The organism is Amorphoplanes digitatis (assembly GCF_014205335.1).
Taxonomy (GTDB): Bacteria; Actinomycetota; Actinomycetes; order Mycobacteriales; family Micromonosporaceae; genus Actinoplanes; species Actinoplanes digitatus.
In genome coordinates this window covers 4,848,764-5,076,794 of the sequence record NZ_JACHNH010000001.1, presented here as the reverse complement: position 1 = coordinate 5,076,794, position 228,031 = coordinate 4,848,764, and the positions used below count along the sequence as shown (strand labels likewise).

193 protein-coding genes (1 of these 193 only partly in view) are annotated in these 228,031 nt (G+C 72.7%); 101 read left to right on the top strand and 92 right to left on the bottom strand.

Features of this window, described 5'->3' with window-relative positions:
* Position 1: 1 nt before the first annotated feature.
* The 4 genes from BJ971_RS22185 to BJ971_RS22170 form a co-directional block, all read right to left on the bottom strand.
* A complete protein-coding gene (locus BJ971_RS22185) occupies positions 2-1,213 on the bottom strand; it encodes an NAD(P)/FAD-dependent oxidoreductase (RefSeq protein WP_184995154.1) in 1,212 nt (403 codons plus the stop codon).
* Positions 1,214-1,225: 12 nt separating this feature from the next.
* Positions 1,226-2,188 carry a cellulose-binding domain-containing protein gene (locus tag BJ971_RS22180; protein ID WP_184995153.1) on the bottom strand — a complete coding sequence of 321 codons (963 nt, stop codon included), beginning with the start codon at positions 2,186-2,188 and terminating at the stop codon, positions 1,226-1,228.
* Positions 2,189-2,228: 40 nt separating this feature from the next.
* Positions 2,229-3,464 (bottom strand): cellulose-binding domain-containing protein, encoded by a 1,236-nt coding sequence (locus BJ971_RS22175; protein WP_184995152.1) that lies wholly within the window; start codon positions 3,462-3,464, stop codon positions 2,229-2,231.
* Between the two features lie 159 nt (positions 3,465-3,623).
* Positions 3,624-5,237: a CocE/NonD family hydrolase gene (locus BJ971_RS22170; RefSeq protein WP_184995151.1), complete on the bottom strand. Its 1,614-nt coding sequence runs from the start codon at positions 5,235-5,237 to the stop codon at positions 3,624-3,626.
* A 162-nt stretch (positions 5,238-5,399) separates the two neighbouring features.
* On the opposite strand from BJ971_RS22170, the gene BJ971_RS22165 reads away from it, so the two are divergent.
* Both BJ971_RS22165 and BJ971_RS22160 read left to right on the top strand, forming a co-directional pair.
* Positions 5,400-5,957 (top strand): TetR/AcrR family transcriptional regulator, encoded by a 558-nt coding sequence (locus BJ971_RS22165; RefSeq protein ID WP_239087426.1) that lies wholly within the window; start codon positions 5,400-5,402, stop codon positions 5,955-5,957.
* A gap of 146 nt (positions 5,958-6,103) precedes the next feature.
* Complete coding sequence (locus tag BJ971_RS22160; protein ID WP_239087413.1) at positions 6,104-7,057, top strand: sensor histidine kinase; 954 nt, start codon at positions 6,104-6,106, stop codon at positions 7,055-7,057.
* 13 nt (positions 7,058-7,070) lie between these two features.
* On the opposite strand, the gene BJ971_RS22155 is transcribed toward BJ971_RS22160, so the two are convergent.
* The 3 genes from BJ971_RS22155 to BJ971_RS22145 are packed head-to-tail and all read right to left on the bottom strand — an operon-like array spanning position 7,071 to position 10,149.
* On the bottom strand, positions 7,071-8,288 hold the full coding sequence (locus tag BJ971_RS22155) for a PP2C family protein-serine/threonine phosphatase (RefSeq protein ID WP_239087412.1): 1,218 nt from the start codon (positions 8,286-8,288) through the stop codon (positions 7,071-7,073).
* A 41-nt stretch (positions 8,289-8,329) separates the two neighbouring features.
* Positions 8,330-9,298, bottom strand: coding sequence for an NAD(P)/FAD-dependent oxidoreductase (locus tag BJ971_RS22150; RefSeq protein WP_184995149.1), 969 nt, complete (start codon positions 9,296-9,298; stop codon positions 8,330-8,332).
* 56 nt (positions 9,299-9,354) lie between these two features.
* Positions 9,355-10,149 carry a metallophosphoesterase family protein gene (locus BJ971_RS22145; RefSeq protein ID WP_184995148.1) on the bottom strand — a complete coding sequence of 265 codons (795 nt, stop codon included), beginning with the start codon at positions 10,147-10,149 and terminating at the stop codon, positions 9,355-9,357.
* Between the two features lie 112 nt (positions 10,150-10,261).
* Between BJ971_RS22145 and BJ971_RS22140 the strand changes: the two genes are divergently transcribed.
* Complete coding sequence (locus tag BJ971_RS22140; protein WP_184995147.1) at positions 10,262-10,915, top strand: adenylate kinase; 654 nt, start codon at positions 10,262-10,264, stop codon at positions 10,913-10,915.
* A 10-nt stretch (positions 10,916-10,925) separates the two neighbouring features.
* On the opposite strand, the gene BJ971_RS22135 is transcribed toward BJ971_RS22140, so the two are convergent.
* The 5 genes from BJ971_RS22135 to BJ971_RS22115 are packed head-to-tail and all read right to left on the bottom strand — an operon-like array spanning position 10,926 to position 14,998.
* The gene (locus BJ971_RS22135; protein ID WP_239087411.1) at positions 10,926-11,627 is read right to left on the bottom strand and encodes a GntR family transcriptional regulator; all 702 of its coding nucleotides are present in this window, start codon (positions 11,625-11,627) and stop codon (positions 10,926-10,928) included.
* 6 nt (positions 11,628-11,633) lie between these two features.
* Positions 11,634-12,434 carry an ABC transporter ATP-binding protein gene (locus BJ971_RS22130; protein WP_184995146.1) on the bottom strand — a complete coding sequence of 267 codons (801 nt, stop codon included), beginning with the start codon at positions 12,432-12,434 and terminating at the stop codon, positions 11,634-11,636.
* Positions 12,435-12,438: 4 nt separating this feature from the next.
* Positions 12,439-13,224 carry an ABC transporter permease gene (locus tag BJ971_RS22125; protein ID WP_184995145.1) on the bottom strand — a complete coding sequence of 262 codons (786 nt, stop codon included), beginning with the start codon at positions 13,222-13,224 and terminating at the stop codon, positions 12,439-12,441.
* Positions 13,221-14,027, bottom strand: a complete 807-nt coding sequence (locus BJ971_RS22120; protein WP_184995144.1) for an ABC transporter permease — start codon at positions 14,025-14,027, stop codon at positions 13,221-13,223. Before BJ971_RS22120 ends, BJ971_RS22125 begins: the two co-directional genes overlap by 4 nt.
* The gene (locus BJ971_RS22115) at positions 14,027-14,998 is read right to left on the bottom strand and encodes an ABC transporter substrate-binding protein (protein WP_184995143.1); all 972 of its coding nucleotides are present in this window, start codon (positions 14,996-14,998) and stop codon (positions 14,027-14,029) included. Before BJ971_RS22115 ends, BJ971_RS22120 begins: the two co-directional genes overlap by 1 nt.
* A gap of 105 nt (positions 14,999-15,103) precedes the next feature.
* Here BJ971_RS22115 and BJ971_RS22110 point away from each other — a divergent pair, with 105 nt between their 5' ends.
* From BJ971_RS22110 to BJ971_RS22080, 7 genes are all read left to right on the top strand, one after another.
* Positions 15,104-15,802 carry a 4-carboxy-4-hydroxy-2-oxoadipate aldolase/oxaloacetate decarboxylase gene (locus tag BJ971_RS22110; RefSeq protein WP_184995142.1) on the top strand — a complete coding sequence of 233 codons (699 nt, stop codon included), beginning with the start codon at positions 15,104-15,106 and terminating at the stop codon, positions 15,800-15,802.
* A complete protein-coding gene (locus BJ971_RS22105; protein WP_184995141.1) occupies positions 15,799-16,872 on the top strand; it encodes a PrpF domain-containing protein in 1,074 nt (357 codons plus the stop codon). Before BJ971_RS22110 ends, BJ971_RS22105 begins: the two co-directional genes overlap by 4 nt.
* Complete coding sequence (locus BJ971_RS22100; RefSeq protein ID WP_184995140.1) at positions 16,869-17,843, top strand: VOC family protein; 975 nt, start codon at positions 16,869-16,871, stop codon at positions 17,841-17,843. The genes BJ971_RS22105 and BJ971_RS22100 overlap by 4 nt, the downstream gene beginning before the upstream one ends.
* Positions 17,840-18,622: an NAD(P)-dependent oxidoreductase gene (locus BJ971_RS22095; protein ID WP_184995139.1), complete on the top strand. Its 783-nt coding sequence runs from the start codon at positions 17,840-17,842 to the stop codon at positions 18,620-18,622. Before BJ971_RS22100 ends, BJ971_RS22095 begins: the two co-directional genes overlap by 4 nt.
* The gene (locus BJ971_RS22090; RefSeq protein WP_184995138.1) at positions 18,619-19,665 is read left to right on the top strand and encodes an amidohydrolase family protein; all 1,047 of its coding nucleotides are present in this window, start codon (positions 18,619-18,621) and stop codon (positions 19,663-19,665) included. Before BJ971_RS22095 ends, BJ971_RS22090 begins: the two co-directional genes overlap by 4 nt.
* Before the next feature lie 359 nt (positions 19,666-20,024).
* Positions 20,025-21,575 (top strand): tannase/feruloyl esterase family alpha/beta hydrolase, encoded by a 1,551-nt coding sequence (locus BJ971_RS22085; protein WP_221479539.1) that lies wholly within the window; start codon positions 20,025-20,027, stop codon positions 21,573-21,575.
* 205 nt (positions 21,576-21,780) lie between these two features.
* On the top strand, positions 21,781-22,956 hold the full coding sequence (locus BJ971_RS22080) for a cytochrome P450 (protein ID WP_184995136.1): 1,176 nt from the start codon (positions 21,781-21,783) through the stop codon (positions 22,954-22,956).
* 420 nt (positions 22,957-23,376) lie between these two features.
* Here BJ971_RS22080 and BJ971_RS22075 read toward each other — a convergent pair whose 3' ends face one another.
* Together BJ971_RS22075 and BJ971_RS22070 are read right to left on the bottom strand one after the other, a co-directional pair.
* Complete coding sequence (locus BJ971_RS22075) at positions 23,377-23,694, bottom strand: hypothetical protein (RefSeq protein WP_184995135.1); 318 nt, start codon at positions 23,692-23,694, stop codon at positions 23,377-23,379.
* A gap of 1,939 nt (positions 23,695-25,633) precedes the next feature.
* Positions 25,634-26,212, bottom strand: a complete 579-nt coding sequence (locus tag BJ971_RS22070; protein ID WP_203709427.1) for a TetR/AcrR family transcriptional regulator — start codon at positions 26,210-26,212, stop codon at positions 25,634-25,636.
* 87 nt (positions 26,213-26,299) lie between these two features.
* Between BJ971_RS22070 and BJ971_RS22065 the strand changes: the two genes are divergently transcribed.
* From BJ971_RS22065 to BJ971_RS22055, 3 genes are all read left to right on the top strand, one after another.
* Positions 26,300-26,938, top strand: coding sequence for a methyltransferase family protein (locus tag BJ971_RS22065; protein ID WP_184995133.1), 639 nt, complete (start codon positions 26,300-26,302; stop codon positions 26,936-26,938).
* A 276-nt stretch (positions 26,939-27,214) separates the two neighbouring features.
* Positions 27,215-29,623 carry a PEP/pyruvate-binding domain-containing protein gene (locus tag BJ971_RS22060; RefSeq protein WP_184995132.1) on the top strand — a complete coding sequence of 803 codons (2,409 nt, stop codon included), beginning with the start codon at positions 27,215-27,217 and terminating at the stop codon, positions 29,621-29,623.
* Between the two features lie 856 nt (positions 29,624-30,479).
* A complete protein-coding gene (locus BJ971_RS22055; RefSeq protein ID WP_184995131.1) occupies positions 30,480-31,343 on the top strand; it encodes a universal stress protein in 864 nt (287 codons plus the stop codon).
* 314 nt (positions 31,344-31,657) lie between these two features.
* Here the strand turns inward: BJ971_RS22055 and BJ971_RS22050 are convergent, their stop codons facing one another.
* The 3 genes from BJ971_RS22050 to BJ971_RS22040 all read right to left on the bottom strand — a co-directional run bounded on the left by BJ971_RS22050 (position 31,658) and on the right by BJ971_RS22040 (position 33,965).
* The gene (locus BJ971_RS22050; RefSeq protein WP_184995130.1) at positions 31,658-32,005 is read right to left on the bottom strand and encodes a histone-like nucleoid-structuring protein Lsr2; all 348 of its coding nucleotides are present in this window, start codon (positions 32,003-32,005) and stop codon (positions 31,658-31,660) included.
* Positions 32,006-32,256: 251 nt separating this feature from the next.
* Positions 32,257-33,273 carry an S-adenosylmethionine:tRNA ribosyltransferase-isomerase gene (locus BJ971_RS22045; RefSeq protein ID WP_184995129.1) on the bottom strand — a complete coding sequence of 339 codons (1,017 nt, stop codon included), beginning with the start codon at positions 33,271-33,273 and terminating at the stop codon, positions 32,257-32,259.
* A complete protein-coding gene (locus BJ971_RS22040; RefSeq protein WP_184995128.1) occupies positions 33,270-33,965 on the bottom strand; it encodes an SDR family NAD(P)-dependent oxidoreductase in 696 nt (231 codons plus the stop codon). The genes BJ971_RS22045 and BJ971_RS22040 overlap by 4 nt, the downstream gene beginning before the upstream one ends.
* 130 nt (positions 33,966-34,095) lie before the next feature.
* Here BJ971_RS22040 and BJ971_RS22035 point away from each other — a divergent pair, with 130 nt between their 5' ends.
* The 3 genes from BJ971_RS22035 (at position 34,096) to BJ971_RS22025 (ending at position 37,164) form a co-directional block, all read left to right on the top strand.
* Positions 34,096-35,220, top strand: coding sequence for a GAF domain-containing sensor histidine kinase (locus BJ971_RS22035; RefSeq protein WP_239087579.1), 1,125 nt, complete (start codon positions 34,096-34,098; stop codon positions 35,218-35,220).
* Positions 35,213-35,857: a response regulator gene (locus BJ971_RS22030; RefSeq protein WP_184995127.1), complete on the top strand. Its 645-nt coding sequence runs from the start codon at positions 35,213-35,215 to the stop codon at positions 35,855-35,857. The genes BJ971_RS22035 and BJ971_RS22030 overlap by 8 nt, the downstream gene beginning before the upstream one ends.
* 155 nt (positions 35,858-36,012) lie before the next feature.
* Positions 36,013-37,164 carry a hypothetical protein gene (locus BJ971_RS22025; protein ID WP_184995126.1) on the top strand — a complete coding sequence of 384 codons (1,152 nt, stop codon included), beginning with the start codon at positions 36,013-36,015 and terminating at the stop codon, positions 37,162-37,164.
* Between the two features lie 60 nt (positions 37,165-37,224).
* Here the strand turns inward: BJ971_RS22025 and BJ971_RS22020 are convergent, their stop codons facing one another.
* Together BJ971_RS22020 and BJ971_RS22015 are read right to left on the bottom strand one after the other, a co-directional pair.
* Positions 37,225-37,911 (bottom strand): DivIVA domain-containing protein, encoded by a 687-nt coding sequence (locus tag BJ971_RS22020; protein WP_184995125.1) that lies wholly within the window; start codon positions 37,909-37,911, stop codon positions 37,225-37,227.
* Positions 37,912-38,013: 102 nt separating this feature from the next.
* A complete protein-coding gene (locus tag BJ971_RS22015; RefSeq protein WP_184995124.1) occupies positions 38,014-38,766 on the bottom strand; it encodes an SGNH/GDSL hydrolase family protein in 753 nt (250 codons plus the stop codon).
* A gap of 131 nt (positions 38,767-38,897) precedes the next feature.
* Between BJ971_RS22015 and BJ971_RS22010 the strand changes: the two genes are divergently transcribed.
* Positions 38,898-40,499, top strand: coding sequence for an MFS transporter (locus tag BJ971_RS22010; RefSeq protein ID WP_184995123.1), 1,602 nt, complete (start codon positions 38,898-38,900; stop codon positions 40,497-40,499).
* Between the two features lie 56 nt (positions 40,500-40,555).
* Here BJ971_RS22010 and BJ971_RS22005 read toward each other — a convergent pair whose 3' ends face one another.
* A complete protein-coding gene (locus BJ971_RS22005) occupies positions 40,556-41,554 on the bottom strand; it encodes a YihY/virulence factor BrkB family protein (RefSeq protein ID WP_184995122.1) in 999 nt (332 codons plus the stop codon).
* A 125-nt stretch (positions 41,555-41,679) separates the two neighbouring features.
* Between BJ971_RS22005 and BJ971_RS22000 the strand changes: the two genes are divergently transcribed.
* A complete protein-coding gene (locus BJ971_RS22000; RefSeq protein WP_184995121.1) occupies positions 41,680-42,609 on the top strand; it encodes a YhjD/YihY/BrkB family envelope integrity protein in 930 nt (309 codons plus the stop codon).
* Positions 42,610-42,693: 84 nt separating this feature from the next.
* Here the strand turns inward: BJ971_RS22000 and BJ971_RS21995 are convergent, their stop codons facing one another.
* Together BJ971_RS21995 and BJ971_RS21990 are read right to left on the bottom strand one after the other, a co-directional pair.
* Positions 42,694-43,002, bottom strand: a complete 309-nt coding sequence (locus BJ971_RS21995; RefSeq protein ID WP_184995120.1) for an SHOCT domain-containing protein — start codon at positions 43,000-43,002, stop codon at positions 42,694-42,696.
* Positions 43,003-43,026: 24 nt separating this feature from the next.
* Entirely contained in the window at positions 43,027-43,701 is a 675-nt protein-coding gene (locus BJ971_RS21990; RefSeq protein ID WP_239087580.1) for a DUF6325 family protein, read from the bottom strand.
* Here BJ971_RS21990 and BJ971_RS21985 point away from each other — a divergent pair.
* Positions 43,700-43,990: a hypothetical protein gene (locus BJ971_RS21985; protein WP_184995119.1), complete on the top strand. Its 291-nt coding sequence runs from the start codon at positions 43,700-43,702 to the stop codon at positions 43,988-43,990. The genes BJ971_RS21990 and BJ971_RS21985 overlap by 2 nt on opposite strands.
* Positions 43,991-44,177: 187 nt before the next feature.
* Here the strand turns inward: BJ971_RS21985 and BJ971_RS21980 are convergent, their stop codons facing one another.
* Complete coding sequence (locus tag BJ971_RS21980; protein ID WP_184995118.1) at positions 44,178-44,432, bottom strand: DUF8691 family protein; 255 nt, start codon at positions 44,430-44,432, stop codon at positions 44,178-44,180.
* 214 nt (positions 44,433-44,646) lie between these two features.
* Between BJ971_RS21980 and BJ971_RS21975 the strand changes: the two genes are divergently transcribed.
* Complete coding sequence (locus BJ971_RS21975; RefSeq protein ID WP_184995117.1) at positions 44,647-47,349, top strand: winged helix-turn-helix domain-containing protein; 2,703 nt, start codon at positions 44,647-44,649, stop codon at positions 47,347-47,349.
* A gap of 197 nt (positions 47,350-47,546) precedes the next feature.
* The gene (locus tag BJ971_RS42220) at positions 47,547-50,249 is read left to right on the top strand and encodes a helix-turn-helix transcriptional regulator (protein ID WP_184995116.1); all 2,703 of its coding nucleotides are present in this window, start codon (positions 47,547-47,549) and stop codon (positions 50,247-50,249) included.
* A 61-nt stretch (positions 50,250-50,310) separates the two neighbouring features.
* On the opposite strand, the gene BJ971_RS21965 is transcribed toward BJ971_RS42220, so the two are convergent.
* A complete protein-coding gene (locus BJ971_RS21965; protein WP_184995115.1) occupies positions 50,311-51,684 on the bottom strand; it encodes a hypothetical protein in 1,374 nt (457 codons plus the stop codon).
* Between the two features lie 273 nt (positions 51,685-51,957).
* On the opposite strand from BJ971_RS21965, the gene BJ971_RS21960 reads away from it, so the two are divergent.
* The 3 genes from BJ971_RS21960 to BJ971_RS21950 all read left to right on the top strand — a co-directional run bounded on the left by BJ971_RS21960 (position 51,958) and on the right by BJ971_RS21950 (position 53,920).
* Positions 51,958-52,368 carry a DUF7144 family membrane protein gene (locus tag BJ971_RS21960; RefSeq protein ID WP_184995114.1) on the top strand — a complete coding sequence of 137 codons (411 nt, stop codon included), beginning with the start codon at positions 51,958-51,960 and terminating at the stop codon, positions 52,366-52,368.
* A gap of 145 nt (positions 52,369-52,513) precedes the next feature.
* Entirely contained in the window at positions 52,514-53,212 is a 699-nt protein-coding gene (locus BJ971_RS21955; RefSeq protein WP_184995113.1) for a potassium channel family protein, read from the top strand.
* 93 nt (positions 53,213-53,305) lie between these two features.
* Positions 53,306-53,920, top strand: coding sequence for an HdeD family acid-resistance protein (locus BJ971_RS21950; protein ID WP_184995112.1), 615 nt, complete (start codon positions 53,306-53,308; stop codon positions 53,918-53,920).
* Positions 53,921-53,958: 38 nt separating this feature from the next.
* On the opposite strand, the gene BJ971_RS21945 is transcribed toward BJ971_RS21950, so the two are convergent.
* Positions 53,959-54,486, bottom strand: coding sequence for a hypothetical protein (locus BJ971_RS21945; protein WP_184995111.1), 528 nt, complete (start codon positions 54,484-54,486; stop codon positions 53,959-53,961).
* A gap of 267 nt (positions 54,487-54,753) precedes the next feature.
* On the opposite strand from BJ971_RS21945, the gene BJ971_RS21940 reads away from it, so the two are divergent.
* Positions 54,754-55,269 carry a DUF1269 domain-containing protein gene (locus BJ971_RS21940; RefSeq protein ID WP_184995110.1) on the top strand — a complete coding sequence of 172 codons (516 nt, stop codon included), beginning with the start codon at positions 54,754-54,756 and terminating at the stop codon, positions 55,267-55,269.
* 44 nt (positions 55,270-55,313) lie between these two features.
* Here the strand turns inward: BJ971_RS21940 and BJ971_RS21935 are convergent, their stop codons facing one another.
* On the bottom strand, positions 55,314-57,461 hold the full coding sequence (locus BJ971_RS21935) for a phage holin family protein (protein ID WP_239087581.1): 2,148 nt from the start codon (positions 57,459-57,461) through the stop codon (positions 55,314-55,316).
* A 111-nt stretch (positions 57,462-57,572) separates the two neighbouring features.
* On the opposite strand from BJ971_RS21935, the gene BJ971_RS21930 reads away from it, so the two are divergent.
* The 3 genes from BJ971_RS21930 (at position 57,573) to BJ971_RS21920 (ending at position 60,926) form a co-directional block, all read left to right on the top strand.
* Positions 57,573-58,997, top strand: a complete 1,425-nt coding sequence (locus BJ971_RS21930; protein WP_184995108.1) for a DUF2252 domain-containing protein — start codon at positions 57,573-57,575, stop codon at positions 58,995-58,997.
* Positions 58,998-59,106: 109 nt separating this feature from the next.
* Positions 59,107-59,595 carry a DUF6069 family protein gene (locus BJ971_RS21925; protein ID WP_184995107.1) on the top strand — a complete coding sequence of 163 codons (489 nt, stop codon included), beginning with the start codon at positions 59,107-59,109 and terminating at the stop codon, positions 59,593-59,595.
* Positions 59,592-60,926 (top strand): diacylglycerol/lipid kinase family protein, encoded by a 1,335-nt coding sequence (locus BJ971_RS21920; protein ID WP_184995106.1) that lies wholly within the window; start codon positions 59,592-59,594, stop codon positions 60,924-60,926. The genes BJ971_RS21925 and BJ971_RS21920 overlap by 4 nt, the downstream gene beginning before the upstream one ends.
* A gap of 69 nt (positions 60,927-60,995) precedes the next feature.
* Here the strand turns inward: BJ971_RS21920 and BJ971_RS21915 are convergent, their stop codons facing one another.
* Together BJ971_RS21915 and BJ971_RS21910 are read right to left on the bottom strand one after the other, a co-directional pair.
* Complete coding sequence (locus BJ971_RS21915; protein WP_184995105.1) at positions 60,996-61,256, bottom strand: DUF8691 family protein; 261 nt, start codon at positions 61,254-61,256, stop codon at positions 60,996-60,998.
* A 78-nt stretch (positions 61,257-61,334) separates the two neighbouring features.
* Positions 61,335-63,230, bottom strand: coding sequence for a glycoside hydrolase family 15 protein (locus tag BJ971_RS21910; protein WP_184995104.1), 1,896 nt, complete (start codon positions 63,228-63,230; stop codon positions 61,335-61,337).
* 259 nt (positions 63,231-63,489) lie between these two features.
* On the opposite strand from BJ971_RS21910, the gene ppk2 reads away from it, so the two are divergent.
* Positions 63,490-64,467, top strand: coding sequence for a polyphosphate kinase 2 (gene ppk2 / locus BJ971_RS21905; RefSeq protein WP_184995103.1), 978 nt, complete (start codon positions 63,490-63,492; stop codon positions 64,465-64,467).
* A 44-nt stretch (positions 64,468-64,511) separates the two neighbouring features.
* Complete coding sequence (locus tag BJ971_RS21900) at positions 64,512-65,948, top strand: aldehyde dehydrogenase family protein (RefSeq protein WP_184995102.1); 1,437 nt, start codon at positions 64,512-64,514, stop codon at positions 65,946-65,948.
* On the opposite strand, the gene BJ971_RS21895 is transcribed toward BJ971_RS21900, so the two are convergent.
* Positions 65,949-66,467 (bottom strand): Lrp/AsnC family transcriptional regulator, encoded by a 519-nt coding sequence (locus BJ971_RS21895; protein ID WP_377885491.1) that lies wholly within the window; start codon positions 66,465-66,467, stop codon positions 65,949-65,951. It lies immediately after the preceding gene.
* A gap of 77 nt (positions 66,468-66,544) precedes the next feature.
* Here BJ971_RS21895 and pdhA point away from each other — a divergent pair, with 77 nt between their 5' ends.
* Genes pdhA through BJ971_RS21880 form a run of 3 tightly spaced genes read left to right on the top strand, consistent with a single transcriptional unit; the run spans position 66,545 to position 70,031 of the window.
* Positions 66,545-67,636, top strand: coding sequence for a pyruvate dehydrogenase (acetyl-transferring) E1 component subunit alpha (gene pdhA / locus BJ971_RS21890; RefSeq protein WP_184995100.1), 1,092 nt, complete (start codon positions 66,545-66,547; stop codon positions 67,634-67,636).
* The gene (locus BJ971_RS21885; protein WP_184995099.1) at positions 67,633-68,622 is read left to right on the top strand and encodes an alpha-ketoacid dehydrogenase subunit beta; all 990 of its coding nucleotides are present in this window, start codon (positions 67,633-67,635) and stop codon (positions 68,620-68,622) included. The genes pdhA and BJ971_RS21885 overlap by 4 nt, the downstream gene beginning before the upstream one ends.
* Positions 68,619-70,031 (top strand): dihydrolipoamide acetyltransferase family protein, encoded by a 1,413-nt coding sequence (locus tag BJ971_RS21880; protein ID WP_184995098.1) that lies wholly within the window; start codon positions 68,619-68,621, stop codon positions 70,029-70,031. The genes BJ971_RS21885 and BJ971_RS21880 overlap by 4 nt, the downstream gene beginning before the upstream one ends.
* A 303-nt stretch (positions 70,032-70,334) precedes the next feature.
* Here the strand turns inward: BJ971_RS21880 and BJ971_RS21875 are convergent, their stop codons facing one another.
* Genes BJ971_RS21875 through BJ971_RS21860 form a run of 4 tightly spaced genes read right to left on the bottom strand, consistent with a single transcriptional unit; the run spans position 70,335 to position 72,996 of the window.
* Complete coding sequence (locus tag BJ971_RS21875; protein ID WP_184995097.1) at positions 70,335-70,691, bottom strand: nuclear transport factor 2 family protein; 357 nt, start codon at positions 70,689-70,691, stop codon at positions 70,335-70,337.
* Entirely contained in the window at positions 70,688-71,125 is a 438-nt protein-coding gene (locus BJ971_RS21870) for an SRPBCC family protein (RefSeq protein WP_184995096.1), read from the bottom strand. Before BJ971_RS21870 ends, BJ971_RS21875 begins: the two co-directional genes overlap by 4 nt.
* Positions 71,122-71,451 carry an ArsR/SmtB family transcription factor gene (locus BJ971_RS21865; protein WP_184995095.1) on the bottom strand — a complete coding sequence of 110 codons (330 nt, stop codon included), beginning with the start codon at positions 71,449-71,451 and terminating at the stop codon, positions 71,122-71,124. The genes BJ971_RS21870 and BJ971_RS21865 overlap by 4 nt, the downstream gene beginning before the upstream one ends.
* Positions 71,452-71,508: 57 nt before the next feature.
* Complete coding sequence (locus BJ971_RS21860) at positions 71,509-72,996, bottom strand: MFS transporter (RefSeq protein WP_184999025.1); 1,488 nt, start codon at positions 72,994-72,996, stop codon at positions 71,509-71,511.
* Positions 72,997-73,304: 308 nt separating this feature from the next.
* On the opposite strand from BJ971_RS21860, the gene BJ971_RS21855 reads away from it, so the two are divergent.
* Positions 73,305-73,991: a TetR/AcrR family transcriptional regulator gene (locus tag BJ971_RS21855; RefSeq protein ID WP_184995094.1), complete on the top strand. Its 687-nt coding sequence runs from the start codon at positions 73,305-73,307 to the stop codon at positions 73,989-73,991.
* A gap of 10 nt (positions 73,992-74,001) precedes the next feature.
* Here the strand turns inward: BJ971_RS21855 and BJ971_RS21850 are convergent, their stop codons facing one another.
* Positions 74,002-75,462 (bottom strand): gamma-glutamyltransferase, encoded by a 1,461-nt coding sequence (locus BJ971_RS21850; protein ID WP_184995093.1) that lies wholly within the window; start codon positions 75,460-75,462, stop codon positions 74,002-74,004.
* A 92-nt stretch (positions 75,463-75,554) separates the two neighbouring features.
* Here BJ971_RS21850 and BJ971_RS21845 point away from each other — a divergent pair, with 92 nt between their 5' ends.
* Positions 75,555-76,256, top strand: coding sequence for a ThuA domain-containing protein (locus tag BJ971_RS21845; protein ID WP_184995092.1), 702 nt, complete (start codon positions 75,555-75,557; stop codon positions 76,254-76,256).
* The gene (locus tag BJ971_RS21840) at positions 76,241-77,335 is read left to right on the top strand and encodes a Gfo/Idh/MocA family protein (protein WP_184995091.1); all 1,095 of its coding nucleotides are present in this window, start codon (positions 76,241-76,243) and stop codon (positions 77,333-77,335) included. The genes BJ971_RS21845 and BJ971_RS21840 overlap by 16 nt, the downstream gene beginning before the upstream one ends.
* Here the strand turns inward: BJ971_RS21840 and BJ971_RS21835 are convergent.
* Positions 77,319-78,839, bottom strand: a complete 1,521-nt coding sequence (locus BJ971_RS21835; protein WP_184995090.1) for a glycoside hydrolase family 130 protein — start codon at positions 78,837-78,839, stop codon at positions 77,319-77,321. The two genes, BJ971_RS21840 and BJ971_RS21835, sit on opposite strands and share 17 nt — an antisense overlap.
* Before the next feature lie 102 nt (positions 78,840-78,941).
* Entirely contained in the window at positions 78,942-79,337 is a 396-nt protein-coding gene (locus BJ971_RS21830) for a hypothetical protein (protein ID WP_184995089.1), read from the bottom strand.
* A gap of 573 nt (positions 79,338-79,910) precedes the next feature.
* Between BJ971_RS21830 and BJ971_RS21825 the strand changes: the two genes are divergently transcribed.
* From BJ971_RS21825 to BJ971_RS21805, 5 genes are all read left to right on the top strand, one after another.
* Entirely contained in the window at positions 79,911-80,840 is a 930-nt protein-coding gene (locus BJ971_RS21825; protein ID WP_184995088.1) for a diacylglycerol/lipid kinase family protein, read from the top strand.
* 199 nt (positions 80,841-81,039) lie between these two features.
* On the top strand, positions 81,040-82,620 hold the full coding sequence (locus tag BJ971_RS21820) for a glycoside hydrolase family 27 protein (protein WP_184995087.1): 1,581 nt from the start codon (positions 81,040-81,042) through the stop codon (positions 82,618-82,620).
* A 75-nt stretch (positions 82,621-82,695) separates the two neighbouring features.
* Positions 82,696-83,346: a DedA family protein gene (locus tag BJ971_RS21815; RefSeq protein ID WP_184995086.1), complete on the top strand. Its 651-nt coding sequence runs from the start codon at positions 82,696-82,698 to the stop codon at positions 83,344-83,346.
* Positions 83,347-83,391: 45 nt separating this feature from the next.
* A complete protein-coding gene (locus BJ971_RS21810; protein WP_184995085.1) occupies positions 83,392-84,045 on the top strand; it encodes a nucleoside/nucleotide kinase family protein in 654 nt (217 codons plus the stop codon).
* 338 nt (positions 84,046-84,383) lie between these two features.
* Positions 84,384-85,325, top strand: a complete 942-nt coding sequence (locus BJ971_RS21805) for a hypothetical protein (protein WP_184995084.1) — start codon at positions 84,384-84,386, stop codon at positions 85,323-85,325.
* A gap of 25 nt (positions 85,326-85,350) precedes the next feature.
* Here BJ971_RS21805 and BJ971_RS21800 read toward each other — a convergent pair whose 3' ends face one another.
* Positions 85,351-87,186, bottom strand: a complete 1,836-nt coding sequence (locus BJ971_RS21800; RefSeq protein WP_184995083.1) for an ATP-binding protein — start codon at positions 87,184-87,186, stop codon at positions 85,351-85,353.
* 129 nt (positions 87,187-87,315) lie between these two features.
* Here BJ971_RS21800 and BJ971_RS21795 point away from each other — a divergent pair, with 129 nt between their 5' ends.
* Positions 87,316-87,897, top strand: coding sequence for a hypothetical protein (locus BJ971_RS21795; protein ID WP_184995082.1), 582 nt, complete (start codon positions 87,316-87,318; stop codon positions 87,895-87,897).
* On the opposite strand, the gene BJ971_RS21790 is transcribed toward BJ971_RS21795, so the two are convergent.
* The 4 genes from BJ971_RS21790 to BJ971_RS21780 form a co-directional block, all read right to left on the bottom strand.
* The gene (locus BJ971_RS21790; protein ID WP_184995081.1) at positions 87,869-88,498 is read right to left on the bottom strand and encodes an NADPH-dependent FMN reductase; all 630 of its coding nucleotides are present in this window, start codon (positions 88,496-88,498) and stop codon (positions 87,869-87,871) included. The two genes, BJ971_RS21795 and BJ971_RS21790, sit on opposite strands and share 29 nt — an antisense overlap.
* Positions 88,499-88,520: 22 nt before the next feature.
* Positions 88,521-88,934: a glycoside hydrolase family protein gene (locus tag BJ971_RS41465; protein WP_239087583.1), complete on the bottom strand. Its 414-nt coding sequence runs from the start codon at positions 88,932-88,934 to the stop codon at positions 88,521-88,523.
* Entirely contained in the window at positions 88,934-89,605 is a 672-nt protein-coding gene (locus tag BJ971_RS41460; protein WP_260415138.1) for a family 43 glycosylhydrolase, read from the bottom strand. The genes BJ971_RS41465 and BJ971_RS41460 overlap by 1 nt, the downstream gene beginning before the upstream one ends.
* A gap of 88 nt (positions 89,606-89,693) precedes the next feature.
* Entirely contained in the window at positions 89,694-90,098 is a 405-nt protein-coding gene (locus BJ971_RS21780) for a hypothetical protein (protein ID WP_184995080.1), read from the bottom strand.
* A gap of 119 nt (positions 90,099-90,217) precedes the next feature.
* Between BJ971_RS21780 and BJ971_RS21775 the strand changes: the two genes are divergently transcribed.
* Both BJ971_RS21775 and BJ971_RS21770 read left to right on the top strand, forming a co-directional pair.
* Complete coding sequence (locus BJ971_RS21775; protein WP_184995079.1) at positions 90,218-90,811, top strand: hypothetical protein; 594 nt, start codon at positions 90,218-90,220, stop codon at positions 90,809-90,811.
* Positions 90,812-90,831: 20 nt separating this feature from the next.
* Positions 90,832-92,109, top strand: coding sequence for an acyltransferase family protein (locus BJ971_RS21770; RefSeq protein ID WP_184995078.1), 1,278 nt, complete (start codon positions 90,832-90,834; stop codon positions 92,107-92,109).
* Positions 92,110-92,146: 37 nt separating this feature from the next.
* On the opposite strand, the gene BJ971_RS21765 is transcribed toward BJ971_RS21770, so the two are convergent.
* Together BJ971_RS21765 and BJ971_RS42215 are read right to left on the bottom strand one after the other, a co-directional pair.
* Entirely contained in the window at positions 92,147-94,030 is a 1,884-nt protein-coding gene (locus tag BJ971_RS21765) for a DUF6345 domain-containing protein (RefSeq protein ID WP_184995077.1), read from the bottom strand.
* Between the two features lie 94 nt (positions 94,031-94,124).
* Positions 94,125-96,743, bottom strand: a complete 2,619-nt coding sequence (locus BJ971_RS42215; RefSeq protein WP_203709430.1) for a CHAT domain-containing protein — start codon at positions 96,741-96,743, stop codon at positions 94,125-94,127.
* Between the two features lie 126 nt (positions 96,744-96,869).
* Here BJ971_RS42215 and BJ971_RS21755 point away from each other — a divergent pair, with 126 nt between their 5' ends.
* The 5 genes from BJ971_RS21755 to BJ971_RS21735 all read left to right on the top strand — a co-directional run bounded on the left by BJ971_RS21755 (position 96,870) and on the right by BJ971_RS21735 (position 100,574).
* Positions 96,870-98,198: a S8 family peptidase gene (locus BJ971_RS21755; protein WP_239087585.1), complete on the top strand. Its 1,329-nt coding sequence runs from the start codon at positions 96,870-96,872 to the stop codon at positions 98,196-98,198.
* On the top strand, positions 98,195-98,842 hold the full coding sequence (locus BJ971_RS21750) for an RNA polymerase sigma factor (RefSeq protein ID WP_184995076.1): 648 nt from the start codon (positions 98,195-98,197) through the stop codon (positions 98,840-98,842). The genes BJ971_RS21755 and BJ971_RS21750 overlap by 4 nt, the downstream gene beginning before the upstream one ends.
* Positions 98,820-99,299: a hypothetical protein gene (locus tag BJ971_RS21745; protein WP_184995075.1), complete on the top strand. Its 480-nt coding sequence runs from the start codon at positions 98,820-98,822 to the stop codon at positions 99,297-99,299. Before BJ971_RS21750 ends, BJ971_RS21745 begins: the two co-directional genes overlap by 23 nt.
* A 131-nt stretch (positions 99,300-99,430) precedes the next feature.
* Entirely contained in the window at positions 99,431-100,021 is a 591-nt protein-coding gene (locus BJ971_RS21740) for an RNA polymerase sigma factor (protein WP_184995074.1), read from the top strand.
* Positions 100,022-100,073: 52 nt separating this feature from the next.
* A complete protein-coding gene (locus tag BJ971_RS21735; protein ID WP_184995073.1) occupies positions 100,074-100,574 on the top strand; it encodes a hypothetical protein in 501 nt (166 codons plus the stop codon).
* 14 nt (positions 100,575-100,588) lie between these two features.
* On the opposite strand, the gene BJ971_RS21730 is transcribed toward BJ971_RS21735, so the two are convergent.
* Positions 100,589-101,935 carry a S8 family peptidase gene (locus BJ971_RS21730; RefSeq protein ID WP_184995072.1) on the bottom strand — a complete coding sequence of 449 codons (1,347 nt, stop codon included), beginning with the start codon at positions 101,933-101,935 and terminating at the stop codon, positions 100,589-100,591.
* Positions 101,936-102,139: 204 nt separating this feature from the next.
* On the opposite strand from BJ971_RS21730, the gene BJ971_RS21725 reads away from it, so the two are divergent.
* Genes BJ971_RS21725 through BJ971_RS21715 form a run of 3 tightly spaced genes read left to right on the top strand, consistent with a single transcriptional unit; the run spans position 102,140 to position 105,743 of the window.
* Positions 102,140-104,605 (top strand): CHAT domain-containing protein, encoded by a 2,466-nt coding sequence (locus tag BJ971_RS21725; RefSeq protein WP_239087586.1) that lies wholly within the window; start codon positions 102,140-102,142, stop codon positions 104,603-104,605.
* 9 nt (positions 104,606-104,614) lie between these two features.
* On the top strand, positions 104,615-105,115 hold the full coding sequence (locus tag BJ971_RS21720; RefSeq protein ID WP_184995070.1) for a GNAT family N-acetyltransferase: 501 nt from the start codon (positions 104,615-104,617) through the stop codon (positions 105,113-105,115).
* Between the two features lie 46 nt (positions 105,116-105,161).
* Positions 105,162-105,743, top strand: coding sequence for a maleylpyruvate isomerase N-terminal domain-containing protein (locus BJ971_RS21715; protein ID WP_184995069.1), 582 nt, complete (start codon positions 105,162-105,164; stop codon positions 105,741-105,743).
* A 25-nt stretch (positions 105,744-105,768) separates the two neighbouring features.
* On the opposite strand, the gene BJ971_RS21710 is transcribed toward BJ971_RS21715, so the two are convergent.
* Positions 105,769-106,554 (bottom strand): class I SAM-dependent methyltransferase, encoded by a 786-nt coding sequence (locus tag BJ971_RS21710; protein WP_184995068.1) that lies wholly within the window; start codon positions 106,552-106,554, stop codon positions 105,769-105,771.
* A gap of 84 nt (positions 106,555-106,638) precedes the next feature.
* Between BJ971_RS21710 and BJ971_RS21705 the strand changes: the two genes are divergently transcribed.
* Entirely contained in the window at positions 106,639-108,198 is a 1,560-nt protein-coding gene (locus tag BJ971_RS21705) for a M1 family metallopeptidase (RefSeq protein WP_221478821.1), read from the top strand.
* 437 nt (positions 108,199-108,635) lie between these two features.
* On the opposite strand, the gene BJ971_RS21700 is transcribed toward BJ971_RS21705, so the two are convergent.
* Complete coding sequence (locus BJ971_RS21700) at positions 108,636-109,097, bottom strand: SRPBCC family protein (protein WP_184995067.1); 462 nt, start codon at positions 109,095-109,097, stop codon at positions 108,636-108,638.
* 424 nt (positions 109,098-109,521) lie between these two features.
* Between BJ971_RS21700 and BJ971_RS21695 the strand changes: the two genes are divergently transcribed.
* Positions 109,522-110,145, top strand: coding sequence for a DUF1963 domain-containing protein (locus tag BJ971_RS21695; RefSeq protein ID WP_239087587.1), 624 nt, complete (start codon positions 109,522-109,524; stop codon positions 110,143-110,145).
* 138 nt (positions 110,146-110,283) lie between these two features.
* A complete protein-coding gene (locus BJ971_RS21690) occupies positions 110,284-110,613 on the top strand; it encodes a hypothetical protein (RefSeq protein WP_184995066.1) in 330 nt (109 codons plus the stop codon).
* Here BJ971_RS21690 and BJ971_RS41450 read toward each other — a convergent pair.
* The 3 genes from BJ971_RS41450 to BJ971_RS21675 form a co-directional block, all read right to left on the bottom strand.
* Complete coding sequence (locus tag BJ971_RS41450; protein WP_184995065.1) at positions 110,610-112,475, bottom strand: lectin; 1,866 nt, start codon at positions 112,473-112,475, stop codon at positions 110,610-110,612. The genes BJ971_RS21690 and BJ971_RS41450 overlap by 4 nt on opposite strands.
* A complete protein-coding gene (locus tag BJ971_RS21680; RefSeq protein ID WP_184995064.1) occupies positions 112,475-113,656 on the bottom strand; it encodes an ROK family protein in 1,182 nt (393 codons plus the stop codon). The genes BJ971_RS41450 and BJ971_RS21680 overlap by 1 nt, the downstream gene beginning before the upstream one ends.
* Before the next feature lie 116 nt (positions 113,657-113,772).
* Positions 113,773-115,890 (bottom strand): PhoX family protein, encoded by a 2,118-nt coding sequence (locus tag BJ971_RS21675; RefSeq protein ID WP_184995063.1) that lies wholly within the window; start codon positions 115,888-115,890, stop codon positions 113,773-113,775.
* 155 nt (positions 115,891-116,045) lie between these two features.
* Here BJ971_RS21675 and BJ971_RS21670 point away from each other — a divergent pair, with 155 nt between their 5' ends.
* Together BJ971_RS21670 and BJ971_RS21665 are read left to right on the top strand one after the other, a co-directional pair.
* Positions 116,046-117,770, top strand: coding sequence for an aminotransferase class V-fold PLP-dependent enzyme (locus BJ971_RS21670; RefSeq protein WP_184995062.1), 1,725 nt, complete (start codon positions 116,046-116,048; stop codon positions 117,768-117,770).
* Positions 117,767-118,102: a VOC family protein gene (locus tag BJ971_RS21665; RefSeq protein ID WP_203709431.1), complete on the top strand. Its 336-nt coding sequence runs from the start codon at positions 117,767-117,769 to the stop codon at positions 118,100-118,102. The genes BJ971_RS21670 and BJ971_RS21665 overlap by 4 nt, the downstream gene beginning before the upstream one ends.
* A 14-nt stretch (positions 118,103-118,116) precedes the next feature.
* On the opposite strand, the gene BJ971_RS21660 is transcribed toward BJ971_RS21665, so the two are convergent.
* Both BJ971_RS21660 and BJ971_RS21655 read right to left on the bottom strand, forming a co-directional pair.
* Positions 118,117-118,593, bottom strand: coding sequence for a nitroreductase/quinone reductase family protein (locus tag BJ971_RS21660; RefSeq protein ID WP_184995061.1), 477 nt, complete (start codon positions 118,591-118,593; stop codon positions 118,117-118,119).
* Between the two features lie 72 nt (positions 118,594-118,665).
* Positions 118,666-119,949 carry an extracellular solute-binding protein gene (locus BJ971_RS21655; protein WP_184995060.1) on the bottom strand — a complete coding sequence of 428 codons (1,284 nt, stop codon included), beginning with the start codon at positions 119,947-119,949 and terminating at the stop codon, positions 118,666-118,668.
* A gap of 158 nt (positions 119,950-120,107) precedes the next feature.
* Here BJ971_RS21655 and BJ971_RS21650 point away from each other — a divergent pair, with 158 nt between their 5' ends.
* Entirely contained in the window at positions 120,108-121,856 is a 1,749-nt protein-coding gene (locus BJ971_RS21650) for a methyl-accepting chemotaxis protein (protein WP_184995059.1), read from the top strand.
* A gap of 84 nt (positions 121,857-121,940) precedes the next feature.
* Positions 121,941-122,768 carry a SigB/SigF/SigG family RNA polymerase sigma factor gene (locus tag BJ971_RS21645; protein ID WP_184995058.1) on the top strand — a complete coding sequence of 276 codons (828 nt, stop codon included), beginning with the start codon at positions 121,941-121,943 and terminating at the stop codon, positions 122,766-122,768.
* On the opposite strand, the gene BJ971_RS21640 is transcribed toward BJ971_RS21645, so the two are convergent.
* The 5 genes from BJ971_RS21640 to BJ971_RS21620 form a co-directional block, all read right to left on the bottom strand.
* The gene (locus BJ971_RS21640) at positions 122,750-124,627 is read right to left on the bottom strand and encodes a pectate lyase-like domain-containing protein (protein WP_184995057.1); all 1,878 of its coding nucleotides are present in this window, start codon (positions 124,625-124,627) and stop codon (positions 122,750-122,752) included. The genes BJ971_RS21645 and BJ971_RS21640 overlap by 19 nt on opposite strands.
* A gap of 144 nt (positions 124,628-124,771) precedes the next feature.
* On the bottom strand, positions 124,772-128,212 hold the full coding sequence (locus BJ971_RS21635) for an ATP-binding protein (protein WP_184995056.1): 3,441 nt from the start codon (positions 128,210-128,212) through the stop codon (positions 124,772-124,774).
* Between the two features lie 84 nt (positions 128,213-128,296).
* A complete protein-coding gene (locus tag BJ971_RS21630; RefSeq protein WP_184995055.1) occupies positions 128,297-129,661 on the bottom strand; it encodes a serine-threonine protein kinase in 1,365 nt (454 codons plus the stop codon).
* 26 nt (positions 129,662-129,687) lie between these two features.
* Positions 129,688-131,523: a S8 family peptidase gene (locus tag BJ971_RS21625; protein ID WP_184995054.1), complete on the bottom strand. Its 1,836-nt coding sequence runs from the start codon at positions 131,521-131,523 to the stop codon at positions 129,688-129,690.
* Between the two features lie 97 nt (positions 131,524-131,620).
* A complete protein-coding gene (locus tag BJ971_RS21620) occupies positions 131,621-133,276 on the bottom strand; it encodes a thiamine pyrophosphate-dependent enzyme (RefSeq protein WP_184995053.1) in 1,656 nt (551 codons plus the stop codon).
* 229 nt (positions 133,277-133,505) lie between these two features.
* On the opposite strand from BJ971_RS21620, the gene BJ971_RS21615 reads away from it, so the two are divergent.
* Genes BJ971_RS21615 through BJ971_RS21600 form a run of 4 tightly spaced genes read left to right on the top strand, consistent with a single transcriptional unit; the run spans position 133,506 to position 137,749 of the window.
* Entirely contained in the window at positions 133,506-134,423 is a 918-nt protein-coding gene (locus tag BJ971_RS21615) for an ABC transporter permease (protein WP_203709433.1), read from the top strand.
* A 13-nt stretch (positions 134,424-134,436) separates the two neighbouring features.
* Positions 134,437-135,510 (top strand): sugar ABC transporter substrate-binding protein, encoded by a 1,074-nt coding sequence (locus tag BJ971_RS21610; RefSeq protein ID WP_184995051.1) that lies wholly within the window; start codon positions 134,437-134,439, stop codon positions 135,508-135,510.
* Positions 135,510-136,997, top strand: coding sequence for a sugar ABC transporter ATP-binding protein (locus tag BJ971_RS21605; RefSeq protein ID WP_184995050.1), 1,488 nt, complete (start codon positions 135,510-135,512; stop codon positions 136,995-136,997). Before BJ971_RS21610 ends, BJ971_RS21605 begins: the two co-directional genes overlap by 1 nt.
* The gene (locus BJ971_RS21600) at positions 136,994-137,749 is read left to right on the top strand and encodes an SDR family NAD(P)-dependent oxidoreductase (RefSeq protein ID WP_184995049.1); all 756 of its coding nucleotides are present in this window, start codon (positions 136,994-136,996) and stop codon (positions 137,747-137,749) included. Before BJ971_RS21605 ends, BJ971_RS21600 begins: the two co-directional genes overlap by 4 nt.
* A gap of 61 nt (positions 137,750-137,810) precedes the next feature.
* On the opposite strand, the gene BJ971_RS21595 is transcribed toward BJ971_RS21600, so the two are convergent.
* Positions 137,811-138,854, bottom strand: a complete 1,044-nt coding sequence (locus BJ971_RS21595; protein WP_184994467.1) for a glycoside hydrolase family 26 protein — start codon at positions 138,852-138,854, stop codon at positions 137,811-137,813.
* Between the two features lie 268 nt (positions 138,855-139,122).
* On the opposite strand from BJ971_RS21595, the gene BJ971_RS21590 reads away from it, so the two are divergent.
* Positions 139,123-140,133 (top strand): LacI family DNA-binding transcriptional regulator, encoded by a 1,011-nt coding sequence (locus BJ971_RS21590; RefSeq protein ID WP_184995048.1) that lies wholly within the window; start codon positions 139,123-139,125, stop codon positions 140,131-140,133.
* Here the strand turns inward: BJ971_RS21590 and BJ971_RS21585 are convergent.
* Positions 140,125-141,465: a serine/threonine-protein kinase gene (locus tag BJ971_RS21585; RefSeq protein WP_184995047.1), complete on the bottom strand. Its 1,341-nt coding sequence runs from the start codon at positions 141,463-141,465 to the stop codon at positions 140,125-140,127. The genes BJ971_RS21590 and BJ971_RS21585 overlap by 9 nt on opposite strands.
* 56 nt (positions 141,466-141,521) lie before the next feature.
* The gene (locus BJ971_RS21580; RefSeq protein WP_184995046.1) at positions 141,522-142,751 is read right to left on the bottom strand and encodes a YncE family protein; all 1,230 of its coding nucleotides are present in this window, start codon (positions 142,749-142,751) and stop codon (positions 141,522-141,524) included.
* A gap of 143 nt (positions 142,752-142,894) precedes the next feature.
* Between BJ971_RS21580 and BJ971_RS21575 the strand changes: the two genes are divergently transcribed.
* From BJ971_RS21575 to BJ971_RS21565, 3 genes are all read left to right on the top strand, one after another.
* Positions 142,895-144,085 carry an RsbRD N-terminal domain-containing protein gene (locus tag BJ971_RS21575; RefSeq protein WP_184995045.1) on the top strand — a complete coding sequence of 397 codons (1,191 nt, stop codon included), beginning with the start codon at positions 142,895-142,897 and terminating at the stop codon, positions 144,083-144,085.
* Positions 144,086-144,163: 78 nt separating this feature from the next.
* Positions 144,164-144,820 carry a DUF6230 family protein gene (locus BJ971_RS21570; protein WP_184995044.1) on the top strand — a complete coding sequence of 219 codons (657 nt, stop codon included), beginning with the start codon at positions 144,164-144,166 and terminating at the stop codon, positions 144,818-144,820.
* Between the two features lie 34 nt (positions 144,821-144,854).
* Complete coding sequence (locus BJ971_RS21565; RefSeq protein WP_184995043.1) at positions 144,855-145,718, top strand: hypothetical protein; 864 nt, start codon at positions 144,855-144,857, stop codon at positions 145,716-145,718.
* Between the two features lie 49 nt (positions 145,719-145,767).
* On the opposite strand, the gene BJ971_RS21560 is transcribed toward BJ971_RS21565, so the two are convergent.
* Entirely contained in the window at positions 145,768-146,463 is a 696-nt protein-coding gene (locus BJ971_RS21560; RefSeq protein ID WP_184995042.1) for a TetR/AcrR family transcriptional regulator, read from the bottom strand.
* Positions 146,464-146,613: 150 nt separating this feature from the next.
* Here BJ971_RS21560 and BJ971_RS21555 point away from each other — a divergent pair, with 150 nt between their 5' ends.
* The 3 genes from BJ971_RS21555 (at position 146,614) to BJ971_RS21545 (ending at position 149,569) form a co-directional block, all read left to right on the top strand.
* The gene (locus BJ971_RS21555; RefSeq protein ID WP_184995041.1) at positions 146,614-147,126 is read left to right on the top strand and encodes an RICIN domain-containing protein; all 513 of its coding nucleotides are present in this window, start codon (positions 146,614-146,616) and stop codon (positions 147,124-147,126) included.
* A gap of 192 nt (positions 147,127-147,318) precedes the next feature.
* Positions 147,319-148,392 (top strand): FG-GAP repeat domain-containing protein, encoded by a 1,074-nt coding sequence (locus BJ971_RS21550; protein ID WP_239087909.1) that lies wholly within the window; start codon positions 147,319-147,321, stop codon positions 148,390-148,392.
* 121 nt (positions 148,393-148,513) lie between these two features.
* Positions 148,514-149,569, top strand: a complete 1,056-nt coding sequence (locus BJ971_RS21545) for a pectinesterase family protein (RefSeq protein ID WP_184995039.1) — start codon at positions 148,514-148,516, stop codon at positions 149,567-149,569.
* 296 nt (positions 149,570-149,865) lie between these two features.
* On the opposite strand, the gene BJ971_RS21540 is transcribed toward BJ971_RS21545, so the two are convergent.
* Positions 149,866-150,309, bottom strand: a complete 444-nt coding sequence (locus BJ971_RS21540; protein WP_184995038.1) for an Hsp20/alpha crystallin family protein — start codon at positions 150,307-150,309, stop codon at positions 149,866-149,868.
* Positions 150,310-150,426: 117 nt separating this feature from the next.
* On the opposite strand from BJ971_RS21540, the gene BJ971_RS21535 reads away from it, so the two are divergent.
* On the top strand, positions 150,427-151,083 hold the full coding sequence (locus BJ971_RS21535; RefSeq protein WP_221478819.1) for a hypothetical protein: 657 nt from the start codon (positions 150,427-150,429) through the stop codon (positions 151,081-151,083).
* A gap of 57 nt (positions 151,084-151,140) precedes the next feature.
* Here BJ971_RS21535 and BJ971_RS21530 read toward each other — a convergent pair whose 3' ends face one another.
* The 6 genes from BJ971_RS21530 to BJ971_RS21505 form a co-directional block, all read right to left on the bottom strand.
* On the bottom strand, positions 151,141-151,461 hold the full coding sequence (locus BJ971_RS21530) for a helix-turn-helix domain-containing protein (RefSeq protein WP_184995037.1): 321 nt from the start codon (positions 151,459-151,461) through the stop codon (positions 151,141-151,143).
* A 770-nt stretch (positions 151,462-152,231) separates the two neighbouring features.
* The gene (locus tag BJ971_RS21525) at positions 152,232-152,981 is read right to left on the bottom strand and encodes a hypothetical protein (RefSeq protein ID WP_184995036.1); all 750 of its coding nucleotides are present in this window, start codon (positions 152,979-152,981) and stop codon (positions 152,232-152,234) included.
* A gap of 81 nt (positions 152,982-153,062) precedes the next feature.
* A complete protein-coding gene (locus BJ971_RS21520) occupies positions 153,063-154,472 on the bottom strand; it encodes an RICIN domain-containing protein (RefSeq protein ID WP_184995035.1) in 1,410 nt (469 codons plus the stop codon).
* Positions 154,473-154,487: 15 nt separating this feature from the next.
* Positions 154,488-155,891 (bottom strand): pectinesterase family protein, encoded by a 1,404-nt coding sequence (locus BJ971_RS21515; protein ID WP_184995034.1) that lies wholly within the window; start codon positions 155,889-155,891, stop codon positions 154,488-154,490.
* Between the two features lie 37 nt (positions 155,892-155,928).
* A complete protein-coding gene (locus BJ971_RS21510) occupies positions 155,929-158,760 on the bottom strand; it encodes a glycoside hydrolase family 3 protein (protein ID WP_184995033.1) in 2,832 nt (943 codons plus the stop codon).
* A 157-nt stretch (positions 158,761-158,917) separates the two neighbouring features.
* Complete coding sequence (locus BJ971_RS21505; protein WP_239087346.1) at positions 158,918-160,093, bottom strand: ROK family transcriptional regulator; 1,176 nt, start codon at positions 160,091-160,093, stop codon at positions 158,918-158,920.
* A gap of 234 nt (positions 160,094-160,327) precedes the next feature.
* Here BJ971_RS21505 and BJ971_RS21500 point away from each other — a divergent pair, with 234 nt between their 5' ends.
* From BJ971_RS21500 to BJ971_RS21490, 3 genes are read left to right on the top strand one after another with little or no spacing between them, the layout of a single operon-like run.
* Entirely contained in the window at positions 160,328-161,983 is a 1,656-nt protein-coding gene (locus tag BJ971_RS21500) for an extracellular solute-binding protein (RefSeq protein ID WP_184995032.1), read from the top strand.
* Positions 161,980-162,990 carry an ABC transporter permease gene (locus BJ971_RS21495; RefSeq protein ID WP_184995031.1) on the top strand — a complete coding sequence of 337 codons (1,011 nt, stop codon included), beginning with the start codon at positions 161,980-161,982 and terminating at the stop codon, positions 162,988-162,990. Before BJ971_RS21500 ends, BJ971_RS21495 begins: the two co-directional genes overlap by 4 nt.
* Positions 162,987-163,895 (top strand): carbohydrate ABC transporter permease, encoded by a 909-nt coding sequence (locus BJ971_RS21490; RefSeq protein ID WP_184995030.1) that lies wholly within the window; start codon positions 162,987-162,989, stop codon positions 163,893-163,895. The genes BJ971_RS21495 and BJ971_RS21490 overlap by 4 nt, the downstream gene beginning before the upstream one ends.
* Here the strand turns inward: BJ971_RS21490 and BJ971_RS21485 are convergent.
* Positions 163,885-166,041: a glycosyl hydrolase family 95 catalytic domain-containing protein gene (locus BJ971_RS21485; RefSeq protein ID WP_184995029.1), complete on the bottom strand. Its 2,157-nt coding sequence runs from the start codon at positions 166,039-166,041 to the stop codon at positions 163,885-163,887. The genes BJ971_RS21490 and BJ971_RS21485 overlap by 11 nt on opposite strands.
* 45 nt (positions 166,042-166,086) lie before the next feature.
* Between BJ971_RS21485 and BJ971_RS21480 the strand changes: the two genes are divergently transcribed.
* On the top strand, positions 166,087-168,057 hold the full coding sequence (locus tag BJ971_RS21480) for a beta-galactosidase (RefSeq protein WP_184995028.1): 1,971 nt from the start codon (positions 166,087-166,089) through the stop codon (positions 168,055-168,057).
* A gap of 19 nt (positions 168,058-168,076) precedes the next feature.
* On the opposite strand, the gene BJ971_RS21475 is transcribed toward BJ971_RS21480, so the two are convergent.
* Positions 168,077-168,757: a GH12 family glycosyl hydrolase domain-containing protein gene (locus BJ971_RS21475; protein ID WP_184995027.1), complete on the bottom strand. Its 681-nt coding sequence runs from the start codon at positions 168,755-168,757 to the stop codon at positions 168,077-168,079.
* Between the two features lie 158 nt (positions 168,758-168,915).
* Here BJ971_RS21475 and BJ971_RS21470 point away from each other — a divergent pair, with 158 nt between their 5' ends.
* Entirely contained in the window at positions 168,916-170,016 is a 1,101-nt protein-coding gene (locus BJ971_RS21470; RefSeq protein ID WP_184995026.1) for a glycoside hydrolase family 53 protein, read from the top strand.
* On the opposite strand, the gene BJ971_RS21465 is transcribed toward BJ971_RS21470, so the two are convergent.
* Positions 170,009-170,521 (bottom strand): hypothetical protein, encoded by a 513-nt coding sequence (locus BJ971_RS21465; protein ID WP_184995025.1) that lies wholly within the window; start codon positions 170,519-170,521, stop codon positions 170,009-170,011. The two genes, BJ971_RS21470 and BJ971_RS21465, sit on opposite strands and share 8 nt — an antisense overlap.
* Positions 170,522-170,773: 252 nt before the next feature.
* Here BJ971_RS21465 and BJ971_RS21460 point away from each other — a divergent pair, with 252 nt between their 5' ends.
* Both BJ971_RS21460 and BJ971_RS21455 read left to right on the top strand, forming a co-directional pair.
* A complete protein-coding gene (locus BJ971_RS21460) occupies positions 170,774-174,988 on the top strand; it encodes an NACHT and WD repeat domain-containing protein (protein WP_184995024.1) in 4,215 nt (1,404 codons plus the stop codon).
* Between the two features lie 19 nt (positions 174,989-175,007).
* A complete protein-coding gene (locus BJ971_RS21455) occupies positions 175,008-175,454 on the top strand; it encodes a GNAT family N-acetyltransferase (RefSeq protein WP_184999017.1) in 447 nt (148 codons plus the stop codon).
* Between the two features lies 1 nt (position 175,455).
* Here BJ971_RS21455 and BJ971_RS21450 read toward each other — a convergent pair whose 3' ends face one another.
* Positions 175,456-176,574, bottom strand: coding sequence for an FAD-dependent oxidoreductase (locus tag BJ971_RS21450; protein WP_239087347.1), 1,119 nt, complete (start codon positions 176,572-176,574; stop codon positions 175,456-175,458).
* 24 nt (positions 176,575-176,598) lie between these two features.
* On the opposite strand from BJ971_RS21450, the gene BJ971_RS21445 reads away from it, so the two are divergent.
* Positions 176,599-177,324: a TetR/AcrR family transcriptional regulator gene (locus tag BJ971_RS21445; protein ID WP_184995023.1), complete on the top strand. Its 726-nt coding sequence runs from the start codon at positions 176,599-176,601 to the stop codon at positions 177,322-177,324.
* Here the strand turns inward: BJ971_RS21445 and BJ971_RS21440 are convergent.
* The 4 genes from BJ971_RS21440 to BJ971_RS21425 all read right to left on the bottom strand — a co-directional run bounded on the left by BJ971_RS21440 (position 177,302) and on the right by BJ971_RS21425 (position 182,575).
* Complete coding sequence (locus BJ971_RS21440) at positions 177,302-177,769, bottom strand: hypothetical protein (protein ID WP_184995022.1); 468 nt, start codon at positions 177,767-177,769, stop codon at positions 177,302-177,304. The genes BJ971_RS21445 and BJ971_RS21440 overlap by 23 nt on opposite strands.
* Before the next feature lie 425 nt (positions 177,770-178,194).
* The gene (locus BJ971_RS21435; protein ID WP_184995021.1) at positions 178,195-180,087 is read right to left on the bottom strand and encodes an endo-1,4-beta-xylanase; all 1,893 of its coding nucleotides are present in this window, start codon (positions 180,085-180,087) and stop codon (positions 178,195-178,197) included.
* 70 nt (positions 180,088-180,157) lie between these two features.
* A complete protein-coding gene (locus BJ971_RS21430; protein WP_184995020.1) occupies positions 180,158-181,180 on the bottom strand; it encodes a 5'-3' exonuclease in 1,023 nt (340 codons plus the stop codon).
* Between the two features lie 9 nt (positions 181,181-181,189).
* Positions 181,190-182,575, bottom strand: coding sequence for a transaminase (locus BJ971_RS21425; protein WP_184995019.1), 1,386 nt, complete (start codon positions 182,573-182,575; stop codon positions 181,190-181,192).
* Between the two features lie 165 nt (positions 182,576-182,740).
* On the opposite strand from BJ971_RS21425, the gene BJ971_RS21420 reads away from it, so the two are divergent.
* Positions 182,741-183,022 (top strand): hypothetical protein, encoded by a 282-nt coding sequence (locus tag BJ971_RS21420; protein ID WP_184995018.1) that lies wholly within the window; start codon positions 182,741-182,743, stop codon positions 183,020-183,022.
* Positions 183,023-183,092: 70 nt separating this feature from the next.
* Here the strand turns inward: BJ971_RS21420 and BJ971_RS42210 are convergent, their stop codons facing one another.
* The 3 genes from BJ971_RS42210 to BJ971_RS21405 are packed head-to-tail and all read right to left on the bottom strand — an operon-like array spanning position 183,093 to position 187,566.
* Positions 183,093-184,532, bottom strand: a complete 1,440-nt coding sequence (locus BJ971_RS42210; protein WP_184995017.1) for an urease accessory protein UreH domain-containing protein — start codon at positions 184,530-184,532, stop codon at positions 183,093-183,095.
* Entirely contained in the window at positions 184,529-185,836 is a 1,308-nt protein-coding gene (locus BJ971_RS21410) for a tetratricopeptide repeat protein (protein ID WP_184995016.1), read from the bottom strand. Before BJ971_RS21410 ends, BJ971_RS42210 begins: the two co-directional genes overlap by 4 nt.
* Positions 185,837-185,895: 59 nt before the next feature.
* Entirely contained in the window at positions 185,896-187,566 is a 1,671-nt protein-coding gene (locus tag BJ971_RS21405; RefSeq protein ID WP_184995015.1) for a DUF4331 domain-containing protein, read from the bottom strand.
* 128 nt (positions 187,567-187,694) lie between these two features.
* On the opposite strand from BJ971_RS21405, the gene BJ971_RS21400 reads away from it, so the two are divergent.
* A complete protein-coding gene (locus tag BJ971_RS21400) occupies positions 187,695-188,549 on the top strand; it encodes a P1 family peptidase (RefSeq protein ID WP_184995014.1) in 855 nt (284 codons plus the stop codon).
* A 215-nt stretch (positions 188,550-188,764) separates the two neighbouring features.
* Positions 188,765-189,778 (top strand): polysaccharide deacetylase family protein, encoded by a 1,014-nt coding sequence (locus tag BJ971_RS21395; RefSeq protein WP_184995013.1) that lies wholly within the window; start codon positions 188,765-188,767, stop codon positions 189,776-189,778.
* A gap of 66 nt (positions 189,779-189,844) precedes the next feature.
* Here BJ971_RS21395 and BJ971_RS21390 read toward each other — a convergent pair whose 3' ends face one another.
* Together BJ971_RS21390 and BJ971_RS21385 are read right to left on the bottom strand one after the other, a co-directional pair.
* Positions 189,845-191,488: an amidohydrolase gene (locus BJ971_RS21390; protein ID WP_184995012.1), complete on the bottom strand. Its 1,644-nt coding sequence runs from the start codon at positions 191,486-191,488 to the stop codon at positions 189,845-189,847.
* A 38-nt stretch (positions 191,489-191,526) separates the two neighbouring features.
* Entirely contained in the window at positions 191,527-192,600 is a 1,074-nt protein-coding gene (locus BJ971_RS21385) for a hypothetical protein (RefSeq protein WP_184995011.1), read from the bottom strand.
* Between the two features lie 42 nt (positions 192,601-192,642).
* Between BJ971_RS21385 and BJ971_RS21380 the strand changes: the two genes are divergently transcribed.
* Entirely contained in the window at positions 192,643-192,927 is a 285-nt protein-coding gene (locus BJ971_RS21380; RefSeq protein ID WP_184995010.1) for a hypothetical protein, read from the top strand.
* A 13-nt stretch (positions 192,928-192,940) separates the two neighbouring features.
* On the opposite strand, the gene BJ971_RS21375 is transcribed toward BJ971_RS21380, so the two are convergent.
* Positions 192,941-193,597 carry a TetR/AcrR family transcriptional regulator gene (locus tag BJ971_RS21375; protein WP_184995009.1) on the bottom strand — a complete coding sequence of 219 codons (657 nt, stop codon included), beginning with the start codon at positions 193,595-193,597 and terminating at the stop codon, positions 192,941-192,943.
* Between the two features lie 120 nt (positions 193,598-193,717).
* Here BJ971_RS21375 and BJ971_RS21370 point away from each other — a divergent pair, with 120 nt between their 5' ends.
* Positions 193,718-194,608 (top strand): shikimate dehydrogenase, encoded by an 891-nt coding sequence (locus tag BJ971_RS21370; RefSeq protein ID WP_184995008.1) that lies wholly within the window; start codon positions 193,718-193,720, stop codon positions 194,606-194,608.
* Positions 194,609-194,621: 13 nt separating this feature from the next.
* Here BJ971_RS21370 and BJ971_RS21365 read toward each other — a convergent pair whose 3' ends face one another.
* The 3 genes from BJ971_RS21365 to BJ971_RS42205 are packed head-to-tail and all read right to left on the bottom strand — an operon-like array spanning position 194,622 to position 197,422.
* A complete protein-coding gene (locus BJ971_RS21365) occupies positions 194,622-195,407 on the bottom strand; it encodes a citryl-CoA lyase (RefSeq protein ID WP_184995007.1) in 786 nt (261 codons plus the stop codon).
* The gene (locus tag BJ971_RS21360) at positions 195,404-196,600 is read right to left on the bottom strand and encodes a CaiB/BaiF CoA transferase family protein (RefSeq protein WP_184995006.1); all 1,197 of its coding nucleotides are present in this window, start codon (positions 196,598-196,600) and stop codon (positions 195,404-195,406) included. Before BJ971_RS21360 ends, BJ971_RS21365 begins: the two co-directional genes overlap by 4 nt.
* Positions 196,601-196,630: 30 nt before the next feature.
* The gene (locus BJ971_RS42205) at positions 196,631-197,422 is read right to left on the bottom strand and encodes an IclR family transcriptional regulator (RefSeq protein WP_203709213.1); all 792 of its coding nucleotides are present in this window, start codon (positions 197,420-197,422) and stop codon (positions 196,631-196,633) included.
* 216 nt (positions 197,423-197,638) lie between these two features.
* Between BJ971_RS42205 and BJ971_RS21350 the strand changes: the two genes are divergently transcribed.
* From BJ971_RS21350 to BJ971_RS21325, 6 genes are all read left to right on the top strand, one after another.
* Positions 197,639-199,117, top strand: a complete 1,479-nt coding sequence (locus BJ971_RS21350) for an aldehyde dehydrogenase family protein (RefSeq protein ID WP_184995005.1) — start codon at positions 197,639-197,641, stop codon at positions 199,115-199,117.
* Positions 199,114-200,865 (top strand): thiamine pyrophosphate-binding protein, encoded by a 1,752-nt coding sequence (locus tag BJ971_RS21345; RefSeq protein ID WP_184995004.1) that lies wholly within the window; start codon positions 199,114-199,116, stop codon positions 200,863-200,865. The genes BJ971_RS21350 and BJ971_RS21345 overlap by 4 nt, the downstream gene beginning before the upstream one ends.
* A 13-nt stretch (positions 200,866-200,878) precedes the next feature.
* Positions 200,879-202,021: an ABC transporter substrate-binding protein gene (locus tag BJ971_RS21340; RefSeq protein WP_184995003.1), complete on the top strand. Its 1,143-nt coding sequence runs from the start codon at positions 200,879-200,881 to the stop codon at positions 202,019-202,021.
* Positions 202,022-202,089: 68 nt separating this feature from the next.
* The gene (locus tag BJ971_RS21335) at positions 202,090-202,959 is read left to right on the top strand and encodes a branched-chain amino acid ABC transporter permease (RefSeq protein WP_184995002.1); all 870 of its coding nucleotides are present in this window, start codon (positions 202,090-202,092) and stop codon (positions 202,957-202,959) included.
* Complete coding sequence (locus BJ971_RS21330) at positions 202,956-204,755, top strand: branched-chain amino acid ABC transporter ATP-binding protein/permease (protein WP_184995001.1); 1,800 nt, start codon at positions 202,956-202,958, stop codon at positions 204,753-204,755. Before BJ971_RS21335 ends, BJ971_RS21330 begins: the two co-directional genes overlap by 4 nt.
* Complete coding sequence (locus tag BJ971_RS21325) at positions 204,752-205,486, top strand: ABC transporter ATP-binding protein (RefSeq protein WP_203709214.1); 735 nt, start codon at positions 204,752-204,754, stop codon at positions 205,484-205,486. Before BJ971_RS21330 ends, BJ971_RS21325 begins: the two co-directional genes overlap by 4 nt.
* A gap of 5 nt (positions 205,487-205,491) precedes the next feature.
* On the opposite strand, the gene BJ971_RS21320 is transcribed toward BJ971_RS21325, so the two are convergent.
* The gene (locus BJ971_RS21320) at positions 205,492-206,427 is read right to left on the bottom strand and encodes a ThuA domain-containing protein (protein ID WP_184995000.1); all 936 of its coding nucleotides are present in this window, start codon (positions 206,425-206,427) and stop codon (positions 205,492-205,494) included.
* Between the two features lie 106 nt (positions 206,428-206,533).
* Positions 206,534-208,075, bottom strand: coding sequence for a serine/threonine-protein kinase (locus tag BJ971_RS21315; protein WP_184994999.1), 1,542 nt, complete (start codon positions 208,073-208,075; stop codon positions 206,534-206,536).
* 374 nt (positions 208,076-208,449) lie between these two features.
* Here BJ971_RS21315 and BJ971_RS21310 point away from each other — a divergent pair, with 374 nt between their 5' ends.
* Positions 208,450-209,424 carry a lamin tail domain-containing protein gene (locus BJ971_RS21310; protein ID WP_239087348.1) on the top strand — a complete coding sequence of 325 codons (975 nt, stop codon included), beginning with the start codon at positions 208,450-208,452 and terminating at the stop codon, positions 209,422-209,424.
* 2,139 nt (positions 209,425-211,563) lie between these two features.
* Here BJ971_RS21310 and BJ971_RS21305 read toward each other — a convergent pair.
* Positions 211,564-212,187 (bottom strand): maleylpyruvate isomerase N-terminal domain-containing protein, encoded by a 624-nt coding sequence (locus tag BJ971_RS21305; RefSeq protein ID WP_184994998.1) that lies wholly within the window; start codon positions 212,185-212,187, stop codon positions 211,564-211,566.
* A gap of 644 nt (positions 212,188-212,831) precedes the next feature.
* Positions 212,832-213,158, bottom strand: a complete 327-nt coding sequence (locus BJ971_RS21300) for an STAS domain-containing protein (RefSeq protein ID WP_184994997.1) — start codon at positions 213,156-213,158, stop codon at positions 212,832-212,834.
* 94 nt (positions 213,159-213,252) lie between these two features.
* Here BJ971_RS21300 and BJ971_RS21295 point away from each other — a divergent pair, with 94 nt between their 5' ends.
* The 3 genes from BJ971_RS21295 (at position 213,253) to BJ971_RS21285 (ending at position 215,241) form a co-directional block, all read left to right on the top strand.
* Positions 213,253-213,837, top strand: coding sequence for a dihydrofolate reductase family protein (locus tag BJ971_RS21295; RefSeq protein WP_184994996.1), 585 nt, complete (start codon positions 213,253-213,255; stop codon positions 213,835-213,837).
* A 114-nt stretch (positions 213,838-213,951) separates the two neighbouring features.
* Positions 213,952-214,815 carry a Sco1979 family transcriptional regulator gene (locus BJ971_RS21290; protein ID WP_184994995.1) on the top strand — a complete coding sequence of 288 codons (864 nt, stop codon included), beginning with the start codon at positions 213,952-213,954 and terminating at the stop codon, positions 214,813-214,815.
* Positions 214,816-214,995: 180 nt separating this feature from the next.
* The gene (locus BJ971_RS21285; protein WP_184994994.1) at positions 214,996-215,241 is read left to right on the top strand and encodes a hypothetical protein; all 246 of its coding nucleotides are present in this window, start codon (positions 214,996-214,998) and stop codon (positions 215,239-215,241) included.
* A 54-nt stretch (positions 215,242-215,295) separates the two neighbouring features.
* On the opposite strand, the gene BJ971_RS21280 is transcribed toward BJ971_RS21285, so the two are convergent.
* Both BJ971_RS21280 and BJ971_RS21275 read right to left on the bottom strand, forming a co-directional pair.
* Positions 215,296-216,222, bottom strand: coding sequence for an ABC transporter substrate-binding protein (locus BJ971_RS21280; protein WP_184994993.1), 927 nt, complete (start codon positions 216,220-216,222; stop codon positions 215,296-215,298).
* Complete coding sequence (locus tag BJ971_RS21275; RefSeq protein ID WP_184994992.1) at positions 216,219-218,240, bottom strand: putative bifunctional diguanylate cyclase/phosphodiesterase; 2,022 nt, start codon at positions 218,238-218,240, stop codon at positions 216,219-216,221. Before BJ971_RS21275 ends, BJ971_RS21280 begins: the two co-directional genes overlap by 4 nt.
* Positions 218,241-218,488: 248 nt before the next feature.
* Between BJ971_RS21275 and BJ971_RS21270 the strand changes: the two genes are divergently transcribed.
* Positions 218,489-218,746 (top strand): chaplin family protein, encoded by a 258-nt coding sequence (locus BJ971_RS21270; RefSeq protein ID WP_184994991.1) that lies wholly within the window; start codon positions 218,489-218,491, stop codon positions 218,744-218,746.
* Between the two features lie 83 nt (positions 218,747-218,829).
* Here BJ971_RS21270 and BJ971_RS21265 read toward each other — a convergent pair whose 3' ends face one another.
* Positions 218,830-219,834, bottom strand: coding sequence for a hypothetical protein (locus tag BJ971_RS21265; RefSeq protein ID WP_184994990.1), 1,005 nt, complete (start codon positions 219,832-219,834; stop codon positions 218,830-218,832).
* Positions 219,835-220,039: 205 nt separating this feature from the next.
* Between BJ971_RS21265 and BJ971_RS21260 the strand changes: the two genes are divergently transcribed.
* A complete protein-coding gene (locus tag BJ971_RS21260) occupies positions 220,040-220,942 on the top strand; it encodes an AbfB domain-containing protein (RefSeq protein WP_184994989.1) in 903 nt (300 codons plus the stop codon).
* A gap of 19 nt (positions 220,943-220,961) precedes the next feature.
* Here BJ971_RS21260 and BJ971_RS21255 read toward each other — a convergent pair whose 3' ends face one another.
* Positions 220,962-221,975, bottom strand: a complete 1,014-nt coding sequence (locus BJ971_RS21255; protein ID WP_184994988.1) for a LacI family DNA-binding transcriptional regulator — start codon at positions 221,973-221,975, stop codon at positions 220,962-220,964.
* Between the two features lie 139 nt (positions 221,976-222,114).
* Between BJ971_RS21255 and BJ971_RS21250 the strand changes: the two genes are divergently transcribed.
* The 5 genes in view from BJ971_RS21250 to BJ971_RS21230 are tightly spaced (at most 32 nt apart) and all read left to right on the top strand, a layout consistent with a single transcriptional unit that may run on beyond the window.
* Positions 222,115-224,106, top strand: a complete 1,992-nt coding sequence (locus BJ971_RS21250) for a beta-galactosidase (protein ID WP_184994987.1) — start codon at positions 222,115-222,117, stop codon at positions 224,104-224,106.
* On the top strand, positions 224,103-224,993 hold the full coding sequence (locus tag BJ971_RS21245; RefSeq protein WP_184994986.1) for a carbohydrate ABC transporter permease: 891 nt from the start codon (positions 224,103-224,105) through the stop codon (positions 224,991-224,993). The genes BJ971_RS21250 and BJ971_RS21245 overlap by 4 nt, the downstream gene beginning before the upstream one ends.
* 32 nt (positions 224,994-225,025) lie before the next feature.
* Positions 225,026-225,832: a carbohydrate ABC transporter permease gene (locus tag BJ971_RS21240; RefSeq protein WP_184999012.1), complete on the top strand. Its 807-nt coding sequence runs from the start codon at positions 225,026-225,028 to the stop codon at positions 225,830-225,832.
* Positions 225,833-225,864: 32 nt separating this feature from the next.
* Complete coding sequence (locus BJ971_RS21235; protein ID WP_184994985.1) at positions 225,865-227,196, top strand: extracellular solute-binding protein; 1,332 nt, start codon at positions 225,865-225,867, stop codon at positions 227,194-227,196.
* A 5-nt stretch (positions 227,197-227,201) separates the two neighbouring features.
* A protein-coding gene (locus tag BJ971_RS21230) for an alpha-galactosidase (RefSeq protein WP_203709215.1) crosses the window boundary here: on the top strand, positions 227,202-228,031 show its start. It continues 1,291 nt past the right edge of the window; 830 of the gene's 2,121 nt are visible here — the first part of the coding sequence; it begins with the start codon at positions 227,202-227,204; its stop codon lies beyond the right edge, outside the window.

Here is a 228,031-nt window from a genome sequence, read left to right as displayed (position 1 = left end):
GCTACCGGGTCTGCTCCGCCCGGCCGATTATGCGTGCAACGTTTTCCGGCGCGAAGAACTCGGCGGGTGAGGTGGCGCCGGAGTTGACCCGGGCGAAGGCGTCCATCGTGTCCTGGTCGCCTCGCATGGCCGCGACCAGCTGGATCATCTGGGGGTCCGGGGGTTCCAGCGCGGCGATCTGCGCGGTCATCTCGTACATCGGCATTGCCCGGGCGTCGCGGGCCGACCGGTAGGCCTCCATCGCCTCGTCGTACGGGCGCTTGCCGCCGAGCGCCTCGTCGAGCGCGCCGGCGCACAGCTCGGCGTCCTGGAAGGCGTCGGTGATGCCCTGCGCGGTGATGAAGTCACGGTTGTAGCCGGCGTCGCCGACCAGCGCCCAGCCGGGGCCGAACGGGGTGCGGAAATAGTTCGGCACCGACGTGCCGGCGAACCGCGACTCGCGCGTGGCGCCGCGCAGCCGCTCGGCGAAGCCGGGCTCCAGCTCGAAGGTCCTGTTCAGGGCGCCCTCGATGTCGTTGCGGTGCTCGGCCAGCTCCGCGTAGGGCCAGCCGCCGATGACCATCGTGAGGCCGTCGTTGGTCGGGCAGGCCGCCCAGCCGCGCCCCGGCCGGCTGTAGATCTCGAACGTGCCGTCCAGCGGAAGGTCGCTCCAGTACGAGTAGTAACCGCAGGTCAGCGGCGGCCGCTCGTGGTACTGGTGCGGCCGGACGGCCTTGGCGACCACCGAGTTGCGCCCGTCGGCGCCGACGACGACCCGCGCCCGCTCCACCACCGGCGACCCGCCAGGGTCCCGGCCGTGCACCTCGCCCATCTCACCGCCGGCCCGGACCTCGTCGACGGTGAACGCCTCGCGGACCTCCGCGCCGGCCTCGGCGGCCGCGTCGACCAGGATCTTGTCGAGCACCGTGCGCCTGGGCGCGTACGCGAAAGGGGAGTCCGGGGTGCCGGGCGCACCGCCGAGGGTGAGCGGCCCGAAGTCGAAGGTGTAGCGCCCGATCGGCGGGCAGCCCGTCGCAGTGACCCGGTCGAGCAGGCCCCACCGGTGCAGCGCGGCGGCGCCCGGCGGGTGGATCAGGTGGGTCGACACCGTGTCGCTGGGGAACGTCGCCCGGTCCAGCAGCAGCACCCGGTGCCCCCGGCGCGCCAGCAGCATCGCCAGCGGCGACCCGGCACAGCGCGCACCGACCACGATGACGTCGTAAGCGATACCCATCCGTACGTCCTATCACGACTGTGCGACGTAGCTCAGCTCCGCAACTGTCGAGTACCGGTCGACGGCGTTGATGGTCCGTACCCCGAACCGGTGCGGGCCGGCCGGGGGAGCCGGCACGATGATCCAGGTGTCGCCGGCCTGGCCGACCGGCGAACCGTCCAGCGAGACCTCGTAGCCGGCGACCGGGGGTATGGAGATCTGCGACGACGGGGGCGGTGCGGTCCACGAGAGCCGCAGCAGGCCGGCGGCCGGCGTGTCCGCCCGCAGCCCGCTCGGCGCGGCGGGGATCTCGTCGCCACGCCAGATCTGCCCGAGCGAGCGGTACGAGTACGGCGAGTGGTTGCCCGCCGCGTCGACCGCGCGGACGGAGAAGACGTAGATCCGGGGCGGCAGGGCCGGGCCGGTCGAGTAGACGTACCGGGTGCCGGCGACCGTGGCGAGCAGCCGGCCGCTCTCGTGCACCTCGTAGGCGACCGCGCCGCTGTCGTCGGTCGACGGCGCCCAGGTGAGCGTGAGGCCGGCGCTGAGGTCGAAGCCGAGCGGCCCGGTGCGGGTCGGCGGGGTGTGGTCCGCGGGCACCGGCGGCGCGCCGGCGCAGTCGAGGCCGTTGAGCGTGCAGCCGGTCGGCGTGCCCTGCCCCTCCGCGACCCAGCCGAACGTCGCCGAGGATCCCGGCGCGATCGTGCCGTTCCAGCTCTCGTTGCGGACCGTGTAGTGATCGCCGGCGCGGGTGAACACGCCGCTGTAGGAACTGGTCACGCGGGTGCCGGCGGCGAGGTCGAACTCGACCCGCCAGCCGTCGAGCGTGGCCGCGGTGTCGTTGCGGACCGTGATGTTGCCGACGTAGCCGGAGGGCCACTGCGAGACGCGGGTGAAGACGGCGACCGGCGCGGTCGCGGCGGCGGCCGGGGCCGCGGGTACGAGGACGGCGGCGCCGAGGGCGAGCGCCACGGCGATTCGGGCCGAGGACATCATATCGACAACCGTATATCGAAACGCCGGGCGCCCGGTGCCCCTAGTAGCCCCAGCGGTTCTTCAGGTGGCGCCACCAGTCGCGCAGCATCCACTTGTCGAACTCCGTGATCTGCGTGGCGCTGCCCGCCTTCATCAGGAAGCCGCCGACGTCCGGGCTCCAGTCGTAGAAGTCGTCCAGGCCGAACGTGTGGCCGACCTCGTGCAGGAAGATGTGTATGTTGTCCTGGCCCACCGCGCCGAGGAAGTACTCGCTGCCGACCCGCTGTCCCCAGTCGCCGCCCGCGCCGCCGCCGAAGCCCGCGGTCAGCCACAGTGACTGGTCGTAGTGGCGTGCCGCGCCGCCCGGGCAGTTCGGGTAGGTGCCGGACTGGTTGAAGAAGCGGCCGCACGGCGCGGCGCACTGCGGCGCGTTCTCGTTGATGTTGTTGACGTAGATGTCGACCGAGTTGTCCGTCCACTCGAGCTGGGCGCGGTCACGGACCGCCCAGCCGACGATGTTGACCGGCACGTCCTGGTAAGGCCAGCCGTTGTGCCCGGCCATCACGTCCATCCACTTCTTCACCTGGCTTTTGAGGGCCGCGTGGATCGCGTCGCGCTGCGCGGTGGTCACCCGCGCCGACGAGTCCCACCGTACGCAGTAGTTCAGGTAACCGCGGTTGGCCATGATCTGGTCCCAGCCGTAGTTCCGGAAGCCGTACAGGTTGGTGTAGGTGCTCTCCTGGTGCTGCCACACCTGGTTGAGGCCGGTGACGAGGTTGGCCGGCGGGTTCCAGCCGCTGGTGGGCGGCGCGGTGGTGGGCGCGGTGGTCGGCGGCGTCGTCGGCGGCGCGGTGGTGGGCGCGGTGGTGGGCGCGGTCGTCGGTGCGGGCGCGCCCGTGCACGTGGTGCCGTTGAGGGCGAAGGACGCCGGCGGGGTGTGCGTGCCGGTGACGCTCGCCTGGAAGCCGAAGCTCGTCGCCGCCCCGGTCCCCAGCGACCCGTTGTACGCCGCGTTGACGGCGGTGACCTGGGTGCCCGACTGGGTGACCGTCGCGTTCCAGCCCTGTGCGACCCGTTCGTCGCGGCCGAACGCGAAGGTGAGCCGCCACGCCGTGATCGGGTCGCCGAGGTTGGTGACCGCGACGTTCGTGGTGAAGCCGCCGCCCCACTGGCTGGCGACGGTGTAGTCGACCCGGCACCCGGCCGCCGCGGCGTCCGCCACCGCGACCGTCGCGCCGACCGCCGTGCCGGTCGTCAGCAGGACCGCCAGCAGGCGCCCGCCCGCACTCCGCCTCATCGAAGGCTCCCTCCATCATGCACACTAGTGAACGTTCACAACGCCACACGGTGCGCAGACTTAGTTTGAATTGGCGTCATTATAGGCATGGATAGATGGGTATAGATAAAAGCCGGCGCCGGCCCCACGAGGGGACCGGCGCCGGAGGGGCGGAACGGGCTACCTGAGCGGCACGTCGAGGTAGGACCCGGCCGCGATGGTGACGGAGCCGCCGGAGGCGTTCTCGTCGTAGTAGAGCGGGTCGACGGTGTCGACGACCAGCGTGAGTGAGTGCCCGGCCGGCACGTCGTACGCGGTCGCCGACAGGTCGAGGTCGATGGTGCGGTTCCCGGTGCTCGTGCCGAGCCAGGTGGCGGGCGCGTGGGTGATCAGCTTGGCGGTGCCGATCAGGTTGAGGTCGTAGAGGTACGCGACGACGGTGCCCTTGGCCGCCGTGCCGGTCAGCTCCAGGTGCAGCTTCGGCATGCCCCGGATCCGCTGCGCCGAGGAGGGCCGCTCCGACGCCCACACCCCGGCGCGGGACCGGTTCACGGTGGGCAGCCAGATGGACGGCTGCTCACCGGTCAGGGCGGCGATGCCGTTGGTGAGCAGGACGATGCCGCCGTCGGCGTTGGTGTTGAGGTCCGTCGGGATGGTCTTGCTCCAGCCCGCCTCCCGCGCGCCGCCGAGCAGGCCGGTGTCGTCCCAGTCGCGGATGTGGCCGAGCTCGTACCGGGTGTTCGTCGAGGCGAGGTCCGGCCAGTCCGCGTACCGCTCGGCGCCGGCGTTGTAGGGCTTCACCATGACCGCCGGCTCCGTGGCGACGCCGTTGTCGATACCGGCCAGGTGCTGGTCGAACCAGCGGTAGACGCTGTTCCACACGTCGTTGTCGAGGCCGAGGATGCCGGTGAGCTCGGCGATCGCGTGGTCGCCCGGGCGCAGTTCGAGGCGCTTCGGTCCGGTGTAACGCTCATAGAAGTCCACCAGTTGGTTCGGCGGGAAGATGGAGTCGCCCCAGCCGTTCGCGATCATCACCGCGGGCCGGTTGGCGTTGAGGGCGTCGAGGTAGGTCTCCGCGGAGCGGACCTGCGACCAGGCGAGGATCTGGTCGGCGTTGCGGTTGGCGGCGAAGTCGTTGAGCTTGCCGCTCAGCTCCGGGCCCGGGTTGCCGAGCAGGTCGGCGGCGATCTTGAGCAGTGCGGCCGACTGCCGGTGCCGGGTCGAGTCCGCGTACAGCGAGTAGGGCAGGTCGGTCCAGCCGCTCAGCACCGCGACCGTGCGGATCCGCGGGTCGAACGCCGCGCCGAGCAGGCTGAGCCCGCCGCCGTACGAGATGCCCGCCGTGCCGATGCGTGCCGGGTCCGTCGCCGTGTTGGCGATCGCCCAGTCGAGCACCTTGGACAGGTCGCTCATGTCCTTCGGCCCGGCCGTGTCGATCTCCCCGCCGGAGCTCCACCAGCCCCGCGGCGTGTACGAGACGACGACGTATCCCCGGCCGGCGAGGATCTTCGCCTGGGCGAGGTACTCGAGGTCGTTGAGGCCCCAGCTGGCCGGGAAGACGATGGCCGGGTACCGCCCGGCGGCGGACGGGGCGACGTAGTTGGCCTTGAGGGTCACCCCGGCGCCGGGTATGTCGACGAACCGGACGGGGGTCGTCGCGACGGCTGCCGCCGCGGCCCGTGCCACCGGGCGCGGGGCGGCGATCGCGGCCCCGGGCATCGCGAGGCCGGACAGGGCGACGGCGGTGAACGCCGCCAGCAGGGCGGCGAGCGGAGTCGGGCGGCGTGACACCATGCGCACTCCTCGGGGTGACGGTGCGCTGTTTCGGCCGGGTTACGGTTTCGCAGCGCCTTTGGTGGCGGCAGCGTAGGAACCGGTACCGAGAAATTGAAGACGGTGACATTCTCGTTACCGGCCGGTAACGTATGGGGTCCGCCCGGAGGGAGCGTGGCCTTGATGTACGGAGTCCAGACGTCGCGTCGCCGGGACGCGCAGCGCAACCGGGCCGCCATCATCACGGCGGCGAGCGAGGTGCTCAGTGGTCCCGAGCCCCCCGCGCTCATGCCCGAGGTCGCCCGGCGGGCCGGCGTCGGCCAGGCGACCCTGTACCGGCACTTCCCGGACCGGCACGCGCTGACGGTCGCCGTCATCGGCCATCACCTGCAGGGACTGGAGGTGGCCGCCGCGGCGAGCGTCGAGCGGCCGGCGCTGTTCCGGCCGCTGCTGCGCGAGCTGCTGCGCTCACTGATCACGATGCGCCCGCTGGTGCTGCTGGCGCAGCGCCTCGAACCCGGTGCCCGCAACCGGTACGTCCGGCGGGCCATCGCGGCCCTCTCGCCGCCGCTGCGCAGCGCGCAGGAGAGCGGGTACGTCCGCCACGACCTGGTGCCCGACGACCTGATCCTGCTGGTCACCATGGTGCGGGGCGCGGCCGAATCCACCGGCGACGTGGTGAGCGGCCTGGTCGCGGGCGAGCGGTCGATCGACCTGGTGCTGGACGGCGTCTTCCTCTGACCAGCCGGTGCTCCGGGCCGCCGCGGTCGTCGCGTCGCGCGCCCCGGGCGTGCGGCGAGTACCGTTGGCACGACGCCCGCGCACAACCCGGCGGGCGCGGGGCTCGAGGAGGCGACAGTGGTCGAGCCGTCGCCGGTGACCGGGGCGTGACCGCGTCCGGCACCACCTCGCCCGCGATCCGCCATGGGCCCTTCGACCATCGCGGCCTGCTCTATCGCGACCCCGGCGAGTACCTGTCCGGCACGACCGGGTTCGTCCGCTCGGCCCTCGACGCCGGCGACCCCGTGCTGGTCGCCGTGCCCGGGCCGAACCTGGACCTGCTGCGCGGCGCGCTCGCCGAGGCTGCCGTCCGGGTGACCTTCGCCGACATGGCGGTGGTCGGCCGCAACCCCGGCCGGATCATCCCCGGCGTCCTGACCGCGTTCGCGGGCGCCCATCCCGGACGCCGGGCCTGGATCGTGGGCGAACCGATCTGGCCCGGCCGTACCGAGCTCGAGTACCCGGCCTGCGCCGCGCACGAGGCGCTGCTCAACGCCGTGTTCGCCGGCCGGGACGTCGCCATCCTCTGCCCGTACGACGTCGCCGGGCTTCCCGCGACGGCCGTGCGCGACGCCTGGCGCACCCACCCGGTCATCGTCGACGGCGGCGCCCGCCGCCCGAGCGGGGCGTACGCCGATCCGCTCGTGACCGCCGCCGGCTTCAACCTGCCGCTGCCGCCGGTGCCGCCCGGCGCCGCGTCCATGGCGTACGACGGCGAGCTGCAACTCGCGGCGGTGCGCCGGTTCGTGCTCGGGCACGCCACCGGCGTGCTCGCCGCCGACCGCGCGGACGACCTGGTGCTGGCCGCCAACGAGCTGGCGGCCAACACGGTCGAGCACGCCGCCGGCGGCGGCCGGATCACCGTGTGGACCGAGCCGGGCCGGCTCGTCTGCCAGATCGACGACGACGGACACCTGCTCGATCCGCTCGCCGGACGCGTCGTGCCGCCACCGCGCACGGAGGGCGGCCGGGGCCTCATCCTGGCCAACCAGCTCTGCGACCTGGTGCGGGTGCACACGACTGAGGCGGGTACCAGCATCCGCCTGCACATGGCGCGCTGAGCGCGCCTGCCGGTCAGTCCGCCGGAAGCCGGCGTACCGCCAGCACGGCGACGTCGTCGGTGGGCTGTTCCATGCCGACGCTCGCCATGATGGTGGTGCAGACCGTCTCGGCGTCGTCCGCCCGGACCGCGGCGGTCAGGCGCTCGATGCCCGTGTCGATGACCTCTCCGCGGTGCTCGACCAGCCCGTCGGTGTAGCAGACCAGGACGGCGCCGGGCGGAAAGTCGATGACCGTGGTGGAACGGCTCGCCGACGGCCGGCCGATGCCCAGCGGGGGACCGACGGCTATCTTCGGCACGAACGCCGGGCGGCCGGGCGCGGCGAGCACCGGCGGCAGGTGCCCGGCCAGCGACAGGTGGATGGTGGAGCGGTCCGGGGAGATCATGCCGTAGAGCGCCGTGGTGAGGTTTCCGGTCTCGAAGTGATGGACCTTGCGGTCCAGCAGCGTCAGCGCGGAGGCCGGGTCGTCGCAGACCAGGGCGTATGCGCGCAGCGCGCTGCGGACGCGGCCCATCACGACGGCGGAGCCGAGGCCGTGGCCGGACACGTCGCCGATGACCACGCCCAGCCAGCCCGACGGCAGGGTGAAGACGTCGTACCAGTCGCCGCCGATGCCGAAGTCGTGCCCGGGCACGTAGCGGGCCGCCATGTCGACGCCCGGCACGCCCGGCAGCTGCGCCGGCAGCAGGCTGCGCTGGAGGGCCAGCGCGGCCGCCTGGTCGAGCTTGGTCGAGCGCATCTGCCCGGCGATGCCGGCGCGGTCGGCGACCAGCCGCAGCAGATGGATGTCGTCGGCGGTGAACACCCGGTGCGTGAGGCTGCCGATGTGCAGGACGCCGACCACCTCGTCGCCGGCGAACATGGGCACGCCCAGCAGCGACCGGATGCCCTTGTCCAGCAGCACCGGGTTGACGACGTCGTCCGGGGTGACGTCGTCGATGGCCAGCGGGCGCCGGGTCTGTGCGATCCGGCCGGCGAAGCCGCGGCCGACCGAGACCCGGAAGCCCTGCCGGACCTCCTCCTCGAGGCCCTTGGCCGCGGTCGCGACGAGCTGACGGGCGTGCACGTCCATCAGCAGGATCGCCGCGGTATCGACGTCGAGCAGCTCCCGTACGCGGTCGAGGAGCTCGTCCAGCAGGTCGGCGACGGCGAGCCGGGACAGGGCCATGTCCGTGATGGCCTCGAGCTGGCGCAGCCGCTCGTCGGCCTTGATCCCCTCCGGCTCCGGCACGCCAGCAGCCTAGTACCTGCCCCGTCGGCCGGCGGGAGAGGTCAGGAACCCTCCGAGGAGTGCCCGGGGAAGAGGTGCGCCGCCGGGTCGATGGCGACCGCGGCGTTGTTGACCGCGGTGGCCGCCTCGCCGAAGCCGGTCGCGATCAGCCGCACCTTGCCGGGGTAGTCGACGATGTCGCCGGCGGCGAACACCCGGGGGAGACCGGTGGCCATCGTGCTGTCCACCACGATGTGGCGCCGGTCGAGCCGCAGGCCCCAGCCGGCGAGCGGGCCGAGGTCGGCGGTGAAGCCGAGCGCGGCGACCACGGTGTCCGCCGGGGCCCGATGCGTCGACCCCTGGTTGTCGGCGATGTCGGCGGCGGTCACCCGGCCGTCGCCGTGCAGGGCGGTGACCTGGGCGTTGACCAGGATGCGCACGGGCAGCGCCCGGACCCGGTCGATGGTCGCCTCGTGCGCCCGGAACCGGTCGCGGCGGTGGACGAGGGTGACCGTCCTGGCCACTGGGTGCAGGGCGAGCGCCCAGTCGAAGGCCGAGTCGCCGCCGCCGACGATGATCACGTGGTGGCCGGCGAGCTCGGCGAGCCGCGGCACGAAGTAGACGACGCCGGCGCCCGTGAAGCCGTCCGCGGCCGGCAGCGGCCTCGGGGTGAATCCGCCCAGCCCGCCGGTGATGATGACGGCGCCGGCGGCGACCTCGGTGCCGTCCGCCAGCCCCAGCATCGGCGCGCCGTCGCGATGGGACAGCGTCTCCGCGCGTACGCCGAGCAGGTAACGCGGCGCGAACGGCGCGGCCTGTGCGACGAGGTTGGCGACCAGGTCGCGTCCCCTGATCGTCGGGAAGCCACCGACGTCGAGGATCTCCTTCTCCGGGTACAGCGCGCTGATCTGCCCGCCCGGCTCGGGAAGCGTGTCGATGACGGCGACGCTCAGGCCCCGGAAGCCGGCGTAATAGGCGGCGAACAGCCCGGACGGCCCGGCACCGATGATGGCGACGTCCACCTCGACCATGCCGCCATCGCCGCCTTCCGTCGGTAGGCAGATGTTACCGCCGCCGGGCGGCGGCGTCAGGCGTGCCAGCCGTCCGCGGTCCGCCGCCATTCGGTCTCCGACCGGGTCTCGAAGCGGCCGCCGCGCCAGTGCCGCACCCGCAGCCGCAGCCGCTCGCCGGACAGTTCGAGAACCGTGTACGACTGGCTCTCGCCGGCACGGACCCGCCGGGAGCAGGCCGTTCCGCTCATCACGCCGATCATGTGCCGCCCGAGGCCCGGCCGGGTCAGGGACAGGTCGGCCTGCGCCGCCACGTGGTCGTGTCCGCAGATCACGACGTCGACCCCGGCCCGGGCCGCCGCCCGCAGTGCCCGGCCCGCGCCGTGCAGCAGCGTCAGGCCCGGGCGCTGCGCCGACCGGAACACCGGATGGTGCACCATCAGCACCCGCAGCCGGGCCGCCGCGGTGAACACGCTCCCGATCCGGGCCACCTGCCCGGCGTCGACCCGGCCGTTCTTCCACAGGTACGGCCGCGCGGTGCTCAGCCCGAGCACCTGGAGGCCGTCGGCGTGCAGCATCGGCTGCGGCTGCGCGTCGACGAACCGCCGGTACCCGTCGAGCGGGCGCAGCGCCCGGGTCAGCACCCGGTCCAGCGGCAGGTCGTGGTTTCCCGGCACGCTGGTCCACGGCCGGCCGATCGACTCCAGCAGCGTCCGCGCCGCGCGGAACTGCCCCGTGCGCGCCCGCATGGTCAGGTCGCCGCTCACCAGCACCCGGTCGATGTCCTGCCCGGCCAGGTCCGCGCGCAGGCCGGCCACGACGTCGGGGTCCTCGGCGCCGAAGTGCAGATCGGTGACATGGACCAGCCGCATGGATCGAGCCTAATACCATCCGGTACTGGCTATCCGATCTTTCCGGCCGGGTGCCGCCGATGCCGTAGCCTGTCCTCTGTCGCAGGGGGCGGCGACCCGGAGGGACGGCGTGATGCGGGTATTGATGGTCGCGCCGCCGGGCGCGGGCAAGGGTACTCAGGGCGCGGTGATCGCCGCGCACTTCGATGTCGCGCACATCGCCACCGGCGACCTGCTCCGCGACCACGTGGCCCGGCGCACCGAGCTCGGCCTCGCGGTGCGGCAGCACCTCGACAAGGGCGACCTGGTGCCCGACGAGATCGTCCTGGACATGGTCCGCGACGCGATGGTCACCGCCAAGCAGAGCGGCGGCGGGTACGTCCTGGACGGCATGCCCCGCAACCTCGCGCAGGCCCGTTCGCTGTACCGGACGGCGCAGACCCTCGGCATGACGGCGAGCGTCGCGCTGCACCTCAAGGCCGACGACGACGAGCTCATGCGCCGGCTGCTCGCCCGCGCCGCCCTGGAGCACCGCACCGACGACACCGAGCCGGTGATCCGCCGGCGGCTCGCGCTGTACAAGGAGGCGACCCATCCGATCGTCGCCTGGTACGCCGAACGCGGCATCCTGGTCTCCGTCGACGCCATGCAGCCCGTCGAGCTCGTCGCCCGGCAGATCCTCACCGCGCTGGAGGCGATGCGCCCGCTGATCGAGCACGTGCCGGAGCACGCCCGCCGCCCGATCGACCTCACCGGCCTCGGCGCCGCGTTCGGCGTGGACGCCTGATCCGTCCGCGTCAGTCGGCGCCCAGCGACGCGTGGAAGCGCGCCGCCGTCGGTGCCGCCGCGAACGTGGTGAGCGCGTCGATCACGCTCGTCAGGTGCGCGCGCATGACCCGCTCGGCCGCCTCGGGGTCCCGCGCGCAGACCGCCTCGACGATGGCGAGGTGCTCCGGAAGCGACACACCCGGGCGCCCGGGCACCAGCGAGAGCCGGAACTGGTGGCGCACCATCTGCCCGTTGAGCTGGTCGATGATCTTCGTGGCGGAGGCGTGCCGCGCGATGGCGCGGACCCGGGCGTGCAGCTGGCCGTTGAGCTCGGAGTAGCGCAGCATGTCCGCGCCCTCCACCGCCGCGGTCATCTGATCGCCCAGCGCCCGCAGCTCGGCGATCTCGTCGTCGGTGACCCGCTCCGCCGCGCGGGCCGCCACCAGCCCCTCGACGGCCCGCCGGATCTCGGTGATCTCGATCGCCTCGTCGAGGGTGATCTCGCGTACCCGGGCGCCGCGGTTGGGCTGGAGCTCGACCAGGCCCTCGTTCGCCAACCGGGTGAGGGCGTTGCGCAGCACGAACCTGCTGGTGGCGTACCGCTCGACCAGCTCGGTCTCGATGAGCCGCTGGCGCGGCGCGTACTCGCCGCGCAGGATGGCCGCCCGGAGCTCGTTCAGCACGTCCATCGCGTCGGTACTCCTCGGTGTCGCCGTGGTTCGGTCGGTCATCGCAGGTTACGCGGCGTCCGGCCGGTGACCCTGCTTCGCCAGTTGTATCAGCCCGTACACGTGGCTGCGCAGTTCGGCGAACCGCGGCGCTGAGCGGGTCGCGAGCTGATCGCGGTCGTCGGGCAGGTCGATGCGGACGTCCTCCAGGACCACCGTCGGCCGGTTGGACAGGACCAGGACCCGCTCGCCGAGGTAGACCGCCTCGTCGATGTCGTGGGTGACGAACAGGACGGTGACGCCGAGCCGGCGCCAGAGCCGGCGCACCAGGTCCTCGAGGTCGGCCCGGGTCTGCGCATCGACGGCGGCGAACGGCTCGTCCATCAGCAGGACGCTCGGCTCGTAGGCCACCGCGCGGGCGATGGCGACCCGCTGCTGCATCCCGCCGGAGAGCTGCCAGGGATGGGCGTCGGCGCTGTCGCGCAGGCCGACCGACTCCAGCGCGGCGTCGACCTTGGCGGCGCGGTCAGCGCGGGACAGCCCCTTCTGCTTCAGGGGCAGCTCGACGTTGCGGCGGACGGTGAGCCAGGGGAACAGGCTGCGCCCGTACTCCTGGAAGACCACCGCCATGCCGGCCGGCGGGCCGGTCACCGGGGTGCCGTCGAGGTGGATCCGGCCGCCGGTGGTCTCGAGCAGCCCCGCCACGCAGCGCAGCAGGGTGGTCTTGCCGGCGCCCGACGGGCCGACGATGCAGACCAGCTCGCCCTTGTCGAGCCGGAACGTCAGGTCGCGCACGGCTTCGACCTCGGCGCCGTGGCCCGTGTAGGTCTTGGCGAGCCCGGCCACCTCAAGCGCGGCGGTTGCGGTCACGTTGTCACACTCCTCGTTCTGCCTGGCGCAGCCCGCGGTACCAGGCCAGGTGTCGGTGTTCGACCAGGCGGAACAGCCCGGACAGGGTCACGCCCAGCAGTCCGAGCAGGACGATGCCGGTCCACATCTGCGGGATGGCGAAGCCGCGCTGGAACTGCACGATCGCCGCGCCGAGACCGCGGTTCGCCCCGAAGAGCTCGCTGATGACCATGAGGATCACGCCGATGGACAGCGCCTGGCGGGCGCCGGTGGCGATCAGCGGGCTGGATCCGCGCAGCACCACGTGCCACAGGGTCGCCGCGCGGCCGAACCGGTAGGAACGGGCCGTGTCGCGCAGCACCTCGTCGAGGGAGCGCACCCCCTCGACGGTGTTGAGCAGGATCGGCCACACGCAGCCGAGTGCGATCGCGATCACCTTGGCGGTCCAGCCGGTGTAGCCGGCGAACAGGGCGATGACCGGGATGAGGACCGGCGGGGGAACGGCACGCAGGAACTCCAGCGCCGGCTCGGTCAGGGCACGCAGCGTGCGGGACGAGCCGATCGCCGTTCCCGCGGCGACCCCGGCGACCAGGGCCGTCAGGTAGCCGGCGGCGAGCCGGGCGAGGCTGGGCAGCACGTCGTGCAGGATCGGATCGGCGGTCCAGGTCCGAGGGAACGCCTCCACGATGGACGACAGCGGCGGCCAGAAGAAGCTTGTGCTGTTCGCCGACAGGAACCACCACAGCACGATCAGCACGGCCGGCAGGCCGAGGGCGACGAGCGCCCGGCGCGGCAGCTCGGAGATGTTCACAGGTCCCTCCGTACCGAGGTGTGCCAGCGCAGGGCGCGCCGCTCGACGGCCCGGGCGGACGCGTTGACGGCGACGCCGACGAGCCCGACGACGATCACCAGCGCGTAGGTCTGCGCCACGGCGCCCGAGCTCTGCGCGACGCCGATCGCCCGGCCGAGCCCCGGGACTCCGATGATCAGCTCGGCGGTGATCTCCAGGATCAGGGCCACGGCGGCGGCCAGCCGGAAGCCCGTCACGACGTACGGCATCGCGGTGGGCCATACGACCGTGCGCACCACCGCCCAGCGGGAGAAGCGGTACGACCGGGCGGTGTCGCGGATGACCGGGTCGACGTCCGCGACGCCGTAGAGGACCTGGACCAGCACCTGCCAGAACGCCGCGTAGACGACCAGGACCAGCGCCGACTGCGGCCTGCTGCCGTAGATCAGGACCACCAGCGGGATGAGGGCGACCGACGGTATGGGGCGCAGGAACTCGATGGTGGAGGCGGTGACGGCGCGCAGCGCCGGCACGCTGCCGATCACCACGCCCGCCGCGATTCCGGCGATCATGGCGACCGCCAGCCCGAGCGCCCATCCGCGCAGCGTCTGTCCGAGCGCGGTCCAGAACTCCGCGACGGTGAGCTGCTCGGCCAGCGCCCGGGCCATCGTGCTGAACGGCGGCAGGAACCGGTCGTCCACGATGCCCAGCCGCGGCAGGGCCTCCACGACGGCGACGACCAGCGCGAGGCCGAGCACCCCGAGCGCCGGCTGCCGCCACCGCGGCGCCGGACCGGTGAGTGCCGTTGCCGTGGCCGTGGTCATCAGGGCAGCAGGGTTTCGAGGTCCGGCTGCTCGGTGATCAAACCGTCCTGCTTGGCCAGGTCGGCCAGCAGCTGCACCGAGTCCCGGTCGATGGCGGCCGGCCACCTCGGCAGGATCAGCTCCTGCTGCACCTTCCGATCGATCTTCGTGTACGTGTTCAGCGCGGCACGCGCCTCGTCGGGGTGGGATGTCGCGTACTCCATCGACCTGGCCATCGCCGCGGTGAAGCCGGCGACCGCCTCGGGGTCCTTCTTGGCGTAGTCCTGCGAGGTGAAGTACATCGCCACGGTGAGGTCGGGGTCGGTGCCCGCGTAGTTGGAGACCACCTGGCGGTCGCCCTGTCCGGTCGCGATGGTCAGGAAGGGCTCGACCAGCTGGCCGGCGTCCACGTCGCCCTTGGCGATGGCCGGGACGATGTCGGGGAACGCCAGCTCGACGTACTTGATGGTGGACGGGTCGGCGCCGGCGTCCCGGACGACCTTGTTGATCGTCGTGGTGTTGATGTTCTTGAGGGTGTTGACGGCCACCCGCTTGCCGGCGAGGTCCGCCGCGGTCTTGATCGGGCTGCCGTCCTTGACGACGACCGCGCCGAAGTCCTTGCCCGGCGCGCCGGTGGAGGCGACGCCGGAGGAGACCACCTTCAGCGGCAGGCCCTTGGACTCGGCCAGCAGCAGCGACGTGGTGTTGCTGAAGCCGAACTGGTACTGGCCGCTGACGACGCCGGGCACGATGGCCGCGCCGCCCTGCGCCGTCTCGAGGGTGACGTCCAGGCCCTCCGCGGTGAAGAAGCCCTGCTTGAGGCCGAGGTAGATGGGTGCGACGTCGACGATCGGGATGACACCGATCTTCACCTTGGTGTTGCCCGACGCCGATGTCGATCCGTTGTCGTCCGTGCCGCAGGCGCCGGCGAGCAGGACCGCGGTGACGGCTAGGGCGAGGGCTTGTATGCGGCGGGATTGGGTTCGTGACACGCGGTCCTCCAGTGCTCGAGAGGGCGAGGCCGCGAACGTTACAGATATTGTCAACAATTGTGAAGGCAATCATGGTAACGTTCGGCGCGCCGCTGAGGAGGATCGATGACTCACTACGTCGTACGGGCCGTGGACCGGGCCGACCCGGAGACCATCGCCGCCCTGCGCGGCGCGGGGGTCGCCACCGGCCACGAGGCGGCGGGCCGGATCGGCCTGCTGGGTCCCGCGATCCGGGCGCGCCAGTCCGGTGTGGTGATCGCCGGCCCGGCGATCACCGTCTCCTGCCCGCCGGGGGACAACCTCATGATCCACGCGGCCGTCGAGGTGTGCCGCCCGGGCGACGTCCTGGTCGTGACCACGACCTCGCCGTCGACCGACGGGATGTTCGGCGACCTGCTCGCGACCTCGCTCATGGCGCACGGCGTCGTCGGTCTCGTGATCGACGCCGGGGTGCGTGACCTCGCCGCCCTGCGCGAGATGGGATTCCCGGTCTGGTCACGGGCCGTGCACGCCCAGGGCACGATGAAGGCCGGTCCCGGCTCGGTGAACATCCCCGTGGTCGCGGCCGGGCAGATCGTCCGGCCCGGCGACATCGTCGTCGGCGACGACGACGGGGTCCTCGCCCTGCCGGCGGCCCGGGGCCCGGAGGTCGCCGCCGCCGCGGCGCGGCGCCTGGCGAGCGAGGACGCCAAGCGCGAGCGGCTGGCCGCCGGCACCCTCGGCCTCGACATGTACGACCTGCGCCCCCTGCTCGCCGCGCTCGGCGTGGAGTACGTGGACCGCCTGCCGGAGGCGATGGCATGAGCCACGACGTCGACGGGGTCCGCTGCATGCAGATGCGCGGCGGCAGCTCCAAGGGCGCCTACTTCCTCGCCGACGACCTGCCCGCCGATCCGGGCGAGCGCGACGACCTGCTGCTGCGCATCATGGGCTCACCGGACGAGCGGCAGGTCGACGGCATCGGCGGCGGGCACCCGCTGACCAGCAAGGTGGCGGTGGTCCGGCCGTCGCGCGACGCCGGCGCCGACGTCGACTACCTCTTCCTCCAGGTGGTGCCCGGCCGGCCGATCGTCACCGACGCGCAGACCTGCGGGAACCTGCTCGCCGGGGTCGGGCCTTTCGCGATCGAGCGGGGGCTGGTCGCGGCAAGCGGCGAGACCACCGGCGTCCGCATCCGGATCATGAATCCAACGGTCGGCTTCGCCGATGCGCGCGTGCGGACGCCCGGCGGCCGCGTGCGGTACGACGGCGACACCCTCATGGCCGGCACCCCGTTCCCCGCCGCGGGCATCCGCCTGGAGTTCCCCGGCGGCGACGCGCCGCTCTTTCCCACCGGGCGGCTCGTCGATCAGTTCGCCGGCGTCGAGGTAACCTGCGTGAACGCCGGCATGCCGGTGGTGCTGGTGCGCGCCGCCGACCTGGGTGTCGAGGGCGACGAATCGCCGGACGCGCTCGAGGGCGACAGCGGCCTGCGGTCCACGATCGAGGCCATCCGGCTCGCCGCGGGCCCCGCGATGGGCCACGGCGATGTCCGGGACACCACCGTTCCGAAGATCACCATCGTGTCCCCGCCGCGGCGGGGCGGCACGGTGACCACCCGGACCTTCATCCCGCACCGGGTGCACGCCGCGATCGGCGTGCTCGGCGGCGTCTCCGTCGCGGCCGGGGTGCTCGCGCCCGGCACCGTCGCCGGCGGGTCGCCGGCGGAGGGCGGCCTGGTCCGCATCGAGCACCCGACCGGCGTCTTCGACGTGCACCTGGACCTGGACGGCGGCGGCGCCGAGACCCGGCTCCGCCGCAGCACCGTCGTGCGCACAGCCCGCAAGTTGTCCGACGGCCTCGTCTGGCCGCGCAGTGGAAAGGCAATCGGATGAGCCTCACGCATGATCCGGACCGGCGCCGGGACATCGCACACGTCGGGCCGATCGAGCTGTACACACCCGTGCTGGAGGAGTCCCGGGACTTCTTCGTCGAGGTGATGGCGCTGCGCGAGGTGCACCGCGACGACGACTCGGTCTACCTGCACACCTGGGACGACTACCAGTCCTGGACGATCCGCCTGGTGCGGCGCGGCGCCGCCGGCATCGGGCGCACCTACCTGCGGGCCGCGGGCCCGGAGGCCCGCGACCGGCTCGCCGCGCAGATCGAGGCGACCGGTCTCGGCCGCGGCGTCGCCACCGACGTGCACCACCTCGGCGAGGTCTACCTCTTCGCCGATCCCGACGGCCACGAGTTCGGCCTCTACTGGGACGTCGAGTGGTACCGGCCGGACGCCACCGACACGCCGGCGCTGAAGAACCAGGCGGCGGCCTATCCCGGCCGGGGCGCGAATCTGCGGCGGCTCGACCACGTCAACTACCTGACCGCCGACGTCCCGGCCACCTCGGCGTTCCTGCGCGACGTGCTGGGCGCGCGGTGCACCGAGCAGATCGTCAAGGACGACGGCGGCCCGCAGGCCGTCTGGTACTCGCTCGGCAACAAGACCTACGACCTGGTCTACACCGAGGACTGGACCGGCACCCGCGGGCGCCTGCACCACATCGCCTTCGCCACCGACACCCGCGAGGAGATCCTCCGCACCGCGGACGTCTGCCTGGACGCCGGCGTCCACATCGAGACCGGCCCGCACAAACACGCCATTCAACAGACCTTCTTCCTGTACGTGTGGGAGCCCGGCGGCAACCGCATCGAGATCTGCAACGCCGGTGCCCGGCTGATCCTGGCGCCCGACTGGAAGACGATCAGCTGGACCCGCGAGGAGCGGGCGAAGGGCCAGGCGTGGGGCCTGAAGACCATCGACACGTTCCACACGCACGGCACCCCCGTCGTGCCGCCGGCGCCATGACGGTGCGCATCGCCCTGCTGGGGCTCGGTGAGGCCGGCCGGGAGATCGGCCGGGACCTCGCCGCCGCCGGCGCGGACGTGCGCGGCTTCGACCCCCGGGCCGACCCGCCGGCCGGGGTGGAGCGCCGGTCGGACGACGCCGACGCGGTCCGCGACGCGGACCTGGTGCTGAGCGTCAACAGCTCGCACGACGCCCTGCCCGCGCTGGAGAGCTCGCTGCCCGCGCTCGCCCGCGGCGCGATCTGGGCCGACCTCAACACCGCGGCGCCGGCGCTGAAGGCCGAGCTGGCGCGGCGGCTCGCCGGCCGCGACGTCGCGGTCGCGGACGTCGCGCTCATGGCGCCGGTGCCCGGCCGGGGCCTGCGCACGCCCATGCTCGTCTCCGGCGACGCCGCCGTCCGGTACGCCGGGATCCTCGCCGGCTACGGCGCCGACGTGACCGTCCAGCCGGGCCCGGCCGGCGCGGCGATCTCCCGGAAGCTGCTGCGCAGCGTGTTCTACAAGGGCGTCGCCGCCGCGGTGGTCGAGGCACTCGCCGCGGCCGAGGCGGCCGGATGCGCGCAGTGGCTGCGCGACGACATCGGCGCCGAGCTGGCCGGCTTCGACGAGCACACCATCGACCGGCTCGTCGACGGCACCCGCCGGCACGCCCGGCGCCGCGCCGACGAGATGACCGCGGCGAGCGAGCAGCTTGTCGCGCTCGGCGTGCCGCCGCGGATCGCCTCCGCCGCCCGTGACCTGCTCATCGAGCTGCGAGACCGGGAGAACCCACAGCCATGATCATCGACTGCCACGGTCACTACACGACCGCGCCGGCCGCGCACGCGTCCTGGCGGGAGGCGCAGCAGGCGGCGTTCCTGGCGGGTGAGCGGCCGCCGCCGTACCCGAGGATCTCCGACGACGAGCTCCGCGCCTCGGTCGAGGACAGCCAGCTGCGGCTCATGAACGAACGCGGCATCGACCTCACCCTCTTCTCGCCGCGCGCCTCCGCGATGGGTCACCACTTCGGCGACGAGGCGGTCAGCGGCGCCTGGGCGCGGGCCTGCAACGACCTCGTCGCCCGGGTGGCGGGGCTCTACCCGGGCCGGTTCGTCGGCGTCTGCCAGCTGCCGCAGTCGCCCGGCGTGCCCGTCTCCCGCTCGGTGGCCGAGCTGCGCCGCTGCGTACAGGAGCTGGGCTTCGTCGGCTGCAACCTCAACCCCGATCCCAGCGGCGGCCACTGGACGTCGCCGCCGCTGACCGACCCCGCCTGGTACCCGCTGTACGAGGCGATGGTGGAGCTGGACGTGCCCGCCATGGTGCACGTGTCCGCCGTGACCAACCCCAATTTCCACGCCACCGGTTCGCACTACCTCAACGCCGACACCACGGCGTTCATGCAGCTGCTCGAGTCCGACCTCTTCGAGACCTTCCCCGGCCTGCGGCTGATCATCCCGCACGGCGGGGGAGCGGTGCCGTACCACTGGGGACGCTTCCGCGGACTCGCCGACATGCTCGGCCGGCGGCCGCCCGCCGAGTCGGTGATGGGCAACGTCCTCTTCGACACCTGCGTCTACCACCAGCCCGGCATCGACCTGCTCTTCGACGTCATCGAGGCCGGCAACCTGCTCTTCGGCTCCGAGATGGTCGGCGCCGTACGCGGGATCGATCCGCGCACCGGCCACCACTACGACGACACCCGTCGCTACATCGACGCGCTGGGGCTCCCCGCCGCCGAGCGCGAGAAGGTCTACGAACGCAACGCCCGGCGGGTCTATCCGCGGCTGGACGCCGCGCTGCGATCGATTGACGAGGTGGACACATGCGACACTTCCCGGCCCTGACCGCGATCGGCGCCGTTCTGGCACTGACACTCGCCGCCGCCCCGCCCACGGCGGCCGCCGCCGCCCTTCCCGCGGCCGCCGCTCTTCCCGCGGCTGGCGCTCTTCCCGCGGCTGGCGCTCTTCCCGCGGCTGGCGCTCTTCCCGCGGCTGGCGCTCTTCCCGCGGCTGGCGCTCTTCCCGCGGCTGGCGCTCTTCCCGCGGCTGGCGCTCTTCCCGCGGCTGGCGCTCTTCCCGCGGCTGGCGCTCTTCCCGCGGCTGGCGCTCTTCCCGCGGCTGGCGCTCTTCCCGCGGCCGGCGCGCTTCCCGCTGCGGCCGTCGCTAAAGACGGCCTCGCCGATCTGCCCGCCGTCGCGCCCGTGATGGGCTGCGCCGACGTGCTCGGGCTCGACCTCGGCGGCGTCACCGACGCGCCGGTCACCCTGCGCTCGGCCACCGTCGTGACCGCGGGCGCGCCGGCGCCCTACTGCGAGGTCCGGGGCACCGTCGCGCCCGCGAACACGATCGTCGTGCGGCTGCCCGTCGACGGCTGGACCCAGCGCTACGTGCAGACCGGCTGCGGCGGCCTCTGCGGCAACGCGAACATCAACTACGGGCAGGCGGCGACCTGCCCGCCGATCGCGGACGGCACCGTCGCGAGCGCCACCACCGACATGGGCCACCAGGGCCGGCCCGACGGCTCGTGGGCCGCCGGCGACCCGCAGGCGCAGCTCGACTTCGCCTACCGGGGCGTGCACGTGACGGCCGAGACCGCCAAGGCGATCATCACGGCGTTCTACGGCCGGTCGCCGGCCTACTCCTACTTCACCGGATGCTCCGACGGCGGCCGCGAGGGCCTCATGGCGGCGCAGCGCTTCCCCGGCGACTTCGACGGCATCGCCGCCGGCGCGCCCGCGAACAACATGGCCGTGCAGAACACCTTCCACCACGCGTGGAACGTGCTGGCCAACCGCGACGCCGACGGCGAATACATCCTGCTGGCCGGCAAGCTCCCGCTGATCCACGCGGCGGTGCTCGCCGCATGCGACAAACTGGACGGCCTCCGCGACGGCCAGATCGACGACCCGCGGCTCTGCCGCTTCGACCCGGCCCGCCTGCGCTGCCACGCCGGCCAGGACCCGGCGACCTGCCTGTCGGCGGCCGAGGCCGCGGTCGTCCGTCGGCTGCACGACGGCGCCGTCGACGCGCGGGGCCGCCGGCTGGAGCCGGCCGTGTCCCACGAGTGGGGATCCGAGCTCGAGTGGACCCTGTTCGTGCCGGCGGCACAGGGCCAGACGGTCGCCAGCGAGAACTTCGCGCTCTCCTACCTGCGCTACCTGGCCGACCCGAACGAGGCGCGACCCGGCTACCAGCTGTCGGACCTGTCGTTCACCGTGGAGTCGTTCTGGCGGACGGTGCTGCCCTCCTCGACCTACCTGGCCGCCATGGACCCCGACCTGAGCGCCTTCCGGCGCGGCGGCGGCAAGCTGCTGCTCTGGCACGGCTGGAACGACCAGCACATCTCGCCCCGGTCGACGCTGGCCTACTACGACGCCCTGCGCGCCACGATGGGCGCGTCGACGGTCGACCGCTTCGCCAAGCTCTACCTGCTCCCGGGTATGGCGCACTGCGGCGGCGGCGAGGGCCCGAACACCTTCGACATCCTCACCCCGGTGATGGCCTGGGTGGAGAGCGGCCGCCCGCCCGCCCGGATCGTCGCCGCGAAGACCACCGGCCGCACCCGGCCGGTGTACCCCTACCCGACGGTCGCCCGGTACGACGGCACCGGCAGCACGGACGACGCGGCGAACTTCGTCGCCCACACGCCGCGCGTGCCGGTCCGCAACGACCTCGACTGGGTCGGCAGGCCGCTGTACTCGCACGGATACCAGACCTGGCCCCGGGTCGTGGACGGCCGGCTCGTCCTCAGGTAGATATAGTCCGGCGTCGGTGAAGAGGAATCGCTGCACCGCGGACCGGCGCTCACCGAGCGGGGCATGGGCGCGCCGCCCAGCTCGGCAACCTCCACCGCGAGACCACCGACGAGGAGTCGGCCGCGGCCGACTCCTCGTGGCGCGCCGGCGTCCGCTACTTCGACACCGCGCCGCACTACGGCGTCCGGGCGCTAACGTGCGACGGGTGGAGCTCGACTTCTCCGACCCCGACTTCCTGCGGGACCCGTACCCCGCGCTGGCCCGGCTACGGGAGCGGTCCCCGGTGAGCCGGCACGCCCCGACGGGCATGTGGCTGGCGGCAGGCTATGCCGCGGCGAACGCCGTGCTCCGCGACCGCCGGCTGGGACGCTTCTGGCACGACCGGGAACCGGCCGAGATCTACGAGCCGTTCAACCTGCTGCACCGCCACCAGATGATGGAGAACGAGCCACCCGACCACACCCGGCTACGCTCCCTGGTCGCCAAGGCCTTCGCCCGCGGCCACGTCGAACGCCTGCGCCCGGCCGTAGCCGCCGAGGCCGCCGCGTTGCTGAAAGCCGCCGCCCCGGAGTTCGACCTCCTAGCCGACTTCGCCGAGCCGCTGGCGGTCACGGTCATCGCGGAACTGCTCGGCGTCCCCGCCCCCGACCGCCACCGACTGCGCCCCTGGTCGGCCGCGCTGGTGCGAATGTACGAGGTGTCACCACCGCAGGAGGCCGAGGTCGCCGCCCTGACCGCCTGCCGCGAATTCGCCGCCTACATGTCCGACCTGGCCGCCCGCCGCCGCGCCGACCCCCGAGACGACCTCGTCTCCCACCTGGTCGCCGTCCGAGACGGCACCGACCGCCTCTCCGCCGAGGAGCTGGTAGCCTCCGCGATCCTGCTCCTCAACGCCGGCCACGAGGCCTCGGTCAACACCCTCGGCGGCGGCATGGTCGCCCTACTCCGCCACCCCGCCCAACTGGCCCGCCTCCGCGCCGACCGCACCCTGCTACCCACCGCGACCGAGGAGATGATCCGCTACGACGCACCCCTACACCTCTTCACCCGCACCGCAGCCGCCGACGTACCCCTCCCCGGCGCCACCATCCCGGCCGGCGCGGAGGTGGCAGCCCTGATCGGCGCGGCCAACCGCGACCCAGCCACCTTCCCCAACCCGGACACCTTCGACATCGCCCGCGACCCCAACCCCCACCTGGGCTTCGGCGCCGGCCTCCACTTCTGCCTCGGCGCCCCCCTTGCCCGCATCGAACTACAGGCCGCCGTCACCGCCCTCCTGAACCACACACCCACCCTGGCCTTGACCGCCGACCCGGTCCGCCGCCCAACCTTCGTCCTACGCGCCTACAACACCGTCCCACTGACAACCCGCTCATCCTGACCTCACCGCCCCTGCCCCGCCCTCCTGCCCCGCCCTCCTGCCCCGCCCTCCTGCCCCGCCCTCCTGCCCCGCCCTCCTGCCCCGCCCTCCTGCCCCGCCCTCCTGCCTCGGCCGGTTCCTGCCTGTTGGCTGGTTGCGCTGGCGGCACTGCACCCGGGCTGCTGCGTAACCGCTACCGTCCGCGCCCCACGGACCGCACAGAATTCGGCTTGTGTTGGTGATCAGCAGTTGGAGCGTCGATGACCGGCCTCAAAGCCGGCTACACGTGGTCCTGGAACTGGTCATGGTCTGGGCTGTGCATCTGCACCGGTCCTTCCGACTCATCCGAGGCGCCTGAACTCCGACCAGCGCCGCGCCGCAAGTCCGGGATGTGATGCCCGACTCGCGCCGCCGGCCCGGGCACGGAGACCTCAGAGGTCATCACTCGGCTGCCGCATCGACCTCTGCTGTCTTCGGACTCTCTTGTCGGTGGTCCCTGCTGTGTGCGGTGAATACGACAGTGACGAAACCGATGGGTTCACCATTATCATCCGCAATCCAGGTTGTGCTTTCATGATTTTGGCAGGTTTGAGCGACATCGCTAGCCTGAGAAGAAAGCCAGTCAGGATAGACGCGTTTGTAGATATCCTCGCCAAGCACCTTCTCGAAAGATTCGAATACGAGAGCCCAAGCCCGCAGGGAGAATTCGGCGACCTTCCCGACATCCGCGCCGACCAGCGCCCTAATCATGATCGACATGCGGCGAGCCTGTAACGGCCGTCAATCGGCTTTCGGCCTGCGCGCGGCGGCGCGTTCATTGCTCAGTAAGCCCTTCCAACGTGACCCGGCCCGCGCCTCCCGCAGGCGGTCGCCGGCTCGGATGCCACCGGCCGAGGCCGGCTGGAATCGCTCAGCGGGACGATCCTTGAGTGTGGGCGATGTCCAAGGCCGCGTAGCACGTAGTTCCCAACTCCAGCGCGTCGATAATTTGGGCGAGTGCGTTGCTCTCATCTCCAGCCTTCACCTGGGTTGATGACTTGGGGGCGAGCGCGTCGCTCTCACCCCCCACCTTCGCCCGCGTCGCGGAGTTCGACTTGTGGTGATGAGCTGGGTGTTTGTGTTCGTTGGCGGGCGGCACCTGTTGGTTGTCGGTCTCCTGATCTCGAACAGGCGTCCGGCCTGCCGGAAATGATCACGATGCGGACCCGGTCGGTGCGGCCGCATCCGGCTGCTGGTGCGGTTCCGACAAGCCCCTTCGGTGGTGCGAGGTTGTCGGCTGGCGCGCTTCGCAGGGGCACACCGCTCGCGGGTAGGGCTGCGGGTGCCGGTCGGGCGTGGCTCAGGTAGGTGCAGGAGCCGTGGCCGGGGTCTGTCGGCGGGTCCCGCCCGGCTTGTGGTTTCGTCTGGCGACGGCGTCTGGGCGGGCTCCTCCTGGCCGCCCGTCTCGCATTGCCGATGTGCCGTGGCGGGCTTCATCGGGTCAGCGGTCTTGTCTGGCTGGTGTGCTGTGGCGGGTTTCGGCTGGTCAGTGGACTTCTCTGGCGGGTGTGTCTCGGCCGGGTTCGGCTGGTCAGGGGTCTTGTTTGGTTGTTGTGCTGTGGCGGGTTTCGGCTGGTCAGTGGACTTCTCTGGCGGGTGTGTCTCGGCCGGGTTCGGCTGGTCAGGGGTCTTGTTTGGTTGTTGTGCTGTGGCGGGTTTCGGCTGGTCAGCGGACTTCTCTGGCGGGTGTGTCTCGGCCGGGTTCGGCTGGTCAGGGGTCTTGTTTGGTTGTTGTGCTGTGGCGGGTTTCGGCTGGTCAGCGGACTTCTCTGGCTGGTGTGTCTTGGCAGGTTTCATCTGGCCAGCGGCCGTGCCTGGCGGGTGTGTCTCGGCTTGTTCCGTGTGCTCGGTGGCTTCGTCCGGCCGGTGGGTCTCGGCCGGTTCGGTCTGGTCGGTGACGGTGTCTGGGTGGTGTGCCGTGGCGGGTTCGGCCTGGTCTGTGGGTGTGGTGCGCTGCTGGCGGCGTCGCAGCGGCGGCGGATCGTGGTGGGTCGAGGTGGTGTGGTTCGGCGTCGGGTGTGGTGTCTGTTCGGTGTGGAGGGGCCGGGCCGACGGCGGGGTTGTGGTGCGTGGCGTGGCAGGGTTTGGCGTGGGGTGTTCGCCGGGTGGGTTGTGTAGTTGGCGTAGGCGGCGGGCGTGGCGTTGTGTCAGGCCCCAGGTGCGGTGTCGTTCGTGGTCGCGGCGGAACTGGTCGCGTTCGGGGGAGTAGTTGCGGGATGCGGTGCGGTCGCGCATGGCGGCCAATTCGCCGCGACTGAAGAATTGAAGCTGCCGCTGCATGTATTCATTATCCCGAACCGACTGACAGTTTTCCCTCTCAGGCCAATGTCGATCATGCCAACTTCGCAATTAGAATTGAGTCTACATTGATGGATCGGGTGGCGGTTTCCGCCTGTGTCAATGGACTCCGATACCTCGGAATTGGGCCAAAGTTGCTCAAATTTGGGTTCGGCACTCGAGCTGGCTCAATCGTGCCTGTGATTTGTGAATGGGTATGTGTGGCGGCTCACGCGGTGGGCCTTGAAGCCTGGAGGGAGGGGTGCGGTCGTGCTCCTGTTCCTCGCAGGAGTCGCCGGTGCTCCATGCGATGCGGGGTGGGCTGCTCGCCGCTCCCTCGCTCAACGCGTTGCTCCGCGTGATCGTGAACGTCGGCCGGGGGTCAGGCGCGTTTCGCGGGTTGGTCGCTGAGGAGTGCGGCGAGGATGTCGTCGGCGTAGGCGGTGCGGGCCGGGCCGTGCTTCGGCAGCAGGTCGGGGGCGGTGCGCAGCAGTTGGAGCTGGCCCAGGTAGGTGCTGTAGGCGAGGAGTGCCCGGCGCCGGGCCCGGGCCGGGGAGAAGCCCAGTTCCCGGAAGAGCGCGGTGATGTAGCCCAGCCGCTGCTCGGTCACGTCGGCCAGGGCCGACGCCACGAGCGGGTGGTCGGCGTCCGCGAGCAGCGCCAGGTCGGCATCGGTACGCGCCGGCGGGGCGAACACCTGGGTGAAGAGCTGCCTCAGCCGCTCCGAGGCGGGCGCGTCGCCGGACTCCAGGCGTTCGATGATCGACGTGGTGCTGGCCTGCCGCCACAGCTGTAGCGCGGCCTGGACCAGCTCCTCCCGGCCGCCGAAGTGCCAGTAGAAGCTGCCCTTCGTGGTGCCGAGCCGGGTTGCCAGCGGCTCAACCGCCACCGCGGCCAGCCCTCCGCTGCTCAACGCGTCCAGGGCGGCGGACGCCCATTGTTCCCGGCTCAGTCTCGACACATTCCGTACGCTACCGTATGGTCCAACCATACGGCACCGTATGGATGGAGTGGCGATGGGACAGCGACTGGATTCTGAGGTGGCGGCATGAAACGGGGGGTCGCCGCCGGAGGCAGCGCGCTGTTCTTCGCGCTCGCGCCAGGCACCGTCGCGGGCCTGCTGCCCTGGGCTCTGACCGGGTGGCAGGCCGACGCCACGCTGCCGTGGGTCGTGCGTGGACTCGGCGTGCTGATGATCCTCGCCGGTCTCCTGGTGATCGTGCCGGCGTTCGTGCGGTTCGTCGTGGACGGCGCGGGCACCCCGGCCCCGGTGGCGCAGACCGACCGCCTGGTGGTCCGCGGCCCGTACCGTTTCGTTCGAAATCCCATGTACATCGCGGTGGTGCTGGCCATCGTCGGCCAGGCCTTGCTGCTCGGCAGCGCCGTGCTCTTCCTGTACGCCCTGGTGGCGGGCGCCACGATGTTCGGCTTCGTGAAGCTGTACGAGGAGCCGCACCTGTCGCGCGTCTACGGAGCCGAGTACGAGGCCTACCGCCGCGCGGTGCCCGGCTGGTGGCCACGGCTTCGGCGGTCGGGGGCGCAGCGGCGGACTCCACCGGGAGTTAGCACGAGGCGCCTGCTCCGCGGATCGCGACCGTGGGGCTGGTTAACAGTGGTGGAGTTGATCGCTCGACTGGCCGGTGGGCCCCGGCCGGGTTGGTGGCTCGACGGCCGGTGGGTCGAGTGAGGGTTGGTAGCTAGGCCGGCCGGTGGGTCGAGTGAGGGTTGGTAGCTAGGCCGGCCGGTGGGTCGCGGCTGGGTTGGTGGCCTGACCTGGCGGTGGGGTGCGGGTAGGGGCGGTGGTCTGGCCCGCTGGTCGGCTGCGAAGGGACGGTGGTTTGGCCTGTGCGGGAGCGTCGCCGGCGAGGTGGAGATCTGGTCGGTGGGGCTCGGGTGGGAGATCTGGTGTCGGGTCGGCTACGGTGGGATGCGTTGCAGTCGTATTGTAAAGACTGGGGTTGCGATGCATGTGATCGAGCTGTCCGAGATAACCGCCGGTATGCCGGCCCTGGTCGGTGGTAAGGCGGCCGGTCTGGCCGAGTTGATTCGGCAGGGTGAGCGGGTGCCGCCGGGCTTCTGCGTCACCACCGAGGCGTATCGGCTCGGCGTATTGCCCGAGGCCGAGATTCTTGACGCGTATGCGCGGCTCGGTGGCGGGGCGGTGGCGGTGCGGTCCAGTGCGACCGCTGAGGATCTGCCTGACGCGAGCTTTGCCGGGCAGCACGACACCGTCCTCGGCGTCACCGGCGCCGATGAGCTGCTCGCCGCCGTCGGGAAGTGCTGGGAGTCGCTGCACAGCGCCCGGGCGGTCGCTTACCGCGACGCACACGGCATCGATCATGACGCGGTCCTGATGGCGGTCGTTGTGCAGCGGATGGTCGATGCCGGGACGGCGGGGGTGCTGTTCACCGCGAACCCGCTCACCGGCAGCCGCGCCGAGATGATGGTCGACGCCGCGCCTGGTGTCGGCACGGCCGTGGTCGAGGGTGCCGCCGGGGTGGATCACTATGTTCTCGGCGCGGGGGAGCCGGCCGGCGGTGGGTGTGTGCCGCCGGGGCGGCTGGGCGAGTTGAGGGCGCTGGGGGAGCGGGTGCAGGATCGCGCGGGCGGTCCGCAGGACGTGGAGTGGGCGGTCGACCGGGACGGGACGCTCTGGCTGTTGCAGTCGCGACCGATCACCACCCTGTTCCCGCTGCCGCCCGTCAGCACCAGGCCGCAGCCCAGGGTCTACTTCGAGTTCGGGCACGTGCAGGGCATGCTCCAGCCGGTCACCCCGATGGGCATGTCGACTCTCAAGGTCCAGGTGGCGGGGATGCTCGCGGCTCTCGGCGTACGGGCGGAGATCGTCGATATCGGCGGGCGCCTCTACGGTGATCTTACCGACCTGGCGCGCCACCCTGCCGGGCGGAAGCGGCTGGTCAGGCTCATGGCGGTCGATTTCGGGCCGCGGGCGCAGGCGGCCATGGAGCATGTCCTGGCCGATCCGCGGTTCGCGCCCGGCGGGGGTGGCGGGCCGCGCGGTCAGGGCGCGGCGGCACCCTCCCCGCGTACCGTCGTGCGTGCGGTGAGCGGGATTGTCCGCAGCCTGGCCCGGCCGGACGCGGCGCGGGAGCGGGTGTTCCGGGCGATCGAGCGGTTGCGGCTCGGGTCGGCCGCGCCCGGCGACCTGCGTGGCGCCGCCGACCGGCTGGCGTTCGTCGGGGCGCGGGGCGCGGCGGACGGCGCCGACGACATCACCTGGCCGATCGTGGCCGGCATGATCGCCGCCGCGCTGCCGGAGCGGCTGCTGCGGGGCATCGCCGGGGCGGATGAGATCCACATTGTCATGGGCGGGATGCCGCACAACGTCACCATCGAAATGGATCTCGCGCTGTGGCTGCTCGCCGGGCGCGCCGGTGAGCACCGCGAGCTGCTGCTCGGCACGCCGCCGGGGGAGCTCGCCGACCGGTACCGGGCCGGGACGCTTCCGGAGATCGGCCTGGCCGCGTTCCTTGAGAGGTACGGCCATCGCGGCGTCGCCGAGGTCGACCTCGGGGTGCCGCGGTGGGAGGAGGATCCGGCGCCGGTCTTCGCCATGATCGCGAACTGTCTCCGGGTCACGGATCCCGAGCAGGCACCCGACCGGCGCTTCGAGCGGGCGGCCGTGGCCGCCGAGGCGGCCCTCGACGAGCTGGTCGCGCGGGCACGGCGGCGGCGGCCGGTGCGGGGGCGGATCGCCGGGTTCCTGCTGCGGCGGGCGCGGGCGCTGGCGGGCCTGCGGGAGGCGGGCAAGTTCGCGGGCCTCTACGCGCTGCGGGAGATGCGGCGGCAGCTCCTGCTCGTCGGCGCCGAACTGGCCGCCGCCGGGCGGCTGGAAGGGCCGGACGACATCATGTTCGTGACGCTCGACGAGGCGCACGACGCCGTGCACGCCGGCACCGACCTGCGGGAGATCGTCGCCGACCGGCGGGCGGTGCACCTGCGGGAGCTGCGTCGCCGGGCGGTGCCGGTGGCGCTGCTGTCGGACGGCACGGACGTCGAGGCCGTGCTGCCGGCACCGTCCGATTCGGGCGACGCGCTGCGCGGCGTCGGTGCGTCGGCGGGCCGGGTGACCGGGCCCGCCCGGGTGGTGCACGACCCGGCCACCGCCCGCGTCGAACCGGGCGACATCCTGGTCGCGGCGACCACGGACCCCGGCTGGACCCCGCTGTTCCTCACCGCCGGCGCGCTGGTGACGGAGACCGGGGCGGTCATGGCGCACGGGCCGACGGTCGCCCGGGAGTACGGCATCCCGGCGGTGATCTGCGTGCCCGGCGCCACCTGGAAGATCACCACCGGGCAACTCGTCACGGTGGACGGTGCGGCCGGAACCGTCACGCCGGTGGCGGGCTGAACGGACTCGGCCTCTATCCCGTTGTTCGCCATCGTCGGCGCGCTGGTGGCGGAGATTCGGCGCGTGGGCCGGCGGTCGCCCGCGAATGCGGATCCGGGCGGTGACCGGGTGGCTTGTCACGGTGGACGGTGCGGCGGACCTTCACGCCGATGGCGGGGCTGAGCGGACCGGCCTGGTCCGTCGTTCGTCATCGTCGGCGTGCTGGTGGCAGAGATTCGGCGCGCGGGCCGGTGGTCGCCCGGAGTCGTTTCGGCGGCGGCCTGAGTGGACTCGGGCTTGACCCGTTGTTCGTCACAGTCGGCGTGCTGGTGGCGGAGATTCGGCGCGTGGGCCGGCGGCTGCCCGGGAATGCCGGGAACCGGGCGGGCTTGTCACGGTGAATGGCGTGGTGCGGATCGGGGCGGTCTTGGCGCACAGGTCGATGGTTTCCCGTTGACCACTAGGTGGCTTGTCGTGGCGGGCTGAGCGGATTCGGGCGTGGGTCGCGGAGGTCGGGGCGGTATTGGCCCGTGGGCCGATGGTCGCTCTTGGACGATGCGGCCGGAACTGTCGCGCCGGTGATCCCGGTGTCCTCAATGGCCGGTTCGGGTTGCGGCGGCGTGGGCCTGATCAGTCCGACCGGGAGGCCCCCCGCCTGGGAATACTCGCTGGCGCGGACCGGGAATCGTGCGATAGCATTAGCACCCTTTTGTAATAACATCACACGTTTTGATGGCGCGGACCGACGAGGGAGGCGCCGTCATTTCAGCTCTCGAGAAGGAGACTGGAGAAGGGCTCTGTCCGCTATCGGCGCGACTGCGCCGAAAGCGGAGGCACGGTCCCGCACCGGCCGGCTTGCCCCACTCGAGGAGGCCTCGTGAACGCTCGACCGCACACCGTGTGCGCGATCGTCGGCTATGACGGATCTCCGGCGGCGAGCGCCGTCATCGACGTCGGCACGGCGCTGTTCCCGCGGGCCCGCGCCTGGATGACCCACATGTGGAGCCCGCCGTTCGCCAGCGAGACCCTGCGCCGGCGGCTGTGGGCCGGCACCGGGCACGTCGACGACTTCGTCGACGCCATCGAGCGTGAGGGCGAGCGGGAGGCCGCCCGGATCGCCGGCGTCGGGGTCACGCTCGCCAAGGCCGCCGGGTGGGACGCCGAGCCGCTCGTCCGGCGCATCTACGGCGGCGAGGGGCTGGAGTTCGCCCAGCTCGCCGAGAAGTTCGATCCGGACCTGGTGCTGCTCGGCTCCCGCGGGCTGGGCGGCACCGCCGCCGCGCTGGGCAGCGTCTCCGACGTGGCCGCGCACTACACGCCGCGGCCCGTGCTCGTCGCGCCGCACCCGATGCTGCTCGCCGAGCAGGAGGCGCTCGCCGCCGGGCCGGTGCTGGTCGGCTGGGACGGATCCGCGGGCGCCGAGGCCGCGTACGAGACGGCAGTGCGGCTCTTCCCGGGCCGGGAGGTGCTGCGCGTGCGGGTGGAGCAGGCCGGCGAGCACGATGACGGCGCCGGGGTCGTCACGGTGCGGGCCGCCCACCGGCACGGGCGCTCGGCGCACTCCGTCGCCGAGGCGCTGGCGGGCGCGGCCCGGGCGCGGGGTGCCGCGCTGCTGGTCGTCGGTTCGCAGGGCCATTCGATGGTCCGGGAGATGCTGCTCGGCAGCGTCACGATGGGCGCGCTGCACCTGGCGCACCGGCCGGTCATGGTCGTGCCGCGGCGCGACCGCGCGTCCGCATAGCCGCCGGGGCGGCCGGTCCGGGAAATGCGTATCGGCCGATCCGATTCGGACCGGGTGCGGGTGATTACTCCCGGCGATCGTGAACCGGTTCAGGGTGCCGTCCGGGCGCGGACCGGCGATCAGGTCGAATTCGGCTGATCCGGCCGCCCGGCCAATTCCGTCGATGGGACGGCCGGCGGGGAGTCCCGGCCGGGTCCCGCGCCACCTTGATCCGCAGTGCGGCCGGCGCCGGTAAAGACGCAGGTGGCCCAGGGAATGCCGTTGCGATTGCGGCCCCCGCGAAATTCGCAACGGCACCTGTGGCCGTTAACCGGTCAGCGCTTGCTGTGGAACGCTTCGACGATCGAGCTCGGGATGCGACCACGCTCGGACACGTCGTAGCCGTTCTTGGCGGCCCATTCCCGGATCGCCTGGTTCTGCTCGCGGTTCGTCCGGGCGGGTGCGGCAGCCGTGCCGCGGGACGGGATGCGACCGCCGGCGCCGCTGCGGCCGACCCGGGAAGCGACCGCGAGGTACGGGTCCAGCGCCTTACGCAGCTTCCCGGTGTTCTTCTCGGAAAGGTCGATGGTGTAACTCACGCCATCGAGACCGAATTCGATGGTGCGGTCCGCTTCGCTGCCGTCGATGTCATCGGTCAGCAGGGTGACGATCGTCTTTGCCATGGTGTGGTCGCTCCCGAAACGCTGCGCAGTGAGGCATCAGGTGAATGCCTGCATTCGTACTACCATAGCGGCTCAGTTGAACGACCCGTCAGGCGCGGTGGAATGCGACGGGGAAATCAGTCACGAAGGCATTGCATTAGGTGGCGGCCGCGCCGGCGGGGCGCTGGAGATGAGCGAATCGCCCACATGCCTCCGGAATTCCAGCCGTGTGGTTAAGCGTGTCGATCCGCCGGAGCAATTCGGCGTGGCCGTCACGGCAGCAGCAGGTTCACGTCGCCGAACTCGTGCCACAGGTACCCCGCGTCGAGCGCCGCCGCGTAGCAGCGCTCCAGCAGCGGCGTGCCGGCGACCGCCGCGAGCAGGTCCAGGTGCGAGGCACGTGGCTCGTGGAAGCCGGTCAGCAGGCCGTCGACCACCCGCAGCCCGCGCTCCGGGGTGATCACGAGATCGGTCCAGCCGTGCGCCGGGCCGGCCCCGGCGCTCTCCAGCGCGCGCACCGCGGTCGTGCCGACCGCGATGACGCGGCCACCGTCGGCCTGGGCCCGCGCGACGGCCCGCGCGGTGCCCGGCGGCACCGAGAAGCGTTCCGGGTACGGCCGCTCGTGCGCCTCCGGCGAGGCGACCCCGGTGTGCAGCAGCACGGGTACGACGCCGACGCCCGCCAGCACGAGCCGGGTCACCATGGCGTGGGTGAACGGCCGGCCGGCGCTCGGCATCTCGGCGCTGCCGGGGTGGACGCCGAACACGGTCTGGTAGTACTCGAGCGGCCAAGGGCGCCGCACGTAGCCGTACCGGATCGGCCTGCCGTGCGCGCGCAGCAGGTCGGGCACGGACGCGGCGCCGGCGGTGTCGACGTCGGCGCGCCACAGCCGCCCGGCCGAGTACCGCTCGCGCAGGGTCACCGCGCCGCCGCCCGGCAGCGGATACCGCCCGCCCTCGGCACCGTCCGGATAGGGCGCGGTGGCCTTGCCGCTGCGCCGGCGCAGCTCGACCAGCCACGATCCGTCGTCGCTCTCGGTGGAGAAGTGGACGGTCAGCGGGCCGCGGGAGACCGGTACCGCGGCCGGCAGGGTGGCCGAGGTGTTGACGACAAGCACGTCGCCGGCGCGCAGCAGCCCCGGCAGGTCGGTGAACCGGTGATGCCGCACGGTGCCGCCGGCCCGCTCGCCGACCAGCAGGCGTACCCCGTCGCGGGTCCGGCCCCGCGCCTCCGGCGGCTCGTGCGCCTCCAGCGCGGCGGGCAGCGCGAAGTCGAGCAGCGCCGTCACCGGCCGGCCCCGGCGAGCAGGTCGGCGAGGCGGATGCGCCCCGACGGCGGCGCGTCGCCGAGCAGCCGCCGGAAGGCCGGCACCACGGTCGCGGGCAGCGGCCGGTCGCTGATGTCCTGCCCGGGGAAGGCCTCCTGGTGCATCCGGGTACGCAGGTCGCCGGGGTCGACCGACCACACCCGCACGGCCGGCTCCTCCGCGGCGATGACCCGGCCGGCCTGCTCGATCGCCGCCTTCGCCGAGCCGTACCCGCCCCAGCCCGGGTAGGCCTCGACGGCCGCGTCGGAGGTGATGGTGACGATCGCGCCGCGGCGGGACCGTAGCCCCGGCAGCGCGAGCTGGATCAGCGCGAGCGGCGCGACCACGTTCACCTCGTACACCTCGCGCAGCGCGCCGAGCGGGTAGTCCGCCAGCGGCGGTTGCGGGCTTGGCCCCAGGATGCCGGCGTTGTTGACAAGCAGGTCGGTGCCGCCGAGCCGGTCGGCCGCGGCGATCAGGGCGTGCCGGTGCGCGGCGTCGGTGACGTCGCCGGGCACGGCGACGACCCGGTCCACGTCGAACTTCGCCATCGCGGCGGCAAGGTCGCCGGCGCCCCGGGCGTCGACGACGAGCCGCCAGCCGGCGTCGGCCAGCCCGGCGGTGAGCGCGAGCCCGAGCCCTCGGGACGCGCCGGTGATGATCGCGACAGGCATCGCTGATCTCCTTTCCACGCCGTCGACGCTAGGTATCCGCGGACCGGTCGCCATCGGCCCGCCGTACCCGCCGTTGGACCTAGGTCCAGCGCCCGATCCGGGTTCGGCGGCCGGTGGGTACGGTTCAGGGGTGACCGGCTGCGGCCGCGCCGAGCTGCGCGAGGTGAGTGAGGCGGTGCTTGCCGTCACCGCCCGCCTGTCCGTGCACGATGTACTGAAGACGATCGTCGCGTCCGCCCGGCGGCTGCTCGGCGCCCGGTACGCGGCCCTTGGCCTGCCCGGCCCCGACGACACGTTCGGCGAGTTCATCACCGACGGCATCAGCGACGAGCGGGCGCGGGCGATCGGCCCGATGCCCCGCCAGCACGGCCTGCTCGCCGCGATGCTGCGCGACCGGAACCCGGTCCGGCTCGCCGACGTGCGCTCCCATCCGAGCTTCGGCTGGTGGCCCGCCGCGCATCCGGAGCTCACCGACTTCATCGGCGTGCCGATCCTGCACGGCGACGAGATCCTCGGCACCCTGTTCCTGGCCAACCGGCGCGAGGCGGGCGGCTTCAGCGCGGCCGACGAGGAGCTGCTGCGGCTGCTCGCGGCGCACGCCGCGATCGCGCTGGTGAACGCCCGCCTGTACGAGCGCAGCCGCGAACTGTCCATCGTGGCCGAGCGCAACCGCATCGCCCGCGAGCTGCACGACGCGGTGACCCAGAAGCTGTTCAGTCTCCGGCTGACGGCCGACGCCGCGGCGATGCTGGTGTCCCGGGATGCCGCGCGGGCGGCGGCCGAGCTGGACACGGTGCGCCGCCTCGCCGCCGAGGCGACCGAGGAGCTGCGGGCGATCGTGGTCGGGCTGCGCCCGGTCGACCTGTCCGGCGACGGCCTGGACACGGCGCTGCGCAAGCAGACGGACCTGCTCGACCGGGTGCACCGGCCCGCGGTGCGGTTCGCCGGAGCCCCGGTGCCGCGCCTTCCGGCCGTACGCGAGGAGGCGGCGTACCGGATCGCCCAGGAGGCGATGCACAACGCGCTGCGCCACGCCGAGCCGGGCCGGGTCACTGTCGCCGTGCGTACGGATGACGGTTCGGTCGTGCTGGAGGTGACCGACGACGGGCGGGGATTCGACCCGCTGACGCCGACGCGCCAGTTCGGCCTGGCGTCGATGCGCGAGCGCGCCCGCGCCGCCGGTGGCCGGCTCGAGGTGCTGTCCCGGCCGGGCGCGGGCACGACCGTGCGGCTGGTGGTGCCGGCCGATGGCTGAGCCGATCCGGGTGCTCGTGGTGGACGACCATCCGGTCGTCCGGCAGGGGCTGCGCACGTTCCTCGACCTGCAGGACGACCTGACCGTTGTCGGCGAGGCGGCCGACGGCGCGGGCGCGGTGGCCGCCGCGACGGAGCTGCGGCCCGACGTGGTGCTGCTGGACCTGCGGATGCCCGGCGCCGACGGCGTGGTGGCGCTGCGCGGCCTGCGCTCGTCGGGCAACGCCGCGCGGGTACTGATCATCACGAGCTTCACCGAGCCGGCCGCGGTGCTGCCGGCGCTGCGGGCGGGCGCGGCCGGCTGCGTGTACAAGGACATCGATCCGCCGGCGCTCGCGGCCGCGATCCGGGCTGTGCACACCGGCCACGTGCTGCTGCACCCCGACGTCGCGCGGCTGCTCGCCGAGGGCGAGACGGGGGGCGAGACCCGGCGCGGCGGCGCGCGCCTGACCGGGCGGGAGCGCGAGGTGCTGGCCGCCATCGCGCGGGGCCGCGCGAACCGGGAGATCGCCCGGGAGCTCGGGCTGTCGGAGAAGACCGTCAAGACCCACGTCAGCGCGATCCTCGCCAAGCTCGGCGTCCAGGACCGCACCCAGGCCGCGCTGCACGCCGTCCGCGCCGGAATCGTCAGCAACTGACCCGACTGGGGCCGGAAACCGTTGACATGCGGAAAGTGAACGTTAACATCGTGAACACATAGACGGGCATCGTTACGTTGCGCCCGGCACTCCGGCGGCAGCGGACGCGAGGGACGCCACCTTCACGCCCGTCCACCGACCCATACGGAGTACCGATGAAGCACAGAGGAACGCCGCGCCGCGCCGCGTTGCTGGCCGCCGTCACGACCGCGGTGGCCGCCGCCGTCGTGGTCGGCGGCACCGAGGCCTCCGCGGCCGCCTGCGGTGCGCTGTCTTACCAGGCCGAGGCGACGCTGTCCGGCAGCACCTGGACCGCTCGCCGCGGCGGCACGACGGTGTACACCGGCACCGACATGCGCGCCGCCGTCCAGGCCGCCATCAGCAGCCTGCCCGCCCGCACCGCGAAGCAGAACGTGGTGGTCCGCGGCTCGGGCTCGATCAGCGCCAACTCGCGGATCTCGCTGCCCAGCTACACGCTGCTGGACGTCTGCGGCACGATCAACGTCACCGGCTCGGGCTCGGGCGACCAGGCGCCGGTCTACTCCCGCGGCACCCGCGACGTCGAGGTCGCGCACCTCAACGTGACCGGGGCGCCGCTGTACGGCATCTTCCTGCGCAGCGTGTCCAACGTCGTCCTCGGCCAGATCGACATGCGGCTCTCCGCCGGCCTCGGCGTCCGCATCGACAACTACGGCGACACGAGCGTGATGTCGAAGAACATCCGGCTCGACAGCGCCTACGTCTCCGGCGCGAGCTCGCACGCCGTGGAGACCTACGGCGTCGACGGCATCACCATCGGCACCGTCACGGCCCGTAGCGTCGGCGAGTCCGGCCTGCTGCTCAACCAGACGATCAACGCGACCGTCGGCACCGTCGACGCGGAGAACGCCGGCACCGGCACCGGCTACGCGGCGTTCCGCATGGCCAACCGCAACGGCCGCGTCGGCAGCGGCTATCCGACGAACATCCGGGTCGGCACGGTCAAGGCGCGCGGCGGCGGCCGCGGGGTGTTCTGCGTCTCGGAGAGCGGCGGGGCGACCATCGCCAACGTGGACATCGCCAACACCGGCAACAACTCGGTGCTGGTGGAGAACTGCTACAACGTCGTCATCGCCGGCAGCTCCGGGACGATCAGCGGCGGCGGCGAGGTGCGCATCGCCTCGCGGACCGAGTTCGCCCCGTCGTCGGACATCCACTTCCAGAACCTGCGGGTGAGCAACACCAACATCCGGTGGAGCCCGTGCACCGGCACGAACAACACCATCAGCAACGTGACCAGGACGAACTCGACACTCACCTGGTGCTGACCCGAGTGGGCCGGTGCCCGTCGGTGGCGCCGGCCCGTGCCGGAACCCGCCGGCGACGCCTCAGGACGACGGGGCCACGCTGTCGAGGTCCTGCAACTGCTGGGCGAGGTGGTTGTTCAGGGCGCCCTGGTAGCTCTCCGCGAGCTGGCCGAGGCGTTCGATCTCGTCCAGCAGGGCGGCGCGCTTGGCACCCAGGCTGTTCATCGCCTCGCTGTGGTTGCGCCGCGCGTCGGCCTCGATGGTGCCGGCCTTGAGCTGCGCGTCGCTGGTGATCTGGAGCGACTTGTCCTGTGCGTCGGCGAGCAGCGACTCCGACTCCTTGCGGGCGTCGCGCATGTGGTCGTCGGCGGTGCGCTGCGCCATCATCAGGACCCGGGCGTTGCGGTCCTCCCCGTCGGGTGACATGGCCGGCCCCGACGGTACGGAGTTGCGGGCCTGCTCGAGGCGGGCCTGCACGCTGCGGGCGTTCTGCTCGGCCCGGGCGCGGGCCTCCTGCAACCGCTCGAGCTGCGCGCTGAGCTCGGAGAACTCGGCGTTGAGCGCCGACGCCGATGCCGACGGGCCGGGGCCGCTCGGGCCGCCGCGCTGCACCTGGTTGTGCAGGGCGTTGTTCTCCTCCAGGAGACGGGTCAGCTCCTGCTCGAGCTCGTCCAGGAACGCGTCGACCTCCTCCTCGTCATACCCGCGCTTGCCTATCGGGGGCTTCTTGAAGGCCATGTTGTGGATGTCGGCCGGCGTTAACGGCATCGTGCTCCTCGAATCAGCGGGCGTGCGGGCATGCGGCCGGAATCCTACGCAACATCGCCGGGCGGTGGGCGCTGGTCCAGCCTCAGCGAGTCGTTACCGTCGTCACGCGGTCCCGATCGGGGTCCAGTCGAGGTACTTGCCGGTGCGGTCGTCGCCGGACGAGCGACCGCGCAGGCGCCGGTTCACCCACGGCAGGACGTGCTCGCGGTAGTAGCGGGCCTCGGCGAGCACCTGGCGCCCCTCGCGCGGCCCCGGCGCGACGACGTGCGCGGCGCGGGCGTGGCCCAGCGCGGTGAGCACCAGGCCCGCCACCCGCTGGTGCCCGGCGGCGTTGAGGTGCAGCCGGTCCGCCGACCAGTAGGCGGCGCCGCGGATCTCGGCGTCGCGGAAGACGTCGACCATCTCGATGTGGTAACGCTCGGTCAGCTCGACGGTCGCGGCGGTGAGCAGCTCACCCTTGCGGCGCATGGACCGCCCGAACGGCAGCCGGGCCGAGGGGTCCGCGCCGCTGAGCACCACCAGCCGTACGCCGGCCTCGGCGCACCGCCGGATCGCCCGTTCGAGGAGCTCGACGAGGCGGGACATGTCGGTGCCGGGCCGCATCATGTCGTTGCCGCCACCGTTGAGCGTGATGAGCGTCGGCGCGGGCGTCAGCGCGAGCGCCGCCTCCAGCTGGCCGGCCACGATCGGCTCGAGCAGGCGGCCGCGGATCGCCAGGTTGGCGTAGCTCACCTCCCCGGTCAGCTCGGCGGCCAGCCCCGCGGCCACCAGGTCGGCCCAGCCGCGCACCGATCCGTCGGGCAGCTCGTCGCCCATGCCCTCGGTGAAGCTGTCGCCGATCGCCACGTACCGCATCGTGACACCCTCCCTCACACCTGTCCCGGAGCCCTCAAGTTACCCGGGGGTACCCCGTTCGGGCTGCCCGGGTGCTGCTCATTCACTGGGGATGAGGCACGAATCACGCCGGACGGCGACGATCCCTTTCCATGACCGAGGGAACGAGCACCGCCGGTCCCGGGCCAGCGACCGCACATGGGCGACGGCTGGCGATCCTGCTGGCCATGGCGATGTTCGTGCTGGTCGTCGACACCTCATTGATGAACGTGTCGATCGCCTCGGTGGTGCGGGACCTGGATACGACCGTGAGCGGGGTGCAGGCGGCGATCGCGCTCGAGGCGCTGGTGTCGGCCGCGTTCATCCTGATCGGCGGCAAGGTCGGCGACCTCATCGGCCGCAAGCGGGCGTACGTGCTGGGCCTGCTCGGCTACGCCACCGGTGCCCTCGCGATGGCGCTCGCGCAGAGCCTGTCGACGATCATCATCTTCTGGGCGGTGCTCGGCGGCATCGGGGCCTCGCTCCTGCTGCCCGGCATGCAGTCGCTGATTCACGGCAACTTCGCCGGCGCGGAGCAGAAGCGGGTGTACGCCCTGGTCGGCGCCGCGGCCGCGATCGCCGCCGCGGTCGGTCCGCTGCTCGGCGGCTTCATCACCACCTATCTCTCCTGGCGCATCGCGTTCCTCGGCGAGGTCGTCATCATCGCGGTGGTGCTCTCCGGCATCGGCATCGTCCGCGACGTGCCGTACACCGGGCCCCGCGACATCGACGTCGCCGGCGCGTGCCTGTCCGTCGTGGGGATGGGCGGCATCGTGCTGGGCATCCTGGTGTGGCAGGAGGGCGGCGAGTCCGTGGTCGCGCTGCTGGCGATCGGCGCCGCCGCGATGGCCGGGCTGGTCTACTGGCTGCTGCGGCGCAAGCGCCGCGGTCAGCCGGCGCTGCTGGATCCGGACCTGTTCCGGTCCAAGATCTTCCGGCTGGGCATCACGCAGCAGATGCTCCAGCAGATCGCCCTGGGCGGGACGATGATCGCGCTGCCGATCTACCTCCAGATGGTGCTCGAGTACAACGCGATGCAGGCCGGCCTCTCCCTCGCGCCGCTCTCGCTCAGCATGTTCGCGGTGGCGTTGCTCGCCGGCAAGAAGGCGGGCGACCGCCGCCCGAGCGGCATCGTCCGGTGGGGATTCCTGCTGCTCACGGCGGGCCTCCTGCTGCTCGTCCCGATCGTGCCCCGTGCTGAGTTCGGCTGGGGCCTGGTGCCGCCCCTGCTGATCGCCGGCAGCGGCCTCGGCCTGCTGGTGTCCCAGCTCAACAACTACACGCTCGCCCCGATCTCGCAGGAGCGGGTGAGCGAGGCCGCCAGCGCGAACTCGGCGGCCGGGTCGTTCGGGCTGTCGTTCGGGCTGGCGTTCGCCGGCGCCGTCATGCTGGCGACCCTGTCGATCACCTTCACCGCGATGGCGCAGGCCAGCACCGTGCTCCCGCCCGCCGAACAGCAGCGCGTCGCGCAGGTGCTGGAGGAGGACGCCCAGGTCATGACCAACACCCAGCTCGGTGAGCTGCTCGCCGGCCAGCCGCAGCAGGTGCAGGACGAGATCATCCGCATCAACACGGAGGCGCGCCCGTTCGCCCTTCAGGTGGCCCTACTCATCCCGATCCTCGCCGGGCTCCTCGGGCTGTTCAACTCGTTCCGCATGATGCGCCTGCCCGATCCCGTGGCGTCGGGCCCCGCCGAGGAAACGCTCATCGGCTGACGATCCGCCCACCGGAAGGGTCAGGAGAAGGGGTGGCGATGCCGGCGGTGCACGTGCTACTCCTCGGCCGTGGGCTTCGCCGCGGCGAAGGTGGTGGTGACCACCTGGCCGGCGACGCGCTCCTGCTGGCGGCCCAGCAGCGCGAGCGCCCGGCGGTCCGCCGCGTTGGGGACGCTGCCGGTGAGGCTGCGCGGCGACAGCCGGCCCTCGAGGACGGCCGAGACCTCGATGCTCAGCACCAGCGTCTGGCTGATGAGGTACAGCAGGGTGAAGACACCCACCACGGTCGCGAAGCTGCCGTACACGGGCCCGGCCCGGGCCACCAGGGCGGGCAGGACCGACGTCGCGGTCCTGAGCAGGGCGGTGACGACGAGGGCGCCGAGCACGCCGCCCGCCCAGATGTCGGCGACGCGCAGCGGCCGGCAGACCAGCACCTTGTGCGTCAGGGTGAGGACGGCGAAGAGCGCGGCGACGGTGGCGACGGCAGAGGCGCTGCGCTGGACGGTGGGCAGTCGCAGGAGGGAGTCGGTGATCAGGGCCGACGCGGCGGCCAGCAGGGCGCAGACGAACGTCAGGATCATCACGGAGACCGCCCGCACGTACTGACGGGTCAGGCCGAACCGGTCCCGCCACGGGACACCCCAGATCCGGTTCAGGGCGAAGTAGACGGCGAGCACCCCGCCGGTGCCGGCGAACAGCAGGCCGATCAGACCGACGGCGAGCGGAACCCCGCTCGGCGGGAGGCGGGCCAGGGCCTGCTCGACCTCGGGCTGGAGCTCGGGCCGGACGAGGTGATCGAGCACCCGCTGCTGCAGGTCGGGGCGCGACTGGAGCGTCGCGGTGACCGCGGCGGTGGCGAGCAGCATGAGGGGGAACAGGCTGAGGAATCCGTAGTAGGTGATCAGGGCCGCCATGCGGGGGCCGCCGTCGTCGAAGTACTTGCGCACTACCGCGACGGGCAGGCCGAGGAACCGGTGCCGGCGCTGCAGGGCGTCCAGCCGCCGGACGCAACCGGATCCGAACTCGCTGAGGCGGGATCCGGTTCCACCGCTCATGAGATCTGCGCCCCTGCCTTCCTTGCGCAACGATGTCGTAGTCGGATACGGCCACGCTGCCCATCGACCGGGGCCGCCGCCTCATCCCGGCGGGATATAAGCCATCCGGGGTATAGGAGACGTCGATGAACGGCGAGCGACCGCAACCGCCCGGGCCGGGTCTCAAGGAGCGTCTGCTCCGGTCCGCCCTGGACCGCGGGGCGGGCCTGCTGTCGCGGGCCGAGTCCTCGCTGCCGCTGCGCTGCCTGAGACGCTTCGCGGCCATCAACGGCCGCGACAGGTCACTCGTGCTGGGCGGCCAGGCGTTCACCGCCCTCATCCCGCTGCTGATCGTGGTGGCCGCGGCGGCCTCCGGCCGGGGCCCGACGGCGCTGGCCGACCGGCTGGCCGCGCGGTTCCACGTCACCGGCTCCTCGGCACAGGCCATCCGCACGCTCTTCGAGCGTCCGCCCGGCGCCACCGGGGCGTTCACCGTCCTCGGCATTGTCGTGCTGCTGTTCTCCCTGCTGAACCTGACCCGGTCGCTTCAGCGCACGTACGAGTCCGCGTGGCGGCTGCCGGCGATCGGCGTGCGGGGGACGCTCAACGGGGTGACCGCCGTCGGGCTGCTGATCAGCTCGCTGCTGGTGCTGTCGCTGCTTGTCGGCCTGCTGCGTCAGGTGCCGGCCGGCACCGCGTTCGCGGTCGTCCTGCGGGTGGTCATGTCCACGGCGATCTGGCTGCTGTTGCAGTACCTGCTGCTGTCCCGGCGGGTCCAGCTCCGGCGGCTGCTGCCGGGCTCGGTGGTGGCCGGGGTCGGCGGCGCGCTGCTGAACCTGTACTCGGCGGTGTGGATGCCCCGGGTGATCGAGAGCAACGCCGACCGCTACGGGATCATCGGAATCACGTTCGCGCTGCTGACCTGGCTGATTCTGGTCTGCGTCTGCGTGGTCGTCGCCGCCGTCATCGGCGCCGAGATGGGCGGCGCACCCGAGCACCCCGGCCGGCGCTGGCCGGCGGCGCTGTTCGTCCGGGCCGCCGAGGTACCCGGCCAGCCGGACGACGACGCGCTGTGATAGGCGCACGGCGGCCGGCTGGCGCGGCGATCGCACCAGCCGGCAGGTTTCACGGCGCACCGGAACCCTCGGCCCCGGCCGCCGTCAGCCCAGGATGCGCCGCTTCTGGACCTCGAACTCCGCCTCGGTCAGCAGCCCCTGCGCCTTCAGCTCTCCGAGCTGCTTGAGCTGGGCGAGCTTGTCGTCCATCGAGTCGGCCGGCGGCGCGGCGTAGGCCTGCTGGGGCGGCGGCGCGGCGTAGGCCTGCTGGGGTGGCGGCGCGGCGTAGGCCTGCTGTTGCTGCTCCTTGGCCGCCCAGCGCCCGGCCTGCCGGCGCGAGACGCGGTTGGAGACGCTGGTGGCCGTCCCGGCGATGACGGCGGTGCGGGCGACACCGCGAAGTAGACCTGGCATGGCGTTGTTCCTCTCGTACGGGGGTCAGGCGGAGACTTCGGAGGCTTCCAGCGCGGCGAGTGCTTCCTGGATGGGTATCCGTCCGCTCGCGACAAGCCTTCCCCCGCCGTGGCGGATCGCCGACGCGAACGGCCCGGCCCACCTGTTCTCGTACACGAGGATCCCGGCCGAACTGCCCGGTTCGAGCACGGAACCGGCGTGGTGCATGTCCTCGGAGCCGAGCAGGCCCGAGCTCGCCCCCTCGAAGACGGCGAGGTCGAGCTCGCCGTCGTGGTCCAGGTCCGCGATCGCCAGGCCGGCCACCGAGCCGTCGAGTTCCTTGCGGATGAACAGCAGGTCGAGGATCCGGATGATGCCGCGATCGTGCAGATCGACAAGTAGCGGCAGACCCTTGCCGGTCATGCGGTTCCCGGGAAACTCCACCACGATGTAGTCGATCGGGCCCATCTCATCGAGATCGTCTGTCATTTCAGCCCTTCCGGTCAGCTTGGACAACCAGACCTCACGCTGCCCGACAGCGGCTCCCGGTCCTTCACCCCCAGCGGGTGAAAAGGCGGTCGGCCGGATGCGGCCGGCATTGCGCTCATCCGGGCCGGATGACGACGGGAACCTTCGGCGCGGGCGACGGTGGGACTGACTGTCGCGCAGCATCCCGGCTGCGGACGAAAGGCCGCGAACCGAGCCCAGGAGGCAGAACATGGCTGCTTTTACCAACACCGCCGGCACCAGGATGTCGGGAGCGTACGTCGACCGGCGACTGGTGGGAGGCAGCGCGGCCCTCATGACGGTCGGGTTCGTGACCTACGCGATCGGCGCCGCCGTCGGCGCGTACGCGATGTTCGGTGCGGCTCGGCGGTACATCGCGCAGCTCGAGGAGCCGCCGCAGGTCACGGTCCGCCGCCGCTGGGGTCAGGTCCGGACGGCCACCGGCGCCGGCGTCGGCGCCTGGCGCGACTACGACCGTGCGCTGTCCGACTCGGTCCGGTGAGGCCGGGCCGCCCGTGACCCGCAGCGGAAGCGGGGGCTGAGAAGGTCGTCCCGATCGGGGCGCCGAGGAACGAGGCGGTGCACTACCGCCCGTCACCCTCGGCGCCCCGTTCGTCGGCATGCCGCCATGATGGTGCCGCGGGCGCGGAGGCGCGTCATCCGAGCGGGATGAGCGCGCCCGCGGCGGATCACCCGGATGACGGTCCCGGTGGGGTCGCGGGATCCCGCGTGCGCCGTTCGCGCTCGTCGGCGACGCGGTCGAGGCGGATGAGCTGCACGCCGACCCGTTCCACCCGCAGCAGCAGCGCACGGAATTCCTCAGTGGAGAACCAGCCCTCGATGATCGTCTGTCGCGGCACCACCTCCGACCGCATGCCGGCCAGGGCGCCGAGCAGCACCGGTCCGAGCCGATCCGATACGCGGATCTCGTATCTCTCTGTCATCCGATCACCTCCGGGGCGTTCCTCCCTGAACCATCGGCCCCGCGAGCCGATTACGGATCGTCCGCAGGGGATGGCGGCGCGTTAAATCCGGCGGTTGGTGATCAATGCGACAGCACCGCGGCTCGCGCACCGGATCCAGGTCAGTCGATCTTGGGTTACGCTCAGGTCGACGAAGCGCCGCCATGCCTGTTGACCAGGAAGCGCGGGATATCGCATGGGTGATCGGGGTAGGAACACGCGGATCGCGGGTGCGCCGTCCCGCATCGCCGGCCCGGCAGGGCTGCTCACGGCCAAGCTCGCCGTGCCGCCGCTGCCGCGTGCGTTCGTACCGCGGCCGCGCCTCACCGACCGGCTCACCGAGGGCGCCGAGGGCGAGGCGACGCTGGTGAGCGGGGGACCGGGCGCGGGCAAGACCCTGCTCGTCGCCGGCTGGGCCGAGGCCGGCCGGGCTCCCGGACCCGTGGCCTGGCTCGCCCTCGACGCCTGCGACAACGATCCCGCCTCCTTCTGGTCCTACGTGCTCGGCGCGATCCGCGGCACCGGTGCGGTGCCCGAGCGCAGTCCGCTGGCGCGGATGATTCCCGGCCCGCGCCTCGACGAGGCCTTCGTGCGCCGGCTCGCCGCCGGGATCGCCGCGCTCACGTGCCCCGTGGTGCTGGTCCTCGACGATCTGCACGAGATCGGCAATCCGCGGATCCTGCGGTCGCTTGCCTTTCTCCTGCGCCACCCCCTCGGCCGGCTGCGGCTGGTGATCACCACCCGGGCGGACCGGGTGCCGGCGCTGCACCGCCCGCGGATCCGGGCAGGGCTGACCGAGCTGCGCGCCGCGGAGCTGGACTTCACCCCGGAGGAGGCGAACAGGCTCCTGGCCGCGCACGATCTGCGGCTACCGCCCACCGAGCTCGAGGCGCTGCACGAACGCACCGAGGGCTGGGCCACCGGCCTGCGCCTCGCCGCCGGATTCCTCGGCGTACGGGACCCGGCGCGGCGGGCCGGTGAGTTCGCCGGGACCGAGCCGGCGGTCGCCGACTACCTGATGTCCGAGGTCCTGGTCGGCGAGCCGCCCGAGGTGCAGCAGTTCCTGAGGCAGACCTCCGTCGCGGAGCGGGTCTCCGGCGAGCTGGCCGAGGCGCTCACCGGGCAGCCGCGCGGGCAGCAGGTCCTCGAACGCCTGGCGCGCGCGAACGCGCTGGTGACCAGGGTGGCGGGCCGGCCGGAGTGGTTCCGGTACCACCCCCTGCTGCGGGACCTGCTGCGGTACCGGCTGCGGCTCGAGACACCCGAACTCGCCACGGACCTGAATCGCACGGCGGCGTACTGGTTCGCCGGCGTCGACGACGGGCCGGCCGCGGTCGGGCACGCGGTCGCGGCGGGGGACTGGCCGCTCGTCGGCCGCCTTGTGGTGACCGTCGTCGGCGCCCGGATCGACTCGGCGCACCGCCGGCCCCTCGCCGACCAGCTGGCGCTGGTGCCGGCGAGCCGGCTCTCGGCCACCGCGGGCCTCGCACTCTGCGGCGCGCTGCTCGCACACGACCGCGGGGAGTACGACGTCGTGCCGGCACAGGTCGCCCGGGCCCGGGCGACCCTCGCCGACGAGGACGCGGACCTGCGGCTGCCGGCCGAGATCCTGGCCCGCGCGCTCGACGCGGCGCTGGCCCGCGCGCGCGGCGACATGACGGCGCTCGCCGACACGACCGCCGAGGCCCTGAACGTGCTCGCGGACGTGTCGACGGCGCAGCTGCCCGGCGCGCGTCACTACCGGGCGACCGCCTTCACCAACACCGGCGTCGGGCTGTTCTGGACGGGGCGCCTCGGCGCGGCACACACCCGGCTGCGATCGGGGATGGCGGTGGCGCAGCACGCCGGCGCGGAGCTCACCCAGCTCGACGCGATGGCACACCTGGCCCTGGTGGAGGCGGAGCGCGGCCTGCTGCGGGACGGGTCCGGGCACGCGCGCGGCGGCCTCGCGCTGGCGGAGGGCGCCTGGCGCTCGGCGCCGCAGGCGGTACCCGCCCACCTGGCGCTGGCCCTGATCAACCTCGAACGGCACCACCTGGGCGAGGCCGTCGCGGCCCTCGAGAACGCCGCCGTGGCGCAGCGCCCGGAGCCCGAACCGGTGCCGTACCTCGCCCTGCGGGCGGTGGAGATCCGGGTCCTGCTCGCGCACGGCGAGCTGGACGCGGCGCGGCTGGCGGCCCGGCGCCTCGAGGAGGAGGCCGACGCCGGCCGGACGCCCACCACCCTGGCCCGGTGGCTCGCGCTCGCGGAGGCCGACCTCGACCTCGCGGCGGGCGAGCCCGAGAAGCTGATCCGGCGGGTCCGCCGGCCCGGCGCGGCCGCGCGGATGTTCCCGCGGCTGTGGACCCGCGTCGCGCGGGCACACCTCACGCTCGGGGCGTTCGACGCCGCGGAGGCGGCGCTCGCCCCGATACACGTCTCGGCGCCCGACATCGGCTCGGCCGTCGAGGCCTGGCTGCTCACCGCGCTGGTGGCGGACGAGCTGCGGCAGAACAGCCGCTCGGTCGACGCGTTCTCCCGCGCCGTCGCCCTGGCGGAGGCGCAGGAGATGCGCGGGCCGTTCGTCGGCGTCGGCCTGCCCCGGCTCGCGGCCTTTCTCGAGCGCTATCAGTGGCTTACTCCGCACAGTTCGCACTTTGTCGGTGAGCTTCTCGGCGACGCGATGGCCGAGCCGGCCCGGGCCGAATCGGCCTGGGGGCAGGACAGCGAAGAGCTCACGGAGCGCGAATTGGACGTGTTACGTTATCTACCAACAATGCTGAGAAATCAGGACATAGCAGGACAGATGTATGTCTCGGTGAATACAGTGAAAGCGCACCTCAGGTCGCTCTACCGTAAGCTTGGAGTTACGCAGCGTCGTGAAGCGGTTGATCGGGCAAGGGAATTGGGTCTCATATAGGTCTTTGTCGTGACTTCGTGCCGACAAGGGCCTGATTACTCCTGGCGTTCCGTCAATCACCCCATGTGGACGATGCAAGGTCACCTCGACTGCCGAACGCTGAGGGCTGAAACTGATCGACTTTGTAAACCGACGCGACAACGGAGCCTGCTGACAGCCACCGCGAACACAAGCGAGGCAAAGCCGTGACGAGCGACGTGACGATTCGTGCCGATACCGCCCTGGTTCCTACGGCTGCCGCAGCCCCGACCGCCGAGAGCGACCCACTGCTCGCCTCCAAGTTCGCCGTACCCAAGACCCCGCCGTTCACGGTGGAGCGGGAACGACTGCACAGCCGCCTGTCCAGGGCGGTCGCCAACCCCATGACGGTGGTGACCGGCCCGCCGGGCAGCGGAAAGACGCAGCTGGTCGCCTCCTGGGTGTCCGCCGGGGGAGCGCCGGGACCGGTCATCTGGATCGCCCTCGAGGAGGGCGACGACGAGCCGGGTGTCTTCTGGTCCTACCTGGTCGAGGGTTTCCACCGCAGCGGCATCAAGCTGTCGCCGGCGATCGAGGAGGCGGCGCACCGCGGGACGATCGGCAGATCGCTGCTCGCCCGCCTGGCGGCCGACCTCGCCGCACAGCACAGCGCCGTCGTGCTGGTTCTCGACAGCGTCTCCGTGCTCGCCGGCCGGCGCCTCGGCGACGACCTCGACGCGCTGCTCCGGCACGCCGATCAGCACCTGCGGGTGGTCCTGGTCGGCCGCTGGGATCCACCGCTGCCCCTGTACCGCTACCGCCTCGCCGGGACGCTGAGCGAGATCCGCGGCGACGACCTCGCGTTCACCGCCGTCGAGACCGCTGCGCTGCTGGCCGGCCACGGCGTGCACCTGCCGGACTGGGCGCTGCGCTCGCTCGTCGAACGCACCGAGGGGTGGGCCGCTGGCATCCGGTTGTTCGCCATGGCCATGGAGCGGTGCGGCGACGCCGAGGACCTCGTCATCACCATCGCCGGCGACGACGCGAACATCGCCGAGTACTTCCTCGGCGAGGTGCTGTCCGCCCAGCCGCCCGAGATCCGGGACTTCGTCCTGCGTACCAGCATCGTCGACGACTTCACGCCGGACCTGGCCGACGTGCTGACCGGACGGAACGACGCACGGCAGATCCTGGCGGTGATGGAGCGGGCCAACGCGTTCGTGCAGCCGGTCGCCGAGCGATCGACGGTGCACCGCTACCACCGCCTCTTCGCGGAACTGCTGCGGGCGCAGCTGACCTACGAGGAGCCCGAGCGGGTGCCGCACCTGCACCGCCGCGCCGCGGCCTGGTTCGTCGCGCACGGGCGCTCCGCCGACGCGATCCGGCACACGGTCGCCGCCGGCGACTGGGAGCACGCCTGCGCCCTTGTGGTGCGGGACCTGGGCATCGGCCGGCTGGTCGCCTGCGGCGACGCCGACCGCCTCGGCAAGCTGTTCCGTGACATGCCGGCCGGGCTGGACGGGCCGGAGCCGGCCCTGGTGGCGGCCGCACAGCGGCTCGCCGCCGCCGACCCGGACGAGGCGGAACAACACCTGGCGCAGGTCGCGGACCTGGTCGGCGACGACGGGCCGGAACAGAACCTGCCGCTGCGGCTCGCCGCCGCGATCCTCGAGGCCGGCGCGGCCGCCATGCGGCACGACGTGCCGCGGGCCCTGCGTGCCGCGGACGCGGCCGAGGCGCTCATGGCGCAGGCGCCGCCGGAACGCGTCGACGCCCACCCGGAGCTGCGCACGATCCTGCGGTACTGGCGGGGCCTGTCCCAGATCTGGGCGGGCGACCTCGGCGACGCCGTCGTGACGCTCACCGACGCCGTCAAGACCGCGCCGCCGTCGGGCTGCGAGGGCGTGCGGCTCGCCTGCCTGCAACAGCTCGCGCTGGCCGACGTCTACCTCGGACGCCTGCGGGACGCCTCCGACACGGCCGGCCAGGCGGCCCAGCTTGCCGGCCGGTGCCACACGCCGTCGCCGCAGTCGCGCGCCACCTCGGTGGTGCTCGCCTGGGTGGCCGGCGAGCGCTGGGCGGTGCCGGTCGCGTGGCGCCACCTGCGGGACGCCGAGGCGGTTCCCGACGCGGGCCAGGACGCCATGGCAACGGTCGCGGTCGCCCTCGTGCGGTCGCGCCTGCTCAGCGGCCGGGGCGAGCTGCGGGCCGCGGCCCGCGTCCTCGGCGAGCTGCCCACCGGCGACGGCGGGGCCCTGCCGGCGTGGCTCGAGCGGGAGGTCGCCCTGAGCCGGGCGCATCTCGCCGTGGTCATGGACCGGCCGGACGAGGCGCTGGCCGCCGCCGGTGCCGTGGACGATCCGTCGTCACCGCGTGCCGCCGTGGTGAGCGCCGCCGCGCTCGTGGCGCGTGGCGAGACCCGGGCGGGCGCCGAGCTGCTCACGCCCATCGTCGAGGCGGCCGCGGCGCCGGGGCCGACCCTGATCGAGGCCTGGCTGGTCAAGGCGATCGCGGCGAGCGAGCAGGGCGAGACGAACGTCGTCCGCGACTGCCTGCGGCAGGCGCTGGCGCTCGCCGCACCCGACGGCCATCGGCGCGTCTTCCACGAGGCCGGTCCGCGGCTGCGCCAGCTGTTGCGCAGCGACCCCGAGCTGGCGGCGGCCTACCAGTCGATCGGCTCGACCGCGCCGCCGCAGCCCCGCGCGCGGCCCAGCGCCGCGCCGGCCGAGCAGAGCACGCCGATCGTGGTCGACCCGCTCAGCGAGCGGGAGCTGGAGGTGCTCCGGCACCTCGCGGCGCTGCTGGGCACGGAGGAGATCGCCGAGGCGATGTACCTCTCCGTGAACACGGTGAAGACGCACGTCCGCAGCATCCTCCGCAAGCTGGCCGCTTCGCGGCGCAACGAGGCCGTTCGCCGGGCCCGCGAGCTCGGGCTGGTCTGACGGTCGCACGCGCCGGCCGCGCGGTACCGGTTATCCGGGCCCGCGCGGCCGGTCTCATCGCTCAGGTACCCGGCAGGACGGCCTCGCGCGGCATCGCCGGCGTCGCGCCCGGTTCGGTGTCCGGCGCGGGCGGCAGGTCGGTGCCCCGGCGCAGCAGCTCGATGACGGCGAGCAGGCCCAGCAGCGCCAGCGTGAGCCAGACGACGACGGAACCGGTCGGCCGGGTCCAGAGCGCGTACACGATGACGATCAGCGCGAGGGCGGCGGCGCGCAGCACGGCGACGTGGTCGGCGACCCAGCGGTCGACGACGGTGGGCCGCCAGCCGAGCCGGCGCGCGCCCACCCGGGCACCGAGGATCAGCCGGTTCGCGCCGGAGCGCAGTCCGCGGGCGAGCTCGCCGGGTCCGACCACCCAGGCGCCGAGCGCGATCACGACGCCGACCAGCACGACGGTCTGCAACCGGACCTTGAACTGCGCCGTCAGGGTGTCCCAGACGACGGCGGCCGCGTCGGTCGGCAGGGTGTTCTGCGGCAGGTGGGTGAGGTAGTACTCGCGGCCCGCGGCGAGCCCGCCGAGGAGCAGGAGCAGCGACAGGGCGATGCCGAGGCCGGCGATGGACAGCATGCGACGGCGGCCGGGTGCCAGCCAGACCGCGAGGGCGAGCAGCAGGAACGCGAACAGCACCAGCGGTATCGCGAGCCGGTCGAGCAGCGAGGCGGCGCGCTGGATCTTGGGAATCTCGTCGGAGTGCAGCAGCGGGAAGGACAGGTTCACCGCGGGTATCCGGTCGGCGAACGGGACCCCGGCCTCGATCAGCCGCGGCTTGATGGTCTGGATGAACAGGCCGAGGTTGACCGACACGTTGCCGTTCTCCACCTCGATCGCCCCGCCCTTGTTCCCCCGCAGCGCGGCGACCAGGCCGGCGTGCGCCGCCCGGTTGGCCTGCTCCCAGGCCTGCGCGAACAGGTCCGAGCTGACCGCGTTGTGCACCTGCGTACGGGCGAACGAGCGCACGCCGTTGACCATCGGCTGCTGGAGCATGGTGAGCTCGGCCGGCGCGCCCTGCTTCACCACGGCGTCGATCGCCCGGCGGGTGAATCCGTCGATGTCGAGCGCGGCGAACACCTCGGCGGTGATCCGGTCGGCCACCGCGTTGCGCACGGCGGGGTCGTGCGCCAGCGGCGCGACGGTCTCGACGTACCGGTCGGTGTCGAAGACGACCGTCCGCGCGAACACCGCCACCGCGCCGACCGGCAGCAGCAGGCAGCCGATCAGCAGGCAGACGGTCGCCGCGGTCCATCGCCCGACGCGGCGGCGGGGCCGGTGCGGGACGTCCGGCGGAACCCGGCTCTCCACCAGCGCCCGCAGCCGCTCGTTCTCGGCGCGCAGCTGCGCGAGTTCCTGCTCGGTATCCGGTACTTCGGGCTCGGTCATGTGGGTGGGCTCCACTTCTGCGCAGGAGCTGTGCGGAGCCCAAACCGTACGTCTGGCCGGTGGTGCCGCAGGTCCCCCTACGCGGATGGGACGCGGGTCGGACGCTGGCGGGGAAGGCGTGGCGCCTCATCCGCGGAAGACGATGCCGGCGGCCGCCGCGGCGCAGAAAATCGTGGTACGAACCCGGCCGGGCATGGCCGGGTACGCGGCGCGATCCCTGTGTCACCTGACCGGCGCGGCGCCGCGGTCACAAGATCAGGAAGTAGGAGCGACATGGCGACGTACGACAAATCCGCCTCGACCCGGACCGCCTGGCTCGGCTGGGTCTACTTCGCCGGCATCATGATGATCACGCTCGGCTTCTTCCAGGCCATATCCGGCCTCGTCGCGCTCTTCGACGACGGGTATTACCTCGTGGGCCGGTCCGGGCTGGTGGTGTCCGTCGACTACTCCGCATGGGGATTCGTGCACCTGCTCATCGGCCTGACCGCGTTCGCCGCCGGGTTCGCGGTGATGACGGGCAAGACCTGGGGGCGCACGGTCGGCATCGTCCTCGCCGTCGTGAGCGCGATCGTGAACATGGCGTTCATCGCGGCGTATCCCCTGTGGTCGATCCTGATCATCGCGATGGACGTGATCATCATCTACGCGCTCGCGGTGCACGGCCGCGAAGCCGCCGAGTAACGCCAAGCGTGCGCCGCGGCGGCACCCCGTGCCAGGAGCGCCGCCGCGGAACTCCTGGCCGCGGCCCGCCGTGGGCCGCGACGGCCGCCAGGTTCCCCGCGAGCCGGGGCGCGGCCGGGATTCGCGACGCGGAAGGACGGCGACGATGTCCGTAGCGCACGGCCGGCGGCCCGGCCCGGGGGAGCGGCCGGACCGCTACGGGATGATGTTCGTGCTGCTGCTGGCGAGCTTCGTCGTCGCCGGGATGCTGGACGGCCGCCTGGCGCGCCTGATCACCCTGGTGTTCTACGTCGTCGTGCTGGTCCTCGCCCTGCGGTTCGCGCGGCTGTCCGCCGGGACGGCGCGGTGGCTGCGCCGGATGCTGCTGGCCGGATCGGTGGTCGTCGCCGCCCTGGTGGTCGCGGTGCAGGGCCCGGTGATCGAGGGCATCGCCGCCCTGTGGACGGCGGGATTCCTGTTGCTGACCGTCTTCGTGGTGGTCGGCCGGGTCCTGCGCCACCGGGTGGTCACGATGCAGACCATCTTCGGCGCGCTCTCCGCCTACCTGCTGGTGGGCTTCTTCTTCGTCGCACTGTTCACCGCGGCCGCCATGCTGGGACCCGGGCCGTTCTTCGCCGGGGGCGAGGCGGTCGACGTCGACTCGATCCAGTACTTCGCCTTCATCACCCTGACCACCACCGGGTACGGCGACCTGACCCCGGCCACCGCGCCGGGGCGCAGCCTTGCGGTGCTGGACGCGCTGTGCGGCCAGATCTTCCTCGTGACGCTGGTGGCCCGGCTCGTCTCGGTGTTCGGCACCGAGCGGCGCCGGCCGGGCGACGACGTCGCGCCGGCGGACGGGTGAGCGGCGCCGCCGGGGAGTTCATCCGCTCGTGGTGAGTCGCCCGGAGCTGTTCGGTGCCACTGTGATCTCACCGTCGACTCCCAGGAGGGGCGCATGTCTGCCTCGGTCCCTTACCAGTCCGAACCGTTCACGTCGGAGGGCGTATCGGCCGTACCGGCCGACGCCACGAAGTCCTTCGCCAAAGCCGTCTGGTGGCTGGCACTGGGCGCGTCCGTCTTCAGCGTCGTACTCGGCGTCATCATGCTGGTCTGGCCGGAGGCGACGCTGAAGGTCGTGGCCGCGCTCTTCGGCATCTGGCTGTTGCTGCACGGCATCGTCCGGATCGTGCAGGCGATCACCGCCACCGCGCGCGACGGCGCCGAGCGCGCCATCCTCGGCGTCATCGGGGTGTTCTTCGTGGTCGCCGGCGTCATCGCGCTGCGCAACCTGCTCGTGACGCTGACCCTGCTGGTCACGCTGGTCGGGCTCATGTGGCTGATCGGCGGCATCCTGGAACTGATCTCCGCCCTCGGCAACCGCGACCGCACGTACCGGGGGTGGGGGATCGCCCTCGGCGTGCTCAGCATCATCGCCGCTCTGGTCGTGCTCCTCTGGCCCGACATCTCGGTGGTGGCGTTCGTCTACCTCACCGGCGCATGGCTGATCTTCATGGGCCTGATCCAGGTCGGCATGGTGTTCTGGGCCCGCCGCGCGATCACCGCCGCCTGACGGCCCGGCCCGGCCGGCCCGCCCGGGCCGGCCGGGGTTCAGTGCTGCAGCGCGGCCTTGAGCGAGATGATCACCAAGCCGAGCGCGAGGTTGACGACCGCGGTCAGCAGGATCAGCGAACGGCTCGCACCCGCCTGGCGGGCGGCGACCATGCCCCAGCCGACCTGACCGGCGATCGCCACCAGCAGCGCCGCCCAGCCGGCCGCCCTGTCGCCGCCGCCGAGAACGCCCACCACGACGGCCGCGGCCGCCGGCGGGAACGTCGCCTGCAGCAGCGGCCACTCGAGCCGCGCGACCCGGACGATCTCCGCCCCGCTGATGGTGGTCCGATGAATGCGGTCGCCGACCAGCCGGGCGTACGCGTGCGCCAGCCAGAAGACCACCCCGGTGGCGACGAGCAGCAGCGCCAGCCGTACCGGCGGGGGACCGTGGCTGTCCGCGCCGAGGCCGCCGCCGACCACCACCGACGCCGCCAGCATGGATCCGTAGATCGCGCCGGCGAAGTCCGCCTCGTTCGCCTCCGGCCTCACCCTTACGCGCGCGGCGGCGTCGTCACCCTGGGTCATGTCCGGTCCAGGTCAAGCATCAGGCACCTCCGGGATACGGGAGTTCCATCGTGTCGCGCCGCGGCCGGTGGATCGTCACCCCGCGTGGGTGAGCGGGATTCCGCAGCGGCGTCGCGCTCGCGTGCCCGTCGAGGACGCTCATCCGGACGGGATGAGCCGCCGCCGCGGGGGCGTGCGATTCCCTCTGGTGGGGGTCCTGCGACTCGCGAGGCAGGAACCGCTCGGGCGGCGTTCGCCGGCCGGGCAACGAACTACGGAAGGATCCGCATGTCCACTCTGGTCGCCATCGGGTACCCGGACGAGACGACCGCCGCGGAGGCGGCGGCAGAGGCGCGCCGACTTGCCCGGGATCTCATCATCGAGCCCGAGGCCATCGCGGCGATCAGCCGCGACACGGAGGGCAGATTCCACGTCAGCACGAGCCACCACCCCGTGACCGGCGGCGCGTCGTGGGGCATGTTCTGGGGCCTGCTGTTCGGAATGCTGTTCTTCATCCCGTTCTTCGGCATGGCCGTCGGCGCCGGCCTCGGCGCCCTGATGGGAAAGGTCGCCAAGAGCGGCATCCACAAGGACTTCCAGGACCGGGTACGCGACCAGCTCCAGCCGGGCACGTCGGCCCTGTTCCTGGTGGTCAGCCACGCCACTCCTGACAAGGCGGTCGAGGCGCTGAGCCGCTACGGCGGCACCGTGCTCAAGTCGTCGCTGTCCAAGGAGACCGAGGAGGAACTGCAGGAGGCGCTGCACGGCTCTCCGGACGCCGCCAGCACCCCGCCGACCGCCTGACGGTAGCCGGCACGACGGTGCTTCGGGCCGCGGCGAGGGGCCGGTCAGCTCCCGCCGTGGCCCTGCGGCGTGTCCAGCGCCGGGCCGTCGGCGCGCAGCTCCCGGCGCTGCCCGGCCTGCTCCAGCCAGTCCACCAGCTGCCGGTGCACCGCGTCCGCGCCGATGAGCGGCGGGGACCCGACCACCCAGTCCCGCGGGTGCACGAGCACCGCCTCGGTCTGCCATCCGCCGAGCCCGCCGTGGCACCCGACCAGCTCCTCGTACGCCGCGACCTCGTCGGTGTCCGGATCGATGGGGCTGTTGATGACGAGGTCGCCGACGTGCGCGAGGGCGTCGTGCCGCAGCACGTCGGCCGCCGCGTGCGGGCCGAAGCCGGCGAGCGGGTCGGCGCCCTCGACGCGGTCCTCGTGCAGGTAGCGGATTCCGTCGCGGCCGAGCACCACCGTGCCCTGGCCGCCGGTGCGCACGGAGATGAAGCCGATGCCCGGGTGCTGGGTCAGGGCGCCGACCAGGCCCGGATAGAGCCGCTCGATGTCCTCCAGGACCAGCCGGCCGGGCAGCCGGGTGAAGTAGATCATCGAGAGGTTGCCCGACGCGATCAGCACGAGGTCCGACTCGTGCGCGGCCTCGTCGGCCTCCGGCGCCGGGCTGAGCTCGACCTGGCCGTCGTGGGTCCTGGTCTGCAACGCGCGCCGGGTGAGCCGGCCCGTCGGGCCGCCCTGCTGCGCGACCTGGGTCAGGAACGTGTTCACCGGGCCGACGGTCTCGTCGAGCCCGGTCGAGGCCGCCACGGTTCCGGTGCCCATCAGGCTGCGGACGAGGTCCTCAAGCGGCATGCCGTGGCGCTGCAGGAAGGTCGCGCCCTGGCTCTGCCCGTGGTCGGAGAGCACCACGAAACGGTAGGGGCGGGGCGCCCGCTCGGCGACGTGCTCGAGGACGCCGATGAGGTGGTCGATGCCGGCCAGCGACGCCAGCGATTCCGGGCGGGTCGGCCCGGCGTGGTGCGCGATCTCGTCGTAGTCGGTGAAGTCGCAGTAGATCGACGGCGTCCCGGCCATCATCTGGTCCGCGATCAGGCCCGTGTTCAGGTCCCTCAGCAGGACGTTGGTGACCGCGCGCAGCAGGATGTACGAACCGTGGCGGCGGATCCGCGGCTCCACCCGCCGTACCAGTTGCAGCCGGGACTGATGGATCTCCTTGACCATCTCGGCGACGGTGAGCACCACCGAGCGGGTCAGCCCGTACGGGTTGATGAAGAACGTGGCGAACGTGCGCGACGGGCCGCGGCGCCCGTTGCGGCCCGTCAGGCCGCTCATGGTCAGCAGGCTGGTCGGCGCGTCGCCGGAGAAGATGTTGGAGATGCTCACGCCGCCGTCGGCGAGCAGGCCGCGGCCGTCGCTGAGGCGGGCCTGAATCACCGCGGCGTCCCGGGGCCGGTTGGCCACCAGGAGCCGGCCGGTCTCCTTCTCGTACCAGCGGAACGCCGGCACCTGGTCGCTGCCGCCGTGCAGCAGCCCCGCCTGGCTGGCCGGCGTGGTCGCCGGCAGCTGCGCGTGCCAGTCCGTCAGGCTGTGGCTGCCGGACCGGATCCACCGGCTTAGCGTCGGCAGGTCACCCGAGCGGACGGACCAGCGCAGCAGCGGCGCGGCGAGGCCGTCGATCTGTATGAAGACCACGCCCGGCACGGACGCGGCGATACCGGGTTGCGGATCGCCGGCCTGCTGCACGAGGTGGGTGAGGAAGGCGGCGCTGTCGCCGGCGGTCGCCATCCAGGTGACGACGGTCATCAGGAACGCGAAGATCCAGGAGGCCCAGAACGCGTGCCAGAACCCGTCGACGTGTATACCGGGGGTCAGGCTCAGCGCCAGGTAGAACAGCAGCGCCTGGGCGACGACGCCGGCCAGCAGGACGCCGGCCCAGCCCAGCAACAGGGCGAACGACGTCAGGAGCGGCCGCAGCAGCGCCGCGAGGATGCCCAGCAGCACCGTCGCCAGCAGGACGTCCGCGGCGAGGCCGGCCGACATGCCGGGCACGATCCAGATCGTCACGGCCATCGACAGACAGCCGAGGACCAGGGTGAACAGCAGCCTGCGGGTCCCGCCGAAGCTGAACCGGAGCCGCCGCAGCAGCGCGATGCCCCACCGCGCCCGGGATCGCGCGCCGGATCCGGAGTCGTCCCCTGGCTCGTTCACGACGCAATTCGACGCGATCGACGACCCGCGCGGAACCATCCCACCGGGATGAACGGCGGCTCATGCGCCAGGGATGATGGCAACCGGCCGCGACCGGCGCAGCGTGGTCGGATGCCGACCAACGCGGAAACGACACCATCCGACGGCGTGGAACACCTGAGCCTCGCGGAGCGGACCCGGTTGGGCAAGGCCGCCCGCAAGGTCACTCCGCTGGACTCGCAGGCCGAGCTCGGCTCCTGTGACGGCCGTGATCCGGTGGCCGTGCTCGCGGGCGAGGACGTGACGCGGGTTCCGGAGCTCGTCCCGATCCGGTACGGCCGCATGCTCGCCACCCCACTGACGTTCTTCCGCGGCGCCGCGGTCCTGATGGCCGGCGACCTCGCCGGCACCCCGGCGTCCGGCTTCCGGGCGCAGACCTGCGGCGACGCGCACCTGTCGAACTTCGGCATGTTCGCCTCCGCCGAGCGCACCCTGGTGTTCGACATCAACGACTTCGACGAGACCCTCCCGGGCCCCTGGGAGTGGGACGTCAAGCGCCTCGTGGCGAGCTTCGCGGTGGCCGGCCGGCAGAACGGGTTCACCCGCAAACAGCGTGACAAGATCGCGATCGCGGCCGCCGGTGCCTACCGCACGGCGATGCGCGAGTTCGCCGCCCGCACCAACCTGGAGGTCTGGTACGCCCAGCTCGACGTGCAGACCGTGCTGGAGAAGTGGCGCTCGATCCTGCCGCCGACCCAGGTGCGGCGCACCGAGGAGGCGCTGCGCAAGGCCAGGACCCGCGACAGCCTGCACGCCCTGGGGAAGCTCTCGACCGTGGTCGACGGCCGTCGCCGCATCATCGCGTCGCCGCCGACCGTGGTCCCGATCGAGGACCTGCTGCCCAGCGCCACGGCGGACGAGCTCTTCGGGTGGATGCGCGAGGTGGTCCGCGGGTACCGCGAGTCGCTGGCGCCCGAGCGCCGGCACCTGCTCTCGCAGTTCCGGCTGGTGGACATGGCCCGCAAGGTCGTCGGCGTGGGCAGCGTCGGCACCCGCGCCTGGGTGTTGCTGATGCTCGGCCGCGACGACGCGGATCCGCTGTTCCTACAGGCGAAGGAGGCCGGGGCCTCGGTGCTGGAGGAGTACGCGGGCGCGAGCGAGTACCCCCACCACGGCCAGCGGGTGGTCGCCGGTCAGCGCCTGATGCAGGCCAGCGGCGACATCTTCCTCGGCACCCACCGGGTCCGCGGCGTCGACGGCCAGGACCGCGACTTCTACCTGCGCCAGCTGCGCGACTGGAAGGGATCGGCGGTGGTCGAGGAGATGACGCCGCGCGGAATGGGTACCTACGCGGGCATCTGCGGCTGGACGCTGGCGCGGGCGCACGCGCGGTCGGGCGACCGGATCGCGATCGCGGAGTACCTCGGCTCGAGCGATCGCTTCGAGAACGCCCTCGCCGCCTTCGGCGAGGCGTACGCCGACGTCAACGAGAGGGACTTCGACCTGCTGCAGGCCGCCGTGCGCGACGGCCGGGTGCAGGTGCAGACCGGCGTCTGAGGCGCGCGGGCCCGGAGCGCCGGATCACCCCCGTGGGGTGAGGGCAGTCGGCCGTGTCCCGGCGATGCTGCTTGCCAACCGGATCCACGCGCCCCGAGGGGATCATGCCATGACGTTGCCGACCCGAACCCCCCGTCCGCTCGATGCCGGAGTTCTCTGGGCCGGCGGCGTTGCCGCCGCCTTCGTGGCGGCGCTCATCGTGATCGTCGGCATTCTCTTCTGCCGGGGAGTCCTGGACATTCCCATCCTCGCGCCCAAGGGCGAGGGGGTCTGGGGCGACGCGGACACGGTCACCTACGCCGGCGGCGCGGCCGTCGCGGCCCTGCTGGCCACCGGCGTGATGCACCTGCTGCTGCTGTCGACTCCCAAGTCGGGCATGTTCTTCGCCTGGATCGTCAGCCTCGCGACGCTCGCCGCCATGCTGGCGCCGTTCGCCGTCAAGGCATCCCAGGCGAGCCAGTTCGCCACGGCCGCGCTCAACCTCGTGCTCGGCATAGCCATCGGCAGCCTGGTCTCCGGGTCCGCCCGCAGCGCCGTGCGCAAGGCCACGTTCGTGGCGCGGCCGCCCTTCGCCGGCCCCCCGTACCCGACCCGATGAGCGAGCAGCGGGTGCGGGCCGCCGCGGAGCCGGGCGCGACCGGCGCCCAGGTCTGGCTGGCCCGCGCCGCCTTCGCGCTGGCGCTCGCCGCGGCCGTCGTCCTGGTGGCGTTCGCCGGACGGAAGAGCCTGGTGATGGTGGCGCTCGCCGCCGCCGGCGTGGTCCTCTTCGTCGCCGCCGCGTTCTGGGTCCTGGCCGGGCGCGGCGTGCTCCGGGTGGTGGCCGCCGCGGTGGCGGTCCTCGCGCCCGTCACCGTCCTCGGGCTGCTCATCCGGGCGGGGCTGCTGTGGGTGGCCCTGCTGTCGCTCGCGCTGTTCGCGCTCGCGATCGTCGCCGCGCGCACCGCGCTGATGGCCGGCGGCGAGCGGATGGCCACGTACGCCGCCGAGCCGGCGAAGCGGCCGTTCCTGATCATGAATCCCCGGTCCGGCGGCGGGAAGGTGACGAGGTTCGGGCTCAAGGAGAAGGCGGAGGCCATGGGTGCCGAGGTGGCGCTCCTGGACGGGCCGGGGACCGTCGACGTCGCCGTGCTCGCCCGCGACGCGGTCGCGCGGGGCGCCGACCTGCTCGGCGTCGCGGGCGGCGACGGCACCCAGGCGCTGGTCGCCGGGATCGCGGCGGAACACGATCTGCCGTTCCTGGTGGTGAGCGCGGGCACCCGCAACCACTTCGCGCTGGACCTCGGCCTGGACCGGGAGGACCCCGCCACCTGCCTGAAGGGCCTGACCGACGGCGTGGAGATGCGCGTCGACCTGGGCCGGATCGGTGACCGCACGTTCGTCAACAACGCGTCCTTCGGTGCGTACGCGGAGATCGTGCAGAGCCCGGAGTACCGCGACGACAAGACCCGCACCACGCTGCGGCTGCTCCCCGACGAACTGGCCGGTCATCGTGGTGCCCGGCTCACGGCGCGCATCGCCGACGTCACGATCGAGGGCCCACAGGCGGTGCTCGTCAGCAACGACCCGTACGGCTCGACGGATCTGGCCGGGCTGGGCCGCCGGGCGCGGCTGGACCTCGGCGTGCTGGGCCTGGTGGCGATCTCGGTGGCGAGCGCCCGGCAGGCGGTCGGCCTGCTGCGGCGCAGTTCTCAACGGGGGCTGGTGCGGCTCACCGGTGCCGAGGTGGTCGTGGAGGCCGACGTCGCCGAGATCCCCGTCGGCATCGACGGCGAGGCGATCCTGATGCCCACGCCGGTGCGGTGCACCACGGAGCCGGGGGCGCTGCGGGTGCGGGTTCCCCGCGACCGGCCCGGCGTACCGCCGGCCAAGCCGGCGGTCGACTGGGTCCGGCTGCGCCGGCTGGCCTTCGCCCGGCACCCGGCGGGCTGATCCTTACGAGGTTTCCTGGTGTCGCCGGCCGTCATCCCGCGCGGGTGACGGCCGGCGACGTCAGACGTCTCAGGTCGTGTCGGCGATGTCCTCGTCGGTGATCCGGCGAACCTCCAGCAGTTGCAGCCCGAGATCGTGAATGCGGACCAGGAGCCCGAACAGGGCGGACTGGTCCGGGAGCGTGCCGTAGAGGACGGTCTGTGCCGGCTCGACGGTCATGTTGACGCCTTCGAGGTCGCGAACCAGGTCCGCCGGGATGGACCCGGAGACCCTGAGCTGATACAGCGCTCGCGCCGTCGGAACGGCGGGTCGCTCGGCTGGCGGGTTCATCTCATCACTCTCTGCTCTGGCAGGTGGCGGGGGATCGTCCTGGGCGGATGGTGTGAGGGATTTCGGGGTGGAAACGCGCTAAACGTTCAGGTACTCGTGCTGGAACTCGACGACGATGATGCGCGCCGCGGCCTCGATCAACGCCAGGTGGGAGAACGCCTGGGGGAAGTTGCCCAGGTGCCGGCCGGTGGCCACGTCGAACTCCTCCGCGTACAGCCCGAGGGGCGAGGCGACCCGCAGCAGGCGCTCCATCAGATCGCGTGCCCGCTGCTCCTCGCCGACGATCGCCAGCGCGGAGACCAGCCAGAAGGAGCAGATCAGGAACGAGCCCTCCCGGCCCGACAGGCCGTCGTCGGTCTCCTCTGTGCGGTACCGCAGCACGAAGCCGTTCTCGGTCAGCCTGTCGGCGATCGCATCGACCGTGGCGTGCAGGCGCGGATCGTCGCCCGGGAGGAACCCGAATATCGCCGCGAGGAGATTGGACGCGTCCAGCGAGTCCGTGCCGTAGTGCTGGCGGAGTACGCCGGTGTCGGTGACGCCGTTGGTGAGGATGTCCTTCCTGATCTCATCGGCCGTCGCGTGCCACGCGGCAGCCAGGCTGGAGTCCGACCGCATCTCGGCGAGCGTTGCGGCCCGGTCGAGGGCCACCCAGCACATGAGCTTGGAGGACACGTAGTGCTGCGGCGCGCCACGCGCCTCCCAGATGCCCTGGTCCGGCTCCCGCCAGATCGCCTCCGCGCAGCGCGCCTGTGTCTCGACGAGGGCCCACAGCCGGCGAGGAAGGCTCTGGCTGCGGCGGGTGTGCAGCAGGATCGAGTCCAGCACCGCGCCGAAGACGTCGTTCTGCCGCTGGTCGAACGCGCCGTTGCCGATCCGCACCGGGCGGGCGCCGGCATAGCCGGACAGCTCGTCACGGGTGGACTCGGCCAGGTCCCGGCGGCCGTCGATGCCGTACATGATCTGTAGGGAGCCGTCCTCGTTGGGTTCGAGATCGGCGACGAACTGCATGAACTCGTCGGCTTCCCAGTCGAGGTTCAGGTAGTGCAGGGCCTGGAGGGTGAACGTCGAGTCGCGCATCCAGGTGTACCGGTAGTCCCAGTTGCGCTCGCCGCCGGGCGTCTCGGGCAGCGAGGTGGTGAGCGCCGCGACCGTCGCGCCGGTCGGCATATAGGTAAGACCCTTGATGACCAGCGCCGACCGCTGGACCGCGTCGCGCCAGCGGTGGTCGGGTATGCGGGCCCGGTCCAGCCAGGCGCGCCAGCAGCGGGTGGTGGCGGCGATCCTGCGCCGGGCGTCGTCGACGTCGGGCACGATGTCGCGCTCCGCCGACCACGACAGCGCGCAGTAGATCTCCTCGCCCGCCGTCAGCGTGTGCCGGGCCCGGACCCGGTCGCCCTCCAGCCCGAGCGCGAGGTCGGTCTGCACCCCGATGCTCTGACCGGCACCGGCCGCCTCGGCGGTGTGCCGGCGGGGGCCCTCGCCCATGGTCCAGTCGGCCGGCGTCCGCCCGTAGTCGAACACCGGCTCGCAGATCAGCTCGACCTCGACTCGGCCCTCCAGGCAGCGGACGGTGCGCACGAGCAGGTGGTCGGCGTCCTCGTCGGCCGGCGGGCGGGTGTGGGGCGTGACCGCGTCCTCGTCGTCGTGCGGCCCCATCGTCAGCGCGTCGCGCACCTCGATCCAGCCGGTGGGGGTCTTCCACGTGGTGACCAGGACGTTCGTGCCGGGATCGTAGGCGCGGGCGGTCGGGTGATGGATGCCGAAGGGCCCGATCCTGAAGTAGCCGGCCTGCCGGTCGAGCAGGGTGCCGAACACGCTGGGCGAGTCGAAGCTCGGGACGCAGAGCCACCCGACCGAACCGTCCGGCGCGATCAGGGCGCCGGTGTGGCAGTCGGAGAGGAACGCGTAGTCGGCGATGGGCGGGAACGGTGAGGGCGCGGCCGCGCTCTGCTCACGGGGTTCGGAGGCGGTCACGGCGACTCCAACTGTCAGTCCTGGCCTAGGATCGGAGATGACAGCCTCGCGGATCGCCGGGCTGCCCTACCTCATCCCGTATGGGTGGTCACCCGCGCCGATTCGCCGGGGAACGCGCCGGTCGGCGGGTGCTTGCCCGAAAGGCTGCCCATCGGGATCACCCGGGCGGGGTGAGGGGGCGTACGGTGCGTCGGGGGATGCTCACGGGGGTCCGTGCGCGCGGGTCACCGCCGCCGGGCGATCCTGGGGAGGAGTGACCATGACGGGAGCTGGACTTCCACGGCTCGCCACGGACAGCCCGAACGGGCGCCTGTGGGCGCAACCGGCCGCGCTGTCCGGGTCCGACGCTCTCGTCCTGCTCGACGACCGCCTGACGCCGGTCTCGGAGGTGGTCGACGCCTATCACGCCGCCGTCGAGGAGTTGCAGGCACTCAAGCGCGACCGCAGGCGGGTCTCCCGCAAGCTGCGCGCCGAGACCGAGCTCCGCCCGTGGCAGGTCGAGCTCCTGAAGCTTCAGCGGCACCTCGAGAAACACCGGATGCGCATGATCGTGCTGTTCGAGGGCCGGGACGCGGCGGGCAAGGGCGGCACCATCCGCCGGGTCACCCGCTACATGAACGAGAAGCACTACCGCGTGGTCGCGCTGGGCCGGCCGAGCGAGGACCAGCGGTCCCAGTGGTACTTCCAGCGCTACGCGGCGCAGTTCCCGGCCGGCGGCGAGATCGTCCTGTTCGACCGGAGCTGGTACAACCGCGCCATGGTGGAGCCGGTCTGCGGCTTCTGCACGCCGGAGGAGTACCAGCACTTCATGTGGGGCGTGACCGGCTTCGAGAAGGACCTGGTACGGCAGGGCACGATCCTGGTGAAGCTCTACTTCAGCGTCACCAAGGAGGAGCAGCTGCGGCGGTTCGCGCGCCGCCACACCGACCCGCTGCGGCAGTGGAAGTTCAGCGAGATCGACTCACAGGCGCAGGACCGCTGGGACGAGTACACCAACCGCAAGTACGCGATGATCAAGCGTACCGGCACCGCGAGCGCGCCCTGGGTGATCATCAGGTCCGGCGACAAGCAGCGCGCCCGGCTGAACGCGATGAAGGTCATGCTCAACGCGGTCGACTACGAGAACCGCAGCACCGAGCTGGACTTCGAGCCCGACGGCCGGGTCGTCCTCTCCGGTGAGCAGGAGATCGCCCTGATGGAGGCCGAGCGCGACCGCAGCGGCAGCTTCACCAGCTGAGCCACTGGCTAAGGTGATCGTCTCACCGTCGGCCAGGGAGACTCATGCAGCTTCAGATGTTCGTGGACGGCGCCTGGATTCCGGCGCGCTCCGCCGCAACCACCGTCGCGATCAGCCCCGCGACCGGCGAGGAACTGGGCAAGGTCCCGGACGGCGACCGCGCGGACGCGGTCGCGGCGATCGCGGCGGCGCGGCGGGCCGCCGACGGCTGGGCGCGACTGTCCGCTTTCGACCGGGCGGCGATGCTGCACCGGGTCGCCGACGTGATCGAGACCCGCCGGGACGCCCTGGCCCGGACGCTCACCCTCGACCAGGGCAAGCCGCTGCGGGCGGAGGCCTACGACGAGGTGGACGAGCTGGTCACGTACTGGCGGATGGCCGCGGAGGACGGCAAGCGGCTGGGTGGCATGCTGCCGAACTCGTCGAGCGCCGGGAAGCGGGCGCTGCTGATCCGCCGCCCGCGTGGGGTCGTCGGCGTCATCACGCCGTGGAACTGGCCGTACACGATGCCCGCCGAGCTGATCGCGCCGGCGCTGGCCGGCGGCAACACGGTGGTCTGGACCCCGGCCCCGTCGACGGCGGTGTCCGCGATCGCCCTGGCCGAGTGCCTGGCGGAGGCCGACCTGCCGCCCGGCGTGGTCAACCTGGTGACCGGGCCCGGTCCGGTGGTGGGCGACGAGATCGCCCGTAACCCGGGCACGGACGCGGTCGCCTTCATCGGCTCGACGACCACCGGCCGGCTGGTGGCGGCCGCGGCGGCCGGCAAGGCGACGCTGCTGGAGATGGGCGGCAACGGCCCGATCGTGGTGCTGGCCGACGCCGACCTCGACCGGGCGGTCGAGGGCGCCCTGCTGGCCTGCTTCCTGTGCGCCGGGCAGAGCTGCACCGCCGGCGAGCGGCTGCTGGTGCACGCGGCGGTCCGCGAGGACTTCGCCGGCCGGCTCGCCCGGGCCGTGCGGGACCGGGTCCGGCTGGGCGACCCCCTCGACGCGGCCACCACCATGGGCCCGCTGAACAACGCCGCGGTCGCGGCCAAGATGGACGATCACGTCGCCGACGCGGTACGCCGCGGCGCGACCGTCCTGACCGGAGGCGCCCGCGCCACCGGCTTCGCCACCGACCTCTACTGGCCGGCCACCGTCCTGGACGGCGTGCCGGCGGACGCCGCGGCCGCCACCGAGGAGACGTTCGGGCCGATCGCGCCGATCGTGGAGATCGGCTCGATGGACGAGGCGATCCGGCTGACCAACGCCTCGCCCTACGGCCTGCTCGCCGCCGTCTACACCGCCGACCTGGCCGCCGGGCTCGCCTTCGCGGACGCGGTCCGCACCGGCTGGGTCAACATCAACGAGTCCACCAACTACTGGGAGAGCCACCTGCCGTTCGGCGGCCGGTCGGGCTCCGGCAGCGGGATCGGCCGGGTCGGCGGCGCACACCCGATGGAGGCCTTCACCGAGCTGCAGACTGTCATCATCGGCTGATCACTGTTCCCAGATGGCGGCGGCGGAGATCGGGTCGGCCTCCTCGAAGACCAGCAGCGTCCGGGTGTTCACCACGCCCGGCATGCCCTGGATCACGTTGAGCACCAGGCGGCCCAGGTCGGCGTTGTCCCGGGCGCGGACCAGCAGGATCGCGTCGAACTCGCCGCCGACCCAGGCGATGTGCACGACGCCGGGTAGCGCGCGCAGCTGTTCGCCGACCACCCGCCACTCCGCCTGGTGCAGGTTCACCGTGACGTAGGCCGAGGTGCCCAGGCCCGCCGCGACGGGATCGATGTCGGCGCGGAAGCCCCGGATCACGTTCGCGGCGCGCAGGCGCTCGACCCGGGCGTAGGCGTTGGCCCGGGAGATGTGCAGGCGCTCGGCCAGGGTGCGCATCGACATCCGCCCGTCGCGGGTGAGCTCCGCGAGGATCTGCCGGTCGATCTCGTCGAGAGGGCTGGCCACTTGTCTCGTCCTCCTGGCTCGCGAGCCGCTGTCGCTGGACATCTGGTCGGCGATCATGCCATCCCGGAATACATCTTCTCGGTTTTCTCCCACTTGTGGCGGCCGATTGGTCGGACAATCACCATGGCTCCATGACAGGTGACCTGCACCACCTCCTGCCGTCGGAGCCCGTCATGCTCATCGACGCGCACGGGCGACCGGCCGACGCCGCCGGGTACTCCCTACCGGCCGACGCGGACCTGCTCCGGGCCTTCGACGCCCTGGTCACCGCCCGGCGGTTCAACGACCAGGCGTACGCGCTGGTCCGGCAGGGCCGGCTGGCCGTCTATCCGTCGTCGCACGGGCAGGAGGCCTGTCAGGTCGCCGCCGCGCAGGTGCTCGCCGACGGTGACTGGCTCTTCCCGACCTACCGCGACACCGTGGCCGCGATGGGCCGCGGTGTCGACCCGGTCGAGGCGCTGACCCTGCTCAAGGGCGACTGGCACTGCGGCTACGACCCGAACGAGCACCGGGTCGCCCCGCACGCCACGCCCCTGGCGACCCAGCTGCCGCACGCCGTCGGCGTCGCGCACGCCGCGCGGCTGCGCGGCGAGCCGACCGTCGCCATGGCGATGTGCGGCGACGGCGGCACCAGCGAGGGTGACTTCCACGAGGCGCTCAACTTCGCCGCCGTCTTCCGCGCCCCGGTCGTGTTCTTCGTGCAGAACAATGAGTACGCCATCAGCGTCCCGCTCGCCCGCCAGTCCGCCGCGCCGTCCCTGGCGCACAAGGGCATCGGCTACGGCATGCCGGGGCGGCGCGTCGACGGCAACGACATGGCCGCGCTGCTCGCCGTCCTCGGCGACGCCGTTGCCCGGGCCCGGGCCGGCGAGGGCCCGCAGCTGGTCGAGGCGCACACCTACCGGATGCAGGCGCACACCAACGCCGACGACGCCACCCGCTACCGCCAGGACTCCGACGTCGCCGCCTGGGTCGAGCGCGACCCCATCACCCGCCTCGAGGCGCACCTGCGCGAGCGCGGCCTGCTCAGCGACGCGCGGCGCGAGGAGTTCGCGGCGCGGGCCGAGCGGGTCGCCGAGCACGTCCGCGACGGCCTCAACCGCGACGTCGAACCGGACCACCGGCAGCTGTTCGCCCACGTGTACGCGACACCCACCCCGCAGCTGGCGGAGCAGGCGGCGCTGGTCGCCGACGAGCTGGACCGCGAAGGAGCGCAGCGATGACCGCGCACGAGAAGCTGACGATGGCGCAGGCGCTCAACCGCGCGCTGCGCGACGCGATGGCCGAGGACCCGACGGTCGTGGTCTTCGGCGAGGACGTCGGCCCGCTCGGCGGCGTCTTCCGGATCACCGACGGCCTCACCGCCGAATTCGGCGAGGACCGCTGCTTCGACACGCCGCTCGCCGAGTCCGGCATCGTCGGCGTCGCCGTCGGCATGGCGATGAACGGCATGCGCCCGGTCGTGGAGATGCAGTTCGACGCGTTCGCCTACCCGGCGTTCGAGCAGATCGTCAGCCACGTCGCGAAGATGCGCAACCGCACCCGCGGGCGGGTCACGCTGCCCATGGTGATCCGGGTGCCGTACGCCGGCGGCATCGGCGGCGTCGAACACCACTGCGACTCCTCCGAGTCGTACTACGCGCACACGCCCGGCCTGCACGTTGTCGCGCCGGCGACGCCCGCCGACGCGTACGGGCTGCTGCGCGACGCCATCGCCTCGCCCGACCCCGTGGTCTTCCTCGAGCCCAAGAAGCTCTACTGGAGCAAGGAGGAGGTCGAGCTCGCGGAGAAGGTGCCCGGGATCGGCACGGCCGTCGTGCGCCGCGAGGGCACCGACGCCACGCTCATCGCGTACGGGCCGTCCGTCCCGGTCGCGCTCGAGGCCGCCGCGCTGGCCGCGCAGGAGGGCCGCAGCCTGCAGGTCGTCGACCTGCGCTCGATCGTGCCGTTCGACGACGAGACCGTCTGCGCCGCCGTCCGCTCCACCGGGCGCGCCGTGGTCGTCGCGGAGGCGTCCGGCTTCGCCAGCGTGTCGTCGGAGATCGTCGCGCGCGTCACCGAGCGGTGCTTCCACTCCCTCGCCGCGCCGATCCGGCGGGTCACCGGCTTCGACATCCCGTACCCGCCGCCGAAGCTGGAGCACTTCCAGCTGCCCGGCGTCGACCGCGTGCTGGACGCCGTCGACGACCTGCAGTGGGAGGACTCATGAGCGAGCAGATCTTCCTGCTGCCGGACCTCGGCGAGGGTCTCACCGAGGCGGAGGTGGTGCGCTGGCTCGTCGCCGAGGGCGACACCGTCGCCGTCGACCAGGCCGTTGTCGAGGTCGAGACCGCGAAGTCGCTCGTCGAGGTGCCGACGCCGTACGCCGGCCGGGTCGCGACCCGGCACGCCGGCGAGGGCGTCACGCTGGAGGTCGGCCGGCCCCTGCTCACGGTGACCGCACTCGTGCCCGCGGCCGAGACCTACCGCGAGGAGGAGCAGGCCGGCTCCGGCAACGTGCTGATCGGGTACGGCACCTCGGGCGCCGCGGCGACGACGCGGCGCCGCCGCCCCCGGGCGGGCTCCGCGCCGGCACGCCCGGCCCCCGCGCCTTCCAGCGCCCAGCCGGCACGCCCGGCCCCCGCGCCTTCCAGCGCCCAGCCGGCACGCCCGGCCCCCGCGCCTTCCAGCGCCCAGCCGGCACACCCGGCCCCCGCGCCTTCCAGCGCCCAGCCGGCACACCCGGCCCCCGCGCCTTCCGACGCCCAGCCGGCGTGCCCGGCGCCCGCGTCGAACCGCGCCCCGCTGGTGATCTCGCCGCTGGTGCGCCGGCTCGCCCGCGAGGGCGGGCTCGACCTGCGGACCATCGAGGCGACCGGGCCCGGCGGCCTGATCGTCCGGGCCGACGTCGAGCGGGCGCTGCGGAGTCCCGTCGCCGCGACCGCCGCCACCCCGGCGGCACCGGGTGAGCGGCGGGTGCCGCTCAGCGGCTTCCGCAGGGCGGTCTCGGCGGCGCTGACCCGCAGCCGCGCCGAGATCCCCGAGGCGACCGTCTGGGTCGACGTCGACGCCACCCGGCTCTGGCAGCTTCGCGAGAGCACCCCCGGCCCCGGCCTGCTGGCGTACATCGCCCGTTTCGTGGTCGCGGGACTGCGGCAGTACCCGATGCTCAACGCCCGGGTGGACACCGAGCGCCAGGAGATCGTCGAGTTCGAGCAGATCAACCTCGGCATCGCGGTGCAGGGCGACCGCGGCCTGGTCGTGCCCGCGGTCATCGGCGCCGAGGCGATGACGACCGCCGGCCTCGACCAGGAGATCCGGCGGGTCACCGCCGCCGCCCGCGAGGGCCGCGCCACGGCGCGGGAGCTGGCGGCGGGGACGTTCACGCTCAACAACTACGGCGGCTTCCGGGTCGACGGCAGCGCCGCGATCATCAACCACCCGCAGGTGGCGATCCTGGGCTTCGGCCGGATCATGGACCGCCCCTGGGTCGTCGACGGCGAGCTGTGCGTCCGGAAGATCACCCAGATGAGCTTCGTCTTCGACCACCGCGTCTGCGACGGCGGCGCGGCGGCCGGCTTCATGCGCAGCGTCGCGGACGCGATCGAGGACCCGGCGTCGGCCATCGCCCGCCTCTGACGACGTGCCGTACCGTGGGCGGTGAACAGAATCTCGTGAGCTGTTGGGGGTGACGTCGTCGATGAGCGTGGGGGTGGTTGACCACGTCTCCTGGTCGAGCACGAGGCGCCGGATTCGCTGACGCTGCGGCTCAACCGCCTCGATGACCAGCAATACGTCGAGGAAACCGTCGTGAAGGCCGGCGCGAGCCTGACTTCCGAGCGTCCGTTCCGGTTTGAGCTCGACACCCGGTCTCTCGTCCGTCGCTGACAGCCCTGACCGCCGAGTGCCTCGCCGAGGGCTGCTCGGCGTCCACGCTCGGGCTCAGCGCAGCGGGACCACATAGGAATCGACGCGGGCGATGAGCCCGTCGCGGAACGTGAACAGGTCGTTGAAGGCGAAGCGGAACGGGCCGTGGTCGACGCTGACGCCACGGCCCTCGCCGGTGGTGACGACGACGGGTCCGTCCTCGTGGACGCGCTGGACGTCGAGTCGGGGGCTGCCGGTGAAGGCCGGGTTCTCGATCTCACCGTCGAACTCGGCCTTGCCGCGGGTGGTCCGGTGGCCGTGGATGACCCATTCGACGTCGCCGGTGAGGGTGGCGAGGATCCGCGGGTGGTCACCGGTCCGGAATCCGTCGAAGTACTGTGCGACGAGGCGCCGCTGTTCCGTGTCCGTCATGGATTCTCCAGGTATGTGGCGAGGGCGTCGAGGATCGAGGCGAGCCCGTCGGCCGCCTGTCGCGTGCGCAACTCGGGCGGAAGCCGCCGCTGATGCACCGTGAGGTCCGTTCCGTCGCCGGTGGGCCTGATGGTGACGGTCGTGCGGAGCCCGGTGACGGGCTCGTCGAACACGAGCTCGTGCGGTGCCGTGATGCGCACGTAGAGAAAGCGGAGCCGTCGGGTCGCGCCGCTCGGCGCGCGGGTGTCGAGGGCGAACTCCCCGCCGACGCGCAGGTCGACGGTGACCGACTCGGGAGCGACGGTGGCGTGTGAACCGCCCCAGAACGCGGCTATGCCCGCCGCCGAGGTGAACGCGGTCCACACCCGTTCGGCGTCCGCCGGGAGGTGTCGTGCGGCGATGAGCTCGTCGCCGCGCAGGTCCGCCGTGGTCAACGCGCCGCCCCGTCGCCGGTGAGGTGCCGTTCGAGCGCGTCGAGCCGGTCGTCCCAGGTGCGGCGCTGGTCGTCGATCCACGTGCTCAGCAGCGCCAGCCGGTCGGCCTTCAGCCGGCAGGGCCGCCGGGTGCCTTCCCGTCGCTGCTCGACAAGGCCGCATCGGCGCAGGACGCCGACGTGGTGGGAGATCGCCTGCTGGGTCAGGTCGAAGGGTTCCGCGAGCTCTCCCACGGTGGCATCGCCGTGTGCGAGGCGGGACAGCAGCGCGCGGCGAACCGGGTCCCCGAGGGCGGCGAAGGCGAGGTCGAGGTCTGCGGCGGGCACCTCAGCACCCTATCGCAAGTCAACGTTTGCACAAGCGGATGTTTGTGAAGAGGCGGATCAGTGTGCGATGACCGGTGCGGCGTCCGGGTCGACGGTGAGTGGGCCGGTGCGGAAGAGCAGGGCGGAGACGACGGCGCAGGCGGCGTAGAGGCCGGCCGCCCACCAGAAGACGGTGTGGAAGCCGCTCATCGAGGCGAGTGCCGCCGTCTGCCGGCCGGGGGTGTGGCTGCTCAGGTAGTCGGCGGCCGCGGTGGCGGCGAACGAGCTGAGCAGCGCGGTGCCGATGGAGCCGCCGATCTGGGACGCGGTATTGATCATCGCCGAGGCCACGCCGGAGTCCTGGTGGCGGATGCCGGAGGTGGCCGTGTTCTGGGTGGGCGAGAAGATCAGGCCCATGCCCAGGCCCATGAGGATCAGGCCGGGCAGCACGCCGGTGACGTAGCTGGAGTTCAGGTCGAGGCGGGTCAGGTAGAGCATGGCGGCGGACGCGGCGAGCGCGCCGACCGGCACCAGCGGGCGCGGGCCGATGCGCGGGGTGAACCGCGAGCCGATGGTGGTGGCGGTGAGCATGACGCCGCCGAGCATGGGCAGGAAGGCGAGGCCGGTCTGCACCGGGCTGAAGCCGAGGGCGTTCGTCAGGTAGTAGGTGAGGAACAGCATCACGCCGAACATGGCCGCGCCGGCGATGGCGATGGCCGCGTACGAGCCGCCGCGGTTGCGGTCGAGCACGACCCGCAGGGGCAGCAGCGGGTTGGCGACGCGGCGTTCGATCGCGACGAACGCGATGAGCACGACGACGCCCCCGCAGACGAAGCCGTACGTCTTCGGGTCGCTCCAGCCGGCGGTCTCGGCGTTGCCGAGGCCGTAGACCAGGGCGACCAGGCCGCCGACCGCGGTGACGACGCCGGGCAGGTCGAGGCGGCCGCGTGCGCGGGCGGCGGCCGGCTCGTCGTGCAGCTTGAACATCGCGCCGAGCACCGCCGCCGCGGCGATGATCAGGTTGACGTAGAGGCACCAGCGCCAGGAGGCGTACTCGGTGAGCACGCCGCCGAGCAGCAGGCCGACGGCGCCGCCGGCGCCGGAGATGGCGCCGAAGATGCCGAACGCCTTGCCGCGTTCGGCCGGGTTCGTGAACGTCGTCGACAGCAGGGACAGGGCCGCCGGCGCGAGCGCGGCGCCGAACGCGCCCTGGAGGACGCGGGCGGCGATCAGCATCTCGATGCCCTGCGCGGCGCCGCCGAGCGCCGAGGCGACGGCGAAGCCGACGAGGCCGATGAGGAACATCTTCTTGCGGCCGAGCGAGTCCGACAGGCGTCCGCCCAGCAGCAGCAGGCTGCCGAAGGCCAGCGCGTAGCCGGTGACGACCCACTGCCGGCCGGAGTCGGAGAAGGCGAGCTCGTGCTGGGCGGTGGGCAGCGCGATGTTCACGATCGTGGCGTCGAGGACCACCATCAGCTGCGCCATGGCGAGCACCACGAGTGCCCACCAGCGACCCGCGTGCCGGTCCGGCGCGACGGGCGCGGCCGCAGGCTCGGCGGCGGGCATGGGTGGGTCGGTCCTGGTGGCCGCGCTTGGCTCGGGCCGTTCGGCCTTGATGATTACGCTGGGGATGCCGGGCTTGTGTCGTTCGGTCTTTACGCCCGGCTTGGGTCGCTTGGCCTTGGTACGGGGCTTGGCCTGTTTGGCCTTGGTGCCGTTCTTGGGGCGTTTGGCCTTGGCGCCGGACCTGGAACGGCCGGTGGTCGTCGTCATCGGGGTCCTTCGCGGCGGCAGGGGAAGTTGAGGTGCTCGCTCCGTATCGGGCCGAGGTCAACAAAGCTGAGAACTCTTCTCCATTTGTTACCCTGAGTCACATGGCCACCACCGAGGGGCGCGCTGCGGGGGGTTCGCCCCGGCCGCTGCGCCGCGACGCGGAGCTCAACCGCCGGCGCATCATCGAGGCGGCCCGGGAGGTGTTCGCGACGCGGGGCCTCACCGCGACGCTCGACGACGTGGCGCACCACGCCGGCGTCGGCATCGGCACGGTGTACAGGCGCTTCCCGACCAAGGAGGCCCTGGTCGAGGTGGCGCTCGAGGACCGGCTCGAGGAGCTGGCCGGCCTCGCCGAGGCGGCCCTGCTGGCGCCGACCGCGTGGGAGGGCCTGACCAGGCTCATCTGCCGCATCACCGACATGCACGCCGCCGACCGCGGGCTGCGGGACGCCGCGCTCGGCAGCCGGCGCCGGGCCCGCGTCGGCGAGCGCATGGCGCCGCCGGTGCAGCGGCTCGTCGAGCGCGCGCAGGCCGAGGGCACGCTGCGCGGCGACTTCGACGTGCACGACATTCCGCTGCTCATGATGATGGTCAGCGAGATCGCGCACCACAGCGAGCAGTTCCGGCCGGACACCTATGTCCGCTACCGGCAACTGCTGCTCGACGGCCTTCGAGCCGCGCCCTCGACCGGGGACCTCGGCGCGCCGCTGACCCTGGAGGACGTGGACGCCATCGTCGGCCGGTGGCTGCCGGCCCCCGAGCCGCGGCAGGCCGGCCCGGGCCGCTGAGGCCCGGCGCTCAGAACACCGCGGCGATCCCGTCGGCCCGCGGGTCGCTGCCCGCGTCGGGCACGCCGTCGCGCAGCCGGGCCAGCTGGACGTGCCCGGCCCGGTCGTGCGGCGCCGCGGTGGTGGTGACCGCCAGCCCGAGCGAGGCGGCCTCGGCGGCGAGGCCGTCGGCGCCCGGTACGCCGGGCTCCAGCACCAGGCGGGGCCGGTCGCCGCCGTCGATGATCCAGCGCGGCCGGCGCACGAGCTCGGCGGGGTCGGCCGCGGTCAGCGCGTCCGCGGCGACCTGGGCCAGGATCCACGGCTGGGACAGGCCGCCCTGGCAGCCCAGCGCCACCACGGTGTCCCCGGCGACGGCCACCGTGGGGCACAGGGTGTGCGGTGGCCGGGACCCGGGCGCGAGGCGGCCCGGGTGCGCCGGGTCGAGGCTGAACATCGAGCCGCGGCTGTGCAGCACGATGCCGGTGTCCGGCTCGAGCAGGCCGGCGCCGAAGCTGTCGAACACGCTCTGTATCAGGGACACCGCGGTGCCGTCCGCGCCGACGGCGGTGACCGCCACCGTGTCGCCGGTCGGGCGCCGGCCGGGCGCGACCGGGTGCGCCGGCCGGGCGTCGCGCAGCAGCAGCCCGGGCAGGTCAACCGGGCCGGTGCGCGGGTCGCCGAGCAGCGCGTCGCGGGCCGACCGGGCGCGCCACGCGGCGGCGAGCCTCCGATCGGATCCGAGTACGGCCAGGAACGTCGCACCCTGGCTGGGCGGGGGAGCCGCGGCCCACTCGGCGCCGTGCGCGTACGCGGTCAACGGGTCGGTGGTCTCGGCGCGGTGCGCGGCGAGGTCCGCGGCCGTCAGCGGGCTGCCGAGCCGCCGCAGCCCGGCCGCGAGGCGAAGCCCCAGCGGCCCGGTGTAGAGGTCGTTCCAGTCGCCGGCCAGCTCCCGCAGCGACCCGGCCAGCGCCGGCTGCGTCAGCAGGGTGCCCTCCCGCGCGTCGCCGAACACGGCCGACAGGCCCGGATCGGCGTCGATCACGGCGCGGCCGCCCCGGATCGCCCGGGCCAGCCCGGCGCTGACCGGCGCGCCGTCGCGGGCGAGCGCGATGGCCGGGCGCAGCCGCTCGGCCCAGCCGAGGCGGGCACCGAGCGCGGCCACCGCGGCCCAGCCCGCCACCACGCCGGGCACGGTCACGGTCGACGGGCCTCTCTCCGGCATCGCGGTGGCGCCGCCCGCGCGCAGGGCGTCCACGTCGATCGCGGCGGCCGCGGCGCCGAGCGACAGCACCGCGCGGGCGCCGCCGCCGGCGGGCCGGACCACGGCGGTGAGGTCGCCGCCGATCGAGCACTGGTGCGGGTAGACGACGGTCAGGGCGGCGGCCGCGGCCAGCGCCGCGTCGAGCGCGTTGCCGCCCGCGGCGACGGCCGCCCGGCCGGCCTCGACGGCCGCCGGATGGGGCGCGGCCAGCGCGACGTCACCGCTCATCGGTAAACCGTACCCGGGCAGGAGCTGAACGGTCATCTATGCGCCACCGCGCCGGGCTGGGAAGATGACCATCATCGGTCGAAGGGGGACGGATGACACTCGAACGCCGGGCGCTGGTCGTGCGTGGAGGCTGGGACGGCCACGAGCCGGTCGGCGCCACCGACCTGTTCATTCCCTACCTGCGCGGGCGGGGCTTCGCCGTGCAGGTGGCGGACTCACCCGCGCCGTACGCGGACCCCGAGCTGATGAGCGGCATCGACCTGGTGGTGCAGTGCGTGACCATGTCGACGATCGCGCCGCCGGAGATCGCCGGCCTGGTGGCCGCGGTCGAGTCCGGCACCGGCCTGGCCGGCTGGCACGGCGGGATCGTCGACTCCTACCGCGCCAGCGCGGACTACCTGCAACTCGTCGGCGGGCAGTTCGTCGCGCACGCCGCACGCTGCGCGCCCGGGGAGAGGACGGACGAGCAGTCCGACAACTACGTCGCACACAGGATCACTATGACGCCGGCGGCCGCGGAGCATCCGATCACCGAGGGGATCGCCGACTTCGATCTCGAGACCGAGCAGTACTGGGTCCTGACCGACGACTACGTCGACGTCCTGGCCACCACGACCACCGCCGTGCGGCCGTGGGCGGCCTGGACTCGGCCGGTCACCGCGCCGGCCGTCTGGACCCGCAGGTGGGGCCGGGGCCGCGTCTTCGTCGCGACCCCCGGCCACAAGGTCGAGGTGCTGCGCGACCCGAACGTGCGGACGATCGTCGAGAGGGGCCTGCTGTGGGCGGCACGTTGAGGGTCGGCATCGTGGGCGCCGGCAAGATCAGCGGTCAGTACGGCGCGACGCTCTCCCGGCTGCCGGGCCTGGCGGTGACCGCGGTCGCCGACCTGGACCCGGAGCGCGCACGCGCGCTGGCCGATCAGCATCCCGGCGCCCGGGTGGCCACCCTGCCGGAGCTGCTCGCGGCCGACGACGTCGACGTCGTCCTGAACCTGACGACGCCGGCCGGGCACGCGGCCGTCGCGCTCGCGGCGATCGCCGCCGGCAAGCACGTGTACGGGGAGAAGCCCCTCGCGGCGGAGAGCGCCGACGGCCTGGCGATCGCCGAGGCCGCGGCCGCCGCCGGGGTGCGCGCCGCGTGCGCGCCCGACACCGTGCTGGGCACCGGGGTGCAGACGGCGCGGGCGGCCCTGGAGTCCGGCGCGATCGGCACGGCGCTCGCCGCGACGGCCTTCATGACCGTGCCGGGCCACGAGCGGTGGCACCCGGACCCGGAGTTCTACTACCAGCGGGGCGGCGGGCCGCTGCTGGACATGGGCCCCTACTACCTGACCACGCTGGTGCACCTGCTCGGGCCCGTGCGCCGCGTCGCGGGCATGTCGTCGCGGCCGCGCAACGAGCGGACCATCGCCGACGGCCCGCGCGCCGGCACGTCGTTCCCGGTCGACGTCGACAGCCACGTGACCGGCCTGCTGGAGCACGAGGGCGGCGCGCTCACCACGATGATCATGAGTTTCGACATCTGGGCCACCCGCCTGCCGTACATCGAGGTGTACGGGTCGTCGGGTTCGCTGTCCGTGCCGGATCCCAACCGGTTCGCCGGAGACGTACGGCTGCACCCCGCCGCGGCGGAGCACTGGACCACGCTGGAGCCCAGCGCGGGCTATGCCGGCGCGGGCCGCGGCGTGGGGCTGCTCGACCTGAGCCAGGCCCTGTCCGAGGACCGTCCGCACCGCACCGGCGTCGACGTCGCGCTGCACGTCCTGGACGTCATGGAGTCGATGCAGGCGAGCGCGTACAGCGGCAGCTCGGTCACGGTGACCACGACCTGCCGGCGGCCGGAACGCGTCGACGGCGTCATCGAGCTGACCTGAGGTCCCGGTTCATCGGCGTCATGGCGGCCAGGAGGGCATCGACGTCGGTGGTGGCGAAGCCGACCCGCGCGTCGCCGGCGCCGTACGGCAGCCAGAGCCGGCCGGCGTGGATCAGCCCGCCGCAGGAGTAGATGACGTTGGGCACGTAGCCCTCGCGTTCGTTGCCGCCGGGCGCCAGCAGCGGGTAGGGGAGCTCGGCGACGACCCGCTCGGGGTGGCGCAGGTCGAGCAGGATCGCGCCGATCGCGTACCGGCGCATCGCGCCGACGCCGTGGGTGAGCACCAGCCAGCCCGCATCGGTCTCGATGGGCGAGCCGCAGTTGCCGGTCTGGGTCAGCTCCCAGCCGCGGCGGGGGCCGTGCAGCGGCACGGGTTCCCGCCAGCGGGCGTCGGGCCCGAGGACGGTCAGGCCGATGGTCTCGCCGTCGGTGCGGCACAGGGCGAGCCGGCGGCCGGCGACCGGCCGGGGGAACAGCGCGACGCCCTTGTTGCGCGCGCCGGGGCCGCGCATGGGCTCGATCTCGAAGCGCCGCAGATCCGTGGTGCACAGCGCCCGGGTGGCGATGGCCCGGCCGTCGTACGCGGTGTAGGTGGCCTGGTAGACCGGCACGCCGTCGTCGCCGACGTACCGCACGAAGCGGGCGTCCTCCATGCCGTGGCTCTCGATCGCGTTGGCCGGCCAGAGCACCCGCTGATGCAGCAGGGTGTCGGCGGGGAACTCCGTCGCGTAGCTGCCCGCGTTCATGCGGCGCAGCTGTTCGAGGGTCTCCAGGGCGTTCTCGCGGCTGAGCAGGTCGCTCGGCAGGTCGCTGATGACCTCCTCGAAGGTGGCGTCGTCGAAGTGCTCTGGCAGCGCGCCGAGCAGCGTCGCCGACACCTCGTTGTCGCAGCCCTCGTCGGCCATGCCCGCCGCGAGCAGGTCGCGCCGGTGGCGTGCCTCGGCCCGGTCACCGGCGACCAGTGGCCCGGTCCGCTCGGTGACCGCCAGCTCGGCACCCGGTCCGAGGACGGCCGTGACGAAGCCGATGCTGGACAGATGTCCCTCGCCGATCTGGCGGACGCTGACGGCGGCGCGCAACTGCCCGGCGCCGAGGCCGGACTGGTCGGGGTGCGCGACGAGCGACGGGTTGCACAGGGCGGCGGCCTCGACGGCGTACTCGTGGGTGAAGAACGCGCCGACCAGCAGCCGGTGGTGCGGCGACAGCTCGTCGACGCGGTCCGCGCGGTGCCGGACGAGGTCGAAGTGGTGCCGGAAGGTGTCCTCCAGGTCGCGATGGCGCCCCGCGAACTCCGCGACGGTCTCGTCGAGCAGTTGTTCGACCTCGTCGCCGGGCAGCTCGGCGATGCGGTCGATGAGCGCGTGCGCCCGGGTGCGTACCACGGCGGAGTCCTCGCCGGGCACGAACAGCTTGACGATCACGCGCCCCGGATCGGGGGTCAGCATCAGGTCCTGCCGCTCCGCGAGCGGGACAGCCGGACGCTGGGAAACGGGACTGGACACCATGCCGGGCCTTCCGATGGTCGATCGCGGTACATGGCACCGGCCCGGTGTTGCTGCGGCAGGCGTGTCCACCGTACCCAGCGGCCCCGCCGTCCGCCGGGGCTTTCAGGCCTCCGCGCGCGGAGACATCCGCGCCGCGGCGCGGCACCGGGCGCCGAGGTCGCTCAGCCGTGCGCTGTCGCGCGCGGACTCCTCCAGCGCCGCCCGCGCGACCGCGGCGGCCTCGCGGGCCGCGGCCCGGGAGGCCTCCCGCGCCGCCTCGTACGCGCCGTGCGCCTGGTCGGCCCGCGCGACGAGCCGGAGGTCGCCGGGGGCGGCGCGGCGCGCCTCGCTCAGCGCCGACCAGCGGTCACAGGCCCGGCGCTCGGCGTCGTGCGCGGCGCGCTGGCGGGCGATGGCGGCCTCGGTCGACGCCGCCCGCGCGGCGTCGAAGACCTCGATCGCGGCACTCAGCGCCCGGTGGCCGGCGCGCAGTGCCTCCACTCCGGTGGGCTCGGTCATGATCGTTCGCCTCCGTAGCCGTCTGTGACGGGCTACCGGAATCCTACCGGCGGGACACCGTCGAGGGCCCCGGCGCATGCGCCGGGGCCCGGGGTTGATCGGGTCTGAAACACCATTTACCGACAGTCGCGTCGGGTTGTATCCGCACCGGCCGTGTGTGACGGTTTCGGATGCGGAGATCGCTCAAGCGTGACCGGAGACCACCTCCTAGGACGGAGCCGACGGCGGGCGATCCAGGAACGGTGTACGGACCTCCCTTTCCTCGGTTAATCCGGACGTTCCCCTTGCGCCGGTGACGGAGCCCTCCACCGCTTTCCTGGCCCCATCACGTGCGGCGGGTCTGCGGAGCCGGGCGGCACCCTCCGGGGGCGTGGGTCCCTCTTCGACTCCTGGTGGTGCCCGTCGTGACAACACGGCCGGGCACCGCGTCCGCGTCGCGATGTTCCCTGTTCGATACGAAAAACGCTAACTTCCCCGGATAAGGAAATCCAGGAACCGCCACATAGATTCTCCGGCCGCGGCGGCTCATTCCCGCGTACGGGTGACAGGCCGAATTCGATAGGGTCTGCGGCAATGCGAACCAAGCGGCAGCTCGGCGAGGACATCCGGAGCGCGCGGCGTGCGGTGCTCGTCGTGAACGCGCACGCCCGCCGCGGCCGCAAGCTGTACGGGACGGCCCGGGCCGGGCTCCTCGCGGCCGGCTTCACGCTGCTGGGCGACCACCCGGTCGACCGGCCCGCCGAGCTGGAGCGGACCCTGGAGGCCGCGGCCGGCTCCGGCGCGGATCTGGTCGTCGTCGGCGGGGGAGACGGCACGATCAGCGCGGCCGCGCGCGTGCTCGCGCACCGCGACATCGCGATGGGGCTGCTGCCGCTGGGCACCACCAACAACTTCGCCCGCACCGTCGGCGTCCCGCTCGACCTCGGCGCCGCCGTCGCCACGCTGGCGAGCGGCGAGGTGGTCGACGTCGACCTGGGGGTCGCCGGCGACCTGTTCTTCACCAACCACGTCGGCGTCGGCCTGTCCGCCGAGGTGATGCGCAAGGCGCCGCCGCCGCTGAAGCGGATCGCCGGCCGGCTCGCGTACCCGATCACCGCGCTGGCGCTGCTGGCCCGGCACCGCCCGCTGCGCGCCGTCGTGCGGGCCGCCGGGCGCGAGCACGAGTTCCTGACCCATCAGCTCTACGTCGCCAACGGCGGCTTCCACGCCGGCCGGCCGATCACGGCGGACGCGCACGCGGACGACCGGCTGCTCGTCGCGTACCCGGTCGGGGGCCCGGCCCGGCGGGCGCTGCTGCTGGAGACGGCCCGCAACGCGTCGAGCGGCGAGCGCCGCACCCTGGGCGACGAGCCGTTCCTCGCGGTCGGCGAGCTGTGGCTGGAGACCGACCGGCCGGCCCGGGTCGAGGTCGACGGCGAGCCGCGCGGCCGCACCCCGTTGCGGATCGGGCTGGCCGCCAACGCGCTGCGGGTGATGGCGCCGGCGGGCACACTGGATCATTGAGTGCGCCCCGGCGTGGACGTAACGCAAGATATCGACTATTGTCCCTGCAACGCCGTTGCGAGTTCTTCCCCCGTGGAATTCGCAGCGGCGTCCTACTTTTCCGGCCGTCCCATAACTGGTAACACGGTTGACAAAAGGCCGAAACGGATAGACCGTCATCTATAGCTCCCGCGCCGGGGGCGGTGGACGGAGGTGTCCGATGCGTACGGGCCGGATCATCGTCTCCCTGCTGCTCGCGGCGGCGGCCGCGGTCGTCGGGCCCGCGGTGCGGGCGCCCGCGGCGGCGCTCGACAACGGGCTCGCGCGGACGCCGCCGATGGGCTTCAACAACTGGAACTCGACGCAGTGCCGTGCCGAGTTCAACGAGGCGATGATCAAGGGAATCGCCGACATCTTCGTCGACCGGGGCCTGAAGGCGGCCGGCTATCAGTACGTCAACCTCGACGACTGCTGGGCGCAGCGGCAGCGGGACGCACAGGGCAACCTCGTGCCGGACTTCAACCGCTTCCCCAACGGCATCAAGGCCCTCGCCGACTACGTGCACGGCAAGGGGCTCAAGTTCGGCATCTACACCAGCGCCGGCACCACGACGTGCTCCTCCGTCGGATTCCCCGGCGGGCTCGACCACGAGGAGCAGGACGCGCGGCTGTTCGCCTCGTGGGGCGTCGACTACCTCAAGTACGACAACTGCAACAACCAGGGCCGCGACGCGGTGCAGCGATACACCCGGATGCGGGACGCGCTCGCCGCCACCGGGCGGCCCATCGTGTTCGCCATCTGCGAGTGGGGCGAGAACCGGCCGTGGCGCTGGGCCGGCGGCGTCGGCAACCTGTGGCGCACCACCGGCGACATCGAGGACAACTGGGGCTCGGTGCTGAACATCATCCGGCAGAACAGCGTGCTGGCCGCGTACCCGCGGCCGGGCGCCTGGAACGACCCCGACATGCTCGAGGTCGGCAACGGCGGGATGACCGATACCGAGTACCGCACGCACTTCTCGCTCTGGTCGATGATGTCGGCGCCGCTGCTGATCGGCGCCGACCTGCGCGGCGCCACGCCGGCGACGCTGAGCATCCTGACCAACAGCGCCGTCATCGCCGTCGACCAGGACCCGCTGGGCCGGCAGGCGTACGTGGTGCGCAACGGCGGCGGCCAGTGGGTGTTCAGCAAGGTGCTGGCCGGCGGGGACCGCGCGGTGGCGCTCTTCAACGAGAACGGCACCGCGGCGACCATCACCACCAGCGCCGCGCAGGTCGGCATGAACGCCGCCGGCACGTACGCCCTGCGGGACCTCTGGAGCGGCGCCGCGACCACCACGACGGGCGCGATCGGCGCCACCGTCCCACCGCACGGCACGGTCGTCTACCGGGTCTCGGGCGGCGCGGCGTACGCCGGTAACACGCTCGTCGGCCAGGGCTCCGGCCGGTGCCTCGACGTGCACGACAACGTCGTGGTCAACGACGCGGCCGTGGAGATCTTCGACTGCAACGGCGGCGCCAACCAGCGCTGGAACCTCACCGCGGCGGGCGAGCTGCGGGTCTACGACGGCACCCGCTGCCTGGACGTCTCGGGCGGCGGCACGACGGCGGGCAGCCGGGTGATCGAGTGGGAGTGCCACGGCGGCGCCAACCAGCAGTTCCGGATGAACGCCGACGGCACCGTCGCCGCCGTGCAGTCTGGACTGTGCCTGGACGTCTCGGGCGCGTCGACCGAGCCCGGCGCGGCGGTCATCGTCTGGACCTGCCACCACGCCGCCAACCAGGTCTGGTCCAGGGGCTGACGCGGGGCGTCCATCAGGGTTATCTCGGGGTATGGCCCGATACCCCGGTCCGGGTCGGACGACGATGCTGAACGGGTGATCGCAGACCTGATGGACGCCGCGGCGTCGCTCGTCGACCGGCTTGCCACGCTGGACGAGTGGTCGGTCCTGCTTGTCACGTTCCTGACCGCCGCCGTCGAGATGACGTTCCTGCTCGGACTGCTGGTGCCCGGCGAGTCGGTGGTCATGCTGGCCGGCTCGCTGCCGGCCGGCCCGGTCGGCTTCGCCGGCGCGGTGGCGGCGGGCACGGCCGGCGCGCTGCTCGGCCAGGTTCTGGGGTACGCCGTCGGCCGCGTCTTCGGCGCCCGGCTGCGCACCACCGCGCTGGGCCGCCGGATCGGCGCCGAGCGCTTCGACCGGGCCGAGGCGTACCTGAGCGAGCACGGCGCACCGGCGCTGGTGGCCGTCCGGTTCGTCGCGGTGATCCACGCCGTGGTGCCGATCGTCGCGGGGATCGCCCGGATGCCGTTCGGGCGCTTCCTGGGCTGGTCGGCGCTGGGCACGGTGCTCTGGGTCGGCGCGTTCTGCGGCGCCGGCGCGGCGACCGCCGGCGCGGACCCGACCGGCGGCGCCGCCGTGCTGCTCACCGCGCTCGGCGCGACCTGCCTCGGCGTGGTGCCGCTGTCCGTGCGCCTGGTCCGCCACCGCCTCGGCCGGATGTCGGCGGCGCCCGGCTGGGCCCGGTAATCTCATCGATCCGTGGCGACGGCGGCACGGACCGAGGAGGCAGCGGTGCGGTCACCCGATTCCCCCGTCGAGCTCGGCCTCGGCGAACTCGTCGAGGCGGCCCGGGCGCTGGCCGCCGACGGGCGGCGGCGGATCCTCGGCATCGCCGGCGCGCCCGGCGCCGGCAAGTCGACGCTGGCCCGGCAGGTCGCCGACGCGCTCGGCGACCGGGCCGCGCTGGTCGGCCTCGACGGCTTCCATCTGTCCAACGCCGAACTGCACCGCCTCGGCCGGCACGCCCGCAAGGGCGCGGCCGACACCTTCGACGCCGCGGGATACCGCAGCCTGCTGCGCCGGCTGCGGCCCCAGCACGACGAGATCGTGTACGCGGCCGAGTTCGATCGCGGCCTCGAGGAGTCCATCGCCTGCGCGGTGCCGGTGCACCGCACCGTCCCGTTGATCATCACCGAGGGCAACTACCTGCTCGTCGACGACGACCGGTGGGGCGGCATCGCCGAACTGCTCGATCAGTCCTGGTACGTCGAGCCCGGCGAGGACCTGCGGCTGGCGCGGCTGATCGAGCGCCACGTCCGGTTCGGCCGCAGCCCCGAGGAGGCGGCCGAGCGCTCGCACGGCTCCGACCAGCGCAACGCGGAACTGATCGAGGGCACCCGGCACCGGGCCGGCCTGGTCGTGCGCGTCACCGGGCCCGCCGCGTAGCGGCCGGCTCCCGCCATGTCGCACACAAGCCATCAGTCAGGAGCAACAACCACTCGGGATAGTTAACCTATTCGAGGTGATTCGTCGCCTTTCGGGTGGTTGATTATGGCGCGCCCGGTGTGATGCTGGTGTCGTTGATGGATGGACACCCCGGCGGTGTCAAGACCCGGCCACGATCTGGCCGGGTCCACCGCGGAGTGGCCAGGCCGTCGACGAGAGCAGCCCCGTCCCCGGCCCCGCCCGCCCGGTTCGTGAACCCGCGCACCCCAGGTCCACAAGGGATCGGCGTGCCCGGATGAGGCCCATCATCGTGCACCGCCAGTACCTGCGGAGGACGCATGCACGCTGCCCTGACGATCGCGCTCGTGCTGGCCGGCTCGCCGGTACCGGCTCCCGCATCGGCCCTGTACCTGCCGACGTTCGCCGTCGGCGCCACCACCTCCGAGAACGATGTCATCGACGACGCCAACACCTGCGCCGGCTTCCTCGAGGAGCGTGCCAACCTCGGCGAGCAGCTGGGCATCCGCCGGGTGTTCGCCGCGCGGGGCCTGCCCCCGCCGCCGGACGCGATCGACTGCCAGCGTGAGTACGGCGCGAGGCTCTGGTACTCGTTCAAGACCACCTGCACGCCCACCGCCGTGGCCGCGGGATTCTGCGACGGGGAGATCCTGTCCGTCGCCGCGGCGATGCCGGAGGACGGCATCCTGACGTACTTCCACGAGCCGGAGGACGACATGACCGGCGTGCGGTTCGTACGGGCCTTCAAACGGGTGTATCACCTGGCCAAGACGATAAATCCGGCCATCGACGTGGTGCCGGTGTACATGGGCTACCAGTGGCGGCCGGAGTCGGCGCTGGTCACCAGGAACGGCACCGGCGGCGACCGCGAGGTCCGGGACTGGGTCGTGCCGGCCGCCTTCGCCGACGGGTACGGGCTCGGCCTCTACTGGCAGGCGAGCGCCCGGGGCGCCGAGCCCGACGACCCGGTCAGCATCGGCCTGGACCCGCGGATGCGGCGGTGGTTCGCGGCGTTCGGCGCGCTCGGCCGGCCGCTGGCGCTCGCCGAGTGGGGAATCGACGACGACCTGGGCGTCCGGGCGTCGCGGGGACCCGCCATCCGCGCCTCCTTCGACTGGCTGAGGTCGCACGGCTTCCAGATCGTCTGCTACTGGCAGCACGGCAACTGGTACCTCGGCACGTCGGTCATGCCGCCGGGCGGGTACCCGGATCCGGACGGCGTCGCCGCGTACCGGGAGATGGTCGCGGCGGCGACGCCGTGAGCGCCGAGTGCTCGGGCGTGCGCGCTCAGCCGCCGGGGGAGCCGGGCCGGGGCACCCGGCACCGGACCGGCGGGAGGGAGAACCAGAAGCGGCTGCCGCCGCCCGGGTTCGCGGCGACGCCGACCTCGCCACCGTGGCGCTCGACGACGCGGTGCACGATCGCCAGGCCCAGGCCGGTGCCCTGATATCGCTCGCTGCCGCGGGCCCGGGTGAACGCCTCGAAGATGGTGTCGACCTGGTCCCGGGGCACGCCGATGCCGCGGTCGGCCACCTCGATGTGCCATCCGCCGCCGTCCACCGGGCGGCCGGTGATCTCGATCCTCGGGTCCTCGCCGGCCGGCGCGTACTTGAGGGCGTTGCCGATCAGGTTGTCGAGGACCTGCCGCAGCATTGTGGCGTCGGCCTCGACGCTCGGCAGCGGCCATACGACGATCTTGGGCTGGAGGACGCCCTGGCCGTTCACCCGCTCGCGGACCACCTCGGCCACCACCCGGTTGAGGTCGACCTCGGTGGTGACCAGGTCCTGGTTCTCGGCCATCGCGTAGTTCAGCAGGTCGTCGATGAGCGACCGCATGTCCTGCGCGCCGGCGTAGAGGCGCTCGAGGTAGTCGCGGTGCTCCGGGTCGAGCCGGGGCCCGGCCTCGTCCCGGAGCAGGTCGCAGTACCCGGCGATCCGGGCGAGCGGGCTGCGCAGGTCGTGTGCGACGACGCCGGCGAAGCCGACCAGCTCCGTCTCGCGCTGGCGCAGTTGCAGCTCGACCGCCTCGCGGCGCTCGATGTCGTCGCGCAGCGCGGCGGTCGCGGCGTCCACCCTGCGCAGCGCGCGGTTGCGCGACGTGATGACCGTGCCGGTGAGGGTCGCGAGCAGCAGGGTGATCACCCCGCCGACCCCCCAGGCGACGAGGTCGAGGTGCAGGTCGGCGTCGGGCAGCAGCCGCTCGGTGGCCTCGACGGCGACCACCCATTTACCCTGCGGCACCGCGATCGCGACGGTGCGGGCCGCCCGGTCCCGGTCGATCGGGGCCGCCGGCCGCCACCAGCCGAACGGCTTCAGGACCCCGGCGGTCTGGTCGATCAGGGTGACGGCGACCGTGTTCCCCGCGGTCCGGCCGATCGCCTCGCTCAGGAAGCTCCCGCCGCGTACGCCCATCATCATCCACCCGCGGAACCGCCCGGTGTCCGGCGCGCCGGGCGAGGTGGCGAACACCGGCGCGACAAGCACGAACGACAGCTGCTGCCGGGCCGCGGGCAGGTTCGCGTCGCGCAGCAGCCGGTAGGCGGAGCTGATCGCGACCTGACCGGTGTCCCGCGCCTTGCGCAGGGCCGCCGTGGCCTGGGGCGACGCCGCCATGTCCTGGCCCACCGCGTCGCCGACGCCGTCGATGGGGTGTGCCATGACCACGAACAGGTGCTCGGCGGCGCCCGGCGTGGGCCGCAGCCGCAGGCCGGGATTCCCGGACTCGCGCCAGAAGCGCTGCACCGCGGTGATCGGCGCGTCGCCGGCCGGCACGACGAACGCGACGCCGGTCGCACCGGGCAGCCGCTGCCGGTTGGTGGTGGCGGTGATCGCGTTGAACTCGGCCGCCTCGAGCCGGCTCTGCGCGCCGACGGCGCCGGCGATGTCCTGCAGGGAGGTGCTGTAGCGGCGCATCTCGGCCGACAACGTCCGCTCGACGGCGACGGTCTGCTGGTCCAGCGCCCGGTCGAGGCGGTCCTCCTCGGTGCGGCGCAGGGCGAGGGCGGCCAGGGCCGTGCCGACCAGCCCCAGAGCGATGATCGGAACGAGAATCCGCAGCGCCCGTCGGCGGAGTCGTCGAGGCTCGCCACCGGGTGAGAAGTCCACCGCCGGAGCCGGTCTCACCCGTTGAGGCTACGCCGCGGCAACTGCGCGGAGCGCCCATTCGGCGATCCCTGCCCGACTCCGGGCAGTGACGGTTCGGTGCGGAATGTCGCTGCGTATCCGGATACGTCCGGTCGCGTTTGGTGGGGCATGGCACCAGTAGCGATCGCGCGCCGCCCAGGGTTGCGCAGGTGGGCCGTCAGCCTGGCCGCCACCGCGATGTCGGCGTACGCCCTGGACGCCGGCGCCACCGCGACCGGCGTCTGCCTGGTCGCCTCCGGGCTGCTGAGCGGCCTCGGCCACCGGTGGACGGTGGTGTTCCTGGTGATCAGCTACGCGGCCTGGGCGCTCGGGCTGCGCGCCGGCGCGCGGGCCAACGGCGCGCTGCTGGCGGCGACCGGTACCAGCACCAACGCGCTCTCCAAGGCGGCGTACGACCTGACCCGGCGCCGCACGACCGGCCTGCGGGCGGCCCGGCTGGCCGCGGCCGCCGGGTACGTGGGCATGGAGCTCGTCAAGGAGGTGCCCTACTACGGCGGCGCCTTCGGCGCGGCGCTGATCAGCGACTCGATCACCTCGACCAACGCCCTGGTCTTCCTGGGCGGCGCCAACCTCGGCGCCGCGGCCTACGAGTACGGCCTCGCCCGGCTCACCGGGCTCGTGCTCCGCCGGCGCCGCGCGCTGCCGCCCGGCCCCCGCCAGGTCAGGACGGTGCGCGCCCGTGGCGGGTGACCGTCGGATCGCGTCGCAGCACCACCGGGTAGACGCTCGAGTACGTCTGCCAGGACGGCTGGTCGCGCTTGTCCGGCACCGCCAGCAGCCGGTCGAGGGCGCGCAGTGTGTCGGTCAGCGCCAGCCGCAGCCGCGGGTCGTCCACGAGGCCCTGCGCGTCGACGGCGTCCGGGCTGACCGGGGTGCGGATGCAGGCGGCGCGCAGGATCCGGGCGCTGCCGTGGGTGAGCACGGTCTCCAGCGTCGAGCGGGCGCCGTCGTCCTCGCCGGGCGGCGCCACGGAGAGCCAGGCCGCGGCCTTGCCGACCAGGTCGCCGCCGGCCACCAGCCAGTCGAGCAGGTTCTTCAGCGTGCCCGGCAGCGAACCCGCGTACGCCGGGGTGCTGAACAGCACGGCGTCCGCCTGCTCGACGGCGAGCCGCAGGTCGGCGACGGCGCCGGGCACGGCCGGGTCGCCGGGAACGAACGCGGGCAGCCCGCGCAGGCCCTCGTACAGGATGGTGGTCATCTCGGCCGGCGCGAGCCGCGCCGCCGTGCGCAGGGCGGAGGTGTGCAGGGATCCCTCGCGGGTGCTGCCGGAGATCAGCAGGATGCGCGTCATGGCGCCGACCATACGGCGTGCGCTACTCGAAGAACTTGAGGCTGAACCCCGTGTCGGTGTTCGCGCCCGGCACGTTGGCGCGCCGGTAGGTGCTGTTTCCCCACCACAGGAACGTTCCGGTGTACCAGTAGCGGTTCGCCCACGAGTACGGCGTGCCCTTGGCGACGGCGTGGTACATCAGCGGGAACCGGGAGCCGGCCGGCGGGCTGGTGCCGATGTCGCCGTTGAGCAGGACGAAGCTGTGATGCCCGGGCCCGTTCACGTAAAGGGTCGGGTCCCAGCCGGCCATCATGGTGGCGCGGTTGGAGCCGAAGAGGCATCCGTTGGACTTGTACCAGTCCCAGACGTAGGTCGGGTCGCCGCCGGCCCTCAGCCGCAGGTCGGCGAGGCAGTACTGCTCGCTCCAGCTGCCGTTGGCGGAGTAGAACCCGTTCATCAACGAGGGTCCCGGATCGGCTCGGGGCCCTCGTTGATGAACGGGTTGCCGACCACGCGCTCCCAGGACTCGCGGGGCTGGGAGATGACGTACCGGCCGCCGGTGGTCGCGCTGGGGCTGGTCATCCGGGCGATGTAGAGGTTCTGCTCGACGTTGGTGTCGCCGGCCCAGCCGGACCAGACGAACCAGCGCTGCCCGTTGTAGGTGAACATGCTGCCGTCGATCGCCCACTTGTCGTCCGGCAGGACGAGGCGGGTCTCGGCGGTGTACCCCGAGTCGGCGGTCGGCGAGCTGATCACGTACATGCGGTGTGCGGAGCCGCGTCCCGCGGAGAAGTGGATGTGGTAGCGGCCGCCGTCGAAGGTAATCTCCGGCGCCCACACCTCACCCAGGTTGCGGGTGTCGCTCCACACCTGGCGGGCCGGCGCGGCGGCGAGGGTGTCCGGCGACGAGGCCTGCCGCACGGCGATGCCGCCGTTGAGCGACTGCACGGAGACGTACCGGGTGCCGATGCGGATCACGCTGGGGTCCGCCGCGCGGATGCCGGTCTGCGCCAGGGTCGACGGGGGAGCGGGCGGCGGCGCGGCGGCGCGGGCGGCGGCCGGTCCGGGCGCGAACGCGCCGGTCAGTGCCAGGACGGTGAGGGCGGCGAGACGGCGGGAGTTCATCATCGGCACATCCCACGATCGACGTTGAGAGCGCTCTCCCGAGCATCGATCCAGGAAACAAGATTGTCAATATGTTGACAAGTATCAATCGCTAGTGGTCGAGGGCCTCGTCGAACGGGATCACGCAGTTCGCGCCGGACAGGGTCGTGGACTCCACGACCACCCGGTCGTCGACCCAGATGGTGCAGGTGATCGCGCCGCCGGCGGGTGACAGGGCGCGCAGCCACAGGTCGCCGTCGGTGTCGGAGATGTCGGCCGACTTCGACCAGGGTGTCGCGGCGGCGGTGCCGACGTCCTTGCCCAGCTGCTTGTCGCCCGAGCCGTAGATGATCGAGGAGACCTTCTCGCCGCTGGAGGCCACCTCGAACGTGACCTTGTGCGTGCCGCCGCCCGTCGTCAGAACGAAGACGATCGCCGCGACCGCGAGGACGGCGACCACGATCAGGACGGTCCACAGCGCCGAGCGGGGCCGGCGGGCTGACTCGATCTCGTTCACGGGCGGAGCGTAGCGGCGGTGCCGACCGTTCCGGATCATCCTCTCGGTCGACTTCAGGCAGGTTCACGACGTCATACGGCCGCTTTGTGAAGTTTGCCGTGGCTGGGTATAACCAGCGCATGGACACTGACGAACTCGCGCGGGTGATCGCCGAGGTGCCCGGCCCCGAGGTGTCGGTCGAGGGCGGTCTCGTGGTCGCGCGGGTGCCGGCGATCGGTGACGCCGTACGGATCTCGGCCGCCGACGTGCTCGACTACGAGTACCTCATCGCGCCGACCGGGGTGCCGGGCGTCGAGCTCGAGGTCCGGCGCGGGCACGAGAAGCTGCCGCTGATCATCATCGCCGACGACGTCGTGTTCATGCCGTCCTACGCGGCGGACATGGTCACCGGGGACGGGCCCCTGAAGGTGCCGTCCGCGCCCGGCCTGGTCGCGTACTCGGAGATGCACCGCGACGTGCGGGCGCTCGGCCGGGCGATCGACGATCCGAGCCTCGAGCTGGATCCGGAGACCCTCGCGGCGACCCTGCTGACGCACCGCTGCTTCCTCGCCGGCGCGGTGCGCGTCGGGCTGTGGCCGGTGCGGGTGGCGGCGTGGTGGGAGTACATGTGGGCCCGGGTCGGCAAGGGCCTGCCGGCCGGGCCGTTCCGCGAGGACCCGGCCTGGGACCGGCTGATGGCCGACGTGGCCCTCGCCCGCAGGCGGACGGCCTGACCCCGGGCTATCGTTCGCGGGTGCTCGACACCGCCCCCGCCGTACACGCCCGGCCCGCGCCGGCGCCCGGTGCCGGGGCCGAACGGATGGCCTGGCTGGACGGCCTGCGGGCGGTCGCCGTCCTCCTTGTCGTCTACGCGCACCTCAGCCGCTACCTGTTCCGCGGCGTGCGGGGCTTCACCGGCGAGTGGCTGCACGCCGGCACCGCCGGGGTCATGCTGTTCTTCCTGGTCAGCGGATACATCATCCCGGCGTCGCTGGAGCGGCACGGCAGTATCCGGTCGTTCTGGGTGAGCCGGATCGCCCGGCTGCTGCCGCTCTATCTCGTGGTCACCGTCCTGGCGCTGTGCCTCGCCGCGTTCGGGCTGGTGCCGATGGACCGGGACCTGGTCGCGCACCCCGCGACCGCGGCGCTGGCGCACCTCACGATGCTGCCGCACCTGCTCGGCGTTCCCCTTGTCACCCCGGTTTTCTGGACGCTGACCTACGAGATGGCGTTCTACCTGCTGGTCAGCGCGCTGTTCGCGCTGCGGCTGCACCGCGGCGGCGGCGCGGTGGCCGTCCTGCTCGCGGCGGTCTCGGTGGCGGCCGTCCCGCTGGCGCCGGCGCTGCTCCCCGCGACGCCCGTCACCGTCGCGGTGGCGCTCGGCCTGGCGGCCGGCCTGCCCGCGGTGGCCAGCGGCCGGCGCTGGGCCGTCGCCGTCGGCGCGCTGCTGCTCGCCGCGATCGCCGTCACCCTGCTGGCGGCCAACCAGGACCCCGCGCACGTCTGGGACGGGCTGCTCATCGTCGCGGTCATGTTCGTCGGCACCACCATCCACCGCGCCCAGCACGGGCAGACCGGCTGGTGGCGGGCGGGCGCGGTCGCGGCGGCCGTCGGCGCCGCGCTGATCATTACCTGGTACGCCCAACTGGACGCGCTCGGCGCACCGACGGCGACGTACCGGACCCGCGCGATCGTCACGCTGCTGGTCTTCGGCGGCTTGTTCGCGCTCGGCCTGCTCGCCCGTGACGGGCGCACGCCGCGCCCGCTCGCCTGGCTGGGCCGGATCAGCTACTCCGTCTACCTCGTGCACTTCGTGCTGCTCCAGCTGCTGAGCCCGGTCCTGACCCCGCTCGGCGACCGGCTGCCGGTCCTCGCGGAGGTACCGGTCGCGCTCGGCTACCTCGGCCTGCTGCTGGGGATCTCCTGGCTGACGCACCGGTTCGTCGAGGTGCCCGGGCAGCGGCTGGGGCGCCGCGGCGCCCGCTGGATGACCGCCCGCTGGGGGTCCGACTCCGCCGCGACCGCGCGCTGAACCGCGGCGGGCGACGCCCGCCGCGGTCCTCGGTGCGCTAGACGGTGCCCGAGATGGACCACTGCCCCGTGTTCGGGGTCAGCGGGATGTCCGGGCCGGTCGGGCCCTGCCCCCAGAAGAAGTCGCCGATGTTCGTGGTGCCGTCCGGCCGGACCAGCCCGGTCGAGCGGTACTTCACGCCGGACGGCTCACGGTCGATCGCCATCGCGGCCCAGGCGTTCTGCACCCGGTACGCCGGCCGCAGCTCCCACCACAGGAACTTCTTCGGGAACAGGTAGCTGGCGAACGTCGCGCCGGTGCCACCCCCGACGCAGTACGCGTTGGTGTCGAAGCCGTTCATGATGTGCAGCCCGGCGAACGCCTGGCGCCAGCGGCCGAAGTAGTCGTGGTGGCCGTTGGTGTCCCGCAGCACCTGGCAGGACTCGAGCTGGAGCCACTCCAGGTCCCGGTTGCCCCAGCGGGCGTCCGACGGCGTGATCTGGGTGTCGGAGTTGTTGCCCTTGAAGGTGAAGCCGCCCGGCCAGCCGTGGCCGGTGTACCAGGTCGCGTCCACGTCGTCGACGTACGAGCTGTCGATCCCGCCCAGCGACGGGTCCTTGAAGTCCTTCTCCCAGGCGCTGGCGCCGCGCCAGTCGAACTGGGTGCCGACGCCGTGCGAGGCCATCACGCTGCGGAAGCCGTTGCCGCTGTCCTGCGCACACTGCCACTCGTCGATGGTCTGCTCGATGCCGACGTCGTTCGGCCCGATGGCGAGCGCGCCGAATCCGCCGCCGCCCGGCTGGAACTCCGCGGTAGCGTCCCCGTCGCCCGGCAGGTCGACGTGCGCGGTGGCGGCGATGCCGTCGGCGTCGGTGACCTCGACGCTGAGCCGCTCGGCGCCGTCGTCCTCGCGGCCGCGCGGGCTGCGCTTGTAGCTGATGGACTCCCCGTCGCTGCCGTCGGTGGGCAGCACGGTGGTCGAGGACGACCAGCGGTAGGTGTACGGCGCGGTGCCGCCCTCGACGGAGACGGAGGCGGTCACGGTGTCGCCGGCGCGGGTGGCGCCGAGCTTGCCGCCGGGCGCGGCACCCTCGACGGCCGGGACCAGCCGGTGCGCCTGTGCGCCCGCGCCGCCGACCGGGTTGCAGGTGTACTGCGGCGCGATGGTGGAGACCTTGCCCTTGCCGTCGGCGTCGGTGGCGCTCAGCTCCGGGAACTGGTAGCCCAGCGTCGGCGCCTCCTGCTTGACGTCCTGGCCGTACAGCTTGGCGCACGCGTCGAGCGCGGCCTGCTCGCCGATCACCTTGACCTCGCCGCGGCGCTCCACCGCGCGCAGCGCGTGCGCGAGCTGGGTGACGGTGCCGTCGGGGCCGACCGTCAGGCGCAGCTTGGCGCCCTGCCCGCTGACCGGGAGCCCGGCCAGGTCCAGCTGGTAGCTGACCACGGTGTCGAGGGGGTGCACCTGCGGCCTGCCGTTCTCCGCGTCGGTGAGGGTCAGCTCGGTGTGTGTCACCTGCGGCCGGGCCTTCAGGTCGGGGCTCAGCCCGGCCAGCTCGATCAGCTGCCCGCCCCGGCGCAGGGCCTCCTCGTCGGCGACCGGGCTGATCTTCTCCAGCGCGGCGCGGTCGATCGCCTGCGCCTGTACCGCGCGGCCCGACTCGTCCTTTGTGGCCCGGCCGGCGGCGGTCAGCGGGACCCGCCCGTACGCGGCCGCGTCGACGTAGGCGAAGTATCCGTTGCCCTGCAACGCGTTCGGTACGCCGAAGGCCTTCGCCAGTTCGGCGCCCTGCCCGGCGGTGAGGCCCTCCTGCACCACGGCGTACACGGGTACGGTCTGCGGCTCCTCCGCGGCGGCTGCCGCGCCCCCGAGGGCCGGCGCGGCGAGCAGGCCGGCGGCCCCCACCGCGATGATCCGGCGTCGGGCCGGTTTGTCGACGAACATCTGGTTCCCCCTGTCGTATCCGGGACACGTCAGCTGCGTGTCCCGCACCAACCCCAGAGGGGCACCGCCGGGTTCGAATACAGTTTTTTTTCGCTCAGCCCGCGCCGATGCAGTGGAACGCCGCCGCGGTGGCGTGATCGAGGGCGTCGCCACCGGCGGTGAGCTCCCGCTGGGCGGCGGCGAGCGCCGCGGCGGGCCGAGCGCCGCCGCGCAGCCGCGCGTGCAGGTCGAGCATGAGATCCGCGGTGCGGTCCGCGGGCACCGGCAGCACGCTGGCGATCAGCGTGCGGGTGCCCGCGCCGAGCAGCACGGCGCCGAGGCCGAGCAGCTCGTCGCCGGGCTGCACCGCCGAGCGCCCGGAGTCGCAGGCCGACAGCACCACGACCCCCGGCGGCCGGCGCAGCCGCTCGAGCTCGTACGCGGTCAGCGGCCCGTCGGCCAGCTCCAGGGTGGACAGCAGCGGCGCGTCGGCCCGGAAGACGCCGTGCGCGGCGATGTGCGCGAGGCGCGCCGAGTCCATCGCCGCCGTGACCGCGCCGGCGCCCGCCGCCTCGCCGGTCAGCACCACCGCGCCGGGATCGGCGGCGGCCAGCGCGGCCACCTCCTTCTCGCCCGCCGGCAGCCGCGGGCCGGCGACGAGCACGGCCGGACCCGGCACCGGCTGTCGGCGGGTGGTGGCGCGCAGCCAGGCGGCGGCCGACGGCACCACCGTGACGGCCCGGCCCGCGCAGGACGGCAGCGCCGCCCAGGCGAGCGCGTGCAGCTCCCCGATCGGCGCGATCACCAGAGGCCGGTCGCCGATCCGGGTACGCAGCGGCGCGAGCAGCTGCGCGTCCAGCGCGCCGGCGGCGTGCCGTGCCGCGGTCCACGCGGCGGCGGGATCGTCCAGAGTGATCAGTCTGCGCAGCGCGAACCGGTGCTGCCGCGAGCACCGCCGGGCCGCGTCCAGGTCGCCGAGCCGGTGCAGGCTCGCCCGGCCGTCGCGGACCACGACCGCGAGGATCCCGCCCCGGTGCGCGACGAGCTCCACCAGGACGGCGTCGCCGAGCGCGGCGGCCAGCGCCGCGACGCCCGGCGGCCGGGCCGGCGCGCCGGCGCCGTCCGCGCACCGGGTCAGCTCCCGCACGCGGTGCTCCAGCCGCACCTGGCGGCGCTGCTCCGCGGCGGCCGGGTGCCCGGCGAGGGCGGCCGCGTCCACGGCGGCGCAGACCCCGCGCAGCTCGGTCAGCACGCGGGAGAGCTCCGGGTCGGCGGGCGGCGTCACCGGTGTCATCCGCAGGGCGGTGGCACGCCACAGCTCGGCCCAGGCCAGCACCTGCGCGGGGCGGCCCGCGCCGACCGCGATGTCGAGCCCCTCGGCGGCGAGCTCCCGGCCGTGCTCGCCGCTGCTGGCGCGCAGCTCGGTCGCGCCGTACCAGCTGCGGTGCGTCTCCTGCACGGCCAGGCCGTCGCGCAGCGCGCTCAGCGCCCGCCGGTCCGCGCCGCCGAGACGGTGCCGCAGGGCCGCGGCGAACCAGCCCTGCGTACGCCGGTCCGCGGTGCCGCCGCGGCGGGCCCGGGCGGCGACGGTGAGCAGTTCGCGGGCCTGTTCGGTGCGCCCGAGGGCCGTCGCGACCCGGGCGGCGTCGATCCGGGTGGCCAGCGCCGTGCCGGGCCAGCCGGTCGCGTCGAGCTGGGCGGCGTTGCGGACCATCGCCGTCAGCGACCGGGCCGTGCGCGTGCCGGAGCGGAAACCCGCCCGGAGCGCGACGCTGCGGGCCAGCGCCGCCCAGGCCGGCCGGCCCTGGCGGCGGAACGCCTCGCCGGCCCGCCCGGCGGCGGCGATCGCCGCGCCCGTCTCGCCGGCGAGCAGCGCGGCCCGCGCCGATCCGAGCAGCGCCTCGGCCTGGTCCGACGCCATGCCGCGCGCGCCGAGTTCCCGTACCGCGGCGGCGGCCACCTCGGTGGCCTCGGCCGGCAGCGGCACGGACAGCAGCAGCTCCAGCCGGTCGAGCTGGAGGGCCGGCCGGGGCACGCCGAGCTCGCGGTAGCGCCGGTCCGTCTCGGCGAAGACGCGCAGGGCCACCGCCACCTCGCCCCGGCGCGCCGCGGCGGTGCCGAGGTTCCACCGGGTGTCGGCGGCCGCGAGGTCCAGGCCGAGCTCGGTGAAGATCTCCTCCGCGCGGCGCAGGTCGTCGCCGCCCCGCGCCATGCCGCGCCGGGTCTGCACGAGCCCGCGGTTGTTGCGGGCCCGCGCCTCCAGCAGCGGGTCACCCTCCTGCCGGGCGATCTCCACGGCCGCGGTGTAGTCGCGGGCGGCCTCCTCGTAGCGGCCGGCGAAGTGGAGCACCACGCCCCGCTGCATCCGCGCGCGCCCCGCGTCGCACCCGGTGAGGTGTTCCAACGCGGCCGTGACCTCCCGCAGGGCGGCGACGTTGCGGCCGCTGTTGGCCAGCGCGTAGCCCAGGCTCATCCGGGCCAGGGCGGTCAGCCCGGCCGAGCCGCCGCGCCGCGCCAGCCGCACCGCCCGGCGCAGGTGCGTCACCGCGGCGCCCAGATCGTTCATTTCCCGGTACGCCAGCCCCACCGCGCGCGCGGCGACCGCGCGGGCCCGCGGGTTGTCGGACCTTTCCAGGACCGACTGTCCGATCTGGATCGCCTGATGGGGGTTGCGCTGTACCGCACTCAGGGCGTCCTCCGCCCGGATTTCCCAGGACTGTCCGCTACCTGCCACTCCCGCATCCTGTCCGCTTTTTGCTAGTGCGACCGCGCCGCGCACCGCTAGATTTCTCCCGATTCGCCCGGCAGCCCGCCAACGGTGGGACCAGCCTCGCACCCAGTGGTCGTCGCGGAGGGCATTGTGTCAACTGACCGATTCAAATCGGGATCGTCGCGCCTTGGCAGGGGCCCGGACGGGGTCCCGCTGACCCGCCGGGGACTGCTGCGCTGGTCCGCCGCGGCCGCCGCGGCGGCGGCGTTGCCCGCCTGGGCCGCACCCGCGGCGGCCGGCGAGGACGGCGACGACGGCGGCTACGGCGCCGCCTTCCTGGCCGCGGTCGCACAGGACCGCAGGATCCGCGCGTACACCGAGCCGGGCCGGGAATTCTGGTACCGGCCGGGCGAACTGCTCACCGCCCGGGCCGACGCCCGCCGGGTCGCGGCCTGGCTGCGCGAGGCCGGAGTGCCGTTCCGGGGCGGCAAACCGTTCGGCTCCGTCGAACGCTTCCTGCTCGGCGCCGACGCCGACATCCCCGGGCTGGTGGCCCGGCTGCGCGAACCCGGGCAATGGGCGGGCGGCGTCCCACCGGCGGTGCAGCCGCATCACGTGCTCGTCGGCTTCGACAACATCATGGGCAACCCCGGCACCGGCCCGGTCGCCGTCGCGGCGCCGAAGCCGCCCGGCACCGGCTCGGGGGCCGGCAAGGGCGTGACCGTCGGGATCTGCGACACCGGCATCTGGCGCGACGCGGCGAGCTTCCACCCCGACTGGCTCGGCAACGCCTACCTGCCGGAGGCCGACGACGAGGACGCCCTCTACCAGTACGCCGACGTGCTGGCGCTCCAGGCCGGGCACGGCACGTTCGTCGCAGGCGTGCTGCGCACCTCCGCGCCGGACGTCCGGTTCGACCCGGAGGTCGCGCTGTCCGGCATGGGCATCGGCGACGAGGAGATGCTCGTCGGCGCCGTCGACCGGCTCGAACGTCGCGTGTCGATCATCAACCTGTCGCTGGGCTGCCGGACGCAGGACGACGTGGCGCCGCTGCCGCTCGCCGACCGTGTCGCCGCGCTCGGCCGCGAGGTCCTGGTGGTGGCCGCGGCGGGCAACGCCGGCGGCTCCCGCCCGGCCTGGCCGGCCGCGCTGCCGGACGTTCTCGCGGTGGCGGCCGTGCACGCCACCGAGGAGGGCCCGGCGCCCGCCGCGTACAGCAACTTCGGTCAGTGGGTGGACGCCTGCGCCGACGGCACCCGCGTCAGCACGTACGTCACCGGGGTGCTCGACGTGAAGGGCGCGAAACCGGAGCGGTTCGAGGGCTTCGCGCGGTGGTCGGGCACGTCGTTCGCGGCGCCGCACGTCGCCGGGCGGATCGCGGCGCTGATGAGCGAGAAGAGCCTGACCGCGGCGGACGCGGCCGACGTCCTGCTGAACCAGCGGCGCTGGCACCCGGACTACGGGGTGTTGGTGTCATGAGCGTTACCGTCGGCGAGTCCACGTTGTGCCTGGTCCGTGCCGCCGCGGGCGGCGACGAGCGGGCCTGGGCCGCGCTGATCGACCGCTACGGCCCGCTGGTCATGGCGGTGATCCGGCGCTTCACGATCAGCCGGGCCGACGCCGCCGACGTCAACCAGACCGTCTGGCTGCGGCTGGTCGAGCACCTGGACCGGATCCGCGAACCGGAGGCGCTGCCCGGCTGGATCGTGCAGACCACGCGGAACGAGTGCCTGCGGGTGCTGCGCGCAGGCCACCGCACCTGGCTGTTCGACCCGCTGGACGGCGCCGCGGAGACCCTGGTCAGCACGGCCGCACCGGAGCCCGGCGAACTCGACGAGCGGCTGCTCGCCGAGGAACGCCGCCAGGCGCTGCGGGACGCCTACGCCGAGCTGCCACCGCGCTGCCGGGAGCTGGTCGGGCTGCTGCTTGTCGACCCGCCGCTGAGCTACGAGCAGATCGGCGAGCGCCTCGGCGTGCCGATCGGCAGCATCGGCCCGACCCGCGGCCGCTGCGTGCACAGACTGCGCACCTGCCCGGCCCTGGTGGCGTTCATCGGCGCCGCCGGTCAATCCGACAGCCACGTACGCAAGGAGGCCCGCCGTGACGCAGCCGCCGTGGGATGACGATCCCGCCCTGGTCGCCGACCTGCGCGAGGCGCTGGCCCCGCGCGAGGCCCTGCCGCCGGACTTCGCCGCGGCGGCCCGGGCCGCGTTCGCCTGGCGGACGGTCGACGAGGAGCTGTTCCTCGCCGAGTTGTCGTTCGACAGCTCCGCGCCGCACGGCGCCCTGGCGATCCGCGCCGGCACCGCGGCGGGCGCCCGGCTGCTGGTGTTCGACGGCGGCGGCTACCGCATCGACGCCGAGATCGACGACGACGGCGACGCGGTCGGGCAGGTCAGCCCGGCGAGCGGCGGCACGGTGTCCTGCCAGACTCCGGACGGGACGTTCGCCGAGGCGCCGATCGACGAGGCGGGCTGCTTCAGCGTGCGCACCCCGGCGGCGGGCGCGGTCCGGCTGCGGCTGCGCGCCGGCGGCCGTCCGGTGTCGACGGACTGGATCAACCTCGGCCGGCGGCGCTGAGCGCCGGCGCGCCGAGGGTCGAAACCGCCGCGCCGTCCGGTTGGTCTATGGTAAATCGGTATATCTACGGCGGACGATGGGCGTGAACCCGGGCTGCCTGTGGGCTCCGGGCCGCGACATCGGAGGCGATGATGACCGACACCGAGCCGCTCGACGATGTGTCCCTGCTGGTCAGCAAGGCGGCCGGCGGGGACCAGGCGGCGTGGAACGAGATCGTCGGGCGGTTCGGCCGGCGGGTCTGGGCCACCTGCCGCGCGTACCGGCTCAGCCAGGCCGACGCCGCCGACGTCTTCCAGCAGACCTGGCTGCGGGTGCTGGAGAACCTCGACTCGCTGCGCGACCCGGCCCGGCTGGGCGCGTGGATCGGCACCACCTGCCGTAACGAGGCGCTCGTCGCGCTGCGCCGGGCCAAGCGGGCGATGCCGGTCGGCCAGCCGTGGCTGCTGGACCGGCCCACCGACCCGGAGGACGACCCGGACCGGCCGTTCCTCGTCGCCGATCGCGACGCCGAGCTGTGGCACGCGTTCCGCCGGTTGAGCCCGCGCTGCCAGCAGGTGCTGCGGGTGCTGGTGGTGGAGGCCGAGGACCGGCCGTCGTACGAGCACGCGGCGGCCGCGCTCGACATGCCGATCGGCAGCCTGGGCCCGACGCGGGGCCGGTGCCTGACGCACCTGCGCCAATTCCTGACAGAAGGTATCAGCGGCGGCGAAGCGGAATCGTGAGTGTGATGAATGCGCCACGCAACGCATTTCCCATTCGGCGTGAGGAGACACGGTGAACGATCCGACGACACCGGACGACGGTCCCCTGCTCGCCCGGCTGGGCGCGCTGCTCAACGAGGCCGAGGAGCCGCCGGCGGACGCGATGGAGCTGGCGCGGCAGAGCTTCACGCTGCGCCGGCTGGACGCCGAGCTGGCCGCCCTGGTCGAGGACTCGCACGGCCCGGCCGCCTCCGTGCGCTCCGTCGCCGTGCGCGGGTCCGCGCGGGAGCCGCGGCAGCTGACCTTCCAGATCGTCGACGAGCACGGCCGGGACGAGTTGATCATCGCGGTGCAGGTCGAGTCCGTCGGCCGGCGGCGCCGGCTCACCGGGCACCTCGCGCCGCAGGGCCCCGCCTACATCGAGGTCCGGCAGCCGACGGTCCCGAAAGCACGCGGCGTCGACGCTGACCGTCGCGGCCTGTTCGTCATCGACGACGTGCTTCCGGGACCGATGAGCCTCACCTGCCGGCGGGCCGGCGGGATCGCCGTGGCGACCCAGTGGACGCTGCTCTGACCGGGCCGTCCTGATCAGACGGGCGTGCCCGGCAGCAGGTGCACCACCGTGCCGTAATCGGCGAGCGTCGGGCGTCCCGCGACGAGCTGGTCGAACGCGGCCGCCGGCGGCAGCGCGCCGTCGTCGCCGCAGAGCGCGGCCACCGCGCCGGAGATCTGCGGCGCGCTGAACGAGGTGCCGCTCCACGTCGCCCAGGAGTCCGCCGGGAAGTCGACGTCCGCGCCGATGCCGGTCTCGGGCGGCAGCTTGCCCTCGACGAACGTGGACACGACACCCACGCCGACCGCCGAGCAGTGCACCCAGCTACCGTGGTTGGAGAAGGCCGCCGCGCTCAGGTCGCTGTTCAGCGCGCCGACCGCCTTCACGCCGGGGAACGCGGCCGGATACAGCGGACGGTCGCTGCCGTCGTTGCCGGCGCTCGCGACGATCAGCGCCTTCGGGTACGTCTCGGTGATGTAGCGCACCGCCTCGCGCATCGCCAGCGGCGGGACGCCGTCGACGGCCGGCGCGCCGAACGAGGCGTTGATGATCACTCGGCCGCCCGCGGCGTCGTCGGCCGCCTGGATCAGCATGTCCGCGGCCGCCTCGTCGGTGCCGAGGCCGTCGGTGCTGGTGTAGCGGTAGACCACCACCTCGCAGTCGGGGGCGATCTGCCGGACGATGCCGGCCGCGAACGTGCCGTGGCCGGCGAACCAGTCGATCCGGTCCATCGGCGCCAGCACGTTCACCGGATCCGTTCCGTTGCGCACCACGCCGGTGTCCCAGGCGTCGGTGCGGGGCGCGGCGGTCAGTCCGGTGTCGACGATCGCCACCCGCACCGGCTCCCCGCCGCCGCCGCCCGCGAAGGCGGCCGGGGCGACGGTGGGTCCCGGGTACGAGTCGCACTTGACGATGTAGCCGAGCGGCACGACCGCGTTGACGCCCGCCATGATCTGGTGCTCGTCCCGGAGCCGCTTGGCGTCGCGGCGCAGCGCCTCGAACGACCCCTTGGCCGGGCCGCGGAACACCCGGGTGCGGCGGCGCGGGTTGCGGCCGGCGCGGTCGGCCGCCGCGTAGCCGGAGAGCAGCCCGCCGAGGCGGGCGGCCTGCGCGGCGTCGGCGTCGACCACCAGCCGGTTGTCGGCGCAGAGCACCGGGCCGGAGCCGTCGGCGGGGTGGTAGAGGATGAACGGGGTCGCCTGATCACCCGACGCGGCGAGCTGGCGCCGGCGGATCCGCTCCACGACGGCGTCGGAGTCCCGCCGGGCGGCGGCGTCGCCGTTCGGCGAGACGAGCTTGGAGACCTGAGCCCGTACGGCCGCGGCGTCCCGCTCGAGCTGTTCGGCGCTGCGATGGTCCGATATCGGCCAGTTCTGGGTCATGGCTTACTGTCCCTCTCGATCGGTAGGCTGACTTCGATTTCCACCCGGGAATCGGGGCGGTGCGAATTGGACGAACAGGTGAATTTCCTGGACGAGGCAGAGGCCGCGTACAGAAGAGTCGTGCTAGATCCAGCCAGATACGCCCCGCAGGCAGAAGAAGTCGTTCGGGCGGCGCGGGCCGCCGGGGAGACCGAGGCGCTCGTCGTGGGTCTGCGCGCCCAGGCGTGGGCGCGGCACGTCGCGCTCGACAACGACGGCGCCAGAAAAATACTCGATCAGGCCGTCCGGCTCGCCGACGGCCTCGGCCGGCCGGGCCGTCTCGGCGACCTGCTGGTCACCCGGTCCGTCGCCCTGCACGAGCTCGGCCGTTACGGCGCCGCCGCCCGCGACCTGCGCCGGGCCGAGCCGCTGATCGCCGCCGAGGAGCGCCCGGACCTGCGCCTGCAACTGGCCATCCTGGACCACAACCGGGGCCGGGTGCGCGCCGCCGAGCTGGCCTACCGCGAGCTGCTCGACGACCCGGACTGCCCGCCGATCGTCTGGGTCAAGGCGGCGAACAACCTGGCCAACGCGCAGACCCAGCTGGGCCGCCCGCACGAGGCGCTCGACCACCTGGACCACGCCGCGGAGCTCTGCCGGGACCTGAGCCCGCGGCTGCTCGCGGTGATCGCCAACAGCCGCGCCTGGTCGACCTTCCACGCCGGACAGCTCGCGGAGAGCGTCCGCCGCTTCGAGGAGGCCGGCCGCCTGCACGCCGCGGCGAACCTGCCGCTGGGGGAGCACCAACTCGAGTACGCCGACGTCCTGCGCGACTTGCGGCTGCTCGACGAGGCCATGGCCGCGGCCCGGTCGGCCGCGGTGGAGTTCGAACGCCACGGCGCCCGGCTGATGGCCCCCGAGGCCCGGCTGCGCTGCGCCCGGCTGGCCCTCGAGCTGGGCGACGCGGCCACCGCCCTGGCCGACGCCGCCGCCGCGGCCGACGACTTCCGCCGGCAGCGCCGCCCCGCCTGGGCGGCGCGCGCGGCGGTCACCGAGGCGCAGGCGCAGGCCGCCTGCCACGGCTACTCGCCCGAGGTGCTGCGCCGGCTCGGCGCGGCCGCGGCCACCCTGCAGCGCATCGGCCTGCGCACCGAGGCGGTGTACGGGCACCTGGCGGCGGGCCGGGCCGCGCTCGCGCTGCGCAAGGCGCCCGCCGCGCGCCGGGCGCTGACCCTGGCCGGCGACCTCGCCCGCGACCAGTCGCTGCTCGTCCGGCTGCGGGGCAACCTCGCCCGGGCGCTGCTCGCCGAGTCCGAACAGGCCGGCGGTGTCGTCGCCGAGTGCTCCCGCGGCCTGCGTGACCTCGCGCGCCACCGTGCCGCGCTGCCCTCCCTCGAGCTGCGGGTGCTCGCCGCCGGGCACGGCGCCGAGCTGGGCGCGCTGGGCCTGCGCCGCCTGCTGCCGACCGCGTCGGCGGGCCGGATCCTCGAATGGCTGGAGCGCACCCGGACCGCGGCGCTGCTGCGCGTGCAGCCGCCGGCGGCGGGCGTCGACCAGGACGTCATCGCCCTGCGCGGCGTCGAGCAGGAGCTCCGCACGGCCCGCCTCGAGCGCGGCAAGGAGCCGTCGTCCCTGCTGACCCGGCAGAGCGCGCTCGAGGCGCGTATCCGGCGCCGCTCCTGGGCCGGAGAGGACGTCGGCGGCGAGGCGGCCGCGCTCGCGACCGCGGCGGACCTGCGGCGCGCCATGGACGGCCGGTGGATGGTCGAGTACGCCGTGGTCGACGGGCAGATCCTTGCCGTCGTGGTGGAGCCCCGGCGCACCCGGATGGTCGACCTGGGACCCGTCGCCCCGATCCTCCAGGAGGCGGACGCCGCGGCGTTCGGCCTGCGCCGGCTGCTGCACGGCACCCGGTTCGCGGTCGCCGCGAGGACCGCGGCGCAGGACGCGTTCGACGCGCTGTCCCGGCAGCTGATCGTGCCGCTCGGCGTGCCGGCCGACGTCCCGCTCGTGGTGGTGCCGTCGGCCCTGCTCCTCGGCGTGCTGTGGTCGCCGCTGCACCCGGCGCCGGTGTCGGTGACCCCGTCCGGCGGCCTGTGGGCGCGCGCGAAACGGACGTTCGACGCCGAGGGCCCGGTCCGTGCCGCCGTGGTGGCCGGGCCCGGGCTGCCCGGCGCCGTCGAGGAGGCGCGCGTGGTGGCCGCCGAGCACGACGAGATCGTCACGCTGCTGCCGCCGGAGAGCACCGTCGACGCGACCCTCGACCTGATCGCCAAGGCGGACCTGGCCCACCTCGCCTGCCACGGCCTGTTCCGCTCGGACAGCCCGCTCTTCTCGGCGCTCGAACTCAGCGACGGCTCGCTGACCCTCTACGAGATGCTGGCCCGCGGCGTCGCACCACGCCGGGTGGTGCTGGCCTCCTGCGACTCCGGCACGCACCAGCCGTACGGCGGCAACGAGATGCTCGGCTTCGTCAGCGCGCTGATGTCCAACGGCAGCGCCGGCATCGTGGCCGCCGAGGTGCCGATCCCGGACGGCGTCTGCGCGGCACCGATGACGGCCCTGCACCGCCGCATCGGCCGCGGCGACACGCTGGCGTCGGCGGTGTGGCACGCCCGCGCGGCCCTCGCGGACGGCGGCCCGGAGGAGTACGTGGCGTGGAGCGGCCTGACGGCTTACGGGCCGGGCTAGGGTAGCGCCGTGACCGAGGCGCGGGAGTCCGACCTGGAGTCGATCGCGGAGATCTACGGCCACTACGTGCGGCACTCACTCGCCACGTTCGACGAGGTCGCGCCGCCGGTCGACGCGTGGCGGCACAAGCTCGAGGACGTCCGCGCCCGGGGCCTGCCGTTCCTCGTCGTGCGGGACGCGGGCGCCGTGCTGGGCTTCGCGTACGCGGCGCCGTTCCGCCCGAAGCCCGCCTACCGCTACACGGTCGAGGACACCGTCTACGTCGCGCCTGGCCAGGGCGGGCGCGGCATCGGCCGGCTGCTGCTCACCGACGTGATCCGGCGCAGCGCCGAGGCCGGGATGAACCGCATGATCGCGGTGATCACCGACGTGGGCGACCCGGCCTCGGCGCGGCTGCACCGCGGGCTCGGCTTCACCGAGGCCGGCCGGCTCACCGCCGTCGGCTACAAGCAGGACCGCTGGATCGACACGGTCTTGCTACAGCGCGACCTCGCCCGCGACGCCCGCTGAGCCCTGCCGCGGATTCGGTGCCTCTCTGCCTGCGACGATGTGCGCCATGAACGCAGACGACCTGGAGGGCGCCATCCGGTTGATGCGCGACGTCCTTGCACCGCCGGCGAGCACCGGCGACTGGTCAGCCCAAGCGGGCAGCCTCGATTGGACGTGCCGGGAAACGCTCGTCCATATTGCCCACGACCTGCTCGCCTACGCGACTCAGCTCGCCGGGCGGGAACAGGAGAAGTACCTGCCGTTGGACCTGACGGTCCGCGACGACGCCACACCGTCAGATGTGCTGGCGGTCGTCGAGGCATGCGGCGGGTTGCTCCTCCTGGCGCTGCGTGCCGCAGGTCCGGACAAGCGAGGCTGGCACTTCGGACCGTGTGATGCCGGCGGATTCGCAGCGCTCGGAACCGCCGAAGTGTTGATCCACACCTACGACATCACCCAGGGCCTACAGGTCACATGGTGGCCACCCGCGGAACTCAGCGCGGCAGTATTGGCGCGACTGATGCCCGATGCATCGACAGAACGGCGGCATCCCACGGGCGTTCTGCTACGGCACACAGGCAGGTTCGGCGATGTCGGCCCGTGGCGGTGGAACGCCGCGCTGCGCCCGAACGGCGGCAGATCCGAGTGACTCGCTCCGGCCGGTCATTCGGAGGTCACGCGCCCGGATCGGTGTCGCGGCGGCGCAGCACCAGCAGCTGCGCCGGCCGCGTGGGAAAGCCCTTCGCCAGGGAGATCTCTGCCTCCAGCATCAGGTTGTCGCCCGCCCGCTCGCCGAGCTCGGCGCGCAGCGCCGCCGCGTTCCCGGGGAACGAGGCGAACAGCCGTCGCCAGAAGCCGTCGTGTTCGGTGTTGTCCAGGATCTGCTCCACGTCGAAGCCGGCGGCCGTCGCCATCGTCGGCCAGCTGTCGGCATCGGCGGGCTGCTCCCGTGCGGTCAGCACGAAGCGTCCGCCGGGCGCCAGGATCCGGGCGGCCTCCCGCAGCGCCGCCTGACGGTCCGGGCTGAACGGCAACGCGTCGACGCTGAGCAGTCCATCGGCGTACCTGTCGGGAAGGCCGGTTCGCTCGAAGCTGCCTTGGCGGAACTCCGCCCTGCCGGGGGCGACGTAGTCGCCGGCGCGCCGGGCCGCGATCTCGACCGCGGCGGCGCTGAAGTCGATGCCGGTGAGCCGCACCGACAATGCTCGGGCCAGCCAGAGGCCCGGCCCGCCGCGGCCACAGCCGAGGTCGACAAGTCGCGCGCCGGGACGCAGGCGCAATGCCGACACTGCGTGCCCGAGCAGCCACCACGAGCAGGAGCTGGTGGGCTCCACGCCGGGTGGATACTCGTCGCCCATTGCCCGCGCCCACAGCTGGTGGAGGAGTGGGCTCTTCTGCGCCGCGTGATGCATCGCGTCGTAGTCGCCCGGCGCCGTACCAACCGTCCTGGTCTCCGTCATGGAGCCATTCTGATGGGTACGCCATCGCGATCGACGGATGGAAGTGCATTGCGGTATCCGGCTGTGCGCGTAACGTCACCCGCCATGAAGACGTTCATAGGCAGTCGTCTGTCTGTACTCCTCGCCGGCAGCGCGGCGGTGCTCGTCGCGACCGCCGGGCTGTCCGCTCCCGCGTACGCGGGCGGAGGCGCACCGGCACCGGGCTCGGCCGGCCTCGGGGACCGGCTGTATCCCCTGCTCGGCAACGGCGGGTACGACGTGCAGGACTACAACCTCCGGGTGCTCTACCCCGAGAAGGATCCGAAGCAGACGGTGACCGGCACCGTGACGATCACGGCCGTCGCCACCCAGAACCTCTCCCGCTTCAACCTCGACTTCGGTGGTGACTCCGTCGGCAAGGTCAAGGTGAACGGGTCCGCCGCCGGATTCACCCGCGACGGCGACGAACTGGTCATCACGCCGCGGCACTACCTGAAGCGGGGCAAGCGCTTCTGGGTCACCGTCAGCGACTACAAGTCGACGCCGATCGAGGCCAACGCCGACTCCCCGGCCGGCTTCGTGACCACGGCCGACGGCACGTTCATGGCCGGCCAGCCGGACCAGTCGCACAACTACTTCCCGAGCAACGACCACCCGCGTGACATGGCCACCTACACGATCACGCTCACCGCCCCGGCGGGCTGGACCGCGGTCGCCAACGGCCGGCACCTCGGCGACCGGAGCCACGGCGGCTACGTCTCCTCCGTCTACCGCGAGTCCAAGCCGATGGCCAGCGAGCTGATCCAGGCGGCCGTCGGCGACTTCGTCGTGCACACCCGGCCGCCGGTGAACGGCGTGCCGATCCGCGACGTCGTCCCGCGCCGCCTCGCCGGCGACCTGCTGCCCAAGGCCGAGGTCGAGCGTCCGCAGCTGTCCTGGATGATCGGCAAGGTCGGGCGTTACCCGTTCGAGAACTACGGCTCCCTGGTGGTCGACACCGACCTGGGCTTCGCACTGGAGACCCAGACCATCTCCCTCTACGACACCAGCCTGTTCGGCGCGCCGAAGTTCGTGCTCGACCCGATCATGGCGCACGAGCTGGCGCACATGTGGTTCGGCGACAGCGTGGCGCCGTCGTCGTGGAGCGACGTGTGGCAGAGCGAGGGCCACGCGACGTGGTACGAGCTGCTCTACGCCGAGGAGACCGGCGTCTTCCAGCAGTACACCGGCACCCCGAACCGGGAGGCGTACTTCAAGGCCGCCTACGCGCGCGGCGACATCTACCGCGCACGCTACGGCCCGGTGGCCCACCCGCTGCGGTCGGACTCGATCTGGGACGTGTTCAACCCCAACGTGTACGACGGCGGGGCGCTCGTCCTGTACGCACTCCAGCAGCGGATCGGCGTCCGGAACTTCGAGACGCTCGAGCGGACCTGGGTGGCCCGCAACCGCGGCAAGTCGGTCTCGACCCAGGACTTCATCGCGCTGGCGTCCCGGATCTCCGGGCAGAACCTGCGCGGCTTCCTGAACGACTGGCTCTACGGCTCGAAGACCCCGCCGATGCCCGGCCACCCGGACTGGACGGTGAAGCCGCCACCGGCGCCGTCCTCCGCCGCGGCAACCACGTCGGCGCCGGCCGCCAGGCCACTGGTCAGCCGCCGCTGACCGGCAGCACTCTCTCCCTTTCGTGTTCCCCGCCGGCCATTTCGGTCACGCGCAGAAGCCCGGCCGGCGGGGAACACGATCACCGTGAACGACGAGGCCCCGTCGGCGCGGTGCCCGGCCCCTGCCGAGTGAGCCGCCTGCGCCGGGCGGCGACGTAGCGCTCTGTTGTGGCCGCGGTGAGCAGTCCGGCCGCCGCGTGCACCACCGGCCGCAGCGGCCGGGCAAGCGCGTGGTCGTCCTCCCAGGTCCAGGCGAACCCGCGTTCGGCCGGCAACCGGCGGTGGCCATCGGCGCGCCTTGGTACTGGCCTGCGGTCACCGGGTTGGCCCACGACAGGAGCAGCTGGCCCTGTCCACCCGGTGCTCGGCGTACTCGGCGTCTGGCTGACGGGTTGACCGCCGGGCAGGCCAGGTGAGTGCGGTGGGGAAGCGCGTGAATCACTCCCTGTTGTCGCGGGCTTCGGCGAGGTGCTTGATGTGGATCGCGCGTCGGGTCAGCAGCCGCCGCAGGTACGGAGCGAGCAGTACCCGGGTCATGACCGCTCCCAGCGGGCCGAGAGGTGCGCTGATGGTCATCCGATCAGTCATCCTGGTGCGCCGGTCTCCAATGTCCTCGAAGCAGTGCTCGTGACGCAATGCGCGGAAGGGACCACGAGTCTGTTCATCGATGAAGCGGTGCGGAGGTTCGTAGGCAGTGATTCGGCTGGTCATCCGCCAGCGAAGGCCGAAATGCCGTGCACTGAGCGTCACCTCGTCCCCGAGGCACAGCCGGGAGCGGCCGGTGCTTGTCGTTGCGGTTTCACGACTATCGGACAAGGACTCGGCGTGCACCTCAACGTCGAGTTCCAGGTCGAACACCCTGATCGGGACAGCGTCGATGACGGAAACGACCTCGATCATCACTGGCACATCGGGAGCCTAATCAGGGCCGGCTTACACAGCGCCTGCGGCAGCTGGACGCGGGTCGCCGCGTGCCGGTCCCTCCGCGCCCGTGGACATTGCGCAGGATCGGCCCGTGGTCACGACCTTCGACGGCCCAGTCGATCGCCGTAGCGGGACCAAGACCATCGTCACCCTTGCCATGTCACTCGCGCGTCGTGCGCCTCACCCCAGGAAGCCCGCGCTGTACGCTGCGGCCAAGCTGGCAGCCACGGCAACGGCGCCGGCGAGCAGCACCCACAGCCCATGCTGAACCGCCCGTCGCCGACCAGCTCCGCTGCGGTCTAGGTCGGCTCCCGGCGGCAGAAGAGCGCTCTTGATCTTATTCGATGAGTACCAGCCGAGGCTTGCTCAGATTGCATGGGCGGCCCGTATCCTTGCCGCCGTGGTGAAGCTCATGACCTATGCCGGTCCGGCCGTCGCGGATGCGCCCGGAACCCGCACGGGCGGTGTCCCGCAAACGCCCTCGGCATTCGAGTGGCCACGTTGCCGCGAATGCGCCGGGCCCATGCAATTCCTGGCCCAGGTCAGCCTCGCCGACGTCGAGCGCGGCAGCTCTGGTCTGCTGTCCATTTTCATGTGCCAGAACGATCCAGGCTTGTGCGACGAATGGGACGCCGGCGCCGGAGGCAATCGCGCGTTCGCGTTCGGAGCTGACGCCTTGCACGTCCCCACCCCGCCCGGTGATGGCGTCACGCTGCTGGACGAGGCGTGTGCGGTGCGGTTCGAACAGGTCGGCGCCGAGGACTACCTGGAGGCGCCGGGGCAGTGGCACCAGCAATCGGGCCGACCTGTGCGGGAAGTGCTGGGCCAGGTCGGCGGCCGGGCCGCATGGCTGCAGAACGACGAGACGCCCCGATGCGATGGCTGCGCCCAGCCGATGGCGTTCGTCGTCCAGCTCGAGGAGGGGCACGACCACCGAACCTCGGCGAACTTCGGCGGTGGTGGTTACGGCTACGGTTTCCAGTGTCGGGCGTGCGGGACCGCCGCGTTCCTGTGGCAGCGTTGAGCCGTATCCGTCCACCACAGCCCCGATCATCCGGCTGGCTGCACTGAGGCGGCCCGCTCAGCGGCAGCTGTCCGCAGCGTGCGGGAACGGAGGGCTGCTCTCATTCAGCCAACGGCTGCGGACCATAAAATCCTGGTCGTGCCGAGCCTCCTTGAAGTGATCACCAATCTCCATGAAATCCCCCTCGGCGATGGGCACTCGGCAGGCCCGACCATCTACGCCAAGCGTCCGTGGACACCGTCGACCGACGCGGTGGTACTCGAAGGGGACGACGTGCCAGACGGCGTGACAACCGAGTCCGGTCACCATTACCTACTCGAAGTTGACCTAGCCATCGAAGCCGTCGAGGTCTGGAGCGAGTGGCGAGCGGGGACCATCCCCACTCCCGAGGAGGCTACGTTTGCCGTCATCCACTACGGCGAACACGACGCTTACCAACCGCTGCAAGATCATGAAGCACGCCTTTAGGGGCGCTGCCAGGATTGGTTGCTGCCGCCGTTGCAGGTCCACAGGATCACCGCGGCGCCGTTCGTGGTGCCGCCGCCCGAGACGTCCAGGCATTTGCCGGACTGGTCGCCGGTGATGATGCCGTTCGCGTTGAGCTGCCACTTCTGGTTCGCGCCGCCGTTGCAGGTGTAGATGACGGCCTTGGTGCCGTCCGCGGTGCCCTGCTGGTAGGCCTCCAGGCACCGGTCGCCGTACACCCGCAGCTCGCCCGCGGCCGTGTGGGTCCAGGCCTGGTTGGTGGCGCCGTTGCAGGTCCAGACGTCCACCGCGGTGCCGTTGGCGGTGCCCGCGCCGACCACGTCCAGGCACCTGCCCGACGCCGTGCCGATCAGCGTGGTGCTCAGCGAGGTGCCGGCGCTGCCGGACTGGTTCAGCACGTACGTGGTGATGCTCCTCGCCGGCAGCGAGGTGCTCAGCGTGCCCGCCGAGACGGACGGCGCGGCGATCGAGGCGAGGCTCTCCGTCGCGCTGGTGCGCCGGGCTTCCGCGAAGGACACGTTGTTCTTCGCGTTGAGGTGCAGCGACAGCGCCGTCGCGCTCGTGTTCTGGTTGGTGACCACCAGGGTCCACTGCCCGCCGCGGTCGAACGCCGTCACCTGCACGCCGGCCGGCGCGCCGGTCACGTTGTGGCGCACCGCGCCCGGCCGGACGAAGCGGCTGAACTGCGCCAGGGCGTAGTACCGCTTGGTCAGGTACAGCGACTGGTTGCCGTTGCCGGCGTACGCCGGGTCGTAGTAGATGAGCCCGTCGTTCCAGCCGGCGGAGTTCGCGGTCGTCGCGCAGTTGCCGGTGGCCGGCGCGCAGCCGAACTCGGACGACAGCGCCGTCCACCAGTGGAACGCGGTGTCGTAGGTGACCGAGAGGTCGCGGTGGACGATGCCGGCGAGGCCCAGCGCGCCGCCGATCGTCGGGTCGTAGCCCTGGCTCCAGCCGCCGGTGGCGCCGAAGCAGCAGATCTCACTCGCCCAGGTCCGCTTGCCCGCCGCGCGGCCGACGTTGCGCGCGGCGGTGCGGGCGGTGTCGGTGGGGAAGTCGTACGTGTGGTGTGCGAGGTTCGCGACGTACTGCGCGGTGCCGGACTGGTTGATCCACTGTGGGACCTCGGAGTTGAAGGCGCTGACCGAGGTGGACTCGTCGGCGCTGATCCGGGTGGACAGGCCGCGGGCGGAGAGCGTCGCGCCGAGGGTGCGGACGACGTCGTCGCGCTGTGCCGTCGGCACGAGCATGCCCTCCTGGCCGCAGGAGTCGAAGCTGTTCGTCGGCTCGTTCATCGGGCTCAGGTAGTCCAGGTGCACGCCCTGGCCGTCGAAGTGCTGCGCGATGTCCGCGAGATAGGTCGCGAAGGCCTGGTTGTCGGCGCTGTCGAGGGTGCCGCCGCAGCTCTTGGCGTTGCTGGTCCACACGGCCGGCGCGCTGTTGACGAAGCCGATCAGGTCGGGCACGCCGTACTGGCCGGCGTACCGGAGGAAGGCCTGCCCGCCGGGGTCGCGGTTCCAGTCGTAGCCGCCGGAGGCGGTGCGGAAGGTCTGCGCGGCCCGGGCGGGGGTGGTGACGCCGGTGCCGCCACCGCCGATGTTGTAGCGGTACGCCGACAGCGCGAGCCCGTCGGCGCCGAACAGCAGGCCGGCGACGCGCTGCTGTACGGCCGGCGCGAAGTTGGCGAGGTCGTTGACCCACCAGGCGCCGGAGGCGCCGAAGGCCTCGATGGTCTGTGCGGGTGCGGGGGAGACCTCGGCCCGGGCGGCGGCGGCCGCGGCGGGGGAGGCGGCGGGGACGGTGAGGGCGGTGCCGAGCAGCAGCCCGGCGGCCAGCGACTTGAGCATTATCTTCCTCCAGTGAGAAAGCCTTCCAGCGCGAGCGTGGCCGCGCCGAGACTGACCGGATTGCCCGGCACGGTGGAGAGGACGATCTCCGCGTCGGTGAGCGGGCGGCGCAGCGCGTGCTGCGTCACCACGGCGCGGACCTCGTCGAGCAGCGGCACGCCGAGCCGGTCGGCGACCCAGCTGCTGAGCACGACGAGCTCCGGGTTGATCAGGTTGATCAGGTCGGCGACGGCGACGCCGAGGTAGCGGCCGGTCTCCGCGTTGACCTTCGCGGCGATGGGGTCGCCGGCGGCGAGCCCGGCGGCAAGCGCGCCGAGGGTGGCGGTCTGGTCCTCGGGGTGCAGCAGCGCGCTTGTCGGCGCCAGGTCGCGCAGCGTCTGCATGATGCCGGGTGCGCCGACGTACGCCTCGACGCAGCCGCGGCTGCCGCACCGGCAGAGCCGGCCGTCGAGCACCAGCGTGGTGTGTCCCCACTCGCCGGCGGTGTTGCTGCTGCCGCGGTACAGCGCGCCGCCGAACGCGAGCCCGGCGCCGACGCCGGTGCCCAGGTTGATGACGGCGACGTCGTCGCGGCCGCGGGCGGCGCCGGACCAGAGCTCGGCGACCACGGCGGCGCGCAGCGGGTTGTCCAGGTGCAGCGGCAGCGCCAGCGAGCGGGCGAGCAGGTCGCGCAGCGGCACGTCGTGCCAGTCCCAGTTCGGGGCGAAGACCGAGACGCCGCCCTCGCGGTCGACCTGGCCCGGCACGCTCACTCCGGCGCCGAGGATCCGGCCGCCGGCGCCGGCCATGACGGTACGCACGCCGCTGACGATGTGCGCCACCACCTGCTCGGGCCGCCGCTCGTTCGGCCGCAGCGCCTCCTCGGTCCCGGTCAGCCGGGTGAGGGTGGCGTCGAAGAGGTCGACGTGCACGTAGGTCTCGGCCACGTCGACGCCGATCAGCAGCCCGCCCCGCGGGTTCGGCGTGACCAGCCCGCGCGGGCGGCCGCCGCCGGAGTCCTCCCGGCCCGCCTCGGTCAGCAGGCCGAGCGCGGTCAGCTCGCCGACCAGCGTCGCCACGGTGCCGAGGCTGAGGCCGGTGGCCGCGGCGATCCGCTGCCGCGAGGTGGTGCCGGCGGAGATCACCTGCTGGATGACGCCCAGCCGGTTGGCGGATCTGATGTCGCGGGAGGTCCGTGCCATGCCTTATCGCAACACTTGCGAAAAGGTTTAGCAATAGACGTACTCGGATGTCTCTATATCATGTCGGGAATCCGGCCCGCCGCGGTGGCCATACCACGGCGGGCCGGGTGCGCCGCTTAGCCGCCGATCGGGCCGCCGTCGAGGCGCCAGGTGACCACGACCGCCGGCTTGGCGAAATCGCCGTCGGGCCAGGTCGAGGCCGGCTTCTCCACGCTGGCGCCGGTGATCTCGCCGGGGTGCTGCACCGCGACGAAGACCGAGCGGTCGTCGCCGGTGATGAACGGCCCGCAGGTCTCCGCGCCGTACGGGACGGTGAGGAACTGCTTGAGGTGGCCGCGCTCGGAGCCCTCGATCGCGGTGGCGAACAGGCCGTCGTTGCTGTCCAGCTGGTTGCCGTCGGTGGAGATCCACAGGTTGCCCGCGCTGTCGAACGCCACGTTGTCCGGGCACGAGATCGGCGAGACCGCCGACTTGTCGTAGCCGGCGAAGTACGTGGACGGGTCAGCCGGGTCGCCGCAGACGATCGGCAGCGACCAGGTGAACGACTCGGCGGTGTTGTCGCCGCGGTCCTCGACCAGCTCGAAGATGTGCCCGTGCTTGTTGGCGTTGCGCGGGTTCGCCTCGTCCGGGCCCGGGTTGGTGCCGACGCCGCGGTTGGTGTTGTTGGTCATCGCGGCGTAGACCTTGCCGGTGAGCGGGCTGGGCTGCACGTCCTCCGGGCGGTCCATCTTGGTCGCCTTCACCGCGTCGCCGGCCAGCCGGGTGAACGTCAGCACCTCGGCGGCGGTCATGCCCGGCACGTAGGAGGTGTTGCCGGATACCAGCTTGATCCAGGTGCCGGTGCCGTCGAAGGTGCCGTCGGCGGGCAGCTTGCCGGTGCCGTCGATCTCCGCCGCCGGGCTGTCGCCGGTGACCTTGGCGACGTAGAGCGTGCCGGACTCCAGCAGCGTGAGGTTGTGCCGCCAGGCGTACGCGGAGTCGCCGGCCAGGAACTTCCGGTCCGAGACGAACTTGTACAGGTAGTCGAAGCGCTCGTCGTCGCCCATGTACGCGACGACGCGCCCGTTGCGGGCCACGATGACGTTGGCGCCCTCGTGCTTGAGCCGGCCGAGGGCGGTGTGCTTACGCGGCCTGGAGTCCGGGTCGAACGGGTCGACCTCGACGACCCAGCCGAAGCGGTGCGCCTCGTTGGGGTGCAGCGTGAGGTCGAAGCGCTCCTGCGCCCGTTCCCAGCGCCGCGACCCGGCCGGCACCCGGGCCGTCGTGGAGATCCCGTACCGGGCCAGTTTGGGCTTGAGCTCGGCCGGGGCGCCGTCGCCGCCGACGAAGTACTGGTTGAAGTTCTCCTCGCCGGACAGCACCGTGCCCCAGGGCGTGACCCCGCCCGAGCAGTTGTTCAGCGTACCGATGGGGGTGGTGCCCTTCGGGTCCGCCGCGGTCCGCAGCCAGGGCGAGCCGGCGGCCGGCCCGGTGAAGGCGAACGGCGTCTCCAGCGCGGTGATCCGCCGGTTGTACGGCAGCCGGTGCCCGCGCACCGGCTCCCACCGCCCGGTGCCGTCGACCCGCTCCAGCTCCACCACGGACAGGCCGTGCGCGGCCATCGCGACCTTGAGCTGCTCGACCGAGAGCGCCTCCAGCCCGGTGAAGCCCGGGAACATCAGCTCCTCGTTGGTGTACTCGTGATTGACCACCAGCAGCGCCCGGCGCCCGCCGCGGCCCAGCGGCAGCACGCCGACGAAGTCGTTGTTGTAGCCGAACTGCGCCGACTGCCGCCGGGCGCTCTGGTTCGCCAGGTCCAGCGCGGGCGCGCCGGGCAGCACGGGGTCGCCCCAGCGCATGACGACGGCCGAGTCGTAGCCGTTGGGCACGATCAGGCTGTCGAGCCGGTTCGGCGGGATCGCCTTGAACGTCAGCGGGCCGGCCTTGCCCTTGCGGACGCCGGCGGACCGGGCGGGCGCGGCCGCAGCGGGCGCGGCCGACGCGGCGGGTGCCGCCCGGGCCGGGCTCGCCGCGGCGGCGCCGAGCCCGAGCACCAGCGAGCCGACGGCGCCGGCGCGGACCACGCCGCGGCGCGAGATCCCGGCGTTGACGACGTCGCCGAGGTAGGGATTGTCCGACTCGTTCGGCACGGGATGGTCGCAGGCGTTGCCGCAGCGGTAGAGGCAGGTCGTCGAATCGCGTCCGCTGTGGCCGGCCTGGCCGAGCAGCGGGAGCAGTCGCGGTCGTTCAGTCATCAGGAAGGGCTCCTTGCAGGGAAGATCGCTGACCCGACGCTAGGTAGCCGCCATGAGTCAATGCCGGACAACAGGTGAACGAGGGGTGTCGCCCGGGTATGCATGTCGGCGGGATGCCGCAGACCGCACGAGCGCTGCAGATGTAGCGTCGAACTATGGCCGCCAGCCGGCACGAAGAAACGGAGTTCCCGCTCCTGGAGCGGATCCGCCGCGGGCTGATCGGCGCCGGTGAGGTGCTCGACGGGCCGTTCGGGCGCCGGCGCATCACCTACGCCGACTACACCGCGTCCGGCCAGGCGCTCGACTTCATCGAGGACTTCATCCGGCACCAGGTGCTCACCCGGTACGCCAACACGCATACCGAGGCGTCCACCACCGGACTGCAGACCGGCGCTCTGCGCGAGGAGGCCCGGGAGATCATCCACCGTAGCGTCGGCGGCGGGCCCGGCGACGTCGTGATCTTCTGCGGTACGGGCACCACCGCGGCGATCAACAAGCTGATCGCCCTGCTCGGGCTGCGGCTGCCGGAGAACCTCGACGACCGGTACGGCCTCGCCGGCCACATCCCCCCGCGGGACCGGCCGGTGGTCTTCGTCGGGCCCTACGAGCACCACTCCAACGAGCTGCCCTGGCGGGAGACCATCGCCGACGTCGTCGTCATCGGCGCCGACCCCGACGGCCACATCGACGTCGACGACCTGCGGCGCGGGCTGATCCGGTACGCGGACCGGCCGCTGCGCATCGGCGCGTTCTCGGCCGCGTCGAACGTCACCGGCCTGCTCACCGACACCGGGGCCGTGGCGCGGCTGCTGCACGAGCACGGCGCGCTCTCGCTGTGGGACTACGCGGCGGCCGGCCCGTACCTGGAGATCCGGATGCGGGAGTCCGCGCCGGGCCGCGGCGACCACAAGGACGCGGTGTTCCTGTCGCCGCACAAGTTCGTCGGCGGCCCGCAGACGCCGGGCGTGCTGGTGGTGAACCGCGCGCTGCTGACCAACCGGGTGCCGACCGCTCCCGGCGGCGGTACGGTCGCCTTCGTCGCGCCGGCCACCCACCGCTACCTCGACGACCCGGTCGCCCGGGAGGAGGGCGGCACGCCCGGAATCGTGGAGTCGATCCGGGCGGGCCTGGTCTTCGCGCTCAAGGATGCGGTCGGCACCCGGGCGATCAGCGCCCGCGAGCGGCGACTGTGGCTGCGGACCCTGGACCGCTGGGCCGGGGAGGACCGGATCGAGGTGCTCGGCGACCTGCGCGCCGAGCGGCTGTCGATCGTCTCCTTCCAGATCCGGGCCGGCGCACGCTACCTGCACCACAACTTCGTGGTCGCGCTGCTCAACGACCTCTTCGGGATCCAGGCGCGCGGCGGCTGCTCCTGCGCCGGCCCGTACGGCCACCGGCTGCTCGGCATCGACGAGGCGCACTCCGAGCAGTTCCGGGCCGAGATCGTCCAGGGCTGGGAGGGCATCAAGCCGGGCTGGACCCGGGTCAACCTCAACTACTTCATCTCCGACGCCGTCGCCGGCTACCTCGCCGACGCGGTCGCCCTGATCGCGCGCGACGGTCACCGCCTGCTGTGCGACTACCGCTTCGATCCGCGTACGGGGCTGTGGCGGCACACGGCCGGCACCCGGCTGCCGGTGCGCCTGTCCGACCTGCGGCTCGGCGCCGACGGCGTCGTCGACATGCCGGAGCCGGGCCCCACGCTCGGCGAGGACGTGTTCGCCGGCTACCTCGACGAGGCCCGCCGGATCATGGCGTCCCGGCCGGAGGCGGCCGACGGCGTGGGGCTAGACCTCCCGCCGAGCTTCGAGAAGCTCCGCTGGTTCCTGCTCCCGCCCGCGTGCCTCCCCGCCGCCCGCGAGGCACAATCGGCCCCGTGACCTACATCAAGAGTGTGACGTTCGACTGCCGCGACGCGCTCGTGGTGGCCCGCTTCTGGGCGGCGGCGCTCGGCGGGGAGCTGGACGAGGACTCCACCTCGGACAAGGCCTATGTGGAGGCGCCGGGCTGGGGCGGGCCCAACCTGTGGTTCCAGCGGGTGCCCGAGGACCGGTCCGCCAAGCTGCGGATGCACTTCGACCTGCGCGCTCCCGGGGGAGTGCGGGCCGAAGTGAAACGCCTGGAGGAGCTCGGCGCGACCGTCGCCCATGATCAGGGCGACCTGATCATGATGCAGGACCCGGAGGGCAACGAGTTCTGCGTGGAGACCTGAGCGTCGCGGCCCGGTCAGTCCCGCGCGGGGCGGGGCTCGAGGACCACCACGGCCGTCTCGGTCGGGCGCCGCGTCGCGAAGCCGTCCAGGCCCTTGTTGATCTCGCGCCAGCGCGACCACAGGCGGGTGCGTTCGTCGCCCGCCGCGGCCCGGCCGCGCACCGGCCGCGAGCCGCCGGGTAGGGCGACCGTGACGTCCGGGTGTGCCTGGAGGTTCAGCCACCAGGCGGGCTCGGGCGCGCCCCAGCCGTTCATGGCCAGGGTCACCAGGTTGGGGCCGTCCTCGAAGTAGCCGAGCATCACGCTGCGCTCCTGGCCGCTGCGCCGCCCCACCGTGGTGAGGCGCATCGTGCCCCAGCTGTCGGGCTTGGGCCGCGACAGCCCGACCCGGCCGCCGGTGCCGCGGTAGATCGCGCGATGCACCACCCAGGCGAGTCGGATGAACCAGCGCGGCGGCAGCCACGGGGACTTCGGTGTGCGGTCGTCCGGCATGATGCACCCCTCGCCAACGGTAGGCGCGCAGCGCAAGCGCTTGCTCACCCGTCCCGGATGGCGAAACCCTGATCAGCCCGTGGTGTAGTCCGTCAGGATGCCGCGGTACTGCCGGGCGGTGTCGTCCAGGGCGCGCTGTACGCCGACCTTGCCCTGGAGGATGCGGCCCAGGTTGGTCTCGAACGGGGTGTACAGCTCGCCGCCCTTGGCGACCGCGGGCCGGGCGCGGGCGATCGCCAGCACCGGCTGGAAGCCGGCGATGGTGGCGTTCTGCTTGACCTCGTCGGTGTACGCCGAGGCGCGGGTCGGCAGGGTGCCGTTCTTGGCGGCGGCCTTGGCCTGGCTCTCGGCGGAGTTCAGGAAGCGGATGAACTCGTACGCCGCGGCCGAGTTCGGTGACTTGGCGTAGACCACGAGGTTCTGGCCGCCGGTCGGCGCGCCGGCGGTGCCGGAGGCTCCGGCCGGAACCGGGGCGATGCCGAGGTTGGCCTTGTCGGCGAACGCCGGGCCGGACTGTGCGTCGGAGACGGACCACGGCCCGTTGATCACCATGGCGACCTTGCCCTCCTTGAAGGCGGTCTGCATGCCGCCGTACAGGTCGGCGAAGTTCGGCTTCACGGCCGCGCCGGAGGCGATCAGGTCCTGCGCGGTGTGGATCGCGGCGACGACCTTCGGCGAGGTCACGGTGATCTTCTTGTTGTCGGCGTCGACCCAGTCGGTGCCCTCGCCGTACAGGAAGGGCAGGAAGAAGTAGGCGCCGGTGTTGACGTAGAGGCCGTTGGCGCCGGTCTTGGCCTTGACGGCCCGCCCGGTGGCCTTCAGCTCGGCCCAGGTCCTCGGCGGGTGGGCGACGCCGGCCTTCTTGAGCAGCGCCTTGTTGTACAGCAGGGCGAGGGTGTCGGTGACCTGGGGCGCGCCGTAGACGTGGTCGCGGTAGACGGTGGTGTCCAGCGGGCCGGGCAGGAAGTCGGGCTCGTCGTCGAGGGCGGCGGTGCCGTCCAGCGGCGCGATGGCCTCGGCGGTGGCCAGCGCCGGGATGGCGCCGCCGTCGATGCGCAGCACGTCCGGGGCGTCCTTGCCGGCGGCGGCGGCCGCGGTGAACTTCGCCTGGGCGTCACCGAAGGCGGTGTAGACGTGATTGACCTTCACGTCGGGGTGCTCGGCCTGGAAGGCCTCGATCAGCTCCTCGTAGACCGGGCCCTCGGCCTTGGGGTCGGAGGTGTCCCAGTAGGTGACGGTGCCCGCCACCTCGGTGGCCCGCCCCGAGGCGGCCTCCGGGCCGCCGTCGGCCGCGCTGCACGCGCTGAGGGCGAGTACGCCGACGACGGCGATCGCCGACAATCCTGCACCACGCATGGTGTCCACCAGTCCTTCGAGCCGACCCTGCTGGACCGGTTCCGGCCCTCGTTATGACCGTTCCATCGGGTGGCGGTGGCGGAATATGACCGTCCTGACGCCGATGTGAGCCTCAACATAAAGTCACAGATAACTCACTCTCTGTCAGACAGCTGCCGATGGGCGTGCGGAGGGTCCGCCCGGGTGCGGACGCCGCCTGCCCGGCTGACCGGGATCACGCACTCGCCGGGGAGCCCGCCGGCGAGCTGGAACACGAGGGACACGCACCTATGAAGGCCAACGACGCCAACAGCCCCCGGCTGCCGCGCCGCAATCCCACCCGGTTCGTCGGGACCTGGTTCGCCAACCGCCGGTTGGCCACCAAGATCATGCTCGCGGTGGGCTCGGTCGCCCTGGGCACCGTGGTGGTCAGCGTCTTCGCGATGACCCGGATGGCGAGCCTGAGCACCAGCCTGGACCAGATGCGCTCGGTCAACGTGGCGGGCCAGGAACGCCTCGACACCGTCCGCAAGGGTGTCCAGCTCGCCAACGGCGACCTCGCGGCGTACCTGGCGGCGCACGGCATCGACGCCAAGGCGCAGGTCGTCGAGCAGGCCAAGAAGAACGGTGCCGACCTGGACAAGGCGCTGGAGCAGTACCGGGCCGGCATCGGCGCGGACGACCCGCGCCAGGCGGAGATCGAGAAGTTCAGCCAGGCCTGGGCCGACTACCAGAAGGTGCGCGACAGCTGGGTGTTCAACGCCGCCACCGCGCCCGGAGCGTCGGTGATCCTCCAGTTCCGGCAGAACGCCGACCGGATGAGCGACGCCCTGAGCGCCCTGATCGCCAGCGAGCGGGCCACCGCCGACGCCGCCGCCGACGAGGGGCGCAGCGAGTACCGCACCGCGCTGGCGGTCACCATCGTGCTGACCCTCGGCGCGCTCCTGCTGGGCCTGGCGCTGTCCATGATGATCGCCCGCCCGATGGTCCGGCAGCTGCGCGAGGTGGCCTCGGCCCTGGAGGCGACCGCCGTCGGCGACTACACCCACTCGCCGGAGGTACGCGGCAACGACGAGCTCGGCCAGATGTCGTCGGCGATGCAGCGCGCCTCCGAGGCCCTCCGCGCCGTCATGGGCACCATCTCCGCCAGCGTCCGCAGCGTGGCGAACCACGCCAGCACGCTGACCGAGAGCAGCATGTCGATCCGTTCGCTGTCCCGTGAGGGGTCCGCGCAGGCCGCCAGCGTGGCGGAGACCGCGGACGAGGTCTCCCGAAACCTCCAGATCGTCGCGGCCGGCAGCGAGGAGATGGGCGCCTCGATCGCCGAGATCGCGAGCAGCGCCAACGAGGGCGCCCACGTCGCCGCACAGGCGGTGGAGGTGGCCGACTCGGCCGGCCGCACGATCGCCAGCCTGGGTTCCTCGTCCGCCGAGATCGGCAGCGTGATCGCCACGATCACCTCGATCGCCGCGCAGACCAACCTGCTCGCGCTGAACGCGACGATCGAGGCCGCCCGGGCCGGCGAGTCCGGCAAGGGCTTCGCCGTGGTCGCGGGCGAGGTCAAGGACCTCGCGCAGGAGACCGCCAAGGCCACCGAGGACATCTCGCGCCGGGTGCAGGCCATCCAGACCGACACGGAACGCGCGGTCGCCGCCATCGCCGAGATCGGCGAGATCATCAGCCGGGTCAACGGGCTGCAGGCCACCATCGCCTCGGCGGTGGAGGAGCAGAGCGCCACCACCAGCGAGATGAACCGCAGCGTCGGGTACGCCGCGGCCGGCGGCGCCCGGATCGCCGGCAACGTCGACGGCCTCGCCGGTGCCACCGAGGCCACCGCCCGCGGCGTCGAGGACAGCCAGCAGGCCGCGGCCCAGCTCGCCGAGCTGACCAAGGAGCTCGACGCCATGATCGGCCAGTTCCGATTCTGAGCTCAGGGGTGATCCGGGCCGACACGAACGGGACTCGTACCTTCGGTCCGTTGGGGATCATCCGGTTGGTCTAGCGTTAGTTGGATGATCACGAAGTCCGCACGGCGTGCGTCGCAGGACCCGCTGACCGGCCTGCGTACCGACGCCGACGCCCTCGGCCTGCTCGTCGCCGTGGCGGACCTGCCGGCCGGCCACCCGTCGCGCCCGGGCCTGCGGGCCCGGGCGATCGAGGCGTGGCTGCCCCTGGCCGGTCACCTGGCGAGCCGCTACGCCGGACGCGGTGAGCCCCACGACGACCTGCTACAGACCGCCGTGGTCGGGCTGATCAAGGCGGTCGACAAGTTCGACCCCGCCCTCGGCACGGACTTCCCCGGTTACGCCATCCCGACCGTGCTCGGCGAGATCAAGCGGCACTTCCGGGACCGGACCTGGGCCATCCGGGTGCCGCGGCGCCTACAGGAGCTGCGCCGGCTCATCACCGCCGCGAACGGCACCCTGACGCCGGCGCTGCGCCGCTCGCCGACGGTCGCGGAGATCGCCGCACACCTCGGGATCACCGAGGAGGAGGTCCTGGAGGGGCTGGAGGGCGCGCGTGCCTACGAGGCCGCGTCGCTGTCCGCGCATGCCGAGACCCTCGGCGGCGAGGATCACGGCCTCGAGCTCGCCGAGGCGCGCATCGCGCTCGGTCCGGCGCTGGCCTCGCTCGACGAGCGCGGGCAGCGCATCCTGACCATGCGGTACTACGGCAACCTGAGCCAGGCCGAGATCGCCCAGCAGGTCGGCATCTCGCAGATGCACGTCTCGCGGTTGATCGGCCGCGCGCTGCACCAGCTGCGCGGACAGCTCAGTGGGCCGGAGCGCGAGGCTCCGGCCCACCGAAAGGGTGCCGCGGGTTACGGTGCGGCCGGGTAGTCCGGCACGTACACCGGTACGCCGATCTTCGTGGTGTCCGCCGCGTCGCCCACGCCGTTGACGACGTGGTCGATGATGCCGGCGCTGAGGTTGACCGTCATGATGTGGTGCAGCTTGACGCCCGGGCGCTTCGGCGCCTCGAAGCCGTTCTCGGTGTGGATCGCCGGGTTGTTCTGGTTGAACACGTAGACGCCCGCGCCGTACAGCTTGTGGTTGCGGACCTTGTTGCCGACCTTGTAGCCGGCCCAGCCCTCGGTGCCGTTGTCGTTCATCCAGTCCGCCTGCGTCGGCGGGTCGTACGGCAGCTCGTTCTGGTAGAGCACCGTCGTGCCGTTGTCGCCGTTCCAGATGGTGTTGTACTCCTGGAAGTGCTCGACGAACAGGCCGGTCGCGGTCACGTTGTCGCCGTTGATGACGGCGCCGTTGCGGCCGATGTTGGTGCGCCAGCGCTGGGTGTCACCGTTCACGCCACCGGTGAAGCCCTCGACGCCGTGGTCCGCGCGCCACACCCAGGTGTGGTCGATGAGCACGTTGTCGCTGTTGACCTCGAGCGCCACGTCGGCCTTGCCGATGTGCGGCCCGCCGACGCGGAAGTACACGTCGGACAGCGTGGTCGGGTTGGCCGCGGAGCTGAGCCCGATGCCGTTCTTGTTGCCGACCTGCAGCAGCGTGCGCGACTCCTTGCTGCCCGCGTCGATGGTCACGCCGGCGACGACGACGCCGGGCACGTCCGCGATCCTGAGCGGGGTCGCGCCGTTGACGGCGGTCAGGGTCGCGTGGCCGATGCCGAGCACCACCTGGTTGGGGCGCCAGACGTTGATGCTGTGCGCGATGTCGTACACGCCCGGGGTGAGCAGCAGGTGCTTGCCGAGGGCGAGGTTGGCGTTGATCAGCCACACCGGGTCGGACGGCTTGGCGACGAAGAAGTCGCGCAGCGGGATCGTGCGGCCCGGGGTGAGCCCGGCGGCGAAGGTGGTGCCGCTGGAGTTCTTCTGCGCGGCCGGCACTCGGACGCTGTAGCCGCCCTTGGCGTCGGCGAACAGGTACGGCTTCTCCCGGCTGACCGGGGTCTGCGCCAGCGTGGTGTAGGGCGGGTTCGGGAACGCGGCGTCGTCCGGCGCGCCCTGCACACCGGCGAAGACCTGGTTCCACACACCGTTGGACCAGCTGTTGACCTTGCTGTTGCGGGTCAGCCACTGCTGCTGCGAGCCGCTGATCACGTCCGGCAGGTTCGAGTCGGCGATGAAGCCGCCGCTCGCGTACTGCGGGCCGGCGGTGCAGTAGTCCATCAGCGACAGGTTGCCGCCGCTGATGTCCAGCCGCCGCAGCGACACCGCCTGGGACACCGCCCAGAAGTTCGCCGAGGCCCGGCAGCCGTCCTGGCCCGCGCCGTTGACCTTGATCGACAGGTTGGAGAGTGTGCGCCAGAAGTTGACGAGCGCGAGGCAGTTCGAGGTGCCGCCGTCGGCCAGGCAGCGGTTGTAGACCTCGACCTTGCCGTTGATGACCACGTCCGCCGGTGACGCACCGAGCCCGGAGATCTCGGTGTAGTAGCCGACCTTGATCTGCAACGGCTTCTCGGCCGTGCCGTAGGTGCCGGGCTTGAAGAGGAACGCGTAGCGCGCGGTGCCCATCTCGTTGTCGACCTGCCGCGCGTGCGTGGCGTCCAGGGTCGCCTGGATCTCGCTGACCGGCATGCTCGGGTCGAAGACGGTGACGTTGGCACCGAGGTCCGGCCCGGTCGCCGCCGCCGGCGGAGCGGCCTCGGCGGCCGCACCCCCGAGCGTGCCGGCGGCCGTCAGCGCGAGAGCGAGCGGGAGTATGCGGGCGAGGTGCCGGCGAAGCGGCCGGGTCGTCATGCGGTGATGTCCTTTCTGTAACCGTGCTGCAATGAATCAGGTCACAGAAAGCGATAGACGAAGCCGCATGTCAAGCGGCGTCCCAGCAGCCCCGCACGGCATTAGCGGCCCGATCAGGACAACTCGCCTGAGTTCCGGAACCGGTTACGTACGAACGGGTAATCCGGCGAGGCCCCGCGTACCCGGGCCGCATCCGATGGCGCGGAACCCGGCGATCGCCAGCCGTCGATGCTCGGCGCCGTCGAGGCCGAGCGGTGAGCGCTGCCCCGCGGACAGGTCGTGGCCGAGCTCCTCGTGCGCGCGGGCCAGCTCGTAGGGCATTCGCAGCCGCTCGGCCTCGCGGGCGGCCCGGGCCAGCGCGCGCCGGGCGCCGGCGGCGCGGCCGTCCAGCCGGGCCTGCCGGCCGCGGCAGAGCAGCGCCCGCGGCCTGGCCATCGGGTACCGGCGTGCGTACCGGCGCAGCCTGCGCGTGGCGCCGGCGGCGGTCGACCGCAACTCGGCGGGGTGCTCGCCGCCGAGTTCCAGCAGCGCGAGGCAGATCTCGGGCACGCCGGCGTGCGCCTCGAGGGCGTACTGCTCGTAGGAGGGTCCCGGGCCCAGCAGGTCGTCGGCGGCGCGGACGGCCTGCCACGCCTGCGCCGCCCGCCCGGCGGCGAGGTGCAGCCGGGCACCGGCGACGTGCACCCGGGCGGCGTCGACGCGGTTCGCCGCCGGCAGCAGACGGACGGCCTCCTCGTGCCGGCGCGGCAGGGCCGGGTCGCGCGGGTCGGTGCGCAGGGTCGTCTCCATCAGAACCAGCAGGCCCCACAGGTGCACGACCGGATCGCGGCGGCCCGCGCCCGCGGCAATGCCCTCGGCCGCCGCGGCGGCCGCCTGTTCGTGCCGGGCGGCCAGATGCCAGGCGACGGCGGAGGCCAGCAGCAGCTCGTCCGTCCAGCGGTACATCGGCGTCCGCTCGCGCAGGGCCAGGGCCCGGGCCGTACCCGCGTCGACCGCGGCCCAGTCGCCGGCGCCGATCCCGTGCAGCGCGCTCATGATTCCGACCCAGCAGATGGTGACGGGGTTGCCGGTCCGCTCCGCCGCCGCGCACGCGGCGCGGATGTGCCCCCGCGCGAGGCGGCGGAATCCGGCCGCGCCGAGGACCATGCCCAGGCCCGCCTGTGCCCGCGCGGTCAGGTCGATGTCCCCGGTCCGCTCGGCCTCGTTGAGCGCCCGGATCGAACTCGGCAGGACGGCGAGCTGCTCGTCCCGCACCCAGTAGACCTCGCTGATCGCGAAGTTCGTCGCCGAGCGTTCCCGGGCGGCGGCGCGATGCCGCGGCCGCGCGGCCCGGCCTCCCGGTCGCAGCCCGCGCAGGGCCCGGGTCGCCATCTCCGCGATGAACACGGCCAGTCGTCCGGGCGCCGACGCCGGCACCGGGGAGTCCAGCAGGTCCAGGGCCTGTTCCAGGTGGTCCCGCGCCGGGACCGCCGCGCCGAGCTGCTGGTGTGCCTCGCCGAGCATGCGGTGCCAGCGACCCCGCTCCAGCCGGGTGCCGTCCGGCCGGTCCAGCGCCGCGCCGAGGGCGGCCTGCGCCTCCCGGAACCACCCCAGGTGCCGGTAGAGCGACCAGATCCGGAGCAGGTGCGCGTCGAGCGTCGCCGGGTCGGCCTCGCGCACGAGCAGCTCGGTGGCCGCGCGCAGGTTGCCCGCCTCGGCGTCGAGGAACCCCGGATCCTCGGCGAGGAACTCGGCCGGCGCCGGCAGCAGCGCGGCGTAGTGCTCCGCGTGGCGCAGCCGGGCCCGCGACTGCCGCCCGGCGTCCGCGGCCAGGCGCTCGGCGGCGTACTGCCGGAGCAGCTCGTGCATGTCGTAGCGGCCGTCCTCGCCGACGGTGACCAGCGACTGGTCGACCAGGCCGGCCAGCAGCGGCAGGCCCGCGCCGGCCACCGCGGCGGCGGCGTCGAGGTCGAAGCCGCCGCGGAACACGGAGAGGCGCTGGAGGGCACGCTCCTCCTCGTCGGTGAGCAGGTGCCACGACCAGTCGATGACGGCGCGCACGCTGCGGTGCCGCCGCTCGACGTCCGGCGCCGTGGTCTCGAGCAGTTCGAGCCCGCGCCCGAGCCGGTCGGCGATGGCGGCTGGGCGGGCGGAGCGCACCCAGCGGGCGGCCAGCTCGATGGCGAGCGGCACGCCGGACACCAGGCGGCACACCCGGGCGGTCCCCTCGAGGTCGGCGCCGGTGACGAATCCGGGCCGCAGCAGCCGGGCCCGCTCCTCGAAGAGCTGGACCGCGGCGTAGCCGTCGGCGCCGGCACCCGGCGGCGGGCAGGGCAGGCCGGGAACCTCGACGAGCCATTCCGCGCCGAGCCCGAGCCGCCGCCGCGAGGTCACCAGCACCTGGGTGCCCGGCGCCCGGCGCAGCAGGTGGTCGATCACGCCCGCGGCGTCGCGGAGATGCTCCAGGTTGTCCAGCACCAGCAGCAGCTCCCGGCCGGACAGGTGGTCGGCGAGCAGATCGAGCGGATCGCGGGGCACCGCCATCGACAGGCCGAGCACCCGGGCCAGGTTCGCCACCACCAGGTCGGCGGCCTCGTCCGGCCCGGCCGGGCCGGTGCCCGCGAACGACACGAAGACCGCGCCGTCGCGGTGCCGGTGCCGGCGGGTGGCGGCGACCTCCACCGCCAGCCGGGTCTTGCCGATGCCGCCGGGCCCGACCAGGGTCACCAGCCGGCACGCGGGGTCGTCCAGGAGCCCGTCGAGGCGCGCCAGCTCCTCGCCGCGTCCGATCAGGCCGGTGAGCGGGCGGGGCAGGCCCGGCGCGGCCCGGTCGGGTTCCGCGCGCGGCGGCGCCGCGGCGCCGAGCCGGGTGAACCCGCCGGCACCGGCGGCGATCTCGTCGCGCAGGGCGACCGTGTCCGCCGACGGCCGGCCGCCGAGCTCCTCGTCGAGCAGGTATCGGCAGGTCTCGTACTGTGCGAGCGCGGCGCTGCGCCGGCCGTCCTCGGCAAGGAAGCACATGAGGGCCCGGTGCGCCTCCTCGTGCAGCGGTTCGAGCGCCAGCATGCGCCGGGCGACCTCGATGCCGGCCACCGCGTCGGCCCGGGCGGCGGCGCACCGGACGGCACGGTCCATGAGCGAGAGCATGTCGGCCCGGGTCGCGGCCCGCTGCGCGGCCTGCCAGTCGTCGAACAGCGGGGCGCCGGCGACGTCGAAGCCCGCGAGCAGGTCGCCGCGGCAGAGCCGGACGGCGGCAAGCAGCCCCGCGTCGTCCGGGCCGGCGGCCGCCCGGGCCACCTCGGCGGCGTCGACCCAGACGCCCGGCCGGTCGTCGAGCGCCACGCTCTGCCTCGTCACCGCGAGGTGCTCCGGCAGCACCCGGCGCAGCTTGGTCAGCACCAGGCGCAGGTTGGCCCGCGCGGCCGGCTCGGGCAGGTCGCTCCAGAGCAGCCCGGCCAGCGCGGAGCGCGAGTGCCCGGTGCCGGTCACGGCCAGATAGAACAGCAGGGCTGCCGCCTTGGCCGAGGCCAGCTCCACGAGGGGGCGGCCGCCGACGGCCAGCTCGGCGCCGCCGAGCACCCGGATGCTTAGCTCCCGTTGGTTCATGGCCACCGCCGAAGTCGGGAAAATCCTATCGCGAGCCACGCCGCGGACGGCCGTGCTGCGACCGGTACCCGACAGCCCGGCGGGTCAGGCGCGGCTGGCCGCCAGCACCACCCAGGTCAGCTCGGGGTGCACGATGTCGCTGTGCGCACCGGTCGGCGCCCCGCCGTGGTGCACCACCTCGGCGGCGTCGATGTTGAGGATCCGGTCGGCCGAGAACCGGTACGCGGACCCGGCCGGCGCGATGGCGTCCAGCGCGACGTCCTGGTTCTGCGCCCCGTCGGCGCCCATGCCGCCCCAGCGGTACATGGCGTCGTTCGCGCCGGCGCTGTCCTCGCGGGCGGCGAACGAGGCCAGCGGGTAGAAGCGGCCCACCGCGCCGTCGTGCCGGGAGAAGCACACCGTGATCGGCCCGTCGACCCGGCGCTGCAGGCCGGCGAGGGCGCCCCGCCGCCCGGCGTCGAACGGCAGCGGATCCGCGAACGCGAAGTGGGAGAACGCGCCCTGAAGCAGCGTGAGGGACTTGACCGGGGAGGTGGGCCGGCCGGCCGGCAGGCCCGCGAGCGCGTACGAGACGAGCCGCGCGCCGAAGCTGTGGCCGATCAGGTGCACCCGCAGCCCGGGAGCCGCGCCGTGCAGGGCGGCGAGCGCCGGACCGAGCCCGTCGCGGCCCACCACACCGGAGCGGTTCTTCATCTCCCAGTAGGTGGCCTGCCGCAGCGCCTCCTTCGCGCCGTTCCACGCGCCCTTCAACCGGTCGCCGAGCCCGGCGGCGCCGCCGGAGCCGCCCGGGATCTCGACGCCGGCGTCGCGCAGCGCGTCGCGGTACCGCTCGAACAGCCGCTCGGGGGCGTCCACCAGCATCCGCGGCCCGGCCGCCGCGCCGTCGCCCTCGCCGTCGTCCTGTGCGGCGCCGGACGCCGCGGTGAACTCCGCGAGCAGGGAGTGGAACTCCGCCAGCGCCGCGTCGGTCGGCTCGGTCTCCAGCAGCGCGGCCATCCGGTCCAGGGCGCGCGTGGCCGCGGGGAAGGTGTCGCGCAGGTCGTCGAGGGTCTGCTTGTCCAGCGTCGGCGAGGAGGCGTCGGCGGGTGCCGGCGCCACCTCGGTCGCGGCCGCGGCGCCGGGCAGCGCCGCCGCCGTCGCCGGGCCGAAGTCCGGGATGGGCTCGTCGGACCAGCGCTTGGACGGCCACACCACGCCGGCCAGGCCCGCGACGACCGGCGGATCGGCGGGCGTGGCGCGCAGCTGGCCCGCCAGCAGGCCGAAGAAGCCGTTGTAGAGCCGCCGCGCCGTGCGCCGCTCGTTGTTCCAGCCGTGCGAGAAGACGAACAGGTCCGTGATGCCCCGGGCGGGTACCTCGGCGAGGAGGGCGTCGCGGCCCGGACCGTCCGGGTCGCCGTCGGCGTCGAAGGTGATCTCCCAGAACGGTAGTCCTGCGATCGAGTCGGTCATGACCTGCTCCGTTTCTCCAGCGGCGATCAGATCTTCTGTTGCAGTGCGCGCATCAGGTCCACCAGGCCGGCGCCCTGGAACTCCCGGCCGCGGCCGAGGTCGGTCGCCGACTCCACGAAGATCGTCTTGACCCGCTCGGGCTGTCCGATGAATTCGCGCCGGACCGACAGCAGCGCCGCGACGGCGCCCGAGACGTGCGGCGCGGCCATGCTGGTGCCGGTGTCCTCGACGTAGACGGCCGTCTGGTCCGGCGGGTTCGCGCCGACCGCGGCGGCCAGGTTGGCGCCCGCCGCACACGAGGTGATCCGTTCGCCCGGCGCCACCAGGTCGGGCTTGTTGCGCCCGTCGCCGGTCGGGCCCTTCGACGAGAAGTACGAGACCCCGTAGGTGTGCGGCGCGGTGCGGTGCGTCGAGCCGACGGTGATCGCCAGGTCGGAGTTGCCGGGGTCGTTGATGGTCATGCCGAGGCCGAACTTCGTCGGCGCCTCCATCGTCGCGTTCACCGAGCCGTAGCCGGAGTTGCCCGCCGCGACCACCACGACCACGCCGGACCGCACCAGCCGGTCCACCTCCTGGCAGAGCGGGCTGCGGCCGCACGCGAACCACTGCGGGTCGAACTCGTATCCGACGCTGAGGTTCACGCCGTGAACGCGCATGCCCTCGACGCTGTCCCCGTTGATCTCCCGCACGTAGGCGAGCGCCTGGATGATCCGGTGCACGCGGTTCTCCGGCGTGCCGGCCGAGTCGAGCGCCTTGAGGCTGACCAGCCGGGCCCGCGGCGCCATCCCGGACACCGCCGCCGGGTCGATCGCCGTGCGCGGCACCCGCATCGGCCGCGCCGGATTCTCCACGTTGAAGCGGCTCTCGGTGGCGAAGACCTGCCGGCCCGCCTTCTCCTTCGCCCACTCGCCGATGCTGCCCGCGATGATGCCCGCGACGTGGGTGCCGTGGCCGCTGCTGTCCTCGAGCGCACCCTGCGCGGTCGGCGCACCGGCCGGCGGGAAGTAGCGGTGCAGGTCCTTCACGGAGTCGTCGTCGAGGGTGCCGCCGGCCGCGAAGTGCGGATGCGTCGCGTCGATCCCCGAGTCGACCACCGCCCAGACGATGCCGCGGCCGAAGGCGCCGAACGAGTTGCGCGCCGCGTCCACCTTGATGGTCACGCAGGAGGCGTCCACGTGCGCCCGCACCGGGAAGTCCGGCCAGACGTGGTGGATGCTGCGGCGCGGCCAGGCGATCGGCACCGCGTCCGCGGCGACGAGCCGCTCGATCTCGGGCATGGTGAGCTCGCCCGCCGCGTACCGGCCGGCGATACGCACGAGCGCCTCGCCGCGCGGGTTGACCCGGGCCCACAGCCGTTCCAGCCGCGCGTAGGCGTCGCCGACGCCCGACCCGAACTGGAGGTTCAGCTCGATCATGACGGCGATCGGGCCGCCCGGGTGCCGGCTGAGCCCGAGCCGGTCGCGCGCCTCGGGATCGCGCAGCGGCGTGGAGATCACGCCGGCCACGACGAAGTGCTCCTGCGCCGGTGCGGGCGCCGCGGTGGTGGTGGCGGCGACATCGGCGGCGGCCTTCAGGCGCCGCCGCGCGGCCGGGACGGCGCGCCGGCCGGCCGACGTGAGCGCCGGGGGCTCCACCGTGATCCACTCGGACGACTGGAGCCGGGCGATCGCGTCCCGCACCCGGGTGTGCCACAGCGGCCGCGCGGAGGTGCCGGGATAGTCGCGGTCGTCCGGGCCGAACCGGTCCGCGAACAGGACGCCGACCTCCTCCGTCACGTCCTCGACGGTGACGTCGGCGCCGGCCGGGCGGGCGGCAAGGGCCACGAGCGCACGGTCGGTCCACACCGGATCTTCGGGATTCATGGTTCGCCTCCGCGGCACACCGTAAACCCGGGGGAGAGCGGATGAAGGACCCGCGATCGAGTTTCCACCAATCGGGCAGAACCTGCGGCCCGACGTATCAGGGCGGGCTGTCCGACTCTCTTGAGGGCTTGCGCGACGTGGCCTGCTGGGTGATCGGGTCGAACTCCGGGTCGGGCTCGACCACGACCTCCAGCAGCAGCGGCTCGCGGCGCTCGCGCAGGCCCGGTATCACCTCGTCCAGCGCGGCGGTCAGCTCGGCCGCGGTGGCCGCCCGAGCGTGCGGGCACCCCATCGAGGCGGCCATGCCGGAGATGTTCAGCTCGGTGAAGGCCGGCCAGGCGGGCTTGCCGCCGGCGCGCTCCGCGAGCCGGTCCATGATCGCGTAGCGGCCGTTGGCGAGCACGATCAGCAGGGCGCCGATCCGGTAGTGCGCCGCGCTCCACAGCGCCTGGATGCTGTACATCGAGGAGCCGTCGCCGAGGACCGCCACCACCGGGCGCCCGGGGTCGCCCAGGCGCAGGCCGAGCGCCGCGGGCAGGCCGAAGCCGAGGCCGCCCATCGCCGCGCTCACGAAACCCAGCGGGGTGCGTGCCGGGATGAGCGCGTGCAGGTCGGGACGGCTCGACGGGGTCTCCTCGACGAGCACCACGTCCGCGGGCAGCCGCCGGCCGAGCTCGGCGAGCACCCACGGCGGCCGCAGCGGCGCGCCCGGCGCCGGCGCGGGCACGGCCGGCGGGACCGGCCGGACGCCACCGGTGGACGGGCGGGCCGGCAGCAGGGCGGTCAGCTCGCGCACCACGGCCGCGGGCTTGGCCAGTACGGCGATCTCGACGGGTCCGCGATGCGCCTCGTCCGGGTCGTCGGTGATCAGGGCGGCCCGGGTGCCGGGCGGGATCAGCGGCCCGGTCTCGTACGGGTACTGCCGGAACACCGGCGCACCCACCACGACTACCACGTCGTACGCGCCGAGCGCCGCACGCAGCCGGCCCCGGCTCGCCGGCAGGTGCCCGGCGAAGAGCGGATGATCCTGCGGGAACCCGGCCCGGGCGCCGAACGACTCCTGCCACACCGGCGCGCCGAGCCGTTCGGCGAGCGCGACGAGCGCACGCCAGCACTCCGGGTCGCTCGCTCCGGCGCCGGTCACCAGCGCCGGCGCGGCGGCGTCGCGCAGCATGGCGGCGAGCGCGGGCGGGACGGCGTGCCGCGCGCCGGCCGGCCGGTGCACCAGCGCGGGCGCGGCGACCTCGGCGCCGGCGGGCAGTTCCTCGGCCCAGTCGCCGGACGGGACGACGACCAGGGCCGGCCCGCGCGCGGTGCTCGCCTCGTGCACGGCGCGGGCGACCGCCGACGGCACGTCCTGCGGGCGGGCCGGCTCGCAGTGCCAGACCGGGTACTCGCCGGCGAGGCCGCGCAGCCGTCCGGTGAGGAACGGTTCCAGCAGCAGGTGCCGGCGGTCCTGCTGGCCGACGATGACGACGAGCGGGCTGCGGTTGACCCGCGCGGTGGCCAGCGCGCCGACGGCGTTGCCCAGCCCGGCGGTGGTGTGCAGGTTGACCAGGGCGGGCCGGTCGCGCGCCAGCGCGAAGCCGGTGGCCATGCCGACCACCGAGGCCTCGTGCAGGGCGAGCACGAAGCGGAAGTCGTCCGGCAGCCCGGCCAGGAAGGCGATCTCCGTCGACCCCGGATTCGCGAAGAGCGTGGTGAGGCCGTGGCGGCGCAGCACCTCGTAGACGGCGTCCCGGACGGTCGGCATGTGTCCAACATGACCTAGATGAACGTGAATATCAACAGGCGGTGAGGGGTGTGGTTGCCCCTTGACATGGACTGTCATTGATCGCAACTCTTGTACGTATGGCAACCGGACGTTCGCATCGCGAACATATCCCATGACACGGCCGCTGACCGTCGACTCTCAGGGCACCGCGCCGGTACCGCCTCGCGGGCCGCGCCGGTGGAGCCGTCTCATCCGCGATGAGACGGGCGTGGTCGTCGTTCTCGTCGTGCTCGTCCTCGGGGTCGGCGTGTTCCGGCCCGGCTTCCTCGACGCCGACAACCTGCTCTCCACCGGGCGTAACGCCGCCTACGTCGGGCTGATGGCGGCCGGCATGGTCTTCCCGCTCGCCATGCGGGAGGTCGATCTCTCGGTGGGCGGCAACTTCGCGCTCAGCATGGTGGTCGGCGCCGTGCTCATGCGCGACGGCATGCCGCCGTGGCTGGCCGTACCGGTGATCCTGCTGATGGCCACCGCGCTCGGCGCGCTCAACGGCGTGATCACCACGTACGCCCGGATACCGTCGTTCATCGTCACCCTGGCGACGGCGCTGCTCTTCCGGGGCATCGCGCTCGCGTTCGCCGCCGGGAAGCAGATCTTCGAGGTGCCCCGGGACAACTCCTTCTTCGTCGACCTCGGCGGGCGCTACCTCGGCGTACCCGTCACGCTGCCGCTGCTCGTCGTGCTGGGTGCGGTGCTGACGCTCGTCTTCACCCGTACCCGGTTCGGCGCGCAGGTCCGCGCGATCGGGTCCAACCCGGACGCGGCGGCCTACACCGGCCTGCCCGTCGACCGGATCCGGATCCAGGCGCTGGCCGTGTCGGGGCTGATGGCCGGCGTGGCCGGCACGCTCGCGCTGGCCTTCTTCATGTCCGGCGACCCCACCCTCGGCGAGGGCTTCGAACTGACCGCGATCGCCGCCGCCATCATCGGCGGCACGGCGCTGGGCGGCGGCCGGGGCTCGGTGCCGGGCGCGATCATCGGCGCCCTGATCCTGGCCCTGGTCACCTCCGCGCTCGTCTTCTTCCGCATCCCGATCAACTGGACGAGCTTCGCCACCGGAGCCGTCATCCTCGTGGCCGTCGCGGCCGATGCCGCCCTGCGCCGTTACCGCACCCGGACGATCTGAGGAAGGTCACGCCATGTCTGCATACGGGAGGCGCCTGCTCGCCGGCGCCGGTGTGTTGTGTCTCGGGCTCGCACTCGTCGCCTGCGGCGGCGACGACAGCGGCGGCGGTGGTGACGAGGAGGGCCGCCTCGAGATGGGCATCGCCGTCGCCAACGTCAGCCTCAACTTCGCCATCGAGATGTCGGACGGCGCCACGCAGGCCGCGACCGACGACGGCAACGTCGACTTCCAGGTCGTCGGGCCGCCCGACACCGACGGCCCCGCGGAGGTGCAGCTCTTCCAGAACCTCGTCACCACCGCCCGCGACGGGGTGATCCTGGAGAACCTCGACCCGCCGCTCTTCACCCGGCCCGCCGCGGAGGCGATCGACAGCGGGGTACCCGTCATCGCCCTCGACACCTCGCCGACCGACGGCAGCAAGATCGAGTTCTACGTCGGCAACGACAACTACGACCTCGGCGCGCAGATGGCCGGCGAGCTGCTCAAGCACCTGAGCCCCACCGCGACCGGCACGGTGGTCGTCGGCGTGCCCAACCCGGGCACCCCGGTGCTGGACAACCGGGCCGCCGGGATCAAGGAGACCCTGAACGCGAAGGCGCCCGGCATCACCGTGCTCGGGCCGTTCCAGACCTACAGCGAGCCGACCAAGAACTACAGCGCCTGGTCCTCGCTGGTCAGCGCGCACGGCGACGCGCTGGCGTTCCTCGGCGTCGGTGACGCCGACAGCTACGACCTGGCCCGGCTCAAGCAGGAGAAGAACGGCAAGTGGCTCACCGCGGGCTTCGACGTCGACGACAAGACCCTGCAGGCGGTGAAGGACGGTACCAACTTCACCACCATCGACCCCGAGCACTACCTCAAGGGCTACCTCGCCAGCGCCATGCTGATCAAGTCGGTCCGGGGCGAGCTCGAGCTGCCGAAGGGCTGGTTCGTCAGCCCCGGCCTGATCGTGACGAAGGAGAACGTCGACGACGTGATCCAGCGCGGCAGCACACCGGCCGCGGCGAAGGCCGGCTACCAGAGCCAGATCGACAGCCTGCTCAAGGACCCGGCGGCGAACACCAAGCCGATGGACCAGGCACGCTGATGCTGCGGGCGGCCGGGCTGGTCAAGCACTACGGCGGCGTGACGGCGCTGGACGGCGGCGACATCGAGCTGCGCGACGGCGAGATACACGCGCTGGTCGGCGAGAACGGCGCGGGCAAGTCCACCCTGGTGAAGATCCTCTGCGGGGTGGTGACGCCCGACGCCGGCGCGGTCACCCTGGACGACGCGCCGGTCCGGTTCGCCGGGCCGCGCGCCGCGGCCGCCCGCGGCATCGCCATCGTCGCGCAGGAGCTCAGCCTCTTCCCGGACCTGACGGTCGCCGAGAACCTCTTCATCGCCGACCTGCCGCGCCGCTACGGCCTGCTCAGCCTGGCCACGATGGAGCGCCGGGCCGCCCCGGTCCTGGCCGACCTCGGCCTGGCCGAGGTGCCCACCCGGGCGACGGCCGGCGAGCTGAGCCTGGCCGACCGGCAGCTGCTCGAGGTGAGCCGCGCGCTGCTGACCGGCCCCCGGGTGCTGATCCTGGACGAGCCGACCTCGGCGCTGCCGGCCGCCGCCGTCGACCGTCTGCACGCGGTGCTGCGGCGGGTGGCCGCCCGCGGCATCGCGGTCCTCTACATCTCCCACTTCCTCCAGGAGGTGCGCCGGGTCGCCGACCGGATCAGCGTGCTGCGCGACGGCCGCCCGGCGCTGCGCGGCGTGCCGACGGCGGAGCTCGGCCTCGACGACCTGGTCCGGGCCATGCTCGGCGACGCAGCGCCCGCGCACCGTCCGGCGGCCCGGCGGCACCGGCCGCGGTCCGGCCCCGGCGTCACGCTGACCGACGTGGACGTGCCGGGCCGGCTCGCCGGCGTGTCGCTGAGCGTCGCGCCGGGCGAGATCGTCGGCATCGCCGGGCTGGAGGGCGCGGGCCACCTGGCCGTACTGGACCTGGTCTGCGGCCTCGGCCGGCCCGCCGCCGGCCGGGTCGGCCTGCTCGGCGGCCCCGGACCCCGGTCCTTCCGCGACGCCGTACGCCGCGGCGTCGCCTTCGTGCCCGGCGACCGCAAGCGTTTCGGGCTGATGCTGGACCAGCCCGTCTGGGAGAACGCGACAGCGGTCCGCTGGCTCGGCATCGGCGCCGGACCCTGGTGGCGCCGCGGCCGCGAGCTGCGCGCCCGCGCCGAGACCAACCTGCGCCGGATGCGCTTCCGCGGCGACATGTACGGCCTGGCCGGCGAGCTCTCCGGCGGCAACCAGCAGAAGGTGGTGTTCGCGAAGTGGCTGGACGCCGGCTCGGCGGTGATCGTGCTGGACGACCCGACCCGCGGCGTCGACGTCGGCGCCCGCGGTGAGATGCACGAGATCGTGCGTGAGCTGGCGGACGACGGCCGGGTGGTGCTGCTCGCCTCGACCGACCTCGCCGAGCTGACCGAGCTCTGCCATCGGGTGGTGGTCCTGCGGCGCGGCGCGGTGGTCGGCGAGCTCAGCGCCGGCGAGCTCACCGAGCAGCGGCTCAGCACCGCCATCAACGCGGGCTTCGCATGAGTACCTACCCGCTCGCCGGACGGACGGCGCTGATCACCGGGGCGGAGAGCGGCATCGGCCTCGCCACCGCGCGCCTCTTCGTCGCGGCCGGCGCCCGGGTGCACCTGGTCGGGCTCGTCGCGGGGGCGCTGGACCGGGCCGCCGCCGACCTCGGCGCGGGCGCGACCGTCGCGGACGTCACCGATCCCGACGCGGTGCGCGCCGCCGTGAACGCGGCCGTCGACGACCTCGGCCCCCTCGACGTGCTGTTCAGCAACGCCGGCATCAGCGGCCCGATCGCGCCGCTCGTCGACTACCCGGTCGAGGACTTCGCCCGGGTCCTGGCCGTCCACGTCCTCGGCGCGTTCCACGTGCTCAGGTACGGCCTTCCGGCGATGCGCGACGGCGGCAGCGTGATCATCAATTCGAGCGTGGTCGGGCTGACCGCGGACCCGGGCATCGCCGGCTACGCGACCGCGAAGCACGCGCAGGTCGGGCTGATGCGGGTGGCGGCCAAGGAGTGCGCGGCCCGCCGCATCCGGGTCAACACCATCCACCCCGGGCCGACCGACACGGCGTTCCAGCGGGCGATCGAGCAGGAGGCCACCGGCGCGGACGCGGACACGGCGGCCGCGGCCTTCGACCGGATGATCCCGCTCGCCCGGCACGCCTCGGTCGACGAGATCGCCCGCACGGTGCTCTTCCTGGCGAGCGACGACAGCAGCTTCATCACCGGTGCCACGATCGCCGTCGACGGCGGGATGTCCGCCTGACCCGGAAAGCGGTCGAGCCGCCCGGCTGATGCCGGGCGGCTCGTGGGGAAGTGCGGGTGGTTCAGCCGATCTTGACGTTGAAGATCGGGTTGGCGGCGAGCTTCTTGAACGCGGCCAGGTTGTTCTTGGTCGAGTCGATGCTGATGTCGCGGTCGCCTTCGTCGTCGTTCTTGGTGTCGAAGTAGACGATGGCCTTGATCCCGGGCCGCTTGGCCAGCTCCGGCAGCACCGAGTTGTAGCCGGCGGTCTTGTCGACCGGCTTACCGATGCGGTGGTACACGCCCCACTCGGCGATCATCAGCGGCTTGCTCGCGTGCTTCTTGGTGGCCCAGTCGTAGAACGTCGGACCGTTGGGCGCCTTACGGTCGAGCAGGTCCGCGAACTGACCGTAGTGGTAGGCACCCTTCTCGGCCGAAACGTACGAGTCCAGGCCGATCCAGTCGACGACGTCGTCGCCGGGGTACAGGTCGGCCCACCAGGACTGGGCCATCCACTTCTCGTTACCCATGTACGCCATCACGTTGATCGCATTGTCCACACCCTTGGACTCCAGGCGCTTGATGGTGTGGCGGTACATCGCGGCGAAGTCCTTGGCCTCCCAGCCGGAGCCCTTCTTGGCGATCACATCGTTCTCCGGCTCGTGGTTGAGCACCAGGAAGAACTTCTTGTCGCCGTAGTCCTTCTTGATCCGGGCGGCGAACGCGTCGATGCGCTTGTCCTGCTCACCCTTGGCAACCTTCGCCCACGACGAGCCGTAAGCGATCTTCCAGTTCGTCAGCAGCACCCGCGGGTTCGCCGGATCCGACGTCATGTCGATCTCGGCCTGGGTCGGGAACGCCTCGTCACCCTTGTGGTAGGTGTGGAAAATACTCGCGGTCCGGCCGGAGGTCTTCTCCCACTTCTTCAGCTCGGCATCACGCGGGGCGGTGGTGAAACCACCCGCGGCGGCACCCCACAACACGCCACAGGACGGCACCAGGTTCTTGTCGGTGACACACGGCTTGGCCGGCGCGGCGGTCGCGGCGGTGGTACCCGCCATCGCGGTACCGGCGCCCAGGGCCATGGCAGTCAGAACGGTCAACGACTTCGCAAACTTGATACGCATTTCTTGGCTTCCCCCCGCATGTTCCGGCCGTTTATCGGCCGGGCATGGGGAGAACAATCCGGTCCGGCCGGTGCGCGGCCCGGTCCCGAACAGGTGCCGCACGGTTGCGACCGGCCCGGACGGCGAGACTTGAGGATTTCCGCGCTGGAAAACCTCGCCAGACGGGTAATACCGGACACAAACAGCGGCGCGCGCCGCGCCGCACGGCACCGAGAAACGTGTGGGAGATAAGTTGTGTCTGGCGAAGCTCGGACCAGGAGGGGACGCGATGACGGGGGAGCGGACCCGGGGCACGGGAAGACCGACGCTGGATCAGGTCGCGGTCCGGGCCGGAGTCGGGCGCGGAACGGTCTCCCGGGTCGTGAACGGCTCGGATCAGGTGAGCCCCGCCGCCCGCGCCGCGGTCAAGGACGCGATCGCCGAGCTGGGCTACGTGCCGAACCGGGCCGCCCGCACGCTCGTGACACAGCGGACCGACTCGATCGCCCTGGTCATCTTCGAGTCCGGTGAGCGGTTCTTCGCCGAGCCGTTCTTCGGCCGGATCGTGCAGTCGATCTCGTCGGGCCTGGTCGACCGGGGCCTCCAGATGGTCCTGATGATCTCGCAGTCGCGCCAGGAGCGTGAGCGGCTGGAGGGCTACCTGACCCGTCAGCACGTCGACGGCGCGCTCCTGCTCTCCCTGCACGGCGCCGACACGCTGCTGTCCACGCTCGAACAGCGCGGCGTCGCGACCGTGCGGGCCGGGCGCCCGACCCAGGCCGAGCCCGGCTGCTTCGTGGACGCCGACAACCGCGGCGGCGCGCGGGAGGCGGTCCAGTACCTGGCCCGGCTCGGACGCCGGCGCATCGCGACAATCACCGGCCCGCTGGACATGGCGGCCGGCATCGCGCGCCTCGACGGCTACCGCGACGTGGTGGGCGAGGGCATCGTCGTGAACGGCGACTTCAGCGAGGAGAGCGGCGCCGAGGCCATGCGCCGGCTGCTCGACCGGCACCCCGATGTCGACGCCGTCTTCGCCGCCGCCGACATGATGGCCGCCGGCGCCCTGCGGGTCATGCGGGAGCGCGGTCTTGTCGCGCCGCGCGACATCGCGGTCATCGGCTTCGACGACTCGGTCATCGCCCGGCACACCGACCCGCCGCTGAGCAGCGTCCACCAGCCCATCGAGGAGATGGGCCAGGAGATGGTCCGGCTGCTGCTCGCCAAGATCGACGGCGAGGAGGCCGAGGAGGGCGGGCTGGTGCTGAGCACCCGCCTGGTGCTGCGCGGCTCAGCCTGAGCCGCGCTCGGCCGCCCGTTCGAGGTCGGCCAGCCGCGATCGCAACAGGTCGGCCCGGTCACCGTCGACGCTGCCCTCCTCGACGCGTTCGAGCACCTTGCGCTGCAACTCCTTCGCGTGCTGGAGCACGTCAGCGGCCTTGGCCCGGCCCAGCGGCCCGAGCAGATTGATCAGGTCCTGCGCGACGTCGGGGCGGATCTCGCCCAGCTCCCGGCCGGCCACGACGGCCGACCGGACCCGGTCGATCGCGTCGTCGACGCGCAGCGGCGCGGCGGTGGTGGCGGCCGTGCGCCGCGGCGCCGAGAGGGTGCCGGGCGTCGTGGGTGCCGGGCTCGGCGGTGCGGCGGTCGGCGCGGCGGTCGCCGAGGGCTCGCCGGTGGCGTCGAGGGTCTGGCGCGACGAGCCCAGCGCCGCGAAGAGGGCGATGACCGAGACGACGAGCGCGGTCAGCCCGGAGAACAGGGCCAGGCGCCGGCGGGCCGGGCGGCGCCGGGTGGCGGGCGGCGGGGGCGTGAGGGTGGCCAGCCCGTGACCGACGTGCGCGGCGGTCGGCCGCAGGTCCGGCTCCTCCCGCAGGCACGACTCGACCAGGTCCCGGAACGCGACGGGCAGGCCGGGCGGCAGCGCGCGCGGCGGGGCCGTGCGGGCCGCGTCGAGCTCCTCCCAGGTGTCCACCGGGTACGGCGGCTCGCCCGTGACCATCTCGTAGAGCAGCACGCCCAGGCCGTACACGTCGGTGGCCGGCTCAGCGGGCTTGCCGTCGAGCCGCTCCGGCGCCACGTACGCGGGGGTGCCGAACGTCGCACCTGTCTCGTCGTCGTCGGGCTCGCCGGTCGTCGCGCTGATCCCGAAGTCGAGGATCTTGACGCCGGTCGGCGTCAGCATGACGTTGCCCGGCTTGATGTCGCGGTGCACCACGCCGTTGGCGTGCGCCGCGTTCAGCGCGTCGGCCACCGCCGCGCCGATGCTGGCCGACTCACGCCAGCCCAGCGGGGAGCGGGCCAGCCGGGCCGCGAGTGACTCGCCGGCCAGCAGCTCCATCACGACGAACGGGGCCATGTAGCCCTCGGGCCGCATCGCGGCGTTGTAGTCGTGCACGGCGGCGATGTTGGGGTGCGACAGCCGGGCCGCCATCCGCGCCTCTTTCCAGGCGAGGTGCAGGACGTCGGCGCTGGCCGGGTCGAGCCCGGCGGGCAGTTTCAGTGCGACCGGGCGGTCCAGCAACTCGTCGTCGGCGTGCCAGATCTGCGCCATCCCGCCGGTCTCCAGGCGCGACACCAGCCGGTAGCGGGAGGCCATGAGGGTGCCTGCCGAGGGCCAGTCAACGTTCATCTCGGAACACTCGCCCAGCAGGGCCGAGGTGTCAACCGGGGCCGCGGCCGGCGCGCTCAGCGGGCGGCGGGCGGCGCCCAGTTGTCCGGCACGTGTCCGATGCGGACGCGCTGCGGGTGGTCGCCGACCGCAACGGTCGCCACCCGGCGGCCGGTCGCGAAGCTGATCGCGGAGACCTGGTCCGCGCCCGACTCCGAGATTACGCAGTCGCGGCCGTCGCCGCTCACCGTCGCCCAGTACGGCTTGGCCGCCGGTACGAGCTCACCCTCTTGCAGCGTCGCGCGGTCGACCACCGTCGCGTAGTCGTCCATGGTCCCGGCCACGCAGAGCCGGCCGCCGTCGGGACTCAGCGCCAGGCCGTGGTGCCGGGAGTCGTTGACGAAGGTGGTGCGGTCGTCGCTGGTCGCCGGGTTCTTCGGCAGCGTCTTCACCCGGGTGATCCGGTCGGTGGCGATGTCGTACTCGACCAGGCCGTTGAAGAACGACACCTGGAAGTACAGCTTCGAGCCGTCGGCGCTGAACACCGTCGGGCGCATCGCGTTGGACAGGTCGCTGCGGCCGAAGGCGTCGAGCCGGGCGCGCATGTCGATCGTGCGTACCGTCTGGAAGGTCGTGGTGTCCGCGACCGTGATCCGCCGGTTGCCCTTGGTCCAGTCCCAGATCGGGTCGTCGAGGTCGGTGTTCACCTCGCCGATGGACATGTTCCAGAGGTAGCGGCCGTCGGCGGAGTAGATGTTCTCGTGCGGCTTGTCGCCGGTGGCGAACGAGCCGAGCTGCCGGCCGGTGGCGATGTCGAGGACGTGCACGGTGTTCGAGGTGGACGCCGACACCGCGACCCTGGTCCCGTCCGGGCTGACCGCCATGTGGTCGGCGCGGTAGCCGGAGACCGCGAAGCGCCACCTGACCGCCCCGGTGCGCAGGTCGATGGAGACCACGTCGGCGAAGCTCGGCCGCGAGGCGACAAGCGCGCCGCCGTCCGGCGTGGTGTACATGTCGTCGACCAGCTGGTCGTGTCCCTCGCCCGGGCCCGAGCGGATGCCGAGGAAGAACGCGAGTCTGATCGGGTTCAGGTAGATCTCCCAGAGCCGGGCGTCCTTGTCCGGGATCACGTTGATCCGGCCGAGCTTGCCGTAGCCGCCGCTGGATCCGATGACGTCGACGGTGCCTTCCCAGTTGTTGCCGACGAACATCACCTCCCGCAGCGGCGGCGGCGCGGCGGAGGCCGGCAGCGGTGCCGCGGTGAGGACGGCGACGAGGGCGACGAGCGCGGAGGACTTGAGTGCCACGGGACTCTCCTGAACGCCGGCGTTGTTACTTTGCGGTAACGCATAGGTAATACTGAATCGGCGGCTGTCGATAGGTGCCGGTCGCCAACATCCGGGCCGGCCGTTGTGCGGCACGGACAACCGGCCGGCTTCCGGGAGCGAAGATGGCGCTGACGACGCGGGGCGACGTGTTCCTCAAGGTGCTGTGGGACATGGCGGCCGACGAACGGATCGTCGACGAGCTGGTCGAGGCGGCCCGGGCGCAGGCGCCGGAGGTGGCCCGGCTGCCGCCGGCGGAGACCCGGCGCCACGTAGCGATCCTGTTCGCGGCCGGGCTTGCCTCGTTCGAGCGGTCCGGCGATCCCAGCGAGCGCGATTTCGCCGAGGCCGCCCGCCTCGGCGCCGACCGGGCCGCGCAGGGCATCTCGATCGGCGGGCTGCTCGGCGCCGTGCAGGCGGGGCGTACCCGGGCGCTGGAGATCGCCGTGCAACGGGCCCGGGCCGCGGACATCCCGGACGGCCTGCTGCTCGAGGTGCTGCTGGACATGGACCGCTACCTGGGCGCGCTCGAGCGCCACGTGATCTCCGGCCATCGCGCGGCGGAGCGGGACCTCGCCGGCGACCGGGCGGACGCCGGCGACCGGGTGCTGCGCGGGCTGCTGCTCGGCGAGGAGCCCGAGCCGTCGCCGGCGGAGCTCGCCCGGGTGGGCCTGCGCCCGGACGGCCGCTACCACTGCCTGGTCGCCGAGGTCGGCGACCCCGCGCGGCTGCGCCCGGCGGGCCGCCGGCTGGCGGCCGCGGGCGGAGTCTGCGGTACGGTCGGCGGCCGCCTGGCCGCGCTCACGCACCGGCTGCCGGCGGGCTGCGAGACGGACCTGCTCGTCGTCGCCGGCCCCGCCGCGCCGCTGAGCGAGCTCCCGTCGATGTACGGGCTCTGCCTGGCCGCCCTGCCGCTGGCGGCCCGTTCGCCGCGCCGGGGCCCGCACCTGCTCATGGACCACGCCGTCGACCTCGCACTGACGGCGCAGCCGCTGCTGGCGGGCCTGAACAGCGCGGCGTTCCTCGGCGAGCTGCGGGCTGCCGACGACTTCCACCGGGAGCTGGCGTCGACCGCGCTGGCCTATCTCGACCACGGTCAGCGCCTGGATCACACCGCCACCGCCCTGCACGTGCATCCGAACACCGTCCGATACCGGCTGCGCCGCCTGCACGAGCTCACCGGCGTGCCGATCGTCGCGGGCGAGCCGGGCGACCACCGGAGCGTGCCGGAGCTGCTGCGACTGTGGTGGGCGCTGCGAACCTGGCTGGAATCGCCGGCCGCCGATCCGAAGGCATCCGCGGACTTCAATGCTTGACGATGCATTGTGGCCGGAGTTAACGTGCCTGACATCCAGAACAAACATCTTTTCTGGATTACCCGCTGGGGGAGATCCATGCTTGCTTCCCATCAGACCGAGACCGTCGGCCGCACCCGCTGGGGCCGGTTCGGGATCCTGTTCGGACTCAGCGCCGCGGCGGTGCTGGGCCTGCTGACCCTGATGTCCAACGGCGCGCTCGCGGCCTCGTTCTCCGTGTCCGGCCAGCAGTTCAAGGTCAGCGCGGACCGGCTCGAGGCGACCGGCTTCGTGCAGTACGGCACGGTCGACGCCCGCACCGAGCCCGGCGGCGACCCGTCGTCGCAGCAGCCGGAGCCGGTCGCGGTCTCGGCCATGAAGACCGCGAAGCTGACAAACCTCTGCCAGTCGGTCGTCACCGATCTCGGCGACTTCGGCTCGGTGACCCTGAAGATCAAGGCCGGCACCGGGCGGGACCCGGTGACCGCCACGAACATGGTGGTCGACATGTCGGCCCTCGACGGCAACGCCAGCTTCCGCGGCATGGAGATCGGCCGCGACGCGGCCACTCTCGACAAGGGGCCGGTCAACGACCCGGCCGAGATCGCCCAGCGCCGCCAGGGCTTCTTCAGCCAGCAGGCCGACACGGTCGTCATCACCGACCTCAAGCAGGTGGCCTGGGCGACGACCGCCGGCGAATTCAACCTCACCGGCCTGTCACTGCGGCTGCGCTGGGGCAAGGACGAGTGCTTCTGAGCCCGTACCTCCACCACGATCCAAGGAGATCGAGATGGTCCCTCCCCGTTCCCGTACCGTGCGCCGGTCGGCGCTGGTAGCCGTCGCCGTCCTGGCGGGTGCCGGCCTGACGACCCTCCAGGCCGGCCCGGCGCAGGCCGCCGCCGCGACCACGGTCGGCCCGGCCGGGCACAGCTACAACGCCTCGCTGGTGGCCGGCAGCACCGCCGTCTTCAAGGTGAGCACCACCACCGTGACGTGCAACCAGTCGGTGAACACCGGCGCGGTGCCCGCCGAGCCCGCCAACACCAGCACCGACGGCCCGGTCGTCTCCCCGCTGACCCCGCCGACCTTCGCCAACAACGGCGGCGCCTGCCCGACGAACGTCCTGTTCACCACCGCCCGCACGGTCTCCAACTCGACGAACGGCGCCTGGACCTTCGCGTTGCAGTACGACCCGGCGGGCTCCACCGGCACCATGACCATCCCGAAGGCCGGCGTGGTCACCACCATCTCGGGCCTCGCGTCCTGCGTGGTCACCGTGGCGCCGGACGGGCCGGCGTCGATCAGCGGGCCGTGGGTGCCGGGCACCGCGACCGGCTCGCCGGTGCTCGACTTCTCGGCCGGCGTCGCGCTGCCGATCCGGGTCACCGGCGGGCTGACCTGCCCGACCGGCGCGACCACGGCGACGTTCAGCGCCCGCTACGCGGTCACCGACACCACGGACCCGACGCAGCAGATCACCGTGTCGGCGGCCGTGGTTCCCGAGCCGACCGAGACACCGACCACCGAGCCGACCCCGACCGAGGAGCCGTCCCCGACGGCCGAGCCGACACCGACCGAGGAGCCCACCCCGACCGAGGAGCCGACACCCACCGAGGAGCCGACCCCGACGGCCGAGCCCACCCCGACGGAGTAGTCCGTCACCTCGCGGTGCGGGTCCGCCCTGCCGGTCGGCGGGGCGGGCCCTACTGCCCGTCGGCCGCCCGGGCGGCGGCCGCCGGGCCCAGGAACGGGACGACGACCAAATAGGTCAGGGCCGGCAGCTGCTCGGGCAGCTCGGTCGCCCGGCCCGTCGACACGAAGTCGTAGATGACGCCGTACACCCCCGCGATGACGGCGTCGGTCACCCCCGGCGGCACCGGCGGCGTTCCGGCCCGGTGCGGCGCCTCGGTGAAGAACACCTTGTAGGCGTCCAGCAGCCGCCGGCGGCAGGCCCGGGCCCGCGGGCCGGCGGCGAGCACCTCGACCACCGCGAGGGAGGCGAACGCCGGCTCCGCGGCGAGGATGCGCACCAGGGTGTCCAGCCCGTGGTGCATCCGCTGCGGCCAGCGGGCCGGCCGGGCGTACGCCTCGGCGACGGCGCGTTGCAGCAGCGAGACCCCCAGGTCGAAGGCGGCCAGGAAGCACGCCTCCTTGTCCACGAAATGCTCGTAGAACGCGCGGGTGGACACTCCGGCGGCCGCGCAGACATCGCCCAGCGAGGCATTCGCGTATCCGAGTTCGGCGACCGTGCGGGCCATCGCGTCGATCAGCCGGTCGCGCTGGGTCCGGCTGACGAACTCGCGCGGCAGATCGTGGCGGCCCCGGGGCAGCAAACGGTCCGGATCGGTGGCGGACCGCGATCCCGGAATGCGCTGATCGAAACGAGTCGTCTCGGACACCGTTCTCCCTCCACAGTCGCCGCTGCCGATCAGCCTAGAGCAAACCCGGCCGTCGAAACGCGAATGACGATTCGCCCGATATCACCGAATACAAAGGGTTCTGCGGATAACGTGCGATGCGACCGAAGTCCTTGTCCGAAAGGTACTGTCATGTCAGTTCGCCGCCGTTTCCTGTCCACCGCGGTGACCGTTCTGCTCGCCGCCGGCCTGCTGACGCCGGGCGCCGCCGCCGAGGCCGGACCGCCGCCGGGCCCGACCGACGTCGTCAAAGGCTTCCTGCTCGTCAACATCGGCAGCCGGAACTGCCTGCGGGTGGTCGCCGGCACCGGCCGTGCCGTGCAGGGCCCGTGCCGGCCGGACGCGTCCGCGCTGTGGCGGATGCGGCTCGCCACCATGGACGGGCTCTTCCAGATCCAGAATCTGCGCAGCGGCGGCTGCCTCACCGCCTCCCGCGGCCCGGCGATCGTCCAGTTCCGCTGCGACGACGCGCCGACGCGCCGCTGGCGCCTGCTCGACGGCGCCGGGGACACGTTCCTCATGCGCAGCGTCGTCAGCGGCCGCTGCGTGACGGCCGCCGGTGCCGGCGCCGTGGTGCAGGGCACCTGCGCCGACGTCCCCTCGCGGCGCTGGCACGGGCAGGCGGAGGGCGGCAACCGGCCGTAGCGGGACCCGGTGAATGGGCGGAGGAATCCTCCGCCCATTTCCGCGCGGGCGAGCCTACCGCCGGCGCCTGCGTTATGCGGATTTTCCCTGGTATAGACGGCTAGCAGACTGAATAGTGTTATCGGCCCCGCTCGGAGCTAGTTTATGGGCGTCTTCCACTCGGAAACGTCCATCACGAGAACGGGGAGAAAGATGCTCGGGAACCGGCGCCTCCTGGCGCTATCGGCAATCGCGGCCGTAACCGTCGCGGCTCAGCTACAGAGCCTGCCGGCGGCCGCCGCGCCGCCGCCCGGCGGCGGATTCAGCGGCGTGGCGGGGGATTTCAACGGTGACGGCCGCGACGACATAGTCACCTTCACCCGCGGTGCGTCCGCCGACGTGTACGTCGCGTTGTCGAACGGTTCGTCCTTCCGCGGCACCGGCGTGAAATGGCACGACTATTTCGCCGCCGGCACCGAAACGCCATTGGTCGGAGATTTCAACGGCGACGGAAAGGACGACATCGCGACGTTCACCCGGGGCGCGGCGGCCGACGTCTATGTCGCATTGTCGACAGGCTCGTCCTTCCGGGGCACCGGCGTGAAGTGGCATGACTTCTTCGCGGTCGGCTCGGAGACGCCGGCCGTCGGCGACTTCAACGGCGACGGAAAAGACGACATCGTGACGTTCACCCGCGGCGCGGCCGCGGACGTCTACGTGGCGCTGTCCACCGGCACCCGCTTCGTCGGTACGGGCTGGAAGTGGCACGACTTCTTCGCCGTCGGCGCGGAGATCCCGGCGGTGGGCGACTTCACCGGCGACGGCAAGGACGACATCGTGACGTTCACCCGGGGCGCTGCCGCCGACGTCTACGTGGCCCGCTCCACCGGCTCGGGCTTCGTCGGTACGGGCTGGAAGTGGCACGACTTCTTCGCGGTCGGCTCGGAACTGCCGTCCGTCGGCGACTTCAACCATGACGGCCGGGACGACATCGTGACCTTCACCCGGGGCGCGGCCGCGGACGTCTACGTCGCGCGGTCGACCGGTTCCGGCTTCGTCGGCACGGGCTGGAAGTGGCACGACTTCTTCGCCGTCGGCTCCGAGATCCCGGGCACCGGCGACTTCACCGGCGACGGGCGCGACGACATCGTGACGTTCACCCGGGGCGCTGCCGCCGACGTCTACGTGGCCCGCTCCACCGGCTCGGGCTTCGCCGGTACGGGCTGGAAGTGGCACGACTTCTTCGCCGTCGGCGCGGAGATCCCGCAGCCGGGCGTCCTCTGGTGACCACGCACGGCGCCTGACGGCGACATGGCCGAGTCCCCACATGCGGGGGCTCGGCCAATCCATTGACGAACATCACTGGCAGGCCTATGGTCCGAGGTAAGCGCTTACCTCGGGAGGTTCCATGCAACGCCGCACCCTCATCCGGCTCGCCGCGACCTCCGGCACCGCGCTCGCCGCGAGCCTCGCCACTGGGGGCGCGGCCCGGGCGCGCGAGCGGACGAGGCTGGTCGTCGCCGCCGACGGCAGCGGCGACGTCACGACCGTCCAGGCGGCGGTGGACGCCGTGCCGCCCGGCACCGGGACGCGCTTCACCATCGACATCAGGCCGGGCGTCTACGCCGGGCAGGTCATCGTCCCGGCGGACAAGCCGAACATCCTGCTACGCGGCCGCGGCGCCGACCCGGGGCGGGTCGTCATCACCGACGACCGCGCCAGCGGCACACCCCGCCCGGACGGCGGCACCTGGGGCACCTCCGGCAGCGCCTCGGTCACCGTCGACGCCGCGGACTTCACCGCCACCAACCTGACGTTCGCCAACTCGTTCGACGAGGCCGCGCATCCGGAGATCACCGCGAGGCAGGCCGTGGCGCTGCTCAGCCGCGCCGACCGGCTCGTCTTCGACAACGTCCGGTTCCTCGGCAACCAGGACACCCTCTACCTCAACAGCCCCGCCGCGGCCGTACCGTCCCGGATCTACCTGCACCGCTGCTACGTCGAGGGCGACGTCGACTTCGTCTTCGGCCGCGGCACGGCCGTCTTCGACCGCTGCCGGATCCACTCGCTCACCCGCGGCTCGACGACGAACAACGGCTACGTCACCGCGCCGAGCACGAGCGTGACCAACCCGTACGGCCTGCTCTTCGCGGGCTGCGCGTTCACCTCCGACGCCCCGCCCGCCAGCGTGTATCTCGGCCGGCCCTGGCACCCCAGCCAGGACCCGAACGCCATCGGCCAGACGGTGATCCGCGACTCGGTGCTCGGCGCACACATCGGCCCGGCGCCCTGGACCGACTTCGGCACCTGGCCCTGGCGCGACGCCCGCTTCGCGGAGTACCACAACCGCGGCCCCGGCGCCCTGGTGACGCCGGACCGCCCCCAACTGACCGACGAACAGTCCGAGGACTACCGGCCGGCGGCGTACCTGGCCGGCACCGACGGCTGGTCCCCGCACTGCTGACCGTACGGGGCCACGGTAGTCCAGATCGGTCACGTGCGAGGACCCCGACGAATCGTCGGGGTCCTCGCGTCATGGTTCGTTCGGTCGTTTCGTCCTCGTGTGGTCACCGTCCCTTCACTGTTGTCCCTGATGGCCATGGCGGGGCGCGTTGCCGCCGGTCCTGGCGCCGTGTGGGTGTTCCGCCCGCGTATGGCCGTCCGATATGGATGGTGGGTGTGGCTGGGCGGGCCGACCCGGGCGGGGGACGCCGTGGCGGTGCCGGCGGAGGAGGGCCTGGCGAGGTGGACGGATCGGGGTCAGACGTCGATCGCGGTCGGTCCGCCGGTGCTGACCGCGACGTTGACCTTGCGGGGCTTGGCCTTCTCCAGCACCGGGATACGCAGGACGAGTACACCGTTGTCGTAACCGGCCTGGATGCGCTCGCTGTCGAGCACATCGGACAGGATCAGCTGTCGGGAGAACACACCCAGCGGCCGTTCCGACGTGTGCAGCTGCGCGTCGTCACCGAGATCAAGCGGCCGCCGCTCGGCCTTGACCGTCAGCACGTTGCGCTCGATGTCGACATCGATGCTGTCCGGTGTCACGCCGGGCAGGTCGAACGCCACGATGAACTCGTCACCGGTGCGGTATGCGTCCAACGGCATCGCGACCGGCCGAGACCAGGTGCCGGGCTGAGGGTCACCGAACATCTGCCGGGTGAGACGGTCGAGCTCCTGGAACGGGTCTGTGCGCACCAACATCGGTTCCACCTCCGAAATCTGTTCAACAACTGGGTGCCAATGCGCTTACCCACCGTTGTAGCATGTCATCAGAAAGACGACAAGTAGAACGTCACCCCAAGGACGACCGGAGCAGGCATGGGTATTCCTGAGCATGGCGAGGCGCAGGCCGCGCTCACGCTGATCCTGGCCGCGACCAGCGGCAGGCCGACCGCACCTACCCGTCCCGAGCCCGCCGCCACGTCCCGCCAGGTGGCACTGACCGCACTTATCGCCTTGCGCCACCTGCGTGACCGCCTCGACGTCTGTGAGCCGCAGCTGATCGCCGCCGCGCGGGCCGCCGGGGCCAGCTGGGCCGAGCTCGCCCCCGCGATGGGGGTCACCAGCCGCCAGGCCGCGGAACGCCGCTACCTGCGGATCCGCCGCAGTGAACAGGACGACGCCACCACCACCGCCGACCAGCGTGTGACCGCCGAACGCGACCGCCGCGCCGGCGCTCGAGCGGTCACCGGCTGGGCCCGCGCCAACGGCGCCGACCTACGGCAACTCGCCGGTCAGATCACCGCCTTGACCGACCTCGGCCCAGACGCTCAGGCGAGCCTCGACCGGCTGCACCACGCCCTCGGTGGCAGCGACCCCGCCACCCTGCTCCCGCTGCTCAGCGATACCCACGCATACCTGCAAGGCCGGCACGCCCCGCTCGCCGAACGGGTCACCAGTGTCACCGACGACGCCGACCAGGTCCGCCGCGTCACCCAGCGTGGGCGCGAACATCAGCGCCGAACGCCCGACTGACGAGCCGACGTCAACGGTCCCCCTCGTGGCAGAGGAGGACCGTGTACGGGCGGTGAATCAGGCGGAGTCCGCCGGCCGTCGGCGCTGGAGGTCCTGATTGTGCTGGAGGGCTTCTTCGAGCTGGTCTTCGAGGATGATGATCCGGCAGGCGGCTTCCAGGGCGGTGCCTTGCTCGACCATCTCTCGGGCCCGGGCGGCGAGGCGCAGCTGGTAGCGGGAGTAGCGGCGGTGCCCGCCGGCTGACCGGGTCGGGGTGATCAGTTTCGCCTCGTCGAGGCGGCGCAGGAAGTCCTGCGAGGCGCCGGTGATCTCCGCGGCGCGGCCCATCGTGTAGGCGGGGTAGTCGTCGTCGCCGAACATGTCGTCGGGTTGGGCCATACAGGTACCTCTCCATGGTCGAGGGCCCCGGCGCAGAAAGCGCCGGGGCCCAGGGTTACGGGTTGAAACACCATCTACCGACAGGTTCGTCGGGTTGTCGTATCCGCACCTGCCGCCATCAGCGGGATGGGGTGCGAGGACCGCATAAGCGTGACCGGAGACCACCTCTCGTTCGATGGAAACTGCGGTGTCCGCTCCAGAAGTTGAACTGCGTCCTGGAGACGGGCGATCCAACGGTGTTCGAGCCCTCCCTTTCCTCTGCTTCCGATTGCTGTGCTGCTTGTCGTGCCGTCCGCCGGTGTCGAAGCCCCACGCGACTTCATGGCCCCGTGCACGTGCGACGGACTGTCCTGCCAGGCGAGCCCCGAACCAGCATCGGCCCGCCCTGCCCTGACCTGGAATTACGTCAGGGTCTTACGTTCCACTTCCGTGTGCCTTGCCTTGCAGCGTGCGGTGGTGCTTACTCCCCACCGCTGTGCCGAGCGAGCCACGGATCGGGGTCCGGGCCCTGCGTAACGCTCGGTCTGCTTCGTCTGCGTCTTGGCTGATCTCTGCTGTCAACGGAAGAAATGTTAGCAGGCTCGGCGGGAATGTCTAGTGATTCGGACCTAGATTTTCTCGTCGGCCGCGGCTGCTTCGCGTAAGGGCCGGGGGTGGCGGTGTTCAGGCGGGAATCGAGCCTCGGGAACCCTCGTCTTCACCAGCGCCGAGTGGGCGGAGTTCATCGACGACGAATGATGCCCAGGCGCTCAGGGCGAGTCCTGTGACGCTCAGGCCGGGCCGATGATGCCGGCGACGTCCTCGTCGGTCAGCGATCCGCGGGCCGCGAGCTGGATCGCGAGCGCTCGCGCACGGTCGGGGCCCTGGTCCCGCCGGATCGCCAGCACGGCCTGAATCGTGCGGTCCCGCTCCCAGCCCTCGGGGTCGGCGTCGAACCGCTCACCGTGTTCGAGCCACCGCTCGAACAGCTCGCCCGCCCCGGTGCCGTCGCTCATGGTGAGGCTGTACAGCTGCTGAACACCCATCGTGGTGATCGGATCGTCGATGGCCTCGGACGTCTCCTCGACCCACGGCCGGACCCGTTCGTGGGTGCCCTCCCGGCCGCACCGGTCGTCGAGCAGGTCACGCCACCACGCCTCGACCTCTTCGCGGGCGGGCGGTATCACCGGTCGGTAGGCCGATCCGTCCTGCGGATCCCAGATGGTCAGCCCGTACTCGGCCGCCAGCTCCTGAATCAGCGCCAGGGCCGGGTCGCTGCGCCTCTCCGAGCAGAGCACCACGAACACATGGTCGATGCCGGTATCCAGCGGGAGGTCCATCCACGGGTCCTCGTCCGGATCAATGAGGGGCGGCTGGTCCGGGAACCGCGACCGTAACCGCTCGTAGAACCCGACGATCCGCTCGTCGAGCTCTCCGTCGACATGCCGGGTACCAGCACAACGATCGACCATCGCCGCGACTTCGGCCACGTCGGTCCACTCGTCGATGGCCAATATCCCGAGGCTGTAGCCTCCCGCCATGATCGTCTCCCCGTGCCGCGTCTCCAAGATCAACCGCGGCATGGAACCACACGGTGGTCAGGCGTGTAAACCGATCAGCCGTCAGAGGCCGATGCCGGCCTGCGGGCCGGCGTTCGTGCGGAGCAGCGCGGGTACGTCCGCCGCCGGGTCGAGGGTGTACGAGTAGAAGCTGCCCGGCGTGAACGCGGAACCGAGGGTCGTCTGGTTGCCGGTGCAATTGACCAGGATGCTGCCGGACTGCCTGAGCTGCGCCGTGGAGTCCGGGTAGTACGGGTCCTTCACGTTCTCGAAGTAGCTGTTCTCCAGCGCCATCTTGGTGTAGCCGCGTGCGTAGTTGCCGTACGACGCGACGTTCTGCAGGTAGTTGTTGTAGAGGTGCGCGTACGCGACGTTGTCGGTGCTCGGGTTGCGCTGGTTGGTGTCCCGGATCCAGTTGTGGTGGATCGTCATCCGGGCGGTCACGTTGTCGGTCCAGCCGATGCCGAAGGACTTGTTGTTCTCGGCGAGCACGTTCCACGACACGGTGAGGTACGTGGTGTCCTTGCGGCTGTCGATCAGCCCGTCGTTCATCCGCTCGATGGTGTTGTGGTCGATCCACACGTGGTCGGCGGTGTCCATCTGGATGCCGTCGTAGTCGTAGACCTTGTCGTCGGGGTCGTCGTCGGCCATCCGGGTGTCGCGGATGGTCAGGTTCCGGATGATCACGTTGGTGACGCCGGCGCCGAGGAAGAACCCGCCGCCGACGATCTGGCCGGAGGTGCCGACACCGACGATCGTCTTGTTCGAGGTCACCGGTATCTCGGTGCCCTTCGGCGAGATGCTGATCGCCGACGCGACCCGGATGACGTAGGAGCCGGACGTGGCCGCGTACCGTGCCAGGTCGGCCTGGGTGTTGACCGTGACCGTGGTGCCGCCCGACCCGCCGGTGGTACCGCCGCCGGTGGCGGCGAAACCGTCCGGCGTCGACGGCCAGGACCGCCCGGCCGCGACGAACGCCCACTGCTTGTTGGTGTTCGCGGTGCACGTCTCCTGAATGATCGCGTTGCCGGAGGTGGTCGACGCGTCCTTGTCCGAGATGCACAGCCCGCTGTTGACGTTGACGATCTGATATGTGCCCGACCCGCTCGCCACCAGTGACCACTGCTGGTTGGCCTGACTTCCGACGCATGTGTACTGCTGTAGTTGCACGCCGGAGGCGGTCGACCAGCCGGGCACGTCCACGCACTTGCCGCTGTTGACGTTGCGCAGCAGGTAGTTCGCGCCGTTCGCGACAAGTGTGAACTGCTGCCATGCCGAGTTCGCCGTGCAGCCCCACTGCTGCAACAAGGCGCCGTTGCCGGTGGACGCGCTCGGCACGTCCAGGCACATCCCCGACTTGGTCACCTTCAGCTGATAGACGACCCCGGCGGCCGGAGCCGCCTGGGCGGGGTGACCGGCCAGCACCGTTGCCGCGACGATCAGCAGCGCCGCGACCGAAAGTGACCTTCGCATGTTCGTACCGTCCTCTCAGCCGACCGGATTCCAGCCGTCGGTTCCGGCCAGATACTTCTGCGGGGTGTAGTTGACGGCCGTCGCGTCGCTCATCTGCGGCCGGTTGCTGTTTGTCGTCGCGCCCGCGCCGGTGTTCCGGTACTCGAAGAAGCGGGCGTTCCGCCACGAGTTCGACGACATGTCGGTCCACGGCTGTGCGGTGGCGATGGTGGCGCTCAGGCTCGACTCCCGGTACAGCACCTGGGCCGCCGGGCCCCACGGCCGCCCGAGCTGGGTGGTGTTGCCGGTCGCGCCGGTGATGGTGCACCTGTAGAAGAGGAAGCCGTACGCGTTCGCGGTGTCGGTCCTCGCGGCCGTGATCGGCCCGCCGGTGCTGCGCTTCTCGTAGATCGAGGTGGCGTTGAAGACCGCGGTGCCGCCGCCGAAGATGAAGTCGACAGTGCCCTCGACGTAGGAGTTCCTGACGTACGCGCGATAGTTGTTGACCAGCAGCGTGTCCTGGGCGCCGAGGAACCGGACGTTGTCGAATACCGACCGGTCGCCGTTGAGGTTGGCGGCGACCGCCTGGCTGCCCTCGCCGTAGTCGTTCGAGATGGTCAGGTTGGACGCGGCGAAGTCCGCGCCGTTGACGAAGAAGGTGGCGCTGCCGGAGGTGCCGTACCCGCCGGCGGAGCTGTGGTTGTTGACGATCACCGTCTGGCTCGCCGCGGAGCCGAGGCCCTGCAACGTGACGTACGGCTTGTTGGACGGGACCGTGACGATCTCCCGGTAGGTGCCGGCCTTGATGGTGATGACCCGCCGGGTGGTGTTGTTCGCCGGGACCGCGTCGATCGCGGCCTGCACGGTCGTGTACTGGCCGCTGCCGTCGGCCGCCACGGTGGCGGCCGCCGCCGCGCCGACGAACGCCCACTGCTTGTTGGTGTTCGCGGTGCACGTCTCCTGAATGATCGCGTTGCCGGAGGTGGTCGACGCGTCCTTGTCCGAGATGCACAGCCCGCTGTTGACGTTGACGATCTGATATGTGCCCGACCCGCTCGCCACCAGTGACCACTGCTGGTTCGCCTGACTTCCGACGCAGGTGTACTGCTGTAGTTGCACGCCGGAGGCGGTCGACCAGCCGGGCACGTCCACGCACTTGCCGCTGTTGACGTTGCGCAGCAGGTAGTTCGCGCCGTTCGCGACAAGCGTGAACTGCTGCCATGCCGAGTTCGCCGTGCAGCCCCACTGCTGCAACAAGGCGCCGTTGCCGGTGGACGCGCTCGGCACGTCCAGGCACATCCCCGACTTGGTCACCTTCAGCTGATAGACGACCCCGGCGGCCGGAGCCGCCTGGGCCGGGGACGCGGTCAGGCCGACCTGGGTGGCCGCGGCGACGAGGACGAGCGCCGCCGGCGGAAGCCACAAACGTGTCTGTCGCATGGTTCGGTTGCCTCTCTCGAAGGGGTGCGAGGGCCGTTCAGGCGCCGAACCCGACGACGCTCACGCGGGTGCCGGCGGTGTCGAAGACCAGGTAGAGGTCGTGGCGGCCCGTGGCGCCGGTCAGCGGCGCGGTCGCCTCGGCCCAGTCGTGGCGGCCGGGGACCACGGGCACCTCCAGCACCGCGGCGACCGGGCCGGAGAGCGGCTCGTCGAGCCGTACCTCGATCCGGGCGCCTTCGGCGGGGGCCGCGGCTGAGGCGGTGATCCGGGCAGCGCCCGCGGGAAGGTCGACGCCGTCGAGGGCGAGCCAGGCGCCGTCGCGGACGGCCACCACCGCGTCGCCGTGCTCGGGGCCCTCGTCGGTCAGGGCCGTGCCGTACTCGGCGTCGCGGCTGGCGGCCCGAAGGTGGTCCGCCGGGCGGTCCGGGACCGTCTCGCCCCGTACGGTCAGGGTCCCGGTCGCGGTGATGTCGGTGCAGGAGCGGCCCACCATGACGGTGTGCCGGGCGGACTCGACGAGCGGCCGGTCCTGCACCACGTCGAAGAACGCCAGGTCGGCGGTGTCCAGGGTCAGCGTGACGGTCGCCTGCGCGCCGGGTGCGAGCCGGACCCGCCGGAAGCCGCGCAACCGGCGCAGCGGCTGCTTGACCCGCGACCGGCGCTGGCGGGTGTAGAACTGCACCACCTCGGTGCCCGGCCGGTCGCCGACGTTGACGACGTCCACGCTGATCTCCACCCGGTCGCCGGCCCGCACGGAGACGGCGTCCAGCCGCAGGTTGCGGTGCTCGAAGCGGGTGTAGCCGAGGCCGTGCCCGAACGGGTACAGCGGGCTGCCGCGGAAGTAGAGGTAGGTCGCGTCGCTGCCGATGATGTCGTAGTCGAGCAGGTCCGGCAGCTCGTCGGCGCCGCGGTACCAGGTCTGCGGCAGGCGCCCGGTCGGCTCGACCGGGCCGCCGTCCTCGTCCTTGCCGAGCAGGACGTCCGCGACGGCGGCGCCGTACTCCTGCCCGCCGTGCGCCGACCACAGCACCGCCGGCAGGTGCTCCTGCGCCCACCCGATCGCGTACGGGTAGCTGCTCGTCAGGATCAGCACGGTGCTCGGGTTGGCCGCCCGGACCGCGCGCAGCAGCGCGTCCTGACCCGGCGGCAGGGCCAGGTCGTCGCGGTCCTGCGTCTCGCGCCCCGCCACCATCGGGTGGTTGCCGAGCACGACCACCGCCACGTCGGCGTCGCGGGCCAGCGCCGCGGCCGCCTCGAGCCCGTCCTCGACGAGCTCGACCTCGAACTCGGTCGCCGCCTCGGCGGCCGCCGAGGCGCGCAGGACGCCGTCCGCGCCGGCCGCGACGTAGGCGTCGCTCGCCACGTGCCGCAGCACGATCCGGCCGCCGCGCCGGGCCGCCTCGAAGGTCTCCCGCACCACCCACTCGCCGGGCTCGGCCCGGTCGTTGACCAGGACGCCGTCCTCGCCCGCGCGGACGTACCGCCGGTTGACGGCGGCGCGCAGCGTCACGGTGCCGCCGCCCCAGTCGAGCACGTCGAACAGGTCGTCACCGGCGCCGGCGATCCGCAGCGCGGCGCCGTCGGGGCCGGAGCCGGCGACCACCACGCCCCGCGCCGTGCGCAGCCGGATGCGGTCGGCGCCCTCGATGCCGCGCACGGCCTGCTCGCCGAGCCGCCCGGCGAGCCCGGCGCGCACCGTGACCGCGTACGGCAGGCTGCCGCTGTACCAGTCCGCCGCGAGGGCGTCGCCGAGCGGCCCGATCACGGCGACCGTCCGCGGCGCGCACAGCGGCAGCAGGCCGTCGCCGTTCTTCAGCAGCACGATCGCGGCCCGCGCCGCCTCCCGGGCGAGCCGCTGGTGCTCGGGGCAGTTGACGACGTCGGCGGTCGTCGCCGCGTACGGATTGAGCTCCGCCGGGTCGAACTCGCCGAGCCGCAGGCGGATCGCCAGGATGTGCCGGACCGCGGTGTCCACGTCGGACTCGGTGAGCAGCCCGCGGCCGAGCGCCTCGTGCAGCAGGGCGGTGGTGGTCTGCGGATCCTCGGTGAAGCAGTCCACCCCGGCGCGCAGCGCGGCGGCGAAGCCGGAGGCGTGATCGGGCAGGTAGCGCTGTTCGCCGGCAAGGTTGGTGCAGGCGCCCGCGTCGCCGACCACCAGCACGTCGTCGTCGGTCCAGGTGCGCAGCTCGGCGTCGAGCAGCGGGCTCAGGTGCGCGGGGCGGCCGTTGACCAGGTTGTAGGACGCCATGACCGCGACGGCGGCGCCGGCGGCGATCGGCGCGCGGAACGCGGGCAGCTCGTACTCGTGCAGTACCCGCGGCGGCAGGTCGCTGGAGGTGAGGTGCCGGTCGGTCTCGTTGTTGTAGCCGAGGAAGTGCTTGAGCGTCGGCGCGGTGCGCAGGTAGCGGGGATCGTCGCCGCGCAGGCCCGCCGCGTACGCGGTGCCGAGCACCCCGGTCAGCCACGGGTCCTCGGCGTAGCCCTCCTCGTTGCGTCCCCAGCGCGGGTCGCGAAGCGGGTTGACCACCGGCGCCCAGACGTTGAGCCCGGTGCGGACGGGGTCCTTGTGGTGCAGCCCGCGCACCTCGTCGCCGACCGCGGCGCCGACCCGGCGCACCAGGTCGGGGTCCCAGGTGCTGCCGAGGCCGACGGACTGCGGGAAGACGGTGGCCTCGCCGAGCCAGGCGACGCCGTGCAGCGCCTCGGTGCCGGTGCGGAACGGCCCGACGCCGAGGCGGGGTACCGCGGCCTGGTGCTGGTGCAACAGGTCGACCTTCTCGGCGAGGGTGAGCCGGGTGAGCAGGTCTGCCACCCGGACCGACAGCGGCGCGCCGGGGTCCTCGAAGGTGCGGCGGGCGGTCTCGTCCATGGCGGGTGCTCTCCCGAGGAGGCTGTCGAAGCGCTTCGATGAAGATGTCGAAAAGGCTCCGCCGACGTGCGATTACACACGTGTTACGGCGGAGCCCTTCGAGGTTGACACCCGGCATCGACGCCGGTCAAGAGAAACAGTTAGATTCCTCGATGCCTCACCCGGGCGGCGAGGGCAGGTTCCCGGCCTCCAGGCGGTCCAGGGCGAGCATCGCGCCGCCCGTGGCCGCCGCGTCCGCGTGCAGGGTGGACACCGTGACCCGGAAGCCGAGGTCGCCCGGTGCGGCCGTCCGGGACTTCACCTCCGCCTCCACCGCGGGCTGCAGCCAGGGCCCCAGCGTCGCGAACGTGCCGCCGAGCACGACGGCGGAGGGGTCCAGCAGCTCGGCGAGCGTGGCGACGCCGCGGCCCAGCAGCCGGCCGGTCTCGGCGAGGACCTCGGTGACCCGGGCATCGCCCGAGCGGGCCAGCGCGGTGATCCGCTCCAGCTCGGGCGCGTAGTCGGTGACCGGGCCGTCCGCCTCGGTGTCCGGCAGGGCCCGGCGCACCAGGGCGGGCAGCCCCGCGACCGCCTCCAGGCAGCCGCGCCGGCCGCACCGGCACACCGGGCCGTCGCAGTCGACCCGAAGGTGACCCACCTGGCCGGCGAAGCCGCGCCCGCCGCGCAGCAGCCGCCCGTCGGCGATGATCCCGGCGTCCACCCCCGCGCCGCCGACGAGGGTGATCAGGTCGGGCGTGTCGGCCTCGGCGCCGGTGCGGTACTCCGCCAGGGCGGCCAGGTTGGCGGCGTTGTCGACGACCACTTCGTAGTCCGGGCGGCGCAGGCCGCGGTCGAGGGCGGCGCCCAGGTCGAGATCCGGCCGGCCGAGATGGGCGGGGAAACGGACGCCGCCGTCGGCGCCGACCTGGCCCGGCACGGCGACGGTCAGCCCGAGGACCCGGCGCTGCTGGCCGGTCATCTTCGCGACCACCCGGCCGGCCAGCGCCGCGATCGCGGCCTCGGCCCTGCCGGGCGCGCCGTCCAGCCCCGGGTACGCCCGCCGCCACGTCAGCAGCCGCTCCCCGGTCAGGTCGATCGCCACCGCGGCGAGATGGTCGGCGGCGACCTCGAGGCCGATCGCCGCGTACGGGCGGCTCTGCAGGGTCAGCATCGCCGCGGGGCGGCCGATCCGGTTCTCCGCGAGCCCGGTGTCGCGCAGCAGCTGCCGCTCCAGCAGGTCGGCGACCAGGCTGGAGACGGTGGCCTTGTTGAGCCCCGTCGAGGCGGCGATGTCCGCCCGCGAACAGGGCGCGTTGGTGCGTACGTACCTGAGTACCACCGCCAGATTCGTCATTCTCACGTCGGACAAGTCCGCCGGCTGCGTCATGCCGTGCGTACCGATCACGTCAGTCCTGCCTCCCGCCGCCGGCGTCCCCGGGCTGGCCCGTCCCATCATGCCGTACCCCGTCCCGCGGGCACGGTCATCTCTTGTGGGGCCCACCACCGTCGGCTAGTTTGTTTGGCTACAAGCCAAACAAACTCTAGCGGGAAGCTGTCGGTCCCGTCGACCGTTTATGAGGAGCACGCCGTGACCGATCGCCGGACCTTTCTGAGCCTGGTCGGCCTGAGTGCCGCGGCCGTTGCCGCCGGGGGCTCGCTCGCCGGCTGCGGCGACAAGGCCACCCGGGGCGGCACGACGCAGGAGCTGGACAAGCTCGCCGGGGTGCTGCCCGAGCAGCGGGCGCTCACCGTCGCCGTGCCCAAGCCGGACATCATCGGCACCCGGCCGGTCGCGGACGGCTACACCAGGTTCCCGGCCCAGCTTGTCGACGCCATCGCCGAGAAGCCGGGCGCCGGCGGCGCGCCAATCCGGGCGATGACCCCGGTCTGGGGACCCGCGCCACCCGCCGGCGCCAGCAACGCCTACCTGACCGCGATCAACGCCGAGCTGGGCACCCCGGTCGACTTCAGCGTCCAGGACGGCATCACCTACGCCGAGAAGCTCGGCGCGATCCTGGCCGCCCGCGACGTGCCGGACCTGCTCTGCGTGCCGCACTGGGAGGTGTCCAAGCTGGCACGCTTCGGCGACGCGGTGAGCGCGAACTTCGAGGACCTCACGCCGTACCTGGCGGGCGCCGCGGTGGCGGCCTACCCGATGCTGGGCACCTTCCCCGCCGGGGCGTGGCGCAACGCCTGCTGGAACGAGCGGCTGATGTCGGTGCCGAACCCGACCGACGGCCCGTTCCCGTGGGCGCTCTTCTATCGCAAGGACCTGGCCACCAAGGCCGGGGTGGCCGCGCCGACGAACATCGAAGAGTTGTACAACGTCGGCAAGCAGGCGACCGACGCGGACAAGGGCGTCTGGGCCTTCTCCGACATCTTCGCGATGGTGCAGATGTTCCACAAGGTGCCGGGCAGCAAGGACGGCTGGCGCCTGCGGCCCGACGGCACGCCCGAGTTCAAGTACGAGACGGCGGAGTTCAAGGCCGCCGCCGAGTTCATGAGCCGGCTCTACCAGGCCAAGATGGTCCACCCGGACATCGTGGCCAGCAAGGGCGCCGACGCTCAGCAGCTCCTGAAGAGCGGCAAGATCATGTTTCATCAGGACGGCATCGGCATGTGGCAGGCGATGCAGGCCGAGCAGCAGAAGATCACGCCCGGCTTCGAGGTGCAGCCGGTCCCGCTCTTCTCCGCCACCGGCGGCAGCCCGCTCGCCTGGGGCGACGACGACCCGATCTCCTACACCTTCGTCAAGAAGGGGCTCGGCAAGGCGCGGGTCGAGGAGATCCTGCGTGTGATCAACTGGTGCTCCGCGCCGTTCGGCACCACCGAGTTCGACCTGCGCGAGTACGGCGTCGAGGGCAAGCACCAGACCCGCGGCGCCGACGGCCCGGTGAAGACCGAACTGGGCTTCAAGGAGATCCAGAACCAGTACTTCTTCATCAGCGGGCGCAGCCCGGTCGTGCAGCCGTACCCGCAGACGCCGCAGTACGTGTCGCAGCTGCTGGCGTACTCGAACGAGACCGTGAAGAACCTGGAGAAGGACCCGTGGCTTGGCCTGAAGTTCGAGATGCCGGCCAAGTACAAGGCCGGCATGCAGCCGACCGAGGACAAGATGACCGACATCGTCCGGGGCCGGCGCCCGATCTCCGACATCGACGTCGTGGTCAAGGAGTGGCGCGCGGCGGGCGGTGACGAGGCTCGGGAACTGATGGGTTCGGCGCTGGCCGCCAACGGTAAATGAGCAACGACCAAGCCAGCCGTATCGAGCCGGCGGTCGCACCGCTGCCGCCGCCGGCTCCGGCGCCCCCGGCCCGGCGGCGGTCGCCGTGGCGGGCCCGGCTGCGGCGCGACTGGCCGCTGCTGGTCATGGTCGCGCCGGCGGCCCTGCTGCTGGCGGTCTTCCACTACCTGCCGGCGCTGGGCAACGTTGTCGCGTTCCAGGACTACAACCCCTACCTCGGCGACGGCGCCCTGCAGGCGCTGGCCGCCAGCCCGTTCGTCGGCCTCGACAACTTCCGGGACCTCTTCGCCGACCCGGCGTTCTGGGACGCCTTCTGGAACACCCTGGCCATCACGGCGTTCCAGCTGGTCTTCTTCTTCCCGCTGCCGATCGCGCTGGCCATCCTGTTGCACAGCATCCTGTCCGGGCGGCTGCGCGGCTTCGTGCAGACCGTCGTCTACCTGCCGCACTTCTTCAGCTGGGTGCTGGTGGTGACGTTCTTCGTGCAGATGCTGGGCGGCGCCGGCCTGCTGGCGCAGGAGCTGCGCGACGCCGGGATCACGCCGCCGGAGATCATGTCCAACCCGGACACGTTCATCGTCCTGGTCACCGCGGAGGCGGTCTGGAAGGACCTCGGCTGGGGCACGATCGTCTTCCTCGCCGCGCTGGCCGCGATCGACACCAACCTGTACGAGGCGTCGGCCGTCGACGGCGCCTCCCGGTGGCGCCGGCTGTGGCACATCACCCTGCCCGGGCTGCGGCCGGTGATCGTCCTGCTGCTGATCCTGCGGCTCGGCGACGCGCTGTCGGTCGGCTTCGAGCAGTTCCTGCTGCAACGCGACGCGGTCGGCCGGCAGGCCGCCGAGGTGATCGACACGTTCGTCTACCACCACGCCATCGCCACCGGGGATTACGGCTTCGGCGCGGCCGCCGGGCTCTTCAAGGCGGTGGTCGGCCTGGTGCTGATCCTCGCCGCCAACAGGTTCGCCCATGCCCTGGGCGAGCGGGGGGTGTACTCGCGCTCATGACCACGACCACGCGCCGTCGTCATCCGTCGCGCCCGGCCTGGGAGGAGGAGCCCGGCGCCGCGACGCAGGCCGCCCGGGGAACGGTGCTCACCCTGGTCGTGCTCGCCGTGCTCGTGCCGCTCTGGGTGGTGCTGGTGACCAGCGTGTCGTCGCGGGAGGCCATCAACGCGGCCGGCGGCCTGGTCGTGGTGCCCCGGGACCTGGACTTCTCGGCGTACCGGATCGTCTTCTCCGGCGGCCAGATCAGCAAGGCGCTGCTGGTCAGCACGCTGGTCACGGTGGTCGGCACGACGCTGAGCCTCGCGGTGACCGTGCTGGCCGCGTACGGGCTGTCCCGGCCGGGATCGCTGCTGCACCGGGGCCTGCTCTTCTACTTCCTGCTGACGTTCCTGATCTATCCCGGGCTGGTGCCGCACTACCTGGTCGTCACCGGGGTCGGCCTCAAGGACAGCCTCTGGGCGCTGATCCTGCCGACCGCGGTGAGCGTCTTCAACCTGGTGGTGGTGCGGGCGTTCTTCCAGAACATCCCGGCCGAACTGCTGGACAGCGCCCGGGTCGACGGCGCGGGGGAGTTCCGCATCCTGTGGCGGATCGTGCTGCCGCTGTCCAAGGCGGTGATCGCGGTGGTCGGCCTCTTCTACGCGGTCGGCTACTGGAACACCTGGTTCAACGCGCTGCTCTACATCGACGACAACGAGAAGTTCCCGATCCAGCGGGTGCTGCAGAGCTACATCCTGGCGGGGCAGGCGCCGCAGCAATCGGGCGCGGTCACCGCGACGCTTCCGCCGACCCTGGCCATCAAGATGGCCGTGGTGGTGGTGACGGTGGCGCCGATCGCGCTGGTGTACCCCTTCGTCCAGCGCCACTTCACCCGCGGCGTCATCGTCGGCGCGGTCAAGGGCTGACCGCCAGCACGCGGTGCGGCCGCCCGGCCGTCAGGGCGACCGGGCACGACGGCGCACCGTCGATCAGCATCCCGGGCGGGGCGCCCACCGTCAGCCGCACGTCGTGCCGGGCCGTCAGCACCGCCTGCGCCCGGCCCGGCGCCCAGCGCAGCTCGGCGACCCGCACCGCGCCGCGGGCGGCCAGCCCCGTCACCCGGCCCGCCGGCCACCGCGCCGGCAGCGCCGGCAGCAGGTCGAGCCGGCCGTGCGCCGAGCGCAGCAGCATCGCCGCGACGACCGCCGGCAGGCCGCCCGCGATGTCCACGTTGAAGATCGCGTCGCGGTTGTGCGTCGGCACCAGGCTCGGGCGCCAGTAGCGGCCCGCCATACGCTCCACCGTCGCGTACGCCTCCTCGGCCATGCCGAGCGCGGCCGCCGCCAGCCCGAGCTGGGCCAGCCCGTACGCCATCTCGTCGGCCTCCGCGCCCAGCCACCACGCCAGCCGGCTGCGCACGGTCGCCATCGCCGCCGCGCGCAGCCGGGGGTCGCCGGTGATCAGCGGATCCGGTTCGTACCACAGCGGCCAGAGGTGTGAGGCGTGCCGGTGCGCCGGCTGGTCGTCCAGGTCCGGGTGGCACCACTCGGCGAGCAGCCCGTCCGCGACGCGGTATCCGGGCAGCGCGCCGAGCAGCCCGCGCCAGCGCGGCGCGTCCGGGTCCGCCAGGTTCAGCTCGTCCGCGATCCGCAGCAGGTTCGTCAGCAGGTCGCGGACCACCGCCACGTCCATCGTCGCGTCGACGCAGGCCTGCGAGCCGGTCGCGGCCGGCGCGTTCTCCGGCGAGTACGACGGGCTGAACGTCGCGACGCCGTCGCGGATCTGCGCGAAGTCGAGGTAGAACTCCGCGGACTCGCGCAGGAACGGCAATGCCCGCTCCCGCAGGAAGTCGCGGTCGCCGGTGTAGCGCCAGTAGTCGACGTAGAGCCGGCTCATCCAGGCCGCACCGGCGGTCCAGAACGTCTGGCACCACACCGGGCCGAAGTGGTTCTGCCGCCCGTGCGTCGACAGGTGCAGCGGGGTCAGCAGGCCCCGGGCGCCGTAGAGCCGGCGGGCGTTGTGGCGCAGGTCGTCGCGGACGGACTCGAGCAGGTCGAAGACCGGCAGCAGCAGCTCCGGCGTTCCGGTGGGCAGCAGCGCGGCGACCGCGGCCGGCAGGTTGCCGTCCAGGGTGTATCCGCTGGACCAGGGCGGCGTCCAGGTGCCGCTCCACACACCCTGGAGGGTCGGCGGCAGGTCGCCGGTGCTGCTGATTATCGCGTACCGGCCGGCGTCGAACAGCCGCTCGACGAGCGCCGGCCCGACCGGCGCGGCCAGCAGCCGCGCGGTGGGCGCCGCCCGCGCGGCGCGGCCGGCGCCCAGATCCAGGCGCACCCGGCCCATCAGCTCGCCGTGGAGGTCCCGGTGCGCGGCGAGCAGGGCCTCGAAATCCTCATCCGGTACGGCGGGATCGGCGTCGCCGGGCAGCAGGGTGCGAATGGCGAGCACCGCGTCGGAGCGCACCTCGCACCCGTCGACGTCGCCGGAGAGCACCCGGCAGCGTACGCGGTAACCCGGCGCCGCGCCGAAATCGACGTTCAGCGTCGGTCCGGTCGCGACGCGGCCGGTCACCGGGATCGGCGGCGTGCTCTCGATCAGGGACAGGTCCAGGGTGCCGCGGAAGCCGCCCGGCGCCGACAGCGCGACCAGGATCGCGTCCGACGCTCGCGAGGCGAAGACCCGCAGGTGGCCGCCCGCCCAGCGGTACTCGACCAGCCCGGAGCCGAGCTCGACGCTCCACGAGCCGGCGCCCGGCCGCTCCGGCCGCACGGTCAGCGTCGCGGCGCCGACCAGGGGATCGATCCAGACCGTCTCCGCGTACGCGGGCTCGGCCGCCGCCGCGTGCGCGCAGACCGCCTCGGCCGCCGCGGCGTAGCGGCCCGCGGCGAGCAGCCCGCGCAGGCGGGGGAGGATCGCGGCGGTGTCCGGCGCGTCCAGGCGCGGACCCACCGGCAGGAACAGGCGCTCGTGCGAGACGGTCAGCCGGATCGCCTCCCGGCCGCCCCAGCAGAGCGCGCCCTGCCGGCCGTTGCCGGTCACCAGCGCGTGTTCCCAATTGACAGCGTCCCGCACCGGCCCTAGTTTGGCTGGATTCCAAACTAACTACAAGGGAGCGGGATGCCGCGGCTGCTGTACGGCGGTGACTACAACCCGGAGCAGTGGCCCGAGGAGGTGCTGGCGGAGGACGTCGAGCTGATGCGCCTGGCCGGGGTGAACCTGGCCACCGTCGGGGTGTTCGCCTGGTCCAGGCTGGAACCCGCACCCGGGCGGTACGAGTTCGGCTGGCTCGACAAGGTGCTCGACCGCCTGGCGGGCAACGGGATCTCGGTCGCCCTGGCCACCCCGACCGCGTCGCCGCCGCCGTGGTTCGGCCTGGCGCACCCCGAGGCCCTGCCCGTCGACCAGAACGGCGTCCGGCTCAGCCACGGCAGCCGCGACACCTACTGCGCCAGCGCGCCCGCGTACCGCGAGGCCGCCGTGGCGATCGCGACCGCGCTCGCCGGGCGCTACCGGGGCCATCCCGCCCTCGCGATGTGGCACGTGCACAACGAGTACAGCTCCACCTGCCACTGCGACCTGGCCGCCGAGGCGTTCCGGTGCTGGCTGCGGGCGCGCTACGGCGACCTCGACGCGCTCAACGACGCCTGGACCACCGCGTTCTGGAGCCAGCACTACGGCGACTGGGCGCAGATCCAGCCGCCCCGCGCGACCCGCTACCTGCCGAACCCCGCGCAGGTCCTGGACTTCCGCCGGTTCACCTCCGACGAACTGCTCGCGGCGTACACCGCGCAGCGCGACATCCTGCGGGCCGCGACGCCCGGCGTGCCGGTCACCACGAACTTCGTGCTCGGCGGGTGGGTGCCGGTCGACCACGCCCGGTGGGCGCGCGAGGTGGACCTGGTCGCCATCGACCACTACCCCGGCGACCCGGGGATCGGCGCGGAGGAGGAGGCGGCGTTCGCCGCGGACCTGGCCCGCGGCTGGGCCCGGCACAGCCCCGGCCGGCCGGACTGGCTGCTGATGGAGACGGCGCCGAACCTGATCTACGCCGCCGACCGGATGCACACCAAGGAGCCGGGGCGGATGGCGCGGCAGAGCCTCGCGGCGGTCGCCCGGGGCTCCGCCGGTGCGCTGTTCTTCCAGTGGCGGGCGCCGCGCGGCGGCGCCGAGCTCTTCCACTCCGCGCTGGTGCCGCACGCCGGGCCGGACAGCCGGGTCTTCCGCGAGGCCGTCGAGCTGGGCGGGCAGCTCGAACGGATCGCCGCGTCGGCCGAGGGCGCGGTGCGGGCCAGGGCGGCGGTCGCCTACGACGAGCCGTCGGCGTGGGCGTTGCAGGCGCCCGGGCTGCCCTCCCGGCGCCTCGACCACCTCGACGAGGCCCGGCACGCGCACCGCGCCCTGTGGCGGCGGGGCATCGTCGCGGACGTGATCGGGACGCTCGGCGAGCTCTCCGCGTACGCGATGATCGTGCTGCCGGGGCACTACCTGATGTCCGACGACCAGGCCGGGGCGCTGCGGTCCTGGGTGGCCGCGGGCGGCCGCCTGGTCGCGACGTTCCTCAGCGGCGTCGCCGACGAGTACGGCCGGATCCGCACCGGCGGTTACCCCGGCGCGCTGCGGGACCTGCTCGGGGTACGGGTGGAGGAGTTCCATCCGCTCGGCCCGGACGAACGGGCCGGGCTCTGCTCGGGCTCGGGTGAGTTGTGGAGCGAGACCATGCGGCTCGCCGGGGCGACCGCCGTCGTCCGCTATGCCGGCGGCGTCCTCGACGGCCGGCCCGCGGTCACCCGGCACGCCGTCGGCGACGGGGCGGCTTGGTACGTCTCGACCCGGCTGCCGGCGGATCGCTACGGCGGCCTGCTCGGTGCCGTCGCGGCCGAGGCCGGGGTCGGCCCGGAATGCGAGGGCGCGCCGCCGGGCGTGGAGGCGGTCCGGCGTCGCGTCGGCGACCGGTCCTGGCTGTTCCTGCTGAACCACACGGGGGAGGACCACGAGGTGCGGGCCGCCGGGGTGGAGCTGCTGAGCGGGAAGGCCGTGTCCGGCGCGGTCCGGATCGCGGCCGGGGGCGCCGCGGTCATCCAGGAGTAGCTGACCGCGGCGCCGGCCTTCACCCGGTGACCGAGAACGAGTTGGTGATGAAGTCCCGGCCGCCGGACGCCGAGGTGATCTCGTAACCCAGCTGGACGTTGCCGATGGTCACGTCGCCGAACCAGCCCCTGGCCCGGATCCACTGTGCGATCGCCCTGATGTCGACGGTGCCGGCGCTGGTGTTGCCGGTCCGCACGAACGAGTAGACCTGGTTGGCGCCGTTCGAGCCGCGGTAGATCGCCCAGGTGTGCCCGCCGACCGAGGTGGTCGTCTGGAGGCTGCCGAGCGGGCCGACCGCGCCGTACTTGTTCATCCAGAGCATGATCTCGTGCGCGTTGTCGGAGGACCAGATGTCGTACGCGGTGGTGAACGCGACGCCGCTGGTGGGCACGGTGACGTTGAAGCTGCTCGTCGTGGTGCCGAGCGCGCTGACCTTCTTGCCGATGTAGCGGGTCGCGTTGGGGTACGACTTGATGCCGCCGGTGTTGGGGTGGTTCGCCCACACGCCCCAGTTCGAGGCGGAGTTGGCCCAGATGGTCTGCGGCCCGTAGCCCGAGCCCCAGACGTTGTTGTAGAGCGTGTAGCCGTTGCTGGACCAGGTGCCCCACCGGTCCGTCGACCACCAGGCCGCCGCCTGGGCGGGCGCCGCGAACAGCGCCGAGGCGACGACGGCCAGCACGGCCGCGATCACTCGTCTCATGACCCTCCTTAGTTTGAGCCCCCAACTAAGTCGAATGATACACGTCAATGCGCTGCGGCGATGCTGTGAGCGCTCCCAGTGCGTCTACCATGTCTTTACTACCGCTGCGTAGCCGTCTACTGTGAGCGCTCCCAGCCTCGATTGACAGGTGGTGGCGTATGTTCCGCAAACTTGCCGGCGTCCTCGCGGTCGTCCTGTCCGCAGCCGTCCTGGCGGCGCCGCCGCAGCAGGCCCAGGCGGCGAGCACCCTGTCCATGCGCGGCGCCGACGTCTCCACCCTCCAGCGCGCCGTAGACCTGGGCGCGAAGTACTACACGGCCGCGGGCGCCGTCGCCGACCCGCTCGACATCCTCAAGTCCGCCGGGGTCAACTACATCCGGCTCCGGGTCTGGAACAACCCGGCCAGCGGCTACAACAACGCGGCCAAGGTGCTGGCGTACGCGAAGACGGTCAAGGCCAAGGGCTTCAAGCTGCTCATCGACTTCCACTACTCCGACACCTGGGCCGACCCGGGCAAGCAGTACAAGCCGGCGGCGTGGTCGAGCCACGGCATCTCCGCGCTGACCACGGACGTCTACAACTACACGTACGGCGTCTGCAACAGCCTCAAGGCGCAGGGCACCACGCCGGACAGCGTCCAGATCGGCAACGAGATCAACGTCGGCATGCTGTGGAACGACGGCAAGGTGGTCAACAACGACTTCACCAACCTGAGCCTGCTGCTCAAGGCCGGCTACAACGCCACAAAGGCCTGCAACTCCGGGACCCAGGTCATCATCCACACGGCCAACTCCGACAGCGACGCGCACGCACGCTGGTTCTACGACGGGATCAGGGCCAAGGGCGTCGTCTGGGACGTCACCGCGCTGTCGTACTACTGCAACTGGCACGGCACGATGGCCAACATGACCTCGGTGGTCGCGGACATGATCTCCCGCTACGGCAAGCCGACGATCCTGGCCGAGACCGCCGCGCCGTTCACCCTGAACAACGCTGACGGCACCGGCAACAGCATCAACACCGCCTGCTCCGGGTACGCGGCGACCTGGGCCGGCCAGGGCGCCGCGTTCACCGCGGTGCAGAACGCCGCCAAGGCGGGCGGCGCGATCGGCGTCTTCTACTGGGAGCCGACGTGGACGGCGGTGCCCGGCAACGGCTGGGACCCGGCGAACATCGCCTCCTCCGGCGACGGCTGGGACAACATGGCCGTCTTCAACTGGACGAACGTCTTCAACGGCGCGGTGAAGTGGATCAGCTGACCACTCCGGGTTGAATCTCCTGCGGCTCGCTCTCCTGCGGCATGGCAAGGTGGATCGGGACGGTGCCGATCGGGTCCGCTGCGGGCCGGTTTGCTCGCTCACCTCGTTCGAACAGCATCCGCAACTCGGGATACCAGGGTTGCGGCGTCAGGAACAGCTCCTTGAGGATCGGCTGCCTCAGTGAATCGACAGCGCTTGCCGGCCAGCACTCACCATGGACCGCATCCGGCATCTCACGCGTGTGCTGGAGTCCGAGCTCGTGCACATTGGCCATCATGTCGGCCACTACGAGCGCCTCCACTCGATTCGGATCATCGGGCGGGCACGCCTTGCCGGAGAGGAAATAAGGCATGAGGTGCGGGCGACTGATGATCAGTTTGAACACGTCGTGATACATCTGGGTGACCCCGAGATGTGAGTTGTAATTGGCCGCGACGCCGGTGATCCGGACCTGCCGGCGCAACTGCAATGTCTGCCAGGCGAGGAAGATAAACGAGAAGGTCACACCACAGAGGCCGACTATCGCGGAAGCGCTGGACAGTGACATCGACGCCCCAAACCTAGACAACGGGTTCAATCCAGGAAACAGCTACCTGTCAAGCGCGATCCCGCTGGCGCCTGCCGGCGCTCACGTGGGTGAGCGCCGGCAGGTTTCAGTGCTGCGAACCGTTGATACGTACGCCCACACCCGTGGTGCGAACCTGGCGGCCGATCGGCTGTTATCAACTGCCAGGTGACAACAGCCGAACCAGGTGCGATGCGGGCAGCGGTCGCCGAGACGATCACGAACAATGCGGCGCGGCTGCGCGGCATCTCCGCACCGGCGCTGATCGGGCTGCTCTCGGCCTCCGCGCTGGCGCCGGTCATCGCGGCGGCGGCGGGCACGGGCGCAGTGATCACCGCCGGCGTGGCGGCGGTCGGCTCCGTCGGAGCGAACGTCCTCACCGGCGTCGTGACCGACGCCGTCGCTCGCCTGCGCCCCGACGACGGCCAGGCACCACCGTCCGCGGCGCAGGTGCAGCAGGCCGTCGCCGAGCGGATCGAGGCCGCCTTCACCTCCACCACCCCCGCGGACCGGGACCTGCGCGGCGAGGTCATGGCGCTCTTCCAGGCGGTCGACATCGCCGGGACCGCGTTGCGGACCGCGGCCGCGCTCGACGGCCCCCACCTGCTGCCCGGCATGATCGGCGCATTCTCCGAACTCACCGCCCTGTTCGGGGAGTTCGCGTTCGTGCTCGTCAACTCCCGCCTCGGCACGGAGGCCCTGCACCAGGACCTGCGCCGCGAGATCGCGCGACAGAGCGCCGATCGCGAGCGCGCGCGCCAGGCCGACGCCGACCTCGGCCTGGTCCTGGACGCGCTGCGCGATCTGCAATCGCGCCGGCCGCCCGCCGCCGGCCCTGGCGGGCAGCCGCGCTGGCCCGGCTGCCCCTATCTCGGACTGTTCCCCTTCCAGGAGCGCCACGCCGCGATCTTCTACGGTCGCCGCGCGCTGACCTCCGCGCTGCTGCGGCGCATGGCCGACCAGCTGACCGGCGGCGGCATCCTGCTGGTGCTCGGGGCGTCCGGTGCGGGCAAGTCGTCACTGCTGCGTGCCGGCCTGCTGCCCGCCCTCGCCGACGACCGTCCGGTACCCGGCTGCCGGAGCTGGCCGCGCCGGGTCATCACCCCCACCGCCGACCCGGTGGGTCAACTGGCGACGCACCTGGCCGACCTGGCCGGCGCCGACGTGATCAGCGTCCATCGATCGCTGACCGAACGCCCCGAACAGGCACACCTGCTGTCCGGCCAGGCGGTGTCCGGGCTGCCCGAGCCGCACCGGCTCGTCCTGATCGTCGACCAGTTGGAGGAGCTGTTCACCCTCGTCGACGACGCGCGGGAGCGGGACGTGTTCCTGACGGCCCTGCACGCGATGGCCACGCACCGGCCGCACACCGCACTGGTCGTCGCGATCGTCCGCAGCGACTTCCTCGACCACGCCACCGCCTGCGCGCCGCTCAAGCAGGCGCTGGAGGCCGGCCCGTTCGCCGTCGGCGCCGTCACCGAGTCCGAACTGGCCGAGGCCGTCACCGGCCCGGCGGCGGAGGCCGGCGTCGCCGTGCCGGACGACCTCACCGGGAAGATCCTCGACGACCTGCGCGACCGCACTCTGCCCGTCGGCTTCGACAGCGGCGCGCTGCCGCTGCTGTCCCAGGTCATGTACGTGATGTGGCACGCCGACCACGAACACCGCCTCACCGTCGCCGGGTACCACCGCACCGGCGGCATCGCGGGGATCGTGAACACGAGCGCCGAACGCGCGTTCGACGCGCTCACCGGCGATCAGCGGCACCTCACCGTCAAGGTCTTCGCCCACCTCGTCGCCACGACGGACGGACGGCCCACCCGCCGCCCCGCCACCCGCGCGGCCCTGCGCGCCGCGGCCGCCTGCGACGACGGCGACCTCGACGCGATCCTCGACGCGTTCACCGAACAGCGGCTGATCATCCGGGCCGGCAACGACATCGTGACGGTCGCGCACGAGGAACTGCTGCGCTCCTGGACCAGGCTGCGCGACTGGCTCCAGCCGAGCATCGCGGACCAGGCCCTGCACCGCGCCCTCGTCGACGATGTCCAGGCGTGGCACGACCACGACCAGGACCCCTCCTACCTCTACCGGGGCAGCCAGCTGCTCGCGGTGCGACACGCCACCCGGCGCTGGGCGGCCGACCCCGCCGGACGCCTGAGCGTGGACCGCACCGCGGCCGACTTCCTCGCCGCAGGCCACCGCCGTGCCCGGCGCCGCCAGCGGGCCTACCGGGCGGTCGCCGCCGTCATGGTGGTGCTCCTGCTCGCGACCGGCGGCGCGGCGATCGTGGCCGTCACCAACGCGGCCCGGGCGAACCGGCAACACGCCATGGCGCTGTCCCGCCAGCTCGCCGCGCAGAGCCGCGCCATCAGAGCGCGGGACGTGATCACCTCCGCCGACCGGGCCACCTCCGAACGCCTGGCGGCGGCCGCCCTGCACGTGGCGCACACGGACGAGGCCGCCGCGGCGGCGAGCGCCCTGCTCGGCGACGGCCGCAACACCCTGCTGCACACCAGGCCGGTGGGGGTGATGGCGTTCTCACCGGACGGGCGGATCCTCGCCACCGGCGACGGCACGACGGTCCGACTCTGGGATCCGTACACCGGCAGGCTCACCGGCATCCTGCCGACCGGCCACGCCAGGACGGTGATGGCGGTGGCGTTCGGCCCGGACGGCCGGCTGCTCGCCACCGCCGGTGACGACGGGACGGTGCGGCTGTGGGACCCGCGCACCCGCGCACCCGTCGGCGCGCCGCTCACCGGGCACAGCGGCTGGGTGGGAGCGCTGGCGTTCCGCCGGGACGGGCGGCTCCTCGCCACGGCGGGCAGCGACGGGACGGTGCGGCTCTGGGACCCGGGAACCCGCAGACCCGTCGGCGCCCCGCTCCCAGGGCACACCGGTGTGGTGCGTGATGTGGCGTTCAGCCCGGACGGGCGCCTGCTGGTCACCGCCGGCGAAGACGGGAGGGTGCTGCGGTGGGATCCGGCCGCAGGCAGGCGGGTCGGCACGGTGGGCACCCCGTACGGCCACGGGAACTCGGTGAAGTCGGTGTCGTTCAGCCCGGACGGGCGGTTCCTCGCCACGGCCGATGGCGACCGGACGGTCCGGCTGTGGGACCCGCGCACCGGCGGAGAGGTCGGCAGCCCGCTGACCGGAAACCACCGCTGGGTGGCGGCGGTGGCGTTCAGCCCCGCCGGGGGAGCCCTGGCCGCCGTCGGTGGCGACGGGACGGTACGACGGTGGAAGGTGCCGATGCCGCCACTGTGCTCCGCGAACTGCGTACCGGCCGCGGCTCCCGACAGCGTCGCGATTCACGGTGCCGGCCGGGGGACGGCGGTGCTGTTCAGCCCGGACGGTGAACTGCTGGTCACCGCCGGCGACGACGCGACGGTGCGGTTGTGGGACGCCTCCACCGGCAGACCCGCGGGCCCGCTGCTGTACAACGCCAGGCTGTGGGCGATGGCGTTCAGCCCGGACAGCCGGCGCCTGGCCACCGCGGACACGCGTGGTGGGCTCCGGCTGTGGGATCCGGCCACCGGAGAATTCGCCGGGAACCCGTTCACCGACTACGGCGGTCCGGTGTCCGACGCGGTGTTCAGCCCGGACGGCGGGCTGCTGGCGACAGCCGGCGGCGACGCGACGGTGCGGTTGTGGGACCCGTACGGCAGCCGGCCCGCGGGCCCGTCGCTGCACACCGCCGAGCCCTCGGCGATGGCGTTCAGCCCGGACCGGCGGCTACTGGCCATCGCGGACACGCGCGGGGAGATCCGGCTGTGGGATCCGGCCACCGGAGGACTCGCCGGTACCCGGCCCAGCGGGCACGCCCGTCCGGTGTCCGCAATGGCGTTCGGCCCGGGTGGCCGCCTCCTGGCGACCGCCGGCGAGGAGGGGACGGTGCGGCGCTGGGACACCCGTACCGGTGAGCCCGTCGGCGAACCGCTCACCGGGCTCACCGGCCAGGTGGAGACGATGAGGTTCGGTCCGGACGGGCGGACCCTGGCCGCGGTCCGCTACGACGGGGTGGTGCGGCTCTGGGACCTCGGCACCGGCGAGACCGTCACACTCGCCGGGTCCGCCGGCGAGGTGCGGGACATCGCGATCAGCCCGGACGGGCGGTTTCTGGCCACGGCCGGCACGCGCGGGGCCGTGCGGCTCTGGGACACCCGGACCGGCGAACCCGTCGGCGTCCCGCTCACCGGGCACGGCGCCCCCATATCGGTGGTGGTGTTCAGCCCGGACGGTCGGCTCCTGGTCACCAAGGGCGCCGACGGGACCGTGCTGCTCTGGGATCCCACGGCCTACCTCGATCCGGAGGCGAGCCTGTGCGCGCACGCCGGTGCCGTCAGTGCCGACGAATGGCGCGCGTACGCACCCGGTGAGCCGTTCGTCGATGTCTGCCCCTGAACGGCAGAATGCGGACGTGATGGAGATCCGATCGTTCCGGCCCGGCGACGCCCCGGAGATCAGCGACGTCATCGGGCGCTGCCTGCGCGAGGTCAACAGCCGCGACTACCCGGAGAGCGTCATCACGCTGATGTGCGAGCACTTCACCGCCGGACGGATCGCGGAGCTCGCCGGGGAGCGGCAGATGTTCGTCGCCGTGGAGGACGGGACCGTCGTGGGCACGGTCTCCCGTGACGGCAACAAGGTCTTCACGATGTTCGTCCGGCCGGGGACGATCGGCAGAGGGGTGGGGCGACAACTCATGCGCCACATCGAGGCGCTGGCTGCGGCCGAGGGACACGCCTACATGGAGACCGGCGCCAGCATCTCCGCACACGGCTTCTACCAGCGCCTCGGCTACCTCGACGTGCGCACCAGCGAGACGGACTTCGGCCTCAACTACATTCTCCGAAAGCCGCTGCCGTAGCTCAGCTGCCGGTGGACCCCTTCGTGAAGAAGCGGACGATGTCGTCGGCCGCGGTGGGTGACAGCATCATCGCCTGAACCCGTGCGGACATCTCGGCGATCGGGTGGATCCTGGCGAACATCGCCTCCTCGTACGCCCGGATCGCCGAGCCGGGGTCGGCGGGGTCGGCGGCGAGTGCGGCGGCGAGCTCGGCGGCGTCGAGCATCGCCTGGTTGGCGCCCTCGCCGACCGGCGGCATCAGGTGCGCGGCGTCGCCGAGGAGGGTGACGCCCGGCCGGTGGGTCCAGCGTGCGCCGGCGGGCATCGCCTCGACCCTGTGCGGGGTCGGCGGGTCGTCGCCGGCCTCGATGAGTGCGGTGAGGCGGGGTTCCCAGCCGTCGAAGACGTCCAGCAGGGCGCGCTTGCTGCGGAGGGTGTCCAGGTGGCGATCGTCGGCGGGCAGGGAGATCCCGACCCGGATGCCGCCGTCGCCGAGGCGCTGCGCCGAGAGGATCCGGCTCGCGCCGACGCACCAGAGGTTCCCGGGGCCGACCAGCTCGGCGAGCTCCGGGTGGCGGCGATCGACGTCGCCGATGCTGAGCTCGGCCCGGGTGGCGACGGGGTACAGCGCCGCGTCGGTGAGCAGCGACCGGACGACCGAGCGCGCGCCGTCCGCGCCGACGAGGACGTCGCAGCCGGCGCTGTGGCCGCCGTCGAACCTCAGCGTGAAGCCTCCGCCGGGTCGTGGCTGCGCCGCGACGAGCCGGTGCCGCCAGGCCACCGCCTCGCCGGGTAGCGAATCGAGCAGCAGGTCACGCAGGGCGCGGCGGTCGATCTCGGGGCGTCCGGAGAACGAGCCCGGTCGTGGCACGTGGTGCACGAGGGTGCGCCCGGCCGGGTCGAGGATGCGATGCTCCTCGCCCTCCGGCCGCGCCTGTGACCGGAACCGGTCGGCGAGGCCCGCCTCGGCCAGTGCCCGCTGCCCGGATTCCGGGTGCAGGTCGAGCATGCCACCCTGTGACCGCGCGGACCGGCTCGCCTCGCGTTCGTACACCACCGCGGGGATGTCGTGCCGGTGCAGGATCCGGGCCAGCGTCAGGCCGCCGAGCCCGCCTCCGGCGATCGCAATGCGCATCGTCATCTCCCTTACCGTACGCTGTACCTCATGGATACACCGTACGGTAGCGCGCCACTGCCCGTCTGGGAACGGCCCGAGCCGGCGCCCCGGGCGGCGCCGGTGCCGCTGAGCCGCGCGAAGATCGCCGCGTCGGCGATCCGGATCGCCGACGCGGACGGCCTCGACGGGCTGTCGGTCCGCAAGATCGCCAAGGAGCTCGGCGTCGGCCCGATGCGGCTCTACGACTACGTGACCAACAGATCCGAACTGCTCGATCTGATGGTCGACGCCGTGTACGCCCGGATCGCCGAGGGCGGCGAGCACGCCGAGTGGCGCGCCACGGTGCTGGCCGTCATGCACCGGACCCGCGCCGCCGCCCTGGACCATGAGTGGTTCGCCGACCTGCTCGGCGCGAGGCCGCACCTGGGACCCCACGCGCTCGCCGTCGGCGAGTCGACCGCCGCGGCGCTCGCTCAGGCGCCGGGCGTGCACGGCATCGACGATCTCCAGCGTGCCCTGGGCGCCCTCAACGCGTTCCTCGTCGGAGCGCTCCGCCGGGAGATCACCGAGCGGCGCACCGCCCGCTCGACCGGCACCGACGTGCCGGCCTGGCAGGCCACCCTCGGTCCCTACCTGACCCGCATGCTCGAAACGGGCCGATACCCCACCATCGCCCGCCTCGTTATCGACGGCGCCCACCTCGACGCCGCGGAGACGTTCCACCACAACCTGACCACGATGCTGGACGGCATCACCGGCAATCGCCCCGCGTGATGCCATCCTCGGGAGTCGTGCCGCCGCGGTAGCGGTTCCAGCGCTCGGCGGCATCGGCGAGAGGGCCGAGATGGGTGGCGGATGGTCGTTGCTGTTGACGGTCACGGCACAGGACGGCGAGCCGGCGGCGAAGGCGTCGACCGCCTCGGGCCGGGCAGCCGACCACACCGAGATCTGGCCGGCCCAGGCTTCCGCCTGTTCGGGGGGATGAGGGCGGCGGCGACCGCGGGTAGATCCGGCGAGCCGGGCTCAGGTCCGGATACCGGCCCTCGACGTACTCGAAACCCAGCAGCAGCCAGCCATCGATCTCGATCTGCCAGTGCAGTCGCGGCATCTCAGCGGGCAGGTACGGATTGATCCGGTCCTCATTGCGATGCATCCAGCCCATCGGGTTACCGGCGACCGCGCCCTTGCAGAAGAAAAGCCCATCGCGGCCGTCCAACACCGCCGCGAAGTCGGAGATCGACCCCGCTTCGACCGGAGTAACCCGCAGAATCGGGCCTGTGCGCCTCCGCACTCCGTCCCGAAGGTGAGCGGGGTACTGCCGTCGGCCGTGGCAATCTCCCCAACCGGCACCAGGAAGTGGTTGTCGGAGTCGATCAGGCTGAACACCGGCCACCATGCATGGAGCCCGAGCAGCACGAGCACGATCCCGACGCCGTCCCCGGCGCGCGTCGGTGATCGATTCGGCTGGTCGTCCACGGTGGCAACCCTCTTCCCGCCGGCGCCGGGCACTGCCGGCCAAAACCCAGGATGGCCGGGCTCGGCCGCCCGGTGCGGAGAAATCGCGATCTCGTGCGAGGCGCATCGCGGCCCGGCCACCGCCGCGGGGAACGGCGGGAACCGGGCCGAGAAGGGCGAACGGCAGGCTCAGGTGACGGAGCAGGCCGCGCCGCCGAGGGTGAAGGCGGATGGCGCGGTGTTGGCGCCGGTCCAGGAGCCGAGGAAGCCGAACGAGGTGGTGCCGCCGGGCGCGACCGCGCCGTTCCACGCGGCGTTGGTGACCGTGACGTCGGCGCCGCTCTGCCGCGGCGTGCCGTTCCAGGCCTGGGTGATCCGCTGTCCTGAGGGGAACGACCAGGACAGCGACCAGCCGGCCAGCGCGGCGGCGCCGGTGTTGGTGATCCGCACCTCGCCCTGGAAGCCGCCCGGCCAGGTGCCGGTCACCCGGTAGGAGACCGCGCAGCCCGAGGCGGCCGGCGGGGTGATCCGCGACGGGTCCACCACGCCCCAGTACGCCGGCTTGGCCTGCAACATCGTGTCGAACAGCAGCGGGGCGTCCTTGCGGGTGACCGGGAACGTGTCGAGCCAGGTGTTGTCGTCGGCGAGCCCCCACAGGGTCACCGAGGTGATCTCCCCGGCGTGGCGGCGGAACAGCGCGAGCATGTCGCGGTAGACGTACGCCTGGGCGAGCAGCCGGTCGGCCGGCGGTGCCGGGAAGGACTCCGAGTTGTCGCGGTAGATGCTGACGTCCATCTCGGTGATCTGCTGGGTGACGCCGAGCGGGACGAACTTCTGGAGCATCGCCTCGGTCTCGGCGACGGTGGGCCAGCCGATGTTGATGTGCACCTGGTGCCCGACCCCGTCGATCGGGATGCCCTCGGCCCGGAGCTTGGCGACCAGGTTGAACAGGGCGTCCCGCTTGGCCGGCACGTTGGTGTTGTAGTCGTTGATGATCAGCTTGGCGTGCGGCGCCACCTCGCGGGCCACGGTGAACGCGGTCCGGATGTAGTCCAGCCTGGTGACCGCGTACCAGGTGCTGCGCCGCATCCCGTCCGGCTGGCTCTCGTCGATCACCTCGTTGACCACGTCCCACGTCGCGATGTCGTCGCCGTAGTGCGCGGCGACGTTGCGGATGTGGTTCTCCAGGCGGGCCAGCAGCAGGGCCCGGTTCTCGGCGGTCGCGGTCATCGGCGCACCCGCCGCGTCGGTGAAGACCCAGGCCGGCGTCTGGTTGTGCCAGACCAGGGTGTGGCCGCGCACGGCCAGATCGTTTGCCTTCGCGTACGCGATGAGCGGATCGGCCTGCGCGTAGCTGAACGAGTTCTCGGCCGGCTCGGTGGCGTCCCACTTGAGCGCGTTGCCGGGGGTGACCGACGTGAAGTGCCGGGCCAGCAGTTCGCCGTGGACGCCGAGGGTCTCCGCGGCGGTGATGGCGGCGCCGACCGGGAACTCGGTGACCACGTCGCGGATGCGCGGGATGTCGGTCTGTATCGGGAGCGCGGGTACGTAGGAGACGGTGACGTCGTCGACGAAGAACGACCCGGTGGTGTCCGCGGTCTCGACGTAGACGCGCAGGAAGTCGACGTCGGTGGCGAGCGTGTACCGGCCGCTGAGGGCGACCCAGGCGCCGGCGCTGACGGCGGTGTTCCCCGCTACCTGGTCGTAGCTCGCGACGCCCGCCGTGTGGCGCTCCACGCTCAGCCGGGCGCTGTCCGCGGCGGCGCCGTCGGCGAGGCGCACCCACGCGGTGACCGTGTACTGGGTGCCCTTCTCGAACACGTCCAGCACGTCGAGCGAGGGCCCCTGCCAGCCGGCCGTGCGGCCGGTGACGGCCAGGCTGCCCGTGCCGCCGTGCGCGGCGGCGTCGCTCGCGGCGACCGTCTCGCCGCCCCGCGCCGCCCAGCCCTGCGCGGTGCCGTCCTCGAAGTCGCTGGTGACCACGGTGATGGGCGCCGGGTCCGCGGCGTGGGCGGGCGCGACGCCGGTGAAGAGCGCCGCCGCGGTCAACAGGGCGCAGGCGGCCGGAAGGGGCAGGTGCATGACTGGTCCTCACGCGAGACAGTGACGACCATCGTTACATGGGAGCGCTCCCATAACAATGGAGCCGGCCTCAGAACAGCGAGAGCTGACCCGGCGTGGGCTCGCGCGGGCCGCTCAGCCCGCGCCGGAAGACCCACGGCCGCAGCTCGGGGGTCAGGTCCTCGGCGCCGGCCGGCACCGGCTCGCCGGTCAGTGCCCACAGCGACGGGCCGAGGTGTATGCCCCGGCCGCGGAGCGCCCACCGGATCACCGAGCGGCGCAGCGGCAGCCGGGCCGCGCTCAGGTCGGGCATCGGCAGGTCGGCCCGCATCCGCATGAGCCGCCGGTTGCGCTCGACGATCTCCCGGGTCGCCGGCGCGGCGAGCTGCTCGGCGGCCTGTGCGCCGACCGCCTCGCGCACCGACGACGCGTCGCCGTTGTCGATCGCCGCCCACGCCGCCTCCACCGTGCCGAAGGCCGCCAGCAGCCGGGCCGCCCGGGCGGAGCCGAACCGCCGGACGCCGGGCAGGTTGTCCGACGGGTCGCCGCGCAGGGCCGCGTAGTCCCGGTACTGCCAGGACTGGATCCCGTAGAGCGCCACCAGGCCCGCCTGGTCGACAAGGACCGCCTCGTCGAAGCCGCCGTTGCGCACCCGCAGCACCGACGTGGTGTCGTCGATCAGGGCGAACGCGTCGCGGTCGCTGGTCATCAGGACCGAGCGCCACCCCTGGCCGCGGGCCAGCTCGGCCGAGCTGGCGAGCACGTCGTCCGCCTCGTACGACGGCGGCACGACCGTGCAGATGCCGGCGGCGCTCAGCAGCTCCGGCGCGCCGGCGATCTGCTCGGCGAGGTCCGCCGACTTGACCGGCCGCTGCGCCTTGTACGCCGGGAAGTCGGTGCGCCGCGCGGAGTCCTCGGGGCAGTCGAAGCCGACCACGACGGCGGCCGGCCGCAGGTGCGCGGCGGCCCGGGCGATGTAGCCGATCAGGCCCCGCAGCGCCCACACCGGCCGGCCGGCGCGATCGAGCAGCCCGTCCATGGCCGCGGCGTGGTAGGCGCGGTGGACCAGGCTGTTGCCGTCCAGGACGAGAAGCAGGGGTGCGGGGGGTGGCACCGGCACAGCTTAAGCCGCCACCCGCAGCTCGCCGAGCGCCGCCGCGAACACCTCGTGGTGGCGGGCGACGTCGTCGAGGGTGGTGTCCGGGCACATCAGCGCCATGTTGTGGAACGGGGTCAGCAGCACGCCCCGGTTGAGCAGGTAGGCGTGCAGGAAGTCCTCGAGCGCCGCGTCAGCGCGGGCGGCGGACTCGGTGCCGGTCCGCGGCGCGGGTGAGGCGAAGCGGTACTCGACCCGGGCGCCGAGCCGGCTGACCGACCAGGGCAGCCCGTGCGCGTCGATGATCTTCCGGACGCCGTCGGCGAACGCGGTGGCCACCTCGATCATCGTGGCGAACGCGGCGTCGGTGAGCACCTCCTCCAGGGTGGCCCGGGCGGCCGCCATCGACACCGGGTTGCCGGCGAGGGTGCCGCCGACCCCGCCCATGTCGATCAGGTCGAGGTCGGCCCGGCCGAGCAGCGCCGCGGCCAGGTCGTCCGACAGCCCGTACGCGCCGATGGGTATGCCGCCGCCGATGGCCTTGCCGATCGTGACGACGTCCGGCGCCAGGTCCCAGGCGGCGGTCGCGCCGCCGGGCCCGGCCGAGAACGTGTGCGTCTCGTCGTTGATCAGGTACGTGCCGTGCGCGAGGGTCAGCGCCCGCACCCCGGCGAGGTAACCGGGCTCGGGCAGCACGATGCCGATGTTTGTCAGCGCGGGCTCCATCAGCACGGCCGCGACGTCGCCGTGCGCCAGCTCGCGGGCCAGCCCCTCGAGGTCGTTGAACTCGGCGACCCTGCTGGTCAGGGTCACGTCGCAGGGCGCGCCGACGTTGCCCTCGCGGCTGCGCGGGTGCCCGTCGGCGCCGGCCACGATCAGCGACTCGTCGACGGAGCCGTGGTAGCAGTAGCTGTTGACCAGGATGCGGGGCCGGCCGGTGACGGCGCGCAGCAGCCGGATCGCCCAGCGGTTGGCGTCGGTCGCGGTGAGCGCGAAGCTCCACTGCGGCACGCCGAACCGCCGGCTCAGCTCTGCGCCGACCGCGGCCGCGTCCGCGGTCGGCAGCATGGTGCTGGCCCCGCCCAGCTCGCCGAGGCGCCGGGTGACCGCCGCGACTACGGGCGCGGGGGAGTGCCCGGCCATCGCCGCGGTGTCGCCGAGGCAGAAGTCGATGTACTCGTGCCCGTCGACGTCGGTCAGCCGGGCGCCGCGCGCGGTGTCGAGGTAGACCGGGTAGCCGGCGGCGTTCTTGTTCATCCAGGTCATCGGCGTGCGGCCGAAGAGGTTTCCGGCCCGCGCGTACTCGGCGGCCGACCGGGGATTGCGCTCGGCGAAGGTGGCCCGCTCGCGGTCCGTCAGGGCGCGGAGGCGGTCGCGGTCGATGACGTCGTCGGCTCCGGAATCCGTCGGCATGGCGCGACGCTACCAACGAACCGGCGGTTCGGCGCCCGTCCGGACGACCGATTCCGCCGGCCCGGCCGAAAATCCTCAGGTTCGGGCGGCGCCAGCCGATCGACAGGGGCGCTGATCACTTCAGTGCCCACGACGCAATTCGGACCTCCGGAAGGGAGCCGCGGTATGGACTTCGCCCTCGACGCGGCTTATGCCGTGGTCTCCGAGTTGTTCGGCCCCGGCGCCACCGTGCCGTGGTGGGCCTGGGCGGTGACGCTGCTGATGATATTCGGCAAGCTGCTCGCGCCGGTCTTCCAGGGCGACCCCGCGCCGAGCCACGCCGCCGTCCCGGCCGCCGCCCCGGCCAGCCTTCCGGCGATCAGCCCACCGCCGGCCCGGCCCCCGGTCATGGAGTTCCGGGCCGGCTACTTCCCGGCCAGCCACTTCCAGTCCGACCAGGGCAGGTAACCCCGGCACGACCTCCCCGCGCGGCGGGCTCCGCCGCACACGGGGGCGGCGGAGCCCTGCCGGACCGGCCTCAGGCAACAGTGGCCAGGGCGCGTCCGGCCAGGCCGAGCCCGACCAGGAGGATCAGGGCCGCGGTCGCCGAGGGCGCCACGGAGCGCCACCGGTCGAAGAGCCGCAGGCGGCCCTCGAGGCGGTCGCGCAGCCGGATCAGGAGCAGGCCCGCCGCGGTCAGGGTCGCGGCCATCCCCAGGCCGTAGGCGATGACCAGCAGGACGCCGAACACGGTACGCCCGAGCGCCGCCGCGCCGAGCAGCACGATCAGCGCGGACGGGCTCGGCACCAGCCCGCCGGCGATGCCCAGCCCGGCGATGCCCCACTTACCCGGCCCGTGATCATGCGAGTGCGAGTGTCCGTGCCCATGCGAATGACCGTGCCCATGTCCGTGTGAGTGGCCGTGCTCGTGGCCGTGGCTGTGGTCGTGGCCGTGCGCGTGGTCGCCGTGCGGTGCCGGCTTGCGGAACCGGCGGCGGACCGCCGAGGCCAGGGCGCCCGCGCCGATCGCGGTGACCAGCGCGCCGCTGGCGAAGCCGAGCCAGCCCAGCACCGCCTCACCGGCTATGCCCGCGACCGTGGTGAGCAGCAGCCCGAGCAGCAGCACCCCGCCCGTGTGCGTCAGCGTCACGGTCGCGCCGACCGCCACCGCGTCGCGCGTGCGGCCCCGGCTGCCCGCCAGGTAGGCGGCCATCACCGTCTTGCCGTGCCCGGGCAGCGCCGCGTGGCCGGCGCCCAGCACGAGCGCCAGCAGCACCGCCAGCAGGCCGACCAGCGGGGTGAGCTCTCGGCCGCCGACCGCGTCCTCCAGCCACTGCTCGGCACCGGCGAGCGGCCCGGTCAGCCCGGCCGGGCGGACGCCGGACGCCGACCGCGCCGCTGCGGGCGCCGGCGCCGAGCCCGCGCCGGGTGCGGCCGTGAACGTGGCCGAGCGCACGTCCGACGGCGACGCGAGCAGGTCCTTCGGGTACGCCCGCAGCTCGTCGCTCACGCTCGCCGTCGGCAGCGACGAGCCGGTGAGCGTGATGCCGGACCCGGCGGCGGCGAGCTCGCGCCAGCCGATCCGGTCGTCGCGGAAGGAGTTGACCACCGTCACCTCGGTGGAGCGCCCGAGCGCGGCCGGCGCGGAGAGCCGGCACTCCAGCCGGCTGGTCCGCAGCCCGCCCGCGCCGTCGGCGTACACCAGCGAGGAGTCCGCGACGGTCCACCGCAGGCCGGTGCCGCCGGCCGTCACGGCCAGCGCGGCCGCGGCCTCGTCGCAGGAGGCCGGCGCGTCCTGAAGGGTCGGCAGCTCCGCGAGGTCGGCGACGACCACGGCGTCGACCCGGTCGGGGTACAGGGTCAGCCCCGCGTAGCGGTTGACCGAGAAGTTGCCCAGCGGGTGTGCGCTCGCCGCGGCGGCCGGCCACGCGACGAACCCGAGAATCGCGAGCACGAGGATCACCAGCGGACGTCTCACGGCCGAGCCTCCAATGCGGACAGCGCCCGGGCGGCCGTCGGGCCGTCGGCGGGGGAGAAGTAGGGGTTGAGGTCGCGGACCCGCACCAGCTCCGCGCGGGCCTTCGCGCGGTCGCCGGCGCTCAGCGACACGATCGCGAGGTGGTAGGCGTACGAGGCGTTGCGGGGGCCGAGCTCGGCGGCGCGGCGGGCGTACGGCAGGGCCTCGGCGTCGCGGCCGGCGGCGTGCAGTGCCCGGCCCAGCACGTCGGCGACCTCGGCGAACGGGCGGCGCTTCCACTCGGCCCGGGCGGCCGTCACCGCGGCGTCCGCGTCGCCGGCGGCGAGCGCGAGCAGCGCCGCGGTCAGGTCGTCGCGGCCGCCGTTGGCCACGAAGATCCGGTGCGCGGCGCCGGCGAGGGTCAGCTGCCGGCCGGCCTCGGCGGTACGCCCGGCGAGGCGCAGCAGCTCGGCGTACTCCATCAGGGTGTCCGGTGTCGGCGTGCGGGCCGCGACGGCCGCGGCGTCGGCGAGGGCCGCGGCCGGGTCGCCCGCGGCGGCGGCGACGCGGGCCCGGCCGCGCAGCAGCGGCTGGTACCCGGGGTCCGCGGCGAGGCCGGCGGTGTACTCGGCAGTGGCGCCCGGCAGGTCGCCGGAGAAGAGGGCCAGGTCGCCGAGCTGGGCGCGGCAGAACGCGATGTCGGCGGGGTCGACGGCGGCGTACAGGGCCCGCCGCATCAGGTCGCGCGCCTCGGTGAGCCGGCCGCGCTGCTCCAGGTCGTACGAGGCGCGGGCGTATGCGGCCAGGCCGGGCCGCAGGTCGAGCATGCGCTGGACGGCGGCGGTCGCGGCGGCCGCGTCGCCGAGCTGGGTGTGCGCGTCGGCCAGCACGCCGTACGCGGAGGCGTCGTAGGGGTTGTCGCGCAGCGCGTCAGTGGCGAACGTGCGCGCGGCGGCGAAGTCGTGGCGGGCGTTGGCGAGGGCGCCGAGGCCGGCCAGCGCCGCCGGGTTGTCCTTGCCGCGCACCGCGAGCGAGCGGCGCAGCGCGCCCTCGGCCTTCGGGTACAGGCCGGGGTCCGCGGTGATCCGGGCCTGCTCGACGTAGGCGAGCCCGAGCGCGGCCCACGTCTCGTGGTCGCGGGGCAGCGTGCGGAGCCGGTCCTGTGCGCGGGCGATGCTGTCGGCGAGACGGTCGGTGTGCACCCGGGCGGGCGCGGCGGCCGGTGCCGGGGCGGGCTGCTCCCGCAGGCCGAAGACGGCGCCGGTGGCGAGCAGGGCGAGCGCGGAGACGGACACCACCAGGACCGTCCGAACTGGATGACGCATGGGAGCTTCCCTTCCGTGCGGGGCGCGCCCGGGTGGGCGCGCCCCGCAGTCGGTGTCGGTCAGAGGACGAGGGTGTCGTCGCCGTGTGACGGGACGACCCGCCGGCGGCGCCACATCCACGACGCGGTGAGCAGCGCCAGCACGGCGCCTCCGCCGATCACGGACGCCAGGACCAGCGCGGAGATCCCGCGGTCGTCCGAGGCCTGCGCCGAGGCGGGGCTCAGCGCCGGCGCCGGCTTCTCGATCGCCGGGCCGCTGCCGGACAGCGCCGCGGGTGCGGCGGCGGTGTTGCCGGCGCGGGCGTTGACGGCGCCCTGGTTCGGCAGCGCGACGTACGGGAAGACGCCGCCGAAGGCGTTGTCGTTGCTGTCGACCTTGTCGCCCGCGGCGAGCGCGTCGACCAGCTTGCCGGTCTGCGCGGCACCCTCGACGGCCTGCAAGGCGATGTCGAGCGCGTCGTCGCCCAGTCGCCGCCCGTTCGGGAAGCCCTGCAGGTCACCGGCGAGCACGCCGAGCCGCTTCGGCTGGGCCGTGACCGGGACGCCCAGGTTGAGCCGCAGCATCTCCGAGGGGCGGAACCGCTTCGGGTCGACGTCCTTGTTGTTGAGCTGCGAGTTCAGGTCGGCCTTGATGGGGCCGCCGGCCTTGGTGGTGATACCGGTCAGGAAGATCTCGACCAGGTCGTTGCGCGGGGTGGCCGGCGCGGGTACGCCGTAGATGCCCTCGATCAGCTTCGGCAGCTCGGGGTCGGTGACCCGCTTGACGACGGCCGGGATGCCGGCGTCCTTGTCGGGCGAGATCGAATTGAAGGCGTCCTTCAGGTTCGCCGGCACGACCACCTCGTTGACCAGCGGGTTGCCCAGGCGCGACACCTGCACGCGGTCGTCGGTGAGCTTCGGGTTGCTCTGACCCGTCACCTGTACCCGGTTGCGGTCGGTGGTGGTCCAGACGCCGATCACCGGGTTGCGCTTGGCGTCGCCGCCCAGCGCCACGTCCTTGAACGGCACCTGCAGCGCCAGGGTGTTGACGTTGTAGCCGGCGAGCGTGTCGTTGCCGGTCTCGCTCAGGTCACCGCCGTACAGCAGGTCGAAGACCTCCAGGTCGAGGAAGAACGGGTCGTCGGCCTGGCCGGCGAAGAGCTTCCAGCCGCCCTGCAGCTGGACGGTGGCCTCGTCGCGCAGCTTCTGGTAGTCCGGCATCGACGCGGCGCCGATCCGCGACGGCGCGACGGGCGCGTCCTTGATCCGGGTCTTGAACGGCGCGCCGCCGAACGACGACTCCAGCGTGTAGGTCTGCTTGAACAGCAGGTTCTTGTCGTTGAACGAGGTGACCGGGCCGTTGTTGTACAGGAAGGTGTTGCCGCCGCGCTTGTCGACGTTCTTGAACGTCCAGCGGAACACCGCGTCGGCCTTGGCGTCGCCGTCGCTGTCCACGTTGATGTTGTAGGCGGCGTCGGTGGCGAACGGGTAGAAGTTCGGGCCCCCGTCCGGTTCCTCGAACGGGATCCAGTTGGCGATGAGGTTGACGTAGCCGGGGCGTTCGGGGCTGACGAAGGCGTACAGGTCGGTGTTGTCGGCGGCCGGGTCGCTGGCGATCAGCGGGGCCTCGCGGTGGCTGGAGGCCACCGACGCCGAGGGGCCCAGGCCGGCTAGGGAGCCGACGAGGACGGTGCCGGCCGCGGCGATTGCCGCCGCGACTCTGCGCCTCTTGTGCAGCGGTTGCGTGGTCATCTCTGTCCTCCCGATGGGGTGCTTGCGGAAGGGCTTCGGACCACCGGGGGCGGCGGCTGGGTGTCGGTCGGGTTCCCGTCACCGACCCATCCGCGGCGCCGGCGGCTCCGAACGCGGAGAATGGGCCGATGAGCCCCGCGCAGCTGTTTCCGGTCCCTGCCGGGCACTGGACCGGCGACGGCACCGGGGTGACGGTGATCCTGCCGCCGGCCGGCACCGTCGGCTCCGGTGAGGTGCGCGGCGGCGCGCCGGCGACCCGTGAGTTCGCCCTGCTCGACCCGGTCCGGCTGGTCGACCGCGTCGACGCCGTCGTCCTGTCGGGCGGCTCGGCGTTCGGGCTCAGCGCGGCCGACGGCGTGATGGCCCTGCTGCGCGAGCGCGGTGCGGGCTTCCCGACCCCGGCCGGTCCCGTGCCGATCGTGGTCGGCATGTCCATCTTCGACCGTTCGGTGCGTACCGGCCCGCCGGGCGCGCAGGCCGGCCGGGCGGCGGCGCTCGCGGCCCTGGCCGGCGGGGACCTGGCCGTCGGCCGGGTGGGCGCGGGTGCCGGCGCGTCGACGGGCAAGTGGCGTGGCCGCTCGGACCCGGGTGGCGTGGGCCGGGCGCAGCGCGACGCGGGCGGCGTGCGGGTCGCGGCGGTCGTCGTGGTCAACGCCTGGGGCGACGTGCTCGGCCGCGACGGGGAGCCACTCTTCGGTGGCGGTGCCGGTTCCGCGCGCCCGGTGGCCGCGTCCGGCATGGAGAACACCACCGTCGCCGTGGTGCTGACCGACGCGCGGCTGTCCAAGTCCGACTGCTTCCTGCTCGCGCAGAGCGGGCACACCGGCTTCGCGCGGAGCCTGCACCCGGCCCACTCGCGTTACGACGGTGACGCGGTGGTCGCGCTCGCCACCGGCGAGGCCGGCGCGGAGGCGGACCTCGACTTGCTGCGGGCGGTCACCGCCGAGGTGGTCGCGGACGCCATCCGCGCGGCAGTCGCCTGAACCGGGCTCCGGAAGTTTCGGTAATTCTGCCTGCCGCTGCCGGGATAGCGATCATTCGACTCGGAACTGCGCTGGTCGTAGCGGTCCTGAGTGGGCTCGATACGTACCGGAAAACTTCCGGAAATTCACTGTTGACTGTGGCGTCATCACTTCTCAACAATGAGGGGAGTGACGGACGTCTATCGCTCCCACCTATCTCCCGAGAAGGTGACCACATGATCGGAAAACCTGCCGGACGGCGGCGGAACAGACTGCTCAGCGCGGGACTGGCCGGCGCGGTCGGTGTCCTGACCGCGGCCGGCGTGCTGGCCGTGACCTCCTCGGCCGACGCGGCGGCCGACTGCGCCAACGGCTACGTCGGGCTGACCTACGACGACGGTCCCAACCCGTCGAACACCACGAACCTGCTCAACGCGCTGCGCTCGGCGGGCGTGCGGGCCACGATGTTCAACGTGGGCCAGAACGCCGCCGCCAACCCCGGCCTGGTCTCCGCCCAGGCGAGCGCCGGCATGTGGATCGGCAACCACAGCTACACCCACCCGCACATGCTCACCCTGAGCCAGGCGCAGATGTCCTCCGAGCTGTCCCGGACACAGACCGCCATCCAGAACGGCGGCGGCGGCACCCCGAAGCTGTTCCGCCCGCCGTACGGTGAGACGAACGCGACGCTCCAGTCGGCGGCCTCCGCCCTCGGCCTGCGGACGCTGACCTGGGACGTCGACTCGCAGGACTGGAACGGCGCGAGCACCGCGCAGATCGTGCAGGCCGCGTCCACCCTCTCCAACGGACAGACCATCCTCATGCACGATCAGTACGCGACCACCGTCGCCGCGATCCCGCAGATCGCCGCCGGCCTGCGCAACCGCGGCCTCTGCGCCGGCATGATCTCGCCGTCGACCGGCCGGGCCGTCGCGCCCGACGGCACCCCGCCGACGACGGGCCCGACCACCCCGCCGCCCGGCGGCACCTGCACGACGACCTACGCCGAGGGCCAGAAGTGGAGCGACCGCTTCAACGGCCAGGTGACGGTCTCCGGCACCAACAACTGGGTCGTGACGGTCACGCTCCAGTCACCCCAGAAGATCATCGCAACCTGGAACGCGTCGGTCAGCTGGAGCAGCGCCACCGTGATGACCGCGCGACCCAACGGCAACGGCAACACGTTCGGCTTCACCGTCCAGCACGGCGGCAACTGGGCCTGGCCCTCCCTGTCCTGCCGCGTCGGGTAGCCCAGCCCGGCGGGTCACCGGTCGCGGGGCGCGGCGGACACCGCGCCCCGCGACGCCGTGCGGATCTCAGGCGGCGGTCGCCGCGTACACCCGGACGCCGTCGATGTAGGTGAGGTCGACCGTTGACTCGCCGATCTCCTCGGGCGGCGCGCCGAACGGGTCGCGGTCGAGCACCACGAGGTCGGCGCGGTAGCCGGGCCGCAGGTGCCCGGTGTCGTCGAGATGGTTCACGTGTGCCGAGCCCGCGGTGTACGCGGCCAGCGCCGCGCCAAGGGTGAGCCGCTGATGGGGCAGGAACGGGGGCAGGTCGCCGCCGACGTGCGCCCGGTTGACCGCGACGTGGATGCCGCGCATCGGGTCGGGGCTGCTGACCGGCCAGTCGCTGCCGGCCGCCAGGCTCGCGCCGGCCCGCTCGAGGTCGCCGAACGGGTACTGCCACCCGGCCGGGCCCGGCTCGAGGAACGGCAGGGTCAGCTCGTCCATCTGCGGCTCGTGCGCGGCCCAGAGCGGCTGGATGTTCGCGGTCGCGCCGAGGGCGCGGAAGCGCGGCACGTCGTCGGGGTGCACGACCTGGAGGTGTGCCAGGTGCGGCCGGGTGTCGCGGAATCCGTTGGCGGCGCGGGCGGCGGCGACGGCGTCGAGCGCGTCGCGCACGGCGCGGTCGCCGAGCGCGTGGAAGTGCGCCTGGAAGCCCAGCGCGTCCAGCGCGGCGACGTATTCGGGCAGCGCCGCCGGGTCGATGAAGGAGAGCCCGTGGTTGGTCGTCGGGTGGCCGTGCGCGTCCCGGTAGGGCACGGTCATCGCGGCGGTGAAGTTCTCCGCGACGCCGTCGAGCATGAACTTCACCGTCCCGCTGCGCAGCCGGCCGACGGTGAACCGCTCCCGCTTCTCCTCCAGCTCCGGTATCTGGTCGGCGCCGCGGTCCCGGTCCCACCACAGCGCCCCGGCGACCGCGGAGATCAGCGACCCGTCGTGCGCCGCGGCGAAGTAGGCGTCGGAGATGTCGGGGTAGCCGTTGGAGGCGCACAGCATCGCGTCCTGCCAGGCGGTGATGCCCAGCGAGTGCATCAGGCGCTGGGCGCGCAGCAGCCCGGCGAGCCGGTCCGCCCGGGTCACCTCCGGGATCAGGCCGGCGACCAGTGACATCGCGCCCTCCTGGAGCCCGCCGCTCGGCGCGCCGCCGGGCTCGCGGTCGATCCGCCCGTCCGCCGGGTCCGGGGTGTCCGCGTCGATGCCGGCCAGCTTCAGCGCGCGGCTGTTGACCCAGGCGCCGTGGTGGTCGCGGTTGGTCAGGAACACCGGCCGGTCCGCGACGATCCGGTCGAGCAGGGCCCGCGACGGCGTGCCGCCGGGGAAGCTCTCCATCGACCAGCCGCTGCCGGAGATCCAGGGCGCGTCGGGGTTCGCCGTCGCGTACGCGGCGATCCGGTCGAGGTACTCCTGCACGCCGGTGGTGCCGGTGAGATCGCACTGGCCCAGCTCGATGCCGCCGGCCACCGCGTGGCAGTGCGCGTCCTGGAAGCCGGGCAGCAGCAGCCGCCCGCGCAGGTCGACGACCTCGGTACCGGGCCCGGCGAGCTCGGACAGCTCGTCGCCGCCGACGGCCAGGATCCGGCCCTCGCGCACGGCGAGCGCGGTGGCGCGCCCGGTGGTCTCGCCGGTCAGCACGGGGCCGCCGGTGAACAGCAGGTCAGCGATGGCGTTCGGCATGGCCGTCAGCGTAGCCCCGGCACGCCGGATACGGAGTCCTAAATGGACCGCAGGTCGAGCGAGTGCCAGACGACGCCGTCGAGGTTCCCGGTCGTCCACCAGAGCACGCCGTAGCGGTACGACACCGAGCCGGCGTCCGGGCTGATCTCGACGGTCTGCCGGGTGGCCAGCTCGTAGGCGACGAGCTGGTTGTTGCCGGTGAGCTCCGAGTTCGGCCCGAGCTGGGCGAGGACCTCGAAGCGGTCGAGCGGCGCCACGTCGGTGATGACGGTGGACGCCGAGTCACCCGCGATGCGCGCGTGGCCGCTGCCGTCGGGGTGCATCAGCTCGATCCGGTTGGTGCCGTCCTCGGCGAGGGCCGCCACCCGGCACCACACCGGGCCGCAGGCCGTCGTCGCGCGCTCGCCGGCCCGCGCCACCGCGACCTCGCGCCCGGTGGTCAGGTCGCGCAGCCGGGTCGCGCCGGCCGCCTGGTTGACGCCGTCGACAAGCCACGGGAACGCCGACAGCTTCCACGTGCCCGCCTGCGGCCGGCTCTGCACCGGCCCGCCGGTCAGGGCGACCGAGCGGACCTCGGTGGTGTCCGCGGCGCCGGCGGCGGCCCAGTAGACCCGGCCGCCGTCGACGACCAGGTCGTACTGCGACTGGTAGAACGTGGCGCGGCCGACGTCGCCGCAGAGCAGCCGGGCGGGGCCGCCGCGCAGGCCGGCCGCCCACAGCGCCGGAGGGCCGCCGGCCCTGCCCTCGACCCAGACGAGGTCGTCGCCGGCGACGGCGAAGGTCTGGAACGACGGGTGCCCCTGCCGGGGCAGGCGCCGCAGCTCGCGTACGGAATCGTCGGCGCCGAGCAGGACCAGGCGCAGGAACCGGCCGTCCGGGGTCTCGGCGGTGCCGACCGAGGTGCGGGCGTCGAGGAAGATCCCCGGCCGGTACTCGGTGCCGTCGGCCAGCTTCGGCTGCACGGTGCCGCGCTGCGCCTGCGGCCAGGCGGCGGCCGCGGACACCAGGGCCGTCGGCGGCGTGCCCGATCCCGCCGCCGGCACGGCCAGCAGGAGGCCGCCCGCGGCCAGCGCCGCGAGCAGCCCCGGCGAGGGCCGGCGCGAGGTGCTCATCGCGCGATGATAGCCATGGCCGCCCGGCGGTACGATGTGCCGATGACCACCCCGGAGCGCCGTTCGACGTTCATGCAGCGACTGAGCCGCCGGTTCGGCTTCCTCGGCGGGGTGGCCGGCGCGGTCTCGCACGCCGAGATGGGCCCCTACCGCGGCGCGCCGCGCGACCCCGAGCTGCGGGTCGGCGACGAGAAGTCCTACTCGACGCTGCTGCCCACCTCGCGCCAGGAGATCGTCGTCGCCGCCGTCGACGACGAGCAGTGGCTGCGCTCGCCGATGCCGGCGATCGCCAAGGCCCGGGAGCGGGCCCGCCGGTCCGTGGTCTGAGGCCGCGCCGCGCTCAGCCGACGGCGGTGAGGTGGGCGACGACCATGTCGCCGAGCATCGTGCGGTAGTGCTCGCGCCGGCCCGGGTCGAGCAGGTCGCGACCGAAGATCGTGCCGAACGTGTACTGGTTGGCGACCCGGAAGAAGCAGAACGCGCTGATCGTCATGTGCACGTCGACGGCGTCCACGTCGGTGCGGAAGACGCCCTGCTCCTGGCCGCGCCGCAGCAGGTCGGTCAGTAGCCGTACGGCCGGGGTGTTGAGGTCGATCAGGTCCGGCAGCCGCGCGATGTGCTCGCCGCGGTGGATGTTCTCGATGCTGACCAGGCGGATGAAGTCCGGGTTGGCCTCGTGGTGGTCGAAGGTCACCTCGGCCAGCCGCCGGATCGCCGCGGCCGGCTCCAGGTGGTCGACGTTGACCTGCTGCTCCGCGGCGCGGATCCGGGCGTACGCCTGCTCGAGGGCCTCGACGTACAACTGCCGCTTGCCGCCGAAGTAGTAGTAGATCATCCGCTTGGTGGTGCGGGTGCGGTCCGCGATCTCGTCCACCCGGGCGCCGTCGTAGCCGCGATCGGCGAACTCCGCGGTGGCCACGGCCAGGATCTCCGCGCGGGTGCGTTCCGCGTCGCGGCGGCGTTCCGGGTTGTCGGACGGTGCGCGTGTCGCTTCCATCTGGCTCCTTCGCGGTGCGTTTCGAGCGCTCGGCAAGGTTCGCACACGGCCCTTGACATCGATCGGTCGAGGGCCGATAACTAACGTACCGGTTCGTACATTAGTGGTGGAGGTCACGCGGTGGACGGTGCGGACGGCCACTTCATCGTCGGGCTGATCGGCGCCGGCATCGGCACCTCGCTGAGCCCGTCGCTGCACGAGCGGGAGGCCGACGACCAGGGGCTGCGCTACATCTACCAGCTGATCGACATCGCCGCGCTCGGCCTGGCGGCCGCCGACGTCGGCGACCTCGTCCGCACCGCTCGGCAGCTCGGCTTCCGCGGCCTGAACGTCACCCACCCGTGCAAGCAGGAGGTCCTCGAGCACCTCGACGAGCTCTCGCCCGAGGCGGCGGAGCTCGGCGCGGTCAACACCGTCGTCTTCGCCGGGGGCCGTTCGATCGGGCACAACACCGACCGGCACGGATTCGCCGAGAGCTTCCGGCGCGGGCTGCCCGGCGCGGCGATCGGCCGGGTGGCCCTGATCGGCGCGGGTGGCGCGGGCGCGGCGGTGGCGCACGCGATGGCCGGGCTCGGCGCCGGCCACCTCACCGTCATCGACGCCGACCCGGACCGCGCGCGCCGGCTGGCCGGGTCGCTGCGCGCGGCCGGCACCCCCGCCGACGGCGCCGGCGTCGAGCGGGTCGCCGAGCTGCTGGCCGGCGCCGACGGCCTGATCAACGCGACCCCGGTCGGCATGGAGGACCACCTCGGCCTGCCCGTGCCGGCCGAGCTGCTCCGGCCGCGGTGCTGGGTCGCCGACGTCATCTACCGGCCGCTGGAGACCGGCCTGCTGCGCGCGGCGCGGGCGGCCGGCTGCCGCACGCTCGACGGCGGCGGCATGGTCGTCCATCAGGCCGCCGAGGCGTTCCGGCTGTTCACCGGCCGCCCGCCGGAGGTCGGCCGGATGCTGCGGCACTTCGCGGACCTGACCGCGCCCCCGGCGCTGACCGACGGGGGCGCCCGTGCCTAGCCCCCGGCGCCGTTCAGCCCGCGCCCGGCCCGAGGTGTGCGGGCAGGATCGACGGCGGGATGGGTCCCTTGATCCGGCGGCCCTGCTGGGTCTCCTCCCACGCGTGTGCCAGGATGCCGACGCTGCGGCTGAGCACGAACAGGCCGCGGGCCAGCGGCGCCGCGAAGCCGAGCTCGGCGTAGATGACCGCGGTGGCGCCGTCGATGTTCATCGGCACGTGCCGGCCGGCCCGGGCGTTGAGCAGCTCCTCGATCGCGCGGGCGGCGGCGAGGTGCCGGCCGGCGACGACGCCGTCGCGTACCGCGTCGTCCACGAGCGCCAGCAGCGGCGCCCGGCGCGGGTCGACCGGGTGGAAGCGGTGCCCGAAGCCGGGCAGGTAGGGCGAGCGGGCCCGCCACCGGGCGACCGTCGCGGCGGCGTCGCCGGTGTCGCAGATCTCGTCGAGCAGCGCGACGCACTGCTCGCCGGCGCCGCCGTGCACGTCGCCCAGCACGTTGACCCCGGTGGCGACGGCGTTGTTCAGCCCGACCCCGCAGGTGGCCGCCATCCGGGCGATCGCGATCGAGGGCGCCTGCGGTCCATGGTCCACCCCGGCGACCAGGGCGGCCTCCAGCAGGGCGGACTCGCGGGGCGCCGGGAGGTCGCCGCGCAGCATCAGCCAGATCATGTCGGTCAGCCCGGTCGTGCCGATGAGGTCCTGCACCGGGTGGCCGCGCAGCTCGATGACGCCGGGCTCGATGCGGCTGACCGCCGTCGCCCACCAGCCGGCGACCTCGTCGCGGGTGCGGTCGGCGGTCATCGCGGCGCTCCGGCCGCCGCGCGCCACCGGGTCAGCAGGCCGGGCAGGTCGGCGTTGTGCTCGCCCAGCGTTGGCGGCGGCGCGGGCGGGCCGAACTGTTCCCCGTCGAACTGCACGCCGTTGCCGGTCACCCGCAGGGCGCCGGGGGCGGCCGCGCCCTCGGGGAACGGCAGCTCGCTGATGAACCCGCGGCCCGCCGCCTGCGCGGACTCGATCGCCTGCGGCACGGTGAGTATGCGGGCGGCGGGCACGCCCGCTGCGGCGAGGATCCGTTCCCAGTCGGACGCGGGGCGCGCCGCCAGCGCGTCGTTGATCTCGCGGTTCAGCGCGTCGCGATGCTCCTTGCGCGACTCGCGGTCGGCGAACCGCGGATCGGCGCACAGCCCGGGGCGCCCGATCAGGGCGCACAGCGTCTCGAACTGCTCCTGGCGGTTCGCGGCGATGTTGAGCGGACCGTCGGCGGCGTCGAAGGTCCCCGACGGCGCGGCGGTGGCGTTTTGATCGCCCGTCGGCTCCGGCGCGATGCCGCTCACCAGGTAGTTGGAGACCGCCCAGCCCATCGCGGAGACGGAGGCCTCCAGCATGGACACGTCGAGGAAGCGGCCCTGCCCGTCGCGCCCGCGCCCGGCGAGCGCGGCGCAGATGGCCAGCGCCGCGGTCAGGCCGCCGACGGTGTCGCAGATCGGGAAGCCGACGCGCAGCGGTGCCGACTCGGGCGTACCGGTGATGCTCATCATCCCGGACAGCCCCTGGATGATCTGGTCGTAGGCGGGCGCCTGGCTCATCGGGCCCCGCTGGCCGAAGCCGGTGATCGCGCAGTAGATCAGCCCCGGGTTCAGCTCCCGCAGCCGCTCGGGGTCGTAGCCGAGCCGGGCGAGCACACCCGCGCGGAAGTTCTCCAGCAGCACGTCGGCGCCGCGGACCAGCTCGGCGAAGGCCTCCCGGCCCGCGTCGTCCTTGAGGTCCAGCTCGATCGACTTCTTCCCGGCGTTCTGCGCGAGGAAGGAGGCGCCGAGCCCGGCGGCGTTCAGCGCCGGGTCCGGGCCGAGGCGCCGGGCCAGGTCGCCCTGACCGGGCAGCTCCACCTTGACCACCTCCGCGCCGAGCAGCATCAGGTGATAGCTGCAGTACGGCCCGGCGAGCACGTTGGTCAGGTCGAGCACCCGGACACCGGACAGTGGTCGCTCGTGCATGCGCATGGTTCCTTCCGCGAGGTGCGGCGATCAGAACGACGAGCCGAGCGGGTGGTCGAAGCCGCGCTCGGCCATCCGCTGGGCCACCTCCTTCAGGTCGCGCGCGAAGGTGTCGATCCGTTCGTCGGTGAAGCGCAGGGTCGGCCCGCTCAGGCTCAGCGCCGCCACCGCCGTGCCGGAGCGGCCGAGGATCGGCACCGCGACCGCGGTCAGGCCCTCCTCGCGCTCGCCGTGGCTGACCGCGTGACCGCGCAGGGCGGCCTCGTCGATCCACTCCCGCAGGCGGCGGACGTGGCCCTCGCCGTACGGGGAGGAGCGCGCGACCCGGGCGAGCAGGCCCGGGCTCGCGTTGCGCAGCAGCACCTTGGCGGACGCGCCGGCCCAGAGCGGCAGCTCGTCGCCGATGTGCACGACGTGCCGCAGCGGCTGCGGGCTCTCCTGCTGCGCGATGCAGACCCGGACGATGTCGCGCGCGACGTAGACGTTTACCGTCTCCCGGTCGCGGGCGGCGAGGTCGCGCATCATCCGCTTGGTCTCGGGCGGCAGCTCCCAGCTGCTGCGCGCGAGGTGCGCCCAGCGCCAGAGCCCGGGCCCGGCCATGTAGCCGGTGCTCGTCGCCCAGAGCAGGCCGATCTGCTCCAGGGTCTGGATAAGACGGATCACTGTCGTCTTGGCGAGTCCGGTGGCCGCCACGGCGTCCCGGATGGTGATCAGCGGCCGTTCCTCGGTGAGCAGCGACAGGATGTCCAGCGCGCGCTGCACGCTGCGCACGCCCTGTGTCTCCGGCCCCGTCTCGGCCGGCCGGGTCTCGGTGGGCTGCACGGTTCCTCACTTCCTGGCGCCCGACGCGGCGCCGACACGATTCACGGGCAGCCCGATTCTGCCGCCCGGCTACCCCGTTCATCGGGCGGTAACTTTTCCGACCCGCCCTATTGCCAGGAAGCAGCGGTCGCCCGTACGTTACACCTAGTCCGCACAGTGGTCCAATAGACCGCCTGATGGTCCATCCAAAAGATCGGCCCGAGGAGGTGTCCGCCGATGCTCGACCCGATACTCAAGGCAGCGGTACCCGGCGCCGTCGCCCCCGCTCCCGCGCTGCTCGCAGGCGCTTGGATCACCGAGGGGAGCACCGCGGAGCGGATCGGCCCGTACACCCGGACGGTGGTCAGCAGGGCACGGACCGCGACCATCTCCGAGGTCCACGCAGCGGTTCACTACGCCCACCGCAACACCAGAACGGTCGGAAGGGCGGCCCCCGCCACGCGGGCCGCGATCCTGGAGAACGCGGCACGGCTGGCCTCGGCGCGCCGCGAGGACTTCGCCGCCCTGATCGCCCTCGAACTGGGCAAGCCGGTGCGCGACGGGCTCGGCGAGCTCGACCGGGTGGCCGACACGTTCGCGGTCTGCGCCGCCGAGGCCCGCCGGATCGGCGGCGACATGCTCCCGGTCGCCGGCTGGGCGCGCGGCGTCGGCAACACCGCCGTCACCTACCGCGCCCCGGTCGGGGTGGCGCTGGCCATCACCCCGTTCAACGCGCCGGCCAACCTGCTCGCACACAAGCTCGGCGCCGCGTTCGCCGCCGGGAACACCACGATCGTCAAGGCGCCGCCGCAGGCGCCCGCGGTCACCGCGGCGCTCGTCGCCCTGCTGCTCGAGGCGGGCGCGCCGGTCGAGGCGGTGCAGCTGCTGCACGGCGGTGGAGAGATCGGCGCGGCGCTCTGCGCGGCACCGGAGATCGGTGTCATCAGCTTCACCGGCAGCGCCGCCACCGGCGACGCCGTCGCCCGGGCGGCCGGCGCCAAGCGCCTCGTCCTCGAGTTGGGTGGAAACGCCGCCACCATCGTCTGCGAGGACGCGGACATCGCGGCGGCCGCCCGGGTCTGCGCCCGCACCGGCTACACCAACTCCGGGCAGAGCTGCATCTCGGTGCAGCGGGTCTACGTGCACCGCACGCGCTACGACGAGTTCCTGGCGGCGTTCACCGCCGAGGTGGCCGCGCTGCGGGTCGGCGACCCGCTGGACCCGGACACCGACGTCGGCACGATGGTGGACGAGCGGGCCGCCGAGCGCGTCGTCGGCTGGGCCGCCGCGGCCGCCGCCGGCGGGGCGGTCGTCACCCTCGGCGGCACCCGCGACGGCGCGACGGTCGCGCCGACAGTGGTCGCCGGCCCGCGCGAGGACGCCGACGTGGTCACCCGGGAGGTCTTCGGCGCGCTGGTCTCGGTGCTGCCGTACGACTCCTTCGACGCCGTGCTCGCGGCGTGCAACACCAGCCGGTACGGCCTGCAGGCCGGCCTGTTCACCCGCGACATCGGCCGGATTGTCACGGCCTGGCGTGAGCTCGAGGTCGGCGGCCTGATCGTCAACGGCTCGTCCAACTTCCGGCTCGACCACGTGCCGTTCGGCGGCGTCAAGGACTCCGGCTTCGGCCGCGAGTCACCGCGGCACATGATCGACGAATTCACCGTGGTCAAGACCCTGCTGCTGCGCGGGATGTCCGTCTGGGGAGAGACATGAGCGAGGGCAACGGCACCGCCGCGGACGCGCTGGTACGGCAGCTCGAGTCGTACGGCGTCGAATACGTCTTCGGCACCTGCGGGCACACCAACATCGCCCTGCTGGACGCCATCGGCCGCAGCGGCATCGAGTTCGTCATCGCCCGCCACGAGCAGACCGCCGCGCACGCCGCGGACGGGTACGCCCGCGCCACCGGCCGGCCCGGCGTGCTGCTGACGCACGTCGGCCCCGGCATGCTGAACGCGGTGACCGGCGTGGCGACGGCCGCACTGGACTCGGTGCCGCTGGTCGCCATCGCCGGTGACATCCCGTCCTATATGCACGGTCGGCACCCGCATCAGGAGATCAACCTCCACGCCGACGCGGACCAGACGGCCGTCTACCGCCCGTTCGTCAAGCGCGCCTGGCACGTGCGCCGGGCCGAGGACCTGCCCCGGTTCACCGAGCGCGCCTTCTGGACGGCCACCTCGGGCAGGCCGGGCGCGGTCCTGCTCAACGTGCCGATGGACCTCTTCTCCCGGCCGCTGCCCGCCGACAGCGCCGGGGCGTACCCGCTCGTCGGCCACGCCACCCGGCCCGGGCTGACGGAGGCCGACGCGGACCGGATCGCCGCGCTGCTGACCGGGGCCGAGCGCCCGCTGATCTACCTCGGCGGCGGCCTGGGCGGCGACGCGGGCCGGCGGGCGCTGCTTGACCTGGCCGAGCACCTCGACATCCCGGTCGCGCACTCGCTGATGGCCAAGGGCGCGCTGCCCGACGAGCACCCCCTGGTCCTGGGCATGACCGGCTTCTGGGGCCTCGAGGTCACCAACGACTACGCCCGCGACGCCGACGTGGTGCTGGCCATCGCGACCCGGTTCGCCGAGACCGACGCGAGCTCGTGGGATCCGGCGTACACGTGGAACTTCCCGCCCTCGCGCCTGATCCAGATCGACATCGACCCGGCCGAGATCGGCCGCAACTACCCGGTCGAGATCGGGGTGGTGGCCGACGCCGCGATCGCCGTACCCGCGATCGCCGGCGCCGTCCGCCGCCGGCACCCGGACCGGGTCTCCCGGCCCGACCTGCGCGAGCGGATTCACAAGGCCCGCACGGAGCTGTTCGCGGCCAGCGCGGAGCGCGGCCGCAGCGACGCGTTCCCGCTGCGCCCCGAGCGGATCCTCGCCGACCTGCGCGCCGCGCTGCCGGCCGACGCGGTGCTGGTCACCGACGTCGGCTGGAACAAGAACGGCGTCGCGCAGTGCTACCCGCTGCCCGCGCAAGGCCGGTTCATCACGCCCGGCGGCGCGTCCACAATGGGCTTCGGACCGGCCGCCGCGCTGGGCGTGCAGCTCGCCCAGCCCGACCGGGTGGTGGTCGCGCTCGTCGGCGACGGCGGGATGAGCGCGCAGCTGCCGGCCGTGCCGATGGCGGTCGAGCGGGGCCTGCCGGTGATCTTCCTGGTGATGAACAACCGGGCGCACGGCACCATCTCCGACCTCCAGTCGACCTACTTCGGCCGCAGCTACGGCTGCGACTTCGTCGACCCGGACGGGCGGCCGTACAGCCCGGACTTCGCCGCGTACGGCCGGGCCTGCGGCGCGGACGGCCATCTCATCGCGGAACCGGACGAGCTCGGCGCCGCGCTGCGCACCGCGATCCAGCGACGCCGTCCGGCGGTGCTGGACGTACCGATGGTCAATGAGCCGGTGCCGACCCCCGGGCACTGGAACATCAAGGACATCTATCGAGGGGTTTTCGAAAGATAGAGGTGAGACGCACATGTCCCGACTCCGCATAGCCGCCGTCGCCACCCTGGCCCTCGTCCTCGCCGCGGGCTGCAGCGCCCCCGGCGGCGACAACGACTCCTCGAAAGACGACTCCGGACCCATCAAGATCGCCGTCGTCGACGCGCAGAGCGGCCAGCTGAGCTCGCTCGGCGCCTGGGAACTCAAGGGCGCCCGGCTCGCCGTCGACGAATGGAACAAGGCCGGCGGCATCAACGGCCGCCAGATCGAGCTGGGCGTCTTCGACGACCAGGCCGACCCCACCGTCGGCACCAACCTGGCCCGGAAGATCGCCAGCGAGGGCTACATCGCGATGATCGGTACGGCCGAGAGCGCGGTCACGATCGCGATGGCTCCCATCCTCAAGCAGGAGGGCATCCCGAACATCACGTCCGGCCAGTCGCCGGGCCTGGTGGCGGTCAAGAGCGAGTTCCTGTTCCTGAACGGCCCGACCAGCACCACGTACGACGAGACGCTCGCCAAGTACATCGTGGACACGCAGGGCATCAAGAGCATCGCCCTGATCACCAACAACGGCTCCTTCGGCAAGGGCGAGCACGACGCCTTCACCAAGGCGCTGGCCACCCGCGGCGTCACCCCGGTCGCGGACCAGGTCGTCACGGCGGACCAGAAGGACTTCAGCGCCGCGCTGACCACCATCCGGCAGAAGAACCCGAAGGTGATCTTCCTGGGCGCCGAGGAGGTGCAGTCCGGCCTGATCGTCAAGCAGGCCCGCGACCTGGGCATCACCGCGCCGTTCGCCGGCTCCGCGCCGCAGGGCACCCCGGTCTTCCTGGACACCGCCGGCGCCGCCAACGCCGAGGGCACGATCGTCAGCTCGCCGTACCTGAGCAACGACATCAGCGACGCCTCCCGCAAGTTCGCCGCGGCGTACAAGGCGGCCTACAACGAGGACGCCGAGATGCACGGCGCGAAGGCGTACGACGGCGCCCAGATCATGCTCACCGCGCTGAAGACCAGCAACGTGGCCGCAGGCAAGGAGCTCGCCGACGCGATCCGGGCCACCCAGTACGAGGGCCTGCTCGGCAGCTTCAAGTTCGACGAGACCGGCGTCGGCATCTTCGCCACCTCGATCGGCACCATCACCGGCGGAAAGCTGGTCGCCGCCGCCGGCTGACCGGCCTCGTTCGTTCTCCCGGCGGCCGGCTCCCCGGCCGCCGGGGCTCGCGTTCCTACAGGAGAGCCATGCAGGTCTTTCTACAGACGTTCATCGGCGGGCTGAGCCTCGGCGCCATCTACGCGCTGGTGGCGCTCGGCTTCTCGCTCGTCTACCGCACCATGGGCCTGGTCAACTTCGCGCACGGCAACGTCGTCACGGTCGGTGCGTACCTCGCCTCGACGTTCTACCTGTCGACGAAGCTGCCGTTCGTGCTGGCAATGGCCGTGGCGATCCTGCTGACCGGCGCCATCGGCCTGGTGATCGAGCGGGTGCTGCGCCCGCTGGAGAACAAGGACTTCGACCTCATGCTGATCGGCACCATCGGCTTCGGCATCGTCCTCGAGGCGCTGATCATCATGATCTGGGGCGCGACCGGGCGCGCGGTACCCTCGCCGGTGCCGGGCGCGCCGCTGGACGTCTTCGGCGTCCGGATCCGCACGTACGACCTGGTGGTGCTGGCGATCGCCGCGACCGCGACGGTCCTGCTTGTCCTCTTCCTGTCCCGCACCAAGCGCGGCGCGGCGATGCAGGCCGTCGCCATGGACCACGAGGCGGCCACCGCGGTCGGCATACACGTGGGCCGCAGCAACGCGACCGCGTTCATGATCGGCGCCGGGCTGGCCGCGCTGGCCGGCGGCCTGGTCGGGCCGCTGCTCTACGTCAGCCCGGCGATGGGCGGCGCCCTGGGCATCAAGGGCTTCGCCGCCGCGATCCTCGGCGGCTTCGGCAGCATCCCGGGCGCCGTCATCGGCGGGCTGGCCATCGGCGTCCTCGACGGCTTCACCGCCGGGCACTTCCAGGGCTACTCGGAGCTGGTCACCTTCCTGGTCTTCACCGTGATCATCATGATCCGGCCGACCGGCATCTTCGGCGAGCGGACGGTGAACCGCGCATGAGGTACCGGATCGCGGGATTCGCGGCGCTGGCCGTCGCGGCCTGGCTGCTGCCGTACGGGCTGGACTCGTACGCCATCCACGTCGTCAACGTGATCATCCTCTTCGCGCTGCTCGCCGTCGGTCTCGGCCTGGCAATGGGCGTCGGCGGGCAGGTCAACCTCGCGCAGGTGGCGTTCTTCGGCGTCGGCGCGTACGCGACGGCAATACTCACCACCGAGGCCGGCCTGGGATTCTGGGTGTCCGCGGTGCTCGCGGTCGCGGCGACCGCCGCGATCGGGCTGCTCGTCGGCACACCCGCCCTGCGTATCCAGTCGCACTACCTGGGCATCGTCACGCTCGGGCTGGCCCTGGCGTTCACCAACTGGGTGACGAACGCGCAGGTGGCCGGCGGCGCCGAGGGCATCTCCAACATCCCGGTGCCGACGCTGCCCGGCGTCGACCTGTCCAACGAGTACCTCTTCTACTACCTGGAGCTGATCGTCCTGGCGGGCGGGCTGGTCTTCGGGGAGTTCGTGGTCCGCACCGGGCTGGGCCGGCGGATGCGGGCGATGCGCGACGACGCCCTGGCCGCCGGCGCGCTCGGCGCCGAGGTGCCGATGCTGCGGATGACCGCGTTCCTGCTCGCCAGCGTCTACGGCGGCGTCGCGGGCGTGCTCTACGCGGGCCTGATCCGCTACGTGGCACCGGAGTCGTTCGGCATCGCCAACATGTTCCTGCTGCTCGCGATGGTCATCATCGGCGGCCGGCAGAGCCTGATCGGCTGCGTCGTCGGCGCGGTCGGGCTCTCCGTGGTCCGCGAGCTGCTTGTCGACCATCCGACCTACGCGCAGGTCGCCTACGGCTCGGTCGTGGTGCTCACCGTGGTCTTCGCACCCACCGGCCTGGCCGGGCTGCCCCGGCGGATCCGGGCCGCCGTCGGCCGGCGCGGCGCCGTCGCGGGCCGGCTCGGACCTTTCCAGCCGTACGAGCGCGGCGACGCGCCGCCCGCTGACGCACCGGCCGTGCTGCGCGCCGACGACGTGCACATGAGCTTCCGCGGCCTCAAGGCGCTCGACGGCGTCACCCTGACCGTGCGCCAGGGCGAGATCCGCGGCATCGTCGGCCCCAACGGCTCCGGCAAGACCACGCTGTTCAACGTGATCAGCGGGCTGTACCGGCCGACCGGCGGACGCGTCGAGTTCGGCGGGCGCGACGTCACCGGGCTGCCGCCGTACCGGCTGGCCCGGGCCGGCATCTCCCGCACCTTCCAGAACCTGCGGCTCTTCGGCGACCTCACCGTCCGGGAGAACATCCTGGTCGCGCTGGACCGCAGCCGCACCGTCGACGGCTGGCGCTACCTGCTGCGCCCGCTGAGCGTGGTGCGCGGCGACCGCCGGCTGCGGGCGCGGGCCGACGAGGTGCTCGACCGGTACGGCCTGACCGCCTTCGCCGGGCAGCCGCCGCGCTCCCTGCCGTACGGCACCCAGCGGCGGGTCGAGATCGCTAGAGCCGTCGCGGCCCGGCCGCGGCTGCTGCTGCTCGACGAGCCCGCCGCCGGCCTCAACGGCGACGAGGTGCGCCAGCTCGGTGAGATGGTCCGCTCGATCCGCGACAGCGGCATCACCGTTGTCGTCATCGAGCACAACATGGGCCTGGTGATGTCGCTCTGCGAGCACATCACCGTGCTGGCCAGCGGCGCCGTCATCGCCGAGGGCAGCCCGGCGGAGGTCGCCGCGGCGCCCGCCGTCATCGAGGCCTACCTCGGCGACTCCATGTCCACCGACGACGTCGAGCTACCCACGGAGGTGAACCGGTGAGCACCGCCACCACGACCGGCACGGCGGCCCTGACCGTCAGCGGCCTGACCGTGCACTACGGCGGCGTGTGCGCGGTCCGCGACCTCAGCTTCGAGGTGCCGGCCGGGCAGGCGGTCGGCGTCATCGGGGCCAACGGCGCGGGCAAGACGTCGACGCTGAAGGCGATCATGGGGCTGGTCCCGCGTACCGTCACGGCGCTGCGGCTCGGCGACGTCGACCTGAGCCGGGTCGCGGCCCGCGACATGGTCCGGCATGGCATCGGGTACGTGCCCGAGGGGCGGCACGTCTTCCCCGGGCTGACCGTCGAGAAGAACCTGCTGCTCGGCGCGTACGCCCGGCGCTGGGACGCCGAGGTCCGTGCCGGGCTGGACGAGATCTACGAGCTGTTCGGCGTCCTGGCGCAGATGCGCGGCCGGCTCGCCGGCGCGCTCTCCGGCGGCCAGCAGCAGATGCTGTCGATCGGCCGGGCGCTGATGTCGCGGCCCCGGCTGCTGCTGCTGGACGAGCCGTCGATGGGGCTGTCACCGAAGCTGGTCGAGGACATCCTCGCGGTGTTGCAGCGCCTGGGCCGCGAGGGGCTGAGCATGCTGCTCGTCGAGCAGAACGCGAAGCTCACGTTCGAGGCCACCGCCACCTGCCTCGTCGTGGAGAACGGGGAGGTGGCGATGACCGGCACGTCGGCGAAGCTGCGGCACGACCCGCAGGTGCGGCGGATCTACCTCGGGCTGTGAATGGTTCAGCGGCAGAACGGTGCCCGGCCCATGGCGGACTCGATGCCGCCGAGGAGCATGGCGCGGAAGTACGCGGCGCCGGGCACCGTGTCGTTGAACAGCCCGGCATCGTGGCCCAGCGTGGTCAGCCAGGCCCGGCCGCCGTCGTAGTACTGGCACCAGGCGACGGGGTGGTTCGCGCCGTGGCCCGGGTGCCCGGACCCGCCGGCGACGCCCTCGGCCAGCGTCGACTCGTCCACCGTGGCCAGGACGCGAACCCGTGACGGGAAAGGAACCAGGTTGTACCACTCGTCCCGGAACTCCCACCGGCGTGGCAGGTTTTGGCGGTCGGCGGTGCGCACTGTGCCGGTCTGTGCCGGCCCGTGGTCGTAGTAGTTGGCGCCGTCGAGCAGCCCTTCGTACCAGGGCCAGTTGTACTCGGTGCCGAACGCGTTGTGCACGCCGACGAACCCGCCGCCGCCGCGGATGTACTGCCGCAGCGAGGTCTGCGCGGCGTCGTCCAGGGTGTCCCGGGAGGTGCTGAAGAAGACGACCGCGTTGTAGCGGAACAGGTTGCCGGGCGAAGCGAGCCGGGTGACGTCCTCGGTCCAGTCCACCACGAAGCCGTTGGCCCGCCCGAGCTCGAGCACGCCGTTCTGCACGATGTTGGCCGCGGTCAGCGGCGGGTTCAACCCCGGCGCCAGTGCCGGACCGAGGTTGGCGTGCCGGGGCCCGGCCGTACGCGTGTAGAGCAGCACCCGGTAGCCGGCGGCCGGGTCGAAGTTGCCCCAGTCGTGGTAGCAGCGGGGGTCGGTGCCGCGGCAGACGCCGTAGTCGGGGTCGCCGAGCTCCTGCGCGCCGGAGGGCGGCCTCTCGGCCGCGGACGAGCGGGCGCTAACGAGCAGGAACGCGGCGGCGAGGGCGAACAGGACGGCGACCGCCCTGTATCTCGAAGGGGTCATCGGGGCTCCGTTCGGTGAACGGTCCGCTAGATGGACCATACGGACCATATTAGCTTTGGCTCACCGTAGTTCCTCCCGCGATAATCCGTCCAGCGGTATCGATGTACTACGGCACGGACAGGCCCGCCAGGATGCGCTGCTGGACGGCCACCCCGTCTACCCAGTCCCGCTCCGGGGTCGTCCAGTCGGCGAGGTAGGAGAGCAGGACCCGCCGGGTGTGCAGGCGCGGCCCATCGGGCGGCTGCCAGGTGTACTCCCAGTCGGCGCCGCCGTCGCCGAACGTCAGGTTGCCCATGCTGATCCGGGCGTACCCGGGCAGCGACCCGGCGGCGAGCGCGGTCCGCTCCGCCGCCCGCCAGTAGCCCAGCGGATCCGACGTCGCCGGCGCGCCCGTGTCGACGGTGAACGCGCGGCCGCCGGCCGGATCCCGGAACTCCACGGCGCTCCCGGCGGCGGACCGCCGCCAGCCACCCGGAAGCTCGAGCCGGAACCCCGCCGCGTCGCGATGATCGACCCAGCCGTCCGCCGCGACCGGCCCGGTCACCACGTCGGCGGCCGGCGTCATCGCGGCCGGCCGGTCGTCGCCGGCGGCCGCGACACCGACCCCGGCGGCACCGAGCAGCAACACCATCACGGTCGCGATGAGCACCTGCGCCCGCCGCATACCGCGCCACGCCCCGGGCCGGCCCGGCACCGGCGCGGCGGCCGACGGCCGCACCGCGGCGGGCCGGAACCGAACGACCTCGTCCACCGGCTCCCGCCGAGGCACCCGCACCCGCGCCACACCGACCGCCCGGCCCGATGCCGCTTCGGCCGCTCGGCCTGGTGTCGCTTCGGCCGCTCGGCCTGGTGTCGCTTCGGCCGCGATCGCCTCCAGCATCGTCTTGGCGTCGTCCGAGCTCAGCCGCCGCTCCGGATCGCGGACCAGCAGGCCGCCGATCGCCGCGTGCAGCGGGCCCGGGCGCTGCGGCGCGTCGGGATCCTCGGTCAGCGCCGCCGCCAGCGTCGCCGTCAGCGTCGGCCGCACGAACGGCGGCCGCCCCTCGACGGTCGCGTACAGGGTCGCGCCGAGCGACCACAGGTCACCGGCCGCGCCGTTGAAGTCCCGGCGGATCCGCTCCGGCGCCACGAAGTTCGGCGAACCGACGAGCAGCCCGGTGCTCTTCTCGCCGGCCCCACCGGCCACGTCGCCCGCGTCCCAGATCGCCGCGAGCCCGAAGTCGGTGAGCACCACCCGCCCGTCGGCCCCGATGAGCACGTTGTGCGGCTTGACGTCGCGGTGCAGCACCCCCGCGGCGTGCGCGGTCCGCAGCGCGGCGAGCAGGGATGCCCCGATCCGCGCGGCGTCGCGGTGCTCCATCGGCCCGTCCTCGCGCACGGCCTCGTGCAGCGACCGCCCCGCGACGTACTCCATGACGATCCACGACCGCCCGGGCGTGCTCACCACGTCGTAGATCCGGACCACATTCGGATGGTCGAGCCGCGCGGCGGCCCGCGCCTCCCGCACGGTCCGCTCCTGCTCACCCGGGCTCGTGATCTCCTTGACGGCGACGTCCCGATCCAGCAGCTCATCATGCGCGCGCCAGACCCGCCCCATCCCACCCGAGCCGATGAGCGCGATCAGCCGGTACCGCTCGGCGATCTCCACCTGTCATCACCACACCTGTCCGCCACGAACAACGACACAGGTGATTCGCCGCCGACCGCCCACCGGGTTGGTGAAAACGCCCGCCCACGAAATCTCATCCACCCGCCGCCCCGGCCGATGGACAAACCATGCGCCTTCGCCCGGCCACCCCTGCCGCCGCTGAGCCTGCCGCCGGCCCGGTCGATGGACCGGCTTTGCGTCTTCGCCCGGGTGTCTTTGCTGCTGTCAGCTCGGTCGTCGGACCGGCCTTGCGTTTTCGTCCGGCTGTCTTTGCCGGCGCTGAGTCCTTTACCGGCGCTGAGTCGGTCGGTGGTCCGACCGTCCGTTTTCGTCCGGCCGCCCTTGCCGGCGCTCAGCCGGTTGGCGGCCCGACCGTGCGTCGTCGCCTGGCCGCCCTTGCCGCCGCCGTCACTGTCGCGGGTGGCCTCGCCGTCATGCCGACGACACCCGCGGTCGCCGCCTCCGTGCCGTGCCTGCCCGGCTCGGGCGGCCCGGCCTGCCAGACCTGGACCGGCCGGGTGATCGCGGTCAACGACGGCGACACCCTGTCGATCGACATCGCCGGCGACGGCACGAGCACCCCCCGCTCGATCCGCCTCATCAACGTCCAGGCGATGGAGCAGACCGTCTACTCGTCGATACCGAGCCGCCGCCGGGGCGAGTGCAACAGCCTGGCCGCCACCGCCCGCGTAGAACAGCTGGTCCGGTCCGGCGGCGGCGTCGTCCGCCTGACCGCGCAGCACGCCTCCTCCAGCAGCAGGTCACGCTCCCTGCGCAGCATCTCAGTCAAGATCAACGGAGTCTGGCGCGACATCGGCCTCGACCTGCTGGGCCGCGGCCTGGCCCTATGGCAGCCGTTCGCTGCCGAGTGGGCCTGGAACGCCCAGTACCGCGCCGCCGAACAACGCGCCGCCCACGCCCGCACCGGCCTCTTCGACACCGACTCCTGCGGCACCGGCCCCGCCCAGAGCGTCCCGATCGAGGTAATCGTCAACTACGACGCCCCCGGCCGAGACGAGGACAACGTCAACGGCGAGTGGGTCCAAGTCACCAACCACCGCGCCACACCCCTGGCCATCGGAAACTGGTGGATCCGCGACTCCGGCCTACGGCGCTACACATTCCCGGCAGGCACGACCGTCCCCGCACAAGGCACGATCCAACTCCACGTCGGCAAGGGCAAGTCCACTCCGACCCGCAAGTACTGGGGCCTGACCACCCCGATCTTCGACAACCCCACCTCCGACCAGGAGGCACACGGCGACGGCGCCTACCTCTTCGACCCCCAGGGCGACCTACGCGCCTGGATGCTCTACCCCTGCGTCCTGAACTGCACCGCCCCGGCATAAGCCCCTCCGCCGCGTGCGCCCCACGCCCCGACCAGCCGACCCAGACAAGTCCACCGACCTCCCGTGCGTCTCGGCGGCGCCGCCCAGCCGGCTTGGACGAGTCCGCCGACCTCCCGTGCGTCTCGGCGGCGCCGCCCAGCCGGCTTGGACGAGTCCGCCGACCTCCCGTGCGTCTCGGCGGCGCCGCCCAGCCGGCTTGGACGAGTCCGCCGACCTCCCGTGCGTCTCGGCGGCGCCGCCCAGCCGGCTTGGACGAGTCCGCCGACCTCCCGTGCGTCTCGACGCCGCCGCCCAGCGGTGCGGCGCCGTGACCGTCACCTTCTCCAGCGCCGACACGACCGACCCGAGCCCGCACGCGAGCGCCCGACCCAGGCAGACTGAGCCCCCACGCACTGGCCCCAGTCCACACCCGACGGCGCGGCCGGGCCTGGTCCAGCCGCGCCGTGATCCGCAGACCGGCTACCGACCGCAGGCCCGCAGCGCGGCGACCTGACGCGCCCAGCCTGGTAGCCGGAAGATGTCACGCGCGCGAGCGCCACGCACGGCTTTGGCCAATTAGAATGCATCCGCCGGACCGTCGGAAACGTTTGTATGTGTCCACGCAACGGATGGCTCACTCGCCGAATGCGGCGAGTGAGGTTCAGTTCGAAACTGCCAGGCCGGGTGGAGATCTTGCATTCGGCCTTTCCTGTATCGGTCGATTTAGAAACAGGGATTGGGGGTTGCCCGAATTCCGAATCGGCTGCGGACCTGTTTCGATGATCTCGATGCGGACCGGACCCGTGTAGCCGCCGCCGGGCTTCCGTTGTGGTTCTGGTCGCGCGATTTCGCCTCCCGGCGTGTTTCCCCGGGGTCGGTCGCCCGGTCGCAGGCAACAGGGCGAGGCCGGGCGCCGCGGTGACCACGAAGACGGCTGCGCAGACGTCGCGGTTGCTGGGCCGGCCTGACATATCCGGCAGGCTCGGAGAGCGTGGCCGGTGTCCGTCGGCGAGTCCCACCCGGTGGCTGGTTTCGCCCGGCGGGCATGTCCTGGTGGGTTTCGCCTGGCTGGGGCTGGGAAGATCCGCCTCGGCGGATCGCACAAACCCGACTTCCTTGTGGATGGGTGAGGTGGGGCGGGTTTCGCCTGGCTGGGGGCTCTTGTGGGCTGGGTGGTGGGGTGGGTCTCGCCCGGTCGGCGGTCCATGTGGGCCGGTGCGTCTGCGCGGGTCCCGACCTGGTCGCCGTCCTTCCGGTCTGGAGGCCGGGACACGCCGTGGTGGGTCGCGGTGGTGTGGCTTGGAGCCGGGTGCCGGGCTGGTTTGGCGTGGGTGGATCCGGCCGGACGGGTCGGCTGCGGGTTCTCAGGGCGCTGCTCGTCTGGACCTGCCGTGGTGCGCCCGTAGCCTCGGCCGCGCAGCTGGCGCAGGCGCCGGGCATGGCGTTGTGTGAGGCCCCATGCGCGGTGCCGCTCATGCTCGCGGCGGAATTCGTCACGCTCAGGGGAATAGTTGCGGGATGCGGTGCGGTCACGCATAGCGGCCAACTCGCTGCTGGTGAAGAATTGAAGCTGCCGCATGTATTCATTATCCCGGGCTGGCCGACTTCTGTCCCTTCCGATCGATTCTTGATCATGCCAACTTATCGAAAGTGGGCACTGAGTATTTCCAACCTGGGCGGAGTGCCGGTTTCCGGCCGGAGCAACGGCTCGGATGTTCCTGGCCCGAGACCAGGACGAATTCACCGACCATTTCAACCTGCGAAGCGGCCAGCTTCGACGTTGTGCAGGACGAGGGCGGCCTGCACCATCGCGGTGGCGCGGTGGCGCGGTGGCGCGGTGGCGCGGTGGCGCGGTGGCGCGGTGGCGCGGTGGCGCGGTGGCGCGGCGTGGGCGGCTTGCACCAATCGCGGTGACACGGTGTGGGCGGCCTGCACCATCGCGGTAGTGCGGTGTGGGTGGCCTGCGCATCGCGGTGGCACGGTGCGGGTGGCTGCGCCATCGTGGTGACACGGCGTGGGTGGCCTGCACCATCGCGGTGGCACGTGGGTGGCACGTGGGCCCGCTGCTGCAACCTCGGTTCTGTCCATCATGGCGAGACCCCCAAGGTCGCCGCCCGGGGTGGGTGTGGGTGAGGTGAGGTCGGTGCTGGTTGGGTGCGGTCAGATGACGGAGAAGTCTTGCGGTAGTTGGGCGCGGCCGGTCAGGGCTCGCAGCACCGGGGCGGCGTCGCCTACGGCTGCCGCGATCTGTGCGGCCTGGGTCACGGACTCGGCGAGGGCTTCCGGGGCGACCTCGAAGGGCAGGTCGGTGGCCGCGGCGATGTCGGTGCCGTGCACGACGAGTTCGAACGTTCGGGTGGGTAGCCAGTCGCGGACCCGCATGGTGCCGGCGGGGGTGACGATCACGTCGTCGTCGCGGACGGCGGCCAGCGCCGTGGTGGCAAGGCCGGTCAGTTCGCTCACTCGGCTGGCGGCTTCGTCGCCGAGCCAGGCGCCGGCCTCGCGGGCGTCCTCAGTGGAGGCCGCGACGGCGGCGGCGCGCAGCTCGGGCGGGGCCGACCGGGCGAACGCCCAGTAGGCCTGCGGCGACTCGACTTTCACGGCGTCGCCGGCGGTGGCGAGCACGTCCGGCACCTGGCGCAGCGCGGAGCTGACGGTGTGGCCGACCAGCTCGCGAAGGGACCAGTCGCCAAGGCCGGGGGAGTCCCAGCGATCGGCCGGCAGGCGGGAGACGAGGTCAGCGAAGGAGACGGCGGCGGCGCGGTAGGTCCGGCGAAAGTCCATGCCTACCAATCTTGCACAACCCATCAGCCCAGCAACCTAGGACGCTTTAGCGGTGGTGACGCCCGACACCGAAGCGTGCCGGAGGACCCGCGACCACTTGCCGAACGGCGAACGCCGAGGTGTGGGTTGTGGGTGTACCTCCACGGGTCCTCGCTGGATCAGGCGCCGGGCGATGCCGAGGAGGGGTGCAGGTTGGGGCCCCTTTGTCGGGCTAGGAGCGCGCCGCGCCGAAGTTGATGCAGATCCGCGGTCCTTTGCCGGGCCGAGAGGCGGGCGGGCACCGAATTGGGGTGCGGGCCTGCGGCTTATGCCGGGTCGGGCGTCGCGCGCGCCGAGCTCGGTGTAGGTCCGCGGTCTTCTGCTGGGCCAGGATTCGTGTGGGCGCTGATTTGCCGGGTCGGGAGTCGCGTGGGTTCCGAGGTCGGTCCAGGCCTGTTGCCCATTGCTGGGCCGGTAGCCGCGCGGCTACCGAGGTGGGGTGCGGGCCTGCGTTGCACTGCCGGGCCGGGACTCGCTTGGGTGAGGAGGTGGCGTGCGGGTCCGTGATCCTCTGCCGGGCCGGGAGTCGCGCGGAGTGTAGGTCTGCGGCCGGTTGCCGGGGTGTGGGTGACGGCCGCGATTCGCTGGCCGGGGTGGGGCGGTCGTTAGGCGGGTAGGCCGAAGACGTGGCTCAGGCCGGTTATCTGGACGGCCTGGCGTACCTGTCGGGACGGGTTGGCCAGGGTGAATGTCACGCCCTGGCTGGCCGCGGAGTTGCGGGCGCTGACCAGTGCGCCGAGGGCGTACGAGTCGATGAAGGTTACGGCGGCTACGTCGACGTGCAGGTAGCGGCAGCCCTCGGTGGCCGCGGCGGCGGCCAGGCTGTCCCGGACGGCGTCGGCCCGGTCGAGGTCGAGTTCTCCGTCGAGGGCGGCGACCACCAGGCCGTCGGCGTCTGCGTGCTCGTAGGTGACCAGGGTGTCGTTCGGCATCCACCAGACGATAGCCGGGTGGTGCGAGATGTCGATTCGTGGACCACCCGATCGTGTAGGCGGTGAAGGTTCGACATCAGGTGAAGGAGGGCTCATGGGTGAGGTCGTTGTCGTGGAGAGTGTGACGCTCGACGGGGTCATGCAGGCGCCGGGCGGCGCCGACGAGGATCGGCGGGGTGGGTTCGCGCATGGTGGGTGGGCGCGACCGTACGCGGACCACGTCGCCGCCGAGACGATGGGTGCGGGGATGGGTGCGGACGGGGCGATGTTGTTCGGCCGGCGTACCTATGAGCAGTTTCATGGGTTCTGGTCGGTGCAGACCGATGGGAATCCCTATACCGAGGTGCTCAACCGCAAGCACAAGTATGTGGCCTCGCGCGGGGCGCTGCCGTGGGTGAACTCGTCGAGGCTCGAGGGGGAGGTCACCGCGGCGGTCGCCGCCCTCAAGCGGGAGGTCGCGGGTGATCTCGTGGTGCTGGGCAGCGGGGTGCTGGTGCGCGCGCTCGCCGCGGCGGGGCTGGTCGACGTCTACTGGCTGTCGATCCACCCGCTGGTCCTCGGCACGGGTACCCGGTTGTTCGCCGACGGAGCCGCCGCGTACCGGAGGCTGCGGTTGACCGGGTCGGTGGTCACCACGACGACCGGGGTGATCATCGCGGCCTACCGGCCGGCCGGCTGAGGGAGGGGTGCACGCGTCATCGATCGGTCGGGCGGTTGCGCATTGTCCGGGGAAGCTGCACGGTTGTATGCACGTGCAGGTGGGCGATCGGAGACGTTCGCCGAGGGAGGACAGATGGACCAGGCCATCGGCCCGACGGCGCTGCGGATCAGGCTGGGCGCCCGGCTGCGGCGGCTGCGTCAGGACCGGGGGATCGGGCGGGAGACCGCCGGGTGGGAGATCCGCGGGTCCGGCTCGAAGATCAGCAGGATGGAGCTCGGGCGGGTTCCGTTCAAGGAGCGTGACATCGAGGACCTGCTCACCCTGTACGGGGTGGACGACGCCGAGCGCGCCGCGCTGATGACGCTGACCCGGCGTGCCAACGCGGCGCCGTGGTGGCAGCAGTTCGGCGAGGTGGTGCCGCCGTGGTACCTGTCCTATCTGGGTCTCGAGGAGGCGGCGACGCTGATCCGGGCGTACGAGACGCAGGTCGTGCCCGCGCTGCTGCAGACCGAGGGGTACGCCCGGGCGCTCATCGCCCGGTCCTGCGCCGCGCCGTCCGAGGTCGGGCGGCGTGTCGAGGTGCGGCGCGGCCGCCAGCAGGTGCTCGACCGGCCGGACCCGCCGCAGTTCTGGGCGGTGCTGGACGAGGCGGTGCTGCGCCGGCCGGTCGGCGGGTGCGAGGTCATGCGGGAGCAGATCGAGGCGCTGATCGAGGCGGCCGCGCGGCCCAACATCCGGCTGCAGGTCGCGCCCTTCCGCGCCGGTACGCCGTCCGCGCCCGGCTTCCCCTTCGCCATCCTGCGCTTCTCCGAGCCGGAGCTGCCCGACGTGGTCTACGTCGAGCGGCTGACCGGCGCGACCTATCTCGACAAGCCCGGCGACGTCGACCACTACGCGCTCGCCATGGAGCGCGCGTGCCTGGCGGCCGAGCCGCCCGGGCGCACGACGGACATCCTCGCCGGAGTCCTGGCGGACGCCATGAGCCGGAGCCGGTGAGCGCATCGGCCGAACGGTTGTCACGGAACTGCCGGATCTACCACTTTCCCTCCTTCGTGCATCTGCACGTGCATCTGACCTTGCGTATGCTGTGCGCATACGGTCATGCTTGAGCACGTGCAGCAGCCGCCTGAAAGCTCCCTGTGGGACAAGGGCCGGCCCGGCGGCCGAGGAGTGACTATGGACAGCAACCGCGGCACGGCCCGGCGTGTGAGTCAGTTCGCCGAATCGGACTACTGCTACGGCACGGGCACGCTGACGATCAAGGTCGAGCGGGTCGACTGGTCCCGCCCGGTGCTGTACGACGGCGAGAACTGGTACGAGGTCGAGGGTGTGGAGGTCGCCGTGGACGGCCGGGAGCTCGGCCGCCGCCAGGCACTGGTCCGGGGCCGCCGACTGAACGGCCCGCCCGGCCGTCGGGCATAAAGCCGTCGGGCGTAAAGCCGTCGGGCATAAAGGGCGTAAAGGGTGTAAAGCCGGTCACTCCTCCGTGCCATCGCCCGCGTTGATCGATGATGTCGACACCGCGCCGTTGGTCAGGCCCCAGCGCTCCAGCAGGTCGGCGTAGCGGCCCGAGCGGATGAGCTGGTCGAGGGCGTCGCGCAGGGCGTCGCGCAGCTCCGGGTTGTTCTTGGCAACCGCGATGCCGAACAGGCCGGGCTCGTACTGCACGGTCGAGGCCAGCTGGTACTGCGAGCGGGTGCGCGGGTCGGTGGCCAGGTGCGCGGCCGGCGGGTAGTCGTTCAGGATGGCGACCGCGCGGCCCGTCCGTACCTGAAGGAGCGCGTCCGCGTTGGTCTTGAAGGTCTGGATGGTGATCGGGCGGGAGCCGCAGGCGGGCTGGGTGCGGCGCAGCAGGTCCACCTGCACCGTGCCCTGCTCGGCGGCCACGACCTGGCCGCACAGGTCCTTGAGGTCCGTGATGCCCTCCGGGTTGCCGCGCTGCACGACCAGGGCGAGCCCGGCGGAGAAGTAGTCGACGAAGTCGATCTTCTTCTTCCGCTCGGGGGTGTCGGTCATCGAGGAGAGCACGCCGTCGAAGGTGCCCTTGTTCGTCTCCGCGATCATGCTGCCGAATTCGGCCGGCACCAGCTCCACCCGGATGCCGGTCACCGCGCCGAGCGCGGCGGCGAGGTCCGGCTCGAAGCCGATGATCGTGCGGCCGTCGGCGCCGTAGGACTCCATCGGCGCGTAGCTGGGGTCCGTCGCGAGGCGGATGGCGCCGCGCCGCTTCACGGCGTCCGGCAGCCGGTCGTGGATCTCCTGGGAGAATTCGGCGGTGCCGCTCGCGGTGCCGTCGCCGCCGGTCTCGTCGGCGGCGGTGGTGGTGCCGCAGCCGGCGGCCGACAGGGTGAGCACGACGCCCGCCACGGCGAGGCGCAGGCGGCGGTTGGTGAGGTGCTTCATGCGCGGGTACCTCCGGTGCTCAGGTGGACGGGCTCGACGGGTTCGGGCCGGGCGTGGCGCCCGGTGCCGCGGGGGTTGAGGAACATCTCCAGCAGGTGCGGCCAGACGACCGGCCGTGAGTACAGGTAGCCCTGCGCGGCGTCGCAGCCGGACGCGGCGAGCCAGGCGCTCACCGGCGCCGTCTCCACGCCCTCGGCGGTGACCCGGCAGCCGAGGCCGTGCGCCAGTTCGATCACGGAGCGGACGATCGCCTGGTTCTGCGGGTCCCGGTCCAGGTCGGTGACGAAGAGCCGGTCGATCTTCACTTCGGACACCGGTACGGAGCGCAGCTGCGCCAGGCTGGTGTAGCCGATGCCGAAGTCGTCGACCGCGACGCCGACGCCGAACCCGGCCAGCTCGACGACGGCCCGCGCCACGTTCTCGGCGTCGCCGGCCATCGCGGTCTCGGTGACCTCGAGCAGCAGCCGCTCCGGCGGCGTGCCGTGCTCGGCGAGCAGGCCGGCGACGACCCGCGCGAAGCCGGGCGTCTCGAGGTTGCGCGCGGAGACGTTGACGGCGACCGGCCACGACTGGCCCAGCGACGTCCACCCCGCCTGGTCGGTGAGTGCCCGGCGCAGCACCCATCCGGTGAGCAGTTCGATCACGCCCGACTGCTCCGCCGCCGGCAGGAACTCGGACGGCGGGAGCAGGCCACGCTGCGGATGCTGCCAGCGGACCAGCGCCTCCAGCCCGTCGATCTCGTCGTCGCGGAGGCGGACCTTGGGCTGGTAGTGCAGCACCAGTTCGTCGCGTTCGATCGCGCGGCGCAGCTCGGCCTGCACGGTCAGCCAGTGGGTCGGGTTGGCGACGCCGTCCTCGGCGTAGAGCACGATGTCGGCGGCGCCGCGCTTGCCCTGGTACATCGCGGCGTCCGCGCGCTGGAGCAGCTCCTCGATCTCGGTGCCGTGCCGCGGGTAGAGCGCGACGCCGAAGCTGGCCTCGATGCTCAGCGGCACGCCGTCGAGGACGGTCTCGCGGACCAGTTCGGCGCGGGCGGCCTCGATCAGGTCGAGCACGGCGTGCTGGGGCAGCCCGGGTATGACCAGGCCGAACTCGTCGCCGCCGAGGCGGGCCACGGTGTCGCTCCCGCGCAGCGCCTGCGAGAGCCGGGATCCGACCAGCCTCAGCAGCTCGTCGCCGGCGTGGTGGCCCAGGGTGTCGTTGACCTCCTTGAAGCGGTTCAGGTCGACGAGCACGATCGCGCCCTCGGCGCCCGCGACCGCGGCGCCGTCGATCGCGCTCTTCGCCCGCGCCTGGAAGGCCGCCCGGTTGGGCAGTCCGGTGAGGCCGTCGTGCAGCGCCTCGTGCTCCTGGTGCGCGGCGTGGCGGCGCAGCGCGCGGGTGGTGTACCAGGCGATCAGCGCGAGCATCAGGTAGAGGGCGCCGAGGGCGATGCCGAGCCGCCAGTACGTGACGGTCATCTGGCGGCGCAGCTTGGCGTCGATGGCGTCGTACGGCAGGTAGAGCTCGAGGACGCCGATCGCCTGGCCGGACGCGCCCGCGATCACCGGCTGGAGCACCCGGATGGTCCGGCCGACGCTGCGATCGCCGTCCGCGACCACGGCCACGTCGGTGGTGCCGGTCGCGGCCGCCCGGAACGCGGGGTTGGAGACGAGGATGCCGCCGGCCGTCGAGCCGTCGTCGGAGAACACCACCTGGCCGGTGAAGCTGCGGACCCGCAGCCGGACGACCGAGCCGTGGAAGATCGCGAGGTCCGTCGCGCCCTGTAGGCGTTCGCGCTGCGCCGTGGTCAGGCCGGCGGAGAGCTCGGCGCCGTCCAGCGCGGGCGCGACGGCCATCTCCTCGATGACCGCGGCCTGTGCGCGGCCCTGGTCCCGGCCCTGGCGCTCGGCGTCCTCGCGATAACTGCGCACGAGCATGACGCCGAGCAGCACGACGAGCACGAGGCTCGCGGCGGCGTACGCCAGCAGCAGGCGCGACCCGGTCGCACCATGCTTGCCCGTGTTCCGCCGCCCCATGGCCCCTCTATCGACCTGCCGGGCGCGTTCTGAAGTAGTGCCTCCTCGCCGAAAAATGGGGCAATCAACCGGAATCCACCCGATAGGTCGCCGCGTTTCGGCGGGCCGATGGGGCGGCGAGGAAGCGCCAGAAGGGGCGGGGTGGAATTTCTGACACCATCGTGGAATGAATTTGGCAAAACGGGCAAACAGGGGCAAACCCGCCGCTAACGTAACTTCTGCAAGTGTCCGCAAAGGAAAGGTATGTCATGAAGATCGTTCGAGGCGCACTGGTCATGTTCGGTATGGCTGCCGCCACCCTTGCCCTCTCGGCCGGTCCGGCGAACGCGGCCGGGACCTGCGGCTACGGCGGTTGCGGGGGCTACGGCTACGGCAGCTACTACGGCGGCTACTACGGCTACCCGTACTACGGCTACGGCTACGGCGGCTACAACGTCCCCGTGAACATCTGCGGCAACAGCGTCTCGGTGCTCGGCGTCAGCGCGACCCAGGCCGCCTGCCGCTGACCCGGCAATTCCGTACCTGAATTAGCAGAACCTGCGGTGGCAGGTGCCTCGTCGCCCGCGACGGCACCTGCCACCGATGTTTTTCAGCCGCGGCCCACGCGCAGGGTCCCGACGCCGGCCACCGCGTCCAGGTCGATGCGGTCCGTGCTCTTCGCCCAGCCGGGTGAGAGGAACGAGGCACCCCGGGCCACCCCGTCATCGGTACGGCCGTCGAGCCGCACCTGGCCCGCGCCCTGCCGGGTGCGCACCCGCACCGGCACCTTCCCTCCGGTGTAGACCTCGAAGCGGTTGACCCCGCCCGACATCCGGATCGGTAGCGTGCCGTCCGGCTCCGGCAGCGTGAGGTCGATCCGGGTGGCGCCGCCGGCGAATTCGACACCGTCCACTTCGGCCCCGCTGAGGTCGAAGACCCCCCGGTTGATCCCGCCGGTGATGCGCAGGCTCCACCGCACGTCCGCGCTGAGCACGACCGTGACCGCGGCGTCGCCGCGCTCGCCGTTGTCGTCCAGGAACAGCCGGACCCCGTCCTCGCCGACCGCCGCCCGCGGCGCGACGCCGCTGCCGTCCGGCGTCGTGATCCGGTAGAGGTCACCGTCCAGCGCGGCGGTGCTCAGGTCGATCGTCGCGGTGTTGCTGACCAGTTCGAACCGCGCGTCCGTTCGTCCCCGTGCCGGCGCGGTGAGCGGGCCCGCCACCGCGGGGGTCGTGGCGGTCGGCGCCGGCGTCGCGGCGGTGGTCGCGCCGGCGGTGGTCACGCCCGCGGTGTCGCGGGTCAGCTTCGCCGCGGCGACGCCGGCGCCGGCGAGCAGCAGCACGGCGAGCGCGCCGCCGGCCCCGGCGCGTACCCGTTTCGGCCGGCGGGCCGGCGGTTCGGCGGGCGCGGGGTGCTCCTCGTGCTCGCGCCGTCCGGAACGCAGCAGGGCGTCCACCGACGCGGCCGTCGGCTCGTCGCTGTAGTGGTCGGGCTCCGGGCCGATCCGGTGCGGCGCGTCGGGCCAGTAGTCCGAGATCGAGGGAAGGGTGGGCGGGGTACGGGCTTCGGGGCGACGGTAGATCGTCCGGGGGTCGGTGGGGGCTGGGTTGTCCACGGCACGTGCTCCCTAGAGGGCAAGCGCCACCGCCCGCGGGATCGCTACGGGCATCAGCGCGTGGTGAGTCCCTCGTCACTACGGATGAGGAGGCCGATCGGATCGATCACCTAGGGTGCCGGACGGATTGCCCCTTGCCATCGGAGCGTTCTGCCCCGAATATTGCTGCTGCGCACCCGAACGGATACTCAGGGAACGGAAACGGATGTCCCCAGAGGATGGAAGTCGGCCCGACCTACGCGTCGGCGGATGGATTCCACCGATCCAGTATTTCGCACCCATCGAACCGCGGCGGCCCCCGGCCGCCACCGAGATACCGGCGGCACTGGCCGCCGCCCCGCCGGGCCGGCGCCGCCGGCTGCCGCCGCCGACCCGGGCGCGGACCGTGCTCGCCGGCGCCGCGGTGCTCAGCGCCCTGGTCGCCGCCGGGCTGGCCCTGGCGCCGGGCGAGCGGGAGGGCCGGGGCGCTCCCTCCTTCGTCCTGCTGCCGACCGGCCCGGTCGTGCCCGCCCTGCCGGAGCCGTCCACGACGGGGCCGGCCCCGTCGGCGAGCCGGTCCGCGGGGATCGCGACGAGCGACCTGAGCCAGCCGCTGCTGCCGCCGGGCGGGCCGGCCACCGAGCCGGCCCGCCACCGGCCGTCCGCGTCGCCGTCGCCGTCGCGGGCCGCGCTGCCGCTGGTCGGTGCCGAGGTCGGCCTCGAGCCGGCCGGCGAGCCGGGCCGCCGGGTGCGGCACCGTGACTTCCGGGCCCGCATCGACGCCGTCGGGCCGAACAGCTCCGCGCTCGACCAGGCCGACTCGCGCTTCACCGTCCGCGCCGGCCGGGCGCACGGGTCCTGCTTCTCGTTCGAGTCGGGCAACTACCCCGGCTACTTCCTGCGGCACCGCAACTACGCGCTGCGCCTGGAGCGGGCCGACGGCTCGGGGCTGTTCGACGCCGACTCGACGTTCTGCGCGGTGCCCGTCGCGGCCGGATTCGTGCTCCGGTCACACAACTATCCCGATCGCTTCCTCACCGAGAGCGATTCGCTGCTGTTACTGACCCGGACGTCCGCCGCGGGCGCGAAGGCGTTCGTCACCCGTAGTCCGTTCGGGGATCTGTCGTAGGACTGTGCCGCCCGGTGGCTCAGGCGGACGCGCGCCAGACGATGGGGGTGGGTAGCAGCACGTTGGCCGGCCCCTCGTCGCGTAGCTGCCGCAGCACCAGCTCCGCCGCGTTGCGGCCGATCTCGCGGGCCGGCTGGTGCACCGTGGACAGCGCCGGCTGGGTGCGCGAGGCCCAGGAGCTGTCGTCGAAGCCCACGATGCCGACGTCCGACGGCACGCCGCGACCGGCGTCGCGCAGCACCTCCATCGCCCCGGCGGCGACGGCGTCCGACGCGGCGAACACCCCGTCGATGCCGGGCTCGCGTTCGAGCAGTTCCCGCATGCCCTTGACCCCGGACGCGTAGTCGTAGAGCGGCACCTCGGCGACGAGCCGGGGGTCGAACCGCGCGCCCAGCGCCGCCCGGAAGCCGGTGAGGCGGTCGGCGCCGGAGTCGCGGTCCAGGGCCGCGGCGATCATGCCGATGTGCCGGCGGCCGGTGGCGGCCAGCCGTTCGGTGATCGCCCGTGCCGAGCCGACGTTGTCGATGCCGACGAACGGGATGCTGCGGTGCAGGTCCGGCGGGTGCCCGACGAACGTCGCCGGCAGCTTCAGCTCGGCGATCACCCGGGTGATCGGGTCGTGGGTGCGCGCGGACACGATGATGGCGCCGTCGACGAAGCCCCCGCTGAGGTACCGGGCCACCCGTTCGGTGTCGCGGGCCGAGTCGACCACCAGGTTGACCATCTGATGGTCCGCGACCGAGAGCACCTCGTTGGCGCCCAGCATGATGGCGCCGATGTTGGGGTCCTCGAGCAGCAGGGAGTGCGGTTCGAGGGCGAGGAAGCCGACCGCCTGCGAGCGGCGCATCACCAGGTTGCGGGCCGCGGTGTTGGGCACGTAGCCGACCTCGGCGATGGCCGCCTCGATGGCCGCGCGTGCCTCCGCGGAGACGTATCCGCCGTTGAGCACCCGGCTCACCGTGCCGCGGGAGATGCCGGCCGCGGCGGCGACGTCGTGCACGGTCGCGCGTCTGTGCTTGCTGGGCGGGGCCACGTCCGAACTGTAGCGCCGGGCTATTGACCAGGCCCGCAGGCCATGCCACTGTGTGCACGTTCACACACCCGCCATCGTTCCGACGTCGCGGCGCAATGTGTGCACGTGCACACAACCACGACGACGGGAAGGGACGCCGATGCGAGGACTACCCGGCATCAGCCTCGGCTGCGACTACAACTTCGAGCAGTGGCCGCCGGAGGTCTGGGCCGAGGACGTGGTGCTGATGCGCGAGGCCGGCATCGACCTCGTCGCCGTCAACATCTTCGGCTGGTCGAGCATCGAGCCCCGGCCCGGCGAGTACGACTTCGCCGCCCTCGACCGCGTCATCGACCTGCTGCACCGCAACGGGATCCGGGTCAACCTCGGCACCGGCACCTCCTCGCCGCCGCCCTGGCTGACCACCCGGCATCCCGAGGTCCTCCCGGTCGTCGCCGACGGCACCACCCGGGCGCCGGGCGGCCGCCAGGCCTGGTGCCCCAGTTCGCCGGTCTTCCGCGAGCACGCCCTCGCCCTTGTCGAGCAGGTCGCCCGCCGCTACGGCGGCCACCCCGCCGTCGTGCTCTGGCACGTCTCCAACGAGCTCGGCTGCCACAACGCGCTCTGCTATGACGAGGCCAGCGCGGAGGCCTTCCGCCGCTGGCTGGAGCGGCGCTACCGCGACATCGAGGCGCTCAACGAGGCCTGGGGCACCGCGTTCTGGAGCCAGCGCTACGACGACTGGTCCGAGATCGGCCCGCCGCGGCTGGCCCTGTCGGCGCGCAACCCCGCCCAGCTCGTGGACTTCCAGCGGTTCAGCTCCGACGAGCTGCTCGACCACTACCGGGCCGAGGCGGCCGTGCTGCGCCGGCACACCTCCGCGCCGGTCACCACCAACTTCATGGTCACCGCGCACATCCGCAACCTGGACTACTGGAGCTGGGCGCCCGAGATGGACGTGGTCGCCAACGACCACTACCTCGACCACCGGCTCGGCGACCCCACCGCGGAGCTGTCCTTCGCCGCCGACCTCACCCGGGGCCTCGCCGGCGGCGCGCCCTGGATGCTCATGGAGCAGTCCGCCGGCGCGGTCAACTGGCAGCCGCACAACCTGGCGAAGCTGCCGGGGCAGATGCTGCGCAACTCGCTGACCCACGTGGCCCGGGGCGCCGACTCGCTCTGCTTCTTCCAGTGGCGCGCCTCGGCGCGGGGCGCGGAGAAGTTCCACTCCGCGCTGGTGCCGCACGCCGGCACCGACACCCGCGCCTGGCGCGAGGTCCTCGACCTGTCCGCCACCCTCGCCGCGCTCGCCGAGGTGGCCGACACGACCGTGCAGGCCGACGTCGCGCTGCTGTTCAGCTGGGAGTCGTGGTGGTCGGCGGACACCGAGGCCCGCCCGTCGCAGGACGTGCGCTACCTGGAGCAGGTGCACGCGGCCTACGGCGCGGTCCGCGAGCTCGGCGTGACCGCCGACGTCGTCGCGCCCGGCGCCGACCTGAGCCGCTACCGGATGGTCGTCGTGCCCTGCCTGCACCTGGTCACCGACGAGGAGGCGGCCGGGATCGACGCGTACGTGGCCGGCGGCGGCCACGCGGTCGTCACCTTCTACAGCGGGATCGTCGACGGCACCGACCGGGTCCGGCTCGGCGGCTACCCCGGCGCGTTCCGCGACCTGCTCGGCGTGGTCGCCGAGGAGTTCCACCCGCTGCTGCCCGGCGACCGGGTGCGGCTCTGCGGCGGCGGGACCGCCACGCTCTGGACCGAGCTGCTGCGGACCACGACCGCCAAGACCATCGACGCGTACGCGGACGGCCCGCTGCCCGGCGTGCCGGCGATCACCCGCAACACCTACGGCGACGGCACCGCCTGGTACGTCGCCACCGCGCTGGACCAGCCGGGCCTGCGGGAGCTCATGGACGCCGCGCTGCGCGAGGCCGGCGTGCGGCCGATCGGCCCGCGCAACGACGGCTCGGTCGAGGTGGTGCGCCGCACCGGCGACGGCCGCGCCTACGTCTTCGTCATCAACCACGGCACACACCACATCGAGTACGCGGTCACCGGCCGGGAGCTGGTCACCGGCGCGGCCGTGAACGGGCTGCTGCGGGTACCCGCCGGCGCCGTACGCGTGGTGAGAGAGGAGCCCAACCCATGACGGGCGTCGTGAAACGGATCGGCTTCGGCGGGCACGGCCGGGCGATCGCCTTCTTCGTGGTGCCGTTCGGGGTACTGTTCACCCTCTTCTATCTGGTGCCGATCGGCTACGCCGTCGTGCAGTCGCTGTACACCGTCGAGCGCACCGGCACGTTCGGCCCGGCCCGCGAGGTCTTCGGCGGCCTGGTGCAGTACCGGCGGGTCTTCTCCGACGTCCCGTTCTGGGAGTCGGTCCTGCGGGTGCTCGCCTTCGGCGTCGTGCAGGTGCCGGTGATGCTGGGCCTGGCCCTGCTGCTGGCGCTGCTGCTCGACTCCGGCCTGGTCCGCGGCCGGCGCTTCTTCCGGCTGGCGTTCTTCGTGCCGTACGCGGTGCCGGGCGTGATCGCCGCGATCATGTGGGGCTTCCTCTACTCGCCGAACCTGTCCCCGTTCACGGCGCTCACCGCCAACGTCGACCTGCTCTCCGCCGACCTGGTGCTCTGGGCCATGGCGAACGTCGTGACCTGGGTGTACGTCGGCTACAACATGCTGATCATCTACTCGGCGCTGCTGGCGATCCCCGCCGAGGTCTACGAGGCGGCGCGGCTGGACGGCGCCGGGCACTTCCGGACCGCGTGGTCGATCAAGATCCCGCTGGTCATGCCGGCGATCGTGCTGACCACGGTCTTCTCCATCATCGGCACCCTGCAACTGCTCGCCGAGCCGCAGGTGTTCCGCAGCTTCAGCTCGGCGGTGTCCAGCACCTACACGCCGAACCTGACCGTCTACTCCACCTCGTCGGTGCCGAACTTCCAGCTGGCGGCCGCGTTCTCGGTCGTCCTCGCGCTCGCCACGTTCGCCCTGTCGTTCACCTTCCTCAAGTTCACCCAGCGCCGGGGCGAGCGGTGAAGCGGGAGAGCGTCCTGTCGCGCACCGCCGCGATGCTGGTCATGGGCGTCTGCACCGTCTACTTCCTGGTGCCGATCTGGTGGCTGTTCGTCGGCTCCTCCAAGAGCCGCGCGCAGTTCACCGGCACCGCACCGCTGTGGTTCGCCGACTTCGACCTCGCCGGCAACGTCCGGGAGCTGCTCGCGTACCGCGACGGGGTGTTCCTGCGCTGGATGGTCAACAGCCTGGCCTACACCGGCGGGTCGGCGCTGCTGGGCACCCTGCTCGCGGCCATGTGCGGCTACGCGCTGGCGAAGTACCGGTTCCCCGGCCGCGAGACGTTGTTCAACGTGGTGCTGGGCGGGGTGCTCGTGCCGGCGACGGCGCTGGCCCTGCCGCTGTTCCTGCTGTTCAGCAGGGTGGAGGCGACGAACACGTTCTGGTCGGTGTTCCTGCCCAGCCTCGTCAACCCGTTCGGCGTGTACCTGGCCCGGATCTACGCGGCCGCGAGCGTGCCCGACGAGCTGCTCGAGGCGGCCCGGATCGACGGCTCGGGTGAGGTGCGCAGCTTCTTCACGGTGTCGGTACGGCTGATGTTCCCGGCGCTGGTGACGATCTTCCTCTTCCACTTCGTCGCCGTCTGGAACAACTTCCTGCTCCCGCTGATCATGCTCGGCGACGAGCGGCTGTTCCCGGTGACGCTCGGCCTCTACTCGTGGAACACCCAGGTCAACCAGCTGCCGGAGCTCCGCGGCCTGGTGATCGTCGGTGCCCTGCTCTCGATCGCCCCGCTGGTGGTCGCCTTCCTGTTCCTCCAACGGTTCTGGCGCAGCGGTCTCGGCGCCGGGGCAGTCAAGTGAAACCTCCCGTCCGTACAGAAGAAGGAAGTGTCATGCGTATGTCCCTTCGGCCGGTCAGCGCCCTGCTGGCCACCGCACTCCTGCTCGCCGCCTGCTCCTCGGGGGGCGACGACGACGCGTCGAACGCCGCCGGTGCCGCGTCCTGCGCGCCGTCGTCCGGGCCGGTGACCCTCACCTACACCTCGTGGATCCCCGGCATCGAGGAGGTCGTCGCCGCCTGGAACGCCAAGAACCCGAACATCCAGGTCAAGGTCCAGACCGGGCCGAACGGCAACGGCGGCACCTACCAGAACTTCTTCAACCAGATCAAGGCCGGCAACACCCCCGACCTCGGCCAGATCGAGTACGACGCGCTGCCCGGCTTCCGGGTGCAGGACGGCCTGACCGACCTCGGCGGCTGTGACATCGTCGCCAAGGCACAGGGCCAGTTCGTCGACTGGACCTGGAACCAGGTCAGCTTCGGCGAGCAGGGCCACGCGTACGGCGTGCCGCAGGACGCCGGCCCGATGGCGCTCTTCTACCGCGCCGACCTCTTCGAGCAGCACGGCATCGCGATCCCGAAGACCTGGGACGAGTACGCCGCGGCCGCCGAGAAGGTCAAGGCGGCCGGCGGCTACATCACCAACTTCTCGCAGAGCGACGTCAACCAGTTCGCCGGCCTCGCCTGGCAGGCGGGCGGCCGCTGGTTCGCCAACGACGGCAAGCAGTGGACCGTCACCCTGGCCGACGACAAGACCAAGAAGGTCGCCGACTACTGGCAGGGACTGATCGACAAGAAGCTGGTCTCCGCGGTGCCGCCGTGGACCTCCGAGTGGGACAACGCCTACAACTCCGGCTCGGCCTGGACCTGGGTGTCCGCGGTGTGGGGCGCCAACTCCATCGCCACCGGCGCGCCGAAGACGGCCGGCAAGTGGCGGGTCGCGCCGATGCCGCAGTGGAGCGCGGGCGAGTCGGTCGCCGGCAACTGGGGCGGCTCCTCCACCGCGGTGTTCAAGGGCTCGAAGCATGTCTACGAGGCCGCGCAGTTCGCGCTCTGGCTGAACACCTCCGAGGAGGCGCTGAGCCTGCTCAACGCCAAGGCCAACCTCTACCCGGCGACGAAGGCCGGCGCGACCCTGCCCGCGCTCTCCAAGGGCGTGGCGTTCTACGGCGACCAGAAGATCTACGAGGTCTTCGCGCAGGCCTCCGGCCAGGTGTCGCCGGACTTCACCTGGGGACCGACGATGACGGCCACCTACGCCGACGTCTCGGACGGCTTCAAGGCCGCCGTCTCCGGCAAGGGCACGCTGACCGAGGCGCTCACCGCGGCACAGGCGTCGACGATCCAGACGCTCAAGTCGCAGGCGATCCCCGTCAAGGAGTAACGGAATTGCTCATCCACCTGCGGGCCGCGGGCACCAGCCTCGTGCTGGACGCCCGCGGCCCGCGGCCGCCCGTCGTCGTGCACTGGGGCCGGTGCCTCGGCGCGCTCGGCGACGACGACCTGGCCGCGCTGGCCGACGCCGCGGTGCCCGCGGTGCCGCCGAGCTCGATCGACGAGCCGCTGCGGTTCAGCCTGCTGCCCGGGCCGGAACAGGGCTGGAGCGGCCGGCCCGCGATCACCGGCTGGTGGCCGGCGGACGGCGGCCGGCCGGGCGGCTTCCACCTGCTCGGCGTCGTCCGCGACGGGCCGCGCGCGGTGCGCCTCGACCTCGCGGAGGCGGGCGGGCGGCTGCTGCTCAGCACCGAGATGGAGCTCTCCGATCAGGGTGTGCTGCGGGCACGCCAGCACCTGAGCCACGTCGGCGCCGGCACGTTCCACCTGGACTCGCTCTCCGTCGTGCTGCCCGTGCCGGACCTGGCCAAAGAGGTCCTCGACTTCAGCGGGCTGTGGGCGTACGAGCGGCGGCCGCAGCGTGCGCCGCTGCGGCACGGCGTGTGGAGCCGCGAGACGCGGCACGGGCGGCCCGGCCACGACGACCCGTACCTGATGATGGCCGGCAGCCCGGGCTTCGACTTCCGCGCCGGCCAGGTGTGGGCGATGCACCTGGCCTGGAGCGGCGACAAGCGACTCTGGGCCGAGCGGCAGCCGCTGGGCTACGGGCTGATCGGCGCCGGCGAGTTGCTCGCGCCCGGCGAGGTGACGCTGGGCCCGGGCGGGACGTACCGCACGCCGTGGGCGGTCGCCGCCTGGTCGGACGCGGGGATCGACGGCCTCTC

Coding starts and splice junctions, on each gene's coding strand:
- BJ971_RS21985 (WP_184995119.1), top strand. CDS start 43,700: ATGGCTGCTTTTACCAACACCGCCGGCACCAGGATGTCGGGAGCGTAC.
- BJ971_RS21660 (WP_184995061.1), bottom strand. CDS start 118,593: ATGCCGGACGACCGCACACCGAAGTCCCCGTGGCTGCCGCCGCGCTGG.
- BJ971_RS21990 (WP_239087580.1), bottom strand. CDS start 43,701: ATGTTCTGCCTCCTGGGCTCGGTTCGCGGCCTTTCGTCCGCAGCCGGG.
- BJ971_RS22170 (WP_184995151.1), bottom strand. CDS start 5,237: ATGGTGTCACGCCGCCCGACTCCGCTCGCCGCCCTGCTGGCGGCGTTC.
- BJ971_RS21680 (WP_184995064.1), bottom strand. CDS start 113,656: ATGGCACGGACCTCCCGCGACATCAGATCCGCCAACCGGCTGGGCGTC.
- BJ971_RS21730 (WP_184995072.1), bottom strand. CDS start 101,935: ATGACCCAGAACTGGCCGATATCGGACCATCGCAGCGCCGAACAGCTC.
- BJ971_RS41460 (WP_260415138.1), bottom strand. CDS start 89,605: ATGATGAACTCCCGCCGTCTCGCCGCCCTCACCGTCCTGGCACTGACC.
- BJ971_RS22145 (WP_184995148.1), bottom strand. CDS start 10,149: ATGCGGCTGGTCCATGTCACCGATCTGCACTTCGGCGCCGAGGACCCC.
- BJ971_RS21480 (WP_184995028.1), top strand. CDS start 166,087: ATGCCGCGGCTGCTGTACGGCGGTGACTACAACCCGGAGCAGTGGCCC.
- ppk2 (WP_184995103.1), top strand. CDS start 63,490: ATGACGGGAGCTGGACTTCCACGGCTCGCCACGGACAGCCCGAACGGG.
- BJ971_RS21740 (WP_184995074.1), top strand. CDS start 99,431: ATGACCGACACCGAGCCGCTCGACGATGTGTCCCTGCTGGTCAGCAAG.
- BJ971_RS21270 (WP_184994991.1), top strand. CDS start 218,489: ATGAAGATCGTTCGAGGCGCACTGGTCATGTTCGGTATGGCTGCCGCC.
- BJ971_RS21635 (WP_184995056.1), bottom strand. CDS start 128,212: ATGAACCAACGGGAGCTAAGCATCCGGGTGCTCGGCGGCGCCGAGCTG.
- BJ971_RS21450 (WP_239087347.1), bottom strand. CDS start 176,574: ATGACGATGCGCATTGCGATCGCCGGAGGCGGGCTCGGCGGCCTGACG.
- BJ971_RS21250 (WP_184994987.1), top strand. CDS start 222,115: ATGCGAGGACTACCCGGCATCAGCCTCGGCTGCGACTACAACTTCGAG.
- BJ971_RS22185 (WP_184995154.1), bottom strand. CDS start 1,213: ATGGGTATCGCTTACGACGTCATCGTGGTCGGTGCGCGCTGTGCCGGG.
- BJ971_RS21885 (WP_184995099.1), top strand. CDS start 67,633: ATGACCGCGCACGAGAAGCTGACGATGGCGCAGGCGCTCAACCGCGCG.
- BJ971_RS21550 (WP_239087909.1), top strand. CDS start 147,319: ATGCTCGGGAACCGGCGCCTCCTGGCGCTATCGGCAATCGCGGCCGTA.
- BJ971_RS21235 (WP_184994985.1), top strand. CDS start 225,865: ATGCGTATGTCCCTTCGGCCGGTCAGCGCCCTGCTGGCCACCGCACTC.
- BJ971_RS22150 (WP_184995149.1), bottom strand. CDS start 9,298: ATGGTCGAGGTGGACGTCGCCATCATCGGTGCCGGGCCGTCCGGGCTG.
- BJ971_RS21275 (WP_184994992.1), bottom strand. CDS start 218,240: ATGGGGCGGCGGAACACGGGCAAGCATGGTGCGACCGGGTCGCGCCTG.
- BJ971_RS21765 (WP_184995077.1), bottom strand. CDS start 94,030: ATGTTCGTCGACAAACCGGCCCGACGCCGGATCATCGCGGTGGGGGCC.
- BJ971_RS21495 (WP_184995031.1), top strand. CDS start 161,980: ATGAGCAACGACCAAGCCAGCCGTATCGAGCCGGCGGTCGCACCGCTG.
- BJ971_RS21625 (WP_184995054.1), bottom strand. CDS start 131,523: ATGAATCCCGAAGATCCGGTGTGGACCGACCGTGCGCTCGTGGCCCTT.
- BJ971_RS22030 (WP_184995127.1), top strand. CDS start 35,213: ATGGCTGAGCCGATCCGGGTGCTCGTGGTGGACGACCATCCGGTCGTC.
- BJ971_RS21435 (WP_184995021.1), bottom strand. CDS start 180,087: ATGCACCTGCCCCTTCCGGCCGCCTGCGCCCTGTTGACCGCGGCGGCG.
- BJ971_RS21420 (WP_184995018.1), top strand. CDS start 182,741: ATGGACTTCGCCCTCGACGCGGCTTATGCCGTGGTCTCCGAGTTGTTC.
- BJ971_RS21860 (WP_184999025.1), bottom strand. CDS start 72,996: ATGCCCGCCGCCGAGCCTGCGGCCGCGCCCGTCGCGCCGGACCGGCAC.
- BJ971_RS21715 (WP_184995069.1), top strand. CDS start 105,162: ATGAACGCAGACGACCTGGAGGGCGCCATCCGGTTGATGCGCGACGTC.
- BJ971_RS21260 (WP_184994989.1), top strand. CDS start 220,040: ATGTCCCCAGAGGATGGAAGTCGGCCCGACCTACGCGTCGGCGGATGG.
- BJ971_RS21920 (WP_184995106.1), top strand. CDS start 59,592: ATGAGCGAGCAGCGGGTGCGGGCCGCCGCGGAGCCGGGCGCGACCGGC.
- BJ971_RS22075 (WP_184995135.1), bottom strand. CDS start 23,694: ATGTCGATCATGATTAGGGCGCTGGTCGGCGCGGATGTCGGGAAGGTC.
- BJ971_RS21640 (WP_184995057.1), bottom strand. CDS start 124,627: ATGACGACCCGGCCGCTTCGCCGGCACCTCGCCCGCATACTCCCGCTC.
- BJ971_RS21700 (WP_184995067.1), bottom strand. CDS start 109,097: ATGATCGAGGTCGTTTCCGTCATCGACGCTGTCCCGATCAGGGTGTTC.
- BJ971_RS21505 (WP_239087346.1), bottom strand. CDS start 160,093: ATGACGAATCTGGCGGTGGTACTCAGGTACGTACGCACCAACGCGCCC.
- BJ971_RS21350 (WP_184995005.1), top strand. CDS start 197,639: ATGCTCGACCCGATACTCAAGGCAGCGGTACCCGGCGCCGTCGCCCCC.
- BJ971_RS21980 (WP_184995118.1), bottom strand. CDS start 44,432: ATGACAGAGAGATACGAGATCCGCGTATCGGATCGGCTCGGACCGGTG.
- BJ971_RS21875 (WP_184995097.1), bottom strand. CDS start 70,691: ATGACGGACACGGAACAGCGGCGCCTCGTCGCACAGTACTTCGACGGA.
- BJ971_RS21565 (WP_184995043.1), top strand. CDS start 144,855: ATGGTCCCTCCCCGTTCCCGTACCGTGCGCCGGTCGGCGCTGGTAGCC.
- BJ971_RS21400 (WP_184995014.1), top strand. CDS start 187,695: ATGAGCCCCGCGCAGCTGTTTCCGGTCCCTGCCGGGCACTGGACCGGC.
- BJ971_RS21290 (WP_184994995.1), top strand. CDS start 213,952: ATGGACCAGGCCATCGGCCCGACGGCGCTGCGGATCAGGCTGGGCGCC.
- BJ971_RS22065 (WP_184995133.1), top strand. CDS start 26,300: ATGAAACGGGGGGTCGCCGCCGGAGGCAGCGCGCTGTTCTTCGCGCTC.
- BJ971_RS21915 (WP_184995105.1), bottom strand. CDS start 61,256: ATGAACCCGCCAGCCGAGCGACCCGCCGTTCCGACGGCGCGAGCGCTG.
- BJ971_RS21475 (WP_184995027.1), bottom strand. CDS start 168,757: ATGAGACGAGTGATCGCGGCCGTGCTGGCCGTCGTCGCCTCGGCGCTG.
- BJ971_RS21750 (WP_184995076.1), top strand. CDS start 98,195: ATGAGCGTTACCGTCGGCGAGTCCACGTTGTGCCTGGTCCGTGCCGCC.
- BJ971_RS21410 (WP_184995016.1), bottom strand. CDS start 185,836: ATGCGTCATCCAGTTCGGACGGTCCTGGTGGTGTCCGTCTCCGCGCTC.
- BJ971_RS21395 (WP_184995013.1), top strand. CDS start 188,765: ATGATCGGAAAACCTGCCGGACGGCGGCGGAACAGACTGCTCAGCGCG.
- BJ971_RS21520 (WP_184995035.1), bottom strand. CDS start 154,472: ATGCGAAGGTCACTTTCGGTCGCGGCGCTGCTGATCGTCGCGGCAACG.
- BJ971_RS21925 (WP_184995107.1), top strand. CDS start 59,107: ATGACGTTGCCGACCCGAACCCCCCGTCCGCTCGATGCCGGAGTTCTC.
- BJ971_RS22000 (WP_184995121.1), top strand. CDS start 41,680: ATGAACGGCGAGCGACCGCAACCGCCCGGGCCGGGTCTCAAGGAGCGT.
- BJ971_RS21975 (WP_184995117.1), top strand. CDS start 44,647: ATGGGTGATCGGGGTAGGAACACGCGGATCGCGGGTGCGCCGTCCCGC.
- BJ971_RS21300 (WP_184994997.1), bottom strand. CDS start 213,158: ATGCCGAACGACACCCTGGTCACCTACGAGCACGCAGACGCCGACGGC.
- BJ971_RS21405 (WP_184995015.1), bottom strand. CDS start 187,566: ATGACCACGCAACCGCTGCACAAGAGGCGCAGAGTCGCGGCGGCAATC.
- BJ971_RS21825 (WP_184995088.1), top strand. CDS start 79,911: ATGCGAACCAAGCGGCAGCTCGGCGAGGACATCCGGAGCGCGCGGCGT.
- BJ971_RS22010 (WP_184995123.1), top strand. CDS start 38,898: ATGACCGAGGGAACGAGCACCGCCGGTCCCGGGCCAGCGACCGCACAT.
- BJ971_RS22140 (WP_184995147.1), top strand. CDS start 10,262: ATGCGGGTATTGATGGTCGCGCCGCCGGGCGCGGGCAAGGGTACTCAG.
- BJ971_RS21535 (WP_221478819.1), top strand. CDS start 150,427: ATGGGTATTCCTGAGCATGGCGAGGCGCAGGCCGCGCTCACGCTGATC.
- BJ971_RS22180 (WP_184995153.1), bottom strand. CDS start 2,188: ATGATGTCCTCGGCCCGAATCGCCGTGGCGCTCGCCCTCGGCGCCGCC.
- BJ971_RS21675 (WP_184995063.1), bottom strand. CDS start 115,890: ATGACTGAACGACCGCGACTGCTCCCGCTGCTCGGCCAGGCCGGCCAC.
- BJ971_RS22165 (WP_239087426.1), top strand. CDS start 5,400: ATGTACGGAGTCCAGACGTCGCGTCGCCGGGACGCGCAGCGCAACCGG.
- BJ971_RS21900 (WP_184995102.1), top strand. CDS start 64,512: ATGCAGCTTCAGATGTTCGTGGACGGCGCCTGGATTCCGGCGCGCTCC.
- BJ971_RS21305 (WP_184994998.1), bottom strand. CDS start 212,187: ATGGACTTTCGCCGGACCTACCGCGCCGCCGCCGTCTCCTTCGCTGAC.
- BJ971_RS21795 (WP_184995082.1), top strand. CDS start 87,316: ATGGCACCAGTAGCGATCGCGCGCCGCCCAGGGTTGCGCAGGTGGGCC.
- BJ971_RS22085 (WP_221479539.1), top strand. CDS start 20,025: ATGGGCTGCGCCGACGTGCTCGGGCTCGACCTCGGCGGCGTCACCGAC.
- BJ971_RS21945 (WP_184995111.1), bottom strand. CDS start 54,486: ATGACCCAGGGTGACGACGCCGCCGCGCGCGTAAGGGTGAGGCCGGAG.
- BJ971_RS21820 (WP_184995087.1), top strand. CDS start 81,040: ATGCGTACGGGCCGGATCATCGTCTCCCTGCTGCTCGCGGCGGCGGCC.
- BJ971_RS22025 (WP_184995126.1), top strand. CDS start 36,013: ATGAAGCACAGAGGAACGCCGCGCCGCGCCGCGTTGCTGGCCGCCGTC.
- BJ971_RS21930 (WP_184995108.1), top strand. CDS start 57,573: ATGCCGACCAACGCGGAAACGACACCATCCGACGGCGTGGAACACCTG.
- BJ971_RS21445 (WP_184995023.1), top strand. CDS start 176,599: ATGGATACACCGTACGGTAGCGCGCCACTGCCCGTCTGGGAACGGCCC.
- BJ971_RS22005 (WP_184995122.1), bottom strand. CDS start 41,554: ATGAGCGGTGGAACCGGATCCCGCCTCAGCGAGTTCGGATCCGGTTGC.
- BJ971_RS21880 (WP_184995098.1), top strand. CDS start 68,619: ATGAGCGAGCAGATCTTCCTGCTGCCGGACCTCGGCGAGGGTCTCACC.
- BJ971_RS21670 (WP_184995062.1), top strand. CDS start 116,046: ATGGCCGCCAGCCGGCACGAAGAAACGGAGTTCCCGCTCCTGGAGCGG.
- BJ971_RS21530 (WP_184995037.1), bottom strand. CDS start 151,461: ATGGCCCAACCCGACGACATGTTCGGCGACGACGACTACCCCGCCTAC.
- BJ971_RS21950 (WP_184995112.1), top strand. CDS start 53,306: ATGTCTGCCTCGGTCCCTTACCAGTCCGAACCGTTCACGTCGGAGGGC.
- BJ971_RS21830 (WP_184995089.1), bottom strand. CDS start 79,337: ATGACCGAGCCCACCGGAGTGGAGGCACTGCGCGCCGGCCACCGGGCG.
- BJ971_RS22100 (WP_184995140.1), top strand. CDS start 16,869: ATGAGCCTCACGCATGATCCGGACCGGCGCCGGGACATCGCACACGTC.
- BJ971_RS22050 (WP_184995130.1), bottom strand. CDS start 32,005: ATGGCAAAGACGATCGTCACCCTGCTGACCGATGACATCGACGGCAGC.
- BJ971_RS21515 (WP_184995034.1), bottom strand. CDS start 155,891: ATGCGACAGACACGTTTGTGGCTTCCGCCGGCGGCGCTCGTCCTCGTC.
- BJ971_RS21630 (WP_184995055.1), bottom strand. CDS start 129,661: ATGACCGACTCGATCGCAGGACTACCGTTCTGGGAGATCACCTTCGAC.
- BJ971_RS21610 (WP_184995051.1), top strand. CDS start 134,437: ATGTCTGCATACGGGAGGCGCCTGCTCGCCGGCGCCGGTGTGTTGTGT.
- BJ971_RS21555 (WP_184995041.1), top strand. CDS start 146,614: ATGTCAGTTCGCCGCCGTTTCCTGTCCACCGCGGTGACCGTTCTGCTC.
- BJ971_RS21380 (WP_184995010.1), top strand. CDS start 192,643: ATGACCACCCCGGAGCGCCGTTCGACGTTCATGCAGCGACTGAGCCGC.
- BJ971_RS22060 (WP_184995132.1), top strand. CDS start 27,215: ATGCATGTGATCGAGCTGTCCGAGATAACCGCCGGTATGCCGGCCCTG.
- BJ971_RS21340 (WP_184995003.1), top strand. CDS start 200,879: ATGTCCCGACTCCGCATAGCCGCCGTCGCCACCCTGGCCCTCGTCCTC.
- BJ971_RS22040 (WP_184995128.1), bottom strand. CDS start 33,965: ATGCCTGTCGCGATCATCACCGGCGCGTCCCGAGGGCTCGGGCTCGCG.
- BJ971_RS21360 (WP_184995006.1), bottom strand. CDS start 196,600: ATGCACGAGCGACCACTGTCCGGTGTCCGGGTGCTCGACCTGACCAAC.
- BJ971_RS21645 (WP_184995058.1), top strand. CDS start 121,941: ATGATCACGAAGTCCGCACGGCGTGCGTCGCAGGACCCGCTGACCGGC.
- BJ971_RS21805 (WP_184995084.1), top strand. CDS start 84,384: ATGCACGCTGCCCTGACGATCGCGCTCGTGCTGGCCGGCTCGCCGGTA.
- BJ971_RS21280 (WP_184994993.1), bottom strand. CDS start 216,222: ATGAAGCACCTCACCAACCGCCGCCTGCGCCTCGCCGTGGCGGGCGTC.
- BJ971_RS41450 (WP_184995065.1), bottom strand. CDS start 112,475: ATGCTCAAGTCGCTGGCCGCCGGGCTGCTGCTCGGCACCGCCCTCACC.
- BJ971_RS22135 (WP_239087411.1), bottom strand. CDS start 11,627: ATGACCGACCGAACCACGGCGACACCGAGGAGTACCGACGCGATGGAC.
- BJ971_RS21655 (WP_184995060.1), bottom strand. CDS start 119,949: ATGCGTGGTGCAGGATTGTCGGCGATCGCCGTCGTCGGCGTACTCGCC.
- BJ971_RS21995 (WP_184995120.1), bottom strand. CDS start 43,002: ATGCCAGGTCTACTTCGCGGTGTCGCCCGCACCGCCGTCATCGCCGGG.
- BJ971_RS21965 (WP_184995115.1), bottom strand. CDS start 51,684: ATGACCGAGCCCGAAGTACCGGATACCGAGCAGGAACTCGCGCAGCTG.
- BJ971_RS21330 (WP_184995001.1), top strand. CDS start 202,956: ATGAGGTACCGGATCGCGGGATTCGCGGCGCTGGCCGTCGCGGCCTGG.
- BJ971_RS21775 (WP_184995079.1), top strand. CDS start 90,218: ATGGACACTGACGAACTCGCGCGGGTGATCGCCGAGGTGCCCGGCCCC.
- BJ971_RS21490 (WP_184995030.1), top strand. CDS start 162,987: ATGACCACGACCACGCGCCGTCGTCATCCGTCGCGCCCGGCCTGGGAG.
- BJ971_RS21570 (WP_184995044.1), top strand. CDS start 144,164: ATGCTTGCTTCCCATCAGACCGAGACCGTCGGCCGCACCCGCTGGGGC.
- BJ971_RS22120 (WP_184995144.1), bottom strand. CDS start 14,027: ATGACCACGGCCACGGCAACGGCACTCACCGGTCCGGCGCCGCGGTGG.
- BJ971_RS21320 (WP_184995000.1), bottom strand. CDS start 206,427: ATGACCCCTTCGAGATACAGGGCGGTCGCCGTCCTGTTCGCCCTCGCC.
- BJ971_RS22110 (WP_184995142.1), top strand. CDS start 15,104: ATGACTCACTACGTCGTACGGGCCGTGGACCGGGCCGACCCGGAGACC.
- BJ971_RS21375 (WP_184995009.1), bottom strand. CDS start 193,597: ATGGAAGCGACACGCGCACCGTCCGACAACCCGGAACGCCGCCGCGAC.
- BJ971_RS22175 (WP_184995152.1), bottom strand. CDS start 3,464: ATGAGGCGGAGTGCGGGCGGGCGCCTGCTGGCGGTCCTGCTGACGACC.
- BJ971_RS22095 (WP_184995139.1), top strand. CDS start 17,840: ATGACGGTGCGCATCGCCCTGCTGGGGCTCGGTGAGGCCGGCCGGGAG.
- BJ971_RS21600 (WP_184995049.1), top strand. CDS start 136,994: ATGAGTACCTACCCGCTCGCCGGACGGACGGCGCTGATCACCGGGGCG.
- BJ971_RS21960 (WP_184995114.1), top strand. CDS start 51,958: ATGGCGACGTACGACAAATCCGCCTCGACCCGGACCGCCTGGCTCGGC.
- BJ971_RS21455 (WP_184999017.1), top strand. CDS start 175,008: ATGGAGATCCGATCGTTCCGGCCCGGCGACGCCCCGGAGATCAGCGAC.
- BJ971_RS21245 (WP_184994986.1), top strand. CDS start 224,103: ATGACGGGCGTCGTGAAACGGATCGGCTTCGGCGGGCACGGCCGGGCG.
- BJ971_RS21365 (WP_184995007.1), bottom strand. CDS start 195,407: ATGACCGCCGACCGCACCCGCGACGAGGTCGCCGGCTGGTGGGCGACG.
- BJ971_RS21790 (WP_184995081.1), bottom strand. CDS start 88,498: ATGACGCGCATCCTGCTGATCTCCGGCAGCACCCGCGAGGGATCCCTG.
- BJ971_RS21605 (WP_184995050.1), top strand. CDS start 135,510: ATGCTGCGGGCGGCCGGGCTGGTCAAGCACTACGGCGGCGTGACGGCG.
- BJ971_RS21295 (WP_184994996.1), top strand. CDS start 213,253: ATGGGTGAGGTCGTTGTCGTGGAGAGTGTGACGCTCGACGGGGTCATG.
- BJ971_RS21855 (WP_184995094.1), top strand. CDS start 73,305: ATGGCCACCACCGAGGGGCGCGCTGCGGGGGGTTCGCCCCGGCCGCTG.
- BJ971_RS21425 (WP_184995019.1), bottom strand. CDS start 182,575: ATGCCGACGGATTCCGGAGCCGACGACGTCATCGACCGCGACCGCCTC.
- BJ971_RS21845 (WP_184995092.1), top strand. CDS start 75,555: ATGACACTCGAACGCCGGGCGCTGGTCGTGCGTGGAGGCTGGGACGGC.
- BJ971_RS21620 (WP_184995053.1), bottom strand. CDS start 133,276: ATGCCGACCGTCCGGGACGCCGTCTACGAGGTGCTGCGCCGCCACGGC.
- BJ971_RS21390 (WP_184995012.1), bottom strand. CDS start 191,488: ATGCCGAACGCCATCGCTGACCTGCTGTTCACCGGCGGCCCCGTGCTG.
- BJ971_RS21525 (WP_184995036.1), bottom strand. CDS start 152,981: ATGGCGGGAGGCTACAGCCTCGGGATATTGGCCATCGACGAGTGGACC.
- BJ971_RS21585 (WP_184995047.1), bottom strand. CDS start 141,465: ATGAACGTTGACTGGCCCTCGGCAGGCACCCTCATGGCCTCCCGCTAC.
- BJ971_RS22020 (WP_184995125.1), bottom strand. CDS start 37,911: ATGCCGTTAACGCCGGCCGACATCCACAACATGGCCTTCAAGAAGCCC.
- BJ971_RS21460 (WP_184995024.1), top strand. CDS start 170,774: ATGCGGGCAGCGGTCGCCGAGACGATCACGAACAATGCGGCGCGGCTG.
- BJ971_RS22090 (WP_184995138.1), top strand. CDS start 18,619: ATGATCATCGACTGCCACGGTCACTACACGACCGCGCCGGCCGCGCAC.
- BJ971_RS21345 (WP_184995004.1), top strand. CDS start 199,114: ATGAGCGAGGGCAACGGCACCGCCGCGGACGCGCTGGTACGGCAGCTC.
- pdhA (WP_184995100.1), top strand. CDS start 66,545: ATGACAGGTGACCTGCACCACCTCCTGCCGTCGGAGCCCGTCATGCTC.
- BJ971_RS21940 (WP_184995110.1), top strand. CDS start 54,754: ATGTCCACTCTGGTCGCCATCGGGTACCCGGACGAGACGACCGCCGCG.
- BJ971_RS21285 (WP_184994994.1), top strand. CDS start 214,996: ATGGACAGCAACCGCGGCACGGCCCGGCGTGTGAGTCAGTTCGCCGAA.
- BJ971_RS21595 (WP_184994467.1), bottom strand. CDS start 138,854: ATGCGTATCAAGTTTGCGAAGTCGTTGACCGTTCTGACTGCCATGGCC.
- BJ971_RS21335 (WP_184995002.1), top strand. CDS start 202,090: ATGCAGGTCTTTCTACAGACGTTCATCGGCGGGCTGAGCCTCGGCGCC.
- BJ971_RS21590 (WP_184995048.1), top strand. CDS start 139,123: ATGACGGGGGAGCGGACCCGGGGCACGGGAAGACCGACGCTGGATCAG.
- BJ971_RS21835 (WP_184995090.1), bottom strand. CDS start 78,839: ATGGTGTCCAGTCCCGTTTCCCAGCGTCCGGCTGTCCCGCTCGCGGAG.
- BJ971_RS22105 (WP_184995141.1), top strand. CDS start 15,799: ATGAGCCACGACGTCGACGGGGTCCGCTGCATGCAGATGCGCGGCGGC.
- BJ971_RS21545 (WP_184995039.1), top strand. CDS start 148,514: ATGCAACGCCGCACCCTCATCCGGCTCGCCGCGACCTCCGGCACCGCG.
- BJ971_RS21510 (WP_184995033.1), bottom strand. CDS start 158,760: ATGGACGAGACCGCCCGCCGCACCTTCGAGGACCCCGGCGCGCCGCTG.
- BJ971_RS21955 (WP_184995113.1), top strand. CDS start 52,514: ATGTCCGTAGCGCACGGCCGGCGGCCCGGCCCGGGGGAGCGGCCGGAC.
- BJ971_RS21540 (WP_184995038.1), bottom strand. CDS start 150,309: ATGTTGGTGCGCACAGACCCGTTCCAGGAGCTCGACCGTCTCACCCGG.
- BJ971_RS21850 (WP_184995093.1), bottom strand. CDS start 75,462: ATGAGCGGTGACGTCGCGCTGGCCGCGCCCCATCCGGCGGCCGTCGAG.
- BJ971_RS22015 (WP_184995124.1), bottom strand. CDS start 38,766: ATGCGGTACGTGGCGATCGGCGACAGCTTCACCGAGGGCATGGGCGAC.
- BJ971_RS41465 (WP_239087583.1), bottom strand. CDS start 88,934: ATGAACGGGTTCTACTCCGCCAACGGCAGCTGGAGCGAGCAGTACTGC.
- BJ971_RS21705 (WP_221478821.1), top strand. CDS start 106,639: ATGAAGACGTTCATAGGCAGTCGTCTGTCTGTACTCCTCGCCGGCAGC.
- BJ971_RS21240 (WP_184999012.1), top strand. CDS start 225,026: ATGCTGGTCATGGGCGTCTGCACCGTCTACTTCCTGGTGCCGATCTGG.
- BJ971_RS21650 (WP_184995059.1), top strand. CDS start 120,108: ATGGGCGTGCGGAGGGTCCGCCCGGGTGCGGACGCCGCCTGCCCGGCT.
- BJ971_RS21575 (WP_184995045.1), top strand. CDS start 142,895: ATGGCGCTGACGACGCGGGGCGACGTGTTCCTCAAGGTGCTGTGGGAC.
- BJ971_RS21710 (WP_184995068.1), bottom strand. CDS start 106,554: ATGACGGAGACCAGGACGGTTGGTACGGCGCCGGGCGACTACGACGCG.
- BJ971_RS21385 (WP_184995011.1), bottom strand. CDS start 192,600: ATGAGCACCTCGCGCCGGCCCTCGCCGGGGCTGCTCGCGGCGCTGGCC.
- BJ971_RS21470 (WP_184995026.1), top strand. CDS start 168,916: ATGTTCCGCAAACTTGCCGGCGTCCTCGCGGTCGTCCTGTCCGCAGCC.